Genomic DNA, 230,686 nt, shown 5'->3' on the forward strand with positions numbered 1-230,686 from the left:
AGAGAAGCAACAAGGGATGGTCCTCCATCCATAGCGGTCACGTTGGTTCCAGGATGATCGACTGCTCCATGTGCCACAACTTCTCCCGCGCCACCGAGCGCAACCTGAAAATAGGCATCATGTAATAACGTTTACACCGTTGTCCGGGGCGGCCGAAAAGGCCGCCCCTAGTTCATACGTTCTTGGGGGGATACATGCTCGTCAACGTCGTCCGTTTCCTTTTCAGCTTGTTGCTAACAAGCCTCGTACTTGCCCAGCCTCGCCCATCGCTGGCCATACAGAGCATCGCCAATGTCGTCGAGATTGCAGATGTGGGCAAGAGCCATGAGTTGGCCAGTACGTTGGAAACAATGGGTTACCGCTGTGTCGTCCCCGAAAAGAACATGTGGGTTGTGGATCAGCAGAGTAACTGCGCCGTCTGGATCGGGAAGAACGTGCCGCTTGAGATGTTGCGCACGGTGCTCCCCGAAGCGATGCGCTTCAACCCGCACCTGAAGTTCTTCTACGTGGTGGGAGACCGGGGGGAGAAGCCCCCGCAGGTGGTGGACAACACCGTCCATGTGGGAGGGAACATCGAGGCTGCCCTGGTGAAGAAGCTGAACATCATCGACCAGCAGGAGATGCTGGCGCAACTGGAGAAGGCCCACTCGCTCGAGGACCTGCACCGCTACCTGCACGACAGGAACAAACCCAAGCCCGAGCAGAAGCCCGCCTCCTGAGGCGGCACGCTCCCACCGACGAAAAACGGCCGCATCCCTTGCAGGAGCGGCCGCTTCGTTTCCCGATGAACCGTTACCGTTACGCGAAATCCCTGGCGTTGACGACCACGCCGCTGCGCGTTCCGTGAATGCTGGACCAGTAGGCCTGGGCCACCTGCTGGGCGGGCATGCCGCCGGAAGAATCCATCCCCAGTGCCTCCAGGGTTTCCTTGACCCAGGGGGGGCTCACCACGTTGATCCTGAGGCCGCGGGGCAATTCGAGTGCCGCGGCCCGCACGAAACCTTCCAACCCCGCGTTGATCATGCTGATCGAGGTGCTTCCCGGTATGGGCTGGTGGCTCAAGACGCCGCTGGTGAGGGTGAAGGAACCGTTGTCGTTGATGTAGTTCATCCCCACCCGGACCAGGTTCACCTGTCCCATCAGTTTTCCGGAGAGGCCGGTCTGGAAATCCTCGTCGGAGAGTTCCGCCAGGGGACCGAAATGTGCCACCCCGGCGGCGCAGGCCAGGGCGTCGAAGGATCCCACCTCCCGGAACATGTTCTCTATCGAATCCTTGCTGGACATATCGACCCGGTGATCGCCGCTTTTGGAGGCGACCTTGACCACTTCGTGCTCGGTCGCCAGAAGCTTCGCTACCGCCTTGCCGATGGTGCCCGTCGCTCCCACAACTATGATCCTCATAAGCCTGTCCTCCCGTATTGGCGCTGTGGCGTCCCCGGGCTCGACGGGCGAAGCCCCTCTAGAGGCCGAGGTACAGCGTGAAGTATATCTGATCTTCTCCGCCTTTGTTGAAGCCATGGGCGAAACCGAGCGCCGGGGTGACCTTGGCCCAGTACCCCAGCGTGACGTCGGCGCGCAGTTCCACCCCGGCGCCAACCCGGGTCTCGTCGGCGTGGAAGGATCTCCGGTCGTCCCAGACCTGGCCGGCATCGGCAAAGAGCGCACAGTGCAGTTTCTCTGCGAAGGCCGGGACGGTGCCGATACCGTGCAGCGGGTACATGATGGGCGCCCGGTACTCGACGGTGCCGGTGGCGACGTATTTGCCGGTCATCGAGCGCACGGGGTAGCCGCGCAGGGGGTACTTGTTGAGGTCGGACGGCGGACCGCCCAACTGGAAGGCCTGCTGGCCGAACTGCAGGTCGCCGTCGGCGAAGGCGCCGGCCAGGCGCAGGTAGACGACCTGGTGCCGGGGCGATCGGATCGGAAGGCGCAGGTACTCCTGGTAGGTGGCGCTGTACTCGGAGAGGTTGATGTCGCTGCCGAGGTCACGCGAGTAGTAACGGTAGAGAAGCGAGATGCGCCTTCCTTCTTCGGAGCTGACCGAGTAGGGGTACTTGAGCACGTTGTCGAAGTCGACGCCGGCGTAGAGGTTGTCCCGGCGCCCCTGGAACACGGGGACCCCGAACAGGGTGCCGTTGGGCTGGAGGGGGGTGAGCGCCTGCTGGTCCACGAGCTCGTAGCCGGCGAGCAGACGGTAGTGGGACTCCAGTTTGTTGATCGGGACGGAGGCCTCCACCGACACGCCGCGGTTCAGCTCCCAGTAATCGTTGCCGTTTTGGTAGAGGTCGGCGTACAGAAACGGCTCGGCGTGCGCCCGCAGGGTCAGGGTCGGGTAGAACGAGTCGTTGCTGTACAGGAGGGTGTAGTAGCCTCTCTTGCGCTCTGAGCTGTAGGCGGCGCTCAGGGCGTAGCTGTGGTAGCCGAGCACGTCGGCACCTGCGGTGAAGGCGCCCACGACGGTGCCGTCGGGGCCGTCGGCGTAGAGGCGGGGGAGCCAGAAGCGCGGGAGCAGGGTTTTCGCGGGCTGATAGGCAGCGGCGGTCGGGGCCGGGGCGGCCAATGCCGCCGCAGACGCGCCGGCAGGCTTAGACGCCGCTGCCGGAAGGGCGCGGCTAAGGGGAAGGGCGGGGCCCCGCTGCTCGCTCCACTGGGCCCGGTCGATCCGCATCTGCGCTATCTTGAAGCCGCGCGAGGTGTACTTGGCAAGGAGCAGACGACTCCCGTCCGGCGACGGTTCGGGCTGCAGCGCGCCGGAAAGCAGGTGGCTTACTTGATAGCTTTTCCGTTCGCGCAGGTCGTAGGCGAAGACGTTGAACACACCGGTCTCGTCGGAGATGTAGTAGACGACGGAGCCGTCGGGCGACCAGGCGGGGTAGGCGATGCTGTTGCCGGCGCTGAGGAGGGCGCGGTCGGTCCTGCCGGCGACGTCGTAGATCCGGAGAGTGCTGGTCCCGGCGTTGTCGGTGAGGACGTAGCAGATGGCGCGGCCGTCGGGGGAGAAACGCGGGGCGGAGACGCGCTCTTCGGAGAAGGCGGTGACCGCGGCCGGGACGAGTTTTCCCTGCGGAGCATCGGCCGCCATCACTGCCAGGTTCTGGCTACCGCGGCTGCTGGCCACCCCGGCGAAGAGCTTCCCGTCCGGCGAGAGCTGGACCTCGGCCAGGCGCTCCCCTTCGGTGAGCCGGACGCTGCTTTTCTGGTCCAGGTCGTAGACGTAGAGGTCCTGGTAGATGTTGAAGCCGCGGTTCACCTCGGCCTGGGTGAAGTAGATCTTCCTGCCGTCCGGCGACCAACTCAGGGTGCCGTCGGACAACTGGCGTCTGAAGCTCGCCACCTCCTGCCCGGAGGCGTCGGTGACGATCACGGTGGTGTGGTCGTGCGGGTCGCGCCGGGTGAAGGCGATGCGGCCGCCGTCCGGGGAGAAGCGCGGCGCCGCCAGGTTCTCGCCTTCGTCGTAGACGGTGGTCAGCGGGGTGAAAGACTGCCGGGACAGGGTGCCGATGCGCCGGGACTGCTCATCCTTGAGGGACGCGATCATGTCCTGGTAGACCTCGCGGTAGGTCTTTCCTTCGAAGTTGGTCTTTGCCGGCCTGCTGATGGTGTAGGGGACGCGCCCGGCGTGGCCCAGGGCGAGTTTCCCGGCGACGTCGGAGCCATAGGTGTCGGCGATGTAGCGCTGCAGCCGGTAGCCGTAGATGTAAGGGAGGTGCCCCGAGGGCCAGTCGGGTACGTCGCCGTTGATCTGGTCCACCGTGGGGAGGTTGTCCTCGGCGACGGCGGTCCGGAAGATCATGTCGTAGTAGCTCCCCTTGCCGCGCCCCTGGCCGGTGTATTTGGTCTCCGCCCAGGTCGCCATCCCTTCGTGCCACCAGCGCGGCAGGAAGGTGTTGGGAGGGGCGGTGGCCAGGAAAAGGACTACGGAGAGCGGGTCCATCCAGGGAAGGGGTTTGCCGAAGATGGCGCGGGTCACCTTGGAGTAGCCGCGCGCCGGGTCGGCGGAGACGATATGCGCGTACTCGTGGGTGAACAGCACCCTGAGCCAGTCGTCGTATTCGCCGAGCGTCGAGGAGAGGGTGGGGGGGACCACCTGGAGATAGATCGTGTTGTAAGGGATGGTGATGGCCAGGCCGTTGGTGAAGTCGCTGTCGTCGATCAGCACCACCTGGGTCTTCTCGGCCGGCTGCCACTGGAACTCACGGGTCAGCTTCGCGTGGATGTCTTCCGCCATCCCGGCGGCCTTGCGCGCCACCTCTTCCAGCCCCTGGTGGTAGTGGATGGCGAAGTGTTCGGTTTCAACGGTGGCGTACCGGAACGAGGTGTCGATTTTTGCGGCATGGGCAACGGAAACGAGGCATAACAGCGCAACGACAACTAGGCATAACGATTTCATGCAATTCCTTTGCAAAAACGGTTGAAGTTATGGCAACGGGTAGGGGCGCTATTCAAGCCCGACCAGATCCCTCCCCTTGGGATATTCGATCACCAGGTCGTAGGAGACCTTCTTCTTCTCAGCCGGGGCAAGTTCGACCTTCCACAGCAGCGTGCCGTCTTCCTTGATCTCGGACGGGGTGGGCGAGGCGTCTTCGATGCCGACCTTGATCTCGGCGTTGCCGGGGAGCGGCTGCTGGTCCTTGAGCGAGACGGTGACGGCGCGCTGCCTGTAGTTCGCGAGTTCCATGGTCACGTGATAGGTGACGCTGCTGCCGCCCAGAAGCCCCCCTTTCTTCTTTACCCGCGCCGCATCGCGCTTCACCTTCACCTGATCGTCGCTGCCGAAGTAAAGGTCGAACTCTTCGCCGGAAGCGACCGTCTTCAGGCGGCTTTTGCCGACGAAGGTCGCGTCGTTGAAGATGCTGGCCTCTCCGGCGAGCAGCGGGAAGGGGGTCCGGTTGGTCACCGTCGACTTCAGGTAGACCCTCGGGGAGAGTTTGGGGACGGCGACGTATTCCGCCACGACGGGAACCGTCTCCGCGGCGATCACGCTTGCCGAGCGGGTGCCGTCGGCGGGAACGTCCAACGGCTGCGCCACCTGGAACTGGACCGAGGTTTGACCCTGGGCCACTTCCGACGGGATGAAGCCTGCGGGTTCCAAGCGGTCCTCGGCGGGGGCGCCCCCAAAGGTACTCTCTTGCATGGGCGCAGGGACCGGTGCCGCCGCCCCCATTACCGTTTTGCGGCTCAGGTATGGCATGGGGCGCGGAGGCTCGTAAAACGAGACGCGCCAGGGGGTGAGCTCGGGTGCGCCGCCGCCGGAAGCCGGGTTGGCGGTGGAGAGGGTGAGCCTCACCTGCGGCCAGTTCTCGCCGGTCTTCTGCCAGACCTGGGCCCGGTAGGTGAGCTGGGCATCCTTGCCGTCCGGCGCGAGTCTGACGTCGTAGGCGGGCATCCAGCTTGCCTGGGCGACCAGGTAGCTGAGGTCGAGGTCGAACTTCATGTCGCGCTCCGCCTCGATCGCCACCTGGACCGAGCGCACCTCTTTCATGGGCTCGGAGCGGTACTGATCCAGTTCCTTCTTCAGCGCGGCGATCTGCTCCAGGAGCGGCTTCTTGGCGGCCTCGGCGTCGTAGAGTTCTTCCTCTATCTTGCCGGTGTTGTCGCCCACGAAGCGCACCGCCTCGGAGAGTTCGGTGGCGGTAGGTTTGCCGAGGCTCAGTTCCTTGGAGATCCGATCGCCCCAGCCGACGCGGATGGAGTCGACGAAGGCACGTTGGGCGGCCAAGGCCTTGCGTCGGGCCTCGATCGCTTCCACCTTCCGGTTGAGCCGGGCAATCTCGTCCTCGAGCTCGCGCACCCGCTGATCTTTGCTGCGGTCGAGGAAGACGTTCTTCACCGTGAGCCCGGCGATGCGGGCGCGCCCGGTTCCCTTTCCCTCGGCTCTGAGCGATTCCTCGGCCATGAGCTGAGGCAGATTCTCCAGCGTGACCAGGTTGGTTCCTGCCTTGAGCGCGACACTTGCCTGGCGCGTCACCTGGGCGGTGTCGGAAAAGACGGTCACCGCAGTGATCCGGGAGGGCGCAGTGCCGGTGGTGCTCTCCGCCGCGAGGGCAAACGACGAGCTAAGGAGCAGCAACAGTGAGAGGGGGAGCATCCTCATTTTCATAGGAACCTCGGGTGTTTGGGTTTGAAGTCCCCCTTTGCGAAGGGGGATTTAGGGGGATTTCCGCGTCATTTTTTCCTGGATGCGTAACTGTAGTACTTCAGCTTGATGTTCTCCCACATGACCAGGCGCTCTCCCAGCATGGTCATCACCCGCACCTCGCCGTCCTGGGAAATCACGAAGCCGAGACTCCCCGGGTTCTGGCAGCAATAGCGCATCATGGACCGGTGCCGGGTTCCGAAATGGTTGTAGCTGACCGGGCGCAGCTTCGCTTCGCTCCCCATGCGGTCGGTGGCGATGAAGACCCGGTCCGGCTCCTGCCAGTTCTTGATCTCCACCCCGTAGCCGCGCACCACCAGGTTGGGGTCCATGACCACCAGCCCGTCCACCCGCGTCAACAGGGCGATGAACCAGATGACCCCGTCGATCTCGTTCTTGTTGGCCCGCAGTTCCTTCTCCAGGCGCCGCAGCTGCTGGAACTGGTCGGCGGAGAGTTCCTTGGGCCTCGATTCGCCGTGCCCGAGCAGGTGCCGTTCCAGGTAGTCCGACTTGATCTTGGTGACCGCGTTTGACTGCAGCGAGGTCGGGAGCCGGTCGTAGTTGATGCCGTACTTCACGTTCAGGTCGTCCGGGGTGATCTGCGGCGTGATCAGTATGGCGCCGCCGTTCTTGATCTTCTGGATCCTGAGCAGGATCCGGCACAAAACGGAGATCCACTGCTGGGCATGGAGCTCGTCTCCGGCCCCGGGCGCCTGGTAGATGTCGTCGGGTATGTGACTGCGCACCCCGTCGAGGAAACGGTCGATGCCGGGCGCCAGCAGGTCGCGCACCGGTCCCTCGCGGAACAGGTCGAGCGAGTGGCGGATCACCTCGTTCACCCTCAGTTCCGCCACCTTCTCGTAGCGCATGTACACGACGATGATGCCGATCCCCTCGACGCTGGCCTGGAACACGCCGGGGCGCTCGACCTCGACCTCGGCGCTGCGGTTCAGGAACTTGTGGAACCGGTTTTGCTGGTCCACCAGCCCCCAGATGTAGAGCTGGTCCAGTTGGTCGGGCCAGATCACGAACGAGGAGGTGCGCAGATCGGTGGACTTGGCGATCTTGACCACGTTGGAGACGGTGAAGGGGATCGGGTCGGCGAAGGGAATGTAGCTCCAGCGGTCCCGCGCCGGGTTGCGCGGGGGCTTCGGGTCGGGCTGGCTCGGATCGAGAAAGACCATGTGGAACAGCACCGGCTCCGATTCCTCGGTGCGGAGGCTGGAGTAGTACATGGTCTCCATGAGCTCGGTGATGACCTGGTCGTCCGGCACGGCGGCCTTGCGCTTGCGCAGCTCGGTGCAGACGAATTCGGCCAGGTGGCGCGGGGTCTTGTTCTTGATCGGCATGGCCGGCGGCAGCCCTCGTGGTTGGTTTATTACTGCTTCGGGTACTGGGCGAGCTCCAGCAGGATCCCTTCCGGCCCGTGGAAGTAGATCAGTTTCTTCCCGGTTTTGCGCCAGACCTGCACCTCGCCGATGAACTGCACGCCGTGGCCGCGCAGCCGCGCCACTTCGGCCTCTATGTCGGTGACCGCGAAGGCGAGGTGGCGCAGGCCGATGCGGTTGGCGATGCCGATGCCCGGGTCGGGGTCCCCGCCGGCGTCGAACTGCAGCAGTTCGATGGATAGGTCCGAGCCGGGGTGGTGCAGGGCGGTGAAACGTCCACCGGCGCAGCGCACGCCGGTCAGCGTCTCGAGAAAGTCGGTGTCGAGGCTGGAACTGATGCCGGGGGTGAAGCCCAAGAGGGTGAAAAAGGCCACAGCCTGCTCCAGGTCGCGTACCACGATGTTGAGATGATCGATGCGAGCAATCATGAGAACCTTGTCGACTGCCGCGGGACCGGCAGCGGAAATGGAATGTTAATGAGGATAGCAACCTTTCGGCGTTGCGCAACGGCGAGACTGACGCTTTCCCGCGTGTTGCGGCTCACTTAGAGCTCACTTTCTATAGCGCGTCCGTGACGCCAAGTCAATGAGAATGGATTCAGCTCTTCAGCGCCCGCCCAATCACACCGATGGGGAGTGGTACAGCAGTGCGCCGCGCGTTGCTGTGGATGCGTAAGTAGCCGTCTTTATAGCGGCTTTAAATACTCTAGTATGCTGATGGGTAATAGGATGATTTTTGTTGACTGTTTTGGTTTATTTACGTATGGTGGCTAAAATCGCACAGCGCCGTGATGTATTTATGATTGCCGGAGGGGCTGCATACCCATGAGGATAGACCAGAAGAGAATGCGGGAGCTTGTCGCTCGGACCTCCCCATATTCCCCCGACGAGCTGCGGCGGGAAGAAAACGTCTTCTACGTGGGGGGGAATCTCCCGGAACGGCAGACCATAGAGACGCTGTACGACAGTCACTACCAGAGTAACGCGGCGCTGTTTCACCTCACCTTCGGGGAGGAGGAGCGTTTTGCCGATGCGGAAAACCTCGCTCGGTTGATCAAGAAAAACTTCAACGCTTACCTCGTGGGGAGGGTGGATTACTGCGCCTCCCGGAACATGGTGGAGCGCGCCTATGCCGCCGGCGTCGACATCCTCGACATCCCGCTGCACACCTACGACCAGGTCCGCTCGACACAACGCGGCTCGTCGCTGGAGGAGCGCCTGCGCTCCCTCGACTACGCCCGCGCGGTCTTTCCGCGCTGGTCGGTGCTCTCCTCCCTGGGCGTCGGGTGCGAACCGGCCGGGAGTATCGTTGCCGGCATCGACGCCCTGCTGGAACGGGACATCGTACCGCTGGTGCAGCTTTCCGAGGAAGCGGCGGCAGTCCCGGCCGAGCAGCTGACCAAGGTGTTCCAACACCTGCAGCGGGGCTGGCAGCAGAAGAAGGTGCTGCTCAAGCCGCTCCTGCCGCTGGTCTACCTGATCTCCCCCTTCACCCCGGCCTCACCCAAAGGGATCCTGCGCGGCTTCATCGACAGCATCGAGGACCGCAGGCTATTGGCAGGTTCCGATCTGAGACGCTTGCTGCGCGTAAAAGAAGTGGCAGAATCTTACGAATCTTCCGGTCTCTAATTAGGAGTGACGTTTTTGAAGTCCAACAAAGAGGGCGCGCGGCAGCAGATGGAACATAAGGAACTCCTGGACAAACCGCTCAAGATCGACAACCGTCCGTTGTGGCTCATCGTGCTCGACCGCACCGTCCGGTACCAGGTGATGGCAGCCGTCGCGCTGGTCATCGCGTTCCTGATCCGCCTCACTCCCCCGGAAGGGCTTACCGTCGAAGGGTACCGTTCGCTGGTGCTCTTCGGCGCCACCGTGTTCTTCTGGATCTCCGGTCTCCTCCCCATCGCGGTCACCGCGCTGCTCTCCATGGTGATGCTGCCGCTACTGGGCATCATGGACGCCAAGAAGACCTACTCCATGTTCGGCAACGAGTCCGTGTTCTTCATCCTGGGCGCCTTCATCCTGGCTGCCGCCCTTACCGGTACCGGCATCTCCGCCCGTCTCGCCCGCGCCATGCTGGCGCGCTTCGGCAGGACACCCGCGAGGCTCGCCCTGACCGTCTTCCTGTTGTCCGCCTTTCTCTCCTTCATCATGAGTGAGCACGCCGTCGCGGCCATGCTTTTCCCGGTGGTTACCGAACTGGCGACGGCCCTGCAACTGGAGAAAGGGAAGAGCAGCTTCGGGCGCCTGCTGTTCATGTCCATGGCCTGGGGGTGCATCATCGGCGGCATCGCCACCTTCCTCGGCGGTGCCCGTGCGCCGCTTGCCGCGGGGCTGCTCAAGGAGGCGACCGGGCTTCATTTCTCCTTCATCGAGTGGTCCACCGCGGCCTGCATGATCGTGTTGCCGCTGCTCGTGCTGGGCTTTGCCATCCTGCTCAAGTTCTTTCCGCCGGACCTGGACGATGTTGAAGTAGGGCTCAAATTTCTCAACGGCAAACGCCTGGAAATGGGGAAGATCAGCTATGACGAGGTCCTTACCACCCTGGTCATGATCGTCACCGTCGCCTGCTGGATGTTCCTGGGTGAGAAGACCGGCCTGGCCGCCATCGCCATCCTTGGGGCAGCCGCCCTGTTCACCTTCAAGGTGATCTCCTGGCAGATGATCGAGGAATACGTCAACTGGGGCATCATCCTGATGTACGGCGGCACCATCGCGCTTGCCACGGCGCTGGAGAAAACCGGCGCGGCGGTGTGGGTGGTGAAGAAAGGGATGGGCGATCAGGCGCACGCGCCGCTGGCGGTGATCGCGGTGATCTCGCTGGTGGCCATCCTGGTCACCGAGTGCATCAGCCACGCCGCGGTGGTTGCGATCCTGATGCCGGTCGGGATGGGTTTGTGCCAGACCACGGGCATGGACCCCAAGGTGATGACGCTCTCCATCGCGCTCCCGGCGGGCCTGGCCTACTGCCTTCCCATGGGTACCCCGGCCACCGCCATCGCCTACGCCTCCGGTTACCTCAAAAGCCGCGACATCATCGTGGCCGGTGCCGTGGTTATGGCGATCTCCTGGCTGCTGTTCATGGGCAGCGTCGTGTTCATCTGGCCCGTCCTCGGGCTGAAGATATAAAGAGGAAAGCATGATATCGAAGAAGACCAAGTACGGCCTGAAGGCCTTGATTTACCTGGCGCAAAAGTACGACCAGGGGCCGATCCTCATCGCGGACCTGGCCCGGGACGAGAGGATCCCCAAGAAGTTCCTGGAGAACATCCTGCTCAACCTGAAAAACAGCGGCATCCTGCAGAGCCGCAAGGGAAGGGGCGGGGGGTACTACCTGGGGAGGCCGCCGCACAAGGTCACCTTCGGGCAGGCGATCAGGATCATGGAAGGGCCGCTGGCACCGGTTCCCTGCGTGAGCGAGATGGCCTACGCCAAGTGCACTGAGTGCGGCAACGAGGCGACCTGCGGCATCAGGCTGGTCATGAAGGACGTGCGCGACGAGATGGCGCGCATCCTGGACGGCACCACTCTCGCGGACGTCCTGAAGAAGATGGACGAAGCGGAGGCGCGCCAGGAGGACGTGCTGGATTTCTGCATCTGAGAGTGTGCGGCAGAAGGGACTGGCTCCGTCAGGTGCCTGTCCCTCTAGCGGAACGCTCCTTTCTGCTCAACCTTGTTTCACAAGCACAAGGGGACAGGCACCTGGCGGAGCCAGTCCCCTGACCTGCGAAAGGCGGCGCTATGAAATACGACGTGGTGGGGCTCGGCGTCTGCACGATGGATCTGCTCATGGTGGTGGATGAACTGCCGGGAAGCGAACTGGTGCAGCGGGCACATGCCTCGGCCCTGGCTGGCGGTGGCCCGGTGGCCACGGCGCTGGTCGCCCTGGCGCGCCTGGGTGCCCGCACGGCCATGCTGGACCGTGTCGGCGGCGATTTGATCGGCCGCATGATTCTGGCGGAACTGGAAGCGGAAGGGGTTGATACGTCGGCCATGGTGGTCGATGCCGCCAGCACCTCGTCACAGGCGACCATCCTGGTCAGAAAGCGCGACGGCGCCCGCGCCATCACCTTCGCGCCCGGGACCTCCGGCGAACTTTCTCCCGACCTGCTGGACGAAACGGTGATCGCCTCCGCGCAGATCCTGCACCTGAACGGTCGGCACTGGCAGGCCTGCCTGAAGGCAGCCCAGGTGGCACGGCAAGCCGGTGTCCTGGTTTCTTTCGACGGCGGCTCACACCGGTTCCGGCCGGAGCACTTGGAACTCTTGCCGCTGGTGGACATCTGCATCGTCGCCGAGGAGTACGCGGCGAGCTGCACCGGCGCGTCGTCACCGGAATTGGGGGCGCAGGCGCTCCTGCAGTACGGCGCCCGGGTGGTCGGGGTTACCAGCGGAACGCGCGGGAGTCTGCTGCTGACCCGGGACGGCGCATCTTTCCAGCAACCGTCCTACCCCGTGGAGCCGGTTATCGACACCACCGGCGCGGGGGACGCCTACCACGGCGGCTTTCTCTTCGGCCTCGCGCGGGGGCTTTCACTGGAAGACTCTGCCCGCTACGCCGCGGCGCTGGGCGCCTTGAACACGAGAGCGTTGGGCGGCCGTGCCGCCTTGCCACCCCCATCCGAAGTGCAAGCCTTGCTCTCTGGCGCCCCTCTCACGACCACCCCCTGATCACTCCACGCCCCCACCTGGTCCCCGTCTTGTCTCACCACTTCCGTCTTCCGGGACGGTCGCGCCTTTAGGCGCAGTTCCGTCATGGCATGAGGCCGGTGCCAGCACCTGCAGCATCAGCTCGTACTGGTAGTGCGATGCCATTTCCCTGAGGATGGCAGCAGTCTTCATGTCACGAGCCTCGATCTCGTCAATGTGCTCCAGCATGGCGTCCAAGTCACCGGCGGTAACGGCACTGCGCAAGGCCTCGATCAGCTCCGGCGGCAGGGCCGCGATGGCGCCGGGGTCCATGTCGTCGATCGCCGGCCCGGGAGAGGTGATCCCGCCAGGGCTTTCGTCGTAGAGATAATTGATCCCCAGTGCAGAGCCAATGATACGGAACAGTTCGGCCTCCCGGAACGGCTTGCTGAGGAACCCGTCCATTCCCGATGCCATCACCTTTTCCCGCTCGTCTTCCAAGGCGCTTGCCGTAACCGCGATGATCGGGGTCACCTTTCCTTCCGGCAGCGCCCTGATGCGGGCGGTGGCCTGGTAACCATCGAGAACCGGCATCCACATGTCCATCAGCACCAGATCAGGGGGCGAGGCTGCGAAGGCCGCCACGGCCTCCTCGCCGTTGCAGGCCTCGCTGGTCTCGAATCCAACCTCCCCGAGCATGTCCGCCAGCATATCCCGGTTCTCCTTGCGATCGTCCACGATGAGGATCCGGTTGCGTCCCACTCCGTTTTGCAGCCCGATGACCCCGCGGTCGGGCTGCCGGGCTAGCGCCGCCTCGCTTCCCGGCTTCAGGGCTACCTCGAAAACGAAACGGCTCCCCTTGTTGACCTCGCTCTCGACGGTGATGGTTCCCCCCATCATGAGCACATGCTGGTTGGAGATGGCCAGCCCAAGCCCCGTGCCGCCTCCGGAGCGGATGCCGCTGCTGGTCTGTTGGAAGAACTGGAACAATTTTTCTATTTCCTCGGCGGCAATACCGACGCCGGTGTCGCTTACCACGGAGTGAAGCCGCAGCAGTCCATCCTCGTCCTGGCTGGCATGGACCTCCAGGGAGACGGAGCCGTGCCGCGTGAATTTCACAGCGTTGCCAAGCAGGTTGACGTAAACCTGCCGCAGTTTCCCCTCGTCGCCATTTACGTAGCGCGGCACCTCTGCACCGATGCTGACGGTCAACTTAAGCATTTTTGACTGCGTCTTCATCCTGAACATGAGCTCCAGGTCCCCGAGCAGCGCTCTCAGGTCGAAGTCCGCCTCCTTGAGCACCACGCGCCCGACTTCGATCTTGGAGATCTCCAGGATGTCGTTGATGAGTTCCAGGAGGTATTCACCGCTGCGGTTTATGGTCTCGATCTTCTCCCGCTGCTGCTGCGAAAGCGACCGGTCGTGCCCGAGGATCTGGGAAAACCCGAGTATGGCGTTGAGGGGAGTGCGGATTTCGTGGGACATGTTGGCGAGGAAAAGACTTTTCGCCCTGTTGGCCGTTTCCGCCAGGTGCTTGGCGAAGCGCAGTTCGTCCGCCAGCTTCTTGTCCGTTATGTCGGTAATGATCTCGATGGCACCGATGACTTTTTCTTTGGTGTCAAAAAAAGGATGTGCCCATCCCAACATGTAGCGTGGCTGTCCGTTCAGGTTGATATAAATCTCATCGCTAAGGAGATACCCCTCCTGGGCGCTGCTTTGGTATCTCTCGCTGAGCACCTTGCCCTTTTGCCCATCGGGGAGCAGGGCGATGTCTATGAGCAGCGGGCGCCGTTCCTCATAGAAGGGGAGGGCATACTCGTAGTTTCCTTTGCCCAGCATCTGCGATGCCTGCACTCCCGTCATCTTCTCGATGGCGCGGTTCCAGGCGACCACCCGCCCGTTGGTGTCGATGGCGAAGGTTGCCAGGGGGAGAAAATCGATGATGTCGGCAAGCTGTTTCTCCGTCTTCTTCAGCTCGGTTTCCGCCCTCTTTGCTTTGCGGATGCTCACCAGCAACAGCACAATCGTCACCATGAGGGCGATGATGAACAAGCCGGTGAAAATGAACTCCTTTTTGTGCTCCGTGTAAAACGAGTAGGGACGGTTGATCACGACGCTGCCGCGGGGGAGCCGCGCCAGTGGAATGTTGAAGCGCCTGAGCTGCCGGTAATCGAACAGGTAGCGGTTGGGGCTCTCCATCAGCACCGGGATGGTGGCGGGGAGTTCTCCGGCCAGGATGCGACGTGCCATGGCTCCGGCGGCCTCGCCTTGCGCTTTTCCGCTGGTCAGCTTCCCGCCCACGATGCCGTAGCCCAGGTTGAAGTCCCACAGCCCGTACACCGGCACCTTGCTTCGCTGCGACAAAAGCGCGGTGCTTTCGGAATACTCGAAAAAGGTTCCTTCGCTGTCCTTTTGGAACAGGGTAAGAAGGACCAGTGAGTCGTCAGAGAGCGCGGCCACCGTGGCCAACAGTGTCGGCATGCTGAGGCCGTCCAGCAGGTGCAGCTCGACCCTTTCCCTGTAGAGCGGCTCCAACTGCAGGAACCTGTCGCCGACGGTCCTGCCGGTGGTGGTCCGGTCGGTGACAACGTAGATATGCTTTACGTTCGGGTGCAGGGAGAGCATCAAGTCGATGTTGGCGGGAATGTCGGCGTCCTCGTTCACCCCTGTGAACTGGGGCGTCCCCTGCAATCGTTTCAGGTCCAGCCAGTTGACGCCGCAAAATACCACAGGCACCTGTCCGAAGATCTCGTCGCGGTGATTTCGCAGCAAGTCAAAGGCGTCGTCGTCGGTCGCCACGATGGCATCGAAGCGGATGGACGAGAATTTTTCGCGGTATGTCTTGCACAGCAGTTCCAGGTACTGTGGCCGATTGGACCACTTGGAGCCCATGTAGTCGATGTAGATGCCAAGGTCGCGTTGCTTACCGCCCAAAGCCTCAACGACCCCTTGCGTCTCGTCGTCGGTCCACTTGAAGCCGTGATGGTAGGAGTTGAGGATCAGGAGGTTCTTTTTGTGGCTGGCACTGGCGGAGACGGGGCAAAACAGGCCAAGCGCCGAGAACCAGACGAGTAGTGCCAGGCAGCGCCGGAGCCAAGAAAAGGATGCTGTTCCCTTTGTCCCTTCGGGCATGGCTTCTTCCTTGTTTAGGGGTGCTCCCGGTTTATGGGAAGTTCCAGGTGGAAGGTACTTCCGACGCCGGCTTCGCTCTCGACCCAGATCCTGCCGTGGTGCGCTTCGGCGGCTAGTTTGCAGAAGGTGAGGCCAAGGCCCGTAGAACAGAGGTTGCGCTTGTATTTGGTGCAGTTGACCTGTCCGAACTTCTGGAAAATCTTTTCACGGAATTCGCACGGGATGCCGGGGCCGTTGTCTGTAACGGAATATCGCACCAGGGCTTCGGTCCCTTGCAGGGCTATGGCGATGACACCGTCCGAGTCGGTAAACTTGAGGGCATTGTGAAGCAGGTTGAATATGATGCGCAGCAGTATGTCGCGGTCAGCGAACACGAGCAGTTCCTGGTTGGCAGGCGGGATGCTCACGCTGCGGTTTTGGACGACGGGGCGCAGCTTTTCAAGGGCCGCCCTGCTCAGTTCCAGCAGACCGCACTCCGACAGGTTGAGCTGCATCTGATTTTCTTCCAGCTTGCTGACGTCGAGCAGATTGTTGCACATGTCCGACAGTTCCCTGGCGCACACCGCCGCCGAATTAAGCAAACGATTAGAGCGGTCATCCAGTTTTTCAGCCAGGTCCTTCTGCAGCATCAACAAGGAGGCGCCGACCCCGGTCAGCAAGTTGCGCATGTCGTGCACGATCATGTGGGTGAGCTGGTCCCGCATTTTCTCCAGCTCTTGCAGGCGGTCGTAGTTTTGTTCGATGAGGCGGTTTTGCTCCTGCAGCGAATCCTGGTACTGCCGCAGGGCGAGGTGGGCGCGCACCCGCGCCAGCACCTCTTCAGCCTCGAAGGGCTTGGCGATGTAGTCCACGCCGCCGGCGCGGAACCCTGCTATCTTGTCGACGGTCTCATCCAGTGCGCTGATGAAGATCACCGGGATGTGGCTGAGGAGGGGCATTTCCTTGAGCCGCCGACAGAGCTCGTAGCCGTCCATCTCGGGCATCATTATGTCGAGCAGGATCAGGTCCGGGGGCTCCTTCTCGGCCGCGCCCAGTGCCAGCCTGCCGCTTGGAACAGGTCTTACCTTGAAGCCGTTGGATTTGAGGATTTCGGAGAGTACCTGAAGGTTGGCCGGCTGGTCGTCGACGATCAGGATATCGGACGTTCGGGAGGAAATGGGGATAGATTCCATCTGCGACTCCTGTAGTATTTCGCGAACGCTGGGCCAGAAAGAGTATATGAGAGGACGAGGCAGACTTCCATCTGGCATAGATGAAATGCCTCTGTCAGTGGATGCCGTATTAGCATGGGAATACTCCCAATTTTAGACAGAAAACTGGGAACATACAACTCAAAGGAAGTCGTGGCGCTACCAATGTGGGACCTGCCCGTATGCAGTGTCAGAGGGATGGCCGGCGCTGCCCCGCCCAGATACTCCACAGAACCAGCACCCCACCTACGATCTGCAGGGGCGTGAGGCTCTGCCCCAGCACCAGGAAACCAAGCGCCGTGGCCATGACCGGGCTCAACAAGCCGAGCAGCGAGACCGCGGACGGCTGCAGCCGCCGAATCCCCCAGAAAAAGATCATGTAGGTGATGCCGGTACCGAAGATGCCGAGGTATGCGTAACCGATCACGTTCCTGACGGTGAGCCCCGCGAGCGGTGCCTCGAAGAGAAGCGTGAACGGGAGCAGAAAGATGCCGCCAAAGACCAACTGCCATCCGGTAAAGGCGGCGATGGGGAGGGGCGTTGCCGCCCAGCGTTTGGTGAGGACCGTGCCCAGGGCCATGCAGCCGGCACCCGCAAAGGCGGCCGCGAGGCCGATGGCGTCCAGACGGGCGGCCGGGGTGAGTACCAAAAGGGCCACGCCGAAGAGACCGGTGCCGGCGGCGATCCAGGCCAGGCGCGTGGGGGTGTTTCCCAGCAGCGGCCGGGAGAGCACGATGACCGCCAACGGTTGGGTCGCGATCACGGTAGCGGCAACCCCGCCGGGAAGCCGGTAGGCGGCGATGAAGAGCAGCGCCTGGAACACGCCGATGTTCAAAAGGCCTAAAAACAGCAGCCGTCCCCACCACTCCCCGCCGGGCGCGCGGCGCTGCAGGGCGACCATGACCAGGCCGATGGGGAGCACGCGCAGGAGTGCCGCGGTGAGCGGGTGGTTCGGGGGGAGCATCTGGGTGGTCACGATGTAGGTGCTGCCCCAGATGCAGGGGGCGATGGCCGTGACGAGGGAGGTGCGCAAAAGGTGCGGCTTCTGTTCGGTGGTCATGGTCTGTTCGCCCTGGCGTGTCAACGGTGTGCTCAGATGAACTCCTCGAAGTAGTCGAGGTCCTTGTGGAAGGTCTCCCGCAGCCGCGACAGGGAGAAGAGGGCGATCGCCAGGGTGAGGACGCCCACCACGATGGCGCCGGTTTCGATGCCGAGGCTCTTGCGGGCGACCTGGAACAGCATGGTGATGGGAATGGTCATGCCGCGCACGAAGTTGGGAACGGAGGTGGCCACGGTGGCGCGCAGGTTGGTGCCGAACTGCTCGGCGGCGACGGTGACGAAGATGGCCCAGTAGCCGATGCCGAAGCCGAGCAGGCAGCAGATGCCGTAAAAGGCGCCGGCGCTCACCCCGGCCGCGGAAAAGTAGACGACTACCGCTGCCACGGTGATCAGCAGGAACAGGAGCACCACCTTCTTGCGGCTCTGCATCACCTGGCTCAAAACGCCGCTGGCGAGGTCTCCGCCGACCAGCCCGAGATAGCAGTACATCACGGCGTTGCCCGCGCTCACGGCGCCCTGCACGTTCAACACCTTGGCGAACTCCGGCGAGAAGGTGATCAACACCCCGACCACGAACCAGGAGGGAAGCCCGATCAGGATCGAATGCAGGAAGCGCCCGAAACGGTCCCGGGAGGTGAACAGCGCCAGGAAGTTCCCCTTGGACATCTCCCTCGACTCCATCCCCTTGAACATCCCCGATTCGGCGACGCTCAGCCTCAGCACCAGGAGCATCAGCCCCAGGATGCCCCCCATGACGAAGGCGGTGCGCCAGTCGAACTGCCTGGCGACGAAATTGGCCAGGATGGCGCCGGACACGCCGACCGTGGCGACGATCATGGTGCCGTAGCCCCGGATGGAGCGGTGCAGCACCTCGGAGACCAGCGTGATCCCGGCGCCCAGCTCACCCGCCAGCCCGATGCCGGCCAGGAACCGGAGCAGGGCGTAGCTCTCGATGGAATGCACCATGCCGTTGGCGAGGTTGGCCAGGGAGTAGATGAAGATGGAGCCGAACATGATCTTCAGGCGCCCCTTGCGGTCCCCGAGGATCCCCCAGAGGATGCCGCCCAGCAGCATGCCCGCCATCTGCATGTTGAGCAGGAATACCCCCTGGTCGATCAGTTCCCGGCCGGTGAGTCCGATCCCCTTCAGGCTCGGCACCCTGACGATGCTGAAAAGCACCAGGTCGTATATGTCGACGAAGTAGCCCAGGGCGGCCACGATCACCGGGAGGCCCAGTACCTGCCGCAGCAGGGCCTGTTGGTTGTCGCTGGTTGATGTCATGCTCGTCTCCGATGATTCCGGTGGGAAGGCGCTACCGGCAAGGTGTTTCGGCTCCGTAGGGGAGGGTGAAGAGCGGTTTCAGCCCCAAGGCCGATGCCGCCCGGGCCTGGTCCAGGGGGATCTCCAAGACGGCGAGGCGGCCATCGGGAGCGCCGCAGACCGACGGATAGATCGCGCCGTCCACGCCGCAACTGGTCTGGTACACCGTGATGCCAGCCGCCCGGACGTCCCGCTCGATCTGTGCCACGGTCTTGCCTCCCCCGGTGCACTGGACCGAGTCCAGCGACTGGTAGAACTTGACGCCGGGGTCGGGGGGGCTTTTGAGGGGGCACATGCAGCCGGAGAGGAGGAAGCAGGAGGCCAGGAAGGCAGCGGTGCGGCAGAAAAGGCGGTAGTCGTATTTGCTCGGTTGAATGAGGTAGCGGTCCAGGTTCGACATAGGCTCGTTTCCGTTTATCTGCAGGTATGGTCGGGTTTATTAGAATGTATCTAATACACCGGGCGCAGCTGCAAAGTCAATCGGAATAAGAGCTTAGTCCTGTTCGGCTACTCGTTGGCCGACCGGATGATCCGGCAGTGCCGTGGGGGGAACGACGGGTGGAAGCTGTGGAGAAGGTGCCGGCTCAAGCCTGTGATGCTCCGCCGTCGTGGCCCTTGGTGGCGGCACAGCTTCCCTCGATGCGGTCGCGACCCTTCTCCTTTGCCTCGTACAGGGCCTCGTCGGCCATCGACAGAAGTTGCTGTAGGGTGTCGCCGTCCACGGGGAAGACGGCTACCCCGGCCGAGATGGAGATGCGCCCGAGGTGCTGTTTCCCCACGATCACGTGCAGCCCCTTTACCGCGTCCCTGATCCGGTTGCCGATCTCGAAGGCCATGTCGCAGTCGGCATCGGGCAGGATGATGGTGAACTCCTCGCCCCCGAAACGGCAGGCGATGTCGCTGTCGCGCACGTTCTTCTGCAGGACTTGACCGATCTCCTTCAGGACGTGGTCGCCCGCCTCGTGGCCGAAGGCGTCGTTGAACTTCTTGAAGTGATCGACGTCGAGCATGATGACGCTGAGCGGCTGGTTGGTTCTCGTTGCCCGGCTGATCTCCCTAAGCAGCGACTCCTCCATGTGGCGCCGGTTCAAAAGCCCCGTCAGCGGATCCCGGATCGAGAGTTCCCTCAGCTGTTCCCGCAACTGCAGGCTCCTGATGCCAAGCGCGACCTGCTCGGCGAACGCGGTGGCCCTCGCTTTCCTCCTGGCCAGCTCGTCTTGCTCGATATCCCGGGGAACGTGGAGGTAGAGCGACCCGAGGGTCTCGTGATGCGCGGCCAAAGGGATGCAGAGGTGCGTCCCTGTGCGGCCCTCGACGTGCTGGCACTGCACATCCGATTTGGCGACACTGGCGTGCGCCTGGCCGAGCCGCATGGCCCAGCACTGGTCCGGGGTGAACGGGGCGAGGTTCACGGCACCCCAGGTTGCGCTGTCGGTCATCAGCGTTCTGGATGCGTTGATCAGGTCGATGGCGCCGGCATCGTCGGGAAACAGCTTTTCTCCGTAGCAGGAGAGGATGCCGCGCGCCTCATCGAGGGTCGCGCAGGACTGCAGCAGCTGCGTCATGTTGCTCAGGTCGGAGATGTCTTTGTTGGCAGCCTGCAGGTCCCCTGTGGCGATGAGGTGGCTGCGCGATTCGTGGCGCGCGATGTAGTAGCTGAGGCTCAGCAGGATGATGGCGATGGAGATGCCGGACAGCACCACGATGGTCAGGACCAGCAGGGTCGTGTGCTCCTTGCTGCGCCTCTCGCCCAGCAGCTGCTTCTCATGGTCTTTGATCTCGTCGATCCGTACCCGGACCGCGGTCATCAGGGTGGTCCCCTCCTCGGTCAGCTGCGCCTGTTGGGGCGCTCGGTACCCCCTCCTGTCGTATTCGGTTATGGAGAGCCTGAAGATGGCGAGCTTTCGGTTGATGAGCTCCGACACTCTGGCTAGCCGCTGCTGCTGGCTCGGGTTGTCGGTGGTGAGCTGCAGTACTTCGCGGAGGTTCTCTTCCGTTTTCTGAGCGAACAGCTCGCAGCGGGCCTTCTGCTGCGTATTGCCGGTCAGGATGTAGGCGCGTCTGCTGCTCTCGGCCTGGAGCAGGCCGTTGCTGAGCTCGTCGACCGCCATGATCACATCGTAGGTGTGCTGGGTCCAGTCGTTGGTCTGGGCCAGTTCGGTCCTGATGTGGTAGGACAGAAAGAGCATCACTGTCAGCAGCAGTAGCGCCGCCGAGAAAGTGAGGTCGATGGTCCTGATCCTGTTGTGTGCGCGGTTGAAGTAAGCCAACGTGTCGCCTTTTGTCTGTTCCGACGGTGTAATCCGGGACTCGTCGTCCTCTGAATGGACGAACCCAAACTACTGTATCGGTGCGGCCCACTGTTAACTTTAGGCCGACGCCGGCGTCACCGGCTAGTATCCCGTGCGCAAAAGAGCAAGGAGCTCTTCTACCGTGACCTTTCCCGATAGATCGCTCTCTTCGAGCAGACTGTCGGCGAGCCCGCGCTTTTGCTGGTGCAGCCCGACGATCTTTTCTTCGATGGTCCCCTTGGCGACCAGCCGGTAGATGGTAACCGGACGCTGCTGACCGATGCGGTGGGCCCGGTCCGAGGCCTGATCCTCGACCGCCGGATTCCACCAGGGGTCCATGTGGATGACGTAATCGGCGGCGGTGAGGTTGAGCCCGACCCCGCCGGCCTTGAGGCTGATGAGGAAGAGGTCGCCCGCGCCGGACTGGAAGGCGTCGACGCGTTCCTTGCGCTGCGGGGCCGGAGTGCTGCCGTCCAGGTACTGGTAGGGGATGCCGGCGCGATCCAGGTAGTCCCGGATGATCTCCAGGTGTCCCACGAACTGGCTGAAGACCAGCGCCTTGTGGCGGTTCTCGCGCAGTTCGTCGACGATCTCGGCGAAGGCCGCCAGCTTGGCGCTCGGTATGGCGCTGTCCGGCAGCACCAGGCGCGGGTTGCAGCAGGCGCGGCGCAGCCGCATGATCTCCGCCAGGATCTTCAGATGCAGTTCGCCCTTACCCTCCACCTTGTCGACGCCGGCCAGGTTGTCCAGGGCGCTCTTCCTGATCGCCTCGTACAGCGCGGCCTCTTCCATCCCCAGTTCCACCGGTATGGTGATCTCCGTCCTGGGGGGGAGCTCCTCGAGCACCTGGTTCTTGGTGCGGCGCAGGATGAAGGGCTGGATCAGTCGTTTCAGCCGCTGGCGAGCCTTCTTGTCCTCGCTCTTCTCGATGGGGGCGGCGTACCTCACGTTGAACTGCTTCAGCGAACCGAGCAGGCCGGGGTTGATGAAGCGGAACACGTTCCAGAGCTCGCCCAGGTGGTTCTCGATCGGGGTGCCCGTGGCTACCATCTTGAATTGCCCCTGCAGCATCATGGCGGCCTGGCTTCTCTTGGTGGCCATGTTCTTGATGGCCTGCGCCTCGTCGAGAACGATCGCCTGCCAGGACACCGCCTCCAAAAGCTCCGCGTCCTGCTGCAGCAGACCGTAGCTGCAGATGACCAGGTCGAGCGGCTTGAGCCCCTGCAGCAGTTCGGATCGTTTCGGGCCGCCGTAGACGATGCGGTTGAGGGTCGGTGCGAAGCGGGCCGTCTCGCTCTCCCAGTTCAGGCAGACCGAGGTGGGGGCCACCACCAGGGAGGGACCCTGCGGCGCCATGCTGAGGATCTGGGCCAGCGCCTGGACCGTCTTGCCCAGCCCCATGTCGTCGGCGAGGCAGGCCCCCACGCCCCAGTAGGAGAGCCGGTTCAGCCAGTTGAACCCCTCCACCTGGTAGCCGCGCAGCTCGGCCTGCAGCGTGCCCGGCAGTTGCGGCCGATATGCTTCGGCCTCGTGCAGCCGTTTCATCTGCGCCTGCCAGTAGCGGTCGCCCTGGAACTCGGCGGCTTCTGCTGCGAAATCCTCGAAGAGGGAAGAGGCGAGGGGATGGAAGCGGAAAGCGGCGCCGTGGGGATCGGCACAGGCGGCGAGATCGTCGAGGTAGCGCCGCAGCTGGGAGGAGAGGGCGAGGAATTCACCGTCCCCCAGTTCCACGAAGCGACCCTGCGCGCCGCGGGCGAGATCCACCAGCTGGCGCAGATCGAGTGCCAGCGCCTCGTTGACCTTCACCTCCCCCTCGAGCTCGAAATAGTCCTTCGCCTGCTTCACGGAAAGCTTGCAATGTCCGGGGCCAACCGTCTGTTTTATCTTGAACCCGGCTCCCTGGGGCCAGGAAACCCGGACCGACTCACCCTGCGCCTGCAACTGCACCAGCAGTTCCAGCGCGCTTTCCGTTGCGGCGACCAGCCACTCCCCCTCGATCTCCTCGATCTCCGCCAGAACGGTGAGCTGGGTCAGGGCCGCGGCGGCCCGCTCCTGTTCCAGCTTGAGGTCCCGCCTGGTCTGCAGCCGTTTTCCCTCGATCTCGGCGAGCACCGTCTCGCCGCCGGCACCGGGACGGAAATAGGGGCCGGCGTCCCGGAAGGGGCGCACCAGGAGCTGCAGACGGAGCCCGGCCTGGTAAGGGAGCAGGTGGAAATGCGGCGTCGGGTCACCCGGAATCTGTTCGGCGGTATCGACGCCGATGTCGGAGTGTACGGTGAGGACGGCAGCGAGCGAGTTGATGGCGGCCAGCGCCTGGTCCTTGGCCCGGGCGGGAAGCTTCAGCCCCGCCCCGATGATGGCGGAGATCTTGGTGTACTCGTTTCTCGCCTGGTAGACCTTGATCCGGGTCGGTGTCTCCTTCTGGAGGTAGAGCTTCTGACCCTGCTGGAAGGGTGGGAAGAACTGCAGCTGCAGGAATTCACCCTCGGTGGTGAGCTGGATTTCCGGTTCACCGTGCACCAGTTCCAGGCGAACCGAGGCGGCCGCGTCGAGGTAGACCTGCGGGTGGCCGATCATGAGCGGCACCGCCTGGTCCTGGTCCAGGACGTAGCTCTCCCGGTTGTAGTAGCCGGCGCCGCGATCCTTCTTGATGCAGGCGCAGACGAGGCGGTCCTGGGAGCTGAGAAAGTCGAGGCTGTCGGCGTCTTCGGCCAGCCTTTTGAGCGCGACGTTTCGGCCTCCGCTCCACTTGCCGGTCGGTGTCTGCTTCTGTTCCCTGGGGGTTATCTGGAAGAAGCCGCGCATCTCCTCGAAATGCCAGATGAGGCGCGACTGGGGCCCCTCCGCCCCGGCCGCCTCGTCGCTGTTCAGGCGCAGCAGTGCCGAGATGGCGCTTTGCCACGACTCGACCGGGGCGAGGGCGCGGTACAAGGGGATCGGCGCCTTACCCGGGGCGGGTTCCGCCACATCAGCCGCACCCGCTGCCTCGATCTCGCGGGCAATCCAGCGGTGCCCGGAATCCTTCAACCGCTGCACCAAGGTTCCCTGCTTGCGCACCTCGGCGGCGCGCAGGTCGCTGGCGCACCAGTACAGCGCCATCATGCGGAACAAGGCGTGCACCGGACTTTGGGCGGGGCGCTGCAGGGACGCCTCCAGGAGCTCCTTGCTGCTGCGTCCTCCCTGCCGTTCCGCGATCACCCCCTGCAGAACCTGGTACGCCTCCTGGTCCGGCCATTCCCTTTTGGAGGTAATGAAGTCACACAGTTGCGCCGCTTCATCGAGGTGTTTCGAGTCCTGCGTGGCGAGCAGGGCCAGGATGAAAAAGGGGCCGCTGCCGTCGTCGAGGTAGGCCTTTCTCTTGCCGGTCTCCTTGCGCAGGGCGGCCAGGGCGGCACGGAACAACTCCACGGAGCGGTCGTACCGGCCGCGCTGCAGCGCGCAGCAGGCGAGCACCGATATCTGGGCCGAACTGCAGCGTTCCGCAGCGGCGGCTTCGGCCTCGTCCGCGCGGTCCCGCGATAACAGCTCCAGGCAGTAGATGTCGAGCAGGAAGGGGGGGGAGTCGGGACGGGCGGTCAGTTCGGCGAGCACGCGAAAGGGCGCATCCGCCGCGGTGAGCGATTCCCGTGCGAAGGTGAGGTGCGCCGCCAGTGCCGCTCCCTGCAAAACCATGGGGAGGGATCGGAACCACGCCTCGTCGAAGGGGTGGAAACAGACCGCGTTCAGGGGGTGACAACGCTGGGCTTCATAGGGGAACTGGCGCAGGTAACGTTCCGCGGCTTCCAGGGCCGCGCCGGCGTCCTTGCGGTAGACGCCGATGCGCACGTCGCGCAGGGCGTGGGCCGACAGCCGGTAGAAATTGCTTCCCCAGTTGGACACCATGGGGATCTCGGCGAGGATGGTGCGGACCATCTCCTCGAACCTGCCGTTCTCGATCGCCAGCAGCGTGGCCGCGTGCGCCACCTCGGGCGAACAGGAGATCCCTTCGCCGGTGTGGCGGACCAGGTCCCGGTTCTTCAATTCTTCCAGCAGTTCGGCGAGGACCAGGCCGGTGTAGCTCCGTCCCGGAGGTGCGGTGAGCCCGGCTTTCTTGACGATATTGAGGAGGACGTGCTTTGAGAGCGGTGCGTGAATGACGGACAGAAGCTGGACGAGCGCCGACTGTTCCGGCGTGCAGCGGGCCAGGAGGTCATGCGGCTGCATCTGTGGTGTTGTGGGCCGAGTCACCTGTTGACCTCATAACTGGGGGGAGCGGGTGAGGGCGGTGCCGCGTTGGGCGCCGCCCGTTTTGTTACCCGATAAGTGACAAGCGTCCGCTGGTAAAAGTCCCCCTTTGCGAAGGGGGATTTAGGGGAATTTGCTTTCGGTTCGGGAGAGGCAAATCCCCCCCGCCCCCCTTCGCAAAGGGGGGAGTGGCAGCGGAAGATTGTCGCCAATCAGGTTGTCTTAATCCCGGTAGCGCTTGACCAGGTCGCCGTAGGCGTCGATGCGGCGGTCGCGCAAAAAGGGCCAGATGCGGCGCACGTCCTCGCTGCGGCGCATGTCCAGATCGACCACGAGCAGTTCTTCCTCCTCGCCGGCACGGACCAGGAATTCCCCCTGGGGCCCGGCGGCGAAGCTGGAGCCCCAGAACTTGATCCCGGCGCCGGCGCCGCTCGGGTCCGCCTCGAAGCCGACCCGGTTCACGCTGACCACCGGGATGCCGTTGGCGACGGCATGGGCGCGCTGCACGGTGACCCAGGCATCGAGCTGGCGCTGCTGCTCGGCGGTCTCGTCGCGCGGGTCCCAGCCGATGGCGGTCGGGTAGATGAGGAGGTCGGCGCCGGCAAGCGCCATCAGGCGCGCCGCTTCCGGGTACCACTGGTCCCAGCAGACCAGCACGCCCAGTTTGCCGACCGATGTCTGGATCGGCTCGAAGCCGAGATCGCCGGGGGTGAAGTAGAACTTCTCGTAGAAGGCGGGGTCGTCCGGGATGTGCATTTTCCGGTACTTGCCGGCGATCGAGCCGTCCTTTTCCAGGACCACCGCGGTGTTGTGGTACAGCCCGGGTGCGCGGCGCTCGAATAGGGAGGTCACGATCACCACGCCGAGCTCGCGGGCCAGGGCGCCGAAATGCTCGGTGGAGGGGCCGGGGATGGTTTCGGCGAGGTCGAAGCAGGCGGTATCCTCGGTCTGGCAGAAGTAGCTGCCGGTGTGCAGCTCCTGGAGGAGCACGAGCTGTGCTCCCTGGGCGGCGGCCTCGCGGATTTTTGCCGTGGTGGCGGCCACCATCTCGTCGCGCCCCGTGGTGAGGGCCTGCTGTACCAGGGCTACTTTCAGTTTGTTCATGTTCTTCTCCGTCGTGTTGGTACGGTGGTGCTGCCGAAGGGGCGAATAATCATTCGCCCAGCCTTTATCCTACCTGAGCGTCCCCTTGGGCATCTGCATGGTGACGCAATGCAGCGACCCGTGCTGCAGGATAAGCGGCAGACAGTCGATCCCGATCACCTCGTATCCCGGGAACGCCTCGCCGACGGCCACCAGCGCGGCGGCATCCTTGCTGTCGTTATAGGTCGGCACCAGCACGGCGCCGTTGATCACCAGGAAGTTCGCGTAGGTAGCCGGCAGCCTCTGCCCCTCTTCGTCATACACCGCGGCGGGCCAGGGGAGGGGGATGGCGCGGTACGGACGGCCGCCGCGGGTGCGGAAGGCGAGGATCTCCTCTTCCATGGCCTTGAGCGCCGGGTAGTGCTCGTCTTCCGGATCGTCGCAGCGCACGTAGGCGATGGTGTCGTCCGGGCAGATGCGGGCCAGGGTATCGACGTGGGAATCGGTATCGTCGCCGGCCAGGTAGCCGTTGGATAACCACAGGAACCGGTCGCTGCCGAACAGGCCGTGCAGTTCCTCCTCGAGCTCCTCGCGGGTCAGGTGCGGATTGCGGTTGTCGTTCATCAGGCATTCTTCGGTGGTGAGTATGGTCCCCTTGCCGTCGCTCTCGATGCTCCCCCCTTCGAGGATCAAGCCAACCGTGTCCAGCGGGGCATTCCAGACACCCAGTGCCTGCAGTCGCTTGTTGATGCGGTTGTCGAGGTCGGAAGGGAACTTGAGGCCCCAGCCGTTGAAGCCGAAGTTCAAGAGCCGCGGCGCGCCGTCCTCCAGCACCGTGATGGGACCGAAGTCCCTGGCCCAGGTGTCGTTGGTCTCGACGGGGAGAAGGCGTACCTGATCGAGGTCCGCTCCAGCTGCCTGAAGTTCCTCGCGGACCTGGTCGGGATCGTCGGCGGCGACGACCACCTTTTCGAACTGGCTTATGGCGCTCACGATCGCGGCAAAGACGGGGCGGACCTGGTCCAGGTAAGGGAACCAGTCGCTCTGCTCGTGCGGCCATGCCATCAGCACGCCGTCCTGGAGTTCCCACTCTGCCGGTAATCTTCTGTTCTGGTTCACGTGATCTCCTGCTTCGACCGCCCTGCGGCCTGGATATTGGCGAACGAAAAAAGTAACATAGCGCGCGAAGCCAATCAAGTTAAATGCTTTGAAAGAAAAGGGGGATTGCTTCCACCGCCGGTTCCTGTATGATGCACGCCAGCGCCGCATCCAGCTATGCAACAGGAGTCGAAGCATGTCATATCCCGAGACCGTCAACCTCCCGTTCAACGGCGAGATCATCAGGACCAGGTTCACTCAGTTGAAGCCGGACTCCGTCAGCGCAGACGGTCCGGGTTACTGGGTTTTGCTGCAGGGAGACACGCTCTGGCTGCGCGAGGGCGACCTGCACCGCGGCGAGCTTCCGGAGCCGCTGGCCGACGCCGGGAAGGCGCTACGCTTCGGCGAGTGGGACGGCGCCCCGGTGCGCCTTCTCAGCCTCTCCAAGAGTGACGAGGTGCCGCAGGGGCTGCAGGCCGTGCCCTGGACCGAGCTCCCGGACCAGATCGCCACCCTGTACGGCGTCGCCCGCCAGATCCTCTACTGGGAGAAGTTGAGCCGTCACTGCTCGCGCTGCGGCAGCGGCGAGATGACCCGCATCGCGCCCACCTGGGGCAAGCGCTGCGGCGGCTGCGGACACGAGCACTACCCGCACATCCACCCCTGCGTCATCGTCCTGATCAGGAGGGGGGAGGAATTCCTGCTGGCCCGTAAACCCGAGTGGGCCGCCGGGCGCTACAGCCTGGTGGCCGGTTTCGTCGACTTCGGAGAGTCGCTGGAGGAGTGCGTGGCGCGCGAGGTGTTCGAGGAGACCGGGCTCACGGTACAGAACGTCCGCTACGTGGGGAGCCAGAACTGGCCGTTCCCGAGTCAGCTCATGGCCGGCTTCGTGGCCGATTATCGATCCGGCGAGATCGCGGTCGAGGAGGACGAGCTCGAAGACGCCCAGTGGTTCACGAAGGAACGCATGCCTCCCGCGCTTCCGCCCAAGCGCAGCATCGCCCGCTGGATCATCGACAACTTCGCGCTAAAAGATACCGTCTCCTGAAAAAAATAATTAAAGTCCCGGGAGGTGTGGCCGATAGTATAAGCAACACCCCGGAACACACTCCTGGGTCTCCTTTTTAGGGGGGCGGATTCGAGACCGTCCCCCATTTTTTTGTCCTCGTTGCTCCCTTGCCGCGTACCTCCCTTTTGCTCCCGCGCCCCTCGGTGTCCCCGCTTCTTCCCCATTCTACGGTCCGCTTCCGGGTTTTAATCGTTTCCTGTGCATGGTGCTGTTGTGTTTGGTGTCTGTTTCTGCTAACTTGAACGGTCCGTTATTCGCGCACCCTTCCGGGAGAAGACGACTTGATCGACATCATGGGCACCCCCCTGCTGAGGCACCTCTTCCAGATGCCTGCCGCGGGCATATACGCACTGGCGGACAAGGTGCACCTCTTCAACGGCTTCGAGCTGTGCAAGAGGAAACCGGTCCGCGGGTTGAGCTGGCACAAGGACGGCAGCGTCCTCGAGGTCGAGCTCCGTGATGCCGAGGTGTCCTGCCGCGTCACCCTTTCGCTGCTCCAGGGAGATTTTTCCAGCGCCTGCGACTGCGGCACCTGGAGTCCCCACGGCCGCTGTCCGCACCTGGTCGCCGCCCTGGCTACGGTCAAGAAGGCCCTGGCTCCCGCATCGTTCCCCATGCTGCAACTCCCGGCCGATTACCTGCAGGGGATCCGCGCCACCCTCGCGGCTGCGCCGGCACAGCCCGTTGCCGGGGAAGAGGGCGCGCCGATAACGGAGAGCGGGTACGCCCTGGTGCTGGACCGGGAACAGGGGGCGCTGCGCATGCGCCTCATGCTGGACCAGGTCCCGGTGGCGCTCTATGATGCGGCGCTCCCCGCGTCGATCCGGGAGTTCCTGCGGCTATTGAACTCTTCGGCGCTGCGCGGCCGTGCCGTCGAGGAGTTCCTGTCCCGGTTCCGGGGGCGGTTTCCCATCCTCTACCTTGCCGGTGACGAACCGGCGCCGCTTTGCTTCGACCCGTCGCTGCAGCGCTCCGTCATCTTGCACCTCGACCTGCGGGACGAGGAGATCCACGCCAAGCTCTCCCTCGAAGACGGAGTATCCCTCGACGACGAGCAGTCCTTCATTCACCAGGGGTACTACTACGACCTGGGGCGCGGCATCATCCAGAAGGTCGACGATACCGCCACCCGCCTCTTCACGGAGTTGGGCCAGCGGCTGGCCCAGGCGACGCAGACCCCGGCGGCGCAGGATGACGGCACCCTCCGCTTTCCTGCCGCCAGCTTCAACGAGGCCCAGTTCGACCTCGGCGGCGGCTCTGAGGAGGAGCTGACTCAGCGGGTGACCCTGTCCCGGTCCGGGGTCCCGGTAACGCCGGTGTCGCTGCAGCCGCGCTATCGGCTCAACATCCTCGAGCTCGCCGAAACTTCCTCGCTGGTGGCCGAAGGCGTTGCCGAGGGGCTCACCTTCACCCTCTCTCCTGCCGCTTTCCGCTTTTTCAACGCCGCCGGGCGTGCAGTTTTCCCTCAGCCGCTCAAGGCGAAGAAACGGGTCGCCGCCATTATCAAGGCGTGCTTCGCCGCCCTTGGCGCCGCCAACCTCGGCGAGCGCGACCGGCTGGTGCGCCAGGTGCTGGAAGGGGCCGAGTTCTTCAAGCGCGGCGTCAGGGCCGATGCGCGCGCCATCATCGGCGACTTTTGCCAGCAGGCACAACAGCCGTCCACTCTGCTCCAGCTCTCAAAAGAGGGGGAATGGCTTGCGGTTACGGTAGCCGTCGGGCGGCAGGGGCGGCTGCTCGAACTTCTGGCAGAGCACTTCGGCTTCGACATCTTCTGGCAGTCCGAAGGGGTGGGGCGTCTCGCCGTCGATCGCAAGACCCTGATGCGCCAGCTCTCGGAGCTGAAGAGCACGCTCGCAGCGGAAGGTTTTGCGCTGGCACTGGCCGGCGAAGACCTGCAGACCGCATCCTGGACCTTCACCCTGGACGCGACCCGTTCCAGCATCGACTGGTTCGAACTGCGCCCCGAGATCCGGGCGGACGGCGAGCTGGTCGATGAGGCGGAACTGCTGGAGGCGCTGCAGGGCGGAGGCGTGTTCCGCCGGGGGAACTCCCTGTTCGTACTCGACCCGATGACCAGCAACACCCTTGCCCTGATGGCCCCCCACGCCAAGCGGGAGGTGGTGCGGGTGCCGCGGCTGCAGATCCTGGACTGGATCACGCTGAGACGAAACGGGGTCCGGGTGCTGCTCTCCCCCGAGGACGAACGGATTTTCGAAAGTCTGACCCGGTTCGAGAGCATCCCACGGCGCTCGCCCCCCACCGAGTTGAAAGCCACCCTGCGCAACTACCAGCTCGACGGATACAGCTGGCTCGCCTTTTTGTACGAGCACCGTTTCGGTGCCTGCCTCGCGGACGATATGGGGCTGGGCAAGACCATTCAGGCCATCGCGCTCCTGGCCGGGCTGAAAGAGGGGGGCATCGAGCCCCAGCGCCCCTGCGATGTGCCGCACCTGGTCGTGGTTCCCCCGACGCTGATCTTCAACTGGGAGAGTGAGCTGGCCCGCTTCTACCCGGCGCTGAAGGTCGGCGTCTACCGCGGGCAGGGGCGCCGCGCCGAGTTCTCCGGCGTCGACCTGGTACTCACCAGCTACGGCGTCATCCAGCGCGACATCGACGTCCTGAGCGAGATCCCGTTCCACGTCATCGTCTTCGATGAGGCGCAGGCCGTGAAAAATATCCACGCGGAGACCACAGGCGCGGTGCGCAGGTTGAAGGGGAGGTTCAAGGTGACCCTGACCGGCACCCCGGTCGAAAACCACCTGGGCGAGTACTTTTCCGTGATGGACCTGGCGCTGCCGGGCCTTTTGGGGCCCTACGAGCAGTTCCGCAGACAGATGGGGCGCGAGGGGACGGAGTTCCTGGAGACACTGATCCGGCGCACCCATCCCTTCATCCTGCGGCGTTCCAAGGACATGATCGCCGCGGAGCTCCCTCCCAAGGTGGAGACCGACATCTACCTGGAGATGAGCCCGAGGCAGAAGGCGCTCTACGCGCGTACCGTGACCGAGGTCCGGGAGACGGTGGCCCGTGCCTTCAGCTCCAACTCCGCCGGCCAGGCGCGCATCATCGCCCTTACCGCCATTTTGAAGCTGCGCCAGATCTGCCTCTGCTCCCGGCTCATCCTGCCGGACGCAGCCGACCGTTCACCGAAGGTTGATTTCCTGGTCGAACAGCTGCACGAGCTCTTCGCCGAAGGGCACAGCGTTCTGGTCTTCTCGCAGTTCACCTCCTTCCTGGATATCGTGCAGCAGGGGCTCGCCCAGCGCGGCATCGTCTCTTCCCGGCTGGACGGCACCACCCCGGTGGCCCGCAGAAAGGAACTGGTGCAGAACTTCCAGAACTCGCAGGAGCCGGGGGTGTTTCTGCTGAGTCTGAAAGCGGGGGGGAGGGGGCTGAACCTCACCCGTGCCTCCTACGTGTTCCACCTCGATCCCTGGTGGAACCCGGCGGTGGAGAGCCAGGCCTCGGACCGTGCCCACCGTATCGGGCAGAAACGGCAGGTCACCATCACCAGGCTCTTGATGCGGCACTCGATCGAGGAAAAGATGATGGAGCTGAAAAAGCGGAAGCTGAAGCTCTACCGCGCGCTGTTGGAGGATGCGGAAAACGAGGGCGCCGTTGCCATAGGGCGGGAGGATTTCGAGTTTCTGCTGGGGCAGGGGTAAGGGGCGGAAGGGGACTGGCTCCGCAGGTGCCTGTCCCCCTCGACTGAGCGGCTGTGTGTCCGGTCAGGCCTGGGGCTGGGTGAAGTACCTGCAGAAGGAGAGGGTGTTCCTGCCGTTCCTGGAGCTGTAACTGACCTCGTCCATGAGGGTCTCGATGATGAAGAGCCCCATGCCGTTCTCCGGAATGGAGCCGATCTCCTCGGGATCGAACTCGAGGCTTCGGGGAGCGAACTCCTCGATGGCCTTTCCCTCGTCGGAGACTTCGAAGGAGATGCGGTCGTGGTGCAGGGTGATGGCGATGTCGACGCGGTATCCTTCCTGGCGGCGGTAGGCGTGGGTGATCGCGTTGTTGAGGGCTTCCACGACGCAGACTTCCATTTCGCCGTATGCTTCGAGTTTTAAAGGGGAGCAGGCGCAGACGCCGCGCACCGCATGCCCGACCAGGGCCACGTCGCACAGTCTGCTTTCGATGCTGAGATAGAGGGTTTTGCTCGGTTTATTGATCACGCTGTCCCGCTTTCGCCGTTGTCCCGGTTGTTCCGGATGTATCGGTTGCTTCGTTGTTGCCCTTGGCTGTTTCGGCGGTTCTTCCCCCATCCACTTTCTTTTCTGCTAATCCTGCCTGGGCGCTTCCGGTTCCGTCCAGGCCACCCATGACTGCGCCACGGAAAGCTGTTTCAGAAACTCGGCGGCAAAGAGGAATTCCCCCTCCGGCGCCGGTACGTTGATGCTCTCTTCGCCGCGCTGAATGGAGAAGGCGTACCCCGCTTTGCCGTTACGCTGATAACTCTCCACGTTCATCCGGGTGACGGTCTCCCCGTCCGCCGATTCGAAGCGGTGGGTGAAGGTCGCCTTGCCGCCCGCCGCCTGCAGTTGGGTGATCTTCCTGGAAACCTCGAAGGCCTCGCACGGTTCCACCACGAAACGGATGTGGGGCTGTCCGGTGGCGAGCCGGAAAAAACGGAAGGCGACCCGTCCCTCCTGGGGCTTGCCGTTTTGCTTCTTCTCGCTGGGAGCTATTTCGACGCCGGTCTGTTTGGCGAAGATGGTCAGTTTAGGAGTTCTCATTGGTCCCCCGGGACAACGCCTATAACTTTAGCGTCGTTGCCAAGGATGTCAATGACCTACAACAATACCGGCACCGAATGGCTCAGGCGCACCTCGCTCTCGGTCACGCGGGCCTGGTAGGCGAGCAGTTCCACCCCCGCGTGCGCCGCCTGCCGCAGCAGGGCGCCGTAGGCCGGGTCGATGGCGTCGGCCGGGGACAGTGCGTCGCCGTCGCCGCGCTGCACCACGAACAGGTTCACGGCGCGGTGTCCCTGGCGCACCATCTCCATGAGCTCGCGCAGGTGTTTCTGGCCGCGCGCGCTCACCGCGTCCGGGAACAGGGCGCAACGCTCCCGGACCAGGGTGACGTTCTTGGTTTCCACGTAGCACAGCCCGCGTTCCCCTGAGAGCAACAGGTCGATCCTGCTCCCGGTGCCGTAGGGGACCTCCAGTTTGACCTTCTCGTATCCGGTCAGCTCGGCGATGGTTCCGTCGAGGATCGCCTCCCTGGCCAGGAGGTTGGGGAGCATGGTGTTGATCCCGACCCAGACGCCGTCGGCCTGCACCAGCTCCCAACTGTGCGGGTACTTTCTGCCGGGGTTGCCGCTTACCGAGAGCAGAACGCGGTTGCCGGGTATGGCGCACCCCATCATGCTCCCGGTGTTGGGGGTGTGTGCGGTGACCACCGTGCCGTCGTCGAGCTCGACGTCGGCGAGAAAGCGTTGATAGCGGCGGATCAGGGTGCCCTGGTAGAGCGGCTGCGGCAGTTTCATGCGTAATCCTTTGCGGTTTGGTTGCAGAGTTGGGGGGACTGGCTCCGCCAGGTGCCTGTCCCCTTAGCGTTGATCGTCAACGCCAGGCGCCCGACTTTACCCGCAAGGGCGGCCTCTGTCCAGTTAGAATTGGTTGCGGCGGTGGCGGCGCAGGTGGAGAAAACTATTGATCTGGTTAACCATTCTGCTACACTCAGGTGCTGGACCGGCCCCGGAGAAGCGGGGCGGCAGGGGAGGACATGCATGGCGAAAGGGGCGCAGCAAAACCGGGAGCATCTGGCTGCGGTGCAGCTTTTGGGGAAGACCATCAGCAAAAGGGCGGGCTTTCGCTGCGAATGGTGCGAAGGCGACCAGGAGCTCCGCCTCTGGGAGTACCAGCCGGACCATGAGCCCACCGAGGACAACCTCGCACTGTTGTGTCTCTCCTGTCGCGAGCTGGTCGGGACGAAGAATCCGGATCCCCGGCGTCTGCGCTCGCTCAGAAACGCGCTCTGGAGCCAGGTGCCGGCCGTCGCCGAAGGCGCGGCCGTAGTGCTCGCGCGCTGCAAGGAACCCTGGGTCCGGGAGGCGATCGAAGAGAGCTTCATCGACGAAGCGCTCAAGGGGCGTTTGCTGTAGTTTCAGCAGCCGCATCCTGCCCGCACCGGGCGGGCGGCGGGGGGGATAATCTGTTTGACGCAGGGTATGCCGGTGTGGTAGTAAAAACCTTTTGTTAATGTGATTTTCTGTCTTTGGAAGGGGTCGCGATGTCGCAAGGGATCAAGAAAGGGATACTGCTGGCCGGCGGTGCCGGGAGCAGGCTTTATCCGCTGACCATGGTGGCCAGCAAACAGTTGCAGCCGGTGTACGACAAACCGATGATCTATTACCCGCTGGCGACTCTGATGATGGCGGGGATCTCGGACATCCTGATCATCTCCACCCCGCAGGACACGCCCCGCTTCCAGGCCCTCCTGGGAGACGGCTCGCGCTGGGGCATCCGCCTGAGCTACGCGGTGCAACCCGAGCCCAAGGGGATCGCCCAGGCCTTTCTCGTCGGTGAAGAGTTCATCGCCGGGGAGCCGGTCTGTCTGATCCTCGGTGACAACATCTTTTACGGCAAGATCGAGCTCGAGCGGCTGGTCGCCGAGTTCGACGGTGGCGCCAAGATTTTCGGCTACTACGTGCAGGACCCGGAGCGCTACGGCGTCGTCGAGTTCGACAAGAACGGACTGGTGCTCGACATCGTGGAGAAACCGACCGCTCCCAAGTCAAACTACGCCGTGCCCGGCCTCTACCTCTACGACGAGCGCGTGGTCGAGATCGCCAAGGCGCTCAAGCCGTCGCCGCGAGGGGAGCTGGAGATCACCGACATCAACAAGGCGTACCTGGCGTGCGGTGAGCTGACCGTCGAGCGCCTGGGACGCGGCATCGCCTGGCTCGATACCGGCACCCACCAGAGCCTGCTCGAGGCCTCCCACTTCATCGGGACGCTTGAGGCCCGGCAGGGACTCAAGATCGCCTGTCTCGAGGAAATCGCCCTGCGCATGGGCTTCCTCGACTGCAAGGCGATGGCCAAAGTCATAGACGAGACACCGAAATCGTCGTACCGCGACTATCTGCTGCGGGTTTACAACGAGACTGAACTTTGCGGCGGAGGTAAGCATTAAATGAGCGCAGTACAGCAGTTCAACAAGGGACGCATCCACGACGTAACCTGCAAGCCACTGAAGAAGTTCCTCGACGAGAGGGGATGGCTCACCGAGCTGTTCCGCTCCGACGAACTGGAGCCGGAGGTCATGCCGGTCATGTCCTACATCTCCATGACCCAGCCGGGGGTGACCCGCGGGCCGCACGAGCACGTCGAGCAGACCGACTACTTCTGCTTCCTGGGACCTTCCAATTTCAAGGTCTACCTCTGGGACACCCGTCCCGATTCCCCGAGCTTCGGGGTGAAGCAGGTGGTGTATGCGGGGGTGGATGCGCCGTCCATGATGGTGGTTCCTCCCGGTGTGGTCCATGCCTACCGCAATATCGGCACCGAGAACGGTATCGTCTTCAACGCGCCCAACCGGCTCTTCGCCGGCAAGGGCAAGAGCGAAGCGATCGACGAGATACGCCACGAGGAACTGGCGGACTCGCCGTTCCTGCTGGACTGACGCGGCCCCTGTTGCCGTTTCAACCATTTTTCTGATATCGTAATTTTTCGATAGGGGGCACGGTGCCCCCTAAACCATTTTTGAGGCCGATGAAAAACCTTTTGATCCGCTACCGGCGTTTCCTGATGACCGCACTGATACTGCTGGCGGCCTTTCTGACCTACGCCCTGAACCTCAGAAACAGGGAGCACGCCAACCCCCTGGAGCGCACCGTGATGAGCATCACCGCGCCCGTGGCGGGCTCAGCTGCGAGCGTGAGCGGCTTTTTCAGCGACATCTGGAACAACTACATCGACCTGATCGACGTGCGGCGCGAGAACATCGAGCTCAGAAAGAGCGTGAAGCGCCTGAACGCGCGCATCATCGCGGACAACGAGGCGGTCGCCGCCAACATGCGGTTCAAGCAGCTGCTCGACCTCAAGGACAGCGTTGCCGTCCCCTCCCTGGCCGTCTCCGTGATTGGGGAGGACAGCTCGGCCTGGTTCAAGACGCTCGTGGTGGACCGCGGCAGCGCCGACGGGCTGCAGGAGGGGATGCCGGTGGTCGCCATCGGCGGCGTCGTAGGCCGGCTGGTGAAGGTGGCGCCGCACTCCTCCCGGGTGCTCTTGCTCACCGACCACGCCAGTGCCATCGCCGCCATAGTGCAGCGCTCCCGTGCCCGCGGCATAGTGCGCGGTGCCGGAGGCGGGCGCTGCTCCCTCGAATTCACCGTGAAGGATGAGGACGTCAAGGTCGGTGATTCCGTGATCAGCTCCGGCATCGGCGGGGTCTTCCCCAAGGGGCTCCCCATCGGGGAGGTCACCATGGTGAAAAAAGGGGAGTACGGCGTGTTCCAGACCATCGAGGTACGCCCGCTGGTCAACATCGGGAAGCTGGAAGAGGCGCTGGTACTGGTCAAGCAGCGCGATGAGTAGAATCCTTCAACACGGGTCAGCCCAGTGATCGCATATCTTAAAATAGCCGGCATCGTCATCGCCGCCCTCCTGCTCCAGATGACGCTCCTACCCAGGTACCTGCTGGACCCCTTCCAGCCCAACCTGATCATCATCCTGGTGGTGTACCTGGGGCTCAAGCTGCCGCACCGTTTTGCCGGCGTCGCCGTCTTCGCCCTCGGCCTGCTCCAGGACAGTTTCAGCGGCATCTATCTCGGGCTGCACGCGTTTTCCTATCTCTGCATCTACACCCTTTTGTCCGAGCTCGCCGACCGGCTCTACACCGACAACCGTGCCCTGTTCGTACTGGTCGTTTTTGTCGCCACCATCATGAGTGCCCTCTTGAACCTTGTGCTGCTTCTGGTCTTCTCGGTCGGTAACGGCCTGTACGCCTCGCTTCTCCCTGCGCTGCTGCCGCAGGCGCTGATCAACGCACTGGTCGCCTCCCTGGTTTCCGGGGTGAGGCTCCCGGTCGAGGAGGCGCGATGAAGCCGCTCAACAACATCCTTCCCGAGGACGACGGGGGCGGCCGCCGCATCATCGGCCTGTCCCTGGGCGCCTGCGCCATGTTCTTCCTGCTCCTGTCCAGACTTTGGTACCTTCAGGTGATCAGCGCCGAGGATCTGATCGACCAGTCCGAGAACAACCGGCTCCGCTTCGTCCCGGTGGCGGCCCCCCGCGGAGCCATCCTGGACCGCAACGGCAAGGTGCTGGTCTCCAACACCCCCTCGTTCTCGGTCGCCGTCATCCCGCAGGACGTCAAGAACAAGGAGCAGTTGATCGACAACCTGGCCCGCTACCTGAACCTCGACCGCACCGAGATCGAGACCAAGTGGAACAAGGGGCAGGGGAGGGCGAAGTACTATCCCCTCGTGGTGGCTTCCGGGATCACCCGGGACCAGATGGAGTTCCTGGAGGAAAACCGTCTCGCCCTCTCCGGGGTCAACATCGAGATGAAGCCGATCCGGGCCTACACCAACGGTTCGCTCGCCTCGCACCTTCTGGGGTACCTCGGCGAGGTTTCCGAGGACGAGTTGAACAGCGAGCGCTACCGCGAGTACAACGCCGGCGACTACATCGGCAAGAGCGGCATCGAGAGGGCCTGGGAAAACTACCTGCACGGCACCGACGGCGGTCGCCAGATCGAGGTGGACGCGCGCGGCCGTTTCCTGCGCACCGTGGCTGAAACCGGTTCCAGCGTCGGCAACACGGTCATGTTGACCATCGACCTCGACCTGCAGAAGGCCGCCGAGCAGGCGTTGGGAGACCAGGCCGGCGCCGCCGTGGCCATGGACGTCAACACCGGCGAGATCCTCGCCTTCGTCTCCAGCCCCGATTTCGACCCGGCCAACTTCACCGGCCGCATGCCTCCCGAGGTCTGGAAGAAGTACCTCGAGGACGAGCGCCACCCCCTGGAGAACAAGGCGCTCAAGGGGATGTATCCTCCCGGATCCACCTTCAAGATCATCACCGCCATCGCCGGGCTGGAGGAGGGGCTGATCGACGAGCACACCACCATCCAGTGCACGGGCTCCTACAAGTTCGGCAACGCGACCTTCCGCTGCTGGGACCACAAGGGGCATGGCACCGTGGACCTGAAGAAGTCGCTCCGGGAATCCTGCGACGTCTACTACTACAAGCTGGCCGAGCGTCTGGGCGTGGACCGCATCGCCAAGTACGCCAAGCGTTTCGGCCTCGGTGCGCCGCTGGGTATCGGTCTGGAGAACGAGAAGGGGGGGGTGATCCCCACCCAGGACTGGAAGCTCAAGCGCTTCGGCAAGAAATGGTACTCAGGCGAGACCCTTCCCGTCGGCATCGGCCAGGGGTACGTGCTCACCACCCCGGTGCAGCTTGCCTCCATGATCTCCACGGTAGCCAATGAAGGGACCATTCTGCGGCCGCATCTCGTCAAGCGCGTGGTCGATTCCGACGGCAAGGTGCTGCAGGACTTCGCGCCCCAGGTGCTGGGGAAGACCGGCCTTAAGCCCGCGACGTATCGCTTCGTCAAGGAAGGTCTGCTGGCGGTCGTCAACGAGGCGCACGGTACCGGCGGCAGTTCCAGGCTGTGGGAGGTCAAGGTGGCAGGCAAGACCGGCTCCTCGCAGGTCGTCAAACTGCGCGACAGCAAAGGGGGAGTGCCGTACCGCTTCCGCGACCACGCGCTCTTTGTCGCCTTCGCGCCGTTTGAGAAGCCGGAGATCGCCGTTGCCGTCATCGTCGAGCACGGCGAGCACGGCGGCTCGGCAGCGGCGCCGGTTGCCGGCAAGGTGTTGCGTGCCTACTTCGAGGGGAAGGGCGTCATCAAGAAGCCGGTGCCCAAGGCGGTCCCCAAGGAAGAAGAAGGTGGCGAAGGTGTCGCCGAGCCCGATACCGCCCCCCCGGCGCAGCAATAACGCGACTCGTTGTCCCTAATTCCAGGGCGCAAGGGCGTGGCGGCATTGAAAAATGAGAGGATGCCTCACGTTCCCCCCTTGTCAAAGGGGCGGCAGGGGGGATTTAGCCCCTCAGCAACCGACAGCAAAATCCCCCTAAATCCCCCTTTATCAAGGGGGACTTTTAGACCATCCCCGCCGCGGCCGCAGTGAACGCCGCGGGTACCATAAACGAGGAAGAGATGTTCGACAGACGGCTATTCACCAACTTCGACTGGACCCTGCTGGGAGTGGTGCTGCTCATCACCGCCTTCGGGGTGATCAACATATACAGCGCCTCGTCCTCGTACCGCGAGATCGGCACCCCGTACTACCTGAAGCAGCTCTACTGGATTGTGGCGGGCCTGGGGCTGTGTCTCACCGTCTGCAGCCTCGACTATCATATGCTGGAGGACTTCGCCTACTGGCTTTACGGCGCGGTGCTGATCCTGCTCGTGCTGGTGCTGGTGGCGGGGAAGACCACCATGGGGGCCACCCGCTGGATCAGCCTCGGGTTCTTCAACATGCAGCCCTCGGAGCCGATGAAGATCGTCATCATCATGACCTTTGCCCGGTTCTTCAGCCGCTACCCGGTCTTCAAGGGGCTTACCCTCAAGGAACTGGTGCGGCCGCTTCTGCTGCTGGGAATCCCCGCCGTGCTGATCATGAAGCAGCCCGACCTCGGTACCGCCATCCTGGTATCCCTCATCGCCGGCTCCATGCTCCTCTTCGTAGGGGTGCGCTGGTCGGCCCTCGCGACCATCTTCGCAGCCGCGGTCCCAACCGTGGTGATCGCCTGGCAGTTCCTGCTCCACGACTACCAGAAAAAGCGCATCTACAACTTCCTGAACCCCGACCTCGACCCGCTGGGGAGCGGCTACCATATCATCCAGAGCAAGATCGCGGTCGGCTCCGGCGCGACCTTCGGCAAGGGGTTCATGCAGGGGACCCAGTCCCAGCTCCGCTTTCTGCCCGAACAGCACACCGACTTCGCCTTCTCCGTTTTCGCCGAGGAATGGGGCTTTTTAGGGTGCCTGCTCATACTCACCCTCTACCTGTTCCTGATCCTGTGGGGGCTCGGCATCGCCAAGAAATGCAACGACCGTTTCGGCTCGCTGCTCGCCGTCGGGGTCACCGCTATGCTCTTCTGGCACATCGCCATCAACATGGGGATGGTGATCGGCCTGATGCCGGTGGTCGGGGTGCCGCTCCCCTTCTTCTCCTACGGGGGCACCTCGATGGTCACCTCGATGGTCGGCGTCGGCATCCTGCTCAACATCAGCATGCGTCGCTTCATGTTTTAACCACCGCCGGGACCGCCCGGCCCGTAGGAGCGCAGCAATGCACATAGCCCTCGTCGAGCCCTATTGCACCGGCTCGCACGCCGCCTGGGCCAACGAGTACGCCGCCCATTCCGGCCACGACGCCGAACTGTTCACCCTGGCCGGGCGCAACTGGAAATGGCGCATGCACGGCGGCGCGGTCACCCTCGCCGGCCGCTTCCTCGCCGGGGGGAAACGGCCCGACCTCATCCTCGCCACGGATATGCTCGACCTGACCACCTTCCTGGCCTTGACCAGGCCGCTCAGCGACCGCTGCCCGAGCGCCATCTACTTCCACGAAAACCAGCTCACCTATCCCTGGTCCCCCGGCGATCCCGATCTCGGACAGCAGCGCGACCTGCACTACGCCTTCATCAACTACGTGAGCGCGCTGGCCGCCGACGCGGTACTCTTCAACTCCCGTTACCACATGGATTCCTTCCTGGGCGAACTCCCCGATTTCCTGAAGCGCTTCCCCGATGCCGTCGACCTCTGCAGCGTCGACGCGATCGCGCGCAAAAGCCGGGTGCTTCCCCTGGGGCTGGACCTGCGCAAACTGGAGCGCTTTCGCCCGCAGGACGCGAGCGCCTCCGAGATACCGCTGTTACTGTGGAACCACCGCTGGGAATACGACAAGGCGCCGGAGGCATTCTTCGAGGCGCTGTACCGTCTGGCCGATGACGGGATCGATTTCCGGGTGGCGGTGCTGGGCGAGTCGTTCGGGCGGGCGCCGGAGGTCTTCAAGCAGGCGCGGGAGCGGCTCGGCGCGCGTGTGGTGGAGTGGGGCTATCGGAAGAGCTTCGGGGAGTACGCACAGTGGCTGTGGCGTGCGGACATTCTGCCGGTGACGTCGCGACAGGAGTTCTTCGGTGCCAGCGTCGTGCAGGCCCTGTACTGCGGCTGCCACGCGTTGCTCCCGGACCGGCTCGCCTATCCGGAGCACGTGCCGCACGGCAGTGTCGAGTCCGTCTTGTACAGCGACGATGAGTCGCTGGTGGACCGGTTGCGTGACCTGCTGACCGGGAAGGGGGAGACGCGTGCGTCCCTCGCGGAAAGCGTGGCGCGCTACGACTGGGAGCGCATGGCTTCGGTCTATGACGAATTCTTTACAGGTCTGGTCGATGGTGGAGGGGGAGTGGTACCGGAGATCGCTCTCGGCTAGGGGGATGACACGGCGGAGGGGGGGCGCCTGCGGCGCCCCCATTCCCGTTTAGGCGGCTTGCTTGTTCACGGTGATGATCTGGGATGCTTTTTCGAGCCAGACGGTACCGCAGGAGGTGCATTCGAGAAGGTCTTTCGCATAACCGTCGGAATGCATGTCGATCTCGATTCCTACTTTGTTGTCACAGTGGGGGCATTTCATGTTTGTTTCTCCCTAAGGCGGAATGTTTGATTTTGACAATATATAGAACGAATCGTGTTGGTCAAGAGCTATTTTTCGTAAAAAGTCACCTAAAACAGTAGTTTAGCTTTTGTGCCACCGTTCTTCCCTGAGCCTTCATTTTAAAACATTTCATTTTTTCACGTCAACTTCCTCTCCATTCTTCGCTGTAAACTCCCGGTATCACGCTCTATTTCTCATTATCAAACAAGGGTATGGCTTTGTATCGCCTCAACGTTGACCTTTGCGTAAAAAGACGGGTGCCCTGAAAAAAATATTTAGCTCCCAATTCGTCGAACGACGGTTTGCAAGAATGTATACGGTATTGTGCTGTTGTCCTGCATCTTCCTTAATTTCCGCTGGAATTTTTTGATCGCAAATGCTATATTTGCGCTCGCTAATTTCTCGATCGGTGCACTCGGAGGTGACATGAAAGAAGCCATGTTCTACCAAAGGATGGACGGGGAGCGCGTTCGTTGCGGACTATGTCGCTTCGGTTGCCTGATCGCTTCCGGCCAGCGCGGTCGCTGCAGAGTTCGTGAGAACCGTGGCGGCGTGCTGTACACCCTGGTCTACGGCAACCTGGTCGCCGAGCACGTGGATCCCATTGAGAAGAAACCGCTCTTTCACCTGCTGCCGGGAAGCCGGTCCTATTCGGTAGCGACCGTGGGGTGCAATTTCAGGTGCCTGCACTGCCAGAATTACACCATCGCCCAGCCTGACGAGGAAAATGTCGAGCGATCCGGCAGCTTCGTGGAACCGCGCACCGTGGTGGAGCGAGCCCTCGCGACCGGGTGCCGATCCATCGCCTACACCTATACCGAGCCCACCATCTTCTTCGAATACGCATACGAGACGGCGCAACTGGCCAAGGCTGCCGGGCTGAAAAACATCTTCGTCACCAACGGCTATATCACCAGCGAGGCCCTGGCCGCCATAGCGCCCTATCTTGACGCTGCCAATATCGACCTCAAAGGGTTCACCGATTCCTTCTACCGTGAAGTGGTGGGCGCCGCACTCGGCGAGGTGCTGGATTGCATACGGGACTACAAGCGGCAGGGTATATGGGTGGAGCTGACGACGCTGGTGATACCTAACCGCAACGATTCCGAAGCGGAACTGCGCGACCTCGCCCGATTCATCGCCGACGAGGTGGGAGTGGAAACCCCGTGGCACGTGACCCAGTTCTACCCGACCCACCGCCTGACCGACCAGCCGCGCACCCCGGTGGCAACTCTCAGGAACGCCAGGCGCATCGGCCAGGAAGCGGGGCTGCGCTACGTGTACGAAGGGAATGTGCCGGGGGAGGGGGGTGAAAACAGCTATTGCTCTTTCTGCGGCGCCCTGCTAATTAAGAGGCTCGGCTACCTGGTCGAAAAGAATCTTCTCTGCAATGGAAACTGTCCCGGCTGCGGGGCGGTCATCGAGGGTGTATGGACGTAGTGCGGCGGATGTCTCGATGGGCCAAGCTCTCGGAACCGGGGTTCATCTCCTTCCTTTTTCAGATCCTGCTCGGAGCGGTAATCGTCCTGATTTTCTGGATCCTGGACGGCCTGCTCGACTATCTGCTCTTCGGCGGGAGACCCTTGAGCGAATATTTACTGGCGTCGGACAGCCACGAGGACTTCGCCCTGGTGCTCTTCCTGGTCGGGGGGCTGCTCCTCTACAGCCGCCGTGCTCACCGCCACGAGGCCGCCCTCGAGCAGGCCCTGCAGGCGGCGCTGGACGAGGCGCAAAAAGAACGGGCCAAGATGGAGAGCATCTTCGAGGCCCTCGGGGAGGCGGTTTCCATTCAGGATGCCGACCTCAGGGTCCTTTACCAGAACCCCGCTCACCGGCGGATGACCGGCGACAATATCGGCCGCTACTGCTACGAGGCCTACCGCAAGGAGAGCGAACCCTGCGCGGGGTGCCACTTGCTGGCCTCTTTTGAAGACGACAAGGTGCACCGCGCCGAACTGGGGCCTGAAGCTTCCGCCACCGGGGGGTACGTCGAGCTGATCGGCTCCTCCCTGAAAGGGAAGGACGGAAAACCGCTGTTCGGTATCGAGGTCGTTCGCGACATCACCGCCCGTAAGCTCGCCGAAAAGGAAACAGCCGCTCTCAACGCCGCGCTGACCCACCAGACCACGGAACTCCAGCAGGCCAACCAGGAGCTGGAGGCCTTCTGCCATGCCATCTCCCACGACATGCGCGCCCCGCTCACCAGGGTGTACAGCTCGGCCCAGGAGCTGCGCGGCTACCGCGAGCAGCTCGATGAGAACGGACGTTTCTTCGTCGACCTGGTTCACGACGGCTGCGTTCAGATGGAGGCGCTGCTCGACTCGCTCATGGTGCTTTGCCGCGTCACCGAGGTGGAGCTCTCCTGCACTTCCTTCGACTTGATCCCCGCAGCGCAAGAGATCGCCGCGCAACTGCGGCAGGAGTATCCCGGCCGCCCGGTATCCTTTCTCGCCCCGGACGGGCTCACGGTGTACGGCGACCCCCAGCTGCTGCGCGTGGTGCTGGAAAACCTCCTCTCCAACGCCTGGAAGTACAGCAACAAGGTGGACGCCCCCGTTGTGGAACTGGGCACGCAGAGGACGGAGCAGGGGGAGACCGCCATCTTCATTCGCGACAACGGTGCCGGTTTCGACAGCACCCGGGCCGGGCAGCTCTTTCAGCCCTTCAAGAGGCTGCACACCTACCGTGACTTCCCCGGCACCGGCCTCGGCCTCGCCACGGTGCGCCGCATCGTGCGCCGTCACAACGGCCGCGTCTGGGGGGAAGGGGAGGCCGGTCGCGGGGCCACCTTCTACTTCACGCTTCCGGGGTGACGCGGAAACGGTTGCCCCGGAATCGCCATTCATGCTATAAATCAACTTTCTTTCAATAAAATCCACGTGATGAAGAGGTTTTCTTCTTGAAGGTTTCACTGCTACGTCGCTTCTGGGTTACTTTCTCCGTCTGGGTAATCGGCAGCTACGCCTCACTGTTGAACCGGTTCCGCGTCGTGGGAGCCCAGCACATCCCCGCCGACGGGGGTGTGCTTATCGCCTCCAATCACATCTCCGCCTACGACACCGTTTTCCTTCCCTGGGCCGTCATCAGGAACCATCCGCTGCAGATGCTGTGGGCTCCCGCCAAGGAGGAACTGTTCAGCGGGTTCATGGGGCTCGTCTACCGCTCCTGGGGCGCCTTTCCGGTCCGCCGCGGGCGCGACGTGCGTGCGGGCAAACAGATCAATGCGCTTTTGGTCGACCAGAAGGTGATGCTCTTTCCCGAGGGGACCAGGCACAAGGACGGCGTGCTCGGCAAGGGCAACCGCGGCGTGGGGAAGATCATCTACGATACCAGGCCTCACGTCATCCCGACCGCCCTTACCGGCATCAACCGCTGGAAGTTCCCCGGTGTCCGGCTTGAGGGGAGTGTGGTTTTCGGCGCACCGCTGGACTTTAGCGACCTGTACCAACTGGAGGACTGCAAGGAAACCCACCAGATGATCGTGGATCGCGTCATGGATGCCATCGCCGATCTTTTGCAGCAGGGGGGGCGTCCGCATGCGGGTTGAGATTTTCTGCGACGGCGCCTGCAGCGGCAACCCCGGGGTGGGCGGCTGGGGGAGCATCCTGCGTTACGGCGACAAGGTGAAGGAGCTTTCCGGCGCCGAGGGTGAAACCACCAACAACCGGATGGAGATGAGCGCCGCGATCCAGGCGCTGGAGGCGTTGACCCGTCCCTGCGAGGTGGTGGTCACCACCGATTCGCAGTACCTTGCCAAGGGGATGACCGAGTGGCTTTCCGGCTGGGTGAAGCGGGGGTGGGTGAACTCCAAGAAGGAGCCGGTGTTGAACCGCGACCTGTGGGAGAAACTGCTCGCCCTCGCCAAGACGCACCGGATCACCTGGGTCTGGGTGCGCGGCCACAACGGCCACGTGGAAAACGAACGCTGCGACGAGCTGGCGCGTGCCGCCATCGACAGTTACCGGGCCGGGGCGCGCGGGTAAGGGGCTCAGGCTCCGATACGAGGATGTAGTGGATTACTTTATCATCGAGGTCTCCGAGGAGGAGGTCAGACGCGAGCGCGAAAAGGCTCGCGAACTGCGGCGCAGTCAGTGGTGGAAGAACCGGGTCGGCAGGGGCGTTTGCCACTGGTGCCAGGGGAAATTTCCTCCGGTCGAGCTCTCCATGGATCACATCGTTCCGGTGATCCGCGGCGGCAAGTCCGCCAAGGGGAACGTGGTCCCCTGCTGCAAGGAATGCAACAACAAGAAGAAACACATGCTCCCCGTCGAGTGGCAGGAATACCTGCAGGGGATGGGGCGCGACGGGGACGCCGAGGCTTAGCCGAGGCCGCCGTGGAGACAGGGTTTTGAGCCAAAAGATCAAGGCGGTCATTTACGACTGCGACGGCGTGTTGTTCGACTCCTTCGAGGCCAACTACGCCTTTTATCACCTGATACTGGAGCGCTTCGGCATGCCCGCCATAGACCGCGGGGACCACGACACGATGCGCATCCTGCACACCTACTGCAACAAGGACGTGCTTGAATACCTGTTCGCCGGCGACAGCCGGATGGAGGAGGTGCGCGCCTTTTCCGCCGGCATCGACTACAGGAAGCTCTTCCCGCTCATGGTCATGGAACAGGGGCTGCGCGAGACCCTGGACGCCTTGAAGGGGAGGGTGGAGCTGGCCGTCTGCACCAACCGGGCGAGCTCCATGGACATCCTGCTCGAATCCTTCGGGCTCGACGGCTACTTCAGTTGCGTGATGACCGCCGGACGGGTCAAAAACCCCAAGCCGCATCCCGAGCCCCTCTTCAAGGTGCTGGAACACTACGGCCTCGCGCCGCATGAAGCCCTTTTCGTGGGTGATTCCGATGTCGACCGCCGGGCCGCCGAGGGCGCCGGGGTCCCCTTCGTTGCCTACCGCGGCGAGATGGAGTGCGCTGCCAAGATAGATAGACACCAGGATCTGCTGTTACTGCTATAGCCCCCGGAGGGTTGATCTATGGAGCCTGTGCCCCAGGAAGATGCAGAGAAACTGTTCAGCCGTGCCCTCACCGCCTTTTCCGCCGGCGAATACCAGTCTGCCCTGGCGCAGCTGGAGCGGGCGCTGAAACTTCAGGATGACCCGCTGCTGCACTCCTACCTCGGCCTGTGCATCGCCAAGGAGCGGGGACAGGTGAAAAAAGGGCGCGAGCTCTGCCTGGCTTGCCTCGATCTCGAGCCGCAGAACCCGGCGCACTACCTGAACCTGGCCCGGGTGCACCAGGTGGCCGGGGAGAAGTCGCTGGCCCTCGAGGCCCTCAGAAAGGGGATGACGGTCGGTGGGAGCGAGGAGATCAAGAGCCTGCTGGCCACCCTCGGCACCAGGAAGCCCCCGCCGCTTGGTTTCCTTTCCCGCGACCACTTCCTGAACAAGTGGCTCGGCATCGGCCTTTCCCGCATCGGCCTGCGCTAGCCTGCACAGAGCTTCCGCAAGGCGCAAAGTCGGAACCGTAGTATAATTACTCCCTGTTTGCTCAACCAAGCGTGAGGAGGTGCCGAATGACCGACCGGTTCCGGGAACAAGGGGCTTTCAGCTGGCTCGAACTGACAACGGATGATGTTCCCGCGGCGCAGAGCTTCTACTGCAGGCTGTTCGGCTGGAGCACCGAGCGCTGGGACGGCGAAGGGGACTACACCCTGATCAAGGTCGCCGGCAAGGAGGTCGGGGGGATGGCGCCGGCCGGGCCTGGTCACCGCAAGCCCTTGGGGTGGGGCGTGTACGTGACGGTGACCGATGTGGACCAGACCGCTGCCATGACCGAAGAACTGGGCGGCAAGGTGCTGGTTCCGCCCACCGACATCCCCAGGGTGGGACGCTTCTGCGTGCTCCAGGACCCGCAGGGGGCGGTGCTGACGGCGATTACCTACTGTCGCCCGTAGCGGTACAATCGAATGAAAAAAGGCCGCGCCCGGGTTCCCTGGCGGCGGCCTTTTTTTATGTTCCCCCTCCCGTCAAGGGAGGGGGGAGAGTCTAGATGCCCAGGATCATGGAAAGCTCGTGCAACTCGTCCTGCTGCATCTTCTCGCTGACCACCACCGTTTCCAGCGGGGTGGCGCAGATCTCGCCGCAGCAAAGACCCACCATCTTACCTTTTTCACCGGCGAGCAGTTGCTCGACCGCGGCGTGGCCGAAACGGCTCCCCAGCAGCCGATCGAACACCGAGGGCGCGCCTCCGCGCTGGTAGTGTCCGAGTACCGTGACCCGGGTCTCGAAGCCGATGGCGTCCTTGATGTTGTCGGCGATGTTCTGGGCGCGGCCGGCACCTTCGGCGAGGATGATGATGGCGTTGCTGCGTCCTTCCTCGTAACGTTTCCGGAGCTGGTTGCACAAGTCGGCGATGTCGCACTCCACCTCGGGGATGATGGCATACTCCGCGCCGGTGGCGATGGCGCTCATGCTGGCGAGGTATCCGGAATTTCTCCCCATCACCTCGATGACGAAGGCGCGGTCGTGCGAGCTGGCCGTGTCCTTGATGCAGTCGACCGCGTAGATGATGTTGTTGAGCGCGGTGTCCACGCCGAGGGCCATGTCGGTGTAGGCAATGTCGTTGTCGATGCTGGCGGGTATCCCTATGACCGGCACCCCCATGCGGTGCAGGGCGAGGGCGCCGTTCAGGGAGCCGTCCCCGCCGATCACGACCAGTCCCTCGACCCCCAGGTCCTGCAGGTGACGGACCGCCTTCTCACGGCCGAGCACGGTGCGGAACTCCTCGCTGCGGGCCGACTGCAGGAAAGTGCCGCCGCGGTGCAGAATGCCGGCTACCTCCCTGGTGGTCATCTCCAGCAGGTCTCCCTTGAGAAGTCCCGCGTACCCCTTCCTGAAGCCGACGACCTGTGCTCCGTGTCCCAGGGCCGTGCGCGTCGCGCTCCTGATCGCCGCGTTCATGCCGGAGCAGTCTCCGCCGCTGGTGAGAATCCCGATTTTCTTCATGCTCTGACTCCGCTGGAAGTTGTCGTGCCGATATGGCGCCCCACCCCGGGGCAAGGCCAGCTTGAATATATCATGGGGTGTTGCATTTTCAACAAGGCCTTACCGCTCGGGATCGTTCGTCTTTTCCCGCAGGCCCTGGATCCATGCCATGCGTTCCCTGATGCTCTTCTCGTAGCCGCTTTCCTTGGGAGTGTAGAAGCGCCTGCCCGAGAGCTGCTCGGGGAGGTATCCCTGCGCCACGATGCCGTTTTGGTGGTCGTGCGGGTAGAGGTACCCCTTGCCGTAGCCCAGCCCCTTCATGAGCTTGGTGGGTGCGTTCCTGATCTGCATCGGGACCGGGAGCCCCCCCGATTTCCTGACCTCGGCCAGCGCCTCGTTGATCCCCATGTAGCTCGCGTTGGACTTGGGGGCGGTGGCGAGGTAGGTGACCGCCTGCCCCAGGATGATCCTCCCTTCGGGCATCCCCACCAGACGAAAGGCCTCCAGCGCGGAAACCGCCATCTGCAGCCCGCGCGGGTCGGCGTTGCCCACGTCCTCGGAGGCGAAGATGACCATGCGGCGCAGGATGAAGATCGGGTCCTCCCCCGCTTCCAGCATGCGCGCGAGCCAGTACAGCGCCGCGTCGGGGTCGGAGCCGCGCATGGACTTGATGAAGGCCGAGATGACGTTGTAGTGTTCCTCGCCACCCTTGTCGTAGAGCAGGGGCTTTTTCTGGGTCGCCTCGCGGGCGAGGTCGAGGGTGATCTCGCCGTCGCGCGCGAGTCTCGCCGCCGTCTCCAGGGTGTTGAGCGCGATGCGCGCGTCGCCGCCGGCCTGCTCGGCCATGAAGGAGAGGGCGTCCTCGGAGGCGGTCAGCTCGAACTCCCCCAGTCCCCGCTCCCGGTCGGTGAGGGCGTTCACCAGGATCTGCCGGATATCATCGTCGCCAAGCGGGTTTAACACCAGAACCTTGCAGCGCGACAAAAGGGGCGCGATCACCTCGAAGGAGGGGTTCTCCGTGGTGGCGCCGATCATGGTGAAGGTGCCGCGCTCCACGTAGGGGAGAAAGGCATCCTGCTGGCTCTTGTTGAAGCGGTGGATCTCGTCCACGAAGAGGATGGTCCGCTTCCCCTGGAACTTCAGGATGTCCTCGGCTTCCTTGACCACCTCGCGGATCTCCTTGATGCCGCTCATGATGGCCGAGAAGAAGATGAAGTGGCTCTTGGTGGCGCCCGCGATGATGCGGGCCAGGGTGGTCTTGCCGGAGCCCGGAGGGCCCCAGAAGATGAGGGAGGTGACCCGGTCGGTTTCGATCAGGCTTCTCAGGAGCTTCCCTTCGCCCAGAAGGTGCCCCTGTCCCAGGTACTCGGAGATGGTGCGGGGCCGCATGCGTTCGGCAAGCGGCGCGAATCGTTCGTCAGTTCCGTTGAAAAGATCCAATCAATGCCTCTGCAGTTCCACGGCTCCCGGGAGGATGTCCACCGGCTTGATGCCCCAGATTTCACGGGCGTACTGGTCGATGGTCCTGTCGCTGGAGAACTTGCCCATGCCGGCGCAGTTGAGTATCGCGCGCCGCGCCCACTCTTCGGGATTTTTGAACAGTTCGGCGACCTTTTCGTGGCAGGCGACGTAGGAGGCGTAGTCGGCCAGGAGCATGTAGTGGTCCCCCAGGTTCAAAAGCGAGTCGGTGAGCGGGGTGAACAGTTCGGGAGCCCAGGGGGAGAAGAAGCCGGAGGCGATCATGTCCAGTACCCGCTTCAGTTCCCGGTTGCCGTTGTAGTATTCCCGCGGATTGTAGCCGCGCGCACGCAGCTGCGACACCTCGGCCGCGGTCATGCCGAAGATGAAGATGTTGTCGCGACCGACCTCTTCCATGATCTCGATGTTGGCGCCGTCCAGGGTCCCGATGGTGAGGGCGCCGTTCAGGGCGAACTTCATGTTGCCGGTGCCGGAAGCCTCGGTCCCGGCGGTGGAGATCTGTTCGGAGAGGTCGGAGGCGGGGAAGATTTTTTCCGCCAGCGAGACGCTGTAGTTGGCCAGGAAGACCACCTTGATCCGTCCCGCCACGTCGGGATCGTGGTTCACCACGGCGGCCACGGCGTTGATGAGCCGGATGATCAGTTTGGCGGCTGCATAGGCAGGCGCCGCCTTGCCCGCGAAGATGAAGGTGCGCGGCACCACCTTCGCGGCCGGGTTGTCCTTGATCCGGTTGAAGAGGGTGACGATGTGCAGGACGTTCAGGAGCTGCCGCTTGTACTCGTGCAGCCGCTTAACCTGGACGTCGAAGAGCGAGTCCGGGTCGACGTCGAGGTCGTTGTGCTGCTTGATGTAGCGGCAAAGCGACTCCTTGTTGCCGTGCTTGACCTGCCGCCAGCGACCGATGAACTCCGGGTCGGATGCGATGGCGGAGAGCTTCTCCAGCTCGTACAGGTTGGTGGTCCAGGCCCCGCCGATGTACTCGTCGATCAACGCGGAGAGGGTGGGGTTGGACATCTTGAGCCAGCGCCTCTGGGTGATGCCGTTGGTCTTGTTGTTGAAGCGCTCCGGGTACATCTCGTAGAAATCGCGGAACAGCTCGTTCTTGAGGATCTCGGTGTGCAGCGCCGCGACGCCGTTCACGGAATGGCTCCCCACGATGGCGAGGTGCGCCATGCGGATTTTTCGTTCCCAGTGCTCCTCGACGATGGACATCCGGGACAGGCGGTCGGGCTCATCGGGGAAGCGCTCCCGGATCTCTTTCAGGAAGCGCTCGTTGATTTCGTAGATGATCTGCAGGTGCCTGGGCAGGATCTGCTCGAAGAACCAGACCGGCCACTGCTCCAGCGCCTCGGGAAGGATGGTGTGGTTGGTGTAGGCGAAGGTCTTCTTGGTGATCTCCCATGCCTCCTCCCACTCGACCCCTTGCACGTCGATGAGCACGCGCATCAGTTCGGGGATGGCGAGGGTGGGGTGGGTGTCGTTCAACTGGATGGCCACCTTGTCCGGCAACAGCCGCATGTCCTGGTGCTTCTTCTTGAAACGGTAGATGACGTCGTGCACGGTGGCCGAGGCGAGGAAGTACTCCTGCTTGAAGCGCAGTTCCTTCCCCTCCACCACGTTGTCGGCGGGATAGAGCACCTTGGAGATGGTCTCCGACTGCATCTTCTTCTCCACCGCGCGGATGTAGTTCCCCTCGTTGAAGAACTTGAGGTCGAATTCGCGGCTGGACTTGGCGCTCCAGAGCCTGAGCGTGTTGACGCTGTGGGTCTGGTAGCCCGGGATCGGGGTGTCGTAGGCCATGGCCATGACGTCGTCCGTGTCCACCCACTCGCGCACCAGCTTGCCGTTGGCGTCGAAGGTCGAGATGACCCGGCCGTAGAATTTCACCGTGTGCAGGTGCTCCTGCCGGTCCAGTTCCCAGGGATTGCGGTAGCGCAGCCAGTTGTCCGGTATCTCCACCTGGGCGCCGTCGATGATGTGCTGGCGGAAGATGCCGTACTCGTAGCGGATGCCGTAGCCGTAGGCGGGGATGGACATGGTGGCCATGGAGTCGAGGAAGCAGGCGGCGAGCCTCCCCAGGCCGCCGTTGCCGAGGCCCGCATCCTGCTCCTCGTTGACGATCTGGTCGAAATCGTTGCCAAGCGAGGTGATGGCGTCCTTGAAGTCTTCCCACAGCCCCAGGTTGATCAGGCTGTTGCTGAGGGTTCTCCCCATCAGGAACTCCATGGACATGTAGTAGACTCTCTTGTTGTCGGAGTTGTAGTACGCTTGCTGAGTGTCGAGCCAACGCTCAACCAGATGATCGCGCACGGCATAGGCGAGGGCGTTGAATCTGTCATAAGCTGTGGCCGAGTATTTATCCTTTCCCAGTGTGTATTCGAGATGTTCGAGAAAGGACTTGATAATGAGCATCTGCTCGTCAAGCTCTTCGTTCACGCCTATCTGCTCTTCGGTCATGAGTCACCCTGCATCTGCACGTAGTTATTGTGGGAAAGTCTCTGCGGGACTACTTGGGGTGCGCCAGTTTTCCGTTGGACATGATACACCAACTGTGCTAGTAAATCCTAGATTACAGTACAAGTAAAGGGCTCGTGATGAAAAAAATCGCCATTTTCGCGAAAGTGCACGATCCGCGTTGCCTGGGGGTTGCCGAAGAGCTGATCGAGTGGCTGGCGGCACGGGGTGTTACCGCTCACGTCGAGGAACACCTCTCCCGGAGGCTGCGGCGTACCACGCTCGCCGAGAGTTCGGAGAGCTCCGAGATCGCTCGCGACGCAGACCTCGTGGTGGTGCTTGGCGGCGACGGCACCCTAATCGCCGCCGCGCGCCTGATCGGCGAGTGCGATGTCCCGATCCTGGCGGTCAACCTGGGGAGCCTCGGGTTCCTCACCGAGATCACCCTGGACGAGCTCTACCCGTCCATGGAGCGCTGCCTGGCCGGCGACTTCGAGACGACCGAGCGTATGATGCTTTTGGCGAGCGTCGAGCGTGCCGGCGAAGTGGTAGAGCTGCATCGCGTGCTGAACGACGTCGTCATCAACAAGGGGGCCCTGGCCAGGATCATCGACATGGAAACCTCGGTGACCGGGCGCTACCTGACCACCTTCAAGGCTGACGGCCTGATCATATCGACCCCGACCGGCTCGACCGGCTATTCACTGTCCGCCAACGGCCCGATCCTGCACCCCGAGCTGGAGTGCATCTCGATCACCCCGATCTGCCCGCACACCCTGACCAACCGTCCGCTGGTGGTGGACGCGCAGGCCCAGATCGCTATCAAGCTGAACTATGCCCCGGACGAGTCCGTGTTCCTCACCCTGGACGGGCAGGTTGGGATGAAGCTTCTCTCCGGCGACGTGGTGCAGATCCGGAAGGCCCCCCACGTGACCCGCCTGATCCAGTCCCGCAGCAAGGACTACTTCGAGGTGCTCCGCACCAAGCTCAAATGGGGTGAACGCTAAGTGCTCAGAGAGCTCCAGATAACCAACCTCGCCATCATCGACAAGCTGCACGTGGAGTTCAGCCCCGGGCTCAACATCCTCACCGGCGAGACCGGCGCGGGTAAGTCAATCATCATCGACGCGGTGAACCTGATCCTGGGGGGGCGCGGCAGCGCCGACCTGATCCGCTCCGGCGCCAAGGAGGCCTCGGTGGAGGCCGTGTTCGACCTCTCCGGGCGCGGCGCCCTGCTTGAGGCGCTTGCGACCGCGGGGATCGAGTGCGACGGCGAGCTCCTGGTGCGGCGGGTGGTGGCTCCCGGCGGCAAGAGCCGCGTTTTCATCGGCGGCGGACTCGCCACCACCTCGCTTCTCTCCGAGATCTGCCGCAACCTGATCAACATCTACGGCCAGCACGACGCGCAGAGCCTTTTGAAGACCGAGCAGCACCTGCTCCTCCTGGACGGCTATTCTGGTGCCCTTCCGCTGCGCGCCGAATTCGCCGCGCGTTACGAACAGTGCCAGGCCGCCAAACACGAACTGCAGGCGCTGGAAGCGGGAGAGCGCGAGGCGGCGCGCCGGCTCGACCTTCTCTCCTTCCAGAGTAACGAGATCGCCGAGGCGAAGCTCGCTCCGGGCGAAGAGGAGGAGCTGGCCGAGGACCGCACCCGGCTGGCCCACAGCGAGAAACTGATGGGCGCATCGCAGGGCGCTTTCGACGCCCTCTACGGCGGCGAGGCAACCCTCCTGGGGAGTCTCGCCGGCATCATAGCCGGGGTCGCCGACGCAGGGCGCATCGATCCGGCGCTGGTTCCGGTCACCGAGGCGCTCGAGGCGGCCTACGCCCAGCTCGAAGACGCCTCCCTCACCCTGCGCGACTACGCCGCCCGCGTCGAGTCCGACCCGGCCCGGCTGGAGGAAATCGAGGACCGGCTCGACGCTATCGGGCGCCTCAAGAAGAAGTACGGCGCCAGCATCGAGGAGATCCTGGAGTACCAGCGCCAGGTGGACCAGGAGCTGTCGGTGCTCTCTGACATCGAAGGAACCCGCAGCGGCCTGCAGGCGCGTATCGCGCAACTGGAGCAGGAACTCGCCACCTTGGGCGCGAAGCTCAGTGAGACGCGGCAGGACGGTGCCGAAAGGCTCAAGGAAGGGATGGAGCGCGAGCTCTCGGAACTGGCCATGAAGCATGCAGTCTTCGAGACCTCCTTCGAGAAGAGCGCCGAGGCGAAGAGCTACGGTTTCGAGCGCGCGGAATTCCTCTTCTCCCCGAACCCCGGCGAGCCCCCGAAACCGCTGGCGAAGATCGCCTCCGGCGGCGAGCTCTCCCGGCTCATGCTGGCGCTGAAGCAGCTGCACCCCGACTCCGAGGTTCCCACCCTCATCTTCGACGAGGTGGACACCGGCATCGGCGGGGCCACGTCCGCGCTGGTTGGGGAGAAACTGAAACGGGTGGCCCGCGAGCAGCAGGTGCTGGCCATCACCCACCTGCCGCAGGTTGCCGCCTTCGCGGACCAGCACCTGAAGGTCGAGAAGAAGGTGGCCGACGGCAGAACCGCCACCGGCGTTGAGCTCCTGGAAGGGGAGGGACGGGTGGCCGAGGTGGCGCGCATGCTTTCCGGTGCGCGCGTCACCGAAAAGACCCTGGAGCATGCCAGGGAGTTGATTCAGGAGGCAGTGAGATGATCAGAAAGGCCAGGATTGGCGACGTAAAGGACATTCAGAAACTTTTGACCAACTTCGCGAGCCGCGGCGAGATGCTCTCCCGCTCGCTTTCCGAGCTGTACGAGGCGTTGCGCGACTTCTATGTTTTCGAGGAGGACGGGCAGCTGCTCGGCACCTCCGCGCTGCACATCGTCTGGGACGACCTGGCCGAGGTGCGTTCCGTGGCCGTCGCCGAGAGCGCCGGTCGGCGTGGCATCGGCAGCCAGGTGGTGGGCGCCTGCATCGAAGAGGCGCGTGCGCTCGGGCTCAAGAAGCTTTTCTGCCTCACCTACAAACCCGATTTCTTCGCCAAATTCGGTTTCAAGGTGGCCGATAAGTCCGAGTTGCCGCACAAGGTGTGGGGCGATTGCATCAAGTGCGTCAAGTTCCCCGATTGCGACGAGATCGCGATGATTCTGGAGCTGTAGAGGCCGGGAAAAGGGCGTCGACGATCTGTAGGGGCGAATGATCATTCGCCCCCCCCCTTCATCTTCGCTTTCGCCCCATGCGTCCACATCCCCTCTCCCTCTGGGAGAGGGCCAGGGTGAGGGCGTTGCCAAGGGCAATATATCCGCAGCTGGCAGAACCCTCACCCGCCCTTCGGGCACCCTCTCCCAGAGGGAGAGGGACTAGTGCAAGCCATACTGTACCTACCTGAGGAACCCGCAATAAACGGTTCCCTGTCACCAATTTCCCGAGGCCACAATGGATCTGACACGACACGCCGACGCTGTGGAACGCCTGCTCAAGGGGCGCGGGATCGACGGATACGAAATCGCCGTCGCCGGTTCGCGCGACCTCGCCATAGAGGTGAAACAGGGGAAGGTGGACGCCTTCCGCGTGGCCGAGCCGCTGGGCGTTTCGCTCAGGCTCCTGGTGGGGCAAGGCATGGGCTTCTCCTATTCGACGGCCCTCGACGATGCCTCCCTGGAAGGGATGGTGGAAGGGGCACTGGTCGCGGCCCGGGTGCAGACCCCGGACGAGCATTTCACCTTTGCCGAAGCGGCCGCGTCCTATCCCGACACCCCCTGGCTGTACGATCCGGCTCTTCCTGCCGCCGACGAGTCCCTCAAGGTGGCGCGCGCACTGGAACTGGAGCGCCTGGTGCTCGCGGTCGATCCCCGGGTGAAACGGGTGCGCAAATGCAGCTACGGCGAGTGCGTCTACCACTCCCTGGTCCGCAACTCTCTGGGGCTGGAAGCGGCCTACAGCGGCACCTACAACACCTGCAGCGTATCGGCGGTGGCGGAGGCCGACGGCGACGCCCAGACCGGCTGGGACTACGCCTTCTCTCCCGCCTTCGCCGGTATCGATCTGGAGACGGTGGCGGCCGGCGCCGGACGCAAGGCGACCGGGCTTCTCGGTGCCCGCACGCTGGCGACCATGCGCTGCCCGGCGGTCCTCGACAACCGGGTCGCCGCCGACCTCGTCGACGTGCTCTCCGGCTCCTTCCTCGCTGAAAACGTGCACAAGGGGAAGTCGCTTCTTGCGGGCAGGGTAGGGGAGCGGCTTTTCTCGGATGTCGTCTCGATGCGCGACAACGGCCTGCTCCCCGGCGGCATGGGGAGCGCCCCCAGCGACGGCGAGGGGGTGCCGCAGCGGGACACTGCGCTGGTGACAAAAGGCGTGCTGCAGGGATACCTCTACGACAGCTACTGGGGCAGGCGCCTGGGGGCCCGCTCCACCGGCAACGCGGTGCGCGGCGGCATCAAGAGCCCGCCCAGGGCGGGGGCGCACAACCTTCATATCGAGCCGGGCACGGCCGATCTCGCTCAACTGCTGGCTGGGGTGCGCAAAGGGGTGCTCATCACCGAGGTGATGGGTATGCACACGGCAAACCCGATCTCGGGAGACTTCTCCGTTGGAGCTGCCGGTTTTTACGTGGAAGAGGGAGAGGTGAGGTACCCGGTCAAGGGGCTGGCCCTGGCGGGTAACCTGCTGGATATGTTCGGGAGGGTGGACCAGGTCGGCAGCGACCTGCGTTTCTTCGGCTCGGCCGGATCCCCCTCACTGAGGATCGCCGAACTCGACGTCAGCGGAACCTAGGACCGCCCCGGGCGGGTGCGGTCCTTTCTGCAGTTTTGACTTTTCTCAGGGCTCCGCGTGCAGGATCTCGATCAGCCTGCGCACGAACGGGCTCACCACCGCGTAGCGTACCTCCACGCCGTCGCGGGTCCCTTCGATGATCCCCTTGTTCTTCAACAACGCCAGGTGCTGCGACACGGTCGCCTGGGGGAGCCCAAGGCACTCCCAGATGTGCTTCACGTTGCATTCCTGGGTGCAGAGTCCTGCCACTATCTTCAGGCGGATCGGGTGCCCGAGCACCTTCAGCATCTCCGCTTCTTTTCCGTAATCTTTGGTCTTGTCGAATGCCAACGTTCTATCCTCCAGTTTGGGCTAAAGATAATCTATATATGCTAATTGCAGTTGTCAACTGAATTACTTTGTTTCCTTCAGGAAGATTTCCTCGCTGAAGTGGCAGGCTGTTCGTTGTCCCGGTACTTTTTCTAGCAGTTCCGGGCGTTTCTCGCTGCACACCGGCTGCGCATAGGGGCAGCGGGGGTGGAAGGGGCAGCCGCTGGGAGGTGCAACCGGCGAGGGGAGTTCACCCTTGGCGATCACGTGTCTGGTCCTCTTCTTCGGATCGATGCTCGGTATCGCCGAGAGAAGCGCCTCCGTGTAGGGGTGCAGCGGGCGGTTCAGCACCTGGTCCCGGCTGCCGGTTTCCACGATCCGGCCGAGATACATGATCGCCACCCGGTCGCTTAGGTGCCGGAGCACGGAAAGGTCGTGGGTGATGAACAAAAAGGAGAGCCCCAGGTCCTTTTTCACGTCCTGCAGCAGGTTGATGATCTGGGCCTGGATGGAAAGGTCCAGGGCGGAAACCGGTTCATCGGCGATGATGAGCTTGGGCGAGACGGCCAGGGCGCGCGCGATGCCGATCCGCTGGCGCTGACCGCCGGAGAACTCGTGCGGGAAGCGCATCATGTGCTCGGGGGAAAGCCCCACCCGCTTGAGCAGTTCCGCCACCCGGTCCCGACGGTCCGCGGCGTTGCCGATGCGGTGGATCTCCAGGGGCTCGCCGAGGATCTCGGCGACCCTCATGCGCGGGTTCAGCGAGGAGAACGGGTCCTGGAACACCATCTGCACCTCTTTGCGGTACTGGGCCAGTTCCGTCTTGCTCATCTGGGCCAGCTCGCGTCCGGCGTAGCGGATGCTTCCCGAGGTGGGTGGGGTGAGGCCGGTCAAAAGCCTCGCCACGGTGGATTTGCCGCACCCGGACTCGCCGGCAAGGCCCAGTGTCTCGCCCGGGTAGAGCTCGAGATCGATGCCGGCCACGGCGGTTAGGATCCGCTTCTCCGCGAACATCCCCCCGCGCACGGGGTACTGCTTCACCAGGTTTTCAGCGGTCAGAAGCGGCGTCATGATACCTTCCGGCAGCGCACCAGGTGTCCCGGCGCCACCTTCCTCATTGCGATGGTTTCTCTGGTGCAGCCCTCGTCACCGATGGGGCAGCGTTCCTTGAATGGGCAGCCGGCCAGGTCGCCGCGCAGGTCGGGCACGCCCCCTGCGAAGGTGGCGAGCTTTTCGCCCGGCTTTCCGAACTCCGGCAGCGAGGCGAGCAGTCCCTTGGTGTAGGGGTGCAGCGGGTTGGCGAAGAGCTCCGCGGTGGGAGCGCTCTCGACGATCTCGCCGGCGTACATGATGGCGGTGCGGTGGGCGCGCTCGGCGACGATCCCGAGGTTGTGGGTGATGAGGATCAGCCCCATGCGGTTTTGCGCCATGAGCCGGTCCAAAAGCTCTAGTATCTGTGCCTGTATGGTCACGTCCAGCGCCGTGGTCGGCTCGTCGGCGATGACGAGTTCCGGGCCGCAGGAGAGCGCCATGGCGATCATGACGCGCTGGCGCATTCCGCCGGAGAGCTGGTGCGGGTAGTCCTTGACCCGGTCTTTGGCGGCGGGGATGCCCACCTGGGTCAAAAGCTCGATCGCCTCGCGCTCCGCCTGCTGCGCGGACAGGCCGCGGTGGATCCTGAGCCCCTCGGCCACCTGGTACCCAACTGTGAAGACAGGGTTCAGCGAGGTCATCGGGTCCTGGAACACCATGGCGATCCGGTTCCCCCTGATCTCGCGCATCCGCTCCTCGGAGAGAGCCAGCAGGTCCTCCCCCTTGAAGCGTATGGAGCCGGAGACGATGTGCCCCGGCGGGGGGACCAGCCTCAGCACGGACGCCGCGGTGATGCTCTTGCCGCAGCCTGACTCGCCCACCAGGGCCAGCGTCTCGCCCGGCTCGACGCTCAGGTCCACGCCGCGCACGGCTTTCAGTACGCCGCTTTTCAGGCGAAATTCGGTGCGCAGTCCTGTGATTTCTAGAAGTGCCGGCACAAGGGCTCCCGGTGCCCCCAAGGGACACAAAAACGGCGCGGACCGGCTCTGCCGGCCGCGCTGCAAAGTTTTATCTTATACCATTATTCGGATTACTGAGCAACGCAGGAGTGAGCCGCACTGTCTCCCTTGGGGGGGGAGGGGACCACGTGCAGCCCCGGGAATTCCTCGCGCTGCGGCAGGAAGTTCGGTGTTTTCAGCAGCTTGATGAAGATGGGGACCAGTTCGGGGTCGAACTGGGTGCCGGCGTTTTCGGCCAGCTCCTGGATCGCCACCTCGAGCTTGAGCGCCTTGCGGTAGGGGCGGTCCGAGGTCATGGCGTCGAAGCTGTCGGCGATGGCCAGGATGCGGGACTCCAGGAGTAGTTCCTGGCCGATCAGGCGGTTGGGATACCCCTTGCCGTCGTAACGCTCGTGGTGCTGACCGATGCACAGGCGCACGTCGTGCAGGAACTCGATCGGCTCCAGGATCTTCATGCCGATGGTGGGGTGCTGCTGCAGTTCGGCCACGTCGTCCCTGGTAAGGGTTTCCTCCTTGTGCAAAAGGGAGAGGTCGATGCCTATCTTGCCGATGTCGTGCAGGATGGCGGCGCGCTCGATCACCTTGAGCCGGTTGGCGGGAAGCTCGAGCTTGCGGGCCAGAGCCAGCGAGAAGCGGGTGACGCGTTCGGAGTGGCCGCGGGTGTAGCTGTCGGAAGCCTCGATGGCGGAGACCAGCGCCTGGATGGTGTTGAGGTAGGTCTTCTGCTGCTCGTCGTAGAGCATCGCGTTCTTGATGGCGATGGAGGCCTGGGCGGCGATGGTGGAGAGGAGTTCCAGTTCCTCGTGGTTGTAGACGGTGTTGTTCAGTTTGTTGACCACGGTGAGGGTGCCGATGATCTCGTCCTTCACCATGAGCGGAACGCAGATCAGGGTCTTCCTCTCGAAACCGATCGGGCTCACCCGGTCGAACTCGGGGGTGAGGGAGATGTCGGTGATCAGCAGCGGCTTGCTGTTCTGGATGACCCAGCTGGAGACGCTGGAGGGCTTCATGGGGACGAACAGGTGCTTCGGGTCGGGGTTTTTATAGCCGACCAGGTTGGTGATGCGTAGCTCGCCATGCTCGGCGTTGTACAGAACCACGTAGCCTACCTGGGCCTGCATGGTGTCCATGGTGGTCTTCACCACCAGCTGGTACAGGTTTTCCACCTCGATGGTGGAGTTGATGGCCAGGCCCAGGCGGTACAGAGTGGAAAGTTTCGCCACCGCCTTCTCGAGGTTGGTGTTCTTGTCTTCCAGTTCGCCGGCGAGATCGGCGATCTTGTAGTTGGCCTCCTCGATCTCCTCGATACGCTCCTCCAGGGTCACGTTGAGGTTCTCGATCTCCCGGATCTGCTCCTCGAGCCGGCCGTTCATCAGGTGGGTTTCACGGTGGTGCGCCAGTTTTTCCTGGGCCCGGGCCAGCTCCCTCTCGTGCTGCACGGTGGATTCCATAAGGGTGGCGATCGTGCCGACCATGTGGTTGAAGCTGTTCCCCAGCGAGCGCATCTCTCGGCTGGAGGTGAGGCTGATCTCCTGCTTGAAGTCGCCTTGCTCGACCTGTTCCATGTAGCGCATCAGTTTGCGGAGGGGGCGCTCCACATAGGCGACCAGAAAGACGAAGATGGTGGCGACGGTAAGCAGTACCAGGATGACGGCATACAATATGGCGATCTGACGTTCCCGGGAGATGAAGCCGTTCATGTAGCCCATGGAGAGCTTGATCTCGAGCAGACCGAGGGTTTCCTTGCTGGCGGGGTGGCACTTGTAGCACTGCGGGGCGTTGAATATGCGGGCGTAGGAGAGAAAAACCCCCTCATCGGGGAGCATGGACAGGTTGCGGGCGGGGAGCTTCGGACGGCCCAGGTCCGGTACCTTCCCCCCGATCTCCTCGCGGTCCGCGGAATTCAGGATTTTCCCGTCGGCATCCACGATCCTGATCGACTTGATAAACTCGCGGGATTTGATCCTGGCGAAGATGCTGGCCACCTCATCGGAGCGGCCCGAGAGCATCGCGTTGGAGACGGAACTCTTGATAGTCTCGATGAGGACCGAGGTGTTCCGGTTGGCGATCTCATGCAGCATTTCCTTTTGCTGCCGGTAATTTTGGTAAGCCACAGTCGAGATGACTACCACCAGAATCGCGGTGACCAGGGTGAGGATCTTTGTTTTAAGCGAGATGCTCATACAGCTCCATACGGTGTCACAGATCACGCTAAATGGCTATCGTCTACAGCGATATAGCCTTTTTTTGTACTTCTGGCAACACTTATTTGGGATCTACAGCTCAGCTCCGTTGCCGTCAAACCAATCTGATCTCGACATCTTAGCTGCACTGCGCGTAACCGGTTCCTCTCGTTGACACACCCAGGAACCCGTTGCTTAATGAGAAACTAAGCAAATCGCTTGCCAATTAATTAAAACTGAAAACCCTCTGATTAGAGCGACAAAATTATTGACTTTGCGGGCGGTTCCATGGTTTATATCTAAGGCTTTTACGGGACGGTTAAACCCAGGTGTATACGGAATTGATGAGCTGCTTCAGGACGTTGATCATATTAATCATCTGCCTCGCCGCCGGAGGGAGTGCCGCCGCGATGCGACCGGAGATGGTACGGGTGGCACTGTTCAAGGGGGCCGAAACCCTCAGGATCGACGGCGATGGCGTGCTCCTTACCGACGGTCGCGGTGAACCGCTCAGGGTGGAGATGCCCCTCGAGGTGCGCCGCGCCGGAAGCGGGCTCAGCGTGAACGGCAAGCCGGTGAACCGCCTGGTTGCCTCCGCCTTCTCGCGCATTTCGGTGAACGGGAAGGGGTACCGCGCCCTCATCGAGGTGTCTCCTGCCGACAAGGGGCTTTTGGTGGTGAACGAGCTGCCGCTCGAGGAATACCTGGTCGGACTCATCAACTGCGAGATCAGTTCCGCCTGGCCCATAGAGGCCATCAAGGCGCAGGCCGTCATCGCCCGTTCCTACGCCGTGTACCAGATGCAGGCCCGCCGCGGCGCAAGCTACCAGCTCGAGTCCAGCGTCATGGACCAGGTCTACGAGGGGGCGGACGTCGAGGACAGCCGTGCCGCCTACGGCGTGCGCGAGACCGCCGGTGAGGTGCTCACCTACGACGGCAAGACCATCCAGGCCTTCTATCATTCCAACTGCGGCGGCCATACCGAGTCCTCCAAAAACGTCTGGGGGCTGTCGATCCCGTACCTCCAAGGTGTCTCTTGCCGCTACTGCGGCGACTCCAACCCCATCCGGTGGGAGTTGAACCTTCCCCTTAAGAAGGTGGAGAGCTCGCTCAAGGCCGCAGGCTTCCAGGTCGCCGGCCTTAAAGAGCTGCGCGTGCGCGGCAGGAACGCAAGCGGCAGGGTGCAGGACGTGGTCGCCGAGTGCTCCCGGGGGAACGTCGCCATCCCCGCGGTCGCCTTCCGCAAGGCCTTGGGTTACGGCACGGTGAAGAGCACCAACTTCGAGCTCCGCTGCCAGCGCGACGAGGTCCAGGTCAGCGGCACCGGCTCCGGTCACGGCGTGGGGCTTTGCCAGTGGGGCGCCAAGGGGCGCGCCAACGAAGGGTTCGGTTACCGCGAGATCCTCACTTACTATTATCCGGGCGTGAAGCTTTCCGGCGGGTACGGTCGATAGCATGCGCCTTTCCGATTTCGATTACGAACTTCCGCCGGAGCTGATCGCTCAGCACCCGGCCAGCCGCAGGGACGCCTCGAGGCTTTTGACCCTGGACCGCGCCACCGGTGCGGTCGGGGAGAGCACCGTGGCCGCCATCGCTGCCCAGTTTCGCCCCGGCGACCTCCTGGTCCTCAACGACACCCGCGTGATCCCGGCCCGGCTCAAGGGACACAAGGAAAGCGGCGGTGCCGTGGAGGTGTTCCTCGTGCGCCGCGTCCCCGGCGGGGGAGAGGTCTGGAGCTGCCTCATCAAGGCCTCCAAGTCCCCCGGTGCCGATACCCGCATCATCCTCCCCTCCGGAGTCGTCGCGACGGTTCTCGCCCGCGAGGCCGGAGAGTGGCTGGTCCGCTTCGAGGGGAGCGACGACTTCATGGCGTGGCTGGAAGGGGCCGGGAGCATGCCGCTCCCCCCCTACATCAAGCGGGCGCCCGAAGGTGAAGACCTGGAGCGCTACCAGACCGTATTCGCGCGCGAAAAAGGGGCCGTGGCCGCTCCCACCGCCGGACTGCACTTCACCCCGGAGATCCTGGCTGAGATCCGGGGTCGCGGCGTGGAGATCGCGCCGGTCACCCTGCACGTGGGACTGGGGACCTTCATGCCGGTCCGGGTCGAGGACCTCTCCCAGCACACCATGCACCGGGAGTTGTACCGGATCCCGCACGCAACCGCGGAGGCCATCCGCCGCACCAGGGAGGCCGGGGGGAGGGTGGTAGCGCTCGGGACCACCTCGATGCGGGCTCTGGAGCACGCCGCATCCTCCGGGGAGCTTGAGGCCGGGGAGCGCGAGGCGGACATCTTCATCCTGCCGGGATACCGGTTCCGGGTGGTTGATGCGTTGATAACGAATTTTCATCTCCCCAAATCGACTCTATTTATGTTAGTGTGCGCTTTCGCCGGGAAAGAGGTCATGCTGAACGCCTACCGCGAGGCGGTGCAGCGCCGCTTCCGGTTCTTCAGCTACGGAGACGCGATGTTCATCGGCTGAGGCCGAGGACATCGGCAAAAGGGGAAGGGCGGGCGAATGATCATTCGCCCCTACAGTGGACCTTCTATAAATTGAAAGAGATGACGTTCCTCCCCCTCCCTTGACGGGAGGGGGCAGGGGGGTGGGTGACGTTGATATCGGTATCGATGTCGGCACCTGCCCCCACCCCCTAACCCCCTCCCGCGAGGGGAGGGGGGATATAAAGCGACAACGTAGGGAGTGCTTTGGCTGCTATATCGTTTGAACTGATCAAGAAAGACCCGGGCTGCGCGGCCCGTTTAGGCTCTCTGACAACCACGCACGGCAGGATCGAAACCCCGATTTTCATGCCGGTCGGGACCCAGGCGACGGTCAAGGCCATGACGCCGGAGGAACTGGTCGAGGTGGGGTCACAGATCATCCTCGCCAACACCTACCACCTCTACCTGCGCCCCGGCCACGAGCTGGTGGCGCGGATGGGGGGGCTGCACCGCTTCATGCACTGGGACCGCCCCATGCTGACCGACTCGGGCGGCTTCCAGGTCTTCTCGCTGGGCGAGCTGAGGAAGATCTCCGAGGAAGGGGTGAAGTTCCGCTCCCACATCGACGGCTCCAGGCATTTCATCTCCCCCGAGGTATCCATCGCGATCCAGGAGGCGCTGGGTGCCGACATCGCCATGTGCTTCGACGAATGCCCCCCGTACCCGGCCGAACGTTCCTACGTGCAAAAGTCGCTGGAGTTGACCACGCGCTGGGCCAGGCGCTGCAAGGAGGCGCACACCCGTCCCGACCAGGCGCTCTTCGGCATCGTCCAGGGGGGGATGCATGCCGACCTCAGGCGGGTGAGCGCGGAGCAGATCATCGACATCGGCTTCGACGGCTATGCGTTGGGCGGGCTCTCGGTGGGCGAGGAGAAGGAAGTGATGCACGGCATGATGCAGGAGTGCAGCGACATCCTTCCCGAGCATTCGCCCCGCTACATAATGGGGATCGGGGCGCCCGAGGACCTGGTCGAGGCGGTCTACAACGGCTTCGACATGTTCGACTGCGTCATGCCGACCAGGAACGCCAGAAACGGCGCCCTGTTCACCAGCTTCGGCAGGATCAACATCAAGGCTGCCATCTACGCCGAGGACCAGGGTCCCATCGACCCCGCCTGCGACTGTTATGTCTGCCGCAACTACTCAAGGGCCTATCTGAGGCACCTGTACCGCAGCCAGGAGATCCTGGCCTCGCGGCTGAACAGCTGGCACAACCTGCACTTCTTCCTGAACCTCATGAAACAGGTTCGCGAGGCGATCGCCAGGGGAGAGTTCGTCAAGTTCAGGCAGGACTTCTACGCCGCGAGAACCGGCTGTTAGCGCTGTTCGGTTGAAGCTTTACTCGAAGCTTTCATTGTCAATAAAGGGATGGAAATACTACCCAGGAGGTAACTAAATGTTAGGTTTGGCGTTTGCAATGGCTGCTCCCGCGCAGGGCGGCGCGCCCGCGGGCGGAGGTATGATGGCGCAGTTCCAGGGGCTGATCCCCCTGGTGTTCATGTTCGCCATCTTCTACTTCCTGCTCATCAGGCCGCAGCAGAAAAAGGCCAAGGAGCACAGAGCGCTTCTGGACGCGCTCAAAAAAGGCGATCAGGTCGTCACCGCCGGCGGCATGCACGGCAAGGTGACCGCACTGGACGACCAGGTGGTAACCCTGGAGATCGCACCCGGCGTCAACGTCAGGATCAACAAAGGGTACATTGCGTCTGTAAAGCAGGACTAGTGCATTGATCGAATTTTTCCGAAAGGAGCTTTTCCCATGAAGGGTTATACCTGGCGCATTTCTCTTATCCTCATTTTCATCATAGCCTCGTGCGTCTACCTGACGCCGACTCTGGTCGACACGCTCCCCACATGGTGGAGCGGGCTGCTTCCCAAGGACAAGATCCACCTCGGTCTTGACCTGCAGGGGGGTACCCATCTGGTCATGGAGGTCGAGACCCAGAAGGCCGTGGAAGGATCGCTGGACCTGATCGCCACCGACCTCGAGGACTCCCTCACCGCGCAGAGCCTCCGCTTCAAGAAGATCGGGCGCCTGGGCGGCGACAAGGTGCAGCTCACCCTGTACGACCGCGGCTCGGCCGACAAGGTGCAGGCCCTGATCAAGAAGAAGTACCCCGACCTCGAGGCCCTGCCGGTCTTCGACGAGGGGGGCTTCGTCAACATGCAGCTGCGCATCAACGAGAAAGAGGCCCAGGTCAGGAAGGACCGCGCCGTAGCGCAGGCCCTGGAGACCATCCGTAACAGGATTGACCAGTTCGGCGTCTCCGAGCCGGTGATCCAGCGCGAGGGGCTCAACAACATCGTCGTGCAGCTCCCCGGCATCAAGGACCCGAAACGCGCCATCGAGCTGATCGGCAAGACCGCGCGCCTCGAGTTCAAGCTGGTCGACGAGACCGTCAATGCTGCCACCGCGACCGCAGGCTCCCTCCCTGAGGACGACGAGCTCCTCTTCGAGAAGAGGACCGATCCCCAGACCGGCGCCGTGTCGGAAACCCCGCTGGTCGTGAAGAAGAAGGCCATGATCACCGGCGAGCTCCTGACCGACGCCCAGATCAGGATCGACTCCCAGTACAACCAGCCCTACGTGGCCATCGAGTTCAACTCCACCGGCGCGCGCCTGTTCGACCAGGTCACCGCCGCCAACGTGGGCAAGCGCTTCGCGATCGTGCTGGACAACAACATCTACTCTGCACCGGTCATCCGCGAGAGGATCTCGGGCGGCTCCGCCCAGATCTCCGGCTCCTTCACCGAGAAGGAAGCTGCCGACCTCGCCATCGTGCTGCGCGCCGGTTCGCTGCCCGCTCCGGTCAAGATCCTGCAGAACGTCACCGTCGGACCTTCCCTTGGTCGCGACTCCATTCACAAGGGGCTCATGGCCGGTCTGATCGGCGTGGTGCTGGTCGTCAGCTTCATGGCGCTGTACTACAAGCTCTCCGGCATGGTCGCCAACCTCGGTATGGTGCTGAACATCCTGTTCCTGATGGGTGCGCTCTCCGCGCTGGGCGCCACGCTGACCCTGCCGGGCATCGCCGCTATCGTTCTTTTGGTCGGTATGTCGGTCGACTCCAACGTCCTCATCTTCGAAAGGATCAGGGAGGAGCTGCGTCTGGGCAAGACGCCGCATGCCGCGCTCGACGCCGGCTACGACAAGGCGTTTCTCACCATCATGGACTCTCACGTGACCGCCCTCATCACCGCTGCGGTGCTGTTCCAGTTCGGCACCGGCCCGGTCAAGGGCTTCGCCGTCTCGCTGAGCCTCGGTATCATCATCAACCTGTTCACGTCGCTTGTGGCCACCAAGGTGCTCTTTGACGCCTTCCTGGACCGCGTCCACGTGAAGCGACTCAGCGTATAAGGGGAGGGACCAATGGAACTGCTCAAGAAGACCAACATAGATTTCATCGGGATGAGGAAGTTCTCCTTCATCGCTTCCGGCCTCATGGCCATCATCGGCATCATCGGCATCATCGCCATTGCCCGGGGCACCGCCAACATGGGTATCGACTTCTCCGGCGGCACCGAAATGCAGATCAAGTTCGCGCAGGCCGCGACCACCCAGTCCATCCGCGACGCACTTGCCAAGGGCGGCATCAAGGAGGCTGAGCTTCAGGAGATCACCGGCGGTAACCAAGTGCTGGTGAAGATGCACAAGTCCACCGGCAAGTCCGCCGACCAGGTTGCCGACGCACTGAAGGCCGGTATCCCGGGCAACACCTTCACCGTGGAAAGCTCCACCGAGATCGGCCCTTCCATCGGCGAGAAGCTGAAGCAGGACACCATAGTGGCCGTGGCGCTCTCCATGCTGGGCATCATCCTCTACATCGCCTGGCGCTTCGATTTCAAATTCGGGGTGGGCGCGGTGATCGCCACCATGCACGACGTCCTCGCCATGATCGCCGTGTTCTATGTGATGCACCGCGAGGTCAACATCCTGTTCATCACCGCGGTCCTGACCATCGCCGGTTACTCGCTCACCGATACCGTCGTCGTCTTTGACCGTATCCGCGAGAACATGCACAAGAGCCTCAAGGACCCGATGATCACCATCTTCAACAAGTCGATCAACGAGACGCTGTCCCGTACCATCATCACCTCGGTGACCACCTTCCTTGCCGCCGTCTCGCTCTTCCTTTTCGGCGGCGAGGTGATCCACGACTTCGCCTTTGCCCTGGTCGTGGGCGTCGTGGTCGCCACCTATTCGTCCATCTTCGTGGCGAGCCCGATCGTGGCACTGTGGGAAAAACGCGCGGTCGAGAAGGCCGAAGCCGTCTAAGGAGGTTCTGTGAACAAGGAGAACGTACTTACCATCGTGGTAGCGCTGATCGTAGGTCTCCTGGGAGGCTACCTGATCTTCAACATCGCCGGCCAGAACAAGGTCCCTGAGGTCGCCATGAGCGTGCCGCAGGGCGCGGGTTCGCCGACCGATTACCAGCGGCGCATCGTCGAGGCCGAGAAGATCGTCGCTGCCGATCCCAAGAACCTCCAGGCCTGGATCCAGCTCGGCAATGACTACTTCGACACCGATCAGGCCCAGAAGGCGGTCAACGCCTATGGCAAGGCCCTCGAGCTCGATCCCAACAACCTGAACGTGATGACCGACCAGGGGATCATGTACCGCAAGATCGGCTGGTACGACAAGGCGATCGCCAACTTCGAGAAGGCACAGTCGATCGATCCCAAGCATCTGCAAAGCCTGTACAACCTGGGCGTGGTCTACCTGCAGGACCTGAAGCAGCCGGACAAGGCCAAGGAGATCTGGACCAAGTACCTGCAGTTCGACTCGACCAGCCCGACGGCACAGCAGATCAAGAACGACATGGCCGGGCTGAACCAGATGCCCACCTCGTTCAAGAAGTAGAGTTCGAGAATATGAAAGAAAAAAACCCGCTTCCGGCGGGTTTTTTTTTGCCGCCGTCGCAGCACATTAGATTCGCTGGGTGCCGATCCTTATGCTATGATTGCACCCTGATTTTTACCGTACCGGAGGAGGGATGAAACCAGTCACACACAGAAGCTGGCGGGCCAGGGAGGCGGACGCGGACACGGTCGCCGCTCTCGCCCGCACCGGAATTCACCCGCTCCTGGCGCGCCTCTTGGCCCACCGCGGGATCTGCGCTCCCGACGACGCCGATGCCTACCTGAACCCGGTGCTGTCACGTCTGCACGACCCCATGACCATGGCCGGGATGGAACAGGCCGTGGCGCGGCTGGTCCGGGCCCTCAAAGCGGGCGAACGCGTCTGCGTGCACGGCGACTACGACGTGGACGGCGTCACCTCGTGCGCACTCCTGATCAGCTTCTTCCAAAAGATCGGTCTCGACTGCTGCCACTATATTCCCAAGCGCCTAACCGAAGGGTACGGCCTCTCCGAGCAGGGTGTGGCCGCTGCGGCCCGCGCCGGCGCCACCGTGCTGGTCACCGTCGACTGCGGTATCACGGCAGTTAACGAGGCGCGGCTGTGCCGGGACGCGGGGCTCGACCTCATCGTCACCGACCACCATATGCCCGGCGACACACTCCCGGATGCCTGCGCCGTCATCAACCCGCTGCAGCCCGGCTGCACCTTCCCCTTCAAATCGCTGGCCGGCGTCGGGGTCGCCTTCCACCTGCTGGTGGCGCTGCGCGCCCGGCTGCGCGCCGACGGTCACTTCGCCCGCATGGGCGAGCCCGATCTCAAGGAATACCTCGACCTGGTGGCGCTGGGAACCATCGCCGACGTGGTTCCCCTTTTGGGCATTAACCGGGTGCTGGTCAGCTACGGCCTGAAGCAGCTCTGCGCAGGCAACCGCCCCGGCCTCGAGGCGCTGAAGGAGGTGGCCGGGATCACCGGGGAGATCGGCTGCGGCGCGGTCGGTTTCCGCATGGCCCCGCGCATCAACGCGGCCGGCCGTCTGGAGGATGCCTCCCTGGGGCTGGAACTGCTCTTGTGTCGCGATCCCCAGCGTGCCCGCGACATCGCCCGCGAGCTGGACGAGGCCAACACGGAGCGCCAGGCCCTGGAGCGGGCGACCTTCGAGGAGGCGCGCGCCATGCTGGAACAGGGAGCGTGCCGCGGCAGAAAGAGCATCGTACTCGGTTCGGAGGAGTGGCACCCCGGCGTGATCGGTATCGTCGCCTCGCGCATCGTCGAACTGTTCCACCGTCCCGCGATCCTGTTCGCCTTCGACGGGGAGACCGGAAGGGGCTCGGGACGCAGCATCTCACGGTTCCATCTGCTCGATGCCATCAAAAGCTGTGCCGACCACCTGCTGCGCTTCGGGGGACACAGCCATGCGGCGGGCCTCTCCATCGCGCAGCAGGAGCTGGAGCGTTTCGCGCTTCGCTTCGACGAGGCGGCACAGGAGACGCTGGACGCTGACGCCCTCATCCCGACTCTCTCCTTCGATCTGGAGCTCGACAGCGACGAGATCACCGCGGATCTGGTACGGCGGTTGGAGCAGATGAAGCCGTTCGGCATGGGGAATCCGGAACCCCTTTTCGTGCTCAAAGGTGCGGAGGTGCTGGAGAGCCGGGTGCTCAAGGGAGGGCACCTGAAACTGAAGGTGGGGCAGGGGGGGAAGAGCCTCGATGCCATCGGTTTCGGTCTGGCCGAGGCCGGTCTGCCGCAGGGGAGGGTGGACCTGCTGTTCTCCCCGGGCATCAACGTTTGGAACGGCAGGAGTTCCCTGCAGCTTACCGTCAAGGACCTGCGCGCGGAGGGGACGTGCTGAGGACCGACCGCTTCAACAAGGCCGACCGGGTCATCCGGATCGGGTTCTGGGCCAACGCGGTGCTGATGGTCGTCAAACTCGCCGCCGGCCATTTCGGGCATTCCGAGGCGGTGTTTGCCGACGGCGTGGAAAGTGCCTGCGACTTCATCGCCATCGGCATGACCCTGATCGCCCTTAAAGTCGGGCGCAAGCCCTACGATTCGGACCACCCCTACGGCCACGGCAAGGTGGAAAGCCTCTCCGCCATCTTCGTTTCGCTCGTGATCGCGGCGACCGGCGGCTGGATTCTCTACGGCGCCGCCACCACCATGATCGAGGGGCGCTACGCCACCCCGGCGCTGCTGGCCGTTTTGGCTGCGGCCGGCACCATCGTGGCAAAAGAAGCCCTGTACCGCTACTCCGTGAAAGTCGGCGGGAGCCTTGGGAGCCCGGCGCTCCTCGCCATCGCCAAGGATCACAGAAAGGACGCCATCACCTCGGTAGCCACCCTGGTCGGCGTCGGATGCGCCTATTTCGGCGCCGGGATCATGGACCCCATAGCGGCAGGTCTCACCTCGCTCTTCATCTTTCACATCGGTTACCAGACATTCCGCACCTCCGCCCACGAGCTCATGGACGGCCAGCCCGAGCAGTCCATCCTGGACGCCATCGCGCAGCTGGCGCGTGGCGTGGAAGGGGTGGACCAGGTGCACGAAATCAGGGCGCGCCACTCCGGACAGTACCTGATCGTGGACCTGAAGCTCGACATGCCGCCCGAAATGACGGTAAAGCGTTCCCACGACATAGCGACCGAAGTGAAGCGCCGCATCTTCGACCATTTCAGCAACGTGGGCGACGTGATGATACACATAAACCCCTCCGACGAACCTCACGAAGACCTGATCCGTCTTTAGTTCTCTCTTTGTTTCTCCCCGACGCCGTATCCTAGTATCCCTGCACGTGATTTTAATCACAACTTTCTTGACAGACAGTCGCCATAGGTAGTATTAAGACCAGTCGATTGTAGTGAATACACTGTTATTTGGGGAGGAATGATGAAAAAGAGTACCCTGTCGCTGGTCATCGCGGCCTTGATTCTCGTCGCTTCCACGGCCTTTGCTGCCAAGATGGCGACCGTTGACATCCCGGTTAAAGCCGAGCTTTACGCGACGGCCCCGGCTGCGCTCACCCCGCAGCAATGTGCCCAGTGCCACACCGGCGCGTTCAACGGGCTCAAGAATGCCGGCGGCAAACACCGCTTCGACTGCCAGGCCTGCCACACCGTAATCCACGCCTACAACCCGAAGAAGGCCAACTACGACGAAGTGATGCCGAAGTGCGCTTCCTGCCACACCGACATCCACGGCCCGGCCAACAAGGATTGCGCAAGCTGCCATAACAACCCGCACACCCCGCGCAAAGTCGCCATGACCCAGAGGCTTGCCACAACCTGCGCCACCTGCCACGCCGAAGAGAAGGCGGAGCTGGTAAAATTCCCGAGCAAGCACACCAACGTCTCCTGCGACCGCTGCCATACCTCGCACGGCTTCAAGCCGTCCTGCTTCATGTGCCACAAGCCGCACTACAAGGATCAGGCGATCGAAGCCTGTGCCAAGTGCCACTCCGTACATAAGCCGAAGCTGGTGACCTACCAGGGTACCGACTGGAACCAGACCTGTGCTTCCTGCCACAGCAAGGTGGCCGCGAAGCTGTTCAACTCCAAGGCCCGTCACTCCAAGGTTGCCTGCGCTTCCTGCCACAAGTCCAAGCACGGCTACATCCCGCAGTGCACCGAGTGCCACAAGGCTCCGCACCCGGCGTCGATCCTGGCCCGCTTCCCGAACTGCCTGGGCTGCCACCTCGACGTCCACGACCTGCCCAGCATGAAGTAGGCAAAACTGCTGCAACCATCTGCACCGAAAAGGCCCCGGGAGAAATTCCGGGGCCTTTTTACGTTAGGGGACTGGCTCCGCCAGGTGCCTGTCCCCTTAGTGCTGTGCTGTGGGAGGTGGTTGAGCTGACAGGAGCGTTCCGCTACCCTCTCCTCCAGACCGTACAAAGATGTCTTGCATCCCTTCCCCTAGACAAAGTAAACTGCTCTGGGTTTGCCGCGGATTTCTTGCGGCGAATCGCGGGTTTGGCTGGCGAATTGGTGACCTCCGTCACAAAAAATAACCGATCTCTCCTGTATTCTGGCTCCTGTCGTGCTCACCGGACGGCAGCGTGATGCCCCTTCCCGAACCGCTGCTTGCCAAGAACATCAACCGCAGTCCTAACTGAAAATCTGTGGCAGCACAGATCTTAAAAGGAAGCTCGTGCGCGTTATTCTCCTGATACTCCTGTTGTTCTCGCTGTTTTCCCCTCTCAAAGTGCAGGCCATGGTCGATCCCGCGACATCCGCGCCCCTTTCGACTGCGAACCTGGACCTCCTGTTGGAGCGGGCCATGTCCGATAACCTCATCGCCGGAGGCGTCGTGGTGGTCGGCAACCACGAGGGGATCATCGCCACCGCCGCCCGCGGCCAGGTCAGCGGCAGCGCCAGCGCACCGGCCATCACCGACCGGACCCTCTTCGACGTCGCCTCGCTCACCAAGGTGATCGCCACCACTCCGGCCGTAATCAAGCTCATCGACGAAGGGCGCATCTCCGTTACCGATCCGCTTTCCCGCTGGTTTCCCGAGTTTGCCGGTACCGACAAGGAGAACATCACCATTCTGCACCTGATGACCCATACCTCCGGCCTCTCCGACGTCATGGTGGGGCAGGGCGGTTCCATCGAAGGGCTGGTCCGCAAGGTCGCCACGCAGCATTTCCGCGGCGCCGGCACCGGCTTCGAGTATGCCGACATCAACTTCATCCTGCTCGGGGAACTGGTGCATCGGGTTACCGGCGAGAGGCTGGACAGGTTCTGTCGCGAACAGATCTACGAGCCGCTGGGAACCCGCGACACCTCCTTCCTCCCTTCCCGGGAGGGGAACGATATCGCGCCCACCTCCGGCACCCAGGGGGGCGTGGTGCAGGATGAAAACGCGCGCCGGTTGGGCGGCGTCGCCGGTCACGCAGGTCTTTTCAGCTCCGCCTACGACCTGGCGCGCTATGCACGCCTCATCCTCGGGCGCGGCACCCTCGACGGTACCCGCATCTTCTCGGAGCAGGCGGTAACCGAAATGACCACCCCCTACGCCTGCAACAACGGCAGGATCAAGCGGGCCCTTGGGTGGGACGTCGCTTCCCCGTTCTCGGCACCCAAAGGAAACTACTTTTCCGACGCCTCATTCGGCCATACCGGTTACAGCGGTTCTTCCATCTGGATCGACCCGCAGCAGGATATGTTCGTCATCATGCTGACCAGGCGGCTCGACTACCACAACGTGCATAACTTCAACCAGTTGCGCAGGAACGTCTCCACCTATGCCGCAGCCGACCTGAAGGGGATAGCCGGTGAGCTGGTCCCGGTAGCGGAGGAGCAGAAGGTCAGGGCACAGGTCATCCTCGCTGCCGCTGCAGTGGTCAACGAGCCGCGCCGCAGCAGGTTCGCCTCGCTCAAGCTGCGCGATAACCATCGCGCCGCCAAATGCTCGGTGAAGCCGGGGCGCCGCACCCTGCAGGCGCGCGCAGCGCATCGCGGCACCAAGGTGGCAAAGGTCGCCCGGAACGATGCCGGCAAGATGCGCGCCGCCGGTAAAAAGCATCGGCTCGCCAAAAGCTGAGCCAACGTGCACCGGCAACACCTCTAAGCCGTCACTTCTATCTTGCTTGCTCTTTGCAACTGTGATAGCATCCTTGAACATTAAATCTTGCACATGTTTATTGGGGGCGCAGCATGCTTGATGAAGATCTTGGGCTTGACCTTGGTATCCTGTGCCGCTGCTGTGACTGCCGGACTTTTCGGCTCCCAGACACAACCGGGCTGACTGACAGCCAGGTAGCCGGCATCGAAAGATTGTGCAAGCTTTGCATCGAGAGCAACAAGCAGTATGTCGTCAACAGCTAGAATTTCAATCCTGGGCAGCGGGGCACTGACCGGTCTCCCGCTGCTTCTATGTCTGCTTTTTCCTCCTTTCTGCTACGCCGAAACCCTCTATCAACGCTCCATTGCCATGCTCGAGCAGAAGGCGCTCCAGACCGCGCCCGACGACTACCGCTTCGTGGTCATGGGGGACAGCCGTTCCAACGACGCCATATTCATCAAGGCACTGCGCAGGGCGGCAGGCTTCAGGCCGCTTTTCATCCTGCACGGTGGCGACTATTCCACCGAAGGTGGGGAGGAAGAGACTGCCAACTTCCTGTCCCTGCTGGAGAGAAACGCCCCCGGCACCCCTGTTTTCGTGGTGCCGGGCAACCACGAGAACCCCGACGTGTTCGAGAAGGAGATCGGTCCGCCCCGTTTCGCTTTCTCCATGCCGCGGCTCGGTCTGAAGGTCATCGCCCTCGACAATTCGCAGAAAGTACTGGCTCCGGTGGACCTCGACTATCTCAAGAAGGAGCTCGCCTCCGCACCCGGCGCCACCTTCGTTGCCATGCATATTCCTCCCGAAACCAAACGCTGGCGCGGCCACACCTTCACCCGGGGCGCCGCCGAGCTGGAGCGGATCGTTGCCGCCGGGCCGGCCGTTCAGGGGCTTTTTTTCGCCCACTCCCATCTCTATGATGCCGACGTGTTCGGCGGCGTGCCCGCCTTCATCTCGGGCGGTGCCGGTGCGCCGCTGGTGTGGTTCAGCCGCTACGGCGAAAGGGTGAACCATATCATCGTGGTCCACGTGCAGAAGGGGAGAGCGAGCTACCAGATGGTGCAGCTCAAGTGACCCCCACATCGACCGAGCCTGAAGAGTGTTCCCCGGTGCAGGGTGACCAGGCGGCGCTGCTCGAAGAGTGCTACCGGCAGGCCCTGTGTCTGCTGCGGGAAAACTCCACACCGGATGGGGTGCTCGCCTCGGCGCGTAACCCGAAGTCGTCCGGGCGCAACTACGATTCCATCTTCGGTCGCGACGCCGCCATCTGCGCCCTGGGTATGGCCCTTTCCGGCGATGCGGAGCTCCTTGAGTCCGCCCAGGCCGGCCTGCTCACACTGGCGCGGCACCAGGCACGCAACGGCCAGATCCCCAAGTTCGTCAAACCGGAGTCGGCCGAGGTCGACTTCTGGTACGCGGGGTGCGTCGATGCCACCATCTGGTGGCTTATCGCGGTCCATTTCCTCGACCGTGTCGCTCCGCAACTCGGCCTGGCCGAGCGGCTCTCCGCCAATGCCGTGCGTGCCCTGAGCTGGCTGGAATGCCAGGAGCATCAAGGGTGGTACCTCCTTCAGCAAAACGACTGTGCCGACTGGGCGGACATCATGCCGCGCTCCGGTTTCGTGCTCTATACCAACGCGCTCTGGTACTGGGCCAAAAGGCTTTACGGCCTCCCTACCGCCCGTGAGACCCGCCGCTTCGCCCGGCTCCTCTTCAACCCTTTCGACAGCGCGGTTCCAGACCAGAAGCGGGTCCGGCTCATGCGCCACTACATCCGCAACGGCTGCCGACCGGGGCCGTTTCTGCTGAGCTACGTTAACTTCTCATTTTGGGGAGAGGAGATCGACATCTTCGGCAACATCCTTGCCTACCTTACCGGAGTGGGTGCACCTTCCGAAGCGGGCAAGATGGTGGCGGGCGTCACCGCCCTGAGCGCCAACAAGCCGCACCCGGTGCGCGTGGTGGGGCACCCGATAGAGGTGGGCTCCCCGTGCTGGCGCCCGTACATGCAGCGACACCGGCAAAACCTCCCTTGGCAGTACCACAACGGCGGCGCCTGGCCCTTCGTGGGTGGTTTCTGGGTCATCCTGCTGGCGACGCTCGGCGAGCGTTCGCTGGCGCGCACCGAGCTGGTAAAAGTAGCCCTCAGCTGCAAGGTTAACGGCTGGGAGTTCAATGAGTGGTTTCAGGGTCAAACGGGCGAGCCGATGGGGATGCTCAGACAGTCCTGGAACGCTGCTGTCTATATCCTCGCCTATCGCACGGTCCTGTGCGGTGCCCGCATCTTCGCTTAGAGTCAACGGCAAACACGGAAGCTGTTACGCAAAGCACGCTGAGAATCCGCGAAGGTTCAAAGAAAGACACCACTTTGCTTTCATGACTTTACCTTGCGTACTTCGCGGCCATCTTTTAGTACTTCGCGTAACCTCTTTTGACTTTTACTTCTTTTTCTCCTTTCGTGGGTGACATTTGCCACTGTGATGATTATTATTGTCCTCATGCCATTCAAGGAGGATTAGATCATGAAACGCTTGACGTTATTGTTGCTGTCGTTGTTCACCCTTGCCACCCTTTCCGGTTGCGGCTACAACACGATGCAGGCCAAGGAAGAGGCCGTTTTCGCCGCATGGGGCGATGTCGAGGCTTCCTACCAGCGTCGCGCCGACCTGGTACCCAACCTGGTCGAGGTCGTGAAGGGATACGCCAAGCACGAGGCCGACACCCTGAAGGCGGTCACCGAGGCGCGCGCCAAGGTGGGGTCGATGCAGGTTTCCAAGGACGCCATCAACGATCCCAAGACCATGCAGAACTTCCAGCAGGCCCAGTCCCAGTTGAGCGGCGCCCTGTCCCGCCTCATGGTGGTGGTGGAGCGCTACCCGGACCTGAAGGCGAACCAGAACTTCATGGATCTGCAAAACCAGCTCGAGGGGACCGAGAACAGGATCAACGTGGCGCGCGTGCGCTACAACCAGACGGTACAGGACTTCAACACCACCATCAGGACCTTCCCGAACTCGCTCACCAACTCCATGATGCTGCACCTGCAGCGCAAGGAGCCGTTCAAGGCCGAAGAGGGAGCCAAGGTGGCGCCCAAGGTCAAGTTCTAAGGACTTAACCTCAACCTGCTTCTGAGGCGTAGCATGAAAAAGCTGTTTTTGCTCCTGACATTCTTCCTGACCGTCCACGTCTGCGCAGCGGCCGAGGTACCGCCCTTGCGCGGCCACGTGAACGATTACGCCTCGATGCTGTCGCCGCAGATGGTGCAGCAACTGGAGAGCGAACTCTCCGCCTTCGAGAGGAGCGACTCGACCCAAATCGTGGTCCTCACCATCCCGAGCCTCGAGGGGGAGGTGCTGGAGCAGTACTCCATCAAGGTGGTGGAAAAGTGGCAGCTGGGGCAAAAGGGGAAGGATAACGGCGCGCTCCTGCTGGTCGTGAAAAACGACCGCAAGGTCCGCATCGAGGTCGGGCGCGGGCTGGAAGGGAAACTAACCGACCTCATGTCCGGGCGCATCATTCGTAACGAGATCACCCCCGCGTTCAAGCAGGGGCAATTCGATCTGGGCATCGCCCGTGGCGTGGGTGCAATCATGGCAACAGTGCGCGGAGAATACCAGGCTCAACCAACGGACCTGCGCCACGGCAAGAAGGGGGCTCCCCCCATTTTGACGCTGCTTCTCTTCGTCCTGGTCGCCTCGGTATTTCTGGGCGGCATCTCCCGCTTCCTGGGCGGGGTCGCCGGCGCGATCGGCCTCCCCATCGCCGCCTTCATCTCCTTCTCGGGGTTGTCGATGCTCCTTTTGGGATTGCTGGCGGTGGTCGGCTTCCTGGCCGGTCTCTTCATCGCCTTCCTCTTTTCTTCGGGAGGGCGTGGCGGGTTCATGGGAGGTCCCCCCTTCTTCGGCGGCTATGGAGGGGGCGGCTTCGGCGGTTTTGGCGGCGGAGGCGGCGACGGAGGCGGATTCTCGGGCGGTGGCGGTGACTTCGGCGGTGGCGGTGCCTCGGGAGACTGGTGATGGATCTTTCGCACAAATCGTTGGCTCACGACTTCTTCAGCGCGGCCGAGAAGGAGGCCATCAAGCAGGCGGTGGCCCGGGCGGAGGCCCGTTCCAGCGGCGAGATCGCGACCATGGTGGTATCCGAGAGTGACCGTTACCGCGAGGCGGAGGCGCTGGGTGCGTTGCTGCTGGCCGGGTTCGTCGGTGTCGTTATCGCCGTGCTGTTGCATCACGTCACCATCTGGACCTACATCCCGGTCATATTCCTCCTCTATTTCCCGGTGCTCCTTTTTCTGCGGCGTTTTCCGCAGCTGAAGCTTTCCTTCGTCGGCCCCAGGCGCATCGCCGAGGCGGTGAGCGAGCGGGCGCTGGTCGCGTTCTACCAGCAGGGGCTGTACCGGACCCGGATGGAGACCGGCATCCTCATCTTCATCTCCCTTCTGGAGCGCAAGGTGTGGATCGTCGGCGACCGGGGCATCAACGAGAAGATTCCGCCGGGGTACTGGAAGACGCTCGCCGAGCAGCTGGCGCAGGGGCTGCGCGCCGGTCGCCGCGCCCAGGCGGTCTGCGAGGTGATAGAGGCCTGCGGCAACGAGCTGGAGCGACACTTCCCGCGCCGGGAAGACGACCGCAACGAACTCTCCGACGAGCTCATCATTTCCTGATCATTTTTTTGCCGGTCATGCCGATAAAGTCATTGACTTACCGGCTGATTTCCTCTCATTATTGGAGTTCGCGTCGCCGCGCCGCATGGCTGATGCCGTCACGGTCCCCGGCCGCACCGCCAAGTGAATAAGCTTCCCGCGAGGAAGAGCAGTAACCGCGCTTTAGCCGCAGCGCAAGCAGGAGAAGGATCGCATGACCGCAGACATCAAACCGATAGCCGCACCTCAAGCAACCCGCAAGCCTTTGGGTGAGATCTTCGTCGAGCGCGGCCTGTTGACCCGGGCCTCCGTGGACCGGTTGATCGCGCACGCCAAGAGCAAGAACATCCGCCTCGGAGAACTGCTGGAGGTGATCGGCCTGGTCACCCCGGAAGAACTCGCCGAGGCGCTCGCCATACAGTACCGCGTCAGGACAATCGTCGACTTCGCCAAGTACAGCTACCCGCCCAACGTGCTCAAGCTGATCCCTCTCGAGATGGCGGTAAAGCACAGCGTCTTCCCGTTGAAGCTCGATGACGGCCGCCTCGGCCTTGCCGTGGCCGACCCGACCACTGATCAGCTCTTTGCAGCCATCGCCGCTCAGCACAACGTGAAGCTGGTCCTCTACGTTTCGACGCGCCTCGAGATCAACCGTGCCATAGCCCGGCACTACCTCGGCCAGACCATCGCCGGCCCCGCCAGCAAGTCGATCCTCCTGGTAGAGGACGACCAGCTCTCCCGCGAGATGGTCGCCAAGATCCTTACCCGCCAGGGGTACGCAGTAGAGACCGCCATAGACGGCATGGATGCCTTCAGCAAGATCTTCACCCTGAAGCCCAAGCTGGTGATTACCGATAAGGTGATGCCCAAGCTCGGGGGGTACGAGTTCCTGTTCGCCATCAAGAACATCCCCGAGTTCAGGTACATGCCCGTGATCCTGATGACCGCAGCGGCCACGCCCGATGAGGAGAAGGAAGCACTTGAGAAAGGGTTCTTCGACTTCGTGCTGAAGCCGGTGAAGGAGATCGGCCTGATCACCAGGGTGAAGCGCGCCTTTGCCAGCAGGGATGCCCTTTACGGCAAGACGGCCTGAGGTTTTCCCCCATCGTAGTACGCCCACAGCGGGCGGCCGTTTCCTCTGCAGGCGGCCGCCCGCTTTCATTTTTTCCTCCACTCCTTCCTTGCTTTGTACTCCCTTTTCCCTAATGAAGTGATCGTCGCCTGCCGAAAAGAAAACTTGATTAGCGACGATCTTCCACTATCTCCCACTTCCCTCTTTGCGAAGGGGGGGCGGCGGGGGATTTGCCTTTCCCGAACCTAAAGCAAATCCCCCTAAATCCCCCTTCGCAAAGGGGGACTTTCACCAGCGGAAGATCGTCAGTAATCGGGAAAGAGAATGAGTTCGTCCCGTCCATCCACGACATGCTGCCCCGTGGTGATGTTACCTCGCACCTGGTCGCCGTCCACAGGCAGTAGGAGAGCCGATGCCTAACCAAAGCAAATCGATGGAACCACCGCCAAACAAGCGGCTACAGCTTGGTTTTGCAGCCGCGTTGGTGCCGGTGGGAACTCACTGGCAAGGAGATTGGCTGCTTCTGGCCGTAGCGGTCGCCATATTCGCCGTACTGTCCCTGGCTCTGGGCCGGGCCGCGCTGATCAAGGCCCGCAAACATGCCCAGGTCGAGGAAGAGCTGCGCAGGGCCAAGGAAGAGCTCGAACTGAGAGTCATCGAGCGGACCGAGGCGCTGCACCGGGCCAATGAGCAGCTTAAACAGGAGCTCGCGGTGCGGGAGCGTGTCGAGGAGGAGTTGCGGCAGGGACGCAACATGCTGGCGCAGATCATCGACACCATCCCGCAGTTCGTATTCTGGAAGGATAAAAACAGCCTCTACGAGGGGTGCAACATCGTCTTCGCCAGGGCAGCCGGACTGGAGAGCCCCGATGGGATCCGTGGCAAGAGTGATTACGATCTCCCCTGGTTGCGCGAGGAGAGCGACGCCTATCGGGCCGACGACCGCAGCGTCATGGATAGCAACACGCCAAAGTATCACATCATCGAGCAGCAGCAGCAGGTGAACGGCATCCGTTACTGGGTCGACACCACCAAGGTCCCGCTGTGCGACGACAACGGCTCGGTGGTCGGCGTCCTCGGGGTGTACGACAACATCACCGAGCGCAAGGGTATCGAGGAGGCGCGCGACCGTGCGCTCGCGATGCTGGAATCGCTGCTGGCGTCGTCGCCTACCGGCATCCTGGTCTACGATGGCGAGACCGGCGTCTGCGTCAAGGCCAACGAGGCCGCGGCCGCCATGGTTGGCGCCAGCAGAGAGCAGATGCTAGCGCAAAACTTCCGCGAGATCCCCTCTTGGGAGACAATGGGGGTGCGTCGGCTCGCAGAGCAGGTGCTGACCGACGGGCAAACCAGGAGCATCGAGGTGTCCGGTGCCTCGACGTTTGGTGCAACCTTGGAATCTGAATGTTTCCTGTCGCGGTTCGACGTGGAAGGGAAGCATCACCTGATGTTCATCGTGGTGGACATGACCGAGCGCAAGCGCCTGGAGCAGGAGAAGCGCCTTATTGAGGCCCAGATGCTCCACGTGCAGAAGCTGGAAAGCCTCGGCGTCTTGGCGGGCGGCATCGCCCACGACTTCAACAACATCCTCATGGTGGTGCTGGGGAACGCGGACCTGGCGCTGCTCAGGGTTCCACCCGATTCTCCCGCCTGCGAAAACCTGGTCCAGATTGAGCAGGCGGCCAGCCGCGCCGCCGACCTGGCGCGCCAGATGCTCGCCTATTCCGGCAAGGGCCACTTCGTCATCGAGAAGCTGGACCTGAACCGGGTGGTACAGGACATGGCACCGATGCTCGAGGTATCCGCCTCCAAGAAGGCGCTGCTGCGTTACGATTTCGCGTCGGAACTACCCGCCATCAGCGGCGATGCCACGCAACTGCGCCAGGTGATCCTCAACCTGGTCATCAACGCCTCCGAGGCGATGGGGGAGGGGACGGGGCTCATTTCCATCAGCACCAGGCGCATCGACTGCGACCGTGCTTACCTCTCGGAATCCTGGATCGACGACCGGCTCCCGGAAGGATGCTACGTGGTGCTGGAGGTGTCCGACACGGGGTGCGGCATCGACCGCGAGGTGATACCGAAGATTTTCGACCCCTTCTTCACCACCAAGTTCACCGGACGCGGGCTGGGTATGGCCGCCGTGCTCGGCATCGTCCGCTCTCACAAGGGGGCAATCAAGGTCTACAGCGAAAAAGGGAAGGGGAGCAGTTTCCGTCTCCTGCTCCCCTGCGTCGCGGGAGGCGTTGACCATCCCGAGCCCCAGGCGCAGCAGCCGCTTTGGCATGGCAGCGGCACCGTGCTGCTCGCCGACGACGAGGAAAGCATCCGGGCGCTGGGAAGCGATATGCTCCAGGCCTTGGGGTTCAGCGTGAAGCTCGCCTGCGACGGGCGCGAGGCGGTCGAGGTCTTCAAGGCCGACATGGACGAGATCGTCTGCGTGCTGCTCGATTTGACCATGCCCGTCCTGGACGGCGAGCAGGCTTTCAAGGTACTGCGCGCGCTGAAACCCGACGTCAAGGTGATCATGTCCAGCGGCTACAATGAGCAGGAGGTGAGCCTGAAGTTGGCGGGGACCGGATTAGCCGGATTCATCCAGAAGCCGTACAAGGTGGCCGAGATGAGCAGGAAGCTTGCCCAAGTGCTGGGAGCAGAGGACTGATCTGTCGGTGTTTCCAGTACTTAGCGGCTTTGTCAGCTGCTTTTGGTGCTTTGCATGCTTACAAAGGTGCTTTGCGCGCTTACAAAAATGCTTTGCACGCTTGCAACGGTGTTTTTACGCTTGTTTTGGCTCAAAACGAGCTGCTTTGGGTCAAGATGCGTGCCAAGTGCGGTTCGTTGGTCTACTATTTCTCCTGTTTCGTGCACGTTTTCGTCTCTGCACGCTTACAATGGTGCTTTGCACGCTTACAATGGTGCTTTGCACGCTTGCAATGGTGCTTTGCACGCTTGCAAAGGTGCGATGCGTGCTCGCAAAGGTGCGATGCATGCTCGCAAAGGTGCGATGTCAGCATGCAAAGGTACGTTGTCAGCCTACAAAGGAGCAATGTAAGCACGCAGAGGAGCGAAGTCAGCACGCAAGAGGGGGCAAGTCGTTTCACGAAGGGTACAGCGAAGCTGCAATGATCAGGACCAGTCGGGCTTGGATAAAAACAGAAGAGGGGCGCCCTTGCGGACGCCCCTCTCGTTAATTCTTGTGCGGCAGTTTTACCTGATGTAGCCGTTGCTGTAGGTCGCCACCTTGAGCGGCTTAGCTTCCTTGAAGACGACCCGGATCACGTCCCCTTTGCGGGAGTAGCGGGGCTCGCCCTTGCAGTCGGCGAAAAGGTTGGAGAGTTTCGCCCCGGCTGCGGTCACGTCGATGAAGCGAATGGCGCCGGTCCCGGAGGTTTCGCCCGTGTCGGCCAGCACCAGCACGGCGTCGGACTTGCTCTGCTGGAATACCCGGACCAGTTCCGGGATCGGTTTGCCCACGGTCTCGTCCACCTCTTCCTGGATGACTTTGTCGTTCAAGAGGTACTGGATCTTCTTGTAGTCCGCCTTGGCGCCGTCGTCCAGAATAGGGTTGCCCTGGCGGTCAAACGCGACGATGGAGATTTTGCCGTAGCGGGTATCGAGATCCTGGGCGAGAACGACGTTCGAAGAAGCCACAACGAGCAGTAAAGCCGCCACTAAGGCGAAGAGTCTATTCGTCATCTGATTCCTCCTTTACATTCAACAGCATTGCATGCGTTACCATGATGGATAGCCCATCTTGGTGTAGGAATATAGATTAAAATATTAGTGGTGTAAATTACAAAAACTAATGAGCAGCAGGAAAAGTGTTGATTTTGTGAGGCTACACACAAAAAAGCCGGGAGGTCGCGTATCCTCCCGGCTTTTTTTCATGTGTGAAGGTGCCTCTATTTTCCGCCGGCCACCATCAGTTCGCTGACCAGCCTGGTGAAGCGCAGCGGGTCCTTGATCGGGGAACCTTCGGTCAGGAGGGCCTGGTCGAAGAGGAGCTCGCTGTAGTCGGCTAGCTTCGGGTTGGTCTTGTCCTTCTCGAACATGGCGGTCATGACCTGCATGATCTGATGCTCCGGGTTGAGCTCCAGGATGCGTTTTCCTTCCGGGACTTCCTGGTTCATCGCCTTCAGGATCTTCTCCATGTTGGCGTTGAGCCCCGTCTCGTCTGCGACCAGGCAGCAGGCGCTCTCGGTCAGGCGCGAGGAGAGGCGGACTTCCTTGACGCGGTCCTTGAGAGTCTCCTGGATGTACTCCATGACGCCGCCGAATTCCTTCTTGGCCTCCTCCTTCTTGGCTTCCTTCTCCTTCTTTTCCTCCTCGGTGTCGAGCTCCAGGTCGCCCCTGTCGATCGCCTTCAGGTGCTTCTCCTGGTACTCGTGCACAGCCTGCACCACCCACTCGTCGACCGGGTCGGTCATGTAGAGGACCTCGTAGTCCTTCTTGCGCAGCGCCTCCATGTACGGGGAATTTTCAACCGACTCGCGGGACATGCCGGTGATGAAGTAGATCTCCTTCTGCCCCTCGGGCATGCGCTCCACGTACTCCTTGAGCGAGACGAACTTCCCTTTCTCGGTCTTGGAGCTCTCGTAGAGGAGCAGGTCCTGCAGCTTCTCCTTGTTGGCGTAGTCGAAGTGGATACCTTCCTTAAGTACCGGGCCGAACTCGCCGTAGAACTTCAGGTAGTCGTCGGCATTTTTCTCCTTCATTTCCGCCAGGGTGGAGAGCACCTTGCCCACCAGCGACTTCTGGATGCGCTTGATCTGCACGTCCTCCTGCAGGATCTCGCGGGAAACGTTGAGCGGCAGGTCGGAGGAGTCCACGACACCCTTGATGAAGCGCAGGTAGTCCGGCAGCAGCGCCTCGCAGTTGTCGGTGATGTAGACCCGCTTCACGTAGAGGTGCACGCCCTTTTTGTGGTCGCGCAGGAACAGGTCGTACGGTTTATGCGACGGGACGTAGACGATGGCCTTGAACTCGCTGACACCCTCGGCGGAGTAGTGGATGGTGGAGAGGGGCTTGTCGTAGTCGTGGGAGATGTGCTTGTAGAACTCCTCGTACTCCTCCTCGGTGATCTCGCTCTTGGGACGGGTCCAGATCGCCTTCATGGAGTTGAGGGTTTCCTCGGTGGTCGTGTCGATGGTACCGCCACCCTCGATGACCTTGCCCTCCGCGTCCTTCACCGGCTCGCTGCGGGTGATGTCCATGACGACCGGGTACTGCACGTAGTCGGAGTACTTCTTGATGATGGAGCGGATCTTCCACTCGTCCAGGAACTCCTTCATCTCGTCTTTCAGGTGCAGCACGATCTCGGTGCCGCGGGTCTCCTTTTCGCACTCCTCGATGGAGTAGGAGCCGTCGCCGGTGGACTCCCAGCGGCAGCCGTACTGCTTCTCGCCCGCCCTGCGGGTGGTGAGGACCACCTTGTCGGCCACCATGAAGGAGGCGTAGAAGCCGACGCCGAACTGGCCGATCAGCTCCGGGTTTTCGGCGAGGTTCTGTTCCTTGAGGGCGGCGACGAAGTTCTTGGTGCCGGACTTGGCGATGGTGCCGATGTTGTCGGCCACCTCGTCCATGCTCATGCCGATGCCGTTGTCGGTGATGGTGAGGGTGCCGGCGTCCTTGTCGGCGTGCAGCTTGATCTTCCAGTCGGCGTTCCCTTCCAGCAGTTCCATGTTGGAGTGGGATTCGAACTTTATCTTGTCAATGGCGTCAGACGCGTTGGAGATGAGCTCCCTGAGGAAGATTTCCTTGTTGGAGTAGAGGGAGTGGATCACCAGGTCCAAAAGCTGCTGGACCTCGGTCTCGAACTTCTTGACGGTTTTGGCCATGTCTGGGTGGTCTCCTTTTGGGCTTGAGTTGCTGACCGACGGAACATAATCACTGGTTGGCAGGATTTCAAGGGGGAATGTCCAAGAAAACTGGGGCGAATGATTATTCGCCCCTACAGGCCGTGTGTTTATGGCCATTGGAGGGGGGCTACAGCCTCAAGTACTGCTTCAGTATGGCGGGGTGCAGGTGCTCCTTCATGACCTCCCAGGCCTCGCGCAGGGCCTCGGCGTCGTGCAGGGCGTGGTGGGGGGGGAACTCGTTGTAGGCCTCGGCGTGGGCTTTCTGCAACAGTTCGAACAGCACGGGAAAACTCTCACTGTAGTAGTGGATCGGGCCGGGATAGAGGTTCTTCGGAAAGTCGTCGTGCAGCAGGTCGACCATGAGCACCCAGTCGAATCCTGGCGCATCGCACACCACCCGTACCGGAACCGCGAAGGAGCTGAGCCATGCGGCCAGTCTGCGCCTGGCGTAGTTCCGCTCCTGGAAAAAGTCGCCGCCGGTCAGCTGCGGCAGGACGTTCGCGGTCACAAACGGCGAGCACCCTTCGGGACTCCAGCCGTCGGCGAGCTCGGCGTAGAAGTTCTCACCACTCTCGGAGACCAGCGCGATGCTGATCAGTTGCGGGTAATCGAAATCGGTGAACTCGGTGTCCAGAAACAGCAGCATCGGTTGTTCTGCGGCGAGCTCCGGAGCGATGGGCACCGCTTTCGCCTTCTGCGGCTTCCGCTTCTTGGCGTGGGCGGGGCAGAGTGTTTTGGCAAAACCGTGCCCCAGCTGCAGCGACCCGGGCGCCCCGCATTCCGAGCAGACGGCGGCGGCCTTGTGCTCGGTGTCCCTGGCCAGCTCCTTCACGATGAAGGAGTTGGATTCGATCCTCACGAAAAGCCCGCCCAGCCTCTCCTCCGCCTTGAAGTGACCGATCCTGGGCATGGCGAGGTGCTCCATCGCCTCGATGGCGGTGCAGAGGTCCCAGACCAGCGGATACCACCCCGGGCCGCAGCGCACGCTGCCCGAAGGGGGATTGAGGTAACGCGGAAAACGGGAGATCAGCTTTTCCAAGGCGATGTCCCCCTCCGGCTTCACCCACTTTTCCCAGGAGAGGAACATCTTCTCGGTGGCGCGCTTGAAGCGGACGATGAGGTCCACCACCTTCAATGCGAAGGCGAAGTAGTGCTCTCTTAATATGACCAGTGTCTTGGGTGTTTTCATTAGCACAAGATTCTACCAGACTCCCCCTTCCTTGACACCTTTTCATCGTTATGTTACTAAGGTCGGGCCAAAACTCGTTTCCCTGCAAGGGGATAGCCCTACCGAACACCTCGCAAGCCCAAAAAGGAGCCTCATGTACTGCCCCGATTTCGCGACGTTCCAGACCCTGTCCGCACAAGGCAACCTGATCCCGGTGTACCGTGAGATCCTGGCCGATCTCGATACCCCCGTGGGGGCCTTCAAGAAGATCGACGACGGCCGCTTCGGATTCCTGTTGGAGAGTATCGAGGGTGGCGAGAAGTGGGGACGCTACACCTTCCTCGGCTCCTCCCCGGCGGTGGTGATCCGCGGCAAGGACAACTGGGTCGAGATCGTCGAGGGGGGCGAGGTGCGCCGCATGGAGGTATCCGATCCCTTGAACTACGTTCGGGATTACATGTCGCGCTACCAGCCGGTCGAGGTTGCCGGGATCCCGAGGTTCTTCGGCGGTGCGGTCGGTTACCTGGGCTACGACGCCGTGCGTCACTTCGAGACGCTGCCGGATCAGAACCCGAGTATGATCAATACCTACGACGCCTACTTCATCATCACCGACACCATGGTGATCTTCGACAGCCTGAGCCAGAAGATCAAGGTCGTTTCCAACGCGCACCTGGACGGCAGCAGCACCCCCGAGGCCGCCTACGCCGAGGCGGTGGGCAAGATCGAGGGATTGATCGAGCGCCTGAAGAAGCCGCTGCCCGCGACGCAGAAGAAGGCGGCGCAGGGGAGGGTGGAGCTCACCTCCAACGTGAAGCGCGAGGAGTTCGAGTCCTGGGTGACCCGCGCCAAGGAGTACGTCAGAAGCGGTGATATCATCCAGGTGGTGCTCTCCCAGCGTTTCTCCGGCGATCTCACCGTCGATCCCTTCGACATCTACCGCGTACTGCGGACCCTGAACCCGTCCCCGTACATGTTCTTCCTGCGCCTGGACGAGACCATGGTGGTGGGCGCGTCCCCCGAGGTCATGGTGCGCAAGGAAGGCGAACTGGTGGAACTGCGCCCCATCGCCGGCACCCGCCCCCGCGGGGCGACGTTGGCCGCCGACGAGGAACTGGCCCAGGACCTGCTGGCCGATCCCAAGGAGTGTGCCGAGCACGTCATGCTGGTGGACCTCGGGCGCAACGACCTGGGGCGCGTGTGCAAGATCGGCAGCGTCAAGGTCTCCGAGTTGATGGTGATCGAGCGCTACTCGCACGTGATGCACATCGTCTCCAACGTGCAGGGGGAACTGGCGCCCGGACACGACGCCTTCGACGTCGTGCGCGCCACCTTCCCGGCGGGTACCCTTTCTGGGGCCCCCAAGGTGAGGGCCATGGAGATCATCGACGAGCTGGAAGGTGTGCGTCGCGAAGTCTACGGCGGCGCCGTCGGTTACTTCTCCTTCTCGGGGAACATGGACATGGCCATCGCCATCAGGACCCTGGTCATCAAGGACGGTAAAGTGCACCTGCAGGCCGGTGCCGGCATCGTCGCCGATTCCGATCCCGCCGCCGAGTACGTGGAGACGGTCAACAAGGCCAAGGCTGTGGTCAAGGCCATCGAGATGGCTGAGCGCGGCCTGGACTGAGAGCAGAAGGGACAGGCGCTCGACGTAGCCAGTCCCCTCCTTTGAAACACCAAGGGGACAGGCACCTGGCGGAGCCAGTCCCCTTTTTCTGCTTGCGATAAAGGGCGCCCGGATTTTCCGTGCGCCCTTTTTGTTGCTCTACCTTTCCCTGACTTCTCGTCAGATTCATTAAGCAGGTCATAACTGCGTGTGTACCTAGTATTGTGGTTTTTAGTCCTCATTCGGGGCGGTGCGTGCTGTCATGGGATCGTTGCCAGGCAAACCAGGATGAAATATTGATTGAATTTAATTTTATTAACGCTGTCGATTAGCAGACTAATGGGAAAATTATTGTAGAATTTTTTCCGATCAAATGTTTGGTCCGGGCCTCTGCAACTGTGCAGTGCATGGGCTGTGACTCACTGAACTGCCATGAGAGCTTGTCTTACACATAGACGCAGGAGTTGAAAGTATGACCTCCTTCTCTCCCGTTAAAAAAATCCTGGTTGTCGAAGATGATGATGCCCATGCCGAGTTGATCCGGCGGGGATTCAGCGACCTGTCCGGCCAGTATGAGCTGACCGTCGCCGCCACGGTCAAGGAGGCGGTGGAGCGCATCCGCAGCCGCGATTACGACATCGTGATCACCGATTACCTCCTTCCCGACGGCAAGGGAGGGGACCTCGTGGCGCACTCCGCCGACATAGCGCCGGTGGTCATGATGACCTCCCACGGCAGCGAGCAGGTGGCGGTCGAGGCGATGAAATCCGGCGCCATCGACTACGTGGTGAAGATGCCGGAGGTGTTCGACGCCATGCCGCGCATCGTCGAGCGTGCCCTTAGGGAATGGGATCACATCCTGGAGCACCGGCGGGCCGAGGAAGCGCTCAAGCTGCAAAGCAGCCGTCTCGAGCACGAGGTGGTCGAGCGCCAGATGGCCCAGGAGGCGCTTCAGGAACAGGCGCTGCTGCTAAAAAAGGAGATCGCCGAACGACAGCTGGCGCAGGAAACCCTGCGTCTTAGCGAGGAGAAATTCCACAAGGCTTTCGACAGCGCGCCCCTCATCATGGTGATCACCGACATCGAGGAGGGAATCTTTCTCGATGTGAACCGAAAGTTCGTGGAGCTCTCGGGCTACTGCCGCGACGAGGTGCTGGGACGCTCTTCCACCTCACTTGGGTGGATCAGCCCGCTCGAGCGCAAGACGCTGATCGACCAGCTCGTCGAGGAGGGGCACGTCGCCGGGATCGTGGTCACCCTGCACGCCAAGGATGGCCGCGCCCTCAAAGGGGAGTACTACTGCGAACGGATCACTGTGGACGGCAGCGAGCGGCTTTTGGCCATAGCCCTCGACATCACCGAGCGCCTGAAGCTCGAAGAACAGCTGCGCCACTCGCAGAAGCTCGAGGCGGTAGGGGTGCTGGCCGGAGGGGTCGCGCACGACTTCAACAACATACTCACCGTCATCGGGGGGTACTGCGAGCTCCTCAAGCTTGATCTCCCCGCCGAAAACCCCGCCCGCGACAAGGTGATGCAGATCTCCGCCGCGGCGGATCGTGCGGCGAACCTGACCCGCAGCCTGCTCGCCTTCAGCCGCAAGGGTGAGGTAAAGGCGGCCCCCGCCAACCTGAACGACATCGTCAGAGGGGTCGAGAAGTTCCTGCAGCGGATCATCGGCGAAGACATCGCCCTCACCACCACGCTCGCGGACGGCGCGCTCTGGGCGGTGGTGGACAGCGGGCAGATCGAGCAGGTGCTGATGAATCTCGCCGCCAACGCGCGCGATGCCATGCCCAAGGGGGGGCGTCTCTTCGTGGAGACCGAGCGCCACGACATCGACGCCGCCTTCGTGCACGCCCACGGTTTCGGCACCCCCGGCCAGTACGCCCTGCTCACCATCTCGGACACCGGCCAAGGGATGGACGAGGCGACCAGGAAGAAGATCTTCGACCCGTTCTTCACCACCAAGGTGGTGGGGAAGGGGACCGGGCTGGGGCTCGCCATCGTCTACGGCATCATCACCCAGCACAAGGGGTACGTGAACGTCTACAGCGAGCCCGGCATCGGCAGTACCTTCCGGATCTACCTTCCCGCCATCGCCTCCGCCGAACCGGAACAGAGTCTGCCGATACCCGAGCCTGACGTGGAGGGGACCGAAACCATACTGGTCGCCGAAGACGATCTGCATGTCCTCGACCTGGTTTCCTCGATCCTCAAGAAGTACGGCTACAACATCATCCATGCCGTCAACGGCCTCGAGGCGGTACAAAGATTCAAGGAACATCCGCAGATAGAACTGGTCCTGATGGATATCATCATGCCGGTCATGAACGGCAAGGAGGCAGCGGAGAACATCAGGGAGATCCGCCCCAACGCCAGGATCCTTTTCACCAGCGGCTACACGGCCGACATAATCCGCAGCAGGAGCGATCTGGATGAGGGGGCCGAACTGGTGATGAAGCCGGTCAAGCCTCTGGTGCTCCTCAAAAAGGTGCGGGAGATGCTGGACCGGCCGTAGCCGGAAGCACAGACAAGGAGGCTGCCGCCGGGATGGTTACCCAGATGCACAAGATCCGCCGTTTCGCCCTGTTCCTCATGCTGCTCTGGACTGGCGGCGTCCTCGCCTCGTTTCTCTGGTTCTATCGTCAGGAGCAGGAAAGCGTTGTCGAGATCGCGCGGGCGGAGGCCCGGGCGACCTACGAGAAGGACGCCCTCTACCGGCGCTGGGCCACCAGGCACGGCGGCGTCTATGTCGCCGTTTCCGAAAAATGTCCTCCCAATCCCAACCTCGCCCACATACCCGAGCGCGACGTGCAGACCCCGTCGGGAAGAGCGCTGACCCTGGTGAACCCCGCCTACATGACCCGGCAGGTCTTCGATATGGCGGACAGCCACCAGGACCTGGTGCGTGGGCACATCACCAGCCTCAAGCCGATCCGACCTGAAAACGCGCCTGATCCGTGGGAGGCGGCGGCCCTGCGCAAATTCGAGCAGGGGGTGAAAGAGGTCAGCGAGGTGCAGATCCTCAACGGTCGGCCTTACATGAGGCTCATGCGGCCGTTCACCACCGAGGCAGGCTGCCTCAAGTGCCACGCGTCGCAGGGATACCATGTCGGTGACGTCCGGGGCGGGATCAGCGCCTCGGTGCCGCTGGACGCAGGCTCCGCGTTGAGCGGGGTCATCGCCGGGACCGCGGTGAGCCATGGCTTGATTTGGGTTCTTGGCGTCGGGTTCATCGGGTGGGGCGGGCGGGTGCTGACGCGCAGTGCCCAGGTGCTCGAAGAGAGCGAGGAGCGCTACCGGACCGTAGCCGACTACACCGAGGGGTGGGAGTACTGGCAGGCTGAGGATCATTCCTTTCGCTATGTATCCCCGTCCTGCGAAGATCTCTCCGGCTACTCCAGGGAAGAGTTCTACGCCGATCCCGATCTCCTGCTGCGGATCATCCATCCCGACGACGTCGCGCACTACCATGAGCACGTCAAAGAGTCTTTCGGCGGCGACGCGAAGCCCATCGATTTCAGGATCATCAGGAAAGACGGCGAGGTGCGCTGGATTGCCCACGTCTGTCGTCTGGTCTATACGAGAAGCGGCGTCAAAAACGGCATCAGGGCCAGCAACCGCGACATCACGGACCGCAAACTCGCCAGCCAGTCGCTCCGGGACCAGGCCCTGCTCCTCGAGAACGAGATCCGGGAACGCAAGGAGCGCGAGGCCGAACTGGAGGCGAAGAACGCGGAGCTGGAACGATTCACCTACACGGTGTCCCACGACCTCAAGAGCCCTCTCATCACCATAAAGGGATTCGCCGGCGCCGTGCTCAAGGATCTGGAAAGCGGCAACGTGCAGCGCCTGGATGGCGATGTGCGCCGCATCATGGGCGCCGCCGACAAGATGGCCTCGCTGTTGAACGACCTGCTGGAACTCTCCCGCATCGGCAGGATCGTGAACGCCCCCTCGGTGATCGATATGGATCAGCTGGTCCAGGACGTGCTGGCACAGTTGTCCGGTCCGATCGAGCTGGCCGGGGTAGAAGTGGTGCTGCAGCCTGGCCTGCCCAAGGTTTGGGGCGACCACCCCCGCATCGGCGAGGTGGTGCAGAACCTGGTTGAGAACGCCATCAAGTACCGCGGTGAGCAGGCCAACCCGAGGATCGAGATCGGGGTGCGCGCGGGCGACGGGGAGACTATCTTCGTGGTGCGGGATAACGGCATGGGGGTCGCGCCGCAGTACCAGGAGACCATCTTCGGGCTGTTCAACAAGCTCGATGCCCGCAGCGAGGGGACTGGGATCGGTTTGGCCCTGGCCCGGCGCATCGTGGAATTCCATGGCGGCAGGCTGTGGGTGGAATCGGGCGGGGTGGGGCAGGGGAGCACCTTCTGCTTTACGCTTGGCAACCGTCCACCGGACCCGATTCAAATCGAACAGGGATAAAAGGGATAAAAGGGATAAAGGCTGTTTAAAGGTTTAACAATCCCTTTGATCCGCAGTTATCCCTGTTAAAGGCCTTTAGTTTTATTTGCTTGAAAGGAGCGAACCATGATAGAAGGCGAACCGTTGTGCATCCTGCTCGTCGAGGACAATCCGGACCACGCCGAGCTTGCCATCCGCAACCTGACCGATGCCGGCCTGGTGAACTGCCTCTTTCATGTGGAAGACGGTGAAGCTGCCCTCGACTACCTCAACAACCGCGGCAGATACGCCGACACGAGCGCCTATCCACGGCCGCACCTGGTGCTCCTCGACCTGCGCCTTCCCAAGGTCGACGGGATCGAGGTATTGAAACAGGTGAAGTCCTCCGAACGCCTTAAGGCCATCCCGGTGGTGGTGCTGACCACGTCCGCGGCCGAGCGCGACCTCGCCATGGCCTACAGCAACTACGCCAACAGCTATCTCACCAAGCCGGTCGACTTCGACTCCTTCAGTAACCTGCTGCGCGACCTCGGGTTCTACTGGCTGGCCTGGAACAAGCGACCCCTCGGCTAGCCTGCCTGAAATTGGTTTCGGGGAGGATAAACATTTCCTCCTCGCACGGTAGGGTAATCCGCCTTATTCGCCCTGGTCTCCTGTCCCGGCCCCCTCGTTTTGCTCATTTCCTGTCGTAATTTCTTGAGTTTCTTCGGCAAAACCTATATATTTCTGCGATTCGCATTAAACAGCAAAAGGGTGGGGTTCCGGGCCTGCTTAGGCAAGGCGCGCTATTCCAGCGGGTTTCCAAACTATGCTCTTGATGATCGACAATTACGACTCCTTCACCTACAACATCGTCCAGTACCTGGGCGAGCTGGGTGAGGAGGTTAAGGTTTATCGCAACGACAAGATCACCATCGCCGAGATCGAGGCGCTTGCCCCGGACCGCATCGTGATCTCTCCCGGCCCCTGCTCCCCGGAAGAGGCCGGCATTTCGGTCGAGGTGGTGCGCCACTTCGCCGGCAAGATCCCCATCCTCGGGGTCTGCCTCGGCCACCAGTCCATCGGCTACGCCTTCGGCGGCAAGATCATCAAGAGCGCCACGCTCATGCACGGCAAGACCTCTCCGATCCTGCACGACGGCAAGGAGCTCTTCGAGGGGCTTCCGAACCCCTTCGCCGCGACCCGCTACCACTCCCTGATCGTCGAGCGCGCTACGCTCCCCGCCGAGCTGGAGGTGACCGCCTGGGTGGCCGAAGGGGAGATCATGGGGATGCGGCACCGCACGCTCCCGATCTGGGGGGTGCAGTTCCACCCCGAATCCATCCTCACCGAGGGGGGGATGGACCTGTTGCGCAACTTCTTGAAGATGTCCAGGCAGTAAACCCGGAACACAGAAGTCACTGTGGTCCACAGAGGTCACAGAGGGGAAAATCCTCAATGCTTTTACTCTGTGTATCTCTGAGCACCTCTGAGTCCTCTGTGTTCGGCTTTTCTCTTTTTGTGTCTTTGAATTACGTTTGGAAGGAGCTGCTATGATCCGTAAGGCCATTGCGCGTGTTGTGGAGCGGGAGAATCTCAGCGAGGCGGAGATGATCGAGGTCATGGACCAGGTCATGTCCGGCGGGGCGACGCCGGCCCAGATCGCCTCCTTCATCACCGCCCTCAGGATGAAGGGGGAGACGGTCGAGGAGATCACCGGTGCTGCCCGCGTCATGCGGGACCGGGCGATGCCGATCCGGGTCGGCAAGAGCGTCCTCGGCATCGACCGCGACGACATCAACCTCGACCGCGAAACCATCCTCGACACCTGCGGCACCGGCGGCTCCGGCACCAACTCCTTCAACATCTCCACCACCGTCGCCTTCATCGTATCCGCCTGCGGCGTCAAGGTCGCCAAGCACGGCAACCGCGCCGTCTCCTCCTCCTGCGGCTCCGCCGACGTCCTCGAGGCGCTGGGAGTAAACCTCGACGTGACCCCGGAGACCGTGGAGCGCTGCATCTCCGAGATCGGCATAGGCTTCCTGTTCGCCCCCGCGCTGCATGGCGCCATGAAACACGCCATCGGCCCCCGCCGCGAGATCGGCATCCGCACCATCTTCAACATCCTGGGACCGCTCACCAACCCCGCCGGCGCGGACTGCCAGGTGCTCGGCGTCTACCGCGAGGAACTGGTCGAGAAGCTGGCCCTGGTCCTGAAGAAGCTCGGCTGCCGCCGCGGCTACGTGGTGCACGGCAGCGACGGCATGGACGAGGTGACCCTGACCGGCGAGAGCACCATCGGCGAGGTCGGCCCCGACGGCGTCAAGGTCTACAAGATCACGCCGGAACAGTTCGGCCTGGAGCGCGCGCCGCTCACCGAACTGCACGGCGGCGACGCCCAGGGCAACGCCGTCATCGTCAGGGACATCCTGGCCGGCAAGGACGGCGCGAAACGCCGGATCGTCCTGCTGAACGCCGCCTTCGCCCTGCTGGCTACCGGCAAGGTAGCGGACGTCGCGGAAGGAATCAGGCTCGCCGCCGATACCATCGATTCCGGGCGCGGCCTCAAGCAACTGGAACGACTGGTGGCTCTAACCAACGAGGTGCAATAGCAGATGACCCAGGTACCCGACGTACTCAGGAAGATAGTCGACTACAAACAGGGTGAGCTCGAGGCCGCCATGAGCGCGGTTCCCTTGAACGAGATCATGGATCGCCTCGCCGACCTCGAAGACACCCCCCGCGGTTTTCAGAACGCCATCCTCAATGCCCTCGGCTCCGGCTGGACCCCCATCATCGCCGAGGTGAAAAAAGGGTCACCATCCAAGGGGCTGATCCGGGCCGACTTCGACCCGCTGCAGATCGCCACCACCTACCAGGACAACGGCGCCACCTGTCTCTCGGTGCTCACCGACGAGCACTTCTTCATGGGGCACCTGAGCTACCTGGCGCTGATCCGCGAGCAGGTTTCGTTGCCGCTTCTGCGCAAAGACTTCATCTTCGATCCTTACCAGATCTACCAGGCCCGCGCCGCCGGCGCAGACGCCATCCTTCTCATCGCCGCCATGCTTGACGTGCCGCAACTGCGCGACTTCCACAGTCTTGCCAAGGAGCTCTCCATGGACGTGCTCCTCGAAGTGCACGACGAGAAGGAGCTGGAGATGGCGCTGCAGACCGACTGCAGCATGATCGGTATCAACAACCGGGACCTGCGCACCTTCCAGGTTGATATTGCCACCTCGGAGCGGTTGGCGGCCCTTATCCCGGCTGGCAGGATCATCGTCGCCGAGAGCGGCATCAACACCCGGGCTGAGATAGAGCGTCTCACCGGGAAAGGGTTGCACGCCTTCCTGATCGGCGAGTCCCTGATGCGCGAGCCCGACGTGGGTGCGAAGCTCTCCGAGTTGCTGGGGTAAATGGCTGGGGGCAGGGAGTGATCTCGTTCCCAAGGTCCACCTTGGGAACGCAAAGCCTCTGCGAAGCTCCAACTCCCCTCGGATGCAAAGCTGGAGTTTTGCGCCATATGGGGTTCCTAAGCTGGAGCTTGGGAACCAGGAAAATATGCTGCCACGAAGCACTGCACGTGATCCCGCGTCCCCCCCTTGTTAAAGGGGGGGCAGGGGGGATTTGCTTCTCCACCTAAGGTAGACGCTTTGAATTGATATGTTCCAACTGACAAAGGAGTGGCTATGAATACCAAGTTCCTGCTTGACGAATCCCGCATCCCGAAACAGTGGTACAACATCATCCCGGACATGCCGGGGCCGCTGGAGCCGGTGATCAACCCGGCCACCCTGAAGCCGGTCACCCCGGAGGACATGACCCCTATTTTCCCGATGTCCCTCATCGAGCAGGAGATGTCCACCCAGCGCTGGATCGACATCCCCGACGAGGTGCGCGAGAAGTACCGGATCTGGCGCCCGTCGCCGCTGTTCCGTGCCCACAGGCTGGAGCAGGCGCTGCAGACCCCGGCCAAGATCTACTACAAATACGAAGGCGTTTCCCCGGCGGGCTCGCACAAGCCCAACAGCGCCATCCCGCAGGCATGGTACAACAAGCAGGCCGGCATCCGCAGGCTGGCCACCGAAACCGGCGCCGGCCAGTGGGGGAGCTCCCTGGCGCTGGCCTGTTCCATGTTCGGGCTGGAGTGCACCATCTACATGGTGAAGGTCTCCTGCACGCAGAAGCCGTACCGGAAGAGCATGATGCAGCTCTGGGGTGCCACGGTTATCCCGTCCCCCTCCGAGTTCACCAACGCCGGGCGCAGCATCCTGGCCCACGATCCGGACAACCTGGGGAGCCTCGGTATCGCCATCTCCGAGGCGGTGGAGGATGCCGCCACCCACGACGACACAAACTACGCCCTGGGGAGCGTGCTGAACCACGTCTGCCTGCACCAGACCGTCATCGGCCTGGAGGCGAAGGAGCAGATGGCGCTGGCCCAGGATTACCCCGACGTGGTCATCGCCTGCTGCGGCGGCGGTTCCAACTTCGCCGGTCTTGCCTTCCCGTTCATTGCGGACCGCGCCAATGGCAAGAAGGTGCGCTGCCTGGCGGTCGAGCCCGCGTCCTGTCCGACCCTCACCAAGGGGGTCTACGCGTTCGACTACGGCGACACCGCGAAGCTCGCGCCCATCACCAAGATGTACACCCTGGGGCACGACTTCATGCCGCCGGGGATCCACGCCGGCGGTCTGCGCTATCACGGCGAGTCCGCGCTGATCTCCCAGCTCTACCATGCCGGCGAGATCGAGGCGAAGTCCTACAAGCAGAATGCCTGCTTCGAAGGAGCGCTCCTCTTCGCCAGGACCGAGGGGATCGTACCCGCACCGGAATCCTCCCACGCGCTGCGCGCCGCCATCGACGAGGCCGTACTCGCCAAGGAGGAGGGGAAGGAGAAGACCATCCTCTTCGGTCTCTCCGGCCACGGTCAGCTCGACATGGGCGCCTACGACGCCTACCTCTCGGGCCGGCTCGAGGATTACGAGTATCCGGAGGAATCGATCCGCCAGTCCCTGGAGCGGCTGCCGAAGGTGAGCCTATAACAGAAGAGATCCTGGGGAGACTGAAGTCAGCGAGCAAAGAGGATGCTGAAGGTTTTCCCAAAAGAAGTGGTTTTGGTTTTCTCAGAAGTTCTCAGATTTTCTCCGTGGCCAATGGTTTTGGGGTTGGTAAGTTGAGTAATTCTAAGGGTATACGCGCATGACAAAGGTCAAGATTTGTGGCATAACATCCGAGCAGGATGCTCTGATGGCCGTCGATGCCGGGGCCGACGCCTTGGGCTTCGTCTTCTTCGACAAGTCGCCCCGCTTCATCGGAGTGGAGGCGGCAGCGCGCATCATCGAGAAACTTCCTCCCTTCGTGCAGGTGGTGGGGCTCTTCGTCAATGAGGATCTCGATGTCGTCAACAGCACCGCGGACTGCTGCGGCCTGGACATCGTGCAGTTGCACGGCGAGGAAAGCCCCGAGTTTTGCCGCCTGGTCCGACGCAGGGTGATGAAAGCCTTCCGGGTCCGCGGGCCCGAGAGTCTTACCCCGCTTGCCGACTACCGGGTTGCAGCCTACCTGCTCGACGCCTATTCGCCTCACGCCTACGGCGGAACCGGAGAGGTGTTCGACTGGGAGTGTGCCATCGCCGCGAAGCAGCAGGGACGTGTCGTGCTGGCGGGCGGGCTCACCCCCGAAAACATCGCGGCGGCGGTAACGCGGGTTCAGCCATATGGGGTGGATGTTTCCAGCGGCGTAGAGGCCTCTCCGGGAAAGAAGGACCCCGACAAGGTGCGCCGTTTCATCCAGTTGGCCAAGCATCCGCACCCGATCTGAAGCAGCCGGTATATTTAATCGCAACGCAGAACGTAGAACGTAGAACGTAGAACGTAGAACTTGTTTCTAACCCAAACAAAGGAGTGGCAATGAAGATTATCGTAACCGATGAGGTGGCTCACGAAGGACTGGCGATTTTGCAGCGCGACCCGCGCGTGCAGATGGACATCAAGCTGGGACTGAAGAAGGAGGAGCTTTACTCGATCATTGGTGATTACGACGTTATCATCACCAGAAGCGGCACCACCGTGGACAAGCCCCTGCTCGACGCCGCGACCAACCTTAAACTCGTCGCCCGCGCCGGCGTCGGCGTCGACAACGTCGACGTTGACTACGCTTCCGCCAAGGGCGTCATCGTGGTCAACGCTCCCTTCGGCAACACCAACAGCGCGGCCGAGCACGCCATGGCGCTTTTGCTTTCCTTCTGCCGCAACGTCACCAAGGCCAACGGCTCCCTGAAAGGCGGCGCCTGGAAGCGCGCCCCGTTCACCGGTTATGAGCTCAAGGGCAGGACTGCCGGCGTCATCGGCCTGGGCAAGGTCGGCGGCCGTGTCGCCACCCGTCTCAAGGCCTTCGAGTGTGAAGTGCTTGCCTGCGACCCGTACATCGCCGAAAAACGCGCTCATGACCTCGGCGTGAAGCTGGTCACCCTCGACGAGATCATCAAGAACTGCGACATCATCACCGTCCACACCCCGCTCACCAGCGAGACCCACAACATGATCGGCACGAAGGAACTGGCCGCCATGAAGGACGGCGTCATCATCATCAACGCGGCGCGCGGCGGCATCATCAACGAAGAGGCGATGCTGGAAGCCCTCGACTCCGGCCGCGTCGCAGGCGCCGCCTTCGACGTCTGGAGCCAGGAGCCGCCCGATTCCGACACCCTCAAGAAGCTGATCGGTCACGAGAAGATGGTGGTCACCCCGCACCTTGGCGCCAACACCTTCGAGGCGCAGGTGAACGTCGCCGTCGACGTGGCCAAGGAAATCCTGCGCTACATGGACGAGCAGCCGATCGAGAACGCCATCAACATCCCCAAGTTCGACGCCTCCCTCATGGGGCAGATGCGTCCGTACCTGAACCTGGTGAACGTGCTGGCCGACTTCATCATCCAGCTGGTCGACACCAACCTGAACAAGATCACCTTCACCTACACCGGCGGCCTGGCGCAGTACGACTGCACCCCGATCACCGTCTGCGGCCTTGCTTCCCTGCTGAACCGCAGGGTCGAGCAGGAGGTGAACATGGTGAACGCGCAGCTCGTGGCGGACAGCATGGGGATCGTGGTCGAAGAGGTGAAGACCAAGCACACCGAGGACTTCTCCAACATGATCACGGTGACCATCGAAGGTCCGGGCGAGAAGCGCCTGATCACCGGCACCGTGTTCGAGGGCGTGCCCCGCATCGTCAAGCTGCGTGACTACCAGATGGACTTCCGTCCTGAGGAGCACATGCTGCTCATGGCCTACGGCGACCGTCCCGGCATCATCGGCAAGATCGGCACCATTCTCGGCAAGCACGAGATCAACATCGCCGCCATGAACCTCGGTCGTCGCGAGAAGAAGGGGGAGGCGATGGTCATCCTGTCGCTGGACTCCGCCGTTCCCGCGGACGTCGTGGAAGAGGTGAGGGCTGCCACCGATGCGACCTTCGTGAAGCCGCTCTACCTCATCACCGCGAAGTAGGGCAGGGCAGTCAGCAGAAACGGAAAAGGCCCCCGGCGTAAGCTCGGGGGCCTTTTTTCGTTTCATGTGGCGACCTGTAGGGGCGAATAATCAAGAGGTCCTATCGGTCTACCTCTGTGTCCTCTGTGGGCCTCTGCGTCCTCTGTGTGCCGGGGTTAGGCTAATTTCCTTCCGCCGCACGCCTTGAGTTTCTGGTGCGCCTCGCGCAGGGCCTTCTCAGTGGTTTCCCAGCTGATGCAGCTGTCGGTGATGGAGACGCCGTAGGTGAGGTCGGCGAGGTTCTTCGGCAGCGGCTGGTTTCCTTCCTTCAGGTAACTCTCGATCATGACCCCGGAGATGGAGCGGTTGCCGGCGACGATCTGGTCGACCACGCTTTTCAGCACCTCGGTCTGGCGCTCAAATTTCTTCTCCGAGTTGCCGTGGCTGCAGTCCACCATCAGGGTCGGGTTCAGCCCCGCCTTGGTGAGCATCTCCTCGGACTTGGCGATGTCCTCCGGCGCGTAGTTGGGCTTCTTGTTGCCGCCGCGCAGCACCATGTGTACGTCGGGGTTGCCGGTGGTCTGGATGATGGAGGTGAGGCCGTCGCGGTTGATGCCCAAAAAGCTGTGCGGGTGCAGCGCGGCCTTCATGGCGTCGATGGCGATCTGGAGGTTGCCGTCGGTGCCGTTTTTGAAGCCGATCGGGAAGGAGAGGCCGCTGGCCATCTCGCGGTGGGTCTGGGATTCCGTGGTCCTTGCACCGATGGCGCCCCAGGAGAGGAGATCGGCCAGGTATTCCGGCGTGATGGGGTCGAGCATCTCGGTCGCTACCGGGAGCCCCATTTCGGTCACCTTGCATAAAAGCCCGCGGGCGATCCCCAGACCCTTGGAAATGAGGTGGGTGCCGTCCATGCCGGGATCGTTGATGAGTCCCTTCCAGCCAACCGTAGTGCGCGGCTTCTCGAAATACACGCGCATGATCAAGAGGAGTTCCTCGGAGACTTCCTTGGCGAGTGCGGCAAGCTTCTCCGCGTACTCCAGGGCGCCCTTGGTGTCGTGAATGGAGCAGGGGCCTACCACCACCATCAGTCGCTTGTCCTCGCCCCTCAGGATCTTGGCGATGGCGGCGCGGCTTTCGGTCACGCAGGCGCTGGACTGTTCCGAGATCGGGAAAACCTGCCTCAGATCGGTCGGTGCAATGATCGGGGTGATGCTTTTTACCTTGAGATTGTTGGTCTTAATCATGGTATGCTCCCGCGCTAGCAGTTTTTAATGTGGCGTAATCTAGCGCGTTTCCCGGACGCTGTCAAAAAAAAATGCCCCGTCGGCACTGAATTTTGCCGGGAGCATATTTTTGTATGGTGCAGGTATAAAAAACGTAGGCAAAACGCTGCTTCACCCTATTCTGCCGGGGGGGCGCCCTGCAAAGCGCTGCGCACCGAAGCGAAGGTCGCCTGGTCCGCGCCGGCTGCGACCATCTCTCCCAATGCGTGGTCGGAATCTCCCGGCTTCACGTCAACGCCGCGAATGGCGTCGGTCAGCACCGTCACTCCGAACCCCTCCCTGAGCGCTTCCAGCACGGACTCCTTCACGCAGTAATCCGTAGCCAGTCCCCCGACGTAGAGCCGGTCCAGTTCCATGCGGCGCAAGAGCATGGCGAACGGCGTCCCGTTTTCGGTTACCCCCTGGAGTGCGGAGTAGCCGTTATCCCAGCTGGACATCCCCTTGGAGATGACGATGGTCCCCTCCGGGAGCCGCAGTCCGGGGTGAAAGTCGGCGCCGGACGAGCCCTGGACGCAGTGCCGCGGCCAGATCCCCCCCTTGTCCCTGAAGTGCCTGCTCTCATCCGGGTGCCAGTCGCGGGATGCGAAGATGGGCACGCTGCGCTCGTTGAACAGTTCCAGGTAGCGGTTCAGCGGCGGCACCACCTGGTCCCCCTCCGGGACCGGCAGCGCGCCGCCCGGGCAGAAGTCGAGCTGGACATCGACCACGAGAAGGGCGCCCCTTCGTTGCATCGCTTGCCTCCTTTACCGGATCACGGCTGCACGCAGCCGCCATCGGCTCTAGCTGCGGTATTTGCTCTGGATGCGGGTCATCAGCTGCAGGCGCAGGGTGTTGACGCCGGAGCTGATGGAGACCTTGTAGATGTGCGGGTTCACCAGCCTGAGGCAGCCGTCGGGGAGACGCTGCAGTTGCTCGGCGGCCAGGTCGGCGCAACTCCCCAGGTCCGGCGTGGAGAGGCACCGTTTGCCATCCTCCATCACCTTGCGCCGGACGTCGATAAGGCGCGCGTTTTCCGGGATGCGGACATGCTGCACGGGGTTCGCGGGGTCGAAGACCACGGTGCCGGGATGGATTTCCTCGTCCTGCAGCGCGATCAGATCGAGGATGAACGAGCCGTCCGGGGCCACCGCGCGCAGCACCTTCTTGCGGTCGGGCAGGGTTGCCTTGGCCACGTCGCTGGTCAGTTTGAGCTTTGGTTCCCCGTCGATGAGCACCAGCTTGTAGACCCCTCCCAGTGCGCCGCCGCCCTCGCCGGCGCAGGTGGCCAGCCGGGTGCCGACGCCGTAGATGTCGATCCTGCTTCCCTCCCGGCGCATCGACTCGATTACGTTTTCGTCCAGCTCGTTGGAGGCGACGATCTTCACCTGCGGGAACCCGGCCTCGTCGAAGGCGGCGCGGACCTTGCGGGAGAGGTAGGCGAGGTCGCCCGAATCGATGCGCACGCCGACCAGGTCATGCCCCTGCTCCTTCAGTTCGCGGGCCACGGTGAGCGCGTTGGGGAGGCCGCTTTGCAGGGTATCGTAGGTGTCGATCAACAGGATGCAGCTGTCCGGGAACTCCTTCGCGTAGCAGCGGAAGGCGGTGAGCTCGTCCGGGAAGGCCATGATCCAGCTGTGGGCGTGGGTGCCGCGCACCGGGATGCCGTAGCGCATGCCGGCCAACACGTTGCTGGTGGAGCGTACCCCGCCGATGTAGGCGGCCCTGGCGTTGGAGAGCCCACCGTCCGGCCCCTGGGCGCGGCGCAGCCCGAACTCGAGCACCGTGGCGTCGCCGGCAGCGAGCTTGATGCGGGCCGCTTTGGTGGCGGTCAGGGTCTGAAAATTGATGATGTTCAAAAGAGCGGTTTCTACGAACTGTGCCTCGGCGAGCCCCCCCTCCACGGTGAGGAGCGGTTCCCCTCCAAAGACCACCGTCCCTTCGGCAGGCGCCGTTATGCTCCCGTTGAAGCGGAAATCGGAGAGGTAGGAGAGGAAAGTGGGTTTGAAGATATTGAGGCTCTCCAGGTAGCCAAGTTCTTCGCCGCTGAAGGAGAGTCCTTCGAGGTAGGAAAGGGCCGTGTCGAGCCCTGCGAAGACGGCGTAGCCGCCACGGAACGGGTTATGTCGAAAGAACAGGTCGAAGACTGCAGGGCGCTCGTGCATGCCCTGGTCCAGGTACCCCGCCAACATGGTGAGCTCGTACAGGTCGGTGATCAACGGCGAATATCTCATGGTGCCCTCCCTTCAATTGCCGGCACCCTGAATTATCGCATGATGAAGTTTTTCCGCCAGTTCGGGATCTACTATTTTCAGTGTCAGGTACTCTCCCTGTGCCTTCTCCGTCTCATCAAGCAGCAGATGTGACAGTCCCAGCTTGTAAAGAGCATTGGCATTGCCCGGCCACAGCTTCAGTAAAGTCGTGTAGGCCTCGGCCGCTTCAGCGTAGCGGTCCGTCCTGAAACAGACCTCGCCCAGGTTGGAATAGGCTAGTGCCAGGGAGGGATCGAGCAGTACCGACTTCTTCAGCGACTCTATGGCGCGGTTGTAGTCGCCGGTCAAGGCCTGCGAGGTTCCCAGGTTGAGCCAGGCCAGGGCGTTACCGGGAGCAAGGGCTACGCTCATGCGGAACGCCTCGGTCGCCTCGCGGTAGTTCCCCTCGCTGTTCAACTCCACACCGGCCTGGAACCAGTCCTCGGCTTCCAGGAATTCCTCCTGTTCGATCTGGATCCCCGGAGGCTTGGGTATCAGCGCCCCGGTGGCAATGCCTGTGAACAGAAGCAGTGCAATGCAGGTACCCGCCCGGTATTTCATGCCCTTTCCTCCGTCAAAAGCAAAACCTTAGCATATTAAAATTTTTTTACAAAATAATGGGTTTGCCATGCAGGGAGGACTTACGGGTTTTTTGCTGACATCGCGGCGGGGTTTCTGGTAGAAAGGTAGGGCTGCAGCGCCTGCTGCAGCAGTACTACGGGGCAAAGAGGTATCTATGCAACCATTACTGATCGTAGGCTGTGGTGCCGTCGGCCGTCGGGTGGCCGTGCTGGCACTGGCGCAGGGGGTGGAGGTTTCCACCTTCAAAAGGGGCGAAGCACCGCTCGCGGGAGTACGGCACTATACGGGGAATCTCGATGAGCCGGAAACCCTGCGCGGGCTTCCCACTCACGGCGCGGGTGTAATCTACCTGGCGCCGCCGCCGGGAGGCGGCAACGAAGACACCAGGATGCGCAACTTCCTGTCCGCCATCGCAGCTGGGGATGAGCCCGCCAAGGTCGTCTATATCAGCACCAGCGGCGTCTACGGCGGCGGAAGCGAGGTGGTCACCGAAGAAACCGAACCGGTCCCGCAGACCGCGCGCGGCAAGAGGCGCCTGCATGCCGAGCGCCTGCTGCAGGCGTGGGGGCGCGAGCGCGGCGTCGCTGTGGTCGTGCTCAGGGTGACCGCCATCTACGCCGCTGACCGCCTGCCGGTCACCCAGCTCACCACCGGTCAGCCGGTGCTCCTGGAGGAGGAAGCCCTCCCCAGCAACCGGATCCACGCCGACGACCTCTCCCGCATCTGCCTGGCCGCCCTGGAGCGGGGTAAGGACGGCGCGGTGTTCAACGTGAGCGACGGCGCTCCGAGCACCATGACCGCGTACTTCAACGCCGCCGCCGACAAGCTGGGACTCCCCAGGCCCAGGCAGATGACCATGGCCGAGGCTCGTCAGGTCATGACCCCGCTCATGATCTCCTACTTCTCCGAGGGGCGCATCGTCGACAGCAGCAAGATGCTGAAGGAGCTCGGCATCACCTTGCTCTATCCAAACCTGGAGGCCGGCCTCAAAGGGTGACCCCCTGCCGGGTATGTCTCTTACGTCCACCTGTAGGGGCGAATAATCATTCGCCCCGTTTCTTCCCTTCACCCATCCCTGCGCTTCCTTGTCAATTTCATCAGGACCTGGCGGCTGCCTAAAAACTAGGCAAAACGCTATCATTAGTTATCGCAACGTCCTTTTTTTCATCCGAAGCCGTGTTTCCCACAGACTTTTCCACAGCCGTTGTGGAAGATGTGTGACAATATTTATCTCAAGAATATAGCTAGTTAGATAAATGCTCTTCGTCATTGCGCGCACGGACTACCGGGCTCTTTTCCTGATGATTATCGACTCGCCGCACCGCTATTTCGGTCCCGGGTACGCAGGCGCCAGGAACTAAAAAAGGCCCATGGTGGTCCATGGGCCTTTCCCTGCATTGGCGTTAGATCGGGGCACTTTCTTCCAATCCGTCGGTAAAGCTTAGCGGCCGGTGCTGCGGGGTCGGTGCCTCCCCGCGGCTCGTACCGCTTGCTTCCCTTTTTCAAGCGCTAACGCCTGGCGGATGAGATAAGTCGCTTTCAGCGTTGTCCTGAGTAACGCCAATTTCTAATTCGCTCCGGAATACCGCTACGGGGAGGCATGGATTACTGACCAGCGTCGCAACATACCCCGGTGAGGCGCTTTAGGCTTCCCTCTGCCTTGTTGAGGGCTTGCTCACCACGACTGAAACCAGGGACATCTTGATAAATAAGGTAGTCAGGGACCCAAACGGATGCGCAACGAGTATTCCAGAGCCGCTCGCATTCACATGCGTAAGCTTGACCCAAGTCTAGCAACCCGGTAATGACTGTCAAGAAAGACATGAAATTAATTTCATCTGATCTAACCTGCTGAAAAATAGCGTTTTTCTTTCATTTGCCAGTCCGGAAAACCGTCTGTCATTTCGCCCGTTTCGCCTGTTTGAGTGAGTTCCCGTTACTGCCTGTCAGACCACTTTATCCTATTGTTGGTATGACAGTTGCCTTTCGAATTTGTAAAAGCGTGAGCCCGCGGATGCAACAAACGTTGCGTCAGTGAAGTGCCGGTTGGAAGTCAGGTAGAGTAGCGTCGTCATCGGAAGGTGATGTGCTAGAGTGGCAGCACGTGGACGGAGCAGGAGATGCAGGGATCGTAGCAGCGGATGAGGCGCTCCAGGGCCGTGGTCATGCGGCTGGTCTCTTCACCCTCCATGCCGCGGGCCAGTGCCAGTAGGTCGCGAGCCAGGGCGCCCTGGTTCAGCGCCGTGGGGGTGATCACGTCGGCCGTGGTGCAGATCCCTTGCGCATCGAAGGAATAACTATGGATCAGAACCCCGCGCGGCGCCTCGCAGGCCGCGCAACCGGTCGCCGCGCGCACCGTCGGTGCGACCGGTTCCTCCCGCCGCGGACCCAGTTCGGTGAGCCGGTCGATCAGGTGCAGCGCCCGCTCGGTGGCGTGGCACATCTCGATCGCCTGGGCCACGTTGTTGCCGCGCATGTCCTTGCCGACCAGTTCCCTTTTATGGGAGGCGAACAGGGCGCCGGCCCCGGGTTCCAGGTCGGGGTTCAGGTTGAGCCGGGCCAGGGCGCCGACGGTGGCTTCCTTGCCCTGCACCCGTGAGAGTTTCGCGTGGGAATGCCCAACGACCGTTTCCTCTATGTGGTGGCGGTAATCCCGCAGCGGGAAGGAGGCGCCGTCGCCCATGCGGCAAAGCCGCGCCTCAAGCGGAGAGTCCGATGGCTGCAGGGCGAGAAAGTCCGGCACGGGGAGCTCGGGGAAGGGGAAGGGCGTGCTGAAGAGCCGATGCGCCTCCTGCACGGCCGGGAGCACCTTTAAAAGCCCGTCCTTCAGCCGCGTAAGTTCTCTGCTGGTCAGACTGCGCCCGAGGCCGCCCAGCCGGATGTTGACCGGATGAATGAGACGTCCGCCCGCCGTCTCCAGTATGTCGTTACCGGCCTTCTTGACGGCCAGACCCGTTTTCAAAAGCTCCGGAGCGACCCGGGCCAGTTCGGCCACGCCCCGCACCCCCAGCAGGTCGGGCAGCACCAGGCAGTAGAGATGCAGAGCGTGGTCCTGGATCATCCCGGCCTGCAGCATCAGGTCGCGGGTGAGGGCGGTCACCTCAGAGACCTCGACGCCGAAGGCGTCTTCTACCGCGAGGAGCGCGGTCACCTTGTGCACCGTCGAGCAGAGCGCGCAGATGCGGCAGATGATCTCCGGCACCTCGGCGAAGCTCTTGTCCAGGAGCAGCGCTTCGAAGAGGCGGGGCGAGTCCACCAACTGCAGCTCGACCCGCTCCACCCGGCATCCCTCGCGGTAGACCCGCACCCTGCCGTGACCTTCCAGCCTGGTCAGAGGCGCTATCTCAACGACGCTGCCCATAATCCCACTCCGGTTTGAAACGGCTCATCCTGCGTTCGATTTCATCCTTGCCGAACCCCCGCTCCAGGAGCAGCTCCAGCTCCTGGGCCACGTTGGCCTCCCGCACCGGCCCGCGACATCCCTCGCAGACGATGCCGGTGGCGGGACAACGTGCGTTGCAGCCGCCCTGCACCACGGGCCCCAGGCAGAGCTGCCGCTTCTCCAGCAACAGACAGAGATTTTCGCGGCTGCGGCACTCGGTGCATACCGGGTAGTGACGCGCAGGTGGGAGCGTTCCCGCTGCCAGGGCCGCTACCATCTCAACGATCTCGTGTTTTTCGGGGGGGCAGCCGGTCACCGCCGCGTCCACACTGACGAAATTGGCCAGGGGGGCGGGCGCGAAGCTCTCGGGGAGGCAGCCCCCGGTGCCGAACACCGACTGTAGCAGCTCTTGCCTGGTGTTGAGCCCGTTGTTCATAGCGGCGACGCCGCCAAAGAGCGCGCAGGTGCCGTAGGCCACAAGGTGCGTGCTGGCGTTTCTGAGCTTGAACAACAGCTCCAGGTCCTTCGGCGTCGAGACGGCCCCCTCGACGAGGGCGGCGTCGAACTGCACCTCGAGCACATTGCCGCTTTCGGCGAGAGGGAAGTAGACCAGCTCGCAGCGCGCCAGCAGTTCGGGGAGCTCGTCCTCGCAGTTCAACAGGGTGAGCTGGCACCCCGAGCAGGCCGTGAGCCCGGCAATGGCGAGTTTCATCGGTCTCACAGCGCCTCCGGTATCCCTTTCAGTTCGCCGGCCCGAAAAACGGGCCCATCCACGCAGCAAAGTTTCTGACCGAGGCCGCAGTGGCAGCAGCGTCCCACCCCGCAGCGCATCCTGCGCTCCAGACTGAGCAGGATGCGTTCCGCGGCGACTCCCGCGCGCTCGAGGTCGGCCACCAGGCAGCGATACAGGGGAGGCGGGCCGCAGACGGCGGCGTAGGTGGTGGCGGCATCGAAGCGGAACCCCTTCAGGAGGTCGGGCAGCAGTCCGATCGCGCAGGAGTGGTTCCCTTCCGCTGTCTCCGGTGCGAAGTCGACGGTGAGGTAAAGCCGCATCCCGCCTTCGGCGGCCAGGGCGGTCAGCTCCTCCCTGAACAGCATGAGCCGGGGCTGTTTGGCGCCGTACATGAGGGTGATCTCTCCGTAGCGGTTTCGTTGCCGCAATAGATGCATGAGCAGGGAACGCAGCGGCGCGATGCCCAGACCGCCGGCCAGGAGCAGCACCGGTCGGCCGGCCATCTCCCGCAGAGGGAATCCGCTGCCGAAGGGCCCCCGGATCCCCAGTTTCGCGCCTGGCCGCTGCTTGTGCAGCAGTTCGGTGACGTGCCCGACCCGGCGCACGCATAGCTCCAGCGTCCCGTCCGGAGCAGGGAGGTCCGCCGGTGAGATCGGGATCTCCCCCGCCCCCGGCACCGAAAGCTGCACGAACTGCCCGGGAACGAAAGAGGACAGCTCGGCGAGGGCGCGCTCCTCCGGGGCGATGCGGAACAAGGTGGTGTCTTCCGACAGGTCCGTGCGCTCTATCAGGCGTGCGGCGATGGGGACATGCGTGTGCTGGGCTTGTTTCATCGCTCCTCCGGCTCGGGTGCGGTCAGTTCGCGCAGGTCGATGTCGACAGGGCAGACTTCCTTGCAGCGGCCGCAGCCGACGCAGGAGTTGACTCCCTGCAGCGGTGTGAAGCCGCAGTACTTGTGCAGGAAGCGGTAGCGCAGCCGCTCCAGCCGGTCCGGACGGAAATTGGCGCCGGCTACCTCGCCGTGGCTGGCGAACAGGCAGTTGTCCCACTCCCTGATACGCAGGGCGCCCCCGGAAAGCGAGGCGTACTCGCGCACGTCGAAGCAGTAGCAGGTGGGACAGCAGACCGAACAGGCCCCGCAAGAAACGCAGGTCGAGGCGAACTTGTGCCACAGCGGGTTCTCGGAAAAACGCAGTTGCGGATCCTGTGGCGTAAGGCAGGTCCCGGAAGGGCGCCGGGGCGGGGGCGGCCCTTTCGTGAGCAGATGGGCCGCGCCGGAGAGAAGCGCCGCTCCCCTGGCGCTGTGACTGGAGAGATGGAAGCCGTCCTGCGAGGCGGCCAGGAAGAGATCGCAGGAGGATGATTCCCGTCCCTCCGGGCAAAAACAGAAATCGTCCGGCTCGCAGGATGTTCCAACGAGGGTGAGGTGGGACCTGCGAGTCGAATAGCCGGGGTCGGCCGGGTCGGCCAGGAAAACGCGATCCAGGTAAGCGATGCCTTCCAGGTCGCAGCTGTGCACACCGAACAGGACCAGGTCACCCGCACCGGAATGGCCTTCACGGTAGGTGCCGGATGCGTAATGGAGGATCTCTTCTCTAAAGGGGAGCAGGTATTTCTTGGGGGGGATCTGGGTGCGGCGGTAGTCGAGCTGCAACTGGGCAGGTTCGTGCAACGGCGAGAAACAGTACACCCCGCTTTCGGAGACGGTGGGGCCGTGCAGTTCGCCGAAGATGCGCAGAGTCTCCAGGAACTGATTTAGCCGCGACTTTTTCAGGAAGGTCTTGGTCTTCTCCACAGTACCTCCTCGCACAAAGGATAATTCTACCGGGGTCGTTGCTGATGGCAAGGCGAGGGTTTCGAGTGGTTAGCGAGCATGTGACTGTCGGAGATCTGCGAAAGTGCCAATCTTTGACTTAACGGCAGACTGGTGCTACAGAATATGACATGACTTCGGAATTTACCGACTATCATTGTCATCTTTTGCCGGCACTCGATGATGGCGCCGTGGACCTGAAAGAGTCGCTTCATATGGCGCGCACGCTTTCAAGCTTCGGCTTTGCCACCGTGCATTGCACTCCTCACCTCATTCGCGGCGGCTATGAGAATGAACCTGCCCGCGTCATTCGCGCAGTAGACATCATGCAGCGCCGGATCGATGAGGAGGGGATCGCCTTGCGCCTGGTCCCCGGCAACGAACACTACCTGGACCAGTACCTCCCGGAATTCCTGCCGGGAGCCCTGAGGGTGGGCGCTTCGCGCTATCTTCTGGTGGAAGTTCCCTTCCGGGCCGGCCCCGAACTGCTGCATCCCATGGTGCAAACCTTTTCCAGTCACGGCCTTGCCCCGCTGATAGCGCACCCGGAACGCTGCGCTGCATTCGATCCGGCAGCCGGAGGGGGGCTGCGCGCCGCACTGTCCCTCGTGCTCGGCAGGGAGCCCGAGCTCGACCTGGGAGACTCGGAGATCGTGGCGCTCAAACGGCTCGGCTGCCGGTTCCAGGGCAACCTGGGGAGTTTCGCCGGGTACTACGGCTACGAGGTGCGCGAGCGCGCGCTGTTGTTCCTGAGGCACGGATTGTACTCCTGCCTCGGCAGCGACGCCCATCGCGGCGAACATCTTTGGGACATGCTGGTGGCCGGGTACGCCGTGGTCGAGTCGGTAGTGGGCGAACAGGAGACCCGCGACCTGCTGCGCGGCATCCACCTGGCCAACGGCGCCTGATTTTTCCGCCCCCCGCTTCGCTCCTGCGAAAGCCATCCCCCTTCACCCAAGCCATCCCCTTCAATCCGTCCCATTCACTCACTGTAGTTGCCGATCCCGGATAGTGCTAAAGCTGCGCGCGACCGTGCCGATACTGAAAGGGTTGTCATATTAACTACCCCAATTGAGGTGTGCGATGAGGCAATCCTCCATCTCCCGTTTCAGTGTGCTGCAACAGATAGTCTTTCTTGCCCTTGTCTGCGTCATAGGACTTACCTTCGTTTCCATCAGCGCATATTCGATCATCAACCGGGTGAAGGTGAACGGTCCGATCTACAACGAGCTCGTGCAGGGCAAGGACCTGGTTGCGGACATCCTGCCTCCGCCGGAGTACATCATCGAGTCGTACCTGGTGGTGCTCCAGGCCGCGCGGGAGAGCGATCAGGGCAAGATCAGGGCGCTGCAGGACTCGTTCAAGAAGCTCAAAGGGGAATATGACGAGCGCCATGTCTACTGGGGCAAGGAGCTCAAGGACGGCGATGAGAAACAGCTTATGGTGGAAGCTTCCTACCGGCCCGCCATTCATTTCTACCAGGTCGCGCAGTCCGATTTCTTTCCGGCGCTTCTGGCAGGAGACCAGGCGAAGGTTACCCAATCGCTTGCGACGCTGTCCGGACTCTATGAACAGCACCGCAGCAGCATCGACAAGCTGGTCACCGTGACCAACGCCAAGGGGGCTGCGCTGGAAAAGAGTGCCGGAGCAGAGCTGAGCCGCTCTACGGTGCTGCTCATCGCACTGTGCCTCGCCGTTATCCTCGGATGCCTTGTCCTGAGCGCCTTCATCATCAAAAACATCCACAGCACCTTCGTCGCCTGCACCACGGTCATGGACCGGATCGCAACGGGCGACCTATCGGTCGAGGTTTCCGTCCAGGGGGGCGGCAGTGTCAGGAGCATGATGATCAGCCTCAAAACCATGGTGGAGCGGTTCAGCGACGTCATGCGACAGCTGCACGCCACTTCCGCCACCCTCGTCGATGCAGCGGACCAACTTTCGGTCGCTTCCGAGCAGATTGCCGGTAACGCCGGTAACGCCGCCAACGAATCGGTCACCATGGCCACAGCGAGCGAGGAGATGGCGGCCACCTCCCATGAGATCTCCCGAAATTGCCAGCATGCCGCCGAGAATTCACGTTGCACCAGCACTATCGCCGAAACCGGCGTGGCCGTGGTCGCCGGCACCATCACCGTCATGGAGCGGATCGCGCAGCGGGTGAGGGGGCTTTCCGGAACCGTGGAGCAGTTGGGGCAGCGCAGCGACCAGATCGGCCAGATAATCGGCACCATCGAGGATATCGCCGACCAGACCAACCTGTTGGCTCTCAACGCTGCCATAGAGGCCGCCCGCGCCGGCGAACAGGGGCGCGGCTTCGCCGTGGTTGCCGACGAAGTGCGGGCGCTTGCCGAGCGGACCACCAAGGCGACCCGCGAGATCGGCGACATGATCAAGACCATTCAGCAGGAAACCAAGGGAGTCGTGGTTGCCATGGAGGAGGGGGTGCACGAAGTGGAATCGGGCACCGGCGAGGCGACCAAGTCGAGCACCGCGCTGGGCGAGATACTGGACCAGGTGAACGCCGTAGCCGGTGAGATCGTGCAGATCGCGCAAGCCGCCGAGGAGCAGACCGCGACCACCGGCATGATTAGCGGCAACATCAGGCAGATCACCGATCTGGTGCAAAGCACCGCCGCAGGGGCGCATCAATGCGCCGGGCAAGCCGCCCAGCTTACCGACTGCGTGAAAGACCTGGAGCGGATCATGAGCCAGTTCAAGCTCGCCGGCTAGTCCGTGCTGGCGCGTGCGGCAGAAGGGACTGGCTCCGTCAGGTGCCTGTCCCTCTAGCGGAACGCTCCCTTCAGCTCAGCCAGCTTCACAAGTACCAAGGGGACAGGCACCTTGCGGAGCCAGTCCCCTTCTCCACCCACTGCCTGCCACTCGTCAGATCTGCCCTAAAAATCAGCACCCACCGCCCGTCCCACTCCCTGCCCCATGCCGTCTCAGTCCCCCAGAACCCCGCCACCTCAGCTACATGCGCCGTTTACCATATCTGGAACAAAACCTGCTTCCGGAACGGCATCACAGCGAGGTGAGCCATGCCGGTTCTGAGCAGTCCCGATATCGATGCCATCGTCCTCTCCCTCAAGGTCGCCCTCACCGCGACCTTGCTCAGCCTCCCTTTCGGTTTCCTCTACGCCTACCTGATGACCTTCTTCAGGTTCCGGGCGAAAGTGCTCCTCGAAGTCCTGGTGAACCTCCCGCTCACGCTCCCCCCCGTGGTCATGGGGTACCTGCTTCTGGTTGCCCTCGGCAAAAACGGCTGGCTCGCGCCTCTGTTGACGCCCCTCGGCGTACGCCTCATCTTCACCTGGAAGGCTGCCGTGCTCGCTTCCGCCCTGGTCGGTTTCCCCCTGTTGGTGCGCTCCATCCGTCTCGCCATGGAATCGATCGACGGGCGCCTGATCCAGACTTCGCGCACCCTGGGGGCGGGATCCCTCGATTCGCTGGTGACCGTCATCCTGCCCCTGTCCCGCACCGGCATCGTTGCCGGTTCGTCGCTCATGTTCGCCCGCAGCATGGGCGAGTTCGGGGCGACCATCATCGTCGCAGGCAACATCCCTGGCGTCACCCGCACCATCCCGCTCGCCATTTACGATTACGCGGGCTCCCCCGGCGGAGAGCAGGCGGCGTTCGTCCTCTGCGCCGTCGCCATCGCCCTCTCGGTGCTGGTTCTGATGGTGCACGAGAGCCTGACCAGGAAAATGGCGGGGAGGCACTGAGATGGAACTGACCATGGCCGTTTCCAAGAGCTTTGCCGGTGCCTTCGAACTGAAGACCGATTTCACTGTGTCGGGAGAGCAGGTAGGGGTCTTCGGGGTCTCCGGGAGCGGCAAATCCACGCTGGTCGGCCTCATCGCCGGGCTGATCGAGCCCGACGAAGGTGAGATCCTGCTCGACGGCGAGCGCCTCTTCAGCAGCGAGCGCGGCATCAACCTCCCGCCGCAGCAGCGCAGGGTGGCCATCGTGCTGCAGGACAGCTGCCTGTTCCCGCATCTCAGCGTCGAATCGAACCTGCTCTACGGCTACCGGCGCTGTCCTCCCCGGCACCGGCAGATCGATGTAGCGACCCTGGTTTCGGTCCTCAAGCTGGACGGCCTGCTCCAGCGCGGGGTGAACCGGCTGTCGGGTGGGGAGAAACAGAGGGTCGCCCTTGGGCGGGCCATCCTGGCCAACCCGCGCCTCTTGCTCATGGACGAGTCCCTGTCCGCGCTCGACGACGGTCTCAAGCTGCAGATCATCCACTACTTGAAACGCGCCAGTGAAAAGTTTCGGATTCCCTACCTTTTTATCTCACATTCGCTGTTGGAAATTCGGCTTCTGACCGACCAGGTGCTGGCCATGGCGGGGGGGAGGGTGCTCGGGCAGGCCACGCCGGAACAACTGGCCCGCGAGCGGATGGGGCAGAGCCAGGTGGGCTACATCAACCTCCTGCAGGTGGAAAAGCTGCGCAAGATGGGAGGGCTGTACGTGTACCGCTGGGGGATGGAGGAACTTTTCGTCTCGGCAGGGGATGACGAACCGATGGCGGTGTTCGAGCTCTCGTCGAGGGACATCATCCTGTTCACCAGGCACCCCGAGGCGGTCAGTGCCCGCAACCTTCTGAAATGCACGGTGATGGATACCTTCCCGTCGGGGAACAAGGTGGGGGTGGAGCTGCGCTGCGGGCACGAGACGCTGATCGCCGAGGTGGTGGTGCAGGCGGCCGACGACCTGGCCATACAGGCCAGAAACGAAGTCTACGCCGTCATCAAAGCCTCGTCCTTCCGTCGCCTGAGTTGAGCGACGCGGCGCCTCAAAGGATCCAGCCTCCACCAACCACGCAATCGCCGTCGTAGAGCACCACGGCCTGACCGGGGGTGACACCTGCCTGCGGGGCGTCGAAGTCGACGCGGAGCCTGCCGTCCGGGCAAAGTTCCGCGCGGCAGGGTACCGGCTGCTGGCGGTAACGGATGCTGCAGGTGCCGCGGAACGTGCCGGTGATGGGCGTGTCGGTCCAGGTCAGCTGATCGGCGAAGAGGTGAGTTCTGTGCAGGTCCTCTTTCGGTCCGACCACCACCTGCGCCGTCGCGGTGTCGATCCCGATCACGTAGAGAGGTTCTTTCCAGGCGATGCCCAGTCCGCGGCGTTGCCCGACGGTATAGCGGTGGATGCCGTCGTGGTGCCCCAGGGTGGTGCCGGCGCGGTCCACGAAATCGCCGCCGCGCGGGGCGACGCCGCTCTCTTCGAGGAATCGAACGTAGTCGTTATCCGGAATGAAGCAGATCTCCTGGCTTTCCTGCTTCTGGGCCACCGGCAGGTTGAAGCGCGCGGCCAGCTGCCGCACCTCCGGCTTCTCCAGGTGTCCCACCGGGAAGATGGTGCGGGCGAGCTGCTGCTGGTTCATCCCGAACAGGAAATAGGTCTGGTCCTTGCGGGGATCGAGCCCCTTGCGCAGCCGGTAGATACCGGTCTCGTCGGCCTCGATGCGGGCGTAGTGGCCGGTGGCGAGGAGGTCGGCGTCGAAGGACGCGGTCATCTCCAGCAGCAGGCCGAACTTGATTCTCTCGTTGCAGCGGGCGCAGGGGTTCGGCGTACGTCCCGCCTGGTACTCGGAGATGAAATCGTTGATCACGAGCTCCTGGAAGCGCCGGCGCAGGTCCACCACCTGAAAGGGGATGCCGAGGCGCTTGGCGACGCGGGCGGCGTCCATCACGTCGGTGAGGGAGCAGCAGGTTTTCCCGCCGGACGGCGTCTGCTCGGGGCGCTCGTAGAGCTGCAGCGAGACACCCAGCACCTCGTGTCCCTGTTCCTTGAGAAGAGCGGCGGTCACCGATGAATCGACGCCGCCGCTCATTGCCACTACTACGCGTTTTTTATCTGGCATTTCTTTCTTTTCCGTTGAATGGCTTCGTCGCCGTGGGAGAGGGCGGGGCGAGGCGGAAGGGACTGGCTCCGGTTGGTGCCAGTCCCTTTAGAGGAACGCTCTTTTCAGCTCTCAGCCAGTTTCTCGAACACCAAGGGGACAGGCACCTGGCGGAGCCAGTCCCCCTCCTGCGGGTGGATTTGCCTTCTAATCCTCGCCCTTTTCCAGCGTGAGCACGTAGTACCCCTCCCGCTCCTGCAGGCCGAGCAGCTTGTGCCCCTCATCCTTCAGGCTCCTGGGCACGTTCTTGACCGGTTCGCCGTCGTCCAGGAGAAACTCGACGGTGGTCCCCGCCTCGATATCCTCCAGCTCCAGCTTGGCCATCACGAAGTTGGTGGGGCAGCTAACCCCCCTGAGATCGATGCTTTGCATGGTAGTTCCTCTTTGTCTGCTTTAAGCCTGCCGGCCGGTAAGCGGCAGCTGGGTTTGAATGATTTGCGGCGCGATGGTTTCCCGCACTACGTATTCCGGGAAGTCGCCACGCAGGCGCTCCAGCAGTGACTGCCACCCCTCACGGATGATGATATCCCCCAGGCGCACCCGCCCGGCTCCCTCCGCCTTCTCCTGGTACCAAGCCAGGACCACAGCGATGAAGTCCACCACGCGCTCCTCCGGGACGAAGGTGGCGTAGAGGGTCCCGACCAGGGGCCTGCGTCCCCACTTGCCGCCTATACGTACCGTGTACCCCTTCTTCTCTGCGCTCCAGGCGCCAGTCGGGCAGACCTTGATGCAGTCGCCGCAGTAGATGCACTTGTCGGCGTCGAAGACCGGTTTTTTGTCGGCGCCCATGGAGAGGGCTCCCTCGGTGCAGGACTTGGCGCACAGCCCGCAGCTGATGCAGCCGTCGGCATCGAGTTTGGGCCAGACCGCGCCCTGGAAGCCGACGTCGTTGATGGCGGACTTGGGGCAGTCGAAGGGACAGCCGGCGAAGCAGACCTTGAACTTGTGGTGGCCGGTTGCGGTCCCGAACAGCTTCTGGTCGACCTCCAGCGCGGACTTCTGCGTATCAACCAGGCCGTTGGGGTTGTACTCGCAGCCGCCGCAGGCGGTAGGGACGCGCACGCGGGCGCCGCAGGAGGCGACCTTCTGCTGCTCCTCACCCAACTCGGCGACCACCGCGTCGAAATCGTTGAAGTTGATGTTGATCAGCTCGATGGACTGGCGCACCGACAGGTGCACGAAGCCCTTACCGTACTTCTGTGCCACCTCCGCGATTTTGGACAGGCGGTCCACCGACAGGCGGCCGCCTGGCACGCGCAGGCGTACCGTGAACAGGTCCTTGCCGCGCTCCTTGATGAAGCCGCCGGCCTTCAGGTTTTTCAGGTCAATTTTCTGCTCAGCCACAGTTCTCTCCTTAAAAAAACAAAGCCTTATTCACAGGGATAGAAAGGATAAAAGGGATAAAACCAAACACCTTAAGAGCTTTGGGTTAAACCAAGACCTTTGCCATTATCCCGTTCATTCCTCTTATCCCTGTTAAAAGATTTAAAGTTTAAAGACGTAACCAAAAGTCCTTTTGCCGTTATCCCCTTTATCCCTTTTATCCCTGTTAAACGATTTAAGGTTTAAAAGCCGTACCAAAAGTGCTTTTGCCGTTATCCCTTGTATCCCTTTTATCCCTGTTAAATGGTTTCGATTTCCACAGCTTCGACCACGCCCGCGCTGATCCGGAACGCCTTGGCCACCGGCACCTCCCGGTTTTCCAGCGACACGATCAGGTGGTACACGTTGGGGGTCAGGGCGAGGCGGATGTCCTCCTGCGAGGGACGGGCGGGGGATTCCGGGTGGGAGTGGTAGATGACCAGCATCTCCTCCCCGGCGGCGCGCATCGCCTTCACGACCGCGAACTGCTCCTTCGGATCCATCATGAAGTGTTCGTTGCTCGCGTCCGTGTTGGTCATGGGGTAACGGCTCGCCACGCGGTTTCCCGTCCCGCCCATGATGCCGCACACCTCCAGCGGAAAACCGTCCTGGGCCTGCGCGATCACCGCGTCAACTATCTCCCTCGGGATCTCCAGCATCTCAGTGACCCAGGTCGCAGACGGTCATGGCGTCCAACTCGTCCTTCAGCTCGGTGATGGTCGGGTGGTCGCCGCAGATCGGGCATTTCGGGTTTTTCCTGATGGGGACTTCCCGGAAGCGCATGCGCAGCGCGCTGTAGGTGAGCAGCCGCCCGTGCAAAAGGTCGCCGGCGCCCAGCAGGAACTTGATCGCCTCGGTGGCCTGCAGCGTGCCGATGACGCCGGGGAGCACGCCGATCACGCCGGCCCGGGAGCAGGTCGGGATCACGTCCTTCGGGGGCGGTTCGGGGAAGATGCAACGGTAGCAGGGGGACTCGCCCGGCGCCACGGTGAAGGTCTGGCCGTCGAACTGCAGGATGCCGCCATGGGAGTAGGGCTTGCCGGCCAGGACGCAGGCGTCGTTGATCAGGAACTTCGCCGCGAAATTGTCGGTGCCGTCGATCACGAAGTCGTAGTCGGCGACCATGGACATGATGTTCTCCGCGCTGACCCAGGTTTCGTAGGTGACCACGTTGAGTTCCGGGTTGATGGCGAGCATCTTCTCCTTGGCGGAGAGCACCTTGGCCTTGCCCACGTCGGGGGTGCTGTGGATGATCTGGCGCTGCAGGTTGGAGAGATCGACCTGGTCGGCGTCCGCGATGCCGATGGTTCCGACCCCGGCTGCGGCAAGATAAAGCGCAATGGGGGAGCCGAGTCCGCCGGCGCCGATCACCAGCACCCGGCCGTTCAACAGCTTCAGCTGCCCCTTGCCCCCGACCTCTTTGAGAAGGATATGCCGCGAATAGCGGTTAATCTGCTCTTCGGTGAGCTTCACTATCTACCTCCGCCCATGAAATAGAGAAATTCGACGGTGTCGCCGTCTTTGACCGTGGTCGCCTCGAAATCGCCGCGATCCATGATGTCGCCGTTCAGTTCGACGGTGACGTACTCGCGCTGCTCGACCTGGAGTGCTTCGAGCAGGCGGGTGATGGAGACGGGCGTCTCCTCGGCGATGGTGGCAGCTTTGCCGTTCACAGTCAGATTCATTAGATGTGCTCCTCGTTTAGTAACATAGATGATTGGTAAAGAACAGTGTTAAACCCCTTCCAGGGCGGAGCGGAAATCCTCGACGATATCGGAGGGATCCTCGATTCCGACCGAGACCCGGACCAGTTCCTCGCTCACCCCCATGAGTGCCTTCACCTCCGCTGTGTAGTCAGCGCAGATGGTGCTCGCCGGGTGGATGACCAGGGTCTTGGTGTCCCCGATATTGGCCAGGTTCTTGGCGAGCTTGAGGGCGTTGATCAGTCGGAAGGCTGCAGGCTTGTCGGCGAGCCCGAAGGTTAATAGACCGCCGAACCGGCCGCCGAATTGCCGTCCCGCCACCTCATGGAACGGTGAGTCCGGCAGCCCCGGGTAGTTGACCCAGGCCACTTTCGGGTGCGACTGGAGAAAGCGCGCCAGTTCGAGAGCGTTGGAGCAGTGACGCTCCATCCTGAGGGCGAGCGTCTCGAGACCTTCGCCGGACAGGAAGGCGTTGAGCGGCGCTGCGCAGGCGCCGAAATCCTTGTGGATCAGTTTGCGCACCCGTGCCGTGAAGGCGAAGTTGCGGTACTTGCGCTGGTACTGCTCGAAATGGGGGAACTTCTCGCTGCGCCAGTCGAAGCTCCCTGCGTCGATGATGGCGCCGCCGATGGAGTTGGCCGTGCCGTTGATATATTTACTGGTCGAGTGGATGATGATGTCCGCGCCCAGATCGCGCATCCGGGCCAGGTAGGGCGTGGAGACCGTCGCATCGACCATGAGCGGGATGCCGTGCCGCTTGGCGATGGTGGAAAAGGCTTCGATATCGGGGACATCCATCTTCGGGTTGCCGATGGTCTCGACGAAGATGAGGCGCGTGCTTTCGTTGATTCCGGCTGCCAGCGCGTCGAGATCGGTGGGGTCGAAAAAGCGGGTCTTGATGCCGTAATTGGCCAGCGTGTCGTGGAACAGCGAGTAGGTGCCGCCGAAGAGGGAGGACGAGGAGAGAATCTCGTCGCCGCTTCTGACCACGGCCATCACGGCGGTGGTGATGGCGGACATCCCCGAAGAGGTGATCACCGCCGCGATGCCGTTCTCTATCACCGCCAGGCGTTTCTCCAACCCCTCGAGGGTCGGGTTGCCGATCCTGGTGTAAACCTGGCCGATCGCCCGCCCCCTGAAGATATCTTCCAGCTCCTCCGCGGTCTGGTAGGCGAAGGCGGAAGCCTGCACGATGGGGGGCTTGGTGGCCCCGGAAGGTCCCGGTACCGTCCCGCCGTGGATGAGTTTCGTATCGAATCTTAATTCCTGTTCCGCCGCTGCCACATCCCCTCCGTGTGCCGACGCAATCGCGTCGATCCTGCACATGTCAATGCTCTTATTGCTAAGAACTGCGGCGAGGGTAGTTTTTGAAACTCATTTTGTCAAGAAATAAATAACAATTGTTACACTCATGTAGTGTTGTTTGTTTCGATCAAATTTGGCCCCAATCCGATCATTTTCTGAGTGGATTGCGCCGCTGACAGTCACATGCTTTCTGCGTGGACCTCATGCAGAAACAAACGGCAACAAGAGGTGTTGAGGTGAGTTCTTTACCGTGTAACTGTAGAGCTTTGAGGGGTGTTTCTGTTGCTTTATTGATAAATCGGTGTGGCAATGCCAGGGCTGCTCTCTCGCCGTAGCATGTCGATCTCGGAAGGCGGGAACGGGTGAGTGAAAAGGGGGATAAACATCAATTTCGCGGCAAAACACATCGTGCGGATCAAGTATGCAAATAAAATAGTTGACAATGTTGCAGGCGAAATATAAAAATGACCAAAACGTTGAGAGATTGCCGACGATTTCACAGATGTTAAAGTTAGCGGAGCCAACGAAGGCAACCCACCCGAAAGGAGAACAACCACCATGTCCCGTATCTACCAAGATAACTCCCAGTCCATTGGCAACACTCCGTTGGTGCGACTGAACCATGTGACCAAGGGGGCCAAGGCCACCGTCCTTGCCAAAGTCGAAGGGCGCAATCCTGCCTACTCGGTCAAGTGCCGTATCGGCGCCAACATGATCTGGGACGCCGAGGAACGTGGCGTGTTGAAACCCGGGGTAGAGATCGTCGAGCCCACCAGCGGCAACACCGGCATCGCGCTCGCTTACGTGGCCGCCGCACGCGGCTACAAGCTGACCCTTACCATGCCGGAAACGATGAGCATCGAGCGTCGCAGGGTGTTGGCCGCCCTGGGGGCCAACCTGATCCTCACCCCCGGTTCTGCCGGTATGAAAGGTGCCGTCGCCAAGGCGGAGGAGATCGCCGCTTCCGATCCTGCCCGTTACTTCCTGCCGCAGCAGTTCAAGAATCCCGCTAACCCCGCGATTCACGAGAAGACCACCGGGCCCGAAATCTGGGCGGACACCGACGGTGCCGTCGATGTCATCGTATCCGGCGTGGGAACCGGCGGTACCATCTCCGGCATCTCCAGGTATCTCAAGCACACCAAAGGGAAACCGGTGATCGCTGTGGCCGTCGAGCCCAAAGAGAGCCCGGTGATCACCCAGAAGCTGGCCGGTCAGGAGCTCAAGCCCGGCCCGCACAAGATCCAGGGTATCGGTGCCGGATTCATTCCGGAAACCCTCGACCTTTCCGTCATCGACCGTGTTGAGCAGGTTGACAGCAACGAGGCCCTCGAATTCGCACGGCGTCTGACCAAGGAAGAAGGTCTCCTGGTGGGGATCTCCAGTGGTGCCGCCGTAGCCGCCGCCGTCCGTCTGGCCAACCTGGAAGAATTTGCCGGCAAGACCATCGTCGTCATCCTTCCGGACCTCGCCGAGCGCTATCTTTCGACCGCGCTTTTCGAAGAAGCGTAACCGTCACAACCTCACGTCTGTCCTCGCCCCGGGTTCCCCCGGGGCTTTTTTTTTGCCAGAGGGGACTGGCTCCGCCAGGTGCCGGTCCCCTTGGCGGAACGCTCCCTTCAGCTCAGCCACCCTCCCGAAGCACAAAGGGGACAGGCACCTGACGGAGCCAGTCCCCCACAAGCCCAAAGGTGCAGGGTGGATTCGCTATGCGGAACTGTTCCTCTCAAAGGGGGGGCAGGGGGGATTTGCCTTCCTAAGGTATACGGAACTGTTGACAGTTGCCCCTTCGACCCCGTACACTTGCGACGCTTCAACAGCGTAAGGCAACAGGGACAGAGATGATCGCTGACAGTACACGCCCCGGCAGCAAGGGAAATATCTTCACGAAATCTTTTTTCGTATTGCTGTCTCTGTCCCTCGTCGGCCTGTTCTTCACCGCGGTCCGTTTCGCCAAGGGGATCGGTGCCGTCTCCAACCTCAGCGACGGTTACCCCTGGGGCATCTGGGTTGCCTACGACGTCGCCATCGGCACCGCCGTCACCTGCGGCGGTTACACCGTCGCCCTTTTGAGCTATATAATCAATCGCGGCCAGTATCAAACCCTGGTCAAGTCGGCAATCCTCACCAGCCTGTTCGGCTCCTTCCTCGCGGCCTCCTCAATCGTCGTGGAGATCGGCCGCCCCTGGAACGCCCGCGGACTCCTCTCTGCAACCAGCTGGCAGCCAAACTCCGCTTTTTTCGAGCTCGTGCTCTGCCTCTTCGGCTATCTGATCGCCCTCGCCCTCGAATACCTCCCCAACCTGCTCGTCCAGATGGGGCGCGGTATGCCCACGTCGCTGCGGACCATCATGCTCAACTCCCTGTTGCGCAGAGGGCTCGTCGCCTGGCAACCGACAGGGGAGGGGAGCACGCCGGTCGCCTCGCCGCGGTTGGTGACCATCATCAACCGGGTCCTGATCTGTTCCGCGGTGGCCGGCATCATCCTCCCGACCATGCACCAGTCCGCGCTCGGCTCGCTGATGCTGATCGCCTCGACCAAGCTGCACCCGCTCTGGCACAGCCCGTTTCTCCCCCTGCTGTTCCTGATCAACTGCATCTATTTCGGCTATGCCATCGTCATCTTCGTTTCCATACTCTCCTCGTTCGTCCTTGAGCGTGGCTTCTTCAACGACCAACTGGCTGCGGTGGGCCGGGTCATCCCCTGGCTCACCATGGCCTGGCTGGTGATCCGCATCGGCGATGTGATGCGCCGGGACCAGGTCACCGCCGTCTTTCACGGGGATTTCTACTCCATCTTCTTCCTCGCCGAGTGCTTCTTGATGGGCATCGGCGCCATCCCCTTTTTCCGGGTCGGCAGGAAGCACTCGCCGCGCCGCTTGTTCATGGCCGCCGTGGTGATGCTTTGTGGCGGCGGGTTGTACCGCTTCAACGTATATCTGATCGGTTTCAACCCCGGCAACGGCTGGCATTATTTCCCTTCGTTTGCCGAGGTCATGATTGCCGTCGGCATCGTGTCACTTGAAATACTGGCCTACCAGTTGCTGATCAAGGTTCTTCCTCCGCTTCCTGCACAGCAGGCACGCTATTGAGCATTGCTTTGGCCATGCTCTTTTGCTAACATGGCGCTCGGTTTCATTAATCAACTCGTAACGGTGGCAAGGGGGCTGTAGTTGAAAAAAGCCGGCTGGTTATTGGTGCTGTGGTCGTCTCTGCTCCTTCTGGCAGCGCCGGCCCATGCCCAGAACGATCCCCATCACCCGGGTCACATCATCGAAGGGCTGGTGGTCGGCGTCAGCGAAGGCGACCGCCTCACCGTCAATTCCTACGGCACCGAGATCCCGGTACGACTCTACGGCGTCGCGGCTCCCCAGACTGCCAAGATCGACAAGTTCACCGGCTGGTACAAGCCGGGCCAGCCCTACTCAGAGGATGCCTTCCGCGCCCTGTCCCTGAAGGTGCTGCACCAGACGGTGCGCATCGAAATCCGCGAGACGCTGGTCTACAAGACCGAACCGACCCAGGTCGCCGTGGCCGTGGTCTACCTGGATGGCCGCAACATCAACCTCGAGATGCTCAACGACGGCTGGGCCTGGGCCAACCGCAGGCTCCTCACCAGGGGCGACCATCCCCACTACATGGGCATCGAGCGGATGGCCCGTGCCCGCCGCATGGGTCTGTGGGCCCAGGAAAATCCGCAGCCCCCCTGGGAGTTCAAGCCGCACGTGAAGCTAAAATCGAAACAGAACTGATAGTCGTCTCGGATCCGTTCTCCGGATCTCCACGCTGCTACCCATCCTCTTCTTCCTCATCCTCGATGTTTACAGCTGAATAGAATGTAAAGCGCCCCGCCGTGGCCGCGTACCGCCCCCGTATGCCCTCGCCGCGCCCAACCTCTCATCGCGCAACGGTTTGATCCCGTCGTCGGTTCAGCGCCTGATCGCCATCAAGATGAATCGTTGTCACAAAAGAGTACATTTTTCTGTTCCAAAAAGTGACGAATGTTAGATATAGTGACACTGTGCGCCGTTTCGAGTAGGCACTGTTCCATATTGATCCGTCTTTTTTCGCACATCATAAAAAAGCGTCTCATTGTTTTGTATTCAATGAATTACCCGCTCAGCTCATTAGAAATCCGTCGCAGCAGCTGTCGAGCCGGCAGGCTTTGGTACCGATCTTGCCTCTGTATACGTTGTCCGGAGCCGCAGCCGTTCTCCGGCGGAGAGCCAGTTTCAGGAGTAAAAGTGCAATGGAAATCAGCAAGTTCGTAGCACCGGAAATCATCTTCGGCAGGGGCTCCCTGAGCCAGATCGGAGAGAGCGTCGTCCGCCTTGGCGTGTCCAAGGTATTCCTGGTCAGTGACAACGACGTCATATCCGCCGGTTGGGTGGACACCGCCGTCGACTACCTGCGCGCCGCGGGACTCGATACCGTCATCTTCTCCAGCCTCACCACCAACCCCAAGGATTGCGAGGTGACCGAGGGGGCCGCCAAGTATCTCGCCTCCGGTTGCGACGGCATCGTATCGGTCGGCGGCGGCAGCCCCACCGACGTCGCCAAGGCCATCGCCACCATCGCTTCCAACGGCGGGCGCCTCAAGGACTACGAAGGAATCAACAAGATCTCCACCCCTCTTCCCCCGATGGTGATCGTACCCTCGACGGCAGGGGCGGGGTCCGAAGTGAGCCAGTTCACCATCATCGTCGACACCGACCGCAAGCTGAAGATGTCCATCATCTCCCGTTCCCTCATCCCGGACATCGCCATCGTCGATCCCGAACTGCTCAAGACCAAAGACGCCAAGCTCGCTGCCGCCACCGGGGTCGATGCGCTCACGCACGGCATCGAGTCCTACGTCTCGCTGGCCGCCACCCCGCTTACCGACATCCACGCCCTTAAGGCGATCCAGCTCATTTCCAGGAACCTGAGAAGGGCCGTCGCGGAGAGAAGCGACATGGAGGCCAACACCAACATGGCCATGGCGAGCCTGACCGCTGGTCTTGCCTTCTCCAACGCCATCCTCGGGGCCGCCCACGCCATGACGCACCAGGTCGACGGCCTGCTCGATCAGCACCACGGCGAAACCAACGCCTCCATCCTGCCGCACGTGATGCGCTTCAACCTGCAGGCCTGCCCCGAGCGCTTCCGCGACATCGCCGTCGCCATGGGCGAAGACATCACCGGGCTGACCCTCGAGGCCGCAGCCGAACGCTCCATAGAGGCGGTGCAGCGCCTGATCGAGGACATCGGGCTCGCCAAGGGGCTCTCCGAGCTCGGTCTCAAGGAGGAATTCATCCCGCTTCTGAGCGAGAACGCCACCAAGGACGCCTGTCTGGTCACCAACCCGCGCTACGCAACCCGCGAGCAGATCGAGCAGATCTACCGCAACGCCATGTAGGCCTTAAGCCGCAAAGGAAGCGCCGTGAAAAACAGGGGCAAACTCCTCGAACAGCTGACCGGTGTCGACTCCTCCAAGCTCAACTACTACGTCGAGCTCAAGAAGAGGAACCAGGACGTTCTCAAGCAGAACAGCCGCCTGGAGATACTGCAGCAGCTGACCCGCGACATCAACATCGACATGTCCATCGGCGACATCATCGAGAGGGCCTTCCGGAAGCTCCCCGAGGCGCTCCCCTGCGACTTCCTGGCGCTGGCGAAGCTCACCGAGGGAAAGCTCAAGCTGATCGCCATGGCGCCGCGCGACTTCAGCGATCAAGGCTATATTCCGAAGCAGTCCATCCTCTGGAACGCATTCAGGGACAAGGGGGCGACCAGCTACAACCCGATGCTGGACCCGCTCTGCCTGGCCCAGGTGACCAGGAAACACACCGAGCCGCTGCGCTCCCTCGCCGCGGCCCCGCTGTTTGAACGTTCATCGGTTACGGGCCTTTTGCTCCTGGGGAGCACCATCGACGCGGCCTACGCCCGTGCCGAACTGAACTTCGTGCAGCACCTGGCCGACCAGCTCGCCATCAGCATGCAGAACGCGCGGCTGTACAAGCAGGTCTCCCGCGCCAAGAAGGAATGGGAAGCGACCTTCCGCGCCGTCACCGATCCCATCTTCCTCATCGATACCGATTACAACGTGCTGCTGCACAACGGCCAGCTCCCCCCGGGCATGAGCAACGCCTTCAACCAGGCCATCAGCAACAAGTGCTTCGCCAAACTGAGGGGCGGGACCGAGCCCTGCCAGAACTGCCCCATCCAGGAGATCAAGGAGACCGGAAAGCCGGTGTTCCAACAGTGGAACACCCCGGAGGGTGAATTCCTCGAGCTCTCCTACTACCCCGTGTTCAACGAGGAGAAGCAGCTCGCCGCGGTCACCATCATCATGAAGGACGTGACCAAGAAGCTGAAGATGGAGGCGCAGCTGGTGCAGTCCGCCAAGATGGTGGCGCTGGGTGTGATGGCGGCCGGCGTCGCCCACGAGCTGAACAGCCCCATGACGGTGATCATCGGGACCGCGCAGATGCTCGCCCGCGACCTGCAGGGGGAGGAGGATTCCGAGCGCGGCGAGGCGCTTTCCGACATCATCAACTGCGGTCTGCGCTGCAAGCGCATCATCCAGAACCTGCTGACCTTCTCGCGCCAGGACCAGGCCCCGTTCTCGCCGATCGACCTGAACGCCGAGGCGGAGCGGGTGCTGGACATGATCCAGTACCAGATCAACCGCAGCCAGATCGCCATCTTCGAGCACTTCGACCGCGACCTCCCCAAGATCAACGCCAACGGGCCGCAGATCCAGCAGGTGCTGACCAACTTCCTGATCAACGCGCGCGACGCGCTCACCGAGGTGGACGGCAAGGAGAAGGTGATCGAGGTTTCCACCTCGCTGCGGGTGGACGGGAAGCAGCGCTTGGCCGTCCTCAGCGTTTCCGACAACGGCATCGGCATCGCGCCCGAGAACGTTTCCAAGATATTCACCCCGTTTTACACGAGCAAGGAGGCCAGCAAGGGGACCGGCCTCGGTCTCTCGGTCAGCCTGGGCATCGCCGAATCGCACCACGGCAACATCGAGGTGGAAAGCACCTTGGGGCAGGGGAGCTGTTTCAGCCTCGTCCTGCCGGTAGATGAAAGCAACGACCAATAGTTGGGAGCACGCCGTGACAGAATCTCAAATGCAAATACTGATAATCGATGACGAGAGGGACGTGTGCACCTTTTTCCGCCGCCTGCTGACGCGCAGGGGGTACCAGGTGGTCACCGCGGCCAACGAGCCCGAGGCCCTGGCCGCGCTGGAGGCGGGACGTTTTGCCGTCGCCCTGGTCGACCTGAAACTTCCCGACACCGACGGCATCACGCTCCTCGAGATCATCAAGTCGAGGCAGCCCTCCTGCGAGGTGATCATCATGACCGGCTACTCGACGGTCAAGACCGCGGTCACCGCCATGCAGCTGGGTGCCTACGAGTACCTGGAAAAGCCCTTCGACGACATCGACCAGATCGAGCAAATGATCGAGCGTGCCGCAGGCGCCGGTGCCGTGCACGGCAGGGGGAGTGCCGTCCCCGACGAGTGGGCAGCGGTGGCCCAGGGGGTCGGTTTCCGGGTCGGCGTGTCGCCCCCGATGAAGAGGATGGTGTCGCTCGCCTACAAGGTGGCCGGCAAGGATATCTCCGTCCTGATCCAGGGGAAGACCGGCACCGGCAAGGAAGTGCTGGCGCGTTTCATCCACGCCGCCTCCGCCCGCGCCGGCCAGCCCTTCATTCCGGTCAACTGCGGCGCGCTCCCGGAGAATCTGCTCGAAAGCGAACTGTTCGGGCACGAAAAGGGTGCCTTCACCGGCGCCAACCAGACCCGGCGCGGCATCTTTGAGCTGGCCAACAACGGCACCCTTCTCTTGGACGAGATCGGCGACGCCACGCCCCAGATCCAGGTGAAACTGTTGCGGGTGCTCGAAACCGGCGAGTTCATGAGGGTAGGGGGGGAGCGTCCCATCAAGACCGACGTCAGGGTGATCGCCGCCACCAACGTCGACCTGGAGCAGGCCATCAAGGAGAAGACCTTCCGCGAAGACCTCTTTTACCGGCTCAACGTCGTGCGCCTGGAGATCCCGTCTCTTGCCGAGCGCTACGAGGATATCCCGCTTCTGGCAGAGCACTTCGTGCAGCAGTTGAACCGGGACCTGAGGCTTTCTCCCGGCACCGTGCGGCTGCTGCAGGGGTACAACTGGCCGGGCAACATTCGCGAACTCGCCAACGTGATGCGGCGGGCGGTGGTGATCTGTAACGGCGACACCATCCTTCCCGAACACCTGGGGGGGACCTTTCTGGCCGGCCCTTCCGCGCCTGTGCGTTCCGTCGTGCAGCCGGCGCCGCGAGTCGCCGATCCCGAGTCCTTTTCGGCGGGAGGCGACCTCGTCGAGCAGTGTCGCAGCTGCGAATGCCTGGACCGGTTGGGTGCCGACGAACTGACCGGTATGCTCACCTCCCTGCGCCAGGCCCAGTCCAATCTGCTCACCGTGATGCGCAGGAAGAAGATCGTTCCGCCGCTGTGCGCCTTGAAGGACTCCGAGGCCGAGACCATCAAGGAAGCCTTGGCCCAATACGACGGCAACATCACCGATGCCGCCAAGGCATTAGGGATCGCGCGGAACACCTTATACAGGAAGATGAAGGAGCTGGAGCTTCCGGGGCGGTAGTTTGTTGTCGGGGGAGCGTCGCGTAACTGATTCTGACTTTGTATGATAGACAACAGCGGTTACGCAAAGAACGCCGAGAATCCGCGAAGAACGGGAAGAATGCCTTTTGGACGTAAATTCAAAAGGCCTTTCCTTTGCGTGCTTCGCGAATACTTCGTGTCTTTGCGTAACTGCTTCTGACTTAGAAACGGAAAGAGGGGGAGCCTTTCTTGATTGCCAAGGACTCCTTTTTTTTATATGTAATAAAGGCCGGTTTTCTGATGCCGGAAGTCCCCTGATGGAGTACTCACCTTGCAGGCAAACCGTTTGAAGCGCATAGATGCACTTACCGGTCCGCTCCTCGTCCGGCTTTTCCCGCGGCGTAAGAAGGCGGACAACAACGTCGCGCCCGGCTCCGCCCTCATCATCCGCCCCGGCGGCATCGGCGACGCCGTCCTCCTCATCCCGACGCTGCGCGCGCTTCAGGCGGCATACCCCGCCTGCCGCATCGAGATCCTCGCGGAAAACAGAAACGCCGCCGCCTTCGAGTTCTGCCCCGGACTCCACGCCGTGCACCGCTACGACGAGCCGGCCGAACTGCGCGCGGTGCTTAAGCGGCGCTACGATCTCGTCATCGACACCGAGCAGTGGTACCGGCTCTCCGCGCTGGTCTCCCGCCTGGTGCGCGCCCGCCGCTCCATCGGCTTTGCCACCAATGAGCGCCGACGGCTCTTCAGCGATGCCGTTCCCTATGATCTAAAAGAATATGAACCCTTTTCCTTCTTCCGCCTGTTGGCGCCGCTGGGCATTCAGGCGCCGGCTGACCTCGCCGTCCCGTTTCTTGAGCTGCCGGCCGCAGCGCGTGAGCGCGCCGCACAACTGCTGGCTCGACTGGGGGGGCGCCCCTTCGTCGCCATCTTCCCTGGCGCCAGCGTGCCGCGCAAAGAGTGGGGCGGCGTGAAATACCGGCAGTTGGCCGCCTCCCTGGTGCTTGCCGGCTGCGCCGTGGTGGTACTCGGCGGCAAAGAGGACGAAGACGTGGCCGACGCCATTTGCCGTGCCACCGGAGGCGTCAACCTGGCAGGGGTGACCACTTTGACTGAGAGCGCTGCTGTTATCGAGGCAACCATGGCTCTCGTCACCGGCGATTCCGGTTTGCTGCACATCGCAGCCGGGCTTGGAACGGCGACGGTATCTCTATTCGGGCCGAGCGACCCCGCCAAGTGGGCTCCCAAAGGGGAGCGCCATCGCGTTCTCGCCTCGACCTTTCCCTGTGCCCCCTGCGCCAAGTGGGGCACCATCCCGGCCTGCACACACGAAGGCGGCTGCATCGACGCCGATCCGGCCCAGGTGTCAAGGACGCTACTTCAGCTGCTTACGGAGCTGTTCCCCGGCTAGCCGATTTCTCCAATGAGAAAAATTCATTTGCCTCGAATAAAAGCCTTGACTTTAAATTGGCGAATTGGTACAAAGTCCGAGTTCCACGAAGCAGCAACAAAAACAGGCGCGTAGCTCAGGGGTAGAGCACTAGCTCGACACGCTAGGGGTCGGCGGTTCGAAACCGCCCGCGCCTACCAATCAAAAGAGACCTTCAGTACGAGGTTCGACGGAGGCATCGAGTTTCGATGCCTCTTTCTGTTTTGCAACCAGTTTTCCAAAAAGGGGTCTTGCATGAACGAGATTAAGGTCACGCTTCCGGACGGTTCCCAAAGGCCCTTGCCTGCAGGCTCCTCTATCTTCGATCTGGCCGCTTCCATCGGAGCGGGTCTCGCCAAGGCTGCCATCGCCGGCAAAATCGACGGCACCCTGGTCGATCTCAACACCAAGCTCGCCGACGGCGCCAAGGTTGAGATCATCACCGAGAAGAGCCCCGAGGCGCTCGAGATCATCAGGCACTCCACCTCGCACCTCATGGCGCAGGCGGTCAAGGCCCTGTTCCCGCAGGCCAAGGTGACCATCGGCCCTGCCATCGAGACCGGTTTCTACTACGACTTCGACGTCGATCATCCCTTCACCCCGGAAGACCTCGAGAAGATCGAGGCCAAGATGCGCGAGCTCGCCAAGGCCGATCTGAAGATCGAGCGTTCCGAGCTTTCCAGCGCCGAGGCGATCGAGCTGTTCAAGAAGATGGGCGAGGACTACAAGGTCGAGCTGATCGAGGACCTGGGCGCCGAGCAGGTCTCCCTGTACACCCAGGGCGACTTCGCCGACCTCTGCCGCGGTCCGCACCTCCCCAAGACCTCCTTCTGCAAGGCGTTCAAGTTGACCTCCATCGCAGGCGCCTACTGGCGTGGCGACGAGAAGCGCGCCATGCTCCAGCGTGTCTACGGCACCGCGTTCGCCGACAAGAAGGAACTGGACGCCTACCTGGAGCGCATCGAGGAAGCGAAGAAGCGCGACCACCGCAAACTCGGCAAGGAGCTCGATCTCTTCTCCTTCAACGACGAGGTCGGCGCGGGTCTGGTGATCTGGCACCCGAAAGGGGCCATGCTGCGCACCATCCTCGAGGACTTCGAGCGCAAAGAGCACTTGAAGCGCGGCTACGACATCGTTTTGGGGCCCCAGATCCTGAAGACCGAGCTCTGGCAGCGTTCCGGCCACTACGAGAACTACCGCGAGAACATGTACTTCACCACCGTGGACGAGCAGGGGTACGGCGTCAAGCCGATGAACTGCCTGGCCCACATGATGATCTACCGCTCGCAGCTTCGTTCCTACCGCGACCTGCCGCTGCGCTACTTCGAGCTCGGCACGGTGCACCGCCACGAAAGGGCAGGGGTGCTGCACGGCCTTTTGCGCGTGCGCGGCTTCACCCAGGACGACGCGCACATCCTGTGCACCCCGGACCAGCTGGACGCCGAGATCAAGGGCGTCATCCAGTTCGTCACCGAGGTGATGGGGATCTTCGGCTTCGAGTTCGAGATGGAGCTTTCCACCCGTCCCGAGAAGTCGATCGGCTCGGACGAGGCGTGGGAGATGGCAACCAGCGCGCTGCTGAACGCGCTCAAGGACTCCGGTCGCCCCTACGAAATCAACGAGGGTGACGGCGCCTTCTACGGTCCCAAGATAGACATCAAGCTGCGCGACGCACTTGACAGAAGATGGCAATGTGCTACTATCCAGTGCGATTTTACCCTTCCGGAGCGTTTCGACCTCACCTACGTGGACGCGGACGGTGAGAAAAAGCGCCCCGTCATGGTGCACAGGGTCATCCTGGGCGCCATCGAGCGCTTCATCGGTGTCCTCATCGAGCACTTCGCCGGAAACTTCCCGACTTGGCTGGCACCGGTTCAGGCGACCGTTCTCACGGTTACCGACAACCAGATCCCTTACGCACAGGCTGCGTTCGACAAGCTGCGCGCTGCGGGCGTCAGGGTGCAGAAAGATTTCAGAAACGAAAAGCTGGGCTTCAAGATCCGCGAGGCGCAGCTGCAGAAGATACCGTACATGCTCGTGGTTGGTGACAAGGAGGTCGAAGGCGGCCTGCTTGCTCCGCGCTTCCGCGACGGCAAGAATCTCGAGGCGATGACTCCCGAGCAGTTCATCGCGTTCATAGAAAACGAAGTAAAAACCTACAAATAGGAGGTGGCGTCATAGCTAAACCTACAGTCAACATCAATCAGACAATCAGGGCCAAAGAGGTGAGGGTAGTAGGTGCCGAAAGTGAGCAGCTTGGTATTCTTCCGCTTCGCGAGGCTCTGGCGTTGGCTGAGAGCCAGCAACTGGATCTGGTAGAGGTTTCGCCGACAGCCGTCCCCCCTGTCTGCCGTATCATGGATTACGGCAAGTTCAAATACCAGCAGGCCAAGAAGCAGGCCGAGGCGAAGAAAAAACAGGTACAGGTCGAGCTCAAAGAGGTTAAGCTTCGTCCCAAGACCGATACGCACGACCTCGAATTCAAGGTGAAGCACGTACGCCGCTTCCTGGAAGAGGGGAACAAGGCGAAGATCACCGTCGTCTTCCGTGGGCGCGAAATCACCCACCAGGAGCTCGGCATGGCCGCACTGGAAAAAGTCGCTGCTGAACTTGCCGACATCGGCATTGTCGAAGTAAGGCAGAAGATGGAAGGGCGCAGCATGTTCATGATCGTCGCCCCGAAAGTAAAAAAATAAACACCACCAACAAAGGAGTAGTAAAACAATGCCTAAAATGAAGACCCATAGGGGCGCCGCCAAGCGTTTCAGCAAGACCGGCACAGGCAAAATCAAGATGGCTCACGCCTTCACCAGCCACATCCTGACCTCCAAGACCAGGAAGACCAAGCGCAACCTCCGCAAGGGCGGCATCGTTGCAGCTTCCGACCACAAGAACATCTGCTGCCTCATCCCCTACAAGTAACCAAGGGTTGAAAAGCAGGGACTAGGGTCTAGGGACTAGGGGCTAGCTAAACCTAGAAACCAGGAACTGGAGCCGGAGACTTAAATACGCGAATGACTCGGGAGCGGAACGAGGCGCTACGGATGGTGAAATTTGACCAGCCCCTAGCCCCTGGTCCCTAGCCCCTGGGTTTACCAAGTCCGAGAACCGTGAGGAAACGTCTCCCCTTACGGATCCGGCTAATTTAAAAACCAGAAGGAGTTCGTATGCCAAGAGTAAAGCGCGGTTTTAAAGCGAGACAGAGAAGAAACAAGGTATTGAAACTTGCCAAGGGCTACCGCGGCGCAAGGAGCAAATTGTTCAGGAGCGCCACCGAAGCTGTGGATCGTGCACTGAACTACGCGTTCAGGGACAGAAGGGTGAAGAAGAGGGACTTCAGGGCTCTCTGGATCACCAGGATCAACGCAGCGGCAAGGATCAACGGCCTTTCCTACAGCAAACTGATCCACGGTCTCAAGCTCGCCAACGTCGAGATCGACAGGAAAGTGATGGCCGACCTGGCCGTTTCCGATCCCAAAGGTTTCGCAGCTATCGCGGCAGCAGCCAAAGCAAAATTTTAATACATACCGCGGGCATAAAAAGAAATGGGATAGCGATGTCCCATTTCTTTTTTTTATCCGCAATAGGGCGATTGCAATGAAGGAACAACTGGAAGCACTTTTACAAGAGGCACTTGCCGAGCTTTCTCAGGCCTCCACTGAAGAGGGGCTGCAGGACCTGCGGGTCAAGTACCTGGGCAAGAAAGGGGCCATCACCGGCGTCATGAAAGGGCTGGGCGCCCTCTCTCCCGAGGAGCGTCCCCTGGTGGGACAGGTGGTGAACACCGTCAAGGCGAAGCTCGAGGAAACCCTGGACGCGCGTGGCGCCGAGATCCGCGCCGCCGTCAAGGCGCAGCGCCTCGCCGCCGAGAAGATCGACGTGACCCTTCCGGGCCGCAAGCGTCCCCTGGGCTCCAAGCATCCGATCACCCTGGTGACCGAGGAGATCTGCTCCATCTTCGCCGCTCTCGGCTTTGCCGTAGCCGAAGGTCCCGAAATCGAGCTCGACTTCTACAACTTCGAGGCGCTGAACCTCCCGAAGGACCATCCTGCGCGCGACATGCAGGACACCTTCTACTTCGGCGAGAGCGTGCTTTTGCGTACCCACACCTCTCCGGTGCAGATCCGCACCATGCTGAAGCAGCCGCCGCCGGTGCGCATCATCGCGCCGGGCACCGTGTACCGCTGCGACTCCGACGCCACCCATTCGCCCATGTTCCACCAGATCGAAGGGCTCATGGTCGACAAGGGGATCACCTTCGCCGACCTGAAGGGGATTCTGACCCTGTTCATCAGCCAGCTCTTCGGCAAGGACATCGGCGTCAGGCTGCGTCCTTCCTTCTTCCCGTTCACCGAACCGTCCGCCGAGGTGGACATCGCCTGCGTCATCTGCCGCGGCAAGGGGTGCCGGGTCTGCAAGGAGACCGGCTGGCTCGAGATCCTTGGTTCCGGCATGGTCGATCCCGAGGTCTACCGTCACGTGGGTTACGACTCGGAGAAGTACACCGGGTTTGCCTTCGGCATGGGGATCGAGAGGATCGCGATGCTGAAATACGGCATCGCCGACATGAGGCTCTTGTTCGAGAACGACCTCAGGTTCCTGAAGCAGTTCTAAAATCAAAGTCAAAAGCTCGCACACGGAAACAGCTAAAACGTCACGGATAGAGACGGATCAAGCTTTGATCTGAAGTTTTCCGTAATGTATCCGTTAAATCCGTGTGCGAAGGCATCGCCGACATGAGGCTCTTGTTCGAGAACGACCTCAGGTTACTGAAGCAGTTCTAAAATCATAGTCAAAAGCTCGCACACGGAAACAGCCAAAACGTCACGGATAGAGACGGATCAAGCTTTGGTCTGAAGTTTTCCGTAATGTATCCGTTAAATCCGTGTGCGAAGCCTTTGACTCTCAAACGGATGGCAAAGACATGATAGTTACCTACAACTGGCTCAAGGAATTCGTCGACTGCGACCTCCCCCCTGCGGAACTGTCGCACCTGCTCACCATGCTCGGCCTCGAAGTCGAGCGTATGGAAGAAGTGGGCGGCGGCATGGACGACGTGGTCGTGGCCCAGGTGGTGGAGAAGAACCAGCACCCCAACGCCGACAAGCTCTCCCTGTGCAAGGTCGACAACGGCAAGGAGATCCTCGACGTGGTCTGCGGCGCGCAGAACTTCAAGGCCGGCGACAAGGTCGCCCTGGCCCAGATCGGCGCGACCCTCCCCGGCGACTTCAAGATCAAGCGCTCCAAGATCCGCGGCGAAGAATCCTGCGGCATGCTCTGCTCCGAGAAGGAACTGGCCCTTTCCGCCGAATCCTCCGGCATCATGATCCTGCCCCAGGAGTATCAGCTCGGCACGCCGCTCTTCGACGCGCTCGGCACCAAGGACGTCATCTTCGAGATCGGCCTGACCCCCAACCGCGCCGACTGCCTGAGCGTCGTCGGCATCGCGCGCGAAGTCGCCGCGAAACTGGGCAAGAAGGTGCACTACCCGGGCCTCGAGGTGAACGAGACCGGCGCTCCCATCGCGGAGATCGCCAGCGTCGAGATCCTCGCCCCCGAGCTCTGCCCGCGCTACACCGCGCGCCACATTACCGGCTGCACCCTGGCGGATTCCCCCGCCTGGCTCGTCAACCGGCTCATGGCCGCCGGCATCCGCGCCATCAACAACGTCGTCGACGTCACCAACTACGTGCTCCTCGAGTACGGCCACCCGCTGCACGCCTTTGACTACAAGCTCCTCTCCGGCGGCAAGATCGTGGTCGCCGCGGCGGGGGAGGGTGAGAAGTTCGGCACGCTGGACGGGCAGGAGCGCGAGCTCACCGCCACCGACCTCACCATCCGCGACGGCGAGAAGGCCGTGGCCCTGGCCGGCATCATGGGCGGCGGCAACTCCGAGATAGGGGAGGGGACCACCGAGGTGCTCCTGGAGAGCGCCTACTTCAACCCCTCGGCCATCCGCAAGACCTCCAAGCGTCTGGGCATCCACACCGAGTCCTCGCACCGCTTCGAGCGCGGCGCCGATATCGCCGGCCTCACCCGCGCTCTTGACCGTGCCGCGCAGCTGATCGCCGAGCTTTCCGGCGGCAAGGTGGCCAGGGGCGTCATCGACGTCTACCCGACGCCGGTCGAGCCGCGCGTGATCAGCGCCCGTCTTGCCCGCATCAACGCCGTGTCCGGTCTCTCCCTCACGGCGGATGAGGTGCAGGATATCTTCCGCCGTCTCGAGTTCGAGGTGACCGTCACCGAACCGGGCGTCTTCCTGGTCAAGGTGCCGCTGTTCCGGGTCGACCTGGAGCGCGAGATCGACCTGGTCGAGGAAGTGGTGCGCGTGAACGGATTCGAGAAGGTCCCGGCGACCCTGCCGCAGGCCTCCGTGTTCTCCGATCTTCCCTCCGACGCCCAGCGGCTCGCCGCCAGGGTGAAGGACCTCCTGGTCGCCCACGGGCTCAACGAGGTGATCAACTACAGCTTCGTGGCCCCTTCGTCCTGCGAAAAGATACTCCTGTCGCAGGAGGACCTGCGCAGTAACGGCATGGTGCTCCTGAACCCGATCTCGGACGAGCTCTCGGTGATGCGCACCACCATGCTCCCCGGGCTTCTGGATACGGCGGTGAAGAACGTCAGCTTCCGTACCATGAACCTGCGCATCTTCGAGATGCGGCGCATCTACCTCCCCGTTGAAGGGGAGGAACTGCCGCAGGAGCCCCTCTACGTCTCCGCGCTCCTCACCGGCCGGCGCGAGCTGGAGGGGTGGAACCAGGGCAAGGACGAGATCGACTTCTTCGACGTGAAGGGGATCGCGGAAAACATCCTCGCCGAACTGAACGTCGGTGGCGTCAACTTCAGCACCGACGAACTCGATCCGTACTACCACCCGGGCAAGGCCTGCCGCATCCTGAGCGGAAAGAAGGTGCTGGGCTCCCTGGGCGAGCTGCACCCCACGGTGCAGGAGAACTACGGCATCGCGACGCCGCTGTACTACCTCGAGCTCAACTTCGAGGCGCTCCTTGCCAGCCGCAAGAAGCAGGGTGCCGCCCAGGTGCCGTCGCGCTTCCCTTCCACCTTCCGCGACATCGCCATGCTGCTCCCCAGGGAATTGCCGGTCGCCGACGTGGTTGCCTGCGTCAACGGCGTCAAGGCGCCCGAGCTGGAAGGGGTCGAAATCTTCGACCTTTACATGGGCGGCAACATAGCGTCTCATGAAAAGAGTGTCGCCGTTCGCGTCCGTTACGGCTCCAAGGAGCGGACCCTGACCGACGACGAAGTGACCCGCCTGCACCAAAGGGTCATCGATGCACTACAGAAAAAATTAAATGTTTCGTTCAGATAAAAACGGTTGCGAAATCGAAAACGCTATGGTATTAGATTAAGCCGCTGTTGAGAACACACTGAAATGCTTCACCTGTTGAGGGGATTATGACCAAAGCGGACATCGTAGAAAAAATTTATGAGAAGGTCGGTTTCTCCAAGAAAGAATCCGCCGAGCTCGTTGAGACGGTCTTCGACCTGATTAAGTCCACTCTTGAAGAAGGCGACAAAATCAAGATTGCCGGCTTCGGCAACTTCGTAGTGAAAGAGAAGTCCGACCGTCGCGGCAGGAACCCGCAGACCGGCGAGGAGATCACCATCGTAGCTCGCAAGATCCTCACCTTCAAGCCGAGCCAGGTTCTCAAGAGCGCCATCAACAGCCAGTAATCATGATTACCGGGATCCCGGACAAGCATTACCTGAGGATCGGCGAGGTTTCCGCCCTGACGGGACTCCCCACCTCGGTGCTGCGCTTCTGGGAGACCGAGTTTTCCTCGCTGGCACCCAAGAAAAGCAGCACCGGCCAGAGGCTCTACACCAGGAAGGATGTGGAGCTGGTCGCGGAAATCAAAGAACTTCTGTACGTGGAAAAGCTCACCATCGAGGGAGCGAGGCAGCGTCTGGAAGGGAAGAAAAAGTACCGAAAAACCGACCTTTCCGGCGAAGCATTGGCAACACTGCTTCATGATGTGAAGCTGGAACTGACCAGTTTGAGGGATCAGTTGTAATTATCAGGTTTAATCGGTGCGTAGCGCAGCCTGGTAGCGCACTAGACTGGGGGTCTAGTGGTCGCTGGTTCGAATCCAGTCGCACCGACCATTTCAATCAGCCGCTTGGGAGACTTCCTGAGCGGCTGATTCAGTTTTCGGTCAATAAATGTGGTATCTTTTGAGGGGACTGGCTCCGCCAGGTGCCTGTCCCCCTTTTACTTGTGAGCTCTTCCCCTAATGACAGAACGGGGACCGGCTCCGCCAGGTGCCTGTCCCCCTTTACATGCATCTAGCATCCCCTTTACGTCACAGGGAGCTCTTCTCCTGATGCCCGATCGAACCGCACAGCTCATCGCCTGCCACGACTGTGACCTGTTGCAGCGCGACATACAGTTGAACCCCGGCTGCTATGCCAGTTGTCCGCGCTGCGGCGCCGTCTTGTACCGCAATGCCACCGACAGCGTCGATCGCACCCTCGCCTATACCCTGGCCGCGGCCATGGTTTTCCTGGGCGCCAACGTGTTCCCCATCTTCAGTATCGAGGTGCAGGGGGACCGCAGCGCCATCACCCTGTTCGAGGCCGTCCTATCCCTGTGGAACCAGGGGATGATGACCATCTCTTTGCTCGTGTTCCTGACCGCGATGGTCGCTCCCGCCGTGGAGCTTCTCTCGATCACCTATCTCCTGTTGCCGCTCAAGCTGGGCAAGGTCCCGCCGAGCTACCCGCTGTTCATGCGCGTGCTCCAGTTCATCGAGCCCTGGTGCATGGTCGAGGTGCTCATGCTGGGGGTGCTGGTCTCGCTGGTGAAGCTCACCAACAACTTTCGCGTCATTCCCGGCATGGCGCTGTGGTCCTTCGCCGTACTCACCCTGCTCCTCGCCGCCGCGGCCGCTTCCTTCAACGCCCGCGACGTCTGGTCGCAGCTGGACGCGAAGTGGAACGACCAGGTGTCGCCGTGACCGCGGGAGGCCCCATTGCGGCGGCGCGTGGGCTTTGTGCCTGCCATGTATGCCAACTGGTCTCGCGGCGCGTCCCGGAGGCGTCGGTCGCGCACTGCCCGCGCTGCGGCGCCCGGCTGCATTTCCGCAGGCCGGGGAGCGTGCAGCGCTGCTGGGCCCTGGTGATCGCCTCGTACATCCTCTACATTCCGGCCAACGTCCTGATCATGATGGAGACCGGCTCCCTGATCAGCTACCGCAGGGACACCATCGTAAGCGGGGTTGTGCACCTTTGGAAAACCGGCTCCTGGATGATCGCGGTCATCGTCTTCATAGCGAGCGTGGCCATCCCGCTGCTCAAGCTTTTTTCACTGACCCTGCTGCTCATTTCCGTGCAGCGTCGCTCGACCTGGAACCCGCGCCAGCGCACCCGCCTGTACCGGCTGGTGGAGGCGGTGGGGCGCTGGTCCATGCTCGATATCTACGTGGTAACCCTTTTGGCCGCGCTGGTGCAGCTGGGATCCATGGCCACGGTCAAGGCCGGGCCCGCTGCGGTAGCCTTCGGCGCGGTGGTGGTGCTCACCATGTTCGCGACCATGGAATTCGACCCGCGCCTGATCTGGGACCCGCTGCAGAAAGAGGAGTTTCATGACTGACAGACAAGACGATATGCAGGACGTGCCGGAAGCGGTCAGCGAACCCAGGCGCCGCTTCTCCATCCAACTGGTATGGATCATCCCCATCGTGGCCGCCATCATCGGCCTTTCCATCGCAGCCAAGGCCTGGATCGACCGCGGCGAGACCATCACCATTTCCTTCAAGACCGGTGAAGGGTTGGAGGCAGGCAAGACCAAGCTGAGGTACAAGGACGTGATGATCGGCGAGGTGAAATCCATCGCCATCTCCAGCGACCGCTCCCATGTCGTCGTGACCGCGGAGGTCGGCAAGGACGCCAAGGGGCTTATGGTCAAGGACACCCGCTTCTGGGTGGTGCGCGCCCGGATTTCCGGCGGCAACGTCACCGGTTTGACTACCCTTTTGGGCGGCTCCTATATCGGTGTCGAGGCGGGCACCTCGGCCGAGCCGGGCGACCAGTTCGTCGGGCTCGAGTCCCCGCCCGCGGTTTCCATGGACGTCCCGGGGCGCCAATTCGTATTGCACACCGATGACGTCGGCTCGCTGTACACCGGTTCGCCGGTCTTCTATAGGCGCATGCAGGTGGGGCAGGTGATCTCAACGGACATGGACAGCAATGGCAAAGGGGTTTCGGTCCGGGTTTTCATCCGCTCGCCTTACGAGCGCTTCGTCACCACCGGCACCTACTTCTGGCACGCCAGCGGCGTGGACCTTACCGTCTCGCCCGGCGGGGTGAAGCTCAACACCGAGTCGATGCTGGCTGTCCTTCTCGGCGGCATCTCGTTCGAACAGGGCGCCAACGTTACCCAGGCCCCGGTGGTCCCGGCCAACACCGCCTTCACCCTCTACGCCACTCGCGACGAGGCGCTCAAGAATTCCGCCCCCTCGCAGAAATTCAAACTCGTCTTCACCGAATCGGTGCGCGGCCTTGCCGTGGGCGCACCGGTCGATCTGCGCGGCGTAACCGTGGGAGAGGTCACCAACATCGACGTGGCGCTCGCCCCCTCGCGCGCCGACTTCTCCGTACCGGTCGAGATCCAGTTCTACCCCGAGCACCTGCTCTCCCAGGTGCACCAGGGTAAAGACGGCAAGCTTCCCCCCACCGGGAGCGCGCAGACGCGCAGGCTGCTCGACGACCTGGTGGCGCACGGCTTCCGCGCCCAGATCAAGAGCGGCAGCCTGCTGACGGGGCAGCTCTACGTCGCCCTCGATTTTGTCCCCGGCGCGCGCAGCGCGAAAATCGACTGGAGCACGGATCCGCCGCGCTTCCCGACGGTGCCCGGTTCCATGGAGAAGTTGCAGAAGAACCTGATTGAGATCGTTCAGAAGATCGAGAAACTACCGCTGGAGAAGCTGGCGGGGGATGCCGGCCACACCATCCGCACCCTGGACGACACCCTGAAGAGCGCGGACAAGTTGCTGAAGAACATGGACCACTCCCTTGTCCCCGAGGCGAAATCTGTGCTCACCGACACCCGGAGCACCCTCGAGGATGTCAGAAAGACCCTCACTGAGGCGAGAAGCACGCTGGGAGGCGCCAACAGCGTCCTCTCCGCCGATGCGCCGGTTCAGGTCGATCTGCGCGACACCATGCGCGAGGTCTCCCGGGCCGCACAGTCGCTCAGGGTGCTCGGGGATTATCTCGAACAGCACCCCGAAGCGCTGATCCGCGGCAAGAAGGAGGATAAGTAGCCATGCTAAGGACAATCGCCGCCTTGGGAATCGTCGCCGTCGTGCTCTTTTGCTCCGCGTGCAGCAGGTCGCCCCGGGTCACCTATTACACCCTTACGCCCGCCTTGCCTGCCGGCGCCGTGCAGCAGGCCTTCTCCAGTTCCGTAGCGGTCGGGCCGGTCACCATCCCCGAACTGGTGAACAGGCCGCAACTGGTGGTGCGCCTCACCCCCAACCGCGTTGACGTCCTGGAACAGCACCGCTGGGCCGAGCCGCTGAAAAACGAGATTCCCCGGCTGCTGGCCCAGGATCTCGCCCCCCTGCTCGGTTCCGGCCGGGTCTTTACCTACGACCAGGTCTCCGGCGCCGCCGCCCGGTACCGCGTGCTGGTTGATATCGTGCGCCTGGAAGCGATCCCGGGAGATAGCGTCGTCGTTGAGGCGGGTTGGGTCGTGCGCGGAGCGGCGAACGCCAGAAGGGAAGGGCGGATAGAGGTTCGGGAGAAGGTGGCCGGCTCCGATTACGACGCCGTCACCGCCGCCCTCAGCCGGGCCCTGGCTGCGGTGAGCGCCGAGGTGGCCAAATCCGTGAGGAGCGAAGCCTCCGGCGTCAAGTAGCGCGAGGGGAGGGGGCTGGCTCCGCCAGGTGCCTGTCCCCTTATGCCTGCGGTGTAAAGTTGCCGTAGGGATAGGTACAGTGCGAAAAGGGGGACAGGCACCTGTGGAGCCTGTCCCCCTTGGGTCCCGTTATGCCCGATGTATCCTCAGACGTGCCGGTTCCCAACCGGAAGGAGGCGGTATGCTGATCCTGGCAGGAGACGTAGGCGGTACCACGACGCGGCTCGCGTATTTCGATGCTGATCCGGCGGGACTCACCGTGCTGGCCCAGGGGCAGTACAAAAGTGCCGCACATGGCAGCCTCGTCGACATCCTGCGCCATTTCGCCCTGCAGCACGGCATCGTCGCCGAGCGGGCCTGCCTCGGCATCGCCGGCCCCATCATCGAAGGGCGCGTCCGCACCCCAAATCTCCCCTGGACCATCGAGAGCTCCGAACTCGCCCAAACCCTCGGCATCCCCGAGGTGCGCCTCATCAACGACCTGGAAGCCAACACCTACGGGATCGCCGCCCTGAAGCAGCAGGATCTCTTCACCCTCAACGCAGGCAACGTCAACCCGCAGGGGACCATCGCCGTCGTCTCCGCCGGGACCGGTTTGGGGGAATCCCTAGCCTACTGGGACGGCGACACCCATCGCCCGCTCCCCTCCGAGGCAGGCCATGCCGATTTCGCGGCGCGCAACGACCTGGAAACGGAGTTGCTGCTGTACCTGCAGGCGAAACACGGCAGGGTCAGTTACGAGCGGGTGCTCTCCGGGCCGGGCTTGCACGACATCTACCGTTTCCTGCGCGACAAGCGTTACTACAACGAGCAGGCCGCAGTGGTTCAGGCCATGGCGACCCTGGACCCGCCCGCGGTCATCACCAGGGCGGCCCTCAAGGGGAGCTGTCCCATGTGCGTCAAGGCCGTGGACATGTTCATCGCCGTGTACGGTGCCGAGGCGGGCAACGCGGCCCTCAGATTTCTTGCCACCGGCGGGGTCTATCTGGGGGGGGGCATCGCACCGAAGATCCTGGACCTGCTCAGGGGGGCCACCTTCATGGTCGCCTTCACCGCGAAGGGGAGGCTGAGCCCGCTGGTGCAGTCCATTCCGGTGTACGTCATTCTCAACGAGGACACTGCGCTTCTAGGTGCGGGGCGTGCTGCTTTTTACGCCCGCTGATCTTTTTCGTATACGTGCATTCGCAATAAGTAGTGATCCCACACACCCTCCTATATGGTTCATACAGCAGCGGCGTCGATCATTCCGCTCCTGTCGCCGGCCTACAATCAGTCTGCCGGGGCTCACACCCATCATTAAAATCGATCTCAGTCGGTGCTGCTCATGGTTATTTTACAAAATTACTGAGTTAGCGGCTCATTATTCATACTTTATTATTGACAATATTTTTGTCTCTGCTATTAATCACTCAATCATATTACCGAGGAGGATGATTAATGGCGACATTAGTAGAAATAGCCGCACAACTCGTCTCATCGCACGCCTCCAGCACGCCGATGACGTCGGACGAGCTTCTTGCGGAAATAGCCAAGGTTCACGCAGCACTTAAAAACCTCGAGGCCGGACAGGCTATCGAAGGAGTAGAGGAGGCGCGTCCTTCTGTTTCTGTCAAAGAGGCTTTCAAGAAGAATGAAGTAGTGTGTCTCATCTGCGGCAAGGGGGGCTTCAAGACCCTGGCCCGTCACCTGAGCACCGCTCACGGGATGAAGCCGGGCGCCTACAAGAAGCAGTACGGCATCTCCAGCAAGCAGGCGCTGTCCGCGAAGAGCTACTCCGAGGCGCGTCGCAAGATGGCCCAGGACCGCGGTCTCGCCGACAACCTTGCCAAGGCCCGTGAAGTACGCATGGCCAACATCGAGGCCAAGAAAGAGGGCGCAGCCAAACCGGTGAAGGCAGCCAAAGCAGCCGTCGCAGCCAAACCGGCCAAAGCACCGGCTGCCGCAAAGACCGCCAAGGCGCCCAAGGCACCGAAGGCCGCTAAGGCTCCGAAGGCCGCACCCAAGGCAAAGAAGTAAGGCACGTAGTACAGTATCAAAAAACAGCACCTCCAGAGAGGTGCTGTTTTTCGTTTGGCTGTTCGGCTGAACAAAAGGATGCACTCCGCACGATAGTTGGTATATTTGAACCTTCGAAAAACAACCACAGGAGGAGTAACATGAGCAGACTTTTGATTGTTGCATTGGTAGCGCTTTTCGCACTTCCGGCCTATGCCGCCGACGAGAACAAAGCAGAAGATCAGAAGACCTTCTATGCCATCGGGCAGATAATGTCCCGCAACCTGGCCGTGTTCGACATGTCCCAGGATGAGATCGACCAGGTGCTGAAAGGTCTGAAGGATGGTGCCAGCGGCAAAACCCCGACTTTCGACGCCGAGTCATACAAGACGAAGATCCAGCAGCTGGTGACGGCGCGCCGCACCGCCCAGGGGGAGAAGCTTACCGCCAAAACAAAGGATTTCGTCGACAAGGCCGCCAAGGAGCAGGGCGCCGTCAAGACTCCTTCCGGCCTCATCTACCGCTCTCTCAAGGAAGGAACCGGTGCCAGCCCGACTGCCACCGATAAGGTGAAGGTGAACTACCGCGGCACCTTCGTTGACGGCAAGGAATTCGACAGCTCCTACACCTCCGGCCGTCCGGCCGAGTTCCCGCTGAACCAGGTGGTCAAGTGCTGGACCGAAGGGGTCCAGAAGATGAAGGTTGGCGGCAAGGCTCAGCTTGTCTGTCCTCCCGACCTTGCCTACGGTGAGCGCGGTTCCGGGCCGGTTCCGGCAAACGCGACACTGGTATTCGAAGTCGAGCTTCTGGATATCGTGAAGTAGTTTGCATCGATCTTTGCCGCTGTGACAGATGAAAAACTTTTAGCAGAGTTTTTTATTGACAAAGAAGGCGCTCTAGAATATAAAGGGTGTCTCTTGAGGCGGCGCACAAGAGTCGCTGAGTGAGCAGTAGGTATTTGACATCATTACAATAAAGAGCTTGGCGGTGTAGCTCAGCTGGTTAGAGCACACGGCTCATATCCGTGTTGTCCGGGGTTCAAGTCCCTGCACCGCCACCATACAAAAAGAGCCTTCCGGTTGATGCCGGAAGGCTCTTTTGCTTTATGCTTCGGGCGCCTGGTTTCGTTATCAGGCGCCTTTTTTCGTTTTCAGCCTACCGCAGTCGGCAGGCCACTCAGGCGACCTTGAATTTCGCCACCAGGTTCTGCAGGTGCTGGGCCTGTTCGGAAAGCTGCGATGCGGCAGCCGCCGTCTCCTCAGCGCCGCGGGCCGAGTGCTGCACGATGCCCGTGACCTGGTGTATATTGCTGGTCACCTCGTCGGTGGTCGCGGTCTGTTCCTGGGCTGCGGTAGCGATCTGTTCGATCTGCATGGTCATCTGGTTCACCCGGCTCATGATGCCCTCCAGTGCTTGCCCCGATTTGTGCGAACAGGCCACGCCGTGTTCGACCTCCTGGACCCCTTCGTTCATGGCCCGTACCGCGGCCGTAGTGTCCTTCTGGATCGCCTTGATCATCTCGCCGATCTCGCGGGTGGCCGCCGTGGTACGCACCGCCAGGGCCCTGACCTCGTCGGCGACCACCGCAAAGCCGCGTCCCTGGTCGCCCGCGCGAGCCGCCTCGATGGCCGCGTTGAGGGCCAGGAGGTTGGTCTGGTCCGCGATGTCCTCGATGGTGCCCACGATCTGGCCGATCTGCTCGGAGCGCTCGCCCAGGGCCGCCACAGTATTGGAGCTCTCGGTGACGCTTCTGGCGATGGCGTTCATGCCGTTGATGGTATCGGTGACGATTGCCGAACCCTCTTGTGCCGCATCCGCTGTCTCTCTGGAGACCTCGGCTGCCGCCGAACAGTTGCGCGAAATGTCGTTGCTGGTGCTGGCCATCTGTTCGCTCGCCGTAGCGACGCTGCCGGTCTGGGCCGCGACCTCTTCGGCGCCGGTCGCGATCTGTTCCGCCGTCGCGTGCAGTTCGTTGGAAGCGGATGCGATGCCGGCGGAGATGTCGACCGCCTGGGTGACCAGTTGCCGCAGGTTCTCGACCATGATTTTCATCGCAGCCATGATGCTGCCGTCGTTCCCCGTGCTAGGTACCGTAACGGTCAGGTCGCCGTCCGCCACCCGTTTCGCGATGCCGGCCACCTCGTGGGGCTCGCCCCCCAGCGGTTTCGTGACCGCGCGGGTGATGACCACGCCGAGACACGCCGCCAGGGCCACGCTGGCGAGCAGGGCGCCAAAGATCCAGATGCGGGCCGATTGATACAACTGGGCCCCGTGTTTCGTCTCGGTAAGCCCGCCTTTCACGTTGAGGTCGACGTCTTTTGTCAGCAGGTCGGAAAATTCTGTGAAGAGTTTCTGGGACTTGCCCCTGATGAGCGCCTTTGCTTCGTCGTTCCTGTTGGCCCGGGACAGCTCGATCAGCTTCTGGTTTTCCGCCAGGTACTGCTGGAACAGGGCTTCGATGCGGCCGTAGAGTTCCGTTTCTTCCTTGGACGAAATCAGCGGCTTATAAGTGGCCTCGTTTTTCCGGTAAGCCTTGATGCAGTCCGCTATTTCCTTTTCCCATGAGTCCATTTCCTGCTTGGACGTCGACATGATGTGTTGCAGTTCCGCTACACGCAGGTCGGAGGTGATCATGTTCATATTGCTGATAGCCACGATGCTCGGCGTCCAGTTCACCTCCATTTCATGGGCGGAGCTGTAGACCCGGCCCAGCTGTATCACGGAGAATATTCCCGTGCCGAAGGTGAGAAGAAGGACCAGAGAAAACCCGGTCGCCATTTTGCTGGACACTTTCCAATTGCTGAAGTTCAATTTTGTTCTCCCGTACTGTGTAGCGTTCTGTCATTCATGCTCACCGCCCGGAGGATTTCCGGGATGGTTGCTCAAATGATCTACCAGGTAATTACACATATGGTGCCAAGGGGAGAATCGAGGTTTTACGGTAGATCGTGTGGATTTAGGACAGAGGTGGTGCCCGGTATACGGACATAGTGGGTGCTATTCGGACAACCGTCCCCTGCTGGAGGGGGGCTGGCTCCGCCAGGTGCCTGTCTCCCTAGTGCTAGGTGAAACTGCGAAGGAGGGGACTGGCTCCGCCAGGTGCCTGTCCCCTTACTACCTTGTGAAGCTCGCTGAGCTGAAACAACCGATCCCGTGCCCCGGCGTTCCCCCCTTGTCAAAGGGGGGGCAGGGAAGATTTGCCTTTCGTCTGTCCCCCATGTTCCAATCCACATCAGGATTTTCCCCACCTTGACCCATTCTCATTGACCTGAAGGTGCAACTAAGAGTATAAATGAAATCCGTCCCGAATCTTCTAAGAGGTCAGCATGACAGCAGGAAGAGGAAACCGTCCATTTTTTGAGCCGCCAGTGCAACTTACCCGCACTGGCGGCTTTTTTAATGGGCGTGTGTTTATCTCCTCTGCCGCTGCCCATTACCGCATGAACGAAACCCGTCACCACCAGGAGGCACCATGTCAGATCCCGTAAATCTCTTCACTTGGCTTGGTAATCACTATCTCTACCTTCTCGCCTTCGCCGCTCTCGTCATTTTGCTCTGGAACTCAGTGGTGATCGTCGGCGGCAACGAGATCGCCCTCATCGAACGGCGCTGGTTCGGCAGCAAGATGCCCCAGGGGCGGGTCGTGGCCCTTGGGAATGAAGTCGGCATCCAGGCCCGCACCCTCGGCCCGGGACTGCACTTCCTTATCCCCTTCATCTACAAGGCAACCAAAAGCGTCTTCACCGAGATCCTCGAGAACGAGATCGGCCTGATCGAATCCGTCGACGGTACATCCATCCCGTCCGGGCGCATCTTCGCCGCCGTCGTACCAGGTCACAACTCATTCCAGGACGGTGAAGCCTTCATCAGAAACGGCGGCCAGAAGGGGCCTCAGATCGAGATACTTCCTCCGGGCAAATACCGCATCAACCCCTATCTCTTCAAGCTGACCAAGGGGAACGTCACGGAGATCAAGGACTTCGAGATCGGCATCGTCGAGTCCGTGGACGGCGTCGCCATCCCGGAGGGGCGCATCTTCGCACAGGCCGTGGAAGGTCATGCGTCCTTCCAGAACGGCGAGGCGTTCATCAACAACGGCGGGCAGAAAGGGCCGCAGATCGAGATCATCCCTCCCGGCAACTACCGCATCAACCCGTATCTCTTCAAGGTCACCAAGAGCTCCGCTACCAAGATCGGTGACGGTGAGATCGGCCTGGTGGAATCGGCCGACGGTTCGGCCATCCCGGCCGGCCGCATCTTCGCCACCGTGGTCTCGGGCCACAACTCCTTCCAGTCCGGTCAGGATTTCATCATGAACGGCGGCCAGAAGGGGCCCCAGACCGAGATCCTGCCGCCGGGCGTGTACCGTATCCATCCCAACCTCTTCAAAGTGACCAAGGCCGAGGCCGTGATCATCGCGAAAGGGGAGGTGGGCATGGTCACGGCCCAGGATGGCGCTCCCATTCCTATGGGGCGTCTGTTGGCCCAGAGCGTACCGGGACACTCTAACTTCGAGAACGGCGAAGCCTTCCTCAAGAATGGCGGGCAGAAGGGGCCGCAGATCGACGTGCTGCTCCCCGGTACCTACCGCATCAACCTGAACCTGTTCAACATCCAGGTCGATTCGGCCGCAGTAGTCGAGGCGAACAAGATCGGTCTCGTCACCGCCCTGGACGGCATCCCGCTCCCCGAGCGCGAGTACGTGGCATCGCCGATCACCGGCCATAACGACTACCAGGACGGCTCGGCCTTCCTGTTGAAGCACGGCCAGCGCGGACCGCAGCTCGACGTACTGCGCCCGGGCACCTATTACATCAACCCTCTCATGTTCAGCGTCGCCATCGACGACGTGGCCGTGGTCGAGCGCGGGCAGGTCGGCGTCATCGTTTCCAACGTCGGCGAGGACCCCACCGAAGAGATGAAGAAACGTCTCGGCTCCTCCCAGACCGGCGCCTCGGAAGAAGAGGGGAAAGAGAAGTACGTCGTTCCCAAAGGATTCCGCGGTATCCAGGAAGAAGTAGCCGGCCCGGGACGTTACTACCTCAACCGTCGTGCCTTCATGGCCTACATCATCGACACCACCAACATCACCATCGACTGGGACGACCAGGAAGACACCCGCTTTGACCAGCTGACCGTCATCTCCAAGGACGGCTTCCCGATCCAGGTGTCCGTCAAAGTCGTCATCCGCGTGCGTCCCGACCAGGCGCCGTATATGGTGGCCAAGGTCGGCTCCATCGACAACCTGATCCAGCACGTCATCCATCCGATGATCGATTCCTCCTTCCGCAACCAGGCTTCCACCGCCTCGGCCATGAACTTCCTGCAGAGCCGTTCAGAGGAGCAGGCCAAGGCCGAGTCCCGCGCCCGGATCGACCTGGAGAAGTATCACGTCGAGTGTGTCTCGGTACTGATCTGCCAGATCAAGCTCCCCGAGGACCTAATGCAGACCCAGACCAAGAGGATCATCGCCGAGCAGCAGCAGGAGATGTACAAGATGGAGCAGAAGAGCCAGGCTGAGCGCACCGAGATGGAGAAGATGCGTGCCACCGCCGACCAGCAGCCGACGCTGGTTGCCTCGGAGATCGCCGTGAAGGTAGCGACCCAGAAGAAAGCCGAGATGATCACGCTCGCGGAAGGCAATGCCGAGTCCAAGGCGCTGGAAGGGGCTGGTGAAGGGAAACGGTTGAAGGCGATAGGCGATGGCGAGGCCTCCAAGATCGCCGCCATCGGCGAAGCGACAGCCCAGGCCTATAACAAGCAGCAGGAAGCCATCGGCGAAGAAGCCATCAAGCAGATCAAGATCGTCGAACTGATCGCCGCAGCCATCCAGGAAGGCAAGATCAAGATCGTCCCCGACGTCCTCGTAACCGGCGGCGGCAATGCAGGAGACGGTTTGATGGGCCAGTTGAGCCGTCTGTTACCCGGTGTAGACCTGACCGCGTTGGTGAACAAGCAGGCGGCGTTGCCGAAGGCGTAAGCGGGGTAGGGACAGATCACGGCCAAATTGGCTTCAAATGGCAACTTTGCGAAGGGGGATGGTGAAAAGTCCCCCTTTGCGAACGGGGATGGTGAAAAGTCCCCCTTTGCGAAGGGGGATTTAGGGGGATTTGTTTTAGGTAGAAAGACAAATCCGTTCTAGCTAATCGGGCTAGGTCAGTATTGTAGCAAGGAGGACCTTGGATGGATGAAATGATCGTATTTGCAACAAAGAACAGGCTGGGATGCTGCGAAGGGAATTTCACGGCTCTTGGCAGCAGTCACTACCTGGAAAGATATAAGTTGAACCGTGAATCCATCCACAAGAAAAACGCGTGGAAGACCGAAGGCATGGGCGCGGCCTTTCAAGGACAACATACAAGCGCTGCGCCGGACTTGGAGGAGATAAATGCGCGTGCAACAGTAAACGGTCTGACCTTCGCGAAAGACGACAAGGTTGTCTATACGTTGGCGGTAGAAAGCTACTCGGGGATGTTTATAAAAAACCCTAAGGACGACGCTGAAGCCGAAGGCCACATTATTCATGATAACACGACCCGGTTTCTGAACCTCGATTATCACCCTAAGACCGAAGAGATTGTCATCTCGGTCCAGGATTCCGCGTGGGAGCGGCACCTGGCCATATTCGAACCCAATATGTCACGGTATCGGACGGTGACTGAAGGTGACTGCTACGACGAGAACCCGGTTTGGGCCAAGAGAGGCAGTCGGTCGATCTACTATGACTCAGCAGGTGTCGGCACTGACGCGGAAGGTCGCTTTGTTGGGCTGGGTGAGAAGTTGATCAACCGGCTCGACCTTGACTCCGGGGCCATACACGAGGTGGTCTCGGTCCCCGGTTACGATTGTTTCCTGCCGAAGGTCGACGGCGAAGACACACTCCACTTCATCAAGCGGCCCCACGAGAAGCCCGGCTCGAAAGGCATGACCTTCAAGGATTTTATTCTGATCCCGTACCGTTTGTGCCGCGCCGTCTACTCGTTTCTTCAGTTTTTCAGTATGCGTTACACGGGCGAGCCGCTATCCACAGCCGGGCCTGATCCAACCAAGGCAAAGCCCAAAGACCCGAAGGACATATTCATCAACGGCAACATGGTAAATGCCGAGAAAGCATTCAAAGAAAACAGCGATAAAGGCGACGCATTTCCCGGCATCGCGCCGCGGAGTTGGGAATTAATGCGGCTTGAAAAAGACGGCAGTCTCACCTGTCTAAAGAAAGGCGTAATCGACTTCGACTTGGGCAAAAACGGCGAAATCGTCTTCTCCAATGGGAAATACCTGCTCCGGCAGGACAAGAACGGCAAAGAAACGGTGATAGACACGATTGATCTTGTCAGCCGTGTGCGGGTGCGTAACGCCTAAACAGGCTGGTGGTGCCGGCGGTTGAACGTTCCGAGGAGAATACGATCGTATACCCGTTCCTCATTGTGGCAGGCCGCACTTTATTTTGATTTTGTACTGGGAGGTTCAATGCTGGGTAAGATAATTTCGCTATTCAAAAAGCGGGATGAAAAGGAAATTGAAAGACTGGAAGAGGATTGGTTCAACAAGAAAAGTGATGTGATGGCAGCCGTACTTGGGAGGGAGCACGACATGGTGCTGCATTCCATTATCCCATACGAAATCGGCGGAGCATTGGATCTCTACTACTATCCAAACGGTATTGCCGGTACCGCTATCGCAACCAAAGAAGTATCACCTGCTTGTTCCAAAGGTTCTTCAAACGATGCATTCAAGAAGTACGAACTGGTGATGTTCACCAGGCATCTTATGTCTGATGATGACTTGGAAGCTGACCAGGGCGATGACATCAGTCCCTTCAAGAAAGCAATGCGCAATATAAGCTCTATCTTGAACCCCGTCGCCCGATACAGCTCCGAGGCGACTCTCAATCCGAAAGAGACGTGCGAATTTCCCGAGGATTTCGATGACATCGGCGGCAAGTGTCTAATCTTTGATAATTATGGTGAAGTGCCGGTTTCTCAAGAGGGATTTGGAGTGATGGCGGTCATTGAGATTTACAAGAGCGAGATGCAGTACGCCATGGAGCAAGGTGGCGAGATGCTGCTTTCGAAACTAAAAGCACAGGGGCACTACCCGTATTCAGACTTGGACAGGGAGCCCGTGGTATAGCATCACGGCTAGCAGAGAATGTGAGTGGCGTGTTGGGCTTTTGTACCTGGTCATGTCCATCCCAGAAAAAGTTACATGAGTTATCAACGTCCCTGCTGCTTCCCTAGAAGTTGCATAGACACCAGCGTTACAGCTGCCCACTTCAGCTACTATCTTACTGAGTAATACATGGATTATGAAGAGCGGCAGAGGGACGCACATAAGAATATAGGTTTATCCTACATAATCTTATGAGCTTATGTGCGTATCTTTGATGTTTATACTGAATTGGAGCCAAAATGATTCAGGCCGAGTTGAGAGGAAAAATATCACGTCGAACAGAAGAAATGGAAGACCTATTAACTTCAAATATCTTCAGTTTTTTCAAATATGCTAATCGTCACGTGTATTTAAAAGGCTTTCTAAAATCATTGGGCATGGAAGTCTCAAATGCTGCTCTTGACAAAGCGCAGTTCCTATTTTGGCCGCGATATGAAGAAAATACAGAGCCGGATTTGGTAATCATCGTGGACGATTATTATATCCTTATTGAGGCCAAACATCTCTCGGGGTTCGGCAAGGCATTTGAGGAAAAAGAAGAGCAACTTGTCCGCGAGTTCAAGCAAGGCGCGACAGAGGCCGCGAGATTAGAAAAGATTTTTAGGTTTATTACTATCACGTCTCATTACACTTTACCCGCGAAGCTATTTGCTCATTTGCCTGATTATATTAGAATGTCCCTGCACTGGACAAACTGGCACTCGATTGCCGCTCTTTTACTGAACACGTTTGAGGAGATGAAGCCTACCCCGGATGAGGCATTTGCTACAGATCTCTATAAACTCCTGGAAAAGAAAAAGTTAAGAGGCTTCCTTCCATTTACCCGCTTGAGTACTCAGATTCAACCTTCTCCGCCTGTGATCTTTTTTAATGCAGAGGATGCGGTTTTCAGGGGTGCCTTCATCGGCTTTGAGCAGAGTCTCAAAAAGTTCTCTGACGTTACCACATCATCGGGGCGGCTATTTTTTAACCGAACATTTTTCGGTCGTCTGTTGGACTCTTCAATCGAAACTCCGGCTCACATCAGACTCTTACTAGGAGGTGCACAGTGACCATTGCCCATCTTGAGACCCAGACAACAAACGCGCTCGACTTCCTGCAAAAGCTGTTCTTCGAAATCTCGTACTTGATTAAGGAAGTTGAGGGGTTACTACAGCATGAGGGGTTCCGGATCGGCAAGCCATCTGGCTACGGAGTCACTTCTGGCAAGTCCACAGGGCTCGAAGCGGTCAACGTAGAATCATGGCTATCTAAAAGTTTTACTGTCTTCTTCGTCGCGTCTGATGACTGCACTGACTACAAAGGCCAGACCATTACGGACTTCAAAGACGGGCTAAAGGTACTCTTTCTCGATATTGAACTACAAGGTCGTAAAACTAAGGTTCCAACAATTACTGCTGGGATGCTTTATAACATACGAACGAAGAGGCCGGATTTTACCAAATTTGAGCAGGTTATGAACCATGTCTTTTTCTATTATCGAGATAAGATCTCTGTTTCTAGAGATTCCCTGAAGTACGAGGATTCCTACCTTGCCTTCGAAGGAAAAGTTCACTCTTTGCCTTTGTTCGCAGTCCAGTCAACCGAAGACGTACTGCAAAAGATCGTAACGCCCATGCTAACCGAATATGGTAATCGGTAACCGTTTCTACTTATCGGGACGTTATTCGATTTTGGGATTTACTTGTCTGGCAAACAGTGAAGTAAAAAAGTCGACATCGCCCCCGCCTCTAACAAAGTACGATCTTGCCGGCCATATATCAACCAGGAACCACACATGCTTCTTAAACTATTCACAGCTACTGTAATAACCGCATTAGTCACAGCCTGTGCGACACCGTCCGTTCCTTCTACGCCCCCTCAAGGCACTAACAGTAACGGGATGTACATTACTGATGGCCAAAAGGTCGGCTTCTCCATTTATCAGAAGGGGCAGGTGGTGAATGCCCTATGGGAGAAGGGGTACCTGACGTATCGGTTAACGAACGATGCCTTCACCATCACTACGAAATACAATAGCCTGCGGATATACCTTGCTGAGAAAGATGCCGGTGAATTCAGGGAAAGCAAAAAGGTGAAGCTGAGTGTGCTTTCCTCGGTGCTGACCGGAGCATCAGAAAGCAACTCAGACACCTTGTTTGTTGCTGATCCCACCGACCCCCTGTCGTCCAATAACTCTCTGGATCAATACAGCGGGCTCAAACCCACCAAATCCGAAAACTCCTTTGTTGCGGGAAATCTCTATTTCCTGAAAACAGGTAAGGAAATAAGTTTGTCTCGGTACGCCGGGACGTTATATGCCTACGCGTGGATTGATTTCAACGGAGACCATAAGATCGACCTCAACGAGGTTTCTAGACTCAAGTTTCTCGTCAACACAAAGTGACGGAGGATAGCGAGGTGAGGCAGAAATTGCCCCCCCTCGACACGTCGCGAAGGTCACGCCAGGCTCAAGGACAAACTGTCATGACGATCATTACACACCTGTTCGTGTTTCTGCTACTAATAACACCTTGGGAAGCATTGGCTGCTGGGTTCGACTGCACCAAGGCTGGAACCAAATTGGAGAAGCTCATCTGCAAGGATCTCGAATTGTCTGCTGCTGACGATCGGGTTTCCCTGCTCTTTAAAGAAGCCTTAAAGAAGAGCACGGATAGAGACATGCTTCTACAAACTCAACGTGAGTGGCTGAAAAGACGAAATGCCTTTATTGATAGAGAAGCCTTGCTCAAAATCTATAATGATCGCGTGATAGAGCTTCAGGAGCCTGTTTGGGTGCCTGTCCGCTCTGTTACCTCGACCTGCCCGCAGTTTCTTAAGCGAAATGACATCGACGATATCTCTAAATGTCAGGTTTCAGAATCCGGCAGAATTGGCACTGAAGGTAACAAGACCTATCTTTACACCCTTTACTGCATAGTTCCTGCTGAGTCAGGTGAAACAGGGAATTGCACGCCAGACTCCTATTATGGCAAAAGAGGCTTATCAGTATATGTCCAAGATGGACCATCACAACCATTGAAACTGTTCCTTGATCGCGGCTCATCCGACATAGGTTTGCGCGAATACGAGAAGCCGGAATTACTTCGGAACCAGTTCGGGAAAATCCTATACGTCCCAATCAGGCTTGATGGAACCGGTAATTTCAATGAAAGTGACTACTACATATGGGACGAAGGGGCTAAAAGGTGGAGCTACCTGGATTCGAATCGATGGCTTGATGATCTCGAAAAATATCTGCCCCGTGGCACTCATGTCTTGAGCGGAGTTTGGCCTGATCTAAAAAGCATGACTGCAGAGGTACTTCTCTACCGGAAAAACGATCCAAACTGCTGTCCATCCGGAGGGACGGCTTTCGTGACCCTATCGATAGAAAAAGGTCGCTTCAATATCCGATCCGTCAAAGTAACGAAAGATGTGAAGTAGCTGGCCCATGGCCCGCAATGGCAGAAGTAAGACGGCATATGTCCTACCTGTCTTTAAGCAATTTGTAAAAAACCAGAGTGACAATCGCAGTGCGTCCCTACTAGATCCCGGTAGCTTATGCCGCGGGGCTAGGCCTGGCCGTTATTTGGAGCCCAGGGGACACCGGCATCTTTTTATTTCATGTTTTTATGTATTTATACTTTAAGGAGGGGTGTGCGTGAAATTGGTTGTTCGTTTGATGATGGTATTGTTGTTTGCCTGTACTGTTACTTTGTACGGATGCGGGGGCGGTGGCGGCGATGAAGAGTCGATTGACGGGCTGCTCCGCGGTGTCGGTTGGCTTTATGACAACGCGCCTGCCGACTTATCCAGCCACGACATCGGCTTGGGCGTATGGCTCTATTACGACCAAACGCTTGCTACCAGCGATATCCAGGGATTTACTGTGACCGCTCCTGATGGCGGCCATTGGACTGTCACGGCAACCAGCAATCTTTTCGGCACCACGAGAAACGGACCATATGTGACCGGAAGGCTTGTCAACTCCAACACTCCCAGTCGACTCCCGCTCGCCGGCACTTGGACCTTCACGTTGAGGCTGAAAAACGGGACCATATCGTCCATCCAGAAAAAGTTTCATGAGCCTGGAAGTTCCGCCGATGCGACTCATCCCTATGTGTACGTGAAAGAGGACTGGACCCCGAACAGCAATACCTCGCAATACGTTGCGGCACTGGGAAGGTTCTCGGCCTATAATTATGCACTTCAGTACTCGGCTGGTGTCGGATCGATAACCAGTACGGGGCTGGCCAATATAAGGAGCATGTATTTCAATGCCGAGCCGACGGCGTATAACATGTACTGCTGGCTCTACGATGCCAACCGTGTCTATCTCGGCTACACGATCACCGAATATTCCGCGTCAGACCATTCCAGCACAGGTCTTGTGACGCCGGGCGGTGAATTGGCGATTTCGGCGGCTGCCACGACTGGTGCCAGCGGACCGGTCGACCTCTCACTGGTCAAGTACATCCGGTTCGTCTATGTCGACGGTGCCCAATTCAGCCCTGGATACGGTTACGATTACCGCTCCGTTTCGTACCTGGTGCCTGTCAACTGACCATAAAAAAAGAGCCTTTCGATGTCGAAAGGCTCTTTTTTTTGTGCCTGGGGTAGGTTGGCTTGCGCCCATGCTAATACATCGGTTTACACCGATCAAGCATCATACAAAACCATCCTTTGTGTTGCTGGCCGCAGAAACCTGCTATACTATCCTAGTCGATCTAACTATCTTTAACCAGGTGCATGAGCATGACACGACTTAAACACAATCCAACGCCGAATTATTGGCGATTGCAGGCTGCTAAGGCCCGCTTCAGCGAGGTCGTAAAGCGTGCCAAGGCAGAAGGGCCACAGCATGTTACCGTCTATGGGCGGGATGAAGTGGTTGTAATTTCCACGGAAGATTTCCGACGGCTCACCGGAGAGATTACGGGGGACGCTCTTATTCAGGCCATTCAATCGTCTCCCTACAGGGATGTCGATATCGAACCATCGCGTATCACGATGCCGGTTAGGGACGTCGACCTATGAGGCGATGGCTGTTGGATACGAATATCCTTTCGGAGATTCGCAAACCAAAGCCTCAGCCGAAGGTTATCAACTTCATCAAACAACAACCCATAGAAACTTTATTTGTCAGTACGGTGACCTTTGCAGAGTTCCGATTTGGCATTGAACTGCTCGAAGATGCGGGACGGCGGGCCGAATTGAACGACTGGTTGACCCTCAGAGTTCGCCCGATGTTTGAGGGTCGCACTCTTGAGATTACTGAAGAAGTCATGTTTAAGTGGAGGATGCTTGTTGACGTTGGACGCAAGCAGGGGCACACATTTACGCAACCAGATCTGTTGATCGCTGCCACCGCGATCATCTATGGCATGACTGTCGTGACAAGAGATGCCTCAGACTACAAGCTTACCCGTGCTTCTATTTTTAATCCCTGGGCTGATCCCGTTCCCTCTTAAGAAATCAGCAGTTCTCCACCTTTTAAGTATTACTCCAAGAGAAATCCCCCTTGTCCCCATTCGAAAAAAGGGGGGGGACGCTAGGGGGACGCGCAACGCTGCGTATCAACAGCAAAAACTTCCACCGAATGAATTTTCGCTTAGGACAGGGGATCCAACGCCTGGAAAGCGCCGCAACATCAGGCACCGGGGCTGCCGGGGTGGAAGGTCTTGCGCCATTCGGTGGGGGTGACGTTGAATCGGGCCCGGAAATGCTGACGCAGAGAGGAGGCGGACTGGAAACCGACCAGTTCGGCTATCCTCTCTATGGAGTGGCCGGTGGTCTCCAATAGCTCCTGGCTCCGTTGCAAACGCTCGCTCATGAGCCACGCGCCGACGGACATACCGGTGGCTTTCTGGAAGTGCCGGGTGAAGGTGCGGCGACTCATTAGGCTGTAATCCGCCAGTTCGTCCAGGCTGTGCTCCTCGGTGAGGTTGTTGCGCAGATATTCGAGCAGCTTGTTGACGTTGGCGTCGCGGGTGGAAAGGGGGACGGGCTGCTCGATGAACTGCGCCTGGCCGCCTTCGCGATGCGGCGGGATGACCATGCGCCGTGCAACTTTGTTGGCGATGGCCCGGCCATGTACCCGATGCACCAGGTAGAGACAGCAGTCGAGACCGGCCGCGGTCCCGGCCGAGGTGACCAACCGTTCGTCTTCGACGTAGAGGGCGTTGGTGTCTAACTCTACATTGGGGAAACGGGTGACAAAGTCCTGCTCGAACTCCCAGTGGGTACCGGCCCGGCGGTCATCCAGCAGGCCGGCGTAAGCGAGGACGTAGGTTCCCAGGCACAGCCCAACCACCAGGGCGCCACGCTGGTACGCCGCAACCAGGGCATCGAGCAACTCCTGGTTCGGCCTCTCTGAGGGATCACGCCAGTAGGGGACGATGACGATGTCCGCTTCCTCCAGGGCCTCCAGCCCGACGCACGTCTCGATGCTGAAGCCCTGGCGGGAGCGCAAGGCACCGGGCTCTCCCGCACAGATCGTCAGGTTGAAAAGCTTTTGACCGGGCAGAACGTCGCCGAAGATGATGCACGGCACCGAGAAGTGGAACGGGCTGAAGTGGTTGATGGCAACGACTGCAACAGACGGAACCGACATGTAATCCTCTTGCACTGCTCCGGAATTAACCGCAACTGACGCGGCTCACAGCTCGCAGGTCTCCCCGTCCTCAGGCACGAGCACTCGCTGTATCATGCCATTTTCCTTGAGGAAGTCACGCAATTCTTTTCTCGACAGCACGGCGTGGTTCATGGCCTCCATGTGGCTCGCTATGATGGTGGCCTCCGGCGCGGCTTTGCAAACTTCATGAACGTCCTGCTTCCCCATGATGATGGACCCAATCCCGATGATCTGGGCATCACCGCAGTTGAGAACGATAACGCCCGGTGCGTATTTCCGCAGCGCGTCCGCCACATGCGCGTTCCAGACGGTATCGCCGGCGAGATAGAGGGTTTTCTCGTCGGGATGCTGGAGAATCACTCCGCATACCTCGCCCAAACGATCACCGAGTTTCGCCATGGCAGCGTCGCTGCCATGCTGCCCCGATGTTTTTATGAGAGTGATGCCGGCGAATTGCGTTTGCTGCGTGAGCACGGTGACGTCGGTAAAGCCGGCCTCCCGAAGCAGGGCGGCATCTTTTTCGTTCTGGGCGAAGATAGTCATCGTCTTCGGGATCAGGTTTCTAGCCGCTTCGTCCCAGTGGTCGAGGTGGGTATGGGTGACGATGACGGCGTCCACGTCGAGCAATGTCTTCACGGGTACCGGCAGGTCCACCAGCGGATTGCGCAGATGCTGGTTGACCGTTCCCGCAAAGGGCGGGTACGCCCCTTTCTCGGACAGAACCGGGTCGATCAGAAATCTCTTCCCGCCATATTCAAGCTTCGCCGTCGCATTGCGAACTTGTATGAATTTCATCACTTGCCTCCTTGATTCGGTATGGGTGCATTATCGCCAATTGCATCAGCCCCTGCCAGTGGCCCGAAGGACAGATATCGTCCGGTTTGGGACACAGAGTTCCATGAGTGTATCTGGCGGATTAAGTTCGGTAAAGGCGGATTTCCATCTGATGCGTCGAATTCCGCTTAACTTCAGATCGTTCAGGATTCAAATCGACGAATCTGATTTCAATTCGGCGATTCTGATCGTAATTCGACGATTCTGATCGTAATTCGACGATTCTGATCGTAATTCGACGATTCTGATCGTAATTCGACGATTCTGATCGTAATTCGACGATTCTGATTTCAATTCGTCGATTCTGATTTCAAATCGATAAATCTATTTTCTAATCGACCAATTTGGTTCCAAATCGCCGAGCGAGCTGACGAAAGACCTGTTGTCTGCCGTGCTTTCTTCAGGGAATGTTTCGTCTGAATTTCAAGGGAGAGAAGGACGGAGAAGTCGGAAGGGGAGGGGACCCCCCTGGCGGGAACCAGGGGGGGGATGCCACTCAGACTGATGGCAAAATTACCATGTTGGACCAGGGGCCCAAGGTGTTGCCTCGCTTGCCCCTAAGCTTCAGGTAATTGGTTTTTGTTCTGTTTAACCCGGTGAGGTAGATTCCTTGGCAATTCGTCGACCAGGTCAGGAAAGACCAGTTGCTCTCAACGCTGGGTTCGCTTTCGCTGAACCATAGTTCGTACCCCTTCGCACCCGCAAGCCTGGTAAGCGAGCAGTAAGGGAGTCCCTGTTTGTCAAAATGGACCCTCAGGTCGTTGGCAGCTAGCAACGGAATAGCAGCTGAGGTAGTTGCGGGCTTCGGGGCCACGTTGAACTTGTTCATTAACGAAGGGTCTATAGGGCTCACGGCTTTACTGAACCCGTTGATGATGGAGATAGCTTGGTACAGTTCGGCCCCCGCCTCTTCGCACTCCTTGACCTGTTCGGGGTCGCCTTTTAAATAGCCGGTGAGACTCGCCTCCAATCGGTTGTGCAGTTGGGCATATTTGTCGGGAGTAGGGAATAGGGAGAGGATGTAGGCGTGGAATTCCGGCGTCAGCGCTCGACGTATCTCTTCTGACTTGGCGACCATCTCTGGAAGCGTAAGATCGTTATGGGGCATTGGCGTCCTCCTTCTCAGAACTTGGATTGATTGGCGTGTGTTAATGTTGCCATCGTTTTTGCAGCGCGCAAGAAAAAAAGTTTGATGCTGTCCTCCCATCGCCTTTTCTTGACAACGCCACCTCGATCAGGAAACTTAAATTGAATTAATGTTTGATCGGAGGCACCATGGATAACCTCCTCGCTGCCCGTGCCCTCATGGGCGTTTCCTTTGTCTTCCACATCATTTATGCCACCCTTGGGATCGGTCTACCCCTCTTGCTCATGCTGGCCGAAGGACTGGCATTGAAGACCGGCGATGACAGTTGGCACCGAATCGCCAGGCGCTGGGTCCTCCCCGCAGGCGTTGTCTTCGCCATCGGCGCCGTTTCGGGAACAATCCTCTCCTTCGAGCTGGGGCTGCTGTGGCCCAGGTTCATGGCCTTCAGCGGGGCGATGATCGGCTTGGCCTTCTCCATGGAAGGGTTCGCCTTCTTCACCGAGGCGATCTTTCTCTCCCTTTACTTTTACGGTGAACGACGGCTTTCCAGGCGTGCTCTTTTCCTTTGCACCATACCCCTTACCCTGGCCGCGGCGATCTCCGCCATCTTCGTTATCAGCGCCAACGGTTGGATGAACGCACCCTCCGGGTTTCGGATGGTGAACGGATCCCCCTCCGATGTGCTGCCGCTCAAGGCCTTTGCCAACGAGGCATGGCCGCACGAGGCGCTGCACGGCACCCTCGCCGCCTATGTCGCCACGTCCTTTGCCGTTGCCGGCTACTACGCCGCCTTGCTCCTCAGGCGGAGGGACACCGTCGATGCGAAAAAGGCGCTGGTGTTGTCGCTTTCGGTGGCTGCGGTGACGGCGCCCCTCATGCTGGTGACGGGTGACTGGGCTGCCGATTCGGTGGCACATTTTCAGAAGGCGAAGCTGGCCGCGATGGAGGCGCATTTCAAAACCTCGGCTGCCGCGCCCCTGGTGATCGGCGGTTGGCCGGATCCGGATAACGGGCAGGTCCTCTACGCCTTGCGCATCCCGAAGCTTTTGAGCCTTCTCGCGCAGGACGACCCCAATGCTGTGGTGCAGGGGCTCGACGCGTTTCCCCAAGGAACAACGCCCGATCCCAGGCTGGTGCATCCCTTCTTCGACCTGATGGTCGGCTCTTTCTTCGTCATGGCGATCGGTCTGGGCTGGTTCTGGTGGCTGCGCTGGCGCACAAAGGTGGTACCGGATGGGCCTCGGTTATTGAAGTACCTCATCTTCGCCTCTCCCTTCGGCATCATCGCCCTGGAGAGCGGGTGGCTGGTGACCGAGTTCGGCCGGCAGCCCTGGGTGGTGCAGGGCTACCTGCGCACCTCGCAATCGGTTACCCCCAACGCCGGTATGGTCTCCGTGTTTGTAACCTTTGTCGTGGTCTACTTTTGCCTGACCGCCGGAATGTTGAAACTGCTGCTGCGTCACCAGGGGCGCCACGGTGTGGACGGCAAGGAGGTGGGACATGCCTGATCCGGTATCGCTGGCCGCCCTGGTGGCCGCTCTCGCCTTGGTGCTGTACGCCCTTTTCGGCGGCGCCGATTTCGGAGGAGGCATCTGGACCGCGCTCGCTTTCGGGCCCCGGGCGCGTGAGCAGCGGGAGGCGCTCTTCAATGCCATAGGTCCGGTGTGGGAGACCAACCATGTCTGGCTCATTTTCGTGGTGGTGACGCTGTTCACGGCATTTCCTGCCGGCTTTTCCGCCTTGTTTATTGCGCTCATGACACCGCTGGTGGTCGCCCTGGTGGGAATCAACTTCAGGGGGGCGGCCTATGCCTTCCGGCACTACGGCAGGGCGTCGGGCCGGGAATTGCCTCTCACCGCGCTGGTCTTCGAGATCGCCAGTGTGCTCACCCCCTTTGCCCTGGGCATGGCGGTGTCGGCGACTGCGGCCGGCAGCATCACCATCGACAACGACGTGGTCGCTACCGGTACCGCGGTTTGGCTCAACCCTTTTACCCTCATGGGTGGCGTGATTGCCCTCTGCATGTGTGCTTACCTGGCGCCGGTGTACATGACGGTTCGGGTGAGCGGTGCGCTCCAGGAGGATTTCCGCAACGCATCGATCGCCGCCGGCGTGGCGCTCGGTGTGGTGACCGCGGTCATGATCCCGCTCGCCCTGCAGACGGCCCCGGAGTTCTCCCACAGGCTGCTCGGTTCCTGGCCCATGCTCTGTGTGGTCTGCGCGGTGCTCTCCGGGGTGACCACCCAGCTTTTGCTGCTGTTGAGGCACTACCGGCTCGCGCAGGTGATGACCGGTGCCACCGTGGTCCTTACCCTGGCCGGTTTTGCCGCCGCACTCCATCCCGATCTCATAATACAGGAGATGCCCCTGCGAGCCGCCGCAGCACCGCGCAGTACGCTCGTTGCATACCTGACCGTGCTTCCCGTCGGGGCCGCGATACTGGTTCCTTCCTTGTGGTTTCTGTACTGGACCTTCAGGGGGGAGCCGGCGCCGGAGCTCCCGCCGGCCGGGAAGGAGCCGTGAGGGCAACAGGAAAAGATGTGAAAAATTTAACCTTTGTGCTAACCTGAACTGGGCATTTTGCCATAATCCTCAGTACAAGGAGTGCAGCTATGAAAAGGATACTTCTCATAATCAGCATGGTGGTAACTGCGCTCGCCTCCGGGTGTGCCTCCCGCGAAGGGAGCGCGGTCGGCGGTGCCTTGGGCGGCGCTGCGCTAGGCGTCGGCGGTTACGAGTATAGTGCACACAGGCAGATGGAACAGGTGGAGGCTGACTACCGGGCGGGCAAGATCGACAGGAGAGAGTACGAGATCCGTAAAAACCAGATCGAAAAGGGATCCCTGTTCCAAAGGTAGAGTTCACACACAAAGCGAAGCCACTGGCAAAGCCGCCCCGAAAAGGGCGGCTTTTTGTTGGTCCAGTCAAACTTTTTGCCTCCGTATACAAACAAATATGGCATCTGGATGTGAAAAATAGTAAAGTTGCGGGTCTTGTGACTTAACTAGCCTCAGAGGCCGCATGAAACCCTTCCACACCGAAACAGTGCTGCAAACGACCAGGGACAGGGTATGGGAGCTGTTGAGCGACTTTTCCCTCTACCCGCAGTGGAACCCGCTGTTTCCCAAGCTTGCCGGACCCGGTACCGTGGGGAGCAGCCACGAAATGGTGGTCCATCTCCCCGGGATCGATCCCTTTACCGTGCAGGCGACGCTTGATGTTAAAGGGGAGGGGGGACTCTCGTGGCACAGTGTCTTCCTGGGACGTCCCGTGCTTACCTGGACCTTTTCCTCCCGCATCCGGGTGGTTGCTCCCGAGAGCCTTGAGGTCCGGCTCGACTCCGAGTTTCGCGGCGTGCTGGCGCCTTTGTTCCGGTTCGCCCTGGCGAGGTCGATGGAAGAGGGGATGGAGCAACTGAACCAGGCGCTGCGCCGCTGGGGCGAGAAGGGAAATGTGCGCTGCATGAGGTGCTGAGTCGCATTCAAGTTTATTTTCAGGAGGGATCGATGAATGAATGTTGCACTGCGGACCAGCATGCGTCCGTTCTTAACCTGCCGCCGGTTCAGGGGCGCTGGCCCGGCTCCTGCTTTGTCTGCTCGGAGGGGCACCCGCACGGGTTGGGCCTTCGCTTTCACCATACCGCCGACGGCGTCGCCTGCCTGACCGCCGTCCCCGCGACGTACTGCGGTTTCGACGGTATGGTGCACGGAGGGATCATCTCCGCGCTCATGGACGAGGCCGCCGCCTACGCGCTTTTCGCACGTCACGGCAGGCTCGGGGTGACCCGCGAGATCAACGTCCGTTTTCTGAAACCGGTCCCTACCGGCACCGAGATCCGGGTTGTGGGCCAGGTGCTCACCTTCGATCCCCCGGAGGCGGAGGTGGTGATGGCCATCTACGATGCCGACGGGCAGCGTCTTGCCGAGGGGCGCACCTTGTGGTCCTTCCCGCGCCTGTCCCGCATCGCGGCCCTGGCCGGCGTAGAAGAAGAGGTGCTGCAGAATTTCCTGGATGACTGCCAGAAGGTTTCCTGATTAGTGACCATCTTCCGTTGCCTGCCGCTCCCTCTTTTCAAAGCGGGGCGGGGGGGGAGATTTGCTTTTCCGCAACCCAAAACAAATCCCCCTAAATCCCCCTTTATCAAGGGGGACTTTCCAGCGGTAGGTAGGCGGCAGACAGTTGGGTAAAAGTTTAACCATTGCTTCAATGAGGAGGATATAAATGAGTGATTTGCTGATTCCGCGCACCCCTTCCGCGTTCGATTACCAGCTGCTGATCAAGAACATGCTGCTGTACCCCGTGGTCGACAACCCGGACCAGGAGATCGTCTACCGCGACCTCTACCGCGGCACCTATCGGCAGCTCAGGGAGCGGGTAGGGCGGGCCGCCAGCATGCTGACCGACCTCGGGGTGCGCCCCGGGCAGACGGTCGCGGTGATGGACTGGGACAGCCACCGCTACCTGGAGCTCTTCTTCGCGGTGCCCATGATCGGCGCCGTGTTGCACACCATCAACGTGCGCCTGTCGCCGGAACAGATCCTGTACACCATCGACCACGCCGAAGACGACGTGCTGCTGGTCAACGCGGAGTTTCTTCCCATCCTGGAACAGATCCGCGGCAGGATCGACAACGTGCGCACCTACATCCTGATCAGCGACGAGGAGGCCAAGGAAGACGATACCGTCCCCTTCGCCGGCGAATACGAGGAACTCCTGGCCAAGGCGTCCCCCGATTTCGACTTCCCGGACCTGGACGAGAACACCAGGGCCACCACGTTCTACACCACCGGCACCACGGGGATGCCCAAGGGGGTCTACTTCAGCCACCGGCAGCTCGTGTTGCACACCATGGCCCTCATGACCACGCTCGGCACCGCGACCGCGCACGGCTGCCTGCACCGCGACGACGTCTACATGCCCATAACGCCCATGTTCCACGTCCACGCCTGGGGCGTCCCCTACATCGCCACCATGCTGGGGCTGAAGCAGGTTTACCCGGGCCGCTACCTCCCGGAGACCCTGCTGGAACTGAAGGAAAAGGAAGGGGCAACCTTCTCGCACTGCGTGCCGACCATCCTGCACATGATGTTAAAGCACCCGCATGCGGCGCGCATGGACTTAAGCGGCTGGAAGCTCATCATCGGCGGCGCCGCCTTGTCGCGCAACCTCTGCGTCGAGGCGCTGAAAGCCGGTATGGATGTCTTTACCGGCTACGGCATGTCCGAGACCTGCCCCATCCTCACCATCTCCCAGCTGACGCCCGAGATGCTTGAGCTCTCCCACGCGGATCAGGCGGAAGTCCGCTGCAAGACTGGCCTTACGCTGCCGCTGGTGGACCTGCGCGTGGTGGATGCCGATCTCAACGAGCTGCCGCGGGACGGCGTAAGCGCGGGCAACGTGGTGGTGCGCTCTCCCTGGCTCACCCAGGGGTATCTCAAAGACCACAAGGCCTCCGAACGCCTTTGGCTTGGAAGTTATCTGCACACCGGCGACGTGGCGGTGCGCGACCAGCTTGGCTACCTGCGTATTACCGACCGGAGCAAGGACGTCATCAAGGTCGCTGGTGAGTGGGTCTCTTCCCTGGAGCTCGAGGACATCATCGCTCACCATCCTGCCGTGGCCGAGGTGGCGGTGATCGGCAAGGCCGACGAGAAATGGGGCGAGCGTCCCCTGGCCCTGGTGGTTCCCAAGCCGTCGGTGAAGATCACCGAGAAGGACATCTCGCACCACGTCAGGCAGTACGCCGACAAGGGGGTGGTGAGCAAGCAGGTCGTGCTGGTCAAGGTGAAGTTCGTGGAGGCCATCGACAAGACCAGCGTCGGCAAGATCAACAAGGTGGCGCTCCGGGAGAGGCATCTGGGGTAGGGGGACGGAAGGTAAGGGGAAAAGGAAAGGGGGAGCGCCGGTGCGGTCCCCCTTTTTTTGTTTCCTTGGATGCTGTGGTGCGCCGGGCTAAATTCCGGCGCTAGCGGGCGGAAAGCTCCGCCATGCAGTCGCTCCACACCTGCACCAATGTGTCGATCTGGGCGTCGGTGGCCATGGGGGGGATGAGCATCATGTTGTGGAACGGGGTGATGAGCACGCCGCGGTTGGCCAGGTAGAGATGGGTGTAGTATATGAGTTCCCAGTCGAAATGGGCCTTGGCCTCGGAGCCGTTCCTGGGCAGACGCGGCATGAACTGCAGTTCGCACCGGGCACCGCTCCTGGTCACGCTCCAGGGAATGTCGTGCCGCTTCAGAGCCGCATCGAGCCCGTCCGAGAGCCGATGCTGGCCGGCGATCATCCGCTCGAAGGCATCGTCGGTGGCCACGTGCTTCAGGGTGGCCTCCATGGCGCGGATGGCGAACATGTTGCCGGACAGGGTTCCGCCGATCCCCATGGGGTCGGAGACGCTCTTCCTGCCGAAGGAGGCATTGATCCGGTCTGCGATCTCCCGGGTGAACCCGTACACCGCCACCGGGATGCCGCCGGCGATGGATTTGCCGAGGGTGACGAAGTCGGGCTTGAGGCCGTAGGCCGCCGTGTAGCCGCCGGGGCCCGTGGAAAGGGTGTGGGTCTCGTCGATGACCAGGACGCTGCCGTACCTGGTGCAAAGTTCCCTGAGCGTCTCGTGATACCCTGGCGCCGGCAGCACCATGCCGCAGTTGGTCATGATCGGCTCGGCGAGGACGCAGGCCACGTCGCCGTGGGCCAGCTCCTTTTCCAGTGCGGCGATGTCGTTGAATTCGACTACACGGGTGAGCGCGTCCTTGGGGACGCCGGGGTTCATGTCGAAATCGGAACGGAGCTCAAGCTTTCCGGTGGGGCCTATGTGCGGCAGGGTTTCGTCGATGGAGCCGTGGTAGCACTCGTTCATCACCAGGACCTTGTGCCGTCCGGTGAGGGCGCGGCAGATCCTGAGCACGTAGCGGTTCGCCTCGGTGGCGGTCATGGCGACCTGCCAGAAGGGGAGGCCGAACCGGCGCCCGAGTTCGCTTCCGATGGCAAGGGCGCTCTCCGAGGGGAGCATGGTGGTGATGCCGTGGCGCACCTGGTCGGCGACAGCGGCGGCGGTCGCCTCGGGGGAGTGACCGAACATGGCCCCGGTGTCCCCCAGGCAGAAGTCGAGGTACTCGTTGCCGTCGATGTCGGTGATCTTGTTGCCCTGCGCCTTTTTTACGAATATCGGGTGGGAGGTGCCCCAGTCGCCCATCCACGGCATCGGGACCCCGTTCAGGAGCATTTCGTGGGCGCGCTCGAAGGTCTTTCGGGACGCGGGAGTGCGCTCCAGAAAGATCCGGTTCTCGCGGTCCCTGAGCTCGACCAGCCGCGCATCGGATACCACCCGGTAGGACGTCTTCATTTCAGTAATCATCGTTCCTCCCTTATTGTTCTTTGTTTTCCCGGCTGGTTCAGGCGAAGAGTCCTGCCATTTCCGGTTCGAATGCGTCCCAGACCCGCTTTTTCATCTCGTCGAGGAACTCTTGGGTGACGAAGCGGGGCAGGGTGATGTTCGGGTTTGGGTCGCTGAAAACCTGCTGCGGCAGGGTGTACTCGTCGTCCTGGTACCCCTGGCGCAACTCCAGGGCGAGCCCTCTCAGGTAGGCGCGCCGTACCGCCGCGACGATCTCCGCGGAAGTGACCTCCAACCCGGTCGCGGCCTTGACCGCCCGCACCACGAAGTCGTGGCCGAGGCCGAGCCCCACGAACTTGCACAGCCCGATCATGTCGTAACCCACCTGGAGCAGTCCCTGCTGCGTGATGGCGTGGACCCAATCGTTCAGCCCCACTTTTCCCTCCCGGGCGACCATCATGTGGGTCCCCATGGACATATGCCCGCCGGCGATGGCGAAGGCGTAGCCGGGGTTGGTTTCCGGGAGGTAGGCGGGGAGTTCCAGCCCCTTTACCTGCATGGCGTAGCCGGTTTCGCCAAGCTGGGTGGAGAGCCGCTGCACCCCGTGGCCGATGCGGTCGCAATTGCCATTGCCGGTGGCGAGCACAAGCTCCCGCACCTTGTCGTAGTCGCCGAAGGTGGCACCGTTGAGGATGGTGTCTTCCGGGTGGCGCGCGTTGTAGTCGAGGACGTAGGCTATGGTGGAGCCGAGGGATATGGCGTCCATGGCCAGGTTGTCGCACAGCCTGATCAGTTCGGCGACCTGCTCCCCGTTGTGAATGCCCAGGTTGGTGCCGAAGAGGTTCAGCGGCTCGAAGTCGAACTTGGCGATGAATTCGCCGGCGCTGCCGTCCTCGTTTTTGCGGTAGAGGTTGTTGTGGCAGCGTACCCCGCAGCGAAAGCAGGCTTCGCTGCGCACGTGGAGCGACTTATCCACGCTGTCGCGGTAGAGTCCCTCGATCCGCTTGCCTGCTATGGAGCGGAAGTTGTTTTCCGGCACCGCCTTGAAGACGTCCAGCACTTCCAGGTTGGCCCAGGTCCCGCCGCCGCCCCCCTGTGTCAGGGGTTGGAACCTGTTGGAGCCGCCCCCCTTCACTACGTCCCGGTTTACGTCCCGCATCTCCGCAGCGATGGGCGGGAGCCGGTCCTCGCTCTGCGCCACGATGGCGACCAGGTTCTTGTACCCCATCAGGCTCCCCATGCCGCCGCGACCGGCAAAGCGGCACTTGTCCTCGCCGGACTTCAGCTGGTTTTCCGTGCTGAGCGCGACGGCACCCATCAGCACCTCCCGGTAGCGTTCTCCGGCGGGACCGATGGCGGCGAAATGCGCCTCCGGATATTCCTTTTGCAGGGCCATGATCTTGTCGTGGCTGCTGAGACCGAGCAGGTGCCCGGCGGGTTTCAGTTCCGCTTCCGGCCCGTTCGCCCCGGCGCGGAAGACGGCGTAGACCGGCTCATCGGCGCGCCCCTCGAATACCACTTCGTCGATGCCGGTCCACTTGAGCTTGCTGCCGAATTTACCGCTGGCGGCGGACCACATGGCGGCGGGAAGTCCCTTGCGGGACTGCTTGAGCGGGCTGTAGGCGGAAAAGTAGCTGCGCAGCCCGGTCATCACGTTGCTTCCGGTAAGGAGCCCCGTGTTGAGGATGAGCGGGTTCTCCGGCGTGTATGCCTGCTGCACCGGCCGCGTGGCCAGCATCTGGAATGACCTGCCGAAGCCGCCCAGCACCTCCTCAAGGTTGCGGCAGGGTATCTCTTCCATGGTTATGGTGCCGTCCCCAAGGGAGACCGTGCAGCGGTTGTAGAGCACCGCGGACGGGTCGCTCCCCGGGGTAGTGGTGGTAAATCTCATTTTTTTTACCTCTTTTCGATGTGTTGGTGTGCAGGTCCGCCACCCAGGCGTTGTCAGGCCGACAACCGTTTCAGGTGCGCCTCCAGGAGCTCACGGTAGCCGTCGCTCTCCTTTTCGCCGCGGTAGACCATGGAAGAGGCGATCTCGCTGGAGAGGATGGCGTACTTGTACTTGGGCGGCAGCCCCTTGGTCCGTATCCGGTATCCCGGCCGGTCGGCGAGCATGCCGGGCAGGTGGGCGAGGATGGCCTTCCGGTACAGCGGCCGGTCGCACAGCTGCGGGTGCTTCTGGAAGAAGTTGAACAGGGTCGCGTACTGGGCGTTGATCTCGGTGCTGATGGCGTCGGAGATCTCGGTGAAGAGCTGTGCCCCGCCCGCCTCGCGGTGGCGGCGGAAGATGAGCCGCGCCTCGTCCTCGGCCCTCTTGTTCAGGATGCGGATCACGTCGCGGACGTAGGGCTCCTTCTGTTCCAGGAACTCCTTCTCCGTCAACAGCAGGTTGGCGATGATCTCGTACGAGGAGGAGATGACCCCGCACTTGTTGGCGGAGGCGTCCCGCATCAGCACGATGCCGCGCTTTTGCAGCTCGATGCGCGCCTTTGGGGTGATGAAGGAGTTGGCCCCCTCCACGATGGCGCGGCTGAGCGGGGTGCCGTCCTCGGCGAAGAAGCGGTCGCAGTCGTGCTCCCGGACCGTTTCCGGCCGGCCGCCCGCGGGTATGAACAGGTCCGCCGCCACGGTGAACACCAGCGAGTTGTATTCGCGGTAGAACTCGTCGTTGGAGATCCAGAGCTCCTTGAGCCCATCCTGGTCGCGCATGACCTTGCAGTAGAGCTCCTTCATCCCGTCACGGCGGGTCCGGTTGCGGTAGAGGATGAAGCCGCCCGGATGCAGGGCACCGGCATCGAAGGCGTCGATGTCGGACTGCAGCACGACCCTGCCCAGGGCGTCGCGATCGGCCCCGGCCGGGTCGTAGAGCGCGCCGGTGCCGTCGATGATGAGCCGGATGGCAACCTTGGGGCAGCGCTCCAGCAGAAGGCGCATGGAGTTGCCTGCCACGTCGCCGTTGGGGCCGCCGGTGAACTTCACCGAGAACGGGTCGCGGTGCATGTCGATGCCCAGTTCGGCCATGGTGATCTCGGCGAACCTGATCACCCCCGCCGAGGTGACGCCGTACTCCTTGTGGTTGATGCCTACCTTCTTGCTGGACATGATCCCGATGCCCAAAAGGTAGCCGCGGCGCACCGACTGGGCCGCCACCAGCTCGACCATGGCGTCGTGCATGTTCTCGTCGGGACCGAGCTCGATGGGCTCGTCCTCGCCGTAGTAGTCGACGACGCGCGGATCCTTCGCTTTCCCGTTCTCGGTTACGAAGATGTCGAGGAAGGCGTTGATCAGCGAGTACTGCAGCTTGTACAGGCGCTGGGTGACCAGGTCGCGGTCCCGGATGCCGGCCGCGTCCAGCACGACCACCATCTTGGAGCCCCCCTCGTAGATGTCCTTGTTCTTGAGGTGCTGGGTGTGGGCGAGCACGTAGTTTTCGCGGAAGAGCGAGTTGGCGCAGGTCACGTAGTCGTCGCGGCCGTTGGTGATCAGTGTGCGCCACCCGCCGCGGGCGATATCCGAGAAGCCTATGTGGTAGCCGAGCCCGTAGCGGGCGTGGAAGTAGGTGATGCGGAAGGGGCGCTCGGGGGGGAGGTCCGCCGAGAACTTGGGCTCCATCTCGGACATGTAGCCCGGGTCGAGGCGGAACGCGAGGGCGCTTTTCTCCAGCACGTAGAAGTTGGTCTTCAGCGTGTATCGTATGAAGAGCAGCGCGCAGCGGAAGATGGTGCGCCGGAACTCGTCCAAAAAGCCGTGCCCGGTGTTGTAGCTGTCCACGACCCGCGTGGTTTCGTCCAGCACCGCGGCGTAGTGCGCCTCTCGGTCGGCGACGGCCGGATCGAAGCGGGAGCGGAAGAGCTTCACCAGTTGCTGGGCGATGTCGGGGTGGTTGTGGAAGGCGCGCATGATCCCTTCGAGGTCGAAGCTGTCCGGATGGGTGTGCGCCAGGTTGGTGTGGCAAAAGCCGATCATGGCGTTGACCAGCAGAGCATCCTCGCCGCTCATCACCCCCTTGACCACGAGTTCGGCGTAGGAGGGGGAGGCGGTGGAGAGGATCTGGGTGTTGTAGAGCTCGCTTTGCAGCCGCAGGAAGAGTTCAGAGCCCCGGGTGACCTCGGCGCCGTCGCGGGTGGTTACGTAGAAGTTGCCGAGGAAGTAGGGGTGGATCTCGTTGCTGATAGTAAGGCAGTAGGCCCGCTTCACACTCACTTCGAGGCGGTTGAACACCTCCATGGTCTGCTGCAGGAAGTCGCGCTGGGGCGGGTTGCCGACCGCGAACATGAGCCGGGTCTCGCCGGTGTTGGCGGGCTCGGCGTCGAGGTAAACCCCGCTGTTGTTTCTGGTGCGCTGGAACAGCGCCAGCGTGCGCGCCACGCGGGTGGCGGGAGAGATGCGCACGTAGTCCTGGTTGTTGATCCAGAGGATGTTGAGGAGGTAATCGAGCCTCTTGTGGTCGAAATCGGGATAGTCGCGTTTGAGGGCCGCCGCTATGCGGCGCTTGATTGCGGTGGGGGCCTTGTCGCTGCTTGCCGCCACCTCCTGCGGCGTCTTGCGGTCGAACTCGAAGCGCTGCAGCTCCAGGTGGTGCTCCGAGTCGGGAAGCGGCCCATTGGAGACTGCGAAATGGGCGTAGGAGATCTCGCGCTCCTTCAAGGTGCGCAGGGTCTCGTACAGCGAGCCGGGACGGTTGAGCACTGCCTGGATCAGCATCCGGTCGCGGTCAGCGAGGATCATGCGGCGGTTGCGGGACAGGTTGTGCAGCCCGTCGGCCAGGATGGCGATGGCGTCGATCTCCTCCTGCATGGTGATGAAGAAATAGGGATGGATTCGGGAGTGAATCCATGCGAGGTTCCGGTCGGCGAGAGAGCGGTTCTGCTTCATGACTCGCTGCACCTTCCCCGAAATGCGGTCATCAACAATATCCATCGGTAACTCCCCTAGTACGGCCAGTGGCCGGGATGAAATGGCAACGCTGCCATCTTGATGCCTTGTGTTCGCCGCCGCCTCGATCCGGGCTGCAATTGCTACGACTCCAGGGCGGCCGTTTGTGTAAACAGCATAAGGTGTGCCATTGTGGCGGAAGGAAGGGGGGGGAGGTGGTTGCTGCGTGATGATTGGGGAGTGTGTGGTAAGTTGCCGGAGTTCCGCCGGATTTACACGTTGTGCACGGATGGGGCGAGGGGGTGAGACAACGGCGTTGCATGGGGCACACCCTGCAAGTGATGCGGTCATGCATGCGCCGGGCGTCTGGCGTGTTTGGTCAGGGGAGGATTGAATGGTTCGGTTTGTTAATTCGCGTAAAGGGCCGTAAATGCATCTGTTTTGTTTTTGAGTGGTTCATGCCCGGTTGCATCTCCGGATGCGGAGTGGCATCTCACGGTGTTACAGTACAAACAACGCAATTCCCCCCTGCCCCCCTTTCACAAGGAGGGAACCTTAGGGGACGCGCGGCGCTTCGTGGATAAATCAAAAGGGGCCTCCCGGTTGGGAGGCCCCTTTTTCGTGCCCGGTGCAGGGGGAGGCTATTCGGTTTCGGCGGCTGCGTAGTCGACGGCGCAGGTGGTGCGCGGCTTGAAGAGGTCGTCGAAACGCACCTTGCTGTGCAGCTTCGCCAGCAACTCGTGATCAACCTTGCGCATCTTGTGGATGACGATGGGCAGGATCAGCAGCGGAACCCCTGCATAGAAGCCGATGCGCAGGCTCTCGTTGAAGGCGGTGAAGACCAGACAGCCGACCATGCTCCAGATGCCCAGGTGCGCGAGGTAGGGGAAGCCCGGCGCCACGTACTTGAGGTCCTTGGTGCTGTAGCCGTTGGCGACCAGGCGCTTGCGGAAGTTCATCTGCGACCAGATGATGGAGATCCAGGCGATGGTCCCGGTGAAGCCTGAGATGGAGAGGAGGGCGACGAACACCTTGGAGGCGGCGAAGAAGTAGGAGCCTGCCAGGAAGAACCAGACGCCTGCGATGACGAAGAGGGCGGCGTTGCCCGGAACCTGGTGCTTGTTAAGGGCGCCCAGGAACTTCGGTGCCATCCCTTCGCGCGCCATGGCCCAGGTGACCCGGACCGTGGAGTAGAGGCCGGAATTGGCGCAGGAAAGGGCGGCGGTGAGGACCACGAAGCTGAAGAGGCCGGCGGCCCAGTGCAGTCCGTACTGCTCCAGGGCCGCGGCGAAGACGGAGCCGCCTTCGACGCCTGCCTTGGCCCACGGGAAGATGGTCACCAGCAGGAATACTGGGACCATGAACAGCATGATGACCCTGATGGTGATGCTGCGCACGGCGGTAGGGATGGTCTTGCTGGGATCTTTAGCCTCACCGGCGGTAAGACCGATGATCTCAACCCCCTGGAAGTTGACCAGCAGCATGACCATGGTGGTTAGCAGCACGAAGCCGCCGTTGGGGAAGATGCCACCGTTGCCGGTCAGGTAGGTGCTGCCCAGGCCGGCCGGGTGCTGGTTGGGGATCACGTTGAAGTAGATGAGAACGGCAACTACGCAGAAGACGACGATGGCCATGACCTTGACGATGGAGAGCCAGAACTCGATCTCGCCGAAGGCCTCAACATGGGAGATGTTGACCACCGTGATGACGATCCCGAAGAGGACTGCCCACATGAATTCGCTGGTGCCTGGCACGAAGGTCTTCATGATGATGCCCCCCGCGATACATTCTGCGGGTATGTAGGCCATCCAGTTGAAGACGTAGCTCCAGCCGACCCCGGCCGCCCAGGAGGGGGAGATGAATTCGGAGGCGTAGGTGACGAAAGAGCCCGAAATGGGGATGGCGACGGCCAACTCGCCCAGGGCGATCATGACCAGGTAGACGATGAGGCCGCCCAAGGCGTAGGTGATGAAGGCGGACGGGCCGACGTCCTTGACGATGGAACCGGTGCCGAGGAAGAAAGCAGAGCCGATGATGCCCCCCAGGGCAATCATCATGACGTGGCGGTCCTTAAGCCCTCGTTTGAGGCCGCCGTCGTCGAACGATTCAAATCCAGTTTCCAACAGATGCACTTCTTTAACTTGATCTGTCATTGGGTTCTCCGTTCATTGGAATAAATAACAAAAATGGTTTTATCTGTATACAAAAAGCCGCGGCGGGAAGAATCCCGGCCGCGGCAGATAATCATTGCTCCTTGGCGATGCTCTTGAACACGTCTTCGAGCCTGACCAGCATCTCGTCGATGAGGTCGTAGCCGATGGTGAGGGCGGGCTCGATCCTGATGCTCTTGGCGTTGATGAAGGTGCCCGCGGTCAAGACGCGGCGGCTGAACATGCCCGAGGCGACCTGCCACCCCATCTCGTCGGTCGGGAAGTCCATGCCGATCAGGAGGCCCCTGCCGCGCACTTCCTTCAGCACCTTCGGGTACTTCGCCTTCAGCCCCTCCAGCTTCTCTACGATGTACTCGCCTTTCTCGCGCGCCTGGCGCGGCAGATCTTCTTCCAGCATCACGTTGATGTAGGCCAACGCCGCGGCGCAGGCGATCGGGTTGCCGCCGGTGGTGGTGGAGTGCATGAAGGGGTTGGGCTCCATGCATTCCCACACCTTCTTGCTGGCGAAGAAGCCGGAGCAGGGGATGACACCGCCGCCCAGCGCCTTGCCCAGGCAGATGATGTCCGGGGTCACGTTCCAGTGGTCCACGCCGAACAGGGTGCCGGTGCGCCCGAGGCCGGTCTGCACCTCGTCCGCGATGAGGAGCACACCGTACTTGTCGCAGATCTCGCGCAGTTTCGGCCAGTAGTCGTCCGGCGGGATGATGGCGCCGGCCTCACCCTGGATCGGCTCGGCGATCATGGCGGCGATGCCGTCGCCCACCTGGTTTGCCGACTGGATCGCCTTCTCGACCGCGGCCGCGTCGCCGTAGGGTACGTGGCGCACGTTGCCCAGAAGCGGCAGGAGCGGCTCGCGGTACATCGCCTTGCCCATCAGGGTGAGCGGCCCCAGGGTCTTGCCGTGGAAGGCGCGCTCGGTGGAGATGAAACCGGCCTTGCCGGTGTAGAGCTTGGCGAGCTTCATGGCACCGTCCACCGCCTCGGTGCCGGAGTTGATGAAGAAGCCGTACTGGATGTCGCCCGGGAGCAGGTGGGCGAGCACCTTGCCCAGGTGGGCGCGCAGCGGGTCGAGCATTTCCTGGCTGTACTGCGGGCTGCGGTCGAGCTGCGCCTTGGCGGCGGCGACGATCTTGGGGTGCCTGATGCCGGCGGAGTAGAGGCCGAAACCGCCCAGGATGTCGATGAACTCGCGGCCGCGGGTGTCGGTGAGGATGGAGCCCTGCCCGGTCCACTCGACGGAGGCGAAGTCGCCGGCCTCGGTCATGGACTTTCTGTACTTGAGCCACCCCTTGTTGATGTGGTTGGCGAAGTTCTCAACGGTCTCCTGCTCGATCTTCTCGCGCTCCGCCGCCGGAACCTCGTGCTCCGGGGTCAGGAGCAGGTTCAGCATCCTCTGTGCTTCGCTTTGTGCGTACGCTACGTCTCTCGTCATCACTGAATCTCCTTTAGACAGCAAAATGCGATGTGATATCGCTTTCTAATTTTGCACGGGACATGCCACGCTGAAAGGAGGCGTGACCGGAGAAGCGGCTGGAGGCGTGTTGGCAACTGGTCAGGTGGCCGAAGCTATTTTTGGTATACGGCTGATATAAAACGATATTTCGTATACGCTGTTGATCGTGGTGAGCCCCGGTCTGAACTGCTTTTTTTTTCTGGAGGCAGGGGGGCGGCGCTGGCGTGCGCGGCGCTGGGATACCTGAGGCATGGTTTGGGATGCATTGCCGCATCTTGGCTGCGGGTTTGCATCCGGGCGTGGACAGGAACGTGGACAGGAACGTGGACAGGAACGTGGACAGGGAGAAAACTGGAAGGGGAGACTGCAGGGGGGGCGTCCCCCCCCTGCAGATAGGCGGGGTATTTAGAACGAGAGCATGGCTTTGATGCCGTAACAGTTTTTCGCGCCGATGCCGACGTTTTTGGCGTTGCTGCTCAGATGGTCGGAAAAGATGTAGGAGGGGGTGATGGTCACGTTATTCAACACCTTGTAGTCGATTGTGGCGGAAAGCTCGTAGTTGTGCCAGTCGCTGTAGATGCCGCTGCGGGAATCGAGATCGGTGTAGGCGGCGCTGGGGTTGTGCTGGTTGTAGGAAACCAACGCCCCCAGGTTAAGAGTCAGCTTGTCCTGGATAAGGGGTACGGGCTGGGCGACCGAGGCGGTATAGAAAAGACCGTCGTTGCGCGCCTCCAGGAAGTCCCAGTAGATTCCCAGGGTCGGGTTGAGCAGGGTGTTGTAGGTGGCACGCAGGTAGAACTCGGCGGTATCCTCGGCGGCATCGAGCGAGAAGTACTGGGCGCCGACGTTGATGGTGACGTCCTTCACAAGCTCCGGAAGGGCGTAATTGATGATAGCGTCGTTCTCGGTGGTCTTCGCCTTGGCGTAGCCGTTGGCGCGGTTCTGATTGTTGAACCAGTAGCTGAAAGTGAAGGAGTTGTAGGTAAGATCCATGCCCCCCTGGGTGACGAAGGAACTGTTGGCGTTGAGCTGGTTGCCGCGGAAGAGGTACTTGTTCATCACTCCGATGTAGACATCGCCGTTCACCTTGGGCCCGGGGGGGAGGGCCGGCGCCTCGCCCTTTGCATGCGGATCGCCGTCCGCCGCCATTACCGCCGAGCCTAACATCAGAACCAACGCTGCTGCCAATAAACCGCTTTTGCTCATCTCTTCCTCCTTTGGGTGAAGTACAACAGTTTTTTACATTGCAGTTGCTCATGAGGGGACTTTTGGGCGGGATGATCAGCACGAGGCGTGCCAGATGCGTATACGGTTGGCGATGCAGTGGCGTATTCCCGGGAGATTGGCAGGAAAAACCTGTTTTGCAGGATGATTTGGGATGGCAGAGGGGCGGTCGGGTGAGGCGGTGGGCGTTGTGAAATGGTCGGCCAGGGGCTGGCGACGATACCGCCAACCCCTGTTTGATGCAATTCGGCATCATGAATGCGGCGAGGCATCCGCCGCGAGGGGGGAGAGGGAGGGGAAGCTAGGAAACGCCGTACTTCTTGAGCTTGCGGGCCACGGTGGACTGGTTGATCCCGAGTGCCTCGGCGATCCGGTACTGGTTGCCGTGCTCCTTCATGGCGTCGCTCAACAACGAACGCTCCACGCTTTCCAGGATCTGCTCCAGGGTCATGTCACCTGGCCACACCGGCAGGGTCTGCTCCGACTGCGACAGCGGTTTCTCTTCGAGACTGCCGAAAAGCTGCTTGGGGAGGTCCTGCAGGTCGATCACCTCGGTCTCGGACATGACCACCAGCCGCTCGCACAGGTTCATCAGTTCGCGCACGTTGCCGGGATAGCTGTAGGCAAGCAGGGCGTCGAGGGCGGCGCGGGCCAGACGCTTCTGCTTGCCGACCTTCTGGCTGAAATAGTCGATGTAGTGGCGGATGAGCGGTAAGAGGCATTCCTGGCGTTCGCGCAACGCGGGGATGTAGAGCGGGATCACGTTGAGGCGGTAGTAGAGGTCGAGGCGGAAGGTCTTTTCCACCACCATCTTTTCCAGGTCGCGGTGTGTGGCGGCGATGATGCGCACGTCGACCGTCCGCCCGGTGGTGCCGCCGAGCCTGGTCACGCGCCCGTCCTCGAGAAAGCGCAAAAGCTTCACCTGGGAGGCCAGCGGCAGTTCCGCGATCTCGTCCAGGAAGAGGATGCCGTTGTCGGCGAGCTCGAGGTAGCCGGGCTTGGCGGTCTGGGCGCCGGTGAAGGCGCCGCGTTCGTGCCCGAACAGTTCGGATTCGATGAGCGACTCCGGGATGGCGCCGCAGTTGAGCTTGATGATGGGCTTGGCGCTGCGGCTCGAATTCTTGTGGATCAGGTCGGCAAAGAGCCCCTTGCCGACGCCGGATTCACCGTGGATCAGCACGGTCGAGTCGGCGGAGCTCACCTTGACCGCCTGGCGCAGGGCGGTGATCATGCGCGGGCTCTTGGCGATGATGGTCTGGGAGGCGAGCTCGGCCTGCTGCTGCTCCAGCATGTGGTGCCAGAACTGCCCCTTGATGGCTTCCTGGTCCTCCAGTTCGCGCTGCAGCTTGTCGATCTCGGTGATGTCCCGCTCCGAGACCACCACCCTGATGATGCCCCCCTCGTCGCCGAAAACCGGCGTGCCGGTGACGATGAGCTTGCGGTTTCCTTCGTTGACCAGCATGTTGACCACGCCCTTGGACCCGAGTACTTCCAGTGCAGGCGAGCGTTCCATGTACCCCTGCTCGATCAGTTCGCGCGCGGTCAGGCCGACCACCACCTCTTTCTTGACCCGGTTGTTGCGCTCGGCGGCCGGATTGACGCGCAGCACCACACCGTAGCCGTCGAATACCCAGAGTCCCTCCGAGGAGGAGTCGATGATGGCAGCCAGCTCCTTGGTTAGTTCCCGGAACGACCGCAACTGCCGGGTCATGATCTCGAGATCGGTGTTCTCCACGAAGACGCAGATGGCGCCGGATACCTCGTCGTCGACCATCACCGGGCTCACCGTGACCAGGAAGCTCGTTTCCCCCCTCTGAACCGACAACTCGAAGCGGGGCCTGCGGTCGCGCATGGTCTCCACCACCTTGCTCCACAGCGCGGGGAACTGTTCTCTCAGGGAACTGCCCGGGTAGATGTCGAGGCTAACGCGACTGACCCGGTCGGACAGCAGCACGGTTCCGGCGGTGTTCACCGAGATGATGCCGTCGCCCATGGCGTTGTACTGCGCTGCATTGAATGCGTCCTGGTGGGTCTGCTCCGGGGTGGGGGCGGTTTCGCCCACGAAATCAGCCATTATCGTCATCTGGTTCTCCTGCCGCGGCGGTTGGGATGCCGTGGTGTGCCAATAAATGCATAGCTGCATCAAAAATGCAAGAAGGAATGCCGTGGCAGGATTTATTCACGATCCGCGCCGATTCCGTATACGGGGCGCGCTCCTGGTAGGAGGACGCGATGAAAGGGCAGTTTATGTGCCGGGCAGGTTCGGAACCCGAGATTGCCGCCTTTGTCCTAACGCCGGTTTTCATCATCTGGGCCGGCAACCCGCCTGAGAGGATGCTAACCGTGATGCCGGAGTTGATGCTGATTCGCATTGTCGATGCAGTTGAGCATCAACCGATGCCGTTCGATGGGAGCGTTTGCCGGGCAGGGCAGGGCAGGTGCCATGCAAAGTGGGGGAAAAAGGGCGAAAGAAGGGGAAGGGTGAGGCGGGGGAGCTTTGGTACGTTCCTTGATAACCTGGTTACCCGGTGCCCGGCGGCATGCACCGGGCGCGCATGCAATCTACTTCAGTCAAAGGAGCCAGAATCGATGAGAACCCCAGAAGTGTCGCAAGCGTTGCGCAACAAGCATGTACCGCCCGGTGTGAGCATTTTGTCCCCGTCCTTCGTCAAGGAGGCCCGTGGCGCCATTATCGTGGATACCGAAGGTCGCGAATTTATCGACTTCGCCGGGGGGATCGGCGTCGCCAACGTCGGGCACTGCCATCCCAAGGTCGTCGCCGCCGTCAAGGACCAAGCCGAGAAGTTCCTGCACACCTGCTTCCACATCGTCCCCTACGACCTGTACATCGACCTCGCGGCGCGGTTGAACGAACTGGCACCCGGCGACGGGGACAAGATGACCATCTTCCTCAATTCCGGCGCGGAGGCCGTGGAAAATGCCATCAAGATCGCGCGCCACGCCACCGGGCGCCCCTCGGTGATCGCCTTCGAGAACGGCTTTCACGGGCGTACCAACCTCACCATGACCCTCACCAGCAAGGTGAAGCCGTACAAGCTCGGTTTCGGGCCCTTCGCGCCGGAAATCTACCGGATGCCCTACGCCTACTGCTACCGCTGTCCCTTCGGGCTCAAGCACCCAGGCTGCAACACCGCCTGCGCAGAACACCTGGAGGAATTCTTCATAAGCCACGTCGCCGCCGAGAAGACTGCAGCGGTCATCGCCGAGCCGATCCAGGGGGAAGGGGGCTTCGTCACCCCGCCCCCCGAATACTTCCCCAAACTGCGCGAGATCTGCGACAAGCACGGCATCATGCTGATCATCGACGAGGTGCAGACCGGGATGGGGCGCACCGGCAAGTTGTTCGCCATCGATCACTGGGGAGTGGTCCCCGACCTGGTTACCACGGCCAAGAGCCTGGGGGGCGGACTCCCCATCTCGGCGGTAACCGGGAAGGCCGAAGTTATGAGCGCGCCGCACGTAGGGGGGCTGGGAGGGACCTACGGGGGGAACCCCATCGCGCTGGCAGCGGCCCAGGCGGTGCTGGAGATATTCACCACCGACGGCCTGCTCGCTCGCGCCGAGGAACTGGGCGTGAAGATGCGCGCCCGCTTCGACGAGATGCAAACGCGCCACGAGATCATCGGCGAGGTGCGCGGCAAGGGGCCCATGCTGGCCCTGGAACTGGTGCGCGACCGGGAGAGCAAGGAGCCTGCGGCGGCTGAGGCGAAGAAACTGGTCAACCTCTGCTATCAGAAAGGGCTGGTGGTCCTGTCCTGCGGCAACCACGGCAACGTGATCCGAACACTGATGCCGCTGGTCATCACCGACGCCGAGCTGGAGCGCGGCATGTCCATTCTCGAGGAGTCTCTGCAGGAACTGAGGGGCTAGGATCAAGGCGCAGCCGGCGGGTGTCTCACTGCCGGCTGCGCCGTTTCCGCATCGGAGGGTGCATTGAAAGTAACCATCAAGCTTTTCGCTCACTACCGCATCGGCAGGTTCAGGGAGGCCGTGCGCGAGTATGCTCCGGGCACCTCGGTGCGCGCCGGCATCGCCGAGCTCAGGTTCAACGAGCCCGGCCCGGGCGTGATCCTGGTTAACGGTGCCCCGGCACAGCTGGACCACGTGCTGCAGGAGGGGGACACAGTGGCCCTCTTTCCGCTCATCTCCGGGGGGTAGCCCGTACTCACTCTGCTTCAGGTCAAAAGTGCGATTGCCGCCAGCGCGGTCGCAATTCCCCCCATCTGCAGCCGCGAAACCCGCTCCTTTAGTATCAGCCAGGCCAGAAAGACGGTGGCGCCCGGAAAGAGGGAGCTGAGCACCGCCGCCACGTCCATCCTCCCCGATTGTCCCGCCACGATGTAAAACCCGTTGCCGGCAACGTCGAGAAATGCGTTGAGAAGCACCATCCGCCAGGGGAGTGCGCCCCAGTCGCCGCCCCCCTGTTTTCCGGCAGCCATAAACAAGAGCAGCACCAGGACCCCGCCGCAGCGGACCGCTACCATCGGCCAGAGTACCGCTCCGCCGCTCGCGCTATGCATGAGTATCAGGAAAAGCCCCAGGCAGCTCCCGGAAAGTAGCGGCAGCCAGACGTGGATGGGCTTGAGCGGTTCTACCGGCCCCTGCGCATCTTCCCGGCACAGAAACCACACCGAGGCAAGGGCAAGTGCCAGCCCGGCCACCACCTTCCCGTCGGGAATCCCCTGGGTGAGCATACCCACGATCACCGGGAGCGCAGCCGCGGTGAGTGCGGACAGCGGCGCGGCGAGGCTCAGCCGGCCAAGCGTCATGGACCGGTACAGCAGCAGGATACCCAGGGCGTCGAAGCCGCCGGCAAGCATGTTGAGCGCCCACCCCCCGGCAGTTACCGGTGTTTCCCGTACCAGCAGGGCCACCGGGACCAGCATGGCGAGCCCTGAGGCGATGGTGGCCAGGGTCATGAAGAAGGCACCGGTGCGGCGGCTGCTGGTGCCGCCGATGAAGTCGCAGGTCCCCCAGCAGAAGGCTGTCGCGAGACCGCAGAGCACGGAGAGCATGGTGGTTCACCTTTAAGGTAGTAGTTGAGGGTTAGGGCGCAATAAGTTGTTACAGCATAGTTGTCAAAAAGGGGGCGCGCGAAAGCGCCCCCCCTTTATTTGAATCGTTCCGGATTACGTGGCGATGCGTGTCGGTTTCCCGCCTTAGAGCCCTTTCCCTCTAGCCGCGGCGGCTAGAGGTCGCCGGCGATGCTCTTGAACACGTCTTCGAGCCTGACCAGCATCTCGTCGATGAGGTCGTAGCCGATGGTGAGGGCGGGCTCGATCCTGATGCTCTTGGCGTTGATGAAGGTGCCCGCGGTCAAGACGCGGCGGCTGAACATGCCCGAGGCGACCTGCCACCCCATCTCGTCGGTCGGGAAGTCCATGCCGATCAGGAGGCCCCTGCCGCGCACTTCCTTCAGCACCTTCGGGTACTTCGCCTTCAGCCCCTCCAGCTTCTCTACGATGTACTCGCCTTTCTCGCGCGCCTGGCGCGGCAGATCTTCTTCCAGCATCACGTTGATGTAGGCCAACGCCGCGGCGCAGGCGATCGGGTTGCCGCCGGTGGTGGTGGAGTGCATGAAGGGGTTGGGCTCCATGCATTCCCACACCTTCTTGCTGGCGAAGAAGCCGGAGCAGGGGATGACACCGCCGCCCAGCGCCTTGCCCAGGCAGATGATGTCCGGGGTCACGTTCCAGTGGTCCACGCCGAACAGGGTGCCGGTGCGCCCGAGGCCGGTCTGCACCTCGTCCGCGATGAGGAGCACACCGTACTTGTCGCAGATCTCGCGCAGTTTCGGCCAGTAGTCGTCCGGCGGGATGATGGCGCCGGCCTCACCCTGGATCGGCTCGGCGATCATGGCGGCGATGCCGTCGCCCACCTGGTTTGCCGACTGGATCGCCTTCTCGACCGCGGCCGCGTCGCCGTAGGGTACGTGGCGCACGTTGCCCAGAAGCGGCAGGAGCGGCTCGCGGTACATCGCCTTGCCCATCAGGGTGAGCGGCCCCAGGGTCTTGCCGTGGAAGGCGCGCTCGGTGGAGATGAAACCGGCCTTGCCGGTGTAGAGCTTGGCGAGCTTCATGGCACCGTCCACCGCCTCGGTGCCGGAGTTGATGAAGAAGCCGTACTGGATGTCGCCCGGGAGCAGGTGGGCGAGCACCTTGCCCAGGTGGGCGCGCAGCGGGTCGAGCATTTCCTGGCTGTACTGCGGGCTGCGGTCGAGCTGCGCCTTGGCGGCGGCGACGATCTTGGGGTGCCTGATGCCGGCGGAGTAGAGGCCGAAACCGCCCAGGATGTCGATGAACTCGCGGCCGCGGGTGTCGGTGAGGATGGAGCCCTGCCCGGTCCACTCGACGGAGGCGAAGTCGCCGGCCTCGGTCATGGACTTTCTGTACTTGAGCCACCCCTTGTTGATGTGGTTGGCGAAGTTCTCAACGGTCTCCTGCTCGATCTTCTCGCGCTCCGCCGCCGGAACCTCGTGCTCCGGGGTCAGGAGCAGGTTCAGCATCCTCTGTGCTTCGCTTTGTGCGTACGCTACGTCTCTCATCATCACTGAATCTCCTTGTCGCTTCGCGTGAAGCATCTGGTGTAGAGCTATCAATAGCACCTTCCTGCTGAAAAGGTGCAGGTTCTAGCCTCGTGAGTTCCTTTTCAACGCTTCGGCAACCTTGTGCCGCTTCTCGAGCGGTGTGCCCGAGTTGTGTCGTGTCTTCATCTGCGCCGCCTTGAGCTGGAAGAGCGCGGCATCCCCGGTGGTATGCACGAGAGCTTCGGAGTGGCACTCCTTGGCGCAGGCCGGATCGCCGTCACAGAGATCGCACTTGTAGGGGATCCCCTTGGCGTCCTGCTCGACCATGCCGTAGGGACAGGCGGTGACACAGGCGCCGCATCCGGAGCACAGGTCGCGGTTGAGACGAACCACCCCGTCCGCGCCGCGGAACATGGCGTCGGTAGGGCAGACTTCCAGGCAGTTTGCCTTGGGGCACTGGAAGCAGATGTTGGGTACCGAGAAGCCGCGCAGCGGGAAGTTGGTCACGCGCATCCTGGCCTTGCTGGGTTGAAAGACGCCCTCCTTGTTGGCGGAGCAGGCGAGGGTGCACCTGTTGCATCCGGTGCACAGATCCGGGTTGGCGAAGAGTTCTTTTTTCAAGGTCAGGTCTCCTATAGGGTCGTGGTCTCGAGTCCGAGCGCGGCCAGCTTGCGCGACGAAGGGATCCCCTTGGCGCTCCAGTCGCGCAGTTCATAGTAGGACTGCATGGCGCGGGCGAGGTCGGCTCTGCTAAACACGCGCCCCTCGTGGCGTCCCCCTTCGAGCGGTCGCTCCATAATCTTCTTGGGAAGCGTATCGTCGGCCGCAGTGAAGCCTGCCGCAAGGTTGAAGAGCCTGCTCAGGGTCCAGATCCGCTCTCCGGCCCGGTCCAGTTCCTCGGCGCTCACCGCCTCACCCAGACCGGCCGACATGAGGTCCGCCTCGATGGATGTGTTGACCGTGCCCCAGAAGTCGCAGAAACCGAGCGACCACTTGATCGAGTTGGCGTTTTGCGCGTCGACCACGTCCGAGACCAGCGCGTCGATGTCGTGCGGGTCGGTGGCAAAGATGGGGAAGGCGCGCAGGTGGCAGGCGCCGCGCTCGCTGGTTGCGTAGGCAATCCCCATGCCGAAGTTGCCGCGCGGCTCGTAAGCGGGCATCTCGAGCCCCTTCACCTCCATGCTGAGCTCTTCAGCGCCGTACTTGGCGGCCAGGTGCTTCGCCCCCTTGGCCAGGTCGCGTCCGCGCTCGGTGGAGAGGGTGGCGATCTCGTAGACGACCTTGAGGTATTCGTCCACCTGCCCGAAACGCAGGTTGAAGTTGTGAACGCCGTTCTCGGTCATCTCCATGGCGAGGCTGATGGTGCTGCCGCAGGTCATGGTGTCGAGTCCGAGGTCGTCGCACAGGCGGTTGAAGCGGATCACCGCCTCGAGGTCGTGGATGTCGCAGTTGGAGCCCCCCAGGCACAGTGTCTCGTATTCGGGCCCCTCGATCTCGGCGGAGTTGACCCGGGTGAACTTGCCGCAGGCCATCGGGCAGGAGGCACAGGCGCGGTTGCCCAATTTGGCGGCCTGGATGGCGTCGGAGTTGAGCTGCTCCTTCCTTCCGTTGAACCCCTTGGTGTAGTTCCTGGTGGGATGGATCCCCATCTCGTTGGTCACCTCCACCAGGATGGGGGTGCCGTCGGTCTTGGCCCAGAGGTTGTCGTCGCACAACAGGTCGTTTTTGGTGTAGTGATCGGTGCGCTCAAGGAACCTGGACATGTCGGCGACCCGGACCGCGCCGGTGCCGCGGCAGACGATCCCCTTCAGGTTCTTGCTCCCGAACAGGGCACCGGTCCCGCCGCGGCCGAACTGGCGGTAGGATTCGGAGCCGATCATGCTGTAGGTGATCATGTTCTCGGCGGCGGGGCCGATGGCGAGCGTCTTGGCACCGTGGGCGCCGATGGCCGCTTCCATCAGTTTCTCGGTCTCGAAGATCCCCTGGCCGGTCATGTGCTCGGCGCTTTCGAGGCTGACCCTGTCGTTGTCGATCTTGAGGAAGACCGGCGCGGAGGCGCGCCCCTTGATGATGATGCCGTCATAACCGGCGTACTTCAGTTCCGGGCCGAAGGAGCCCCCCACGTTGGACTCGAAGATGGTCCCGGTGTGCGGCGACTTGGAGACCAGGCACATGCGGGAGGCGAGCGGGACCAAGGTCCCGCACAGGGGGGCGGTCATGATGACCACGACGTTCTCCGGCGCGAGCGGGTCGATCTCGGGCGAGACCGCATCCGTGTAGTAGCGCAGCGCCAGCCCCCATGCTCCCCAGTACTCGCGGAGCCATTCGGCGCGCAACGGCTCAGTCGTGACCGATTCCGCGCTCAGGTCGACCATCAGCATCTTTCCCATGTAAAGATTCATGTTCACCCCGTGTTTTGTCTGAAATTGGATGCAGCGGGGCCGCCTTTGGAAACCGTGCGCCCCTTCGTCGGCGCTGTCGTGTTAGCACAGGGCGTGCCACGAGGCGGAACCGCTGAGGGACGGAGAGGAGTGGGCGCCAGGTTCGGCAGGGTGCAGTGTACAACCTGCTGTTTTCACGCAGATCGTGATGCTTTGAAAGCGCCTCGTTGTATCACGTGCCTTTTGCACGGAGCGCGCGGAGCCTGCCAGCCGCATCACGTTCCGGCATGGGATGATGCAGGGGCGCATCTGTCGTAAAAACGGTGGGGAAAGCCGGGACTGGGGCCGGATAATTGCGCTGCTGCTTGGTATTGCGAGGAGGTGACGGAAGAGACGGGACGTAATCGGTGGACCGAAAGCGGTGCGGCAGCCACCACGGTGTGATGCGGCGCTGCATCAAGGATGCAGCGCCACATTGCGCTTATGGGCCGCAACCGGATCCGGTCAGGTGGGGACGGTGAATTGGTCCATGTCCATGTGCAGCAGGTCGATCACCAGCTTGCGGCCGGTCAGGGGGCGCCCGGAGCCGAGCAGCAGTTTGCAGACTTCCGCGGCCTGGAGGCTCGCCACGGCGGCAGGGGTGAAGGAGGGGTTGCCCAATTCGCGCTCCACGCCTGCGCCGGAGGTCCAGGAGCTGTAGATAAGGCGAAGTGTTGCCTCCCCGGGCAGTTGCGTGGCGACCTGGCCGTACCAGCCGGCAATGGCGCCATGTACCAGCGGGACTTCCAAGCTGTTGCAGGCGTCGGCCAATTCCAGCCTGCCCTGCACGTTGTCCAGGGCGTCTACGGCCACTGAGCTTGCGGCGATAAGCTCGCGGGCGTTGTCGGGGCAAAAGGCAACCTGTTCCGGCACCACGGTGACCGCCGGGTTGATGGCTGCGACCCGTTGCGCTGCAGCCGCGGCCTTAGACGCCCCGAGCGCGTCGATGCTGCTCAGGAGCTGCCGGTTGAGGTTGTGTTCTTCGAACACGTCCGGGTCAACGGCCACAATGGTGCCGACCCCCGCCCGGGCCAGTTGTTCCACAACGTATCCTCCCAATCCGCCGCATCCTATCACCGTAACCCGGCTGCGGTGCAGGACCAGCTGCCCCTCCGGGGGCACCGTGCCGCTGTTGCGCTGGTAGCGCGCCGGCAGCAGGCCCATTTCCAGGATGGCGCGCTCCGTTTGGTGGACGGTGATGCCGTAGCGGCGCGCCGCCTCTGCCTGGTGCTGCCAAGAGATGAGGGTTCCCTTTGCGCGTTCGTTGAGAAACTTGTTCAGTTGCTCCATTGCGGTTATCCTTGCGCCGACTGTTCGCCCGTTGCAGGCGCTGCCCGGCCCGTTTTTGCACTACGGCAATGCTGACTGTTGCCTGCCATGCTAAGTCTGTGATATCGTGCCTGACTACCGGAGTGGCACGGGCTGTAGCCTGAGCTTCCCGGTCACACCCCAAGGTACAAGGTGACGACATGGCAGTGAAGCAAAAAGGGGGCCCGATGAACGCGCTGGAGATAGAAATCGCCATCGCGTCGTTGCATAACACGGGGGATTACCAGGTGCTGCGGCGCTTGAACCTGGCGCGGGATGCCAGGCTCGGCCGTCCCGGCCCAAGCCACGCCAAGGTCGCCCTTTGCCTCGATACCGAGACCACCGGTTTGAACCACAAGCAGGACAAGGTCATCGAGCTCGGTATCGTCGCCTTCGAGTTCGATGCCGAAAGCGGCGAGATTTACCGGATCACTGACCGCTATTCCGGTTTCGAAGACCCCGGCTTCGCCATCCCCCCCGAGGTGCGGGAGATCACCGGCCTCTCGGACGACATGGTGCGCGGCCAGAGCTTCGACGACGCCTTCATCACATCCCTGGCCGAGAAGGCGGATCTTGTCATCGCCCACAACGCGGCCTTCGACCGCAAGTTCGTGGAAACCCGCTTTCCCGCCTTCGTGAGCCTTCCCTGGGCCTGCACCGTCTGCCAGATCGACTGGGGTGCGGAGCGGCTTTCCTCGCGCACCCTGGAGTTTCTCCTGTTCAAGACCGGTTCCCTCACCATCAACGCCCACCGCGCGCTGGATGATGCCGAGGGGGTGCTCGGGCTTTTGCTGGAGCGTTTGCCGGTGAGCGGCGCGCCGATTTTCCTGGAGCTGCTGAAGCGGGCCCACGAGGTCACCTCGCGCATCTATGCAGTATCGGCCCCCTTCGACAAGAAGGATGTGCTCAAGGAGCGCGGCTACCGTTGGAGTGACGGGACGCAGGGGGGGAGCAAGGCATGGTGGCGCGATGTGCCGGCGCATGAGGAGCCGGAAGAGCTGGCGTACCTTGCCCGGGAGATCTATCCGAGGGGTAACACGAGCGCCGTCCAGATCATGCGTTGCGACGCCTACGCGCGTTTCTCGGTGCGGGAGTAAAACCTAAAGCGCTCACGCAAAGCCGCAAAGGCGCAAAGAAAACCTTTTGAACAAAGGCTTCAACGCAAAGGCGCAATGGCGCGGAGTCGCTAAGAAAACCTAAAACTGAAAAGTTAAATATTTAACGCCAATGGCGCAAAGACGCTAAGAGAAACAAAATCCTTTCGTTTGGTTTTGACTCCCTTTGCGCCTTTGCGGCTTGGCGGCTTTGCGTTAATGACTTAAATATCGCCCAAATACGGAGACAGCATGAGCATCGACAAGGCTGAGATACTGATCGTCGGGGCGGGGATCATCGGGCTTACCATCGCTCGCGAGCTGGTACGCTCCGGTCACGGCGACATCGTCATCATCGAGAAGGAAGCGGAACTTGGGGTGCACGCCTCCGGCCGCAACTCCGGGGTGCTGCACGCGGGCATATACTATTCTCCCGACAGCCTCAAGGCGAAATCCTGCCTCAACGGCAACTTCCTGATGCGGGCCTACTGCAAGGAGAAGGGACTGCCGCTTCTGGAAAACGGCAAGGTGATCGTGACGCGCACGCAGGCCGAACTGCCGGTCCTCGACGAGCTGTTCAAACGCGCCACCGCAAACGGCGCCAAGGTCGAGATGATCGACGAACACCAGCTCGCGGCGATCGAACCCAACGCCCGCACCGTGGAACGCGCGCTCTTCTCGCACTACACTGCGGTTGTCGACCCAAAGGCCGTGCTGAAAAGCCTCAAAAAGGACCTTGAGGAAAGCGGCAAGGTGAACTTCGTGATGGGGTGCCGCATGACCGGCCTCAAGGGGAGCGGGGTGGCGGTGACCACCAAGGGAGAGATCCGCTTCAACAGGTTCGTCAACGCGGCGGGAGCGTACTGCAACAAGGTGGCGGCCTTCTTCGGCGTGGGAGAAAATTACCGTCTGATCCCCTTCAAGGGGGTGTACCGGCTGCTCAAAAAGGACGCCCCGTACACGGTCAACTCCAGCATCTACCCCGTCCCCGACATCAGAAACCCCTTCCTCGGGGTCCACTTCACCCGCAGCGTGCACGGCGACGTCTACTTGGGGCCCACGGCGATCCCCGCTTTCGGCAGGGAAAACTACGGCATCGTCAAGGGGATCGACGCCGAGGCCTTCTCCATCGCGTTCCAGGACCTGGTGCTGTTTCTTACCAACAAGCCCTTCCGTAATGTCGCGCTCACCGAACCCGCCAAGTACATCCCGTCGGTCTTCTTCAAGGACGCCGCCCGACTGGTCAAGGAACTTTCGCCCGGTGACGTGGTGGCAGCCTCCAAGGTGGGGATCCGGCCGCAGCTCGTGGACTGGACCACGAAGCAACTGGTCATGGACTTCCTGGTGGTGGCCGACGGGCCGACGGTCCACGTGCTGAACCCCATCTCACCCGCCTTCACCTCGTCCATGGACCTCGCGCAGGGGATCGTGGGGGGGCACTTCCGGTAAAGCAAAGAAACGAGACTTAAAAAAAGCAGTTACGCAAAATACACGGAGTATCCGCGAAGAACGCGAAGGAACGACCTGACGGGGGGTAAACCCCGATCGAGATTTTCTTCGCGCGCTTCGCGACGGCTTCCCGTTCTTTGCGTAACTGCTTTTGAATTTTCAGGCGGGTTGTGACTTGAGGCGCTTATTGAGGGTCTGGCGACCCATGCCCAGGATCTTGCCGGCCAGCCCCTGGTTCCCCTTGGCCATCTTCATCGCCTCGCTGATCATGTACTGCTCCACTTCGTCCAGGGTGGGGAAGTGACCGAAGATGCCGCAGAGGGGGCTTTCGCCGTCTGCCTTGCCGGTGGCGGGGTCCCCCTGGGGTGCTGGACGCTCGTTGCCGATCACGGCCCGGAAGGTCTCCATGGAAAGCACGCCGGAGGTGTGGCGCAAGACGGCGTCGGAGACCATGGCCTCAAATTCGCGCACGTTGCCGGGAAACGGGTACAAGGTGAGCATCACGGCCAGCTCCGGGGGAGGGGTGGGCTTCTTCTTGCCCAGACGCTCGGCCGCCTTCTCCAGGAAATGGTCCAGAAGCAGCGGAATGTCGTCCCGCCTTTCACGCAGGGGAGGGAGGTGCACCCGGTGCCCGCACAGGCGGTAGTAAAGGTCGTTGCGGAATTTTCCCTGCTTGATCATCTCCTGCAGGTCGCGGTTGGTGGCCATGACGATGCGGGCGTCGCTTTTCTTGACGAAGTCGGACCCGACCGGGTAGTACTCCTGTTCCTGCAACAGCCTCAAAAGCTTTATCTGGGACATCTCGTTCAGGTCGCCGATCTCGTCCAAGAATAGGGTCCCACCGGCGGCACGGGTGATCAGGCCGTCGCGGGCCTGGTCAGCGCCGGTGAAGGCACCCTTGCGGTGCCCGAACAGGGTGTCGGAGAACATGTTGTCGTCGAGGCCGGCGACGTTCAAGGCGACGTAATCGCCGCTGCAGCCGCTCATGTCGTGGATGGCGCGGGCGATCAGCTCCTTTCCGGTGCCGGTCTCGCCGGTGATGGTCACGGGCTGCCTGGTCCCGGCGATCACCTCGAGGTACTGGAACACGGCCCGCATTGCCTTGTTGCGGGTGACGATGCCGGCGAAGGCCTCGGGATGGTCCAGGCGGTCGCTGAACATGTAACTTTTCAGCGCGGAAAGCTCGTTGGAGAGGCTGCGCATTTCCAGCGCTTTTTTCACCGAGGTGAGCAGGCGTTTTACGTCGATCGGCTTCACCATGTAGTCGAAGGCGCCGTTCTTCATGCAATTCACCACCGTCTCCACCTCGTTGCTGGCGGTGGCCACGATCACCTTGATCTGCGGGTGCTCCCTGACGATTTGCGGCAGCAGCTCGATGCCGGTGATGTTGGGCATGCGCAGGTCGAGCACGATGACGTCAACCTCCTCCCGTTCCAGAAGCGGCAGGACCAGCCGGCTGTCGCTTTCGATGAGCACGTCGCTCCAGCCCGCAGTGTTGAGGCAGGACCGGCAACTCTCCAGGATCACCATCTCGTCGTCCACCAGTAAAATCCGTTGCGAGTGCTTGTTTATCGCTGTCACTGCTGAAACCTCCCGCTGACCGTAAGAAACTCCCCGCGCCGCCGCCGACTATGCCTGCGGGCCGGGGAGGGTGAAGTAGAAGCACGCGCCTCGGTCGACCTCGCCTTCTGCCCAGACGCGACCGCCGTGACGCTGGATTATGCGCTGGACCGTGGCCAGACCGACCCCGAAGCCGCTGAATTCGCGTTCCGAGTGGAGACGCTGGAACGGACTGAAGAGCTTGTCCGCATGCGTCATGTCGAACCCCGCCCCATTGTCGCGTACCAGGTACACCGTTTCCCCCTCGCTCTCCATGCGACCGAATTCGATCCGGGATTGCTCCCTCTTGCCGGAATATTTGCAGGCGTTGGAGAAAAGATTCTCCAGCACCACCTTCAGCAGGTTCGGGTCCCCGTAGCCGTTCATGTCGGGCTCGATGGTGAATGAGAGCTTGCGCCCGGGGGCGGCGAGTTGCTGTCCGGCGGCGATGAGGCCCGCCATCTCGCTTAGATCCACCGGGGACTTGACCATCTCGGCGCGGGAAATCCGGGAGAACTCCAGGAGGGTTCTGATCAGCTGGTTCATGCTGATGGTCTCGTTGAAAATGGTGTTGATGAAGTCCTTGCACCCCTGCTCAAGGCTCCCGCCGTAGAGCTCCAGGATGACCTGACAGTAGCCGTTGATGTTGGTGAGAGGGGTGCGCAGGTCGTGGGAGACCGTGTAGCTGAATCCCTCCAGGTCGCGGTTGGCGATCTCCAGTTCCTCGGCGCGCGCGGAGAGGCTTTGATTGAGCTGCTCGATTTTCCGCTCGTTTTGCACCCGCTCGCTGATGTCCTCCTGTACCGCAACGAAGTTTGTGATTGCCCCGGCCTCGTCGATGACCGGCGAGATCGAACAGAACTGGTACAGCGGGAGGCCGTCCCGGCCCACATCTTCGAGCTCCCCGTGCCAGGTGGCACCGCCCGATACGCGGTCCCAGATTTCGGCTCCGCCCGGCAGCACTGCAGCCAGGGGGCGCCCCAGCACTTCTGCCTCCTCTCGGCCGGTCAGGTCCCGGAACTTCGGATTCACGTACTCCACCGTTCCCTGGGGATCGGTGATCACGATCGAGCTGGGACTTTGCTGCACCGCCCGCGACAGTTTGCGTACGAAGGCCTGCTGGGCCTGCAGTTCACGTTGCAGGGAGAGGGTGTTGAGGCAGGCGTCGATGGAAGCGAAAAGCTTGCCGCTGTCGATGGGCTTCAGGACGTAGCGTGCGATACCGAGCTCGATCGATTCCAGCAGGTACTGCATGTCGCTGTGGGCGCTGGTAACGATGATCGGCAGGGTAGGGGTGCGTGCAAGGAGCCGCCGGGCCATCTCGATGCCGCTCATCACCGGCATCTTGATGTCGGTGATCACGAGGTCCGGCGCGAAGGTGCCGTAGAGCTCCAGCGCCTCGGCGCCGTTTCGGGCGCCACAGATGGCGAGGTCGGGAAAGCGCCGCCCCAGCAGGGTGAGCACCGTCTGCCTCGTTATCTCGTCGTCCTCCACGTACAGTAGTCTGAATCCGTTATCCGGTGCCGCGGTTACCGCCATGTCAAACCTCGATCCTGAACTCGGCGCCTTCCCCGGTGTTGCACACGGTCAGCGAGCCGTTCATGCTCTTTTCCACTATGTTCTTGGCCATGAAGAGGCCGATGCCGGTCCCTTTCCCCTGTTCCTTGGTGGTGAAGTAGGGTTCGAAGATGCGTCCGATGATCTCGTCCGGGATGCCGCCGGCGTTGTCTGCGATGGTGACCACGGCCCTGTCGTCCTCGCTGGAGAGGGTGACCTTCAGCCGGGGAGCGCGGACCTTCGCTTCGGCGAAGGCGTCCATGGCGTTGTTCATGATGTTCAGCAGGACCTGGGAGAACTCGTTGGGATGGCCCACCACCGTGGGGACCTCGCCGACCTCGAGCTCTATGGTGATCCCCTTGTCGTTCAAGCTGCCGTCGATGAGCGCCAGGGTGCGCCGCAGCACCTTCTCCAGGTGGAACTCGATCTTCTCCTTGTCGGGGGTGAAGAAGTTCCTGAAATCGTCGATGGTCTGGGACATGTGCCGGACCATCTGCATGATTTTGCCGGTGCTGGACTCGAGGTATTCCCGGCTGAAGTTGCCGTACTCGTAGGAGAGGGTGAGGTCCTGGACCAGGAGGCCGACGGCGTTGAGCGGCTGGCGCCACTGGTGCGCGATGTTGCCGATCATCTCGCCCATGGCGGCCTGCCTGCTTTGCTGCATGAGCACCTCGTCCTTTTTGCGCAGCTCTTCCAGCGCCTGCAGGCGCTCTGCGGTTTCCTGGGTAAGGGCAGCGGTCCGCTCCAGGACACGTTTTTCCAACTCGCGGTTCAGGTTGGAAAGAAGCGCCTGCGCCCCGAGCAGTTCCTGGTTCTTTTCCGCGGCCATCTCGTAGGTCGCCAGCAGCAGCTCCAGGGTATGGGCGCAGTCGGCCTGGACCTGGTACTGCCTTCCGCGGTAGCGGACCGAGACCTCCCCGTCTGCCTCGCCCTGGCGGCAGAGGCGCTCGCCTTCCAGGACCGACCGGATCCGCGAGAGGAGCAGTTTCTGGCTGTAGGGCTTGGATACGAAGTAATCCGCCCCCACCTCGAGGCTGTGCAGCACGTCGGCCGGGTCGTTCAGGTGGGTGAGCAGGATGATCGGCATCTGCTCCCCCTGCGGGAGCTGCCTGACGCGCCGGCAGAGCTCGAAGCCGTCCATCTGGGGCATCAGGATGTCGCTGATGACCAGGTCCGGGGAGGCGGACCGGATGATTTCCAGCGCCTCGTTGCCGTTTCTGGCACTGGAGACGCCGTACCCCTGTTCGGCCAGCATGAGCTCCAAAAGCTTCGCCTGGGTCGGGCTGTCGTCTACGATCAGTATGCGGTGCTGCCTGGCGGCAGCGGTATGGGTGGTTTCCATCACGTTTTCTTCCTCAACTTGAGACGGTGCTTGTTGTGCCGGTCATGCGTTGCAACAGTTCGATGATTGCCCCCGGGGGGAGCACATGCTGTGCCGCGTCGATCTCTATCGCCTCGCCGGGCATGCCAAAGACCATGGAGCTTTCCTTGTCCTGGGCCACGGTGATGCCGCCGCGCCCCCGGATCGTCTTCAACTCCAGCGCGCCGTCCTTACCCATGCCGGTAAGAAGCACGCCCATGGCCTGCCTGCCGTAACACTGTGCCACCGTGCGGAACAGCGCCGAGACCGACGGGCGGACCCCATGCTCGGGCGGGGTGTCGGCGAGGACGATCCGGCCTGCCGGGGTGACCTCCATGTGGAAATGGTCCGGCGCGACGTAGACCTGCCCGGGGGCGACCTGCGTCCCGTCCATGCCCAGTTGCACCGGCAGTTTCGAGGTACGGTTCAGCCAGTGCACGAAATTCTCCGTGAAGCCGACGGCCATGTGCTGCACCACGAGGACCGCGGCGGGGAACCGCTCCGGGAGCTCGGCGAGGATCTGGCGCAAAAGGGGAGGTCCCCCGGTAGAGGCCCCGATCGCCACCACCTTGACCGGTTGCACGCCGGGAAGGGGAAGCGGACGTTCGGGACGGGGTGCAACCTTGCCGGAAGGGAAGATGCGGCGTACCACCTTGATCTCCGCCATCAGCTTCAGATGGTGCACCAGGTTGTCCACGGATGCCTGGTAACCGGCGCTTCCCACCGGGGCGGGCTTGGAGAGGACCATCAGCGCGCCCGCCTCCATGACCCGGAACAGCGTGGCCGAATCCTTGGGGTTCATCTTTCCGGTGACGATGACGATGGGGACCGGGCAGCTGGACATGATGGCGCGGGTGGCGTCGAAGCCGTCCATGCCGGGGAGGTTGATGTCCATGGTGATCAGGTCGGGCCGCAGGGTCCTGGCGGCCTCGACCGCCTCCTCGCCGGTTTCGGCGGTGCCGATCACCTTGAGCTCCGGATCGGCCTCGAATGCCGCCACCAGTGCGCGCTGCACCGTTTTTGAATCCTCTACTACCAACAGTCTGATCACGCCTGATCCTCGTCAGCTCAGTTTTTGAATTACCTCAATGAGGTTGCCCTGGTCGAAGCTGCTCTTCACCAGGTAGGCGCTCGCGCCCACGTCGATGCCCCGTTCACGGTCGCTGCGCGACTCGAGCCCCGTCACCAGGATCACCGGCAGCGTCGAGAGCCTGCTGTCGGCGCGGATCGCCGCGGTGAGCTGGAAGCCGTCCATGCGCGGCATCTCGATGTCGGAGATCACCACGTCGCAGGCCTGGGTCTTGAGCTGGGAGAGCGCGTCCGCCCCGTCCACCGCGGTACGCACCGCGTAGCCCGCCGACTCCAGGATGTTCTTCAGCAGCGTGCGCGAAGTGATGGAGTCCTCCGCCACCAGCACCGAAACCTGCCGGTTCTGGGGCGCGGGGGATGGGGGCGGTGCCGGGGGCGCCTCGACGAAGAGCGCGGAGCGGAACAGGTCGGCGACGTTGAGAACCGGCACTACCCGGCCGTTACCGAGCACGGTGGCCCCGGAAACGTTGCGGACCCGGGAGAGCTGCCGTCCCAGCGGCTTGACCAGGATCTCCTGGACCCCAAGCACCTGGTCCACGGCGAAGGCGATCCGCTTCTCCCCCGCGTGCAGCAGCACGAAGCAGAGATTCCCTTCTGCCGCCTGCGCGCTTTGCTTCAGCTCGAGGATGCGCGCCAGGGAGACCAGCGCGACCACCTCGCCGTTCACGAGCACCGTGTCGCGGTTTTCCACGCGCTTCACCTCTGAATGCGCCGTCCGCGAGCTCAGTTCCACGTTGGTGGCGGGGATCACGCACTCCCGCCCCCCGACCTGTACCAGCAGGCCGCGTATCCTCGCGAAGGAGAGGGGGAAGACCAGGCGGAAGGCCGTGCCCACACCGGGAGTGCTGGTGACGGTGACGTGTCCCCCCAGGCGCTCGAGGGATTGGCGCACGATGGCGAGCCCCACGCCCCGCCCCGAGACGCTGCCGACGGCAGGGCTGGTGGAGAGGCCGGATTCGAAGATGAGCTGCAGCGCCTCGTGGTCGGGCATACGCTCCAAAACATCGGCGGGTGCGGCGTCGACGCGCTGCGCGGCGGCCTTGACGCGGGACAGGTCGATGCCTCGGCCGTCGTCTTCCAGGACGAGTTCGGCGCGGCCGGCATCCTGCAGCCTGATCTCGATACTGATCGCCCCCCTCGGGGACTTGCCCGCTGCGACACGCTGCCGCGGCTCCTCGATGCCGTGGTCGACGGTATTGCGTACCAGGTGCAGCAGCGGCTCCCGGAGTTCGGCAAGGATGCGGCGGTCGATTTCGAGCTCTCCCCCACGGCAGGAGAACTCCGCCTCCTTGCCCAGTTCGCGCGAGAGGTCCCGCACGAGCTTCGCAAACGGATCGCAGAGCGTAGAGCAGGGGAGGAGTTGCAGTTTCTTCATCTCCTCCAGGAGCGGGTCGAGCATCGCCTGCAGTGACCGCTGGTGCTTCTCCGCGCTCTTTTCCAAAAAGCGCAGGCGCCCCTCCAGGTGACGCTCCGCCTGGCAGCTTTGTTCCAGCAGGGAGGCGAGCACGGCTTCGCTGCCGGTAGCACCCTTCACGGACTTGCGGGCGGTTTCGAGGGCACGGCTGCGCTCTCCCTGGCGCAGCGCGAGCTCTCCGGCCAAGGAGGCCAGCTCTTCGTGCAGTACCGAGGAGGAAAGCTTCGCGGAGACCAGCTCCTCGGATTGCAGCAGCAGCTCTTCCAGGAGCCGGGCGGAAACCCGGACCGTCTCGTCTCCTTGCGGGCGGGGCGAAACCGGGCGCGGCTCCGACGTTTTCCACTCGCGCGGCTGCGCCGGGACGGCCTCAGGGGTGGAAGGTTCGGGACGCGTAAGAGGCGTGCTGGGCGGGGTGGGGACGGAGGGTTCCCGCACCACGGCCGCTGTATCGGTGGGCACCGCCGCGGCGACCGGCAACTCATGCGGCGCGGCAGGAGACGGTACCGCTGGCGCGGCCGGTCCCTGGGCGAAACACAGCCGCTCGCCGAGCGCGTTGATGCTGCCGTGCAGCGAGTCGAACTGCTCGAGCCCGAGAGGGAGGCTCCCACCTTTGAGCGCGGCGAGCACGTCCTCCAGCCGCTGGCAGGAGAGGGCGACGTCCGGGAGGTTCACCGCGTGCGCCGCTCCCTTCAGGGTGTGCACGCGGCGGAAAATCGCCTCGAGCAGGCGTACCCGTTCGGCAGCCTCCGGCTCGCGCTCCAGCAAAAGGAGCAGGGAGGAGAGCTCCCCTAAGTGCTCCTGCGCCTCCAGTTCGAAGGTAGCCAGCAGTTCTTTTAGCAAGGCGTCGCTGTCAAGCATGCGGCAATAGGTCCCCGTGTGCTGCGGTCATGGGCTTTAGGCCACTTTGTAGCCGCTGACCAGCTTCTGCAGCTTCTGGTTCAGTTCGTAAAGGTTGCGGGCGGCGGACTCGATCTGGCGTGACCCCTCTACGTTCTGGTCGCTGGCCTGGTTGATGCTCTGGATGGCGATGGCGATCTGGTCCATGCCGATGGCCTGCTCCTGGGTGGAGGTGACGATCTGCAGGGTCGCGTTGGAGGATTCCTCGATGCTGGCGGCGAGTTGACGGATCGATTCCCCCGCCTCGCTGGACTGTTTCACCCCCGCCTCGACCGCTTTGCTCCCCTGTTCGGTAGCGAGGACCGCCGCGGTGGTGGCCTTCTGGATCTGGCCGATGATGTTCCTGACCTGGGAGGTCGCCTGTTTGGACTGGGTGGCCAGGTTCTTCACCTCCTGCGCCACGACGGCGAACCCCTTGCCGTGCTCGCCCGCCTTGGCTGCCTCGATGGCCGCGTTAACCGCGAGCAGGTTGGACTGCTCCGCGAGGTCCGCAACGGTGGCGATGATCTCGCCGATGGCCTGGCTCTGTTCGGAGAGATTCACGATGCGCTCGGCGATGAAGCCCATGCGCTCGTCGATGCCCTGCATGCCGCCAATGGCGCTGTTGACCGATTCGCGGCCGGTGCGGGCGATCTGGGTGGAGCGGTGCGCGCTCTCGTAGACCTGACGCGATTTCTGGGAGGTGAGGTCGGTGGTCTGGCGAATCTCCTGGACGGTGGCGTTGGTCTCGGAGATGGAGGTGGCGGTCTGGGCCGAGCTGGAGGCGAGCTCGCTCACGGTGGTCATGATCTCCGCGGCGGAACCGGCCAGGACGTTGACGACCTCGGCGATCTCGACGGTGAGCTCCCTGAGGTTCCTGGTCATCGCCTGGAAGGAGTTGCCCAGCCGGTCCTTTGGGGAGGCGGGGAGGACTTCGATGGTGAGGTCGCCCGAAGCGATGCGGTCGGCGTTGTCGGCGAGGCTGTTGAGCGATGCCACCATGTTGCGCATCGCCTTGCCGAAGACGTCCCGGTCGGAAAGGGGGACGACTTCCACGTCGAGGTCGCCAAGGGCTATGCGGTTGGCGGTTTCCCCCATGCCGCGCATGGACTGCACCACCTGACCCATCGCCCGCAACAGCTGCCCGAGCTCGTCCGCAGATCCGCTGCCGATTTCGACGGAGACGTCGCCCTGGGCGAGCCTGTCGGCGGCCTGGACCGCGTCGGTCAGGGGCCTGGTGATGGAAGCGGTGATGGCGAAAGCGATGACGGCGGCCAGGATGCAGGCAAGCGCCACGAGGACCGCGGTGATGGCGAAGGTGAGGCGCTGGTTCTTGCCCGACTCGGCGGCGAAGTTCTCGGCCATGGAGTAGGAAACCTTGAGCACGTCGTTCACCTGGGTGTCGATCTGGGCGACGGTGCGCCGGGCGTAGGCCTTGTGGAAGGAGATGGCCTCCTTGAGCTTCCCCTGCTGCACCATGACGATGGTCTTGTCGCGCACCACCTTCCACTGGTCCATCGACTCCTTGATCTGGTCGATCTTTGACTTGTCTCCGGGGACGCGCTCCCTGGCCAGGGCCAGCAGCCGGTAGACGTTCTTTTCGCAGTTGTTTATCTCCGCGATCGACGCCTCGAGATCCTCGCGGTCGCTGGCGTAGAGGATCACGTCCTTCATGCTGCGATGCATGCGGGTTATGTTGGTGTCCACCTGCTGGATGGCGTTGTTCACGGCGAAGGGGTGCTCGTAGAACTCGCTCAGGAGGTCCCCCTCGGCGGAGAGGTTTTTCAGAGAGAGCACCCCGATCAGGATCAGGAACAGGACCAGCACGGAAAAGCCGGCAACCAGTCGGGAACGGATCTTCAGATTACTAAGCATGAAACCCCCTAGAAATTATTACCCTATCTCTTCGTGCACCACCAGGCGCGGGTCGGCCAGGATCCTCGCCATGTCGAGCAGTGCCAGGCGTTCGGCGGTCACGCCGGCGACAAACTCCTCCCTGGGCCCGGCAAATGTGTCGGGGGTGGGGAGAAGCTCCGCGGCGGGCACGGTTTTCGTGCCGACGATGCTGTCGGCCAGCACCCCGAACTCCATCTCTTCGTTCCCCACAACGATAACCCGGTTCAGGTCCGAAAGCCCCAGGGCGGGCAGCTCGAAGAAACGGCGCAGGTCGACGATTGAGATGATGCGGCCGCGCAGGTTGGTGATCCCCAGCACGAAGGAGGGGGCACAGAAAAGCGGCGTGAAATCGGTAAGCGGCAGCGTCGCCGCTATATAGGAAAGTTCGATGGCGTAGCGCTCGCCCGACAGGACGAACTCGAGACAGTCGATGCCGGTCCCATCGTCGGCGGGCTCCGGCGGCCGGCTCAACTGGCGCGCCCGTTCCTTGAGAAGCGCCTGTTCGCGCACCGGGTCGTCCGATGGCGCACCCGCTGCAGCGAAGGCGGCCTCCTGGCGCTTGAGCAGGGCTGCCCAATCTATCCTGGAACTGTGTGCTGTCATCCCATCTCCTCGGACTGTCGTAGCGCCGGTGTCACCTGCGGTTCAAACCGGCGATCATTCCCTTGATCAACTGCGCGAGCATCCCGGCGGTGATCCCTTCCGCCTCGGGCAGCACCTCGGCAGGATCGTGCCGCTGTAACAGTCGCAGTGCGTTGCCGAAGCTCTGCTCCGCTTCGCGCAGCTCGCCGCGCTTGCGGCACAGGTTCCCCAGGGCGAAGTAGGCGAGCAGGTAGTCGTGGTCCAGGTACAGCGCGCGCTTAAGGGATGCTTCCGCCCCGGCGTCGTCACCCAGCTGCTCCAGGATCATGGAAAGCAGGTAGTGGGTACGCACGTCCAGACGCTCGAGCAGCAACGCCTTTTCGCATTGTTCGCGCGCCTCCTGATAGAGCCCGAGGTTCGCGTAGCTGCGTGCCGCCAGGGCGAGGCAGTCGGGGAGGTGCGGCGCGGAGAGCGCGAGCCTGGCCGCCTCCTGGTAATCGCCTGCGCGGTAGGCTGTGCGGGCCCGCTCGACGCTTTCGGGAAGCGGGTCCGCCTGCTGCGAAGCCGGGCCGCAGGGGGGCGCATCCGCTTGAGAACCCTTCGCCTGGGCCGTGTGCGCGGCCGCAGCGGGCACCGTCGGCGCAGGTACGCTCGGCCTGAGCGCTTTTCGGCGCGGTTCGCCCTTTCGAAGCAGCAGCGCTCCTTCGAAGTAGTGACAGCTGAAGCTGCGCAGCCTCTGGTGGTCCACTTCGGTGGGGCCCACGAAGAGCCAGCCCCCCTGTTTCAGTGCGGCGTGAAACCTGGCCACCGTTTTTTCGATCTGCTCGGCGTGGAAATAGAGCATCACGTTACGGCAGAAGATGATGTCCGCCCCCGCGGTGAGCGCGCTGCCCGCGTCGACGGCCAGGTTCAGCTGGCTGAAGTGCACCATCTGCCGGATGCGGGGGATAACCTCGAAGTGGCCGTCCCCCAGGGGAGTGAAATACTCCATGAGCCATTCCGGCGCGTTGCGGAAGGACCATTTGCCGTACACCCCCCTTCGGGCACGTTCCAGCGCTTCTTCGTTGATGTCGGTGCCAAGGAGCGTGATCTTCCACTCGGGCAGATCCTGAAGCAGGCGGCTCAGTATGATGGCGATGGAGTAGGGCTCCTCGCCGGTGGAGCAGCCGGCGCTCCAGATCTTGAGGGTCCTGCCGCCGCGACGTCGGGACGCAATGAGCGCGGGGAGCACCTGCTCTTCGAGCACGCGGTAGCTCTTGGGGTCGCGCATGAAGTACGTTTCGCCGATGGTAAGGGCGGCGGAGAGCGCCCTCAACTGTTCCTGGGAGAGCGGGACGGCCATGAGCTGGAACAGGTAGTGGTCCAGGTCCTCGAAACCCGCCTCACGCGCCAGGGTGGACATCTTTTGCGCCAGGTCCCGTAACCGGGTCTGGGGGAAGTGCAGCCCCATGTTCCTGGCGATGAACCTGGCGAAAGCGGGCAGCGAGTGATGCAGGTCGTCGCCCACGCTACGCGCTCTCCAGCGCGGCACGGATCTGTTTCTCTTCCTCGGCGAAGAGCAGGGTGTCCAGGTCGTGAATCAGCACCAGCCCCTCCGCGGTCCTGGTTACGCCGGCAAGAAATTCCGTTCCCATGACGATGTCGTCCGCGGGGACGAGTCCCCCGGCCGGCTGTTCGCAGACCCCTTCCGTCGAGTCGACATGCAGCGCCAGGGCGAGTCTGCCGGTGCGAGCCACGACGAAGTGGTCGTCGCAGCCGATGTCGCGCTCCGGCAGCCGGAACCTTTTTCTCAGATTTATGACGGGGATGACATCCCCCTGCAGGTCGAGTATGCCGAGTACGATGTCCGGGGCGTTGGGAATCGGGGTGAGCGCCGCCGCCCTGATGACCCTGGTGATCTGGTCGAGTCTCAAGGCGTAGCGTTTGCCGTCGAGGGCGAAGATGAGCAGGTGGATCGTGTCTATCGGTCTTCTCCATGTGCGACATCAATACGGCGCTTTAATTTACCGCGCGTGTGGCTTCTATTCAAGTGGATTGTTGCGATTTAATGACTGAACGTGTGATTTTTTGCAGTAGAAGTTTCGGTTTGGAGTGCCGGGTGGGATTGTTCCTTCTTTAAAGGTCGGTTGGGAGCATGTAGAGGTAAGGTGAAATAGAGAAAAGGGGGGCTTAGTGACAATCGTGGCCCGGGGGGAAACAAAGGAACATCACTCTACTGACAGTGGCGAAGCCGTAGCGCTCCCTCTGTCTCAGCGCCCCAGATACTGCTGTGCGTACCGGCTCACCTCGGGGAGGAATGCCAGGAAATCCTCTTGCAATGCTTGGTAGTTGCGGGTAAGCTCCCTGCCGCCACCGGCCAGGGGATTGGAGCGCGCAACGCGTCTGGACATCCGTTCCAGCGCGCCGGCCACCCCGTCGGTGGTGAGATACGAGGGGATCATGTCCTCGAAGATCACCGGGACCAGCCTCTGCAGACGCTCCGGCAGCAGGGGCCGGTTTCCCTCGACGATCCTCCTGGCGCGCTCGAGGTAGACCGGCAGCGGTTCCCGGTGCAACTTCTGCCAGCCGGTCGCCAGGAAGTGGTCGTAATAGAGGTCGACGAGGATGCCCCGGTAAAGCCCGAATTCCGGTGCGATACGGAGGCGGCTGCTGGTGAAGGCGGGGTGCTGTTGGGCAAATGAATCGATGCGTCGGTGCAGTTCCAGGCCTTGGCGCAGGGGGGCGGGATAGCGGTCGGCGAGCGGTCCCTTGACGAAATCGCCCATGAAGTTGCCGGTCAGGGTGTCGGGGTCGTCGCCCGACAAGTAGAGGTGGAAGAGGTAGTTCATGGCAAGTGATGATACCAAAACCCGCGCAGAAGGGGTAGGGGGGTAACATGCTGGGTGCGCTGGCCGGCGACATCGTCGGTTCCGTCTACGAGTGGAACAACATCAAGACCACATCCTTTCCGCTGTTCCAGGACCAGTGCCGCTTCACCGACGATACGGTCCTCACCGTCGCGCTTGCGGAGGCGATCATGAGCGGCGAGCCGTACGCCCAGGTGATGCGGCGCTACTATCGCAGGTATCCCGAGGCGGGATACGGCAAGAACTTCGCGCTGTGGGCCGCCAGCGCGGATGCCGCTCCCTACCACAGCTGGGGCAACGGCTCCGCGATGCGCATCGCGCCGGCGGCCTGGGCCTTCGATTCCCTGGATGAAGTGCTGCGCAGGGCCGAGGAGTACACCCTCCCCACCCACGGGCACCCGGAGGGTGTGAAAGGCGCGCAGGCTACGGCCGCGGCGATTTTCCTGGCGCGCAGCGGCGCCGACAAAGAGGAAATCCGCCACTTCATCAGCGGCCGTTTCGGCTATGACCTCTCTCGCAGCTGCGACGAGATCCGTCCCGGCTACCGTTTCGACGTGTCATGCCAGGGGACGGTCCCCCAGGCGCTGGCTGCCTTCTTCGATTCCGAAGACTTCGAGGACGCCCTGCGGCTGGCAGTCTCCCTCGGCGGGGATTCCGATACGCTGGCCTGCATTACCGGCGGCATCGCGCAAGCCTTTTACGGCGGGGTTCCGGGGGCGATCGCCAGCTGCACGCTGGGTTTTCTGGACGAGCCGCTGAGGAGGGTGACTTTGGAGTTCGAGGCGCGCTTCGTGGCGGGGAAGAGTACTTAGGGGGAGTTGCCCGCAACGTGCAAACTGAAAACTGCAAATCCCCCCTGTGCCCCCTGTGCCCCCTTCAAAAAAGGGGTGGGCGTGGGTTCACGTGCAACCTTTTGGACTGTAACCATCCAGCTACTTCATCAGTTGCTTGCCGATGTCGAATCCTTTGCCGACCGGCTCTCCCAAACCGTAGTAGATACGGTTGGTCGGGCTGTAGATGAGCGGCTGCACCTTGGCCGGATCGGGGAGGCCGTTGCCGTCGAGCACGGACTCGTCGGCTTTCACATCGACGATCTCGCCGATGAACTGGGTGTGCACCCCTATCTCCACCGTCTGCAGCAGGCGGCACTCGATGACCAGCGGAAATTCAGCGACGTAGGGCGCATCGACCAGATCGCTTTTCACCGCGGTGAGGCCGGCCTGGGCGAACTTGTCCTCGTTCTTGCCGGAGGCGATACCGGCGTAATCGGCCGCGACCGCGAACTGCTGCGAGGGGATGTTGACGGTAAAGGCACCGCGCCTGAGGATCGCGTCGTAGCTGTAGCGCGATTTGCGCAGGGATACGGTGACCGCGGCAGGATCGGAGCTGCAGACGCCGCCCCAGGCGACGGTGGCAAGGTTCGGCTTGCCCGCCATGTCGTAACTCCCTACCAGCCACACCGGGGTCGGCATGGCGTGGGTTCCTTTGCCCAGACTCTTCTTCATATGGCCTCCTGTGAGCCTATTTTTATTTGAGGATGTCCGACAGGAGCTTCCCGCCGACGCCGATGTTTTCCCGTTCCATTTCCTTGATGAAAACGATGAACTTTTCGGCAGGGATCTGGGTGACGGAGCTGGCGGCTTCGGTCAGTGCCTGTACCAGTTGGCCCTTTTTCTCTTTGTTCTCAATGGTGCCGAGGTCGATGGTGATAACGGGCATGGGGATTCTCCTTGTTGCCGGTGTGGAAGTTGAGAGGAGGCCAATGTAACAAATATCAGCGGCGACATCAACAGCGGGATCCGCCGAATGTCGAGTATAAACGTGTCAGGTATTACCGGCGCAGGTAAGTATCTGTTTATTGCGACATGTAACAGACGAGAAAGCTAGGGAGTATGCCGCAGTCGTGATATAGTCGCCGGATGCAGCAACGACAAGGATAAGGAATATGGTAGAGATCAAGGAATCAGATATCAAAGTGGAGTTTTACCGCGCTTCGGGGCCGGGAGGGCAGCACCGCAACACGACCGACTCAGCGGTGCGGATACGGCATCTCCCCACCGGGATCGTGGCCCAGGCCAGCGAGAGCCGTTCCCAGGCGCAAAACCGTGAGATGGCGCTGCAGCGGCTGGCCGAGTTGTTGCACAGGCGGGAGATGAAGAGGAAAAAGCGGATCGCCACCAAGGTGCCGCGCGGCGCCAAGGAAAAGCGACTCTCGGAAAAGAAGGCGGTTTCGGAGAGGAAAAAACAAAGAAGTAAATCAATTGACAATTGACAATGGACAATTGACAACTGGATCGCACCTTCGAGCACTTCTCCGAAGGAGGGGACTGGCTCCGCCAGGTGCCTGTCCCCTTGCTGCTATGCGAAGGCGGCTGATGTATCGTGACCAACCCTGAAGGTGTAGTTGCGACAACTCTTACATGTGCGCAGGCCAAGCGTCACTTTAGCTGTCAATTGTCAATTGGTCAGTTGTTCATTGCCTCTATACATCTCCACCATGATGCCCCTGAAGGCGACGGCGGCGGGGGACAACTCCCGCCCTTTGCGGCTCGCCAGGTAGAACTGCCGCTTGATGGAAACGCCCGCAACGGGAACCTGGATCAGCGTCCCCTGTTCCAACTCGTGCTGCACGGACACCGAAGAAACGAATGAGACGCCGATCGCGGCGATCACGGCGCGCTTCACCGCTTCGTTACTCCCCAGGTGCGCCGCTACCCGCAAGGTGCCGGGATCGATGCCTGCCGCGCGCAGGGCCTGGGCTGCCGCCTTACCGGTTCCGGAACCGGTTTCCCGCAGCACCACCGACTCACCAAGCAGTTCCTCTTTGCGGATCGCCCGCTCCTTGCCCCAACGGTGCCCGCTGGGAGCTATCAGTACCAGTTCGTCCTCCGCAAACGGCACGAATTCGAGCGTCTCTTCCTCGAAACACCCGCCCACTACACCCAGCTCCACCTCTTCGGAGAGCAGCTTCCCGAGCACGTCCCGGCTGTCACCCTGCCTCAGCACGATGGTCACGCCGGGAAAACGGCTGATCAGGAGAGGAAGGGCGGCCGGTATCATGTACTCGCCCGGTATGCTGCTCCCCGCGATGTTCAGCTCCGCCTCTTCGATCCCCTTGAAGCGCGCCAGCGCGACCGGTATCTCTTTCGCGTAATCCACCAGTTTGCGGGCCCGCTCCAAAAGGATCTTCCCTCCTTCGGTGGGAAGGGCGCCTTTGCCGGTGCGATCGAGGAGTTTCATGCCGAATTCACTCTCCAGTGCGGAGATGTGCTGGCTTACCGTGGATTGCGTTATGAAGGTGGCTTCGGCTCCCTTGGAGAAGCTGCCGCTCTCTGCCACCTTGATGAAAACCTCCAATTGCTTCAGGTTCACCGCTCCCTCCTATTAAGGATTGCGATCATGGTTATTTATTTCATCGAATTTATCAATTTGACTACGGCCGGTCAATTAGTTATTCATGTCAGTGGTTTTTCCCACTTCCCCCACTTCTTTCTGACATTCCATTTCAGCGAGAGACATAGATGGTTGCAGCAGGAATCGACATAGGCTCGACAGGGACAAAAGCGGTCATCTTCGATGGTGAGATCCGCGCCAGTGTGGTCGTTCCCACCGGTTGGGATCCCAAGGCCGCAGGGCTCGAGGCGTTTCGCCAGGCGCTGGATTGCGCCGGCCTCGCCGAAGGCGACGTGGGGAGCATCGTCGGGACCGGCTACGGCCGTGTTTCCCTGCCCATATTCGACAGGAAGGTCACCGAGATCACCTGTCACGCCCGCGGTGCCCACTTCCTTTATCCCGAAACCCGCAGCGTCATCGATATCGGCGGTCAGGACAGCAAGGTGATCAGCGTCGATGAACAGGGGAGGGTGGCAGAATTCGCCATGAACGACAAGTGTGCCGCCGGAACCGGGAGGTTTTTGCAGGTGATGGCGGGCGTGCTCGACGTCTCCCTGGAGCAACTGGGACAACTCGCCGTCGGGGCGACGCCGGCACGGATCTCCAGCATGTGCGCCGTCTTCGCCGAGTCGGAGGTCATCGGCCTGCTGGCCCGCGGGACGGACAAGGGGAGCATCGCGGCCGGCATCTTCCACTCCATAGCGGGAAGGATCCAGGGGCTGGCCGGGAAGGTCACCCTGTCGCACCGGGTCACCTTCAGCGGCGGCGTGGCGCTAAACCGCGAGCTCTGCCGCGCCATCGGGGCTAGCCTCGGCGTAGATATGTGCGTTCCGCAGGCGCCGCAGATGGTGGGTGCGCTGGGCGCCGCGATCATGGGGTTCGAGGCATGAGGGATGTCTGTGCAGCCTTCGATGAGATCGCGGGCCTCAGGGAGAAAAACGCCATCGCGCTCAAGGTCGCCAAGGATCGCGGCAGGAAGGTGGTCGGCACCTATTGCCTCTTTTCGCCGGTGGAGCTGATCGTAGCCGCCGGTGCCATCCCGGTTTCGCTGTGCGGCACCAGCGCGACCCCTATTCCGGCCGCGGAAAAGGTGCTGCCGCGCTCGCTCTGCCCGCTGATCAAGTCCAGCTACGGTTTCGCGCTCACCGATACCTGCCCCTTCTTCCATTTCTCCGACCTTTTGCTCGCCGAGACCACCTGCGACGGCAAGAAGAAGATGTACGAGCTGCTGGCGCAGATGAAACCGCTGCACCTGATGCAACTGCCCCAGGTGCAGGACGAGGCGGCGCTGGACTACTGGGTTCTGGAGCTCAAGCGCCTGATCACTCGCCTTGAAGAGTCCTTCGGCGTGCGCATCACCCCTGAGAAACTGGCCGGTGCGGTTCTGCTTCTGAACGAGGAACGGCGCTCGCTCAAGGCCTTGCAGGACGTTTTGAAGCGCAGGCCGGCGCCGATCTCAGGGATTGACCTGCTGACCGTGCTGCACAACCGCGGTTTCACCGTGGACAAGCGGGAGGCGATCGAGCTCATCGACCGGCTCACCACTGAGCTGACCGAACTGAGCGACCAGGGCGTCTCTCCCTTCAGCGACCGGACCCCGCGCATCCTGCTGACCGGTGTGCCGGTCGGGATCGGATCGGAAAAGGTGGTGCGCCTGGTCGAGGAACTGGGGGGCAGCGTGGCCTGCTTCGAGAGTTGCGGCGGTTACAAAAAGGTGGATCCGGTGCTGCCGGGAAACGACCTGCTCCGTTCCATCGCGGAAAAGTACCTGCGCGTTCCCTGTTCGTGCATGTCTCCCAACACGGGGCGCTTGCAACTGCTGGAGAAGCTGGTGCGGGAATTCGACGCGGACGGGGTGATCGATCTCACCTGGCAGGGGTGCCACACCTACAACGTGGAATCGTTCTCGGTGAAGCGCCACCTTCAGGAGACGGTGCAGGTCCCTTTCCTGCAGATCGAAACCGATTATTCGGAATCGGACACGGAGCAACTGAAGGTGCGTATCGAGGCCTTCCTGGAGGTGATAGGGACCAGGCGAGGAGGGCGTCCGTGACAGGTTCGCGACACGGGGTACTTTTCGACGACTGCAGGTACCACGTCGATTCTGTGATGTCATGTCAATCAAATGGAGGTCAACATGAAAAGCTTCACCCGCTTAATCGGCACTTCGGTTCTTTCACTGGTAGCACTTTGCCTGGTTTTGACTGCCGCGATGCCGCTCTTTGCCGCGGAGGGGGAGTTCAAAACCGTCTCCAGCGAGGTTTTGCGGGACATGCTGGAAGAGAAAAGGGCGTTTACACTGGTTGATGCCCGTACCAGCGACGAATACCAGGTAGCCCACCTCGTCGGCGCGATCAGCATCCCCGACAAGGAGTTCGACAAGCACGTCGCGCTGCTTCCCAAAGACAAGGGGGCGTTGATCGTCTTGTACTGCAACGGGGTCAAGTGCGGCAAGAGCAAGAAGGTGGCGGCCAAGGCGAGAGAGGCCGGCTACACCAACCTGGTCATTTATCCCGACGGCTTCCCCGTCTGGGAAGAGAAGGGGTACCCGATCGTAGCCGGCGCGGAATACGCCAGGAAGATCGAAACCACCAAGTTTTCCCCGGCGCAGCTAAAGCAGATACTGGCTGAAAAAAAGGACGCCTACGTACTGGTGGACGTGCGTGACGAGTTCGAGTTCGCCGAGGGACACATCCAGGGAGCGATCAATATCCCTGCTGAGACCTTCGCCGCCAAGTCCGGTGTTCTCCCCAAGGAGAAGGGAATCATCGTCTACTGCAACAGCGGCGGACGCAGTTACTCTGCCTACCGCAAGCTGATGAAACTCGCCTATCCTTCCATCTTCCAGGCCATCCTGGCCGAGTGGAAGGAAGCCGGCTTCCCTGTCGTAAAATCTCAGTTGTAATAGCCGTTTATATCCCACACTTCAAGTAACGAAGGAGTAGTCGATGAAAAGGTTGTTGTTGTCAATGCTGGCGTTTTCCCTTTGCGTAACCCCTGCTGCCTGGGCCAAAAGCCGCAGCGGCCAGGTCACCGTCGAGGTCGATCTTTCCAAACAGGAGTCCGGTAAGGAAACCAGGCTTTGGATCCCCTACGCGGTCTCCGATGCCAACCAAAACGTAACCGACGTCAAGGTAAGCGGCGATTTTGCCTCCTCGGCGGTTTACACCGACCAGGCCAACGGCACCCCGATGCTGTTCGCCCAGTGGGACAAGGACGCCAAGAGCCGCAAGCTCACCTACAGCTTCACCGTGAAGCGCGAAGAGCTCCGGATCAAGGATCTTTCCGCAAAGGAGCCGGCGTGGAACCAGGCCGATTACGCCGAGTATCTGAAGCCGACCTCGATGGGGCCGGTGGACGGCGAGGTGAAGAAGCTCGCGGAGAGCATCGTGAAGGGCAAGACGACGGTTCTCGACAAGGCGAAGGCGATCTACGACTGGGCCTGCGAGAACATGTACCGCGACCCGGCCACAGTTGGGTGCGGCAAGGGCGACGTCTGCGAACTGCTGAAAAAGCCCGGCGGCAAGTGCACCGATATCTCCTCGGTCTACATCGCGCTGGCGCGTGCGGCCGGGGTGCCGGCGCGCGAGGTGTTCGGCCTGCGCCTGGGCAAAAAGGCCGAGGAGGACATCACCACCTGGCAGCACTGCTGGGTCGAGTTCTTCCTCCCGGGCACGGGATGGGTGCCGGTTGACCCGGCCGACGTGAGAAAGGCCATGCTGGTCGAAAAGCTGGAGCTTAAGGACGCCAAGACCCGCGAGTACCGGGACTACTTCTGGGGCGGCATCGATCCCTACCGTTTCAAGATCGCCTCTGGGCGCGATGTCGTGCTGAATCCGCCGCAGGCCGGCGCGCCGCTCAACACCTTCGGCTATCCCTACGCGGAAGTGGGAGGCAAGGTGCTGGACTTCTACGACCCCAGGGGGTTCAGCTATCGCATCGGCTTCAAGGAGAAGTAGGGAAGGGGACTCTGATCTCATCGGGGCCGTGCCGCAAGGCGCGGCCTTTTTTATTGGCTCTGTTAGCGGGGCGCGGCTGAAGGGACTGGCTCCGTCCGGTGCCTGTCCCTCTAGCGGAACGCTCCTTTCAGCTCAGCAAGCTTGCCCAGGCAGTAAGGGGACAGGCACCTGGCGGAGCCAGTCCCCCCCAGCCGACGGAATCACCGGATTGAACCTTTTTTGTTTGTGTGCCTGCGGGGATTGATGTATCTTCCCTTGCAGTTTGTCGCAATTTCCTGCCAGGAGTACACTGTGCAAATTCGCATCGTTATCGCCGCTTTACTTCTCGGCGCGAGCTTCATCGCGCCTCAGGCCTGGGCTTCCGAACCCATCCCGGCCTCTCTCCCTACGACTGCCACACCGGCCGCCGTTGCCGTGCCCCAGGTCTCCGACCAGGCGGCCGCCATCGCGGCTCTCACGAAGGAGAACGCGCTCCTGCAGGAGAGGATCAAGTCGCTCGAGAGCTGCAGCATCAGTTCCACCGATCTTGCCGCCCGCAACTCCAAAAAGCTCAAGGAGATCACCGCCGACGTGCGCAGCCAGCGCCAGGCCATGGCGGAGTTCGAAAGCTACGTGAAGTGGATGTCCGGGCACGTCGCCAGCTACTCCAAGTACATCCAGGCCAGCTCCGTTGCCGCGCGCTTCGTGAAGTTCTTCCCGATCCCGTACGCCGGGCAGGCCTCGCTCTTCACCAAGTTCGTCTCCGATTCGGCCGTTTCCCTGGCTGCCGCTTCCGTTTCGATCAACAAGTACCTGGGTACCTCGCAGCAGTTCCTTTCCCGCGCCGACGCGCTGGACCCGAACAAACCGACCTACAACCAGGATGTGTCCGACCTGGTGCGTTTCGCCGACCATGACCTGCTGAAGGGGATGACCGAGGTGCAGGACCGGCTCACCACCACCTCCCAGCTCTCCGCATCCTCGCTTTCCTTCCTGGAGAGCGTGAACCACTACGTGGGCTCCGGCGACGAGGCCCTGACCAAGGCCAAATCGTTCCTGAAGAGCGACGACAAGGCGGAGAAGAGCTTCCTCGCCGAAAGCACCGCCTCTTTGAAGAACAAGGCCCAGGTCTTCAACGGCAAACTGCAGCTCTTCGACGCTACCGTGAAGAAGACCTCGCCCCAGATCAAGGCGCTGGTCGCCTATGACGACCTGGCGCGCAGCCTGGATCCGAAGTTCGCCAAGAAGTAGACGTCGTGCTCTACTGAAACGCAAAAGGCCTCACCCGGTTCGGGAGAGGCCTTTTTTTATGCTGCGCCGCAACCTGCGGCGTCGCGAGGACGGTTTAGAACTTGTAGCCCAGCGAGAGCGCCACGAGATGGGCGTCGCTTTGGTACTTGCCGTTGGCCGAGGTGGCAGCAATGCCGGGAAGACCGTAGATGGTGTTGTTCTTGTTCCGGTTCTCGTAGTACTGGTAGCCGTAGGCGACGGCCACGGTAAAGGGTTTGAGATCGACATCGGTGCCGACGCAGAAAACGTGGGTCGTGGCGTCCGGGATGGAGGGGTCGAAGGTGCTGTCGGGTACCGCGCTTTCCCCGTAGACGTAGCCTGCCAGCAGCGCGACTTTCGGGTCCACCTGATACCTGCCGCCCAGGTTGAGCCCCCAGCTGTCCTTCCAGTTCCTCGGGGTGATCGAGGAGCTGCCGTTGTCGAGACGGATGTCCAGATTCTTGAACTTGGACCACCCCTCCCAGCGCACCCCCGCCTCCAGGGTGAGCCTGTCGATCCCCTTGAAGGCGACGCCTGCCGTGAACTGCGGGGGGAGGGTGAGGTCGGTCTTGCCGCCGCTGTTCAGGACGGTGACCGGCGGCACCAGCGGCGTCGGGCTGGCAAAGACCGCGTCCCCGGAGATGTCGACGTAGACCTGGCTGCGGTAGGAGGCGCCGACGGTCAGGTGCTCGCAGGGATCCCAGGCGGCCGCCACGTTGAATCCGACGCCGGTCCCGTCACCCTTGAACTTCTGGTTGATGTCCGTGCCCGGAGCGTAGCCGAGCAGGGGGGTGAGCGCGGCGGACGGGATCTTTCTCTGCAGCGTCGCGTCGAGCAGCACGACGTCGACCCCGGCGGCCAGTGAGAGCGAGGGAAGCACGCGGTAGGAAAGTACCGGGTTGATGTCGAAGGTCTTCAGGTTGGACCTGGTGGCGAGGTAGCGGCCGTCCCAGTTGTCCTTCCACTCGGTGCCCAGGCCGAAGGGGTTGAAGATGCCGAGGCCGGCGCTTACCTGGTCGTTGAACTTGTGGGTTACGTAGAGGTGGCTCGGGAAGAATACCGATTCGTCGGAGGAGGGGTTTCCGCCGATGGAACTCGCGTACTCGCGCGAGGAGAGTATCGCCGTGGTGCCTACCATCACCTGGGTTCCGTCGAGCTTGTTCATCAGGGCAGGGTTGTAAAAGATGGTGCTGGCATCGCTGGTGTGGGCGGTGACCGCGTTGCCCTGGCCCAGGGCGCTGGCCCCGTGGGTGAAGACGGCGTAGCCGGCGGCAAGTGCGGACGAAGGAGCACCGGCTCCCAGCGAGACCGCCGAAGCGAGCAGCCCGGCGATCAGGCTCTTCCTGTAATTCATAGATCCTCCTGGAATTGAAACCGCGGTATTGATCTCTGTCATGCTGCGGCGTTGACGAATCGCCGCGACAACGGGTAACATGGCTGTCGTGGTTGACTAACCACAAGGCTTCGTGTTAAAAGTCTAATGATTCGAATCGGTTAACGGGAGCATTCGATGCACTCAGAAAGACGATACCTGATGGAACACGCCGAGGAGTCCCTTCGGCTCGACATGAAAACGGACAACGCGGTGACCGAGACGCAGGCGCGCTGGGCGGGGCTTGCGCCGGGCATGAGCGTCATCGACATCGGCTGCGGCCCTGGCAAAACAACCAGCATGCTCGGGGAACTGGTGCAGCCGGGCGGAAGGGCGGTCGGCGTCGACCTCTCCGAGCAACGCCTCGACTTCGCCCGCCGGCATTACGGTTCCGGCACGGTCAGCTTCGAGCGTTGCGACCTGTACCAGCCGCTCACCGGGTTTGGGCAGTTCGATTTCGCATGGTGCCGATTCGTCCTCGAGTACCACCTCTCCAACTGCTTCGAGCTGGTGCGCAACATCTCGGCTGCGCTGAAGCCCGGAGGGATACTCTGCCTGATCGACCTCGACCACAACTGCCTGAGCCACTACGGTCAGTCCCCGCGCATGGAGCGCGCCGTCGCCGCCATCATCAAGAGCCTGGAGCAAAACGACAACTTCGACCCCTACGTCGGTCGCAAGCTGTACTCCTTTCTCTACGACCTCGGCTACCGGGACATCGATGTGAAGGTCGCGGCGCACCACCAGATCTTCGGGGAACTGAAGGAGGTGGATGAATTCAACTGGACCAAGAAGGTCGAGGTGGCCGCCAAGAGATCGGGCTACGGTTTCGACGAGTACCAAGGGGGGTACGACGAGTTTCTGACCGAGTTCCATGACTTCTTCGCCAGTCCCCGCCGTTTCACCTACACCCCGATCATCTCCTGCCGCGGCCGCAAACCCTAGGCCTCCTGAAGCTCTGCGGGCTTGCCGTCTTCTGTGGCCCGCAACCGGCAGGTGATCAGCGCCTCGACGATGTGCCGGTCGAAGTGAGTTCCCGCTCCTTCACGGAGCAGGCGGAACGCCTCGTCGACCCGCATCGGGGCGCGGTAGTGGCGCTGCGAGGTGACCGCCTCGTAGAAATCCGCCACCGCGATGATCTTCGCCCCCAGCGGGATGTCCTTCCCCCTCAGTCCCTTCGGATAGCCGGTGCCGTCGATCTTTTCATGGTGCGCACCGGCAATCTCCGGCACCTCCCGGTAAATCCCCTCGAAATTGACCTGCTCCAGGATGTCGCGGGTCTTGTGGCAGTGGGTCTTGACGATCTCGTACTCGAGGTCGGACAGTCTGCCGTTTTTCTTCAGTATGGCGTCGGGCACCCCGATCTTGCCGTAGTCGTGCAAAAGCGCGGCGACCCTGATCATCTCCCGTTCCGCGCGGGGAAGCCCCAGCTCCTCGCAGATCTCCTCGGAATACTCGGTGACCTTCTCGGAGTGGCCGGCGGTAAGCGGGTCCCGGGCGTCGATCGACGCCGCCATGACCTTCAAAAAGGAGCTGAACTGGTTCGACTTCGCCTCGTGCAGCTTCGCGTTGCGGATGCTGATGCCGATGACGGGCGCGATCCCCATCAGCAGGGAGACGTCGCTTTGCACCAGCGGCCGCTTCGATTTCAGGTTGTCGACCGCGATGATCCCCAGGGATTCCCCCTCGCAGATGATCGGGCAGCAGATGAAGGTCTGGGAGAGGAGCTGCTTGGCGAAGTTCTGGCTCCTGCCGGACAGGTTTCCCTCGATGTCCTTGACGTCGGCGACCAGGAAGGGGCGCTGCTCCCGGAAGGAGACCACGAAGACCCCCTTGGAATCCGGTCGGTCCAGATGGAAGGTGGTCTTGCCGAGGAAGGCGAGCTGTTCGTCGTGGTAGCCGAACCCGGCCTGGAAGACGAGCCGCGACTTGTCGGGGTTGCTGAGCAGGATGAGCCCGCGGCTGTAATCGAGGCGCTTTTCCAGGATCTGGATCACGTTGGACAGGATCTCCTGGACCTCGGTCTGCCTGCTGATCACCTGGCCGATCTCGTTGGTCACCAGGGCGTTGTTGTAGTTGATCTCCATCCGCTTGAACAGGTTGTCGGTGAGATCCTTGAGGCTTTTCTGGCTGGTGAGCAAAGCGACTTTTTCGCTGCGCAGCGAGCAGATCTTGATGACCAGCAGCAGCACCAGCGCCCAGGGGGCCACCAGGTAGATGGTCTTCATCTGGTCCGCCCGGTAGCAAAAGGCGATGATGAGGAAGATGGCGATGGCCGCGTAGTTGCGGGTGAACTGCCAGAACCCGGCGCTGGCCGGCTCCCAGGTGACGATGTAGCGACAGACCGGGTCGCCGTGGAAGACGCACTGGGGGTGCTCGATGCGCGGGAGCCTCGGTTGGAAGAGGTTGGCGATGGCCTCGAAAAAACCGATCCGGTTCTGGCACTGGAAAGGCTCCTCGTGGCATCCCGGTCTCGGGGTCACGGTGATTTCGTAGCTGTTGGCGCTGAGCTGTTTGGAGGTGTAGACGGAGGACCTGACGAAGTTGGTGTTGACGGTGTCGCCGATGAGGCTGTAGGCGCGGGCGGGTCCCACCAGGCCGAGGAAGTACTGCCGGAGGATGCCCATCGCCTCGGGAGACGCGGCATACCTGCCTGCCTCGCGGGCGATGTTGTCGTTGCCGGTCAGCTTGAGCAGCCTCTCGTAGAAGAGGTTGACCTGCTCCTGGCTGAACCAGTGCCCCTGGTCGGCCACCTCCAGCGGGGTCATCTTGGCGTAGGCGAGCAGGTCGCCGATGTTGACGAAGTTGTACTTGCTCTTGATCAGCTTGATGTAGATGTCGATGATGCTGCTGTTGTAAAGCGGTGTGTTCATCGGCATGGATCAGGTCCCCTGGGCCGCGGTCCGCTGCGTCTTTCTGTCCTTGCCGCGGGTATGGAGCTCGCCCAGGTACCTGATGAAGTTCGAGGTCTGGGTCTGGGCGTTGAAGGCCCACAGGATGTACTTCCTCTCGAAGGGGAGGCTGGCGGCCTCGGCGTAGCTTTCGGGATACACCATCACCGGAATCTCGCTTTGCCGGTACTTGTGCGTGATGATGGAAAGCGCGATGAAGAGGATGTCCTTGGGGAAGTGCTCCTGGTCCAGGACGAACACCTTGATGCAGTTGGTGAGGTCGGAAAGGTTCAGACCGACATCGGAGACGTTGATCATGAACACCGCCTTGACCACCCCGTCGCGCTTCAGGGTGTAGAGGTCTCGTTGCAGCGAGAACCCCGCCTCCCGGTAGTCGTGCGCCAGTTCTTCGCACTCGGTGATACCTGGTTCCATGTCGAGGGCGTGCAGCATGAGACCGCCGGAATGCTGCTCGTAGAAAGCCTCGAGCTCGAGCTGATCCTCCCGGGTGGTGCGGGTAAGCGCCCAGGGTCCGGCGAAGTTCCAGTCGTCCGAGAAGGTGCGCTGGTAGTGGAAGTAGACGAAGGTGTCGGTGGAGCAGCTCTTCCTGTCCTCGGCGGCCTTCAGGAACCCGCCGAAGATGCGGGTGGGAAACCTGTTCTCCGGCTTGTAGTAGCAGATCAGGTAGTCCATGTGGGACGACCGCAGGTTGTAGGTGTCGTTGATCGAGTTGCAGAGATGGTCGAGCACGACCATGCCCGCGTGGTTCGATTCCGACCGGTTGGCGGCATGGTGGTGCACAAGCCAGGTCCCCTGGTAAAAACGCAGCATCGCCAGGTGCCCCAGGATGTTGCCGTGCTCCTGGTAGATGAAGTGGCGGGCTATGCCGGGGTTCTCCGTGTAGAGCCTGCGGTAGGTCTCCTTGAGGTTGGCCTTGTTGAGCTGCACGAAATGGTACTTCTCCGGGTAGATGAAGCCGGTATCGAAGAAGAACTGCCACAGATCGTCCAGGTCGACCTGGGTGCTCACGTAGGAATGCCGGTTCTTGGCCAGGTACAGCAGCGAAAGGAGGCTGACGTGGTCCCGGATGTCCATGTCCAGGAAGCAAAGCCCGCACTTGACGATGGGGGCCTTCTCCTTCTTGGAGGCGTCGGTGCGGTAGACGACCTGGGCGGCGCACTTGGTGGAGAAGCCGTTGCCGATACGCAACTCCAGTTCGGGGATGATCATCCCCGGCAGGAGCACGCTCGACTCCACGTCCTCGCAGGCGGAGAAGCCGGAACCGGAGATGTCGAGCACCTTGAGGTCGACGTTCTTCTGGCTGAGGGGATGCCTGAACACGGCGTTGGGCAGGGGCAGCAGTTCGTGCCGGCAACTGCGGATCTCCTTGGCCTTGAAGCGCTGCATGTGCGCCTGCGACGGCTCCAGCAGGTAGATCCTGTCCCTGTGTCCGAGTGTCTGGGAGGTGATCCGGCACTCGGCCGAGTAGAGGGTGGAGCTGTCGTTGGTCAATACCACCTGCAGCGGCACGTCGCTGTTGATCCAATTGAAGGTGCGGCTGCCGTCGCCCTGGATCCGGACCCTGAAGGAAACGGCGCTGAAGTCGATCAGCGTCCCCTGGAAGCGCGCCCCGTTCTGGATGAGTTCGGCGGCGACGCCCTGGCACGGGTGGCGCCGAGACTTGCGGTAGTTCACCTCGATGCACTTCTCGGGGAGCAGGAAAATGGCCCCTTCGTCGTTGATGCTGATCAGTTCGGGGATGGCGGTCATCATGCGGTGACCGCTGACGACGAAGATGCTCTCGAGGGCGCAGCCGTTGGTCGCCGCGTGGACTGATTCGACCGAGACCCAGCGGCATTCGAGTCTGTTGTTAAGACAGGGGAGGGGAACTGCTTCAAGCGTCACCGTGCGGGGGTACTTGGTGTGCCTGAAGTTGACGAGGATGGAGTCTTCCTGGAAGTTGATGAAGTTAAGCTTGTTGATCAGTCTATCGAGCCCGACTTCCTTTTCAGAACCGGGAGAAAATTCTATTACTGTGTCTGGCCGGGCAAATTGTAAAATCTTGCTGGCGTCTTTCATTACTACCTCATGGCCGCCCTGAGTGGCGACTGGAGAAACTGTGGCGGTGGCGTTTTACTAGTGGGCCAAGTTCTCAAAGGGACGCGGTCGATCCATCCATTACGCGTAGCGATTATTAGCATGTTTTGGATAGTTTTTCACTATTAAAACGATGTGTGACTAAAGAAAAAATGAGGTGACCGGGCGGAGCCGGTGAGGGGGAGATTGCACTGGTCGGCGAGACGGCGAGGTGCTGTTCGTTTTCAGCCTTTGGACTGCAGGGACGCCTCGAGATAGGCGTTGAAATCCAGGGTCTTAGCCAGATTGCTCTGAGTCGCGGCGCGCGGTGCCGGCGCCTCGTGCAGTACCTCGCCGGGCTGCGAGGAGGTGCGCGCCGCGACGATGCGGTTGCGGCCGCGGGCCTTCGCCTCGTAGAGCGCGACGTCGGAGGCGTGCACCAGATCGTTGAAGGTTCTGCCGTCCTCGGGGAAGGAGGCTATGCCGAGGCTCGCGGTGAGGCGCCGCAGCGGGATGTCGCTCTCGCCGGGGAAACGCTTGTTCTCGATCTCGGCGCGGATCCGCTCCGCCACGATCATCGCCTCAGCCTTGGATGTCCCCGGCAGTACGGCGCAGAATTCTTCACCGCCGTAGCGCGCCACGATGTCCATCTCGCGCAGCGACTCCTTGATGATGTCCGCGGTGAGTTTGAGCGCCTCGTCTCCGGCCAGATGGCCGCAGAGGTCGTTGTAGCTCTTGAAGAAATCGAGATCGATGAAGATCACGGTGAGGTTCAGTCCCTGGCGCGCGCTCCGGTTCAGCTCCTCCTCGAGGCGGCTCTTGAGGAAGCGGCGGTTGTACAGGCCGGTAAGGGGGTCGGTGACCGAGAGTTGCTCGAAGCGGACCGATTCCTCCAGGACCTCGGTGCGTTCGATCATGAGCGAGGCGAGGTTCGCGAACGAGGTGAGCAGCATCAGGTCGGAGTGGGTGAAAGGACGCAGGTTCTTCTTGTCGGAGAGGTTCAGCACCCCGATCACCTTGTTCTTGAGCTTGAGCGGGATACAGATGAGCGACTTGGACTTGAAGCGCAGCCTGTTGGTCATGGCGACCCTGCTGTCCTTTTCGACGTCGTTGACCAGCAGCGGCTGCCCGGTCTTGGCGACCATGCCCGCGATCCCCTTGCCGACCTTGAGCTGCAGGCAGCGTGCGATGTTGAGCGTCATGCCAAGGGTGAACACTATCTGCATCCCCACGCCGTCCTTGTCGATCAGCATGATGGAGCCCTGGGTCGCATCGATCAGTTCCGAGGCGATCTTCAGGATGGACTCGTAGAGCAGGTCCTTGCTGTCTATCTGCAAAAGCGTGTCGGTAAGCGACATCAGGCGTTCGGAGAGGGCGTTCTCCTTGCTGCGGGCGGCGTCCTTGTCGATGGTACTGAGTTTGCCCGCCATGGCGCCGCAGAGCATGGAGATAATAAGCGCGTCATTGGGCTGTATGTCGGTGTCGAAAAGAGCGAGAAAGCCCAAAAGCTCCCCTTGAGCCTTGAGCGGGAAAACGGTGCAGACGGTGGCTCTCAGTTCGGGGAGGGCGGCACGCATCCTCCCGTCCCACAGTACCGTCTTTTTCACCTTGTCCGGCGCCACGAACAGCTGCAGCGATTCGGCGCTCAGCGTTCCCAATTCATCGGGGAGCCCCCATACGCCGGTAGCGGTAAACGATTTCCGGTCCGAGTCGGGGAGGGCGATCGCGATGCGCGCGACCTGGAATGCGGTGACGATGGTGTCGCAGCAGATGGCGACGCAGGCGGTGACGGTGGTGACCCGGTCGAGTTTCTCCAGTGCCTGGGACACGGCCTGCAACGCCTCGTCGCCGACAGTCGCCCTGGGGGGGGCCACCACGGCGCGCTCGTGGTGACGGGCGGGGAGTCGGTACAGTTCGATCCGGCGTCTGACCTGCTCGGCGACCTCTTCGACCTCCTCGTAACTGGCGGTGCAAAGCGATTCCACGTAAGGAAGCAGTGAAAACGCATCGTCACCGCTGCGGGCAAGGGAGGCCAACTGCCACAGGTCGATCGTTTCCTCGCGGACGCCGTCACCCACCAGGCAGAAGTCGGCACCGGAGAGGGTGAAGGGGATGAGGAAGCCGAAGAAGCCGCCGCCGTAGCGGCAGACCGAGGGGGTCCCTTCCTCGAAGAAAACCTCCATGTTCTCCTCGAAGAATTGCTTGGAAACCTCCCGACAAAGCTTGTCTTCCACGACGGTGGCGCAGGACTCGAAACACCGCGCGGACGCAACGGTACCGTTACGCCTGCGATAAAGCGTAAGGCTGTAGCGCGCCAGCATGGGGAGTCCCTTCAACTCCGTCAGCAAATCCCCAAAAGGCATGTTTGCGAGTTCCTGCGTCACAGGTAAGGCTCCAGCTTCAGTGAGGCATCCCTCCGGGGAGGGGTGCACGCTTACGTGAAAGGTGTTTTGCTGCACGTTCTGCGCCAAAAGCTGTGTGCGTAGCGAGCGGTCAAACCGCATTAAAGCCGCATAATTACCGCTCTCTACTCTATGCGATACGCGTACTGCCTCGAGCTCATCCTGCGATGCCGTATGATCGGACAACAGGATATGGGGCAATGTTAATATCGGAGTTCGGCACTATAAAGTCAGTAATTAGGATCACATTTTAATGTGTTTTCGGGCATCAAATTGTCGCAGGGCCCGCGAGGGATTGGCTGGATGGGGCGCTGCAGCGCGTCCTTGCACAGACCCCATGCAAATTTTCACTGATTAATCAGCCCTTAAGGCAGTAAGGGGTGCGTGATATGACTCATAGAGTAGGGGAAATAACTGATTGATTCTCACCTTCGATGGCTTTAAACTAGCCGGCCATTAGATGCACGAAAGGTTGCTGATGCCGACTTCCCCGGACACCCCTCTCTATAACAGCCGTATCTTCGACTCCTACCTGAAGCTTTTGCGGAAAAGGTACCCGGACGTGGATACGCACGCCCTGCTGGCCTATGCGGGTATGAAACAGCACGAGGTCTCCGACCCGGGGCATTGGTTCAGCCAGCGCCAGGTGAACCGCTTTCACGAAAAACTGGTGCAGGTGACCGGCGACCCGGGCATCGCACGCGAAGCCGGCCGTTACGCCGCTTCTTCCGACGCACTCGGCCCCTTGAGGTCGTTCTTTCTCGGCATGGTCGGGCCGGAGTACATCTTCCATCTCATCAACAAGATCGCCCCCAGGTTCACCCGCTCTTCCCGCTGCAGCGCGCGCAAGACCGGACCGCGCGAAATCGAGCTCACGGTGACCTACAACGAAGGCGTGCAGGAAAACCCACGCCAGTGCGAGAACAGGATCGGCTTCTTCGAGGCCGCCTTCCTGCTTTTCGACCACGACTTCCCGGAGATCGAGCACACTGAGTGCGTCTTCAAGGGGGGAGAGGTCTGCCGCTACGTGATCAGGTGGCGGCGATCGGCTGGGTACCGGCTCCTCATGGCGCAGCGTATCTGCTCGGCTGTGCTGATTGTCGGACTGGTTACCGACTGGGTCCGCAGCGGTCATACCCTGATGGGGCCGGTTTTGTTTCTCGGGTTGGCCGGGTATTTTGGGTTCACCCTTTTGGCCCGCAACGCAGAACGCAAGGCGCTGCTTTCCTCGCTGACCAGCATGCGCGCCACCAGCGAGCGGCTGCTGTCGCAGGTCCAGGATAATTTCGACCGCGCGCTGGCCATCAACGAGATCGGCCGGGTCATCTCGACCAGGACCGAATTGGATGACATTCTCTCCAGCGTGAACCAGGTGCTGCACAAGCGGCTGGGGTACGGCAGGGGGATCGTGGTCCTGCTGGACCCGGAACGGAATTCATTGGTGCTGCGGGGCTGTTTCGGCCTCGGTGCCGAGGACGAGGAGCGGGTGCGCCGCGTCGAGCTGCCGTTGGCGGGAACCGCCACCCCCGGGGTGATGGTCACCTGCTTCCACACCCAGCAGCCGGTGCTGGTGAGCGATATCGAGGAAATCAGGACCCTGGCGGTGCCGGAGAATTACGCGCTCATCACCGCGCTCGGGGTCCGGTCCTTCATCTGCGCGCCCATCGTCTGCGAAGGGGAAAGCCTGGGAGTTCTGGCCGTCGACGACGCCAGCCGGGAAGGGGGGCTGCTGCAAAGCGACCTGAACCTGATCCAGGGGATCGCTCCGGTGATCGGTATCAGCGTCCGCAACGCGATGCGGCTGGCCAACGAGAGGCGGTTGTCGGACCAGCTCAGGAAGGCTTCGGAACAGCTGGAACGGCGCGTGTCGGAGCGGACGTCGGAGCTGAGCCAGGCCTACGCGGAGCTCGAATTCCTCTACGACTCGGTCTCGCACGACCTGCGCACCCCGCTTCGGGTGATCTACGGTTACGGCGAGCTGCTGTTGGAAGGCTACGGGGACAGGCTGGACGCCTCCGCACGCGAATACCTCGCCAACATAATCAGCGGCGGAGAGAGGATGGAGGAGACCCTGGACCGGATGCTCGACTTCTCCGAGGTGAAGTCGGCGCTGCCGGATCTGCAGCCGGTCGACCTGAGCCTTTTGGCCCGGCGCATCCTGGCCGATTTGAGGATCACCGACCCCGACCGGGAGGTCACGCTTGAGATCGAGGACGGCGTGCTGGTTACCGGCGACGAGAGGCTTTTGACCGGCGTCATGGAAAACCTGCTGGGGAATGCCTGGAAATACAGCGCCCACAAAGGGCGCACCAGGATCGCCTTCGGACGAAACGACGGGGTCTGCTACGTGAGGGACAACGGGGACGGGTTCGACATGGCGCAAGCCGGAAAACTCTTCATGCCGTTCCAGAGGCTGCACGACGGCAACCATTTCGCCGGTCACGGACTGGGACTTTCCATGGTACGCCGCATGTTGGAGCGCATGGGAGGCAAGGTGTGGGGGGAGGGAAGGCCCGGCGACGGGGCGACCTTCTATTTCACGCTGCCGCCGGGGGACGCCCCTTAGCCGACTTCGGAGTATTCCCGTTCGCGGAACTCGACCCCGAGCGACAGGGCGAGTTCTCTCACCTGTGCCACGTCCAGCCCTGGAACCGTCACCGCACTGGCGGTGACCTGCGGCACGTGTTTGGGTGCCTCCCGGAGAAACGCGCAGATCCCTTCGAATCCAGCCGCCCCGAAGGGGGTGTTGCAGAGCCGGTCGTAATCCGCGGCGTTGGCCGCGTTGAGGCTCACCGACAGGGCATCCACCAACCCGCTCAGCTCAGGCAGGATGTTCCGGCCATGGACCAGGTTCGCCTGTCCGTCGGTATTGATCCTCACCCGCAGGCCGCGCCGTTTCAGCTCGGCGGCCACCTCCTTGACCAGGTCGAGCCTGATCAACGGTTCCCCGAACCCGCAGAACACCACCTCGTCGTAATCCGAAGCCGCATCCACAGCGGCGATCACCTCGGCAAAATTGGGCTCGTGCGAGAGCTTCAACTCGTGTCCCTTGACCGCGAGCTCCTCGAATTTCGGGCAGAAGGTGCAGCGGTTCGAGCACCGGTTGGTGATGTTGAGGTAAAGGGAGGTGCGTATCTTGTAGGCGATGGTGTCTTCCTGAGCGGCCTGGTCGATCCGGAACAGCCTCCTGGTGTTGAACGAGGTGATGCGGCCGACATCCTCCGGTGAGAGCCCCTTCAGTTCGGCGATGCGCTCCGCTGCCAACCTGACGAAGGCCGGCTCGTTACGTTTGCCGCGGTGCGGCACCGGCGTGAGGTAGGGGGCATCGGTTTCCACCATGAGCTTCTCGATCTTCACCCCCCGTACCACCTCCCTGAGCGCCTCGTTGGACGGGTAGGTGACGGTGCCGGGGATGGAAATCATGAAGTTCATGTCGATGCACTCCTGGGCCATGGCCAGGTCGCCTGAGAAGCAGTGCAGCACCCCTCCCACCTCGTGTGCCTTTTCCTCCTTGAGGATGGCGACGATGCGGTCGTGGGCGTCCCGGTCGTGGATGATGAGCGGCAGCGACAGCTCTCGGGCCATCCGGATGAAGCGCCGGAACACCTCCTCCTGGTCGGCGCGGGGGGAGCGGTCGCGGAAGAAGTCGAGGCCGACCTCCCCGATGGCGACCACCTTCGGATTGTTCAGCGCGAGCTCGCGCACGGTCTGGTAGTCCGCCTCGGTCACGCCGGCGGCGTCGTGGGGATGGATGCCGACCGAGCAGTAGATGTTGGAACGCCTGGCGGCGAGGGCGACCGCCTCGCGGCTCGATTCCAGGTCGGCCCCGACGGCCATGATGGTGCCGACTCCCGCCTCTCGGGCGCGGTCCATCATCTCTTCGAAGTCCTCGGCGTACTCGCTGCCGTATATATGGGAATGGCTGTCGATCAGTTCCATGTTCCGATGCTCCTTGGTAACGGTTCTTTCATCCTGGGCGCGCCTTGCGGGATCCGAATCTGTGATCAGGCGAACTGTAGGGGCGAATAATCATTCGCCCTGTCCACTGGTCACATCTCCTTCGGCGCACCGCCGCAAGCTGCCTATATTACAGGAGCAAGCCGTGAGACGCCAGCGAATTTCCCGCGACCTGCGCGCGTTTGCGGTCCCCCTACCCGGTGACGCTGCGGATGGAGGCCTCGATGCCGTCCATGAGCAGGGCAAGCTCGTCGAGGGATATGGAGAGGGGAGGGAACACGACGATCACGTTCCCGAGCGGACGGATGAAAATCCCGTGCTTCCGCGCTTCCAGGCAGACCCGGACGCCGACGCGCTCCTCCCACGGGTACGGCTCGCGGCTGTGTCGGTCGCGGACCAGCTCGATGCCGGCGATCATCCCTTCCTGCCGCACATCACCCACGTGGGTCAACTCCATGAGGCGTTGCAGGCGGTCCTGGAGATAGTCGATCTTCTCGGGAAGCTGCTCCAGCAGGCGGTCCTTTTCGAACACGTCGAGGCTCGCGAGCGCCGCGGCGCAGGCGATGGGGTTGCCGGTGAAGGTGTGGCCGTGGAAGAAGGTCTTGAGTTCACTGTAGGCGCCCCAGAAGGCATCGTAGACCTTGCGGGTGGTCAAGGTCGCCGCCAGCGGCAGGTAGCCGGCCGAGATCCCCTTGGAGATGGCCATGATGTCCGGCGTCACCCCTTCTTTCCCGCAGGCGAACATGGCGCCGGTGCGGCCGAAGCCGACCGCGACCTCGTCCGCGATCATGAGGACGTCGTAGCGGTCGCACAGTTCCCGTACCCCCTTCACGAATCCCGGCGGCTGCACGATCATGCCGCCCGCACCCTGCACCGACGGCTCGATCACGAGGCCGGCCAGTTCATGCGCGTGCTCCTTCATGAGTCGTTCGAGCTCCTGCAGGCACAGCATGCCGCAGCTGCTGCAATCCCCTTCCGGGGCGAGGGCGCAGCGGTAGCAGTAAGGGGAGGGCGCCATGATGGTCGGGAAGAGCAGGGGGGCGTAGACCTCGTGGTAGATGGCGATGCCGCCCACGCTCATCGAGCCGACGGTGTCGCCGTGGTAGGCGTTGTCGAACCGGATGAACTTCTTCTTTTGCGTGTTGCCGATCTGCTGCTGGTACTGGAAGGCCATCTTCACGCCGATCTCGACCGCGGTGGAGCCGTTGTCGGAGTAGAAGACCTTGGCAAGGCCCGGGGGCGCGATATCGATCAGGCGCTTGGCGAGGAGTGCGGCGCGGTCGTTGGAAAGCCCCAGGAGGGTGGAATGTTCCAGCCGGTCCACCTGTTCCTTGACCGCCTCGTTGATCTCCTTGCGGCAGTGGCCGTGCACGTTGGTCCAGATGGCGGCCACACCGTCGAGGTAGCGGTTCCCGTCGGAATCGATGATGTAGGAGCCTTCCCCGCGGGTGATGATGATGTTCTCGGCATTTTCCCATTCGCTCATCTGGGTGAAGGGGTGCCAGAGGTAGTCGCTGTCGTAGCGTCTGAGTGTTTCGGTATCCAGTTCGACCATTTGGTCCTCCAGAAAAAAGCCACCGCTGTGCCTGTTGAGGCCCCTCAAGCGGTGGACCAAGTCAAGATGAAGTGTCCGTCAAGTATGTAACGCCGTCAACGTCGAACGTTGAACATTGAACCGGTTTTGGGATGTCAACGTAGAACGTAGAACCGGTTTTAGGAGTAGAACGGTTTCAGGTTTATTCGAACATTTCCCGCAGCATGATTCCCGTTGCGGGCATCTGCAGCAGCCGGTCGGCAAGCTTGGTGACCAGGTCGCGCTCGTCCTCCGCCTCGAGGTCGGGGAAGAGGCCGAGGAGCTGGGCGCCGGAGAGGGAATCGATCATGTGCGGAGCGTAGGATTCGGCCTGATCGGGCGTATCGGGATAGCGGTTCACGATAACCCCTTTCACCTTGAGGCCGAGTGTCCGGGCGGTAAAGGTGGTGAGCAGGGTGTGATTGATGGTGCCCAGGTTGGGGCGTGCCACCACCGCGATGGGAAGGGCGAGGTGCAGGGCGAGGTCGGCAACCAGCAAGCCGCCGGCCAGGGGGACCATCAAACCGCCGGCCCCTTCCACGATGACGAAGTCGTACTGCGCGGCAAGCCTCTGGTAGGCCTCCTTGATGACATCGAAGCCGATGCGGACGCCGTCCTGGGTAGCGGAGACCGAAGGGGCGAGCGGTGCCCTGAGCAGGTAGGGTGCGGCGTCCTGGGTTACCGGGACCCCGGCGGCGAAGGCGAGCAGTTCGGCGTCCTCGGACACGAGTCGGCCGTCGCGCTCGATGCAGCCGCTGGTTACCGGCTTCATGATCCCTACGCTGTGGCCCATCTTTCTGAGCAGCATGGCGATGGTCGCCGATGCGATGGTTTTTCCCACGCCGGTGTCGGTGCCGGTGATGAAGATGCTTTTGGCTGGCATATCTCTTTCCTTTCGAATGAGGCTCTGCTGCGGGAAGGGACTGGCTCCGTCAGGTGCCTGTCCCTTTAGCGGAACGCTCCTTTCCGCCCAGTCAGCTTCCCAATCTCAAGGGGACAGGCACCTGGCGGAGCCAGTCCCCTTTAGTGCGCGCACATCACCGTGGTCAGGCCGAGGTCGCTGAACATGGTCAGATCGGTATCGACGTTGCGACCCGCGGTGGTGAGGTAATTGCCGATCATGGTGCCGTTGGCGCCGGCGAAGAAGATCCAGGACTGCAGGTCGCGCAGGTTCTTCTCTCGTCCGCCGCAGATGGTGATCCTTTTCTCCGGCATGATGAGGCGGTAGATGGCGATGGTCTTCAGGCACTCATGCGCGGTGATGTTGCGGGCACCCTCGAGCCTGGTTCCCTCGATCGGGTTCAGGAAGTTCATCGGCACCGAATCGACGTCGAGCTCTTTGAGGGTGAAGGCCATCTCCACGCGCTGCGCGGCGCTCTCGCCCATGCCGAAGATGCCGCCGGAGCAGACCTTGACCCCGGCCTTTTTGACGGCGCGCACCGTGTCGACGTCTTCCTGGTAGGCGTGGGTGGTGCAGATGTTGGGGAAGAAGCTCTCCGCGGTCTCCAGGTTGTGGTGGTAGGTGTCCATGCCCGCTTCCTTGAGTTTCCGCGCGGTCTCCTCGTCGATGATGCCGAGCGAGCAGGAGGGGAGGATGGAGGTTTCCTTGCGGATGCGGCGCAGCGCGGCGAGGATCTGCTCCAGCTCCTGCCCCTTGACCGTGGTGCCGCTGGTGATGATGCCGAAACAGGCGCTGCCGTTGGTTTCCGCCGTCTTGGCGCATTCCACCATCTGATCTTCCTGGACCAGCGGGTAAACCGGCGCATCGGTCGTGTGATGGGCGGACTGGGCGCAAAAGGCGCAGTTCTCGGCGCAGCGCCCGGACTTGGCGTTGATGATGGAGCACAGATGCACCTCGTTGCCGACGAAATGCTCCTTGACGCGGGTCGCCGCCCGGAACAGGTCGAAGAGCTCGGAGCCTTGTGCGTCCGAAAGACGGATCGCTTCTTCCTCGGTGATGGAACCGCCTGCGATGATTCTTTCTGCTATTTCAGAGATGAGTTTTTCCATGTGATCCTCCAGCGGGTCATTTAGCACGCAGAAGAGGAGGTTGTCAACCACTTCAGCGTGACTGGTTGACGAATGGACAGAAGATCGTGCATCGGGCGGTTGATCACATGTTGAAGAGTGCCGCGCAAGCGTGACAGCTGCGGGCTCGAACTGCATAGGACTTATCAGGAGATGGCACCCGTGCTGCCCGCGCTGTTCGCCTA

193 protein-coding genes, 3 tRNA genes, 1 other RNA gene and 1 pseudogene (2 of these 198 only partly in view) are annotated in these 230,686 nt (G+C 61.8%); 115 read left to right on the forward strand and 83 right to left on the reverse strand.

Annotated features, from left to right (window positions below; translation table 11 throughout):
- Together KP004_RS08295 and KP004_RS08300 are read left to right on the forward strand one after the other, a co-directional pair.
- Nucleotides 1–125: the end of a chitobiase/beta-hexosaminidase C-terminal domain-containing protein gene (locus KP004_RS08295; RefSeq protein WP_216801865.1), read on the forward strand. The gene continues 1,693 nt to the left of window position 1, outside the view; 125 of the gene's 1,818 nt are visible here — the last part of the coding sequence; its start codon lies beyond the left edge, outside the window; the stop codon is at nucleotides 123–125.
- A gap of 69 nt (nucleotides 126–194) precedes the next feature.
- Nucleotides 195–719 carry a hypothetical protein gene (locus tag KP004_RS08300; protein ID WP_216801866.1) on the forward strand — a complete coding sequence of 175 codons (525 nt, stop codon included), beginning with the start codon at nucleotides 195–197 and terminating at the stop codon, nucleotides 717–719.
- Between the two features lie 79 nt (nucleotides 720–798).
- On the opposite strand, the gene KP004_RS08305 is transcribed toward KP004_RS08300, so the two are convergent.
- The 5 genes from KP004_RS08305 to KP004_RS08325 form a co-directional block, all read right to left on the reverse strand.
- Nucleotides 799–1,401 (reverse strand): short chain dehydrogenase, encoded by a 603-nt coding sequence (locus KP004_RS08305; RefSeq protein ID WP_216801867.1) that lies wholly within the window; start codon nucleotides 1,399–1,401, stop codon nucleotides 799–801.
- A gap of 58 nt (nucleotides 1,402–1,459) precedes the next feature.
- Nucleotides 1,460–4,390 carry a BamA/TamA family outer membrane protein gene (locus KP004_RS08310; RefSeq protein ID WP_216801868.1) on the reverse strand — a complete coding sequence of 977 codons (2,931 nt, stop codon included), beginning with the start codon at nucleotides 4,388–4,390 and terminating at the stop codon, nucleotides 1,460–1,462.
- Nucleotides 4,391–4,438: 48 nt separating this feature from the next.
- Complete coding sequence (locus tag KP004_RS08315) at nucleotides 4,439–6,100, reverse strand: mucoidy inhibitor MuiA family protein (RefSeq protein ID WP_216801869.1); 1,662 nt, start codon at nucleotides 6,098–6,100, stop codon at nucleotides 4,439–4,441.
- A 65-nt stretch (nucleotides 6,101–6,165) separates the two neighbouring features.
- Nucleotides 6,166–7,485 (reverse strand): putative sensor domain DACNV-containing protein, encoded by a 1,320-nt coding sequence (locus tag KP004_RS08320; protein ID WP_216801870.1) that lies wholly within the window; start codon nucleotides 7,483–7,485, stop codon nucleotides 6,166–6,168.
- 29 nt (nucleotides 7,486–7,514) lie between these two features.
- The gene (locus tag KP004_RS08325; RefSeq protein ID WP_216801871.1) at nucleotides 7,515–7,952 is read right to left on the reverse strand and encodes a VOC family protein; all 438 of its coding nucleotides are present in this window, start codon (nucleotides 7,950–7,952) and stop codon (nucleotides 7,515–7,517) included.
- 396 nt (nucleotides 7,953–8,348) lie between these two features.
- Between KP004_RS08325 and KP004_RS08330 the strand changes: the two genes are divergently transcribed.
- From KP004_RS08330 to KP004_RS08345, 4 genes are all read left to right on the forward strand, one after another.
- Nucleotides 8,349–9,152: a hypothetical protein gene (locus KP004_RS08330; protein WP_216801872.1), complete on the forward strand. Its 804-nt coding sequence runs from the start codon at nucleotides 8,349–8,351 to the stop codon at nucleotides 9,150–9,152.
- Between the two features lie 48 nt (nucleotides 9,153–9,200).
- The gene (locus tag KP004_RS08335) at nucleotides 9,201–10,652 is read left to right on the forward strand and encodes a DASS family sodium-coupled anion symporter (RefSeq protein WP_216802442.1); all 1,452 of its coding nucleotides are present in this window, start codon (nucleotides 9,201–9,203) and stop codon (nucleotides 10,650–10,652) included.
- Nucleotides 10,653–10,662: 10 nt separating this feature from the next.
- Complete coding sequence (locus KP004_RS08340; protein ID WP_216801873.1) at nucleotides 10,663–11,124, forward strand: RrF2 family transcriptional regulator; 462 nt, start codon at nucleotides 10,663–10,665, stop codon at nucleotides 11,122–11,124.
- 140 nt (nucleotides 11,125–11,264) lie between these two features.
- A complete protein-coding gene (locus tag KP004_RS08345; RefSeq protein ID WP_216801874.1) occupies nucleotides 11,265–12,194 on the forward strand; it encodes a carbohydrate kinase family protein in 930 nt (309 codons plus the stop codon).
- On the opposite strand, the gene KP004_RS08350 is transcribed toward KP004_RS08345, so the two are convergent.
- The 9 genes from KP004_RS08350 to KP004_RS08390 all read right to left on the reverse strand — a co-directional run bounded on the left by KP004_RS08350 (nucleotide 12,195) and on the right by KP004_RS08390 (nucleotide 27,570).
- Complete coding sequence (locus KP004_RS08350; protein WP_216801875.1) at nucleotides 12,195–15,284, reverse strand: response regulator; 3,090 nt, start codon at nucleotides 15,282–15,284, stop codon at nucleotides 12,195–12,197.
- Nucleotides 15,285–15,298: 14 nt separating this feature from the next.
- Nucleotides 15,299–16,456 (reverse strand): hybrid sensor histidine kinase/response regulator, encoded by a 1,158-nt coding sequence (locus tag KP004_RS08355; protein WP_216801876.1) that lies wholly within the window; start codon nucleotides 16,454–16,456, stop codon nucleotides 15,299–15,301.
- Nucleotides 16,457–16,664: 208 nt separating this feature from the next.
- Entirely contained in the window at nucleotides 16,665–17,534 is an 870-nt protein-coding gene (locus tag KP004_RS08360; RefSeq protein WP_216801877.1) for an EamA family transporter, read from the reverse strand.
- Between the two features lie 32 nt (nucleotides 17,535–17,566).
- On the reverse strand, nucleotides 17,567–18,814 hold the full coding sequence (locus KP004_RS08365) for an MFS transporter (protein ID WP_216801878.1): 1,248 nt from the start codon (nucleotides 18,812–18,814) through the stop codon (nucleotides 17,567–17,569).
- Nucleotides 18,815–18,845: 31 nt separating this feature from the next.
- Entirely contained in the window at nucleotides 18,846–19,253 is a 408-nt protein-coding gene (locus KP004_RS08370; RefSeq protein WP_216801879.1) for a hypothetical protein, read from the reverse strand.
- Nucleotides 19,254–19,437: 184 nt separating this feature from the next.
- Nucleotides 19,438–21,123, reverse strand: a complete 1,686-nt coding sequence (locus KP004_RS08375) for a diguanylate cyclase (protein WP_216801880.1) — start codon at nucleotides 21,121–21,123, stop codon at nucleotides 19,438–19,440.
- 123 nt (nucleotides 21,124–21,246) lie between these two features.
- Nucleotides 21,247–25,347 carry a DEAD/DEAH box helicase gene (locus KP004_RS08380; protein WP_216801881.1) on the reverse strand — a complete coding sequence of 1,367 codons (4,101 nt, stop codon included), beginning with the start codon at nucleotides 25,345–25,347 and terminating at the stop codon, nucleotides 21,247–21,249.
- 243 nt (nucleotides 25,348–25,590) lie between these two features.
- Nucleotides 25,591–26,472 (reverse strand): carbon-nitrogen hydrolase, encoded by an 882-nt coding sequence (locus KP004_RS08385; protein WP_275423154.1) that lies wholly within the window; start codon nucleotides 26,470–26,472, stop codon nucleotides 25,591–25,593.
- A 69-nt stretch (nucleotides 26,473–26,541) separates the two neighbouring features.
- Nucleotides 26,542–27,570, reverse strand: a complete 1,029-nt coding sequence (locus tag KP004_RS08390; RefSeq protein WP_239026991.1) for an agmatine deiminase family protein — start codon at nucleotides 27,568–27,570, stop codon at nucleotides 26,542–26,544.
- 175 nt (nucleotides 27,571–27,745) lie between these two features.
- On the opposite strand from KP004_RS08390, the gene nudC reads away from it, so the two are divergent.
- Together nudC and KP004_RS08400 are read left to right on the forward strand one after the other, a co-directional pair.
- Nucleotides 27,746–28,597 (forward strand): NAD(+) diphosphatase, encoded by an 852-nt coding sequence (gene nudC, locus KP004_RS08395; protein WP_216801882.1) that lies wholly within the window; start codon nucleotides 27,746–27,748, stop codon nucleotides 28,595–28,597.
- A 302-nt stretch (nucleotides 28,598–28,899) separates the two neighbouring features.
- Nucleotides 28,900–32,283, forward strand: coding sequence for a DEAD/DEAH box helicase (locus KP004_RS08400; RefSeq protein ID WP_239026992.1), 3,384 nt, complete (start codon nucleotides 28,900–28,902; stop codon nucleotides 32,281–32,283).
- Between the two features lie 63 nt (nucleotides 32,284–32,346).
- On the opposite strand, the gene KP004_RS08405 is transcribed toward KP004_RS08400, so the two are convergent.
- The 3 genes from KP004_RS08405 to sfsA form a co-directional block, all read right to left on the reverse strand.
- The gene (locus tag KP004_RS08405; protein WP_216801883.1) at nucleotides 32,347–32,790 is read right to left on the reverse strand and encodes an ATP-binding protein; all 444 of its coding nucleotides are present in this window, start codon (nucleotides 32,788–32,790) and stop codon (nucleotides 32,347–32,349) included.
- A 105-nt stretch (nucleotides 32,791–32,895) separates the two neighbouring features.
- Entirely contained in the window at nucleotides 32,896–33,351 is a 456-nt protein-coding gene (locus KP004_RS08410; protein ID WP_216801884.1) for a hypothetical protein, read from the reverse strand.
- Between the two features lie 56 nt (nucleotides 33,352–33,407).
- Nucleotides 33,408–34,103: a DNA/RNA nuclease SfsA gene (gene sfsA, locus KP004_RS08415; RefSeq protein WP_216801885.1), complete on the reverse strand. Its 696-nt coding sequence runs from the start codon at nucleotides 34,101–34,103 to the stop codon at nucleotides 33,408–33,410.
- Nucleotides 34,104–34,346: 243 nt separating this feature from the next.
- Between sfsA and KP004_RS08420 the strand changes: the two genes are divergently transcribed.
- The 8 genes from KP004_RS08420 (at nucleotide 34,347) to KP004_RS08455 (ending at nucleotide 42,068) form a co-directional block, all read left to right on the forward strand.
- Nucleotides 34,347–34,721 carry a hypothetical protein gene (locus tag KP004_RS08420; protein WP_216801886.1) on the forward strand — a complete coding sequence of 125 codons (375 nt, stop codon included), beginning with the start codon at nucleotides 34,347–34,349 and terminating at the stop codon, nucleotides 34,719–34,721.
- A 128-nt stretch (nucleotides 34,722–34,849) separates the two neighbouring features.
- Complete coding sequence (gene rfbA, locus KP004_RS08425; protein ID WP_216801887.1) at nucleotides 34,850–35,752, forward strand: glucose-1-phosphate thymidylyltransferase RfbA; 903 nt, start codon at nucleotides 34,850–34,852, stop codon at nucleotides 35,750–35,752.
- Nucleotides 35,753–36,241 carry a dTDP-4-dehydrorhamnose 3,5-epimerase family protein gene (locus KP004_RS08430; protein WP_216801888.1) on the forward strand — a complete coding sequence of 163 codons (489 nt, stop codon included), beginning with the start codon at nucleotides 35,753–35,755 and terminating at the stop codon, nucleotides 36,239–36,241.
- Between the two features lie 89 nt (nucleotides 36,242–36,330).
- Nucleotides 36,331–37,155 (forward strand): rod shape-determining protein MreC, encoded by an 825-nt coding sequence (mreC, locus tag KP004_RS08435; RefSeq protein ID WP_216801889.1) that lies wholly within the window; start codon nucleotides 36,331–36,333, stop codon nucleotides 37,153–37,155.
- A gap of 24 nt (nucleotides 37,156–37,179) precedes the next feature.
- Nucleotides 37,180–37,662, forward strand: coding sequence for a rod shape-determining protein MreD (gene mreD / locus KP004_RS08440; protein ID WP_216801890.1), 483 nt, complete (start codon nucleotides 37,180–37,182; stop codon nucleotides 37,660–37,662).
- Nucleotides 37,659–39,566 carry a penicillin-binding protein 2 gene (gene mrdA / locus KP004_RS08445; RefSeq protein ID WP_216801891.1) on the forward strand — a complete coding sequence of 636 codons (1,908 nt, stop codon included), beginning with the start codon at nucleotides 37,659–37,661 and terminating at the stop codon, nucleotides 39,564–39,566. The genes mreD and mrdA overlap by 4 nt, the downstream gene beginning before the upstream one ends.
- Nucleotides 39,567–39,787: 221 nt before the next feature.
- Nucleotides 39,788–40,888, forward strand: coding sequence for a rod shape-determining protein RodA (gene rodA, locus KP004_RS08450; RefSeq protein ID WP_216801892.1), 1,101 nt, complete (start codon nucleotides 39,788–39,790; stop codon nucleotides 40,886–40,888).
- Between the two features lie 37 nt (nucleotides 40,889–40,925).
- Entirely contained in the window at nucleotides 40,926–42,068 is a 1,143-nt protein-coding gene (locus KP004_RS08455) for a tRNA-queuosine alpha-mannosyltransferase domain-containing protein (RefSeq protein ID WP_216801893.1), read from the forward strand.
- A gap of 48 nt (nucleotides 42,069–42,116) precedes the next feature.
- On the opposite strand, the gene KP004_RS08460 is transcribed toward KP004_RS08455, so the two are convergent.
- A complete protein-coding gene (locus KP004_RS08460) occupies nucleotides 42,117–42,269 on the reverse strand; it encodes a TFIIB-type zinc ribbon-containing protein (RefSeq protein WP_199389622.1) in 153 nt (50 codons plus the stop codon).
- A gap of 447 nt (nucleotides 42,270–42,716) precedes the next feature.
- On the opposite strand from KP004_RS08460, the gene amrS reads away from it, so the two are divergent.
- The 8 genes from amrS to KP004_RS08500 all read left to right on the forward strand — a co-directional run bounded on the left by amrS (nucleotide 42,717) and on the right by KP004_RS08500 (nucleotide 48,197).
- Nucleotides 42,717–43,730, forward strand: coding sequence for an AmmeMemoRadiSam system radical SAM enzyme (gene amrS / locus KP004_RS08465; protein WP_216801894.1), 1,014 nt, complete (start codon nucleotides 42,717–42,719; stop codon nucleotides 43,728–43,730).
- Nucleotides 43,721–45,103: a sensor histidine kinase gene (locus KP004_RS08470; protein WP_216801895.1), complete on the forward strand. Its 1,383-nt coding sequence runs from the start codon at nucleotides 43,721–43,723 to the stop codon at nucleotides 45,101–45,103. Before amrS ends, KP004_RS08470 begins: the two co-directional genes overlap by 10 nt.
- Nucleotides 45,104–45,189: 86 nt before the next feature.
- Nucleotides 45,190–45,837: a lysophospholipid acyltransferase family protein gene (locus KP004_RS08475; protein ID WP_216801896.1), complete on the forward strand. Its 648-nt coding sequence runs from the start codon at nucleotides 45,190–45,192 to the stop codon at nucleotides 45,835–45,837.
- A complete protein-coding gene (rnhA, locus tag KP004_RS08480) occupies nucleotides 45,827–46,273 on the forward strand; it encodes a ribonuclease HI (RefSeq protein WP_437178142.1) in 447 nt (148 codons plus the stop codon). Before KP004_RS08475 ends, rnhA begins: the two co-directional genes overlap by 11 nt.
- Nucleotides 46,274–46,301: 28 nt before the next feature.
- On the forward strand, nucleotides 46,302–46,613 hold the full coding sequence (locus KP004_RS08485) for an HNH endonuclease (protein WP_216801898.1): 312 nt from the start codon (nucleotides 46,302–46,304) through the stop codon (nucleotides 46,611–46,613).
- Between the two features lie 25 nt (nucleotides 46,614–46,638).
- A complete protein-coding gene (locus KP004_RS08490) occupies nucleotides 46,639–47,259 on the forward strand; it encodes an HAD family hydrolase (protein WP_216801899.1) in 621 nt (206 codons plus the stop codon).
- Between the two features lie 18 nt (nucleotides 47,260–47,277).
- Entirely contained in the window at nucleotides 47,278–47,730 is a 453-nt protein-coding gene (locus KP004_RS08495) for a hypothetical protein (RefSeq protein ID WP_216801900.1), read from the forward strand.
- Nucleotides 47,731–47,816: 86 nt separating this feature from the next.
- Complete coding sequence (locus KP004_RS08500) at nucleotides 47,817–48,197, forward strand: VOC family protein (RefSeq protein WP_216801901.1); 381 nt, start codon at nucleotides 47,817–47,819, stop codon at nucleotides 48,195–48,197.
- Nucleotides 48,198–48,288: 91 nt separating this feature from the next.
- On the opposite strand, the gene pfkA is transcribed toward KP004_RS08500, so the two are convergent.
- The 3 genes from pfkA to KP004_RS08515 form a co-directional block, all read right to left on the reverse strand.
- Nucleotides 48,289–49,248, reverse strand: coding sequence for a 6-phosphofructokinase (gene pfkA / locus KP004_RS08505; protein WP_216801902.1), 960 nt, complete (start codon nucleotides 49,246–49,248; stop codon nucleotides 48,289–48,291).
- 99 nt (nucleotides 49,249–49,347) lie between these two features.
- Complete coding sequence (locus tag KP004_RS08510) at nucleotides 49,348–50,616, reverse strand: replication-associated recombination protein A (RefSeq protein ID WP_239027037.1); 1,269 nt, start codon at nucleotides 50,614–50,616, stop codon at nucleotides 49,348–49,350.
- A 51-nt stretch (nucleotides 50,617–50,667) separates the two neighbouring features.
- Nucleotides 50,668–53,163: a glycogen/starch/alpha-glucan phosphorylase gene (locus KP004_RS08515; protein WP_216801904.1), complete on the reverse strand. Its 2,496-nt coding sequence runs from the start codon at nucleotides 53,161–53,163 to the stop codon at nucleotides 50,668–50,670.
- A 137-nt stretch (nucleotides 53,164–53,300) separates the two neighbouring features.
- Between KP004_RS08515 and KP004_RS08520 the strand changes: the two genes are divergently transcribed.
- The 4 genes from KP004_RS08520 (at nucleotide 53,301) to KP004_RS08535 (ending at nucleotide 57,893) form a co-directional block, all read left to right on the forward strand.
- Nucleotides 53,301–54,167 carry an NAD(+)/NADH kinase gene (locus tag KP004_RS08520; protein WP_199389634.1) on the forward strand — a complete coding sequence of 289 codons (867 nt, stop codon included), beginning with the start codon at nucleotides 53,301–53,303 and terminating at the stop codon, nucleotides 54,165–54,167.
- Nucleotides 54,168–55,829, forward strand: a complete 1,662-nt coding sequence (gene recN, locus KP004_RS08525; RefSeq protein ID WP_216801905.1) for a DNA repair protein RecN — start codon at nucleotides 54,168–54,170, stop codon at nucleotides 55,827–55,829.
- Nucleotides 55,826–56,275, forward strand: a complete 450-nt coding sequence (locus KP004_RS08530; protein WP_216791468.1) for an N-acetyltransferase — start codon at nucleotides 55,826–55,828, stop codon at nucleotides 56,273–56,275. Before recN ends, KP004_RS08530 begins: the two co-directional genes overlap by 4 nt.
- A gap of 277 nt (nucleotides 56,276–56,552) precedes the next feature.
- Nucleotides 56,553–57,893 carry a TldD/PmbA family protein gene (locus KP004_RS08535; RefSeq protein ID WP_216801906.1) on the forward strand — a complete coding sequence of 447 codons (1,341 nt, stop codon included), beginning with the start codon at nucleotides 56,553–56,555 and terminating at the stop codon, nucleotides 57,891–57,893.
- A gap of 45 nt (nucleotides 57,894–57,938) precedes the next feature.
- Here KP004_RS08535 and KP004_RS08540 read toward each other — a convergent pair whose 3' ends face one another.
- The 4 genes from KP004_RS08540 to KP004_RS08555 all read right to left on the reverse strand — a co-directional run bounded on the left by KP004_RS08540 (nucleotide 57,939) and on the right by KP004_RS08555 (nucleotide 62,436).
- Nucleotides 57,939–58,223, reverse strand: a complete 285-nt coding sequence (locus KP004_RS08540) for an ArsR/SmtB family transcription factor (protein ID WP_216801907.1) — start codon at nucleotides 58,221–58,223, stop codon at nucleotides 57,939–57,941.
- Between the two features lie 63 nt (nucleotides 58,224–58,286).
- Entirely contained in the window at nucleotides 58,287–59,273 is a 987-nt protein-coding gene (locus tag KP004_RS08545; protein ID WP_216801908.1) for an ABC transporter ATP-binding protein, read from the reverse strand.
- Nucleotides 59,270–60,232: an ABC transporter ATP-binding protein gene (locus KP004_RS08550; protein ID WP_216801909.1), complete on the reverse strand. Its 963-nt coding sequence runs from the start codon at nucleotides 60,230–60,232 to the stop codon at nucleotides 59,270–59,272. The genes KP004_RS08545 and KP004_RS08550 overlap by 4 nt, the downstream gene beginning before the upstream one ends.
- Before the next feature lie 92 nt (nucleotides 60,233–60,324).
- Complete coding sequence (locus KP004_RS08555) at nucleotides 60,325–62,436, reverse strand: HD domain-containing phosphohydrolase (protein WP_216801910.1); 2,112 nt, start codon at nucleotides 62,434–62,436, stop codon at nucleotides 60,325–60,327.
- 344 nt (nucleotides 62,437–62,780) lie between these two features.
- Here KP004_RS08555 and KP004_RS08560 point away from each other — a divergent pair, with 344 nt between their 5' ends.
- The 18 genes from KP004_RS08560 (at nucleotide 62,781) to KP004_RS08645 (ending at nucleotide 83,736) form a co-directional block, all read left to right on the forward strand.
- The gene (locus KP004_RS08560) at nucleotides 62,781–63,890 is read left to right on the forward strand and encodes a SpoIID/LytB domain-containing protein (RefSeq protein WP_216801911.1); all 1,110 of its coding nucleotides are present in this window, start codon (nucleotides 62,781–62,783) and stop codon (nucleotides 63,888–63,890) included.
- Nucleotide 63,891: 1 nt separating this feature from the next.
- A complete protein-coding gene (queA, locus tag KP004_RS08565) occupies nucleotides 63,892–64,917 on the forward strand; it encodes a tRNA preQ1(34) S-adenosylmethionine ribosyltransferase-isomerase QueA (RefSeq protein WP_216801912.1) in 1,026 nt (341 codons plus the stop codon).
- Nucleotides 64,918–65,141: 224 nt separating this feature from the next.
- A complete protein-coding gene (gene tgt / locus KP004_RS08570; RefSeq protein WP_216801913.1) occupies nucleotides 65,142–66,257 on the forward strand; it encodes a tRNA guanosine(34) transglycosylase Tgt in 1,116 nt (371 codons plus the stop codon).
- Between the two features lie 76 nt (nucleotides 66,258–66,333).
- Nucleotides 66,334–66,660, forward strand: coding sequence for a preprotein translocase subunit YajC (gene yajC, locus KP004_RS08575; RefSeq protein ID WP_183347036.1), 327 nt, complete (start codon nucleotides 66,334–66,336; stop codon nucleotides 66,658–66,660).
- Nucleotides 66,661–66,696: 36 nt separating this feature from the next.
- Nucleotides 66,697–68,295 (forward strand): protein translocase subunit SecD, encoded by a 1,599-nt coding sequence (secD, locus tag KP004_RS08580; RefSeq protein ID WP_216801914.1) that lies wholly within the window; start codon nucleotides 66,697–66,699, stop codon nucleotides 68,293–68,295.
- A gap of 12 nt (nucleotides 68,296–68,307) precedes the next feature.
- Nucleotides 68,308–69,213: a protein translocase subunit SecF gene (gene secF, locus KP004_RS08585; RefSeq protein ID WP_216801915.1), complete on the forward strand. Its 906-nt coding sequence runs from the start codon at nucleotides 68,308–68,310 to the stop codon at nucleotides 69,211–69,213.
- A gap of 9 nt (nucleotides 69,214–69,222) precedes the next feature.
- Nucleotides 69,223–69,798, forward strand: coding sequence for a tetratricopeptide repeat protein (locus KP004_RS08590; RefSeq protein ID WP_216801916.1), 576 nt, complete (start codon nucleotides 69,223–69,225; stop codon nucleotides 69,796–69,798).
- Between the two features lie 133 nt (nucleotides 69,799–69,931).
- A complete protein-coding gene (gene recJ, locus KP004_RS08595) occupies nucleotides 69,932–71,650 on the forward strand; it encodes a single-stranded-DNA-specific exonuclease RecJ (RefSeq protein ID WP_216801917.1) in 1,719 nt (572 codons plus the stop codon).
- On the forward strand, nucleotides 71,644–72,543 hold the full coding sequence (locus tag KP004_RS08600) for a cation diffusion facilitator family transporter (protein WP_216801918.1): 900 nt from the start codon (nucleotides 71,644–71,646) through the stop codon (nucleotides 72,541–72,543). The genes recJ and KP004_RS08600 overlap by 7 nt, the downstream gene beginning before the upstream one ends.
- Before the next feature lie 141 nt (nucleotides 72,544–72,684).
- Complete coding sequence (locus KP004_RS08605) at nucleotides 72,685–73,521, forward strand: cytochrome c3 family protein (protein WP_239026993.1); 837 nt, start codon at nucleotides 72,685–72,687, stop codon at nucleotides 73,519–73,521.
- A 423-nt stretch (nucleotides 73,522–73,944) separates the two neighbouring features.
- A complete protein-coding gene (locus KP004_RS08610) occupies nucleotides 73,945–75,339 on the forward strand; it encodes a serine hydrolase domain-containing protein (protein WP_216801920.1) in 1,395 nt (464 codons plus the stop codon).
- A gap of 390 nt (nucleotides 75,340–75,729) precedes the next feature.
- Nucleotides 75,730–76,434, forward strand: coding sequence for a metallophosphoesterase family protein (locus tag KP004_RS08615; RefSeq protein ID WP_239026994.1), 705 nt, complete (start codon nucleotides 75,730–75,732; stop codon nucleotides 76,432–76,434).
- Entirely contained in the window at nucleotides 76,431–77,654 is a 1,224-nt protein-coding gene (locus tag KP004_RS08620; protein WP_239026995.1) for an amylo-alpha-1,6-glucosidase, read from the forward strand. The genes KP004_RS08615 and KP004_RS08620 overlap by 4 nt, the downstream gene beginning before the upstream one ends.
- A gap of 228 nt (nucleotides 77,655–77,882) precedes the next feature.
- Entirely contained in the window at nucleotides 77,883–78,467 is a 585-nt protein-coding gene (locus KP004_RS08625; RefSeq protein WP_216801922.1) for a LemA family protein, read from the forward strand.
- Nucleotides 78,468–78,500: 33 nt separating this feature from the next.
- Nucleotides 78,501–79,376 (forward strand): TPM domain-containing protein, encoded by an 876-nt coding sequence (locus KP004_RS08630; RefSeq protein WP_216801923.1) that lies wholly within the window; start codon nucleotides 78,501–78,503, stop codon nucleotides 79,374–79,376.
- Entirely contained in the window at nucleotides 79,376–80,023 is a 648-nt protein-coding gene (locus KP004_RS08635; RefSeq protein ID WP_216801924.1) for a TPM domain-containing protein, read from the forward strand. Before KP004_RS08630 ends, KP004_RS08635 begins: the two co-directional genes overlap by 1 nt.
- 193 nt (nucleotides 80,024–80,216) lie before the next feature.
- Nucleotides 80,217–81,095 carry a response regulator gene (locus KP004_RS08640; RefSeq protein WP_216801925.1) on the forward strand — a complete coding sequence of 293 codons (879 nt, stop codon included), beginning with the start codon at nucleotides 80,217–80,219 and terminating at the stop codon, nucleotides 81,093–81,095.
- Between the two features lie 412 nt (nucleotides 81,096–81,507).
- On the forward strand, nucleotides 81,508–83,736 hold the full coding sequence (locus KP004_RS08645) for a PAS domain-containing protein (RefSeq protein WP_239026996.1): 2,229 nt from the start codon (nucleotides 81,508–81,510) through the stop codon (nucleotides 83,734–83,736).
- A gap of 545 nt (nucleotides 83,737–84,281) precedes the next feature.
- On the opposite strand, the gene KP004_RS08650 is transcribed toward KP004_RS08645, so the two are convergent.
- From KP004_RS08650 to KP004_RS08660, 3 genes are all read right to left on the reverse strand, one after another.
- Nucleotides 84,282–84,770 (reverse strand): hypothetical protein, encoded by a 489-nt coding sequence (locus KP004_RS08650; RefSeq protein ID WP_216801927.1) that lies wholly within the window; start codon nucleotides 84,768–84,770, stop codon nucleotides 84,282–84,284.
- 206 nt (nucleotides 84,771–84,976) lie between these two features.
- Nucleotides 84,977–86,911 carry a molecular chaperone HtpG gene (htpG, locus tag KP004_RS08655; protein ID WP_216801928.1) on the reverse strand — a complete coding sequence of 645 codons (1,935 nt, stop codon included), beginning with the start codon at nucleotides 86,909–86,911 and terminating at the stop codon, nucleotides 84,977–84,979.
- A 148-nt stretch (nucleotides 86,912–87,059) separates the two neighbouring features.
- A complete protein-coding gene (locus tag KP004_RS08660) occupies nucleotides 87,060–88,121 on the reverse strand; it encodes a 3'-5' exonuclease family protein (protein WP_216801929.1) in 1,062 nt (353 codons plus the stop codon).
- A gap of 133 nt (nucleotides 88,122–88,254) precedes the next feature.
- Between KP004_RS08660 and trpE the strand changes: the two genes are divergently transcribed.
- From trpE to serA, 10 genes are all read left to right on the forward strand, one after another.
- Nucleotides 88,255–89,730, forward strand: a complete 1,476-nt coding sequence (trpE, locus tag KP004_RS08665) for an anthranilate synthase component I (protein ID WP_216801930.1) — start codon at nucleotides 88,255–88,257, stop codon at nucleotides 89,728–89,730.
- A gap of 451 nt (nucleotides 89,731–90,181) precedes the next feature.
- A complete protein-coding gene (locus KP004_RS08670; RefSeq protein WP_216801931.1) occupies nucleotides 90,182–92,227 on the forward strand; it encodes a response regulator in 2,046 nt (681 codons plus the stop codon).
- Between the two features lie 32 nt (nucleotides 92,228–92,259).
- A complete protein-coding gene (locus KP004_RS08675) occupies nucleotides 92,260–94,143 on the forward strand; it encodes an ATP-binding protein (protein ID WP_216801932.1) in 1,884 nt (627 codons plus the stop codon).
- 105 nt (nucleotides 94,144–94,248) lie between these two features.
- Nucleotides 94,249–94,695: a response regulator gene (locus tag KP004_RS08680; RefSeq protein ID WP_216801933.1), complete on the forward strand. Its 447-nt coding sequence runs from the start codon at nucleotides 94,249–94,251 to the stop codon at nucleotides 94,693–94,695.
- A 235-nt stretch (nucleotides 94,696–94,930) separates the two neighbouring features.
- Nucleotides 94,931–95,503 carry an anthranilate synthase component II gene (locus KP004_RS08685; protein WP_216801934.1) on the forward strand — a complete coding sequence of 191 codons (573 nt, stop codon included), beginning with the start codon at nucleotides 94,931–94,933 and terminating at the stop codon, nucleotides 95,501–95,503.
- Nucleotides 95,504–95,654: 151 nt separating this feature from the next.
- Entirely contained in the window at nucleotides 95,655–96,713 is a 1,059-nt protein-coding gene (trpD, locus tag KP004_RS08690) for an anthranilate phosphoribosyltransferase (RefSeq protein WP_216801935.1), read from the forward strand.
- A 3-nt stretch (nucleotides 96,714–96,716) separates the two neighbouring features.
- On the forward strand, nucleotides 96,717–97,517 hold the full coding sequence (trpC, locus tag KP004_RS08695; RefSeq protein ID WP_216801936.1) for an indole-3-glycerol phosphate synthase TrpC: 801 nt from the start codon (nucleotides 96,717–96,719) through the stop codon (nucleotides 97,515–97,517).
- Nucleotides 97,518–97,790: 273 nt separating this feature from the next.
- Nucleotides 97,791–99,146 carry a TrpB-like pyridoxal phosphate-dependent enzyme gene (locus KP004_RS08700; protein WP_216801937.1) on the forward strand — a complete coding sequence of 452 codons (1,356 nt, stop codon included), beginning with the start codon at nucleotides 97,791–97,793 and terminating at the stop codon, nucleotides 99,144–99,146.
- Between the two features lie 157 nt (nucleotides 99,147–99,303).
- On the forward strand, nucleotides 99,304–99,924 hold the full coding sequence (locus KP004_RS08705; RefSeq protein ID WP_216801938.1) for a phosphoribosylanthranilate isomerase: 621 nt from the start codon (nucleotides 99,304–99,306) through the stop codon (nucleotides 99,922–99,924).
- An 89-nt stretch (nucleotides 99,925–100,013) separates the two neighbouring features.
- Entirely contained in the window at nucleotides 100,014–101,612 is a 1,599-nt protein-coding gene (gene serA, locus KP004_RS08710) for a phosphoglycerate dehydrogenase (protein WP_216801939.1), read from the forward strand.
- Between the two features lie 155 nt (nucleotides 101,613–101,767).
- Here serA and KP004_RS08715 read toward each other — a convergent pair whose 3' ends face one another.
- The 4 genes from KP004_RS08715 to KP004_RS08730 form a co-directional block, all read right to left on the reverse strand.
- Entirely contained in the window at nucleotides 101,768–102,835 is a 1,068-nt protein-coding gene (locus tag KP004_RS08715) for a 3-deoxy-7-phosphoheptulonate synthase (protein ID WP_216801940.1), read from the reverse strand.
- A gap of 155 nt (nucleotides 102,836–102,990) precedes the next feature.
- A complete protein-coding gene (locus tag KP004_RS08720) occupies nucleotides 102,991–103,605 on the reverse strand; it encodes a nicotinamidase (RefSeq protein ID WP_216801941.1) in 615 nt (204 codons plus the stop codon).
- Between the two features lie 48 nt (nucleotides 103,606–103,653).
- Nucleotides 103,654–105,084, reverse strand: coding sequence for a nicotinate phosphoribosyltransferase (locus tag KP004_RS08725; RefSeq protein ID WP_216801942.1), 1,431 nt, complete (start codon nucleotides 105,082–105,084; stop codon nucleotides 103,654–103,656).
- Between the two features lie 12 nt (nucleotides 105,085–105,096).
- Nucleotides 105,097–105,663, reverse strand: coding sequence for a tetratricopeptide repeat protein (locus KP004_RS08730; protein WP_216801943.1), 567 nt, complete (start codon nucleotides 105,661–105,663; stop codon nucleotides 105,097–105,099).
- Nucleotides 105,664–105,838: 175 nt separating this feature from the next.
- On the opposite strand from KP004_RS08730, the gene KP004_RS08735 reads away from it, so the two are divergent.
- Nucleotides 105,839–106,681, forward strand: a complete 843-nt coding sequence (locus KP004_RS08735; RefSeq protein ID WP_216801944.1) for an NAD-dependent epimerase/dehydratase family protein — start codon at nucleotides 105,839–105,841, stop codon at nucleotides 106,679–106,681.
- Between the two features lie 573 nt (nucleotides 106,682–107,254).
- On the opposite strand, the gene ssrS is transcribed toward KP004_RS08735, so the two are convergent.
- From ssrS to KP004_RS08755, 5 genes are all read right to left on the reverse strand, one after another.
- A non-coding RNA gene (gene ssrS / locus KP004_RS21565) (6S RNA) lies at nucleotides 107,255–107,443 on the reverse strand.
- A gap of 330 nt (nucleotides 107,444–107,773) precedes the next feature.
- Nucleotides 107,774–109,045 carry a Ni/Fe hydrogenase subunit alpha gene (locus tag KP004_RS08740; protein ID WP_216801945.1) on the reverse strand — a complete coding sequence of 424 codons (1,272 nt, stop codon included), beginning with the start codon at nucleotides 109,043–109,045 and terminating at the stop codon, nucleotides 107,774–107,776.
- Nucleotides 109,029–109,778 carry an NADH-quinone oxidoreductase subunit B family protein gene (locus KP004_RS08745; RefSeq protein ID WP_239027038.1) on the reverse strand — a complete coding sequence of 250 codons (750 nt, stop codon included), beginning with the start codon at nucleotides 109,776–109,778 and terminating at the stop codon, nucleotides 109,029–109,031. Before KP004_RS08745 ends, KP004_RS08740 begins: the two co-directional genes overlap by 17 nt.
- A gap of 5 nt (nucleotides 109,779–109,783) precedes the next feature.
- Nucleotides 109,784–110,632 carry an FAD/NAD(P)-binding protein gene (locus KP004_RS08750; protein ID WP_216801947.1) on the reverse strand — a complete coding sequence of 283 codons (849 nt, stop codon included), beginning with the start codon at nucleotides 110,630–110,632 and terminating at the stop codon, nucleotides 109,784–109,786.
- Nucleotides 110,629–111,594: a 4Fe-4S dicluster domain-containing protein gene (locus tag KP004_RS08755; protein WP_216801948.1), complete on the reverse strand. Its 966-nt coding sequence runs from the start codon at nucleotides 111,592–111,594 to the stop codon at nucleotides 110,629–110,631. Before KP004_RS08755 ends, KP004_RS08750 begins: the two co-directional genes overlap by 4 nt.
- A 149-nt stretch (nucleotides 111,595–111,743) precedes the next feature.
- Here KP004_RS08755 and KP004_RS08760 point away from each other — a divergent pair, with 149 nt between their 5' ends.
- From KP004_RS08760 to modC, 4 genes are all read left to right on the forward strand, one after another.
- Nucleotides 111,744–112,520: a tyrosine-protein phosphatase gene (locus KP004_RS08760; protein ID WP_216801949.1), complete on the forward strand. Its 777-nt coding sequence runs from the start codon at nucleotides 111,744–111,746 to the stop codon at nucleotides 112,518–112,520.
- Nucleotides 112,521–112,725: 205 nt separating this feature from the next.
- Nucleotides 112,726–114,345: a methyl-accepting chemotaxis protein gene (locus KP004_RS08765; RefSeq protein WP_239026997.1), complete on the forward strand. Its 1,620-nt coding sequence runs from the start codon at nucleotides 112,726–112,728 to the stop codon at nucleotides 114,343–114,345.
- Between the two features lie 308 nt (nucleotides 114,346–114,653).
- The gene (gene modB, locus KP004_RS08770; RefSeq protein WP_216801950.1) at nucleotides 114,654–115,337 is read left to right on the forward strand and encodes a molybdate ABC transporter permease subunit; all 684 of its coding nucleotides are present in this window, start codon (nucleotides 114,654–114,656) and stop codon (nucleotides 115,335–115,337) included.
- A 1-nt stretch (nucleotide 115,338) separates the two neighbouring features.
- A complete protein-coding gene (gene modC / locus KP004_RS08775) occupies nucleotides 115,339–116,397 on the forward strand; it encodes a molybdenum ABC transporter ATP-binding protein (protein ID WP_216801951.1) in 1,059 nt (352 codons plus the stop codon).
- A gap of 13 nt (nucleotides 116,398–116,410) precedes the next feature.
- Here the strand turns inward: modC and mnmA are convergent, their stop codons facing one another.
- The 7 genes from mnmA to KP004_RS08810 form a co-directional block, all read right to left on the reverse strand.
- On the reverse strand, nucleotides 116,411–117,481 hold the full coding sequence (gene mnmA / locus KP004_RS08780) for a tRNA 2-thiouridine(34) synthase MnmA (RefSeq protein ID WP_216801952.1): 1,071 nt from the start codon (nucleotides 117,479–117,481) through the stop codon (nucleotides 116,411–116,413).
- Between the two features lie 186 nt (nucleotides 117,482–117,667).
- A complete protein-coding gene (locus tag KP004_RS08785; RefSeq protein WP_216801953.1) occupies nucleotides 117,668–117,892 on the reverse strand; it encodes a sulfurtransferase TusA family protein in 225 nt (74 codons plus the stop codon).
- 21 nt (nucleotides 117,893–117,913) lie between these two features.
- Nucleotides 117,914–118,864: a ferredoxin-like domain-containing protein gene (locus KP004_RS08790; protein WP_216801954.1), complete on the reverse strand. Its 951-nt coding sequence runs from the start codon at nucleotides 118,862–118,864 to the stop codon at nucleotides 117,914–117,916.
- 278 nt (nucleotides 118,865–119,142) lie between these two features.
- Nucleotides 119,143–119,541, reverse strand: a complete 399-nt coding sequence (locus KP004_RS08795) for a M67 family metallopeptidase (RefSeq protein ID WP_216801955.1) — start codon at nucleotides 119,539–119,541, stop codon at nucleotides 119,143–119,145.
- Nucleotide 119,542: 1 nt separating this feature from the next.
- Nucleotides 119,543–120,355 carry a HesA/MoeB/ThiF family protein gene (locus tag KP004_RS08800; protein WP_216801956.1) on the reverse strand — a complete coding sequence of 271 codons (813 nt, stop codon included), beginning with the start codon at nucleotides 120,353–120,355 and terminating at the stop codon, nucleotides 119,543–119,545.
- Nucleotides 120,355–120,567, reverse strand: coding sequence for a sulfur carrier protein ThiS (gene thiS, locus KP004_RS08805; protein WP_216801957.1), 213 nt, complete (start codon nucleotides 120,565–120,567; stop codon nucleotides 120,355–120,357). The genes KP004_RS08800 and thiS overlap by 1 nt, the downstream gene beginning before the upstream one ends.
- Before the next feature lie 48 nt (nucleotides 120,568–120,615).
- Nucleotides 120,616–121,911, reverse strand: a complete 1,296-nt coding sequence (locus KP004_RS08810; protein WP_239026998.1) for an O-acetylhomoserine aminocarboxypropyltransferase/cysteine synthase family protein — start codon at nucleotides 121,909–121,911, stop codon at nucleotides 120,616–120,618.
- 537 nt (nucleotides 121,912–122,448) lie between these two features.
- Between KP004_RS08810 and cysK the strand changes: the two genes are divergently transcribed.
- The 25 genes from cysK to KP004_RS08935 all read left to right on the forward strand — a co-directional run bounded on the left by cysK (nucleotide 122,449) and on the right by KP004_RS08935 (nucleotide 146,860).
- The gene (cysK, locus tag KP004_RS08815; RefSeq protein ID WP_216801958.1) at nucleotides 122,449–123,402 is read left to right on the forward strand and encodes a cysteine synthase A; all 954 of its coding nucleotides are present in this window, start codon (nucleotides 122,449–122,451) and stop codon (nucleotides 123,400–123,402) included.
- Between the two features lie 329 nt (nucleotides 123,403–123,731).
- On the forward strand, nucleotides 123,732–124,982 hold the full coding sequence (gene hybB / locus KP004_RS08820; protein ID WP_216801959.1) for a Ni/Fe-hydrogenase cytochrome b subunit: 1,251 nt from the start codon (nucleotides 123,732–123,734) through the stop codon (nucleotides 124,980–124,982).
- 81 nt (nucleotides 124,983–125,063) lie between these two features.
- Entirely contained in the window at nucleotides 125,064–125,642 is a 579-nt protein-coding gene (locus KP004_RS08825) for a thermonuclease family protein (RefSeq protein ID WP_216801960.1), read from the forward strand.
- Between the two features lie 497 nt (nucleotides 125,643–126,139).
- A complete protein-coding gene (locus tag KP004_RS08830) occupies nucleotides 126,140–127,288 on the forward strand; it encodes an iron-containing alcohol dehydrogenase (RefSeq protein WP_216801961.1) in 1,149 nt (382 codons plus the stop codon).
- A gap of 24 nt (nucleotides 127,289–127,312) precedes the next feature.
- Nucleotides 127,313–128,980, forward strand: coding sequence for an ATP-binding protein (locus KP004_RS08835; RefSeq protein ID WP_216801962.1), 1,668 nt, complete (start codon nucleotides 127,313–127,315; stop codon nucleotides 128,978–128,980).
- Nucleotides 128,981–129,008: 28 nt separating this feature from the next.
- Entirely contained in the window at nucleotides 129,009–130,529 is a 1,521-nt protein-coding gene (locus tag KP004_RS08840) for a sigma-54-dependent transcriptional regulator (protein ID WP_239026999.1), read from the forward strand.
- 306 nt (nucleotides 130,530–130,835) lie between these two features.
- The gene (locus KP004_RS08845; RefSeq protein ID WP_239027000.1) at nucleotides 130,836–131,906 is read left to right on the forward strand and encodes a glycosyltransferase family 9 protein; all 1,071 of its coding nucleotides are present in this window, start codon (nucleotides 130,836–130,838) and stop codon (nucleotides 131,904–131,906) included.
- 104 nt (nucleotides 131,907–132,010) lie between these two features.
- Nucleotides 132,011–132,085, forward strand: a tRNA-Val gene (locus KP004_RS08850).
- A 94-nt stretch (nucleotides 132,086–132,179) separates the two neighbouring features.
- Nucleotides 132,180–134,090, forward strand: coding sequence for a threonine--tRNA ligase (gene thrS, locus KP004_RS08855; RefSeq protein WP_216801965.1), 1,911 nt, complete (start codon nucleotides 132,180–132,182; stop codon nucleotides 134,088–134,090).
- Between the two features lie 11 nt (nucleotides 134,091–134,101).
- Complete coding sequence (gene infC / locus KP004_RS08860) at nucleotides 134,102–134,620, forward strand: translation initiation factor IF-3 (protein WP_183347648.1); 519 nt, start codon at nucleotides 134,102–134,104, stop codon at nucleotides 134,618–134,620.
- A gap of 28 nt (nucleotides 134,621–134,648) precedes the next feature.
- On the forward strand, nucleotides 134,649–134,846 hold the full coding sequence (gene rpmI, locus KP004_RS08865) for a 50S ribosomal protein L35 (RefSeq protein ID WP_015720526.1): 198 nt from the start codon (nucleotides 134,649–134,651) through the stop codon (nucleotides 134,844–134,846).
- 245 nt (nucleotides 134,847–135,091) lie between these two features.
- Nucleotides 135,092–135,445, forward strand: coding sequence for a 50S ribosomal protein L20 (gene rplT, locus KP004_RS08870; RefSeq protein WP_015720525.1), 354 nt, complete (start codon nucleotides 135,092–135,094; stop codon nucleotides 135,443–135,445).
- 76 nt (nucleotides 135,446–135,521) lie between these two features.
- Nucleotides 135,522–136,538, forward strand: a complete 1,017-nt coding sequence (gene pheS / locus KP004_RS08875) for a phenylalanine--tRNA ligase subunit alpha (RefSeq protein WP_216801966.1) — start codon at nucleotides 135,522–135,524, stop codon at nucleotides 136,536–136,538.
- A gap of 310 nt (nucleotides 136,539–136,848) precedes the next feature.
- On the forward strand, nucleotides 136,849–139,254 hold the full coding sequence (gene pheT, locus KP004_RS08880) for a phenylalanine--tRNA ligase subunit beta (protein ID WP_216801967.1): 2,406 nt from the start codon (nucleotides 136,849–136,851) through the stop codon (nucleotides 139,252–139,254).
- Between the two features lie 86 nt (nucleotides 139,255–139,340).
- Entirely contained in the window at nucleotides 139,341–139,619 is a 279-nt protein-coding gene (locus KP004_RS08885) for an integration host factor subunit alpha (protein WP_183346967.1), read from the forward strand.
- A 2-nt stretch (nucleotides 139,620–139,621) separates the two neighbouring features.
- Entirely contained in the window at nucleotides 139,622–139,960 is a 339-nt protein-coding gene (locus KP004_RS08890) for a MerR family transcriptional regulator (protein ID WP_216801968.1), read from the forward strand.
- A 14-nt stretch (nucleotides 139,961–139,974) separates the two neighbouring features.
- Nucleotides 139,975–140,051 (forward strand) — tRNA-Pro (locus KP004_RS08895).
- Nucleotides 140,052–140,269: 218 nt separating this feature from the next.
- Nucleotides 140,270–140,902, forward strand: a complete 633-nt coding sequence (locus KP004_RS08900) for a paraquat-inducible protein A (RefSeq protein ID WP_216801969.1) — start codon at nucleotides 140,270–140,272, stop codon at nucleotides 140,900–140,902.
- Nucleotides 140,878–141,537, forward strand: coding sequence for a paraquat-inducible protein A (locus KP004_RS08905; protein ID WP_239027001.1), 660 nt, complete (start codon nucleotides 140,878–140,880; stop codon nucleotides 141,535–141,537). The genes KP004_RS08900 and KP004_RS08905 overlap by 25 nt, the downstream gene beginning before the upstream one ends.
- The gene (locus KP004_RS08910) at nucleotides 141,530–143,209 is read left to right on the forward strand and encodes a PqiB family protein (protein ID WP_216801970.1); all 1,680 of its coding nucleotides are present in this window, start codon (nucleotides 141,530–141,532) and stop codon (nucleotides 143,207–143,209) included. The genes KP004_RS08905 and KP004_RS08910 overlap by 8 nt, the downstream gene beginning before the upstream one ends.
- A gap of 2 nt (nucleotides 143,210–143,211) precedes the next feature.
- Entirely contained in the window at nucleotides 143,212–143,805 is a 594-nt protein-coding gene (locus KP004_RS08915) for a PqiC family protein (RefSeq protein WP_216801971.1), read from the forward strand.
- Between the two features lie 181 nt (nucleotides 143,806–143,986).
- Nucleotides 143,987–144,967, forward strand: coding sequence for a glucokinase (glk, locus tag KP004_RS08920; RefSeq protein WP_216801972.1), 981 nt, complete (start codon nucleotides 143,987–143,989; stop codon nucleotides 144,965–144,967).
- A 275-nt stretch (nucleotides 144,968–145,242) separates the two neighbouring features.
- Nucleotides 145,243–145,821 carry a Ros/MucR family transcriptional regulator gene (locus KP004_RS08925; protein ID WP_216801973.1) on the forward strand — a complete coding sequence of 193 codons (579 nt, stop codon included), beginning with the start codon at nucleotides 145,243–145,245 and terminating at the stop codon, nucleotides 145,819–145,821.
- A 140-nt stretch (nucleotides 145,822–145,961) separates the two neighbouring features.
- The gene (locus KP004_RS08930) at nucleotides 145,962–146,624 is read left to right on the forward strand and encodes an FKBP-type peptidyl-prolyl cis-trans isomerase (protein ID WP_216801974.1); all 663 of its coding nucleotides are present in this window, start codon (nucleotides 145,962–145,964) and stop codon (nucleotides 146,622–146,624) included.
- Between the two features lie 159 nt (nucleotides 146,625–146,783).
- Nucleotides 146,784–146,860 (forward strand) — tRNA-Met (locus KP004_RS08935).
- Nucleotides 146,861–146,976: 116 nt separating this feature from the next.
- On the opposite strand, the gene KP004_RS08940 is transcribed toward KP004_RS08935, so the two are convergent.
- Nucleotides 146,977–148,590: a methyl-accepting chemotaxis protein gene (locus KP004_RS08940; protein WP_239027002.1), complete on the reverse strand. Its 1,614-nt coding sequence runs from the start codon at nucleotides 148,588–148,590 to the stop codon at nucleotides 146,977–146,979.
- Between the two features lie 682 nt (nucleotides 148,591–149,272).
- On the opposite strand from KP004_RS08940, the gene KP004_RS08945 reads away from it, so the two are divergent.
- The 10 genes from KP004_RS08945 (at nucleotide 149,273) to KP004_RS08990 (ending at nucleotide 159,425) form a co-directional block, all read left to right on the forward strand.
- Nucleotides 149,273–151,780, forward strand: a complete 2,508-nt coding sequence (locus KP004_RS08945) for an SPFH domain-containing protein (protein WP_239027003.1) — start codon at nucleotides 149,273–149,275, stop codon at nucleotides 151,778–151,780.
- 203 nt (nucleotides 151,781–151,983) lie between these two features.
- On the forward strand, nucleotides 151,984–153,162 hold the full coding sequence (locus KP004_RS08950) for a hypothetical protein (RefSeq protein ID WP_216801975.1): 1,179 nt from the start codon (nucleotides 151,984–151,986) through the stop codon (nucleotides 153,160–153,162).
- Nucleotides 153,163–153,270: 108 nt separating this feature from the next.
- Nucleotides 153,271–153,933 carry a suppressor of fused domain protein gene (locus KP004_RS08955; RefSeq protein ID WP_216801976.1) on the forward strand — a complete coding sequence of 221 codons (663 nt, stop codon included), beginning with the start codon at nucleotides 153,271–153,273 and terminating at the stop codon, nucleotides 153,931–153,933.
- Nucleotides 153,934–154,211: 278 nt separating this feature from the next.
- The gene (locus KP004_RS08960) at nucleotides 154,212–155,024 is read left to right on the forward strand and encodes a hypothetical protein (protein WP_216801977.1); all 813 of its coding nucleotides are present in this window, start codon (nucleotides 154,212–154,214) and stop codon (nucleotides 155,022–155,024) included.
- Entirely contained in the window at nucleotides 155,021–155,614 is a 594-nt protein-coding gene (locus tag KP004_RS08965) for a hypothetical protein (RefSeq protein WP_216801978.1), read from the forward strand. The genes KP004_RS08960 and KP004_RS08965 overlap by 4 nt, the downstream gene beginning before the upstream one ends.
- 135 nt (nucleotides 155,615–155,749) lie before the next feature.
- The gene (locus tag KP004_RS08970) at nucleotides 155,750–156,358 is read left to right on the forward strand and encodes a hypothetical protein (protein WP_216801979.1); all 609 of its coding nucleotides are present in this window, start codon (nucleotides 155,750–155,752) and stop codon (nucleotides 156,356–156,358) included.
- Nucleotides 156,359–156,438: 80 nt separating this feature from the next.
- Nucleotides 156,439–157,398: a lysozyme inhibitor LprI family protein gene (locus KP004_RS08975; RefSeq protein ID WP_216801980.1), complete on the forward strand. Its 960-nt coding sequence runs from the start codon at nucleotides 156,439–156,441 to the stop codon at nucleotides 157,396–157,398.
- Between the two features lie 217 nt (nucleotides 157,399–157,615).
- Nucleotides 157,616–158,518 (forward strand): hypothetical protein, encoded by a 903-nt coding sequence (locus tag KP004_RS08980; protein ID WP_216801981.1) that lies wholly within the window; start codon nucleotides 157,616–157,618, stop codon nucleotides 158,516–158,518.
- A 191-nt stretch (nucleotides 158,519–158,709) separates the two neighbouring features.
- Entirely contained in the window at nucleotides 158,710–158,991 is a 282-nt protein-coding gene (locus KP004_RS21480; RefSeq protein ID WP_216801982.1) for a type II toxin-antitoxin system prevent-host-death family antitoxin, read from the forward strand.
- Nucleotides 158,988–159,425, forward strand: coding sequence for a type II toxin-antitoxin system VapC family toxin (locus KP004_RS08990; RefSeq protein WP_216801983.1), 438 nt, complete (start codon nucleotides 158,988–158,990; stop codon nucleotides 159,423–159,425). The genes KP004_RS21480 and KP004_RS08990 overlap by 4 nt, the downstream gene beginning before the upstream one ends.
- Before the next feature lie 179 nt (nucleotides 159,426–159,604).
- Here KP004_RS08990 and KP004_RS08995 read toward each other — a convergent pair whose 3' ends face one another.
- From KP004_RS08995 to KP004_RS09005, 3 genes are all read right to left on the reverse strand, one after another.
- On the reverse strand, nucleotides 159,605–160,567 hold the full coding sequence (locus KP004_RS08995) for a GlxA family transcriptional regulator (protein WP_216801984.1): 963 nt from the start codon (nucleotides 160,565–160,567) through the stop codon (nucleotides 159,605–159,607).
- 45 nt (nucleotides 160,568–160,612) lie between these two features.
- A complete protein-coding gene (locus KP004_RS09000) occupies nucleotides 160,613–161,383 on the reverse strand; it encodes an MBL fold metallo-hydrolase (RefSeq protein ID WP_216801985.1) in 771 nt (256 codons plus the stop codon).
- Nucleotides 161,384–161,918: 535 nt separating this feature from the next.
- Nucleotides 161,919–162,530: a hypothetical protein gene (locus KP004_RS09005; protein ID WP_216801986.1), complete on the reverse strand. Its 612-nt coding sequence runs from the start codon at nucleotides 162,528–162,530 to the stop codon at nucleotides 161,919–161,921.
- 167 nt (nucleotides 162,531–162,697) lie between these two features.
- Here KP004_RS09005 and KP004_RS09010 point away from each other — a divergent pair, with 167 nt between their 5' ends.
- From KP004_RS09010 to KP004_RS09035, 6 genes are all read left to right on the forward strand, one after another.
- On the forward strand, nucleotides 162,698–164,017 hold the full coding sequence (locus tag KP004_RS09010; RefSeq protein ID WP_216801987.1) for a cytochrome ubiquinol oxidase subunit I: 1,320 nt from the start codon (nucleotides 162,698–162,700) through the stop codon (nucleotides 164,015–164,017).
- Entirely contained in the window at nucleotides 164,010–165,032 is a 1,023-nt protein-coding gene (locus KP004_RS09015; protein ID WP_216801988.1) for a cytochrome d ubiquinol oxidase subunit II, read from the forward strand. Before KP004_RS09010 ends, KP004_RS09015 begins: the two co-directional genes overlap by 8 nt.
- 89 nt (nucleotides 165,033–165,121) lie before the next feature.
- Nucleotides 165,122–165,367, forward strand: a complete 246-nt coding sequence (locus tag KP004_RS09020; RefSeq protein ID WP_216801989.1) for a hypothetical protein — start codon at nucleotides 165,122–165,124, stop codon at nucleotides 165,365–165,367.
- 163 nt (nucleotides 165,368–165,530) lie between these two features.
- Nucleotides 165,531–165,983 carry an SRPBCC domain-containing protein gene (locus tag KP004_RS09025; protein ID WP_216801990.1) on the forward strand — a complete coding sequence of 151 codons (453 nt, stop codon included), beginning with the start codon at nucleotides 165,531–165,533 and terminating at the stop codon, nucleotides 165,981–165,983.
- Nucleotides 165,984–166,015: 32 nt separating this feature from the next.
- A complete protein-coding gene (locus KP004_RS09030) occupies nucleotides 166,016–166,543 on the forward strand; it encodes a PaaI family thioesterase (protein WP_216801991.1) in 528 nt (175 codons plus the stop codon).
- A 187-nt stretch (nucleotides 166,544–166,730) separates the two neighbouring features.
- Nucleotides 166,731–168,374 carry a fatty acid--CoA ligase gene (locus tag KP004_RS09035; protein ID WP_216801992.1) on the forward strand — a complete coding sequence of 548 codons (1,644 nt, stop codon included), beginning with the start codon at nucleotides 166,731–166,733 and terminating at the stop codon, nucleotides 168,372–168,374.
- Nucleotides 168,375–168,474: 100 nt separating this feature from the next.
- Here the strand turns inward: KP004_RS09035 and KP004_RS09040 are convergent, their stop codons facing one another.
- From KP004_RS09040 to KP004_RS09075, 8 genes are all read right to left on the reverse strand, one after another.
- Nucleotides 168,475–169,863 carry an aspartate aminotransferase family protein gene (locus KP004_RS09040; protein ID WP_216801993.1) on the reverse strand — a complete coding sequence of 463 codons (1,389 nt, stop codon included), beginning with the start codon at nucleotides 169,861–169,863 and terminating at the stop codon, nucleotides 168,475–168,477.
- A 37-nt stretch (nucleotides 169,864–169,900) separates the two neighbouring features.
- Nucleotides 169,901–171,733 (reverse strand): aldehyde ferredoxin oxidoreductase C-terminal domain-containing protein, encoded by a 1,833-nt coding sequence (locus tag KP004_RS09045; RefSeq protein ID WP_216801994.1) that lies wholly within the window; start codon nucleotides 171,731–171,733, stop codon nucleotides 169,901–169,903.
- A 53-nt stretch (nucleotides 171,734–171,786) separates the two neighbouring features.
- Nucleotides 171,787–174,762, reverse strand: a complete 2,976-nt coding sequence (locus KP004_RS09050) for an NAD-glutamate dehydrogenase domain-containing protein (RefSeq protein WP_216801995.1) — start codon at nucleotides 174,760–174,762, stop codon at nucleotides 171,787–171,789.
- A 596-nt stretch (nucleotides 174,763–175,358) separates the two neighbouring features.
- Complete coding sequence (locus tag KP004_RS09055) at nucleotides 175,359–176,870, reverse strand: amino acid permease (protein WP_216801996.1); 1,512 nt, start codon at nucleotides 176,868–176,870, stop codon at nucleotides 175,359–175,361.
- 91 nt (nucleotides 176,871–176,961) lie between these two features.
- Complete coding sequence (locus KP004_RS09060) at nucleotides 176,962–178,320, reverse strand: putrescine aminotransferase (protein WP_216801997.1); 1,359 nt, start codon at nucleotides 178,318–178,320, stop codon at nucleotides 176,962–176,964.
- 426 nt (nucleotides 178,321–178,746) lie between these two features.
- Nucleotides 178,747–179,547 (reverse strand): hypothetical protein, encoded by an 801-nt coding sequence (locus tag KP004_RS09065; RefSeq protein ID WP_216801998.1) that lies wholly within the window; start codon nucleotides 179,545–179,547, stop codon nucleotides 178,747–178,749.
- A gap of 319 nt (nucleotides 179,548–179,866) precedes the next feature.
- On the reverse strand, nucleotides 179,867–181,648 hold the full coding sequence (locus KP004_RS09070; RefSeq protein WP_239027004.1) for a sigma 54-interacting transcriptional regulator: 1,782 nt from the start codon (nucleotides 181,646–181,648) through the stop codon (nucleotides 179,867–179,869).
- A complete protein-coding gene (locus KP004_RS09075; protein WP_216801999.1) occupies nucleotides 181,632–181,937 on the reverse strand; it encodes a hypothetical protein in 306 nt (101 codons plus the stop codon). Before KP004_RS09075 ends, KP004_RS09070 begins: the two co-directional genes overlap by 17 nt.
- Before the next feature lie 217 nt (nucleotides 181,938–182,154).
- On the opposite strand from KP004_RS09075, the gene gabT reads away from it, so the two are divergent.
- Nucleotides 182,155–183,456, forward strand: a complete 1,302-nt coding sequence (gene gabT, locus KP004_RS09080) for a 4-aminobutyrate--2-oxoglutarate transaminase (RefSeq protein WP_216802000.1) — start codon at nucleotides 182,155–182,157, stop codon at nucleotides 183,454–183,456.
- Between the two features lie 63 nt (nucleotides 183,457–183,519).
- Nucleotides 183,520–183,744, forward strand: coding sequence for a MoaD/ThiS family protein (locus KP004_RS09085; protein WP_216802001.1), 225 nt, complete (start codon nucleotides 183,520–183,522; stop codon nucleotides 183,742–183,744).
- Between the two features lie 17 nt (nucleotides 183,745–183,761).
- Here KP004_RS09085 and KP004_RS09090 read toward each other — a convergent pair whose 3' ends face one another.
- The 5 genes from KP004_RS09090 to KP004_RS09110 form a co-directional block, all read right to left on the reverse strand.
- The gene (locus KP004_RS09090; RefSeq protein ID WP_216802002.1) at nucleotides 183,762–184,601 is read right to left on the reverse strand and encodes an EamA family transporter; all 840 of its coding nucleotides are present in this window, start codon (nucleotides 184,599–184,601) and stop codon (nucleotides 183,762–183,764) included.
- A 173-nt stretch (nucleotides 184,602–184,774) separates the two neighbouring features.
- A complete protein-coding gene (locus KP004_RS09095) occupies nucleotides 184,775–186,133 on the reverse strand; it encodes a putrescine aminotransferase (protein ID WP_216802003.1) in 1,359 nt (452 codons plus the stop codon).
- A gap of 81 nt (nucleotides 186,134–186,214) precedes the next feature.
- Entirely contained in the window at nucleotides 186,215–186,733 is a 519-nt protein-coding gene (locus tag KP004_RS09100; RefSeq protein WP_216802004.1) for a 4Fe-4S dicluster domain-containing protein, read from the reverse strand.
- An 11-nt stretch (nucleotides 186,734–186,744) separates the two neighbouring features.
- Nucleotides 186,745–188,514, reverse strand: a complete 1,770-nt coding sequence (locus KP004_RS09105; protein WP_239027040.1) for an aldehyde ferredoxin oxidoreductase family protein — start codon at nucleotides 188,512–188,514, stop codon at nucleotides 186,745–186,747.
- 483 nt (nucleotides 188,515–188,997) lie between these two features.
- Nucleotides 188,998–189,822 (reverse strand): HesA/MoeB/ThiF family protein, encoded by an 825-nt coding sequence (locus KP004_RS09110; RefSeq protein ID WP_216802006.1) that lies wholly within the window; start codon nucleotides 189,820–189,822, stop codon nucleotides 188,998–189,000.
- 179 nt (nucleotides 189,823–190,001) lie between these two features.
- Here KP004_RS09110 and KP004_RS09115 point away from each other — a divergent pair, with 179 nt between their 5' ends.
- Together KP004_RS09115 and lhgO are read left to right on the forward strand one after the other, a co-directional pair.
- Nucleotides 190,002–190,937 carry a 3'-5' exonuclease gene (locus KP004_RS09115; RefSeq protein WP_239027005.1) on the forward strand — a complete coding sequence of 312 codons (936 nt, stop codon included), beginning with the start codon at nucleotides 190,002–190,004 and terminating at the stop codon, nucleotides 190,935–190,937.
- A gap of 249 nt (nucleotides 190,938–191,186) precedes the next feature.
- Nucleotides 191,187–192,383, forward strand: coding sequence for an L-2-hydroxyglutarate oxidase (lhgO, locus tag KP004_RS09120; protein WP_216802007.1), 1,197 nt, complete (start codon nucleotides 191,187–191,189; stop codon nucleotides 192,381–192,383).
- 159 nt (nucleotides 192,384–192,542) lie between these two features.
- Here the strand turns inward: lhgO and KP004_RS09125 are convergent, their stop codons facing one another.
- The 10 genes from KP004_RS09125 to KP004_RS09170 all read right to left on the reverse strand — a co-directional run bounded on the left by KP004_RS09125 (nucleotide 192,543) and on the right by KP004_RS09170 (nucleotide 205,602).
- Nucleotides 192,543–193,913 (reverse strand): sigma-54-dependent transcriptional regulator, encoded by a 1,371-nt coding sequence (locus KP004_RS09125; RefSeq protein WP_437178149.1) that lies wholly within the window; start codon nucleotides 193,911–193,913, stop codon nucleotides 192,543–192,545.
- Between the two features lie 99 nt (nucleotides 193,914–194,012).
- Nucleotides 194,013–195,521 carry a sensor histidine kinase gene (locus tag KP004_RS09130; RefSeq protein ID WP_216802009.1) on the reverse strand — a complete coding sequence of 503 codons (1,509 nt, stop codon included), beginning with the start codon at nucleotides 195,519–195,521 and terminating at the stop codon, nucleotides 194,013–194,015.
- Nucleotide 195,522: 1 nt separating this feature from the next.
- Nucleotides 195,523–196,881, reverse strand: a complete 1,359-nt coding sequence (locus tag KP004_RS09135) for a hybrid sensor histidine kinase/response regulator (protein WP_216802010.1) — start codon at nucleotides 196,879–196,881, stop codon at nucleotides 195,523–195,525.
- A gap of 13 nt (nucleotides 196,882–196,894) precedes the next feature.
- Nucleotides 196,895–197,950, reverse strand: coding sequence for a chemotaxis-specific protein-glutamate methyltransferase CheB (gene cheB, locus KP004_RS09140; RefSeq protein WP_216802011.1), 1,056 nt, complete (start codon nucleotides 197,948–197,950; stop codon nucleotides 196,895–196,897).
- A 12-nt stretch (nucleotides 197,951–197,962) separates the two neighbouring features.
- Nucleotides 197,963–200,260: a hybrid sensor histidine kinase/response regulator gene (locus KP004_RS09145; RefSeq protein ID WP_216802012.1), complete on the reverse strand. Its 2,298-nt coding sequence runs from the start codon at nucleotides 200,258–200,260 to the stop codon at nucleotides 197,963–197,965.
- 36 nt (nucleotides 200,261–200,296) lie between these two features.
- Complete coding sequence (locus KP004_RS09150; protein WP_216802013.1) at nucleotides 200,297–202,153, reverse strand: HAMP domain-containing methyl-accepting chemotaxis protein; 1,857 nt, start codon at nucleotides 202,151–202,153, stop codon at nucleotides 200,297–200,299.
- Between the two features lie 18 nt (nucleotides 202,154–202,171).
- Nucleotides 202,172–202,777: a chemotaxis protein CheW gene (locus tag KP004_RS09155; protein WP_216802014.1), complete on the reverse strand. Its 606-nt coding sequence runs from the start codon at nucleotides 202,775–202,777 to the stop codon at nucleotides 202,172–202,174.
- 31 nt (nucleotides 202,778–202,808) lie between these two features.
- On the reverse strand, nucleotides 202,809–204,263 hold the full coding sequence (locus KP004_RS09160) for a CheR family methyltransferase (protein ID WP_239027006.1): 1,455 nt from the start codon (nucleotides 204,261–204,263) through the stop codon (nucleotides 202,809–202,811).
- A 1-nt stretch (nucleotide 204,264) separates the two neighbouring features.
- On the reverse strand, nucleotides 204,265–204,669 hold the full coding sequence (locus KP004_RS09165) for a chemotaxis protein CheW (RefSeq protein WP_239027007.1): 405 nt from the start codon (nucleotides 204,667–204,669) through the stop codon (nucleotides 204,265–204,267).
- A gap of 336 nt (nucleotides 204,670–205,005) precedes the next feature.
- Nucleotides 205,006–205,602, reverse strand: a complete 597-nt coding sequence (locus tag KP004_RS09170) for an acyl carrier protein phosphodiesterase (RefSeq protein WP_496197166.1) — start codon at nucleotides 205,600–205,602, stop codon at nucleotides 205,006–205,008.
- Nucleotides 205,603–205,631: 29 nt separating this feature from the next.
- Between KP004_RS09170 and KP004_RS09175 the strand changes: the two genes are divergently transcribed.
- Complete coding sequence (locus KP004_RS09175; RefSeq protein ID WP_216802015.1) at nucleotides 205,632–206,414, forward strand: ADP-ribosylglycohydrolase family protein; 783 nt, start codon at nucleotides 205,632–205,634, stop codon at nucleotides 206,412–206,414.
- Between the two features lie 120 nt (nucleotides 206,415–206,534).
- On the opposite strand, the gene KP004_RS09180 is transcribed toward KP004_RS09175, so the two are convergent.
- Together KP004_RS09180 and dmpI are read right to left on the reverse strand one after the other, a co-directional pair.
- On the reverse strand, nucleotides 206,535–207,107 hold the full coding sequence (locus tag KP004_RS09180) for a flavin reductase family protein (protein ID WP_216802016.1): 573 nt from the start codon (nucleotides 207,105–207,107) through the stop codon (nucleotides 206,535–206,537).
- A 22-nt stretch (nucleotides 207,108–207,129) separates the two neighbouring features.
- Nucleotides 207,130–207,321: a 4-oxalocrotonate tautomerase DmpI gene (dmpI, locus tag KP004_RS09185; RefSeq protein ID WP_216511091.1), complete on the reverse strand. Its 192-nt coding sequence runs from the start codon at nucleotides 207,319–207,321 to the stop codon at nucleotides 207,130–207,132.
- Between the two features lie 229 nt (nucleotides 207,322–207,550).
- Between dmpI and KP004_RS09190 the strand changes: the two are divergent.
- Nucleotides 207,551–207,874: pseudogene (locus KP004_RS09190) on the forward strand (peptide chain release factor-like protein); the annotation flags it as partial.
- 185 nt (nucleotides 207,875–208,059) lie between these two features.
- Here KP004_RS09190 and KP004_RS09195 read toward each other — a convergent pair.
- Complete coding sequence (locus tag KP004_RS09195) at nucleotides 208,060–208,974, reverse strand: selenium metabolism-associated LysR family transcriptional regulator (RefSeq protein ID WP_216802018.1); 915 nt, start codon at nucleotides 208,972–208,974, stop codon at nucleotides 208,060–208,062.
- A 149-nt stretch (nucleotides 208,975–209,123) separates the two neighbouring features.
- Between KP004_RS09195 and KP004_RS09200 the strand changes: the two genes are divergently transcribed.
- From KP004_RS09200 to KP004_RS09220, 5 genes are all read left to right on the forward strand, one after another.
- Nucleotides 209,124–209,885, forward strand: a complete 762-nt coding sequence (locus KP004_RS09200) for an acyl-CoA dehydratase activase (protein WP_216802019.1) — start codon at nucleotides 209,124–209,126, stop codon at nucleotides 209,883–209,885.
- Entirely contained in the window at nucleotides 209,882–211,048 is a 1,167-nt protein-coding gene (locus KP004_RS09205; RefSeq protein WP_216802020.1) for a double-cubane-cluster-containing anaerobic reductase, read from the forward strand. The genes KP004_RS09200 and KP004_RS09205 overlap by 4 nt, the downstream gene beginning before the upstream one ends.
- An 84-nt stretch (nucleotides 211,049–211,132) precedes the next feature.
- A complete protein-coding gene (locus tag KP004_RS09210; protein ID WP_216802021.1) occupies nucleotides 211,133–211,900 on the forward strand; it encodes a rhodanese-like domain-containing protein in 768 nt (255 codons plus the stop codon).
- A gap of 43 nt (nucleotides 211,901–211,943) precedes the next feature.
- Nucleotides 211,944–212,954, forward strand: a complete 1,011-nt coding sequence (locus KP004_RS09215) for a transglutaminase-like domain-containing protein (RefSeq protein ID WP_216802022.1) — start codon at nucleotides 211,944–211,946, stop codon at nucleotides 212,952–212,954.
- A 291-nt stretch (nucleotides 212,955–213,245) separates the two neighbouring features.
- The gene (locus KP004_RS09220) at nucleotides 213,246–214,184 is read left to right on the forward strand and encodes a hypothetical protein (RefSeq protein WP_216802023.1); all 939 of its coding nucleotides are present in this window, start codon (nucleotides 213,246–213,248) and stop codon (nucleotides 214,182–214,184) included.
- Nucleotides 214,185–214,278: 94 nt separating this feature from the next.
- Here the strand turns inward: KP004_RS09220 and KP004_RS09225 are convergent, their stop codons facing one another.
- Entirely contained in the window at nucleotides 214,279–215,556 is a 1,278-nt protein-coding gene (locus KP004_RS09225; protein ID WP_216802024.1) for an OmpP1/FadL family transporter, read from the reverse strand.
- 156 nt (nucleotides 215,557–215,712) lie between these two features.
- Between KP004_RS09225 and KP004_RS09230 the strand changes: the two genes are divergently transcribed.
- Nucleotides 215,713–216,519, forward strand: a complete 807-nt coding sequence (locus KP004_RS09230) for a methyltransferase domain-containing protein (protein WP_216802025.1) — start codon at nucleotides 215,713–215,715, stop codon at nucleotides 216,517–216,519.
- Here the strand turns inward: KP004_RS09230 and KP004_RS09235 are convergent.
- The 3 genes from KP004_RS09235 to KP004_RS09245 all read right to left on the reverse strand — a co-directional run bounded on the left by KP004_RS09235 (nucleotide 216,516) and on the right by KP004_RS09245 (nucleotide 222,889).
- Nucleotides 216,516–218,453 carry an HD domain-containing phosphohydrolase gene (locus tag KP004_RS09235; protein ID WP_239027008.1) on the reverse strand — a complete coding sequence of 646 codons (1,938 nt, stop codon included), beginning with the start codon at nucleotides 218,451–218,453 and terminating at the stop codon, nucleotides 216,516–216,518. The two genes, KP004_RS09230 and KP004_RS09235, sit on opposite strands and share 4 nt — an antisense overlap.
- 3 nt (nucleotides 218,454–218,456) lie before the next feature.
- On the reverse strand, nucleotides 218,457–220,544 hold the full coding sequence (locus KP004_RS09240; RefSeq protein WP_216802026.1) for a PilZ domain-containing protein: 2,088 nt from the start codon (nucleotides 220,542–220,544) through the stop codon (nucleotides 218,457–218,459).
- Between the two features lie 242 nt (nucleotides 220,545–220,786).
- Entirely contained in the window at nucleotides 220,787–222,889 is a 2,103-nt protein-coding gene (locus KP004_RS09245) for a sensor domain-containing diguanylate cyclase (protein WP_239027009.1), read from the reverse strand.
- A gap of 514 nt (nucleotides 222,890–223,403) precedes the next feature.
- On the opposite strand from KP004_RS09245, the gene KP004_RS09250 reads away from it, so the two are divergent.
- Nucleotides 223,404–225,509 carry an ATP-binding protein gene (locus KP004_RS09250; protein WP_239027010.1) on the forward strand — a complete coding sequence of 702 codons (2,106 nt, stop codon included), beginning with the start codon at nucleotides 223,404–223,406 and terminating at the stop codon, nucleotides 225,507–225,509.
- On the opposite strand, the gene KP004_RS09255 is transcribed toward KP004_RS09250, so the two are convergent.
- The 5 genes from KP004_RS09255 to epmA all read right to left on the reverse strand — a co-directional run.
- Nucleotides 225,506–226,882: a TatD family hydrolase gene (locus tag KP004_RS09255; protein WP_216802028.1), complete on the reverse strand. Its 1,377-nt coding sequence runs from the start codon at nucleotides 226,880–226,882 to the stop codon at nucleotides 225,506–225,508. The two genes, KP004_RS09250 and KP004_RS09255, sit on opposite strands and share 4 nt — an antisense overlap.
- 211 nt (nucleotides 226,883–227,093) lie before the next feature.
- Nucleotides 227,094–228,455, reverse strand: coding sequence for an adenosylmethionine--8-amino-7-oxononanoate transaminase (bioA, locus tag KP004_RS09260; RefSeq protein ID WP_216802029.1), 1,362 nt, complete (start codon nucleotides 228,453–228,455; stop codon nucleotides 227,094–227,096).
- 181 nt (nucleotides 228,456–228,636) lie between these two features.
- Nucleotides 228,637–229,356 carry a dethiobiotin synthase gene (gene bioD / locus KP004_RS09265; protein ID WP_216802030.1) on the reverse strand — a complete coding sequence of 240 codons (720 nt, stop codon included), beginning with the start codon at nucleotides 229,354–229,356 and terminating at the stop codon, nucleotides 228,637–228,639.
- 140 nt (nucleotides 229,357–229,496) lie between these two features.
- A complete protein-coding gene (gene bioB / locus KP004_RS09270) occupies nucleotides 229,497–230,483 on the reverse strand; it encodes a biotin synthase BioB (protein ID WP_216802031.1) in 987 nt (328 codons plus the stop codon).
- A gap of 200 nt (nucleotides 230,484–230,683) precedes the next feature.
- A protein-coding gene (epmA, locus tag KP004_RS09275) for an EF-P lysine aminoacylase EpmA (RefSeq protein ID WP_216802032.1) crosses the window boundary here: on the reverse strand, nucleotides 230,684–230,686 show its final stretch. 909 nt of this gene lie beyond the right edge of the window; 3 of the gene's 912 nt are visible here — the last part of the coding sequence; its start codon lies off the right edge, out of view; the stop codon is at nucleotides 230,684–230,686.

Source organism: Geomonas oryzisoli (genome assembly GCF_018986915.1).
GTDB lineage: Bacteria > Desulfobacterota > Desulfuromonadia > Geobacterales > Geobacteraceae > Geomonas > Geomonas oryzisoli.

Excerpts from the sequence above, each read along its gene's own strand:
- KP004_RS08300 (WP_216801866.1), top strand. The coding sequence starts at position 195 with ATGCTCGTCAACGTCGTCCGTTTCCTTTTCAGCTTGTTGCTAACAAGC.
- KP004_RS08305 (WP_216801867.1), bottom strand. The coding sequence starts at position 1,401 with ATGAGGATCATAGTTGTGGGAGCGACGGGCACCATCGGCAAGGCGGTA.
- KP004_RS08310 (WP_216801868.1), bottom strand. The coding sequence starts at position 4,390 with ATGAAATCGTTATGCCTAGTTGTCGTTGCGCTGTTATGCCTCGTTTCC.
- KP004_RS08315 (WP_216801869.1), bottom strand. The coding sequence starts at position 6,100 with ATGAAAATGAGGATGCTCCCCCTCTCACTGTTGCTGCTCCTTAGCTCG.
- KP004_RS08320 (WP_216801870.1), bottom strand. The coding sequence starts at position 7,485 with ATGCCGATCAAGAACAAGACCCCGCGCCACCTGGCCGAATTCGTCTGC.
- KP004_RS08325 (WP_216801871.1), bottom strand. The coding sequence starts at position 7,952 with ATGATTGCTCGCATCGATCATCTCAACATCGTGGTACGCGACCTGGAG.
- KP004_RS08330 (WP_216801872.1), top strand. The coding sequence starts at position 8,349 with ATGAGGATAGACCAGAAGAGAATGCGGGAGCTTGTCGCTCGGACCTCC.
- KP004_RS08335 (WP_216802442.1), top strand. The coding sequence starts at position 9,201 with ATGGAACATAAGGAACTCCTGGACAAACCGCTCAAGATCGACAACCGT.
- KP004_RS08340 (WP_216801873.1), top strand. The coding sequence starts at position 10,663 with ATGATATCGAAGAAGACCAAGTACGGCCTGAAGGCCTTGATTTACCTG.
- KP004_RS08345 (WP_216801874.1), top strand. The coding sequence starts at position 11,265 with ATGAAATACGACGTGGTGGGGCTCGGCGTCTGCACGATGGATCTGCTC.
- KP004_RS08350 (WP_216801875.1), bottom strand. The coding sequence starts at position 15,284 with ATGCCCGAAGGGACAAAGGGAACAGCATCCTTTTCTTGGCTCCGGCGC.
- KP004_RS08355 (WP_216801876.1), bottom strand. The coding sequence starts at position 16,456 with ATGGAATCTATCCCCATTTCCTCCCGAACGTCCGATATCCTGATCGTC.
- KP004_RS08360 (WP_216801877.1), bottom strand. The coding sequence starts at position 17,534 with ATGACCACCGAACAGAAGCCGCACCTTTTGCGCACCTCCCTCGTCACG.
- KP004_RS08365 (WP_216801878.1), bottom strand. The coding sequence starts at position 18,814 with ATGACATCAACCAGCGACAACCAACAGGCCCTGCTGCGGCAGGTACTG.
- KP004_RS08370 (WP_216801879.1), bottom strand. The coding sequence starts at position 19,253 with ATGTCGAACCTGGACCGCTACCTCATTCAACCGAGCAAATACGACTAC.
- KP004_RS08380 (WP_216801881.1), bottom strand. The coding sequence starts at position 25,347 with ATGCAGCCGCATGACCTCCTGGCCCGCTGCACGCCGGAACAGTCGGCG.
- KP004_RS08385 (WP_275423154.1), bottom strand. The coding sequence starts at position 26,472 with ATGAACAAACTGAAAGTAGCCCTGGTACAGCAGGCCCTCACCACGGGG.
- nudC (WP_216801882.1), top strand. The coding sequence starts at position 27,746 with ATGTCATATCCCGAGACCGTCAACCTCCCGTTCAACGGCGAGATCATC.
- KP004_RS08410 (WP_216801884.1), bottom strand. The coding sequence starts at position 33,351 with ATGAGAACTCCTAAACTGACCATCTTCGCCAAACAGACCGGCGTCGAA.
- sfsA (WP_216801885.1), bottom strand. The coding sequence starts at position 34,103 with ATGAAACTGCCGCAGCCGCTCTACCAGGGCACCCTGATCCGCCGCTAT.
- KP004_RS08420 (WP_216801886.1), top strand. The coding sequence starts at position 34,347 with ATGGCGAAAGGGGCGCAGCAAAACCGGGAGCATCTGGCTGCGGTGCAG.
- rfbA (WP_216801887.1), top strand. The coding sequence starts at position 34,850 with ATGTCGCAAGGGATCAAGAAAGGGATACTGCTGGCCGGCGGTGCCGGG.
- KP004_RS08430 (WP_216801888.1), top strand. The coding sequence starts at position 35,753 with ATGAGCGCAGTACAGCAGTTCAACAAGGGACGCATCCACGACGTAACC.
- mreC (WP_216801889.1), top strand. The coding sequence starts at position 36,331 with ATGAAAAACCTTTTGATCCGCTACCGGCGTTTCCTGATGACCGCACTG.
- mrdA (WP_216801891.1), top strand. The coding sequence starts at position 37,659 with ATGAAGCCGCTCAACAACATCCTTCCCGAGGACGACGGGGGCGGCCGC.
- rodA (WP_216801892.1), top strand. The coding sequence starts at position 39,788 with ATGTTCGACAGACGGCTATTCACCAACTTCGACTGGACCCTGCTGGGA.
- KP004_RS08455 (WP_216801893.1), top strand. The coding sequence starts at position 40,926 with ATGCACATAGCCCTCGTCGAGCCCTATTGCACCGGCTCGCACGCCGCC.
- KP004_RS08460 (WP_199389622.1), bottom strand. The coding sequence starts at position 42,269 with ATGAAATGCCCCCACTGTGACAACAAAGTAGGAATCGAGATCGACATG.
- amrS (WP_216801894.1), top strand. The coding sequence starts at position 42,717 with ATGAAAGAAGCCATGTTCTACCAAAGGATGGACGGGGAGCGCGTTCGT.
- KP004_RS08470 (WP_216801895.1), top strand. The coding sequence starts at position 43,721 with ATGGACGTAGTGCGGCGGATGTCTCGATGGGCCAAGCTCTCGGAACCG.
- rnhA (WP_437178142.1), top strand. The coding sequence starts at position 45,827 with ATGCGGGTTGAGATTTTCTGCGACGGCGCCTGCAGCGGCAACCCCGGG.
- KP004_RS08495 (WP_216801900.1), top strand. The coding sequence starts at position 47,278 with ATGGAGCCTGTGCCCCAGGAAGATGCAGAGAAACTGTTCAGCCGTGCC.
- KP004_RS08500 (WP_216801901.1), top strand. The coding sequence starts at position 47,817 with ATGACCGACCGGTTCCGGGAACAAGGGGCTTTCAGCTGGCTCGAACTG.
- pfkA (WP_216801902.1), bottom strand. The coding sequence starts at position 49,248 with ATGAAGAAAATCGGGATTCTCACCAGCGGCGGAGACTGCTCCGGCATG.
- KP004_RS08510 (WP_239027037.1), bottom strand. The coding sequence starts at position 50,616 with ATGCGGCCCCGCACCATCTCCGAGTACCTGGGACAGGGGCACCTTCTG.
- KP004_RS08515 (WP_216801904.1), bottom strand. The coding sequence starts at position 53,163 with ATGACCGAAGAGCAGATAGGCGTGAACGAAGAGCTTGACGAGCAGATG.
- KP004_RS08520 (WP_199389634.1), top strand. The coding sequence starts at position 53,301 with ATGAAAAAAATCGCCATTTTCGCGAAAGTGCACGATCCGCGTTGCCTG.
- KP004_RS08530 (WP_216791468.1), top strand. The coding sequence starts at position 55,826 with ATGATCAGAAAGGCCAGGATTGGCGACGTAAAGGACATTCAGAAACTT.
- KP004_RS08535 (WP_216801906.1), top strand. The coding sequence starts at position 56,553 with ATGGATCTGACACGACACGCCGACGCTGTGGAACGCCTGCTCAAGGGG.
- KP004_RS08545 (WP_216801908.1), bottom strand. The coding sequence starts at position 59,273 with ATGACGCCGCTTCTGACCGCTGAAAACCTGGTGAAGCAGTACCCCGTG.
- KP004_RS08555 (WP_216801910.1), bottom strand. The coding sequence starts at position 62,436 with ATGAGCATCTCGCTTAAAACAAAGATCCTCACCCTGGTCACCGCGATT.
- KP004_RS08560 (WP_216801911.1), top strand. The coding sequence starts at position 62,781 with ATGAGCTGCTTCAGGACGTTGATCATATTAATCATCTGCCTCGCCGCC.
- queA (WP_216801912.1), top strand. The coding sequence starts at position 63,892 with ATGCGCCTTTCCGATTTCGATTACGAACTTCCGCCGGAGCTGATCGCT.
- yajC (WP_183347036.1), top strand. The coding sequence starts at position 66,334 with ATGTTAGGTTTGGCGTTTGCAATGGCTGCTCCCGCGCAGGGCGGCGCG.
- secD (WP_216801914.1), top strand. The coding sequence starts at position 66,697 with ATGAAGGGTTATACCTGGCGCATTTCTCTTATCCTCATTTTCATCATA.
- secF (WP_216801915.1), top strand. The coding sequence starts at position 68,308 with ATGGAACTGCTCAAGAAGACCAACATAGATTTCATCGGGATGAGGAAG.
- recJ (WP_216801917.1), top strand. The coding sequence starts at position 69,932 with ATGAAACCAGTCACACACAGAAGCTGGCGGGCCAGGGAGGCGGACGCG.
- KP004_RS08605 (WP_239026993.1), top strand. The coding sequence starts at position 72,685 with ATGAAAAAGAGTACCCTGTCGCTGGTCATCGCGGCCTTGATTCTCGTC.
- KP004_RS08615 (WP_239026994.1), top strand. The coding sequence starts at position 75,730 with ATGCTCGAGCAGAAGGCGCTCCAGACCGCGCCCGACGACTACCGCTTC.
- KP004_RS08625 (WP_216801922.1), top strand. The coding sequence starts at position 77,883 with ATGAAACGCTTGACGTTATTGTTGCTGTCGTTGTTCACCCTTGCCACC.
- KP004_RS08630 (WP_216801923.1), top strand. The coding sequence starts at position 78,501 with ATGAAAAAGCTGTTTTTGCTCCTGACATTCTTCCTGACCGTCCACGTC.
- KP004_RS08635 (WP_216801924.1), top strand. The coding sequence starts at position 79,376 with ATGGATCTTTCGCACAAATCGTTGGCTCACGACTTCTTCAGCGCGGCC.
- KP004_RS08640 (WP_216801925.1), top strand. The coding sequence starts at position 80,217 with ATGACCGCAGACATCAAACCGATAGCCGCACCTCAAGCAACCCGCAAG.
- KP004_RS08645 (WP_239026996.1), top strand. The coding sequence starts at position 81,508 with ATGGAACCACCGCCAAACAAGCGGCTACAGCTTGGTTTTGCAGCCGCG.
- KP004_RS08650 (WP_216801927.1), bottom strand. The coding sequence starts at position 84,770 with ATGACGAATAGACTCTTCGCCTTAGTGGCGGCTTTACTGCTCGTTGTG.
- htpG (WP_216801928.1), bottom strand. The coding sequence starts at position 86,911 with ATGGCCAAAACCGTCAAGAAGTTCGAGACCGAGGTCCAGCAGCTTTTG.
- KP004_RS08660 (WP_216801929.1), bottom strand. The coding sequence starts at position 88,121 with ATGAAAACACCCAAGACACTGGTCATATTAAGAGAGCACTACTTCGCC.
- trpE (WP_216801930.1), top strand. The coding sequence starts at position 88,255 with ATGTACTGCCCCGATTTCGCGACGTTCCAGACCCTGTCCGCACAAGGC.
- KP004_RS08670 (WP_216801931.1), top strand. The coding sequence starts at position 90,182 with ATGACCTCCTTCTCTCCCGTTAAAAAAATCCTGGTTGTCGAAGATGAT.
- KP004_RS08675 (WP_216801932.1), top strand. The coding sequence starts at position 92,260 with ATGGTTACCCAGATGCACAAGATCCGCCGTTTCGCCCTGTTCCTCATG.
- KP004_RS08680 (WP_216801933.1), top strand. The coding sequence starts at position 94,249 with ATGATAGAAGGCGAACCGTTGTGCATCCTGCTCGTCGAGGACAATCCG.
- KP004_RS08685 (WP_216801934.1), top strand. The coding sequence starts at position 94,931 with ATGCTCTTGATGATCGACAATTACGACTCCTTCACCTACAACATCGTC.
- trpD (WP_216801935.1), top strand. The coding sequence starts at position 95,655 with ATGATCCGTAAGGCCATTGCGCGTGTTGTGGAGCGGGAGAATCTCAGC.
- trpC (WP_216801936.1), top strand. The coding sequence starts at position 96,717 with ATGACCCAGGTACCCGACGTACTCAGGAAGATAGTCGACTACAAACAG.
- KP004_RS08700 (WP_216801937.1), top strand. The coding sequence starts at position 97,791 with ATGAATACCAAGTTCCTGCTTGACGAATCCCGCATCCCGAAACAGTGG.
- KP004_RS08705 (WP_216801938.1), top strand. The coding sequence starts at position 99,304 with ATGACAAAGGTCAAGATTTGTGGCATAACATCCGAGCAGGATGCTCTG.
- serA (WP_216801939.1), top strand. The coding sequence starts at position 100,014 with ATGAAGATTATCGTAACCGATGAGGTGGCTCACGAAGGACTGGCGATT.
- KP004_RS08715 (WP_216801940.1), bottom strand. The coding sequence starts at position 102,835 with ATGATTAAGACCAACAATCTCAAGGTAAAAAGCATCACCCCGATCATT.
- KP004_RS08720 (WP_216801941.1), bottom strand. The coding sequence starts at position 103,605 with ATGCAACGAAGGGGCGCCCTTCTCGTGGTCGATGTCCAGCTCGACTTC.
- KP004_RS08725 (WP_216801942.1), bottom strand. The coding sequence starts at position 105,084 with ATGAGATATTCGCCGTTGATCACCGACCTGTACGAGCTCACCATGTTG.
- KP004_RS08730 (WP_216801943.1), bottom strand. The coding sequence starts at position 105,663 with ATGAAATACCGGGCGGGTACCTGCATTGCACTGCTTCTGTTCACAGGC.
- KP004_RS08735 (WP_216801944.1), top strand. The coding sequence starts at position 105,839 with ATGCAACCATTACTGATCGTAGGCTGTGGTGCCGTCGGCCGTCGGGTG.
- KP004_RS08740 (WP_216801945.1), bottom strand. The coding sequence starts at position 109,045 with ATGGGCAGCGTCGTTGAGATAGCGCCTCTGACCAGGCTGGAAGGTCAC.
- KP004_RS08745 (WP_239027038.1), bottom strand. The coding sequence starts at position 109,778 with ATGAAACTCGCCATTGCCGGGCTCACGGCCTGCTCGGGGTGCCAGCTC.
- KP004_RS08750 (WP_216801947.1), bottom strand. The coding sequence starts at position 110,632 with ATGAAACAAGCCCAGCACACGCATGTCCCCATCGCCGCACGCCTGATA.
- KP004_RS08760 (WP_216801949.1), top strand. The coding sequence starts at position 111,744 with ATGACTTCGGAATTTACCGACTATCATTGTCATCTTTTGCCGGCACTC.
- modB (WP_216801950.1), top strand. The coding sequence starts at position 114,654 with ATGCCGGTTCTGAGCAGTCCCGATATCGATGCCATCGTCCTCTCCCTC.
- modC (WP_216801951.1), top strand. The coding sequence starts at position 115,339 with ATGGAACTGACCATGGCCGTTTCCAAGAGCTTTGCCGGTGCCTTCGAA.
- mnmA (WP_216801952.1), bottom strand. The coding sequence starts at position 117,481 with ATGCCAGATAAAAAACGCGTAGTAGTGGCAATGAGCGGCGGCGTCGAT.
- KP004_RS08785 (WP_216801953.1), bottom strand. The coding sequence starts at position 117,892 with ATGCAAAGCATCGATCTCAGGGGGGTTAGCTGCCCCACCAACTTCGTG.
- KP004_RS08795 (WP_216801955.1), bottom strand. The coding sequence starts at position 119,541 with ATGCTGGAGATCCCGAGGGAGATAGTTGACGCGGTGATCGCGCAGGCC.
- thiS (WP_216801957.1), bottom strand. The coding sequence starts at position 120,567 with ATGAATCTGACTGTGAACGGCAAAGCTGCCACCATCGCCGAGGAGACG.
- KP004_RS08810 (WP_239026998.1), bottom strand. The coding sequence starts at position 121,911 with ATGTGCAGGATCGACGCGATTGCGTCGGCACACGGAGGGGATGTGGCA.
- cysK (WP_216801958.1), top strand. The coding sequence starts at position 122,449 with ATGTCCCGTATCTACCAAGATAACTCCCAGTCCATTGGCAACACTCCG.
- hybB (WP_216801959.1), top strand. The coding sequence starts at position 123,732 with ATGATCGCTGACAGTACACGCCCCGGCAGCAAGGGAAATATCTTCACG.
- KP004_RS08830 (WP_216801961.1), top strand. The coding sequence starts at position 126,140 with ATGGAAATCAGCAAGTTCGTAGCACCGGAAATCATCTTCGGCAGGGGC.
- KP004_RS08840 (WP_239026999.1), top strand. The coding sequence starts at position 129,009 with ATGCAAATACTGATAATCGATGACGAGAGGGACGTGTGCACCTTTTTC.
- thrS (WP_216801965.1), top strand. The coding sequence starts at position 132,180 with ATGAACGAGATTAAGGTCACGCTTCCGGACGGTTCCCAAAGGCCCTTG.
- rpmI (WP_015720526.1), top strand. The coding sequence starts at position 134,649 with ATGCCTAAAATGAAGACCCATAGGGGCGCCGCCAAGCGTTTCAGCAAG.
- rplT (WP_015720525.1), top strand. The coding sequence starts at position 135,092 with ATGCCAAGAGTAAAGCGCGGTTTTAAAGCGAGACAGAGAAGAAACAAG.
- pheS (WP_216801966.1), top strand. The coding sequence starts at position 135,522 with ATGAAGGAACAACTGGAAGCACTTTTACAAGAGGCACTTGCCGAGCTT.
- pheT (WP_216801967.1), top strand. The coding sequence starts at position 136,849 with ATGATAGTTACCTACAACTGGCTCAAGGAATTCGTCGACTGCGACCTC.
- KP004_RS08885 (WP_183346967.1), top strand. The coding sequence starts at position 139,341 with ATGACCAAAGCGGACATCGTAGAAAAAATTTATGAGAAGGTCGGTTTC.
- KP004_RS08890 (WP_216801968.1), top strand. The coding sequence starts at position 139,622 with ATGATTACCGGGATCCCGGACAAGCATTACCTGAGGATCGGCGAGGTT.
- KP004_RS08900 (WP_216801969.1), top strand. The coding sequence starts at position 140,270 with ATGCCCGATCGAACCGCACAGCTCATCGCCTGCCACGACTGTGACCTG.
- KP004_RS08910 (WP_216801970.1), top strand. The coding sequence starts at position 141,530 with ATGACTGACAGACAAGACGATATGCAGGACGTGCCGGAAGCGGTCAGC.
- KP004_RS08915 (WP_216801971.1), top strand. The coding sequence starts at position 143,212 with ATGCTAAGGACAATCGCCGCCTTGGGAATCGTCGCCGTCGTGCTCTTT.
- glk (WP_216801972.1), top strand. The coding sequence starts at position 143,987 with ATGCTGATCCTGGCAGGAGACGTAGGCGGTACCACGACGCGGCTCGCG.
- KP004_RS08925 (WP_216801973.1), top strand. The coding sequence starts at position 145,243 with ATGGCGACATTAGTAGAAATAGCCGCACAACTCGTCTCATCGCACGCC.
- KP004_RS08930 (WP_216801974.1), top strand. The coding sequence starts at position 145,962 with ATGAGCAGACTTTTGATTGTTGCATTGGTAGCGCTTTTCGCACTTCCG.
- KP004_RS08945 (WP_239027003.1), top strand. The coding sequence starts at position 149,273 with ATGTCAGATCCCGTAAATCTCTTCACTTGGCTTGGTAATCACTATCTC.
- KP004_RS08950 (WP_216801975.1), top strand. The coding sequence starts at position 151,984 with ATGGATGAAATGATCGTATTTGCAACAAAGAACAGGCTGGGATGCTGC.
- KP004_RS08955 (WP_216801976.1), top strand. The coding sequence starts at position 153,271 with ATGCTGGGTAAGATAATTTCGCTATTCAAAAAGCGGGATGAAAAGGAA.
- KP004_RS08960 (WP_216801977.1), top strand. The coding sequence starts at position 154,212 with ATGATTCAGGCCGAGTTGAGAGGAAAAATATCACGTCGAACAGAAGAA.
- KP004_RS08970 (WP_216801979.1), top strand. The coding sequence starts at position 155,750 with ATGCTTCTTAAACTATTCACAGCTACTGTAATAACCGCATTAGTCACA.
- KP004_RS08975 (WP_216801980.1), top strand. The coding sequence starts at position 156,439 with ATGACGATCATTACACACCTGTTCGTGTTTCTGCTACTAATAACACCT.
- KP004_RS21480 (WP_216801982.1), top strand. The coding sequence starts at position 158,710 with ATGACACGACTTAAACACAATCCAACGCCGAATTATTGGCGATTGCAG.
- KP004_RS08990 (WP_216801983.1), top strand. The coding sequence starts at position 158,988 with ATGAGGCGATGGCTGTTGGATACGAATATCCTTTCGGAGATTCGCAAA.
- KP004_RS08995 (WP_216801984.1), bottom strand. The coding sequence starts at position 160,567 with ATGTCGGTTCCGTCTGTTGCAGTCGTTGCCATCAACCACTTCAGCCCG.
- KP004_RS09000 (WP_216801985.1), bottom strand. The coding sequence starts at position 161,383 with ATGAAATTCATACAAGTTCGCAATGCGACGGCGAAGCTTGAATATGGC.
- KP004_RS09005 (WP_216801986.1), bottom strand. The coding sequence starts at position 162,530 with ATGCCCCATAACGATCTTACGCTTCCAGAGATGGTCGCCAAGTCAGAA.
- KP004_RS09010 (WP_216801987.1), top strand. The coding sequence starts at position 162,698 with ATGGATAACCTCCTCGCTGCCCGTGCCCTCATGGGCGTTTCCTTTGTC.
- KP004_RS09015 (WP_216801988.1), top strand. The coding sequence starts at position 164,010 with ATGCCTGATCCGGTATCGCTGGCCGCCCTGGTGGCCGCTCTCGCCTTG.
- KP004_RS09020 (WP_216801989.1), top strand. The coding sequence starts at position 165,122 with ATGAAAAGGATACTTCTCATAATCAGCATGGTGGTAACTGCGCTCGCC.
- KP004_RS09025 (WP_216801990.1), top strand. The coding sequence starts at position 165,531 with ATGAAACCCTTCCACACCGAAACAGTGCTGCAAACGACCAGGGACAGG.
- KP004_RS09030 (WP_216801991.1), top strand. The coding sequence starts at position 166,016 with ATGAATGAATGTTGCACTGCGGACCAGCATGCGTCCGTTCTTAACCTG.
- KP004_RS09035 (WP_216801992.1), top strand. The coding sequence starts at position 166,731 with ATGAGTGATTTGCTGATTCCGCGCACCCCTTCCGCGTTCGATTACCAG.
- KP004_RS09040 (WP_216801993.1), bottom strand. The coding sequence starts at position 169,863 with ATGATTACTGAAATGAAGACGTCCTACCGGGTGGTATCCGATGCGCGG.
- KP004_RS09045 (WP_216801994.1), bottom strand. The coding sequence starts at position 171,733 with ATGAGATTTACCACCACTACCCCGGGGAGCGACCCGTCCGCGGTGCTC.
- KP004_RS09050 (WP_216801995.1), bottom strand. The coding sequence starts at position 174,762 with ATGGATATTGTTGATGACCGCATTTCGGGGAAGGTGCAGCGAGTCATG.
- KP004_RS09055 (WP_216801996.1), bottom strand. The coding sequence starts at position 176,870 with ATGACAGATCAAGTTAAAGAAGTGCATCTGTTGGAAACTGGATTTGAA.
- KP004_RS09060 (WP_216801997.1), bottom strand. The coding sequence starts at position 178,320 with ATGACGAGAGACGTAGCGTACGCACAAAGCGAAGCACAGAGGATGCTG.
- KP004_RS09065 (WP_216801998.1), bottom strand. The coding sequence starts at position 179,547 with ATGAGCAAAAGCGGTTTATTGGCAGCAGCGTTGGTTCTGATGTTAGGC.
- KP004_RS09070 (WP_239027004.1), bottom strand. The coding sequence starts at position 181,648 with ATGACGATAATGGCTGATTTCGTGGGCGAAACCGCCCCCACCCCGGAG.
- KP004_RS09075 (WP_216801999.1), bottom strand. The coding sequence starts at position 181,937 with ATGCGAATCAGCATCAACTCCGGCATCACGGTTAGCATCCTCTCAGGC.
- gabT (WP_216802000.1), top strand. The coding sequence starts at position 182,155 with ATGAGAACCCCAGAAGTGTCGCAAGCGTTGCGCAACAAGCATGTACCG.
- KP004_RS09090 (WP_216802002.1), bottom strand. The coding sequence starts at position 184,601 with ATGCTCTCCGTGCTCTGCGGTCTCGCGACAGCCTTCTGCTGGGGGACC.
- KP004_RS09095 (WP_216802003.1), bottom strand. The coding sequence starts at position 186,133 with ATGATGAGAGACGTAGCGTACGCACAAAGCGAAGCACAGAGGATGCTG.
- KP004_RS09105 (WP_239027040.1), bottom strand. The coding sequence starts at position 188,514 with ATGAATCTTTACATGGGAAAGATGCTGATGGTCGACCTGAGCGCGGAA.
- KP004_RS09110 (WP_216802006.1), bottom strand. The coding sequence starts at position 189,822 with ATGGAGCAACTGAACAAGTTTCTCAACGAACGCGCAAAGGGAACCCTC.
- KP004_RS09115 (WP_239027005.1), top strand. The coding sequence starts at position 190,002 with ATGGCAGTGAAGCAAAAAGGGGGCCCGATGAACGCGCTGGAGATAGAA.
- lhgO (WP_216802007.1), top strand. The coding sequence starts at position 191,187 with ATGAGCATCGACAAGGCTGAGATACTGATCGTCGGGGCGGGGATCATC.
- KP004_RS09125 (WP_437178149.1), bottom strand. The coding sequence starts at position 193,913 with ATGGTGATCCTGGAGAGTTGCCGGTCCTGCCTCAACACTGCGGGCTGG.
- KP004_RS09130 (WP_216802009.1), bottom strand. The coding sequence starts at position 195,521 with ATGGCGGTAACCGCGGCACCGGATAACGGATTCAGACTACTGTACGTG.
- KP004_RS09135 (WP_216802010.1), bottom strand. The coding sequence starts at position 196,881 with ATGGAAACCACCCATACCGCTGCCGCCAGGCAGCACCGCATACTGATC.
- KP004_RS09145 (WP_216802012.1), bottom strand. The coding sequence starts at position 200,260 with ATGCTTGACAGCGACGCCTTGCTAAAAGAACTGCTGGCTACCTTCGAA.
- KP004_RS09150 (WP_216802013.1), bottom strand. The coding sequence starts at position 202,153 with ATGCTTAGTAATCTGAAGATCCGTTCCCGACTGGTTGCCGGCTTTTCC.
- KP004_RS09155 (WP_216802014.1), bottom strand. The coding sequence starts at position 202,777 with ATGACAGCACACAGTTCCAGGATAGATTGGGCAGCCCTGCTCAAGCGC.
- KP004_RS09175 (WP_216802015.1), top strand. The coding sequence starts at position 205,632 with ATGCTGGGTGCGCTGGCCGGCGACATCGTCGGTTCCGTCTACGAGTGG.
- KP004_RS09180 (WP_216802016.1), bottom strand. The coding sequence starts at position 207,107 with ATGAAGAAGAGTCTGGGCAAAGGAACCCACGCCATGCCGACCCCGGTG.
- dmpI (WP_216511091.1), bottom strand. The coding sequence starts at position 207,321 with ATGCCCGTTATCACCATCGACCTCGGCACCATTGAGAACAAAGAGAAA.
- KP004_RS09200 (WP_216802019.1), top strand. The coding sequence starts at position 209,124 with ATGGTTGCAGCAGGAATCGACATAGGCTCGACAGGGACAAAAGCGGTC.
- KP004_RS09205 (WP_216802020.1), top strand. The coding sequence starts at position 209,882 with ATGAGGGATGTCTGTGCAGCCTTCGATGAGATCGCGGGCCTCAGGGAG.
- KP004_RS09210 (WP_216802021.1), top strand. The coding sequence starts at position 211,133 with ATGAAAAGCTTCACCCGCTTAATCGGCACTTCGGTTCTTTCACTGGTA.
- KP004_RS09215 (WP_216802022.1), top strand. The coding sequence starts at position 211,944 with ATGAAAAGGTTGTTGTTGTCAATGCTGGCGTTTTCCCTTTGCGTAACC.
- KP004_RS09225 (WP_216802024.1), bottom strand. The coding sequence starts at position 215,556 with ATGAATTACAGGAAGAGCCTGATCGCCGGGCTGCTCGCTTCGGCGGTC.
- KP004_RS09230 (WP_216802025.1), top strand. The coding sequence starts at position 215,713 with ATGCACTCAGAAAGACGATACCTGATGGAACACGCCGAGGAGTCCCTT.
- KP004_RS09235 (WP_239027008.1), bottom strand. The coding sequence starts at position 218,453 with ATGCCGATGAACACACCGCTTTACAACAGCAGCATCATCGACATCTAC.
- KP004_RS09240 (WP_216802026.1), bottom strand. The coding sequence starts at position 220,544 with ATGAAAGACGCCAGCAAGATTTTACAATTTGCCCGGCCAGACACAGTA.
- KP004_RS09250 (WP_239027010.1), top strand. The coding sequence starts at position 223,404 with ATGCACGAAAGGTTGCTGATGCCGACTTCCCCGGACACCCCTCTCTAT.
- KP004_RS09255 (WP_216802028.1), bottom strand. The coding sequence starts at position 226,882 with ATGGAACTGATCGACAGCCATTCCCATATATACGGCAGCGAGTACGCC.
- bioA (WP_216802029.1), bottom strand. The coding sequence starts at position 228,455 with ATGGTCGAACTGGATACCGAAACACTCAGACGCTACGACAGCGACTAC.
- bioD (WP_216802030.1), bottom strand. The coding sequence starts at position 229,356 with ATGCCAGCCAAAAGCATCTTCATCACCGGCACCGACACCGGCGTGGGA.
- bioB (WP_216802031.1), bottom strand. The coding sequence starts at position 230,483 with ATGGAAAAACTCATCTCTGAAATAGCAGAAAGAATCATCGCAGGCGGT.